Source organism: Bacillus sp. MT94, from assembly GCF_058792475.1.
Genome location: NZ_JBXAEZ010000003.1, coordinates 351,107 through 526,923, shown reverse-complemented (window position 1 = coordinate 526,923; position 175,817 = coordinate 351,107). Strand labels below are relative to the sequence as shown.

Annotated in this window: 173 protein-coding genes, 2 pseudogenes and 1 riboswitch (1 of these 176 cut by a window edge); of the genes and pseudogenes, 126 read left to right on the top strand and 49 right to left on the bottom strand. The window is 34.9% G+C overall.

Features of this window, described 5'->3' with window-relative positions; all coding sequences use genetic code 11:
• A partial coding sequence (locus AC1Q51_RS14400; RefSeq protein ID WP_400154333.1) for an LPXTG cell wall anchor domain-containing protein occupies window positions 1-328 on the top strand: 328 nt, incomplete at its 5' end.
• 68 nt (window positions 329-396) lie between these two features.
• On the opposite strand, the gene AC1Q51_RS14395 is transcribed toward AC1Q51_RS14400, so the two are convergent.
• Entirely contained in the window at window positions 397-2,100 is a 1,704-nt protein-coding gene (locus AC1Q51_RS14395; protein WP_000726527.1) for an S-layer homology domain-containing protein, read from the bottom strand.
• 254 nt (window positions 2,101-2,354) lie between these two features.
• Between AC1Q51_RS14395 and AC1Q51_RS14390 the strand changes: the two genes are divergently transcribed.
• A complete protein-coding gene (locus AC1Q51_RS14390; protein WP_000908776.1) occupies window positions 2,355-3,842 on the top strand; it encodes a coproporphyrinogen III oxidase in 1,488 nt (495 codons plus the stop codon).
• A 258-nt stretch (window positions 3,843-4,100) separates the two neighbouring features.
• Window positions 4,101-5,657, top strand: a complete 1,557-nt coding sequence (locus AC1Q51_RS14385; protein WP_075716845.1) for a fatty acid--CoA ligase — start codon at window positions 4,101-4,103, stop codon at window positions 5,655-5,657.
• Between the two features lie 624 nt (window positions 5,658-6,281).
• Here AC1Q51_RS14385 and AC1Q51_RS14380 read toward each other — a convergent pair.
• Together AC1Q51_RS14380 and AC1Q51_RS14375 are read right to left on the bottom strand one after the other, a co-directional pair.
• On the bottom strand, window positions 6,282-6,479 hold the full coding sequence (locus tag AC1Q51_RS14380) for a hypothetical protein (protein ID WP_001098258.1): 198 nt from the start codon (window positions 6,477-6,479) through the stop codon (window positions 6,282-6,284).
• Between the two features lie 134 nt (window positions 6,480-6,613).
• A complete protein-coding gene (locus AC1Q51_RS14375; RefSeq protein ID WP_000954998.1) occupies window positions 6,614-7,078 on the bottom strand; it encodes a hypothetical protein in 465 nt (154 codons plus the stop codon).
• 187 nt (window positions 7,079-7,265) lie between these two features.
• Between AC1Q51_RS14375 and AC1Q51_RS14370 the strand changes: the two genes are divergently transcribed.
• From AC1Q51_RS14370 to AC1Q51_RS14355, 4 genes are all read left to right on the top strand, one after another.
• Window positions 7,266-8,735, top strand: coding sequence for a SulP family inorganic anion transporter (locus tag AC1Q51_RS14370; protein WP_492331568.1), 1,470 nt, complete (start codon window positions 7,266-7,268; stop codon window positions 8,733-8,735).
• 330 nt (window positions 8,736-9,065) lie between these two features.
• Window positions 9,066-10,586 carry a putative polysaccharide biosynthesis protein gene (locus AC1Q51_RS14365; RefSeq protein ID WP_061660968.1) on the top strand — a complete coding sequence of 507 codons (1,521 nt, stop codon included), beginning with the start codon at window positions 9,066-9,068 and terminating at the stop codon, window positions 10,584-10,586.
• A 143-nt stretch (window positions 10,587-10,729) separates the two neighbouring features.
• Window positions 10,730-11,818: a polysaccharide pyruvyl transferase CsaB gene (gene csaB, locus AC1Q51_RS14360; RefSeq protein ID WP_001241596.1), complete on the top strand. Its 1,089-nt coding sequence runs from the start codon at window positions 10,730-10,732 to the stop codon at window positions 11,816-11,818.
• A 146-nt stretch (window positions 11,819-11,964) separates the two neighbouring features.
• Complete coding sequence (locus tag AC1Q51_RS14355; RefSeq protein ID WP_492331567.1) at window positions 11,965-13,827, top strand: S-layer homology domain-containing protein; 1,863 nt, start codon at window positions 11,965-11,967, stop codon at window positions 13,825-13,827.
• A 47-nt stretch (window positions 13,828-13,874) separates the two neighbouring features.
• Here AC1Q51_RS14355 and AC1Q51_RS14350 read toward each other — a convergent pair whose 3' ends face one another.
• Window positions 13,875-15,269, bottom strand: coding sequence for an O-antigen ligase family protein (locus AC1Q51_RS14350; RefSeq protein ID WP_098854747.1), 1,395 nt, complete (start codon window positions 15,267-15,269; stop codon window positions 13,875-13,877).
• Window positions 15,270-15,570: 301 nt separating this feature from the next.
• Here AC1Q51_RS14350 and AC1Q51_RS14345 point away from each other — a divergent pair, with 301 nt between their 5' ends.
• From AC1Q51_RS14345 to AC1Q51_RS14335, 3 genes are all read left to right on the top strand, one after another.
• Window positions 15,571-16,383 (top strand): enoyl-CoA hydratase, encoded by an 813-nt coding sequence (locus tag AC1Q51_RS14345; RefSeq protein ID WP_001999174.1) that lies wholly within the window; start codon window positions 15,571-15,573, stop codon window positions 16,381-16,383.
• A 121-nt stretch (window positions 16,384-16,504) separates the two neighbouring features.
• On the top strand, window positions 16,505-16,822 hold the full coding sequence (locus tag AC1Q51_RS14340) for a YjcN family protein (RefSeq protein WP_000738198.1): 318 nt from the start codon (window positions 16,505-16,507) through the stop codon (window positions 16,820-16,822).
• Between the two features lie 17 nt (window positions 16,823-16,839).
• Entirely contained in the window at window positions 16,840-17,166 is a 327-nt protein-coding gene (locus AC1Q51_RS14335; RefSeq protein WP_001277348.1) for a nucleoside triphosphate pyrophosphohydrolase, read from the top strand.
• A 21-nt stretch (window positions 17,167-17,187) separates the two neighbouring features.
• On the opposite strand, the gene AC1Q51_RS14330 is transcribed toward AC1Q51_RS14335, so the two are convergent.
• Window positions 17,188-17,367 carry a hypothetical protein gene (locus tag AC1Q51_RS14330; protein WP_016513660.1) on the bottom strand — a complete coding sequence of 60 codons (180 nt, stop codon included), beginning with the start codon at window positions 17,365-17,367 and terminating at the stop codon, window positions 17,188-17,190.
• A 126-nt stretch (window positions 17,368-17,493) separates the two neighbouring features.
• Between AC1Q51_RS14330 and AC1Q51_RS14325 the strand changes: the two genes are divergently transcribed.
• From AC1Q51_RS14325 to AC1Q51_RS14315, 3 genes are all read left to right on the top strand, one after another.
• Window positions 17,494-18,543 (top strand): M42 family metallopeptidase, encoded by a 1,050-nt coding sequence (locus tag AC1Q51_RS14325; RefSeq protein WP_000930086.1) that lies wholly within the window; start codon window positions 17,494-17,496, stop codon window positions 18,541-18,543.
• Between the two features lie 307 nt (window positions 18,544-18,850).
• Window positions 18,851-20,443 carry an N-acetylmuramoyl-L-alanine amidase gene (locus AC1Q51_RS14320; protein ID WP_016513661.1) on the top strand — a complete coding sequence of 531 codons (1,593 nt, stop codon included), beginning with the start codon at window positions 18,851-18,853 and terminating at the stop codon, window positions 20,441-20,443.
• 150 nt (window positions 20,444-20,593) lie between these two features.
• On the top strand, window positions 20,594-21,547 hold the full coding sequence (locus tag AC1Q51_RS14315; protein WP_492331566.1) for a TRM11 family SAM-dependent methyltransferase: 954 nt from the start codon (window positions 20,594-20,596) through the stop codon (window positions 21,545-21,547).
• 143 nt (window positions 21,548-21,690) lie between these two features.
• Here the strand turns inward: AC1Q51_RS14315 and AC1Q51_RS14310 are convergent, their stop codons facing one another.
• Entirely contained in the window at window positions 21,691-21,921 is a 231-nt protein-coding gene (locus AC1Q51_RS14310; RefSeq protein WP_072939984.1) for a YflJ family protein, read from the bottom strand.
• Between the two features lie 160 nt (window positions 21,922-22,081).
• Here AC1Q51_RS14310 and AC1Q51_RS14305 point away from each other — a divergent pair, with 160 nt between their 5' ends.
• Together AC1Q51_RS14305 and AC1Q51_RS14300 are read left to right on the top strand one after the other, a co-directional pair.
• Complete coding sequence (locus AC1Q51_RS14305; RefSeq protein ID WP_072939872.1) at window positions 22,082-23,134, top strand: proline racemase family protein; 1,053 nt, start codon at window positions 22,082-22,084, stop codon at window positions 23,132-23,134.
• Window positions 23,135-23,153: 19 nt separating this feature from the next.
• Window positions 23,154-24,131 (top strand): ornithine cyclodeaminase family protein, encoded by a 978-nt coding sequence (locus AC1Q51_RS14300; RefSeq protein WP_492331565.1) that lies wholly within the window; start codon window positions 23,154-23,156, stop codon window positions 24,129-24,131.
• 163 nt (window positions 24,132-24,294) lie between these two features.
• Here the strand turns inward: AC1Q51_RS14300 and AC1Q51_RS14295 are convergent, their stop codons facing one another.
• Complete coding sequence (locus AC1Q51_RS14295) at window positions 24,295-24,633, bottom strand: hypothetical protein (protein WP_000141783.1); 339 nt, start codon at window positions 24,631-24,633, stop codon at window positions 24,295-24,297.
• A 318-nt stretch (window positions 24,634-24,951) separates the two neighbouring features.
• Between AC1Q51_RS14295 and AC1Q51_RS14290 the strand changes: the two genes are divergently transcribed.
• The 12 genes from AC1Q51_RS14290 to AC1Q51_RS14235 all read left to right on the top strand — a co-directional run bounded on the left by AC1Q51_RS14290 (window position 24,952) and on the right by AC1Q51_RS14235 (window position 35,484).
• Entirely contained in the window at window positions 24,952-26,538 is a 1,587-nt protein-coding gene (locus tag AC1Q51_RS14290) for an ABC transporter substrate-binding protein (RefSeq protein WP_046392390.1), read from the top strand.
• 55 nt (window positions 26,539-26,593) lie between these two features.
• The gene (locus tag AC1Q51_RS14285; protein ID WP_000278778.1) at window positions 26,594-27,544 is read left to right on the top strand and encodes an ABC transporter permease; all 951 of its coding nucleotides are present in this window, start codon (window positions 26,594-26,596) and stop codon (window positions 27,542-27,544) included.
• 6 nt (window positions 27,545-27,550) lie between these two features.
• Window positions 27,551-28,402, top strand: coding sequence for an ABC transporter permease (locus tag AC1Q51_RS14280; RefSeq protein ID WP_001065285.1), 852 nt, complete (start codon window positions 27,551-27,553; stop codon window positions 28,400-28,402).
• Between the two features lie 26 nt (window positions 28,403-28,428).
• The gene (locus AC1Q51_RS14275; protein ID WP_098834921.1) at window positions 28,429-29,421 is read left to right on the top strand and encodes an ABC transporter ATP-binding protein; all 993 of its coding nucleotides are present in this window, start codon (window positions 28,429-28,431) and stop codon (window positions 29,419-29,421) included.
• Window positions 29,414-30,385 carry an ABC transporter ATP-binding protein gene (locus tag AC1Q51_RS14270; RefSeq protein WP_000544136.1) on the top strand — a complete coding sequence of 324 codons (972 nt, stop codon included), beginning with the start codon at window positions 29,414-29,416 and terminating at the stop codon, window positions 30,383-30,385. Before AC1Q51_RS14275 ends, AC1Q51_RS14270 begins: the two co-directional genes overlap by 8 nt.
• 613 nt (window positions 30,386-30,998) lie before the next feature.
• Entirely contained in the window at window positions 30,999-31,619 is a 621-nt protein-coding gene (locus tag AC1Q51_RS14265; RefSeq protein WP_000448622.1) for a DsbA family protein, read from the top strand.
• 325 nt (window positions 31,620-31,944) lie between these two features.
• A complete protein-coding gene (locus tag AC1Q51_RS14260) occupies window positions 31,945-32,766 on the top strand; it encodes an MBL fold metallo-hydrolase (protein WP_492331564.1) in 822 nt (273 codons plus the stop codon).
• A gap of 4 nt (window positions 32,767-32,770) precedes the next feature.
• A complete protein-coding gene (locus AC1Q51_RS14255; RefSeq protein ID WP_001046367.1) occupies window positions 32,771-33,163 on the top strand; it encodes a nuclear transport factor 2 family protein in 393 nt (130 codons plus the stop codon).
• Between the two features lie 151 nt (window positions 33,164-33,314).
• The gene (locus tag AC1Q51_RS14250) at window positions 33,315-33,839 is read left to right on the top strand and encodes a nuclear transport factor 2 family protein (protein ID WP_000764214.1); all 525 of its coding nucleotides are present in this window, start codon (window positions 33,315-33,317) and stop codon (window positions 33,837-33,839) included.
• 536 nt (window positions 33,840-34,375) lie between these two features.
• The gene (locus AC1Q51_RS14245; RefSeq protein ID WP_098842349.1) at window positions 34,376-34,771 is read left to right on the top strand and encodes an alpha-ketoglutarate permease; all 396 of its coding nucleotides are present in this window, start codon (window positions 34,376-34,378) and stop codon (window positions 34,769-34,771) included.
• Window positions 34,772-35,059: 288 nt separating this feature from the next.
• Window positions 35,060-35,221: a hypothetical protein gene (locus AC1Q51_RS14240; protein WP_016513667.1), complete on the top strand. Its 162-nt coding sequence runs from the start codon at window positions 35,060-35,062 to the stop codon at window positions 35,219-35,221.
• Between the two features lie 104 nt (window positions 35,222-35,325).
• A complete protein-coding gene (locus AC1Q51_RS14235) occupies window positions 35,326-35,484 on the top strand; it encodes a hypothetical protein (RefSeq protein WP_002093894.1) in 159 nt (52 codons plus the stop codon).
• Window positions 35,485-35,654: 170 nt separating this feature from the next.
• Here the strand turns inward: AC1Q51_RS14235 and blaIII are convergent, their stop codons facing one another.
• A complete protein-coding gene (gene blaIII, locus AC1Q51_RS14230; protein WP_086422253.1) occupies window positions 35,655-36,602 on the bottom strand; it encodes a class A beta-lactamase BlaIII in 948 nt (315 codons plus the stop codon).
• Window positions 36,603-37,169: 567 nt separating this feature from the next.
• The gene (locus AC1Q51_RS14225; RefSeq protein WP_098361260.1) at window positions 37,170-38,489 is read right to left on the bottom strand and encodes an MFS transporter; all 1,320 of its coding nucleotides are present in this window, start codon (window positions 38,487-38,489) and stop codon (window positions 37,170-37,172) included.
• Between the two features lie 226 nt (window positions 38,490-38,715).
• On the opposite strand from AC1Q51_RS14225, the gene AC1Q51_RS14220 reads away from it, so the two are divergent.
• Genes AC1Q51_RS14220 through AC1Q51_RS14210 form a run of 3 tightly spaced genes read left to right on the top strand, consistent with a single transcriptional unit; the run spans window position 38,716 to window position 41,973 of the window.
• Window positions 38,716-40,305: an ATP-binding protein gene (locus AC1Q51_RS14220; RefSeq protein ID WP_098843174.1), complete on the top strand. Its 1,590-nt coding sequence runs from the start codon at window positions 38,716-38,718 to the stop codon at window positions 40,303-40,305.
• A gap of 19 nt (window positions 40,306-40,324) precedes the next feature.
• Window positions 40,325-41,002, top strand: a complete 678-nt coding sequence (locus AC1Q51_RS14215; protein WP_000921518.1) for a response regulator — start codon at window positions 40,325-40,327, stop codon at window positions 41,000-41,002.
• Window positions 40,999-41,973 (top strand): tripartite tricarboxylate transporter substrate binding protein, encoded by a 975-nt coding sequence (locus tag AC1Q51_RS14210; protein ID WP_492331563.1) that lies wholly within the window; start codon window positions 40,999-41,001, stop codon window positions 41,971-41,973. The genes AC1Q51_RS14215 and AC1Q51_RS14210 overlap by 4 nt, the downstream gene beginning before the upstream one ends.
• 109 nt (window positions 41,974-42,082) lie before the next feature.
• Here the strand turns inward: AC1Q51_RS14210 and AC1Q51_RS14205 are convergent, their stop codons facing one another.
• Window positions 42,083-43,480 carry a Sau3AI family type II restriction endonuclease gene (locus tag AC1Q51_RS14205; protein ID WP_109737132.1) on the bottom strand — a complete coding sequence of 466 codons (1,398 nt, stop codon included), beginning with the start codon at window positions 43,478-43,480 and terminating at the stop codon, window positions 42,083-42,085.
• 273 nt (window positions 43,481-43,753) lie between these two features.
• Here AC1Q51_RS14205 and dcm point away from each other — a divergent pair, with 273 nt between their 5' ends.
• The 11 genes from dcm (at window position 43,754) to AC1Q51_RS14150 (ending at window position 59,769) form a co-directional block, all read left to right on the top strand.
• Window positions 43,754-45,037 carry a DNA (cytosine-5-)-methyltransferase gene (gene dcm / locus AC1Q51_RS14200; RefSeq protein ID WP_097984156.1) on the top strand — a complete coding sequence of 428 codons (1,284 nt, stop codon included), beginning with the start codon at window positions 43,754-43,756 and terminating at the stop codon, window positions 45,035-45,037.
• 258 nt (window positions 45,038-45,295) lie between these two features.
• Window positions 45,296-47,662 carry a DNA phosphorothioation-dependent restriction protein DptF gene (gene dptF, locus AC1Q51_RS14195; RefSeq protein ID WP_109737133.1) on the top strand — a complete coding sequence of 789 codons (2,367 nt, stop codon included), beginning with the start codon at window positions 45,296-45,298 and terminating at the stop codon, window positions 47,660-47,662.
• A 3-nt stretch (window positions 47,663-47,665) separates the two neighbouring features.
• Window positions 47,666-49,054: a DNA phosphorothioation-dependent restriction protein DptG gene (gene dptG, locus AC1Q51_RS14190; protein WP_097984550.1), complete on the top strand. Its 1,389-nt coding sequence runs from the start codon at window positions 47,666-47,668 to the stop codon at window positions 49,052-49,054.
• Window positions 49,035-54,119: a DNA phosphorothioation-dependent restriction protein DptH gene (gene dptH / locus AC1Q51_RS14185; RefSeq protein ID WP_097984552.1), complete on the top strand. Its 5,085-nt coding sequence runs from the start codon at window positions 49,035-49,037 to the stop codon at window positions 54,117-54,119. Before dptG ends, dptH begins: the two co-directional genes overlap by 20 nt.
• Before the next feature lie 624 nt (window positions 54,120-54,743).
• Window positions 54,744-55,082 (top strand): magnetosome magnetite crystal formation protein family, encoded by a 339-nt coding sequence (locus tag AC1Q51_RS14180; protein ID WP_109737134.1) that lies wholly within the window; start codon window positions 54,744-54,746, stop codon window positions 55,080-55,082.
• A gap of 3 nt (window positions 55,083-55,085) precedes the next feature.
• Window positions 55,086-55,337, top strand: a complete 252-nt coding sequence (locus AC1Q51_RS14175) for a hypothetical protein (RefSeq protein WP_023521293.1) — start codon at window positions 55,086-55,088, stop codon at window positions 55,335-55,337.
• Window positions 55,338-55,345: 8 nt separating this feature from the next.
• Window positions 55,346-56,089 carry a MerR family transcriptional regulator gene (locus tag AC1Q51_RS14170; RefSeq protein ID WP_109737136.1) on the top strand — a complete coding sequence of 248 codons (744 nt, stop codon included), beginning with the start codon at window positions 55,346-55,348 and terminating at the stop codon, window positions 56,087-56,089.
• Between the two features lie 53 nt (window positions 56,090-56,142).
• Window positions 56,143-56,469 (top strand): nucleoside triphosphate pyrophosphohydrolase, encoded by a 327-nt coding sequence (locus tag AC1Q51_RS14165; protein WP_023521295.1) that lies wholly within the window; start codon window positions 56,143-56,145, stop codon window positions 56,467-56,469.
• A gap of 191 nt (window positions 56,470-56,660) precedes the next feature.
• A complete protein-coding gene (locus AC1Q51_RS14160) occupies window positions 56,661-57,521 on the top strand; it encodes a DnaD domain-containing protein (RefSeq protein ID WP_000312064.1) in 861 nt (286 codons plus the stop codon).
• Window positions 57,518-58,807 (top strand): replicative DNA helicase, encoded by a 1,290-nt coding sequence (gene dnaB, locus AC1Q51_RS14155; RefSeq protein ID WP_000027306.1) that lies wholly within the window; start codon window positions 57,518-57,520, stop codon window positions 58,805-58,807. Before AC1Q51_RS14160 ends, dnaB begins: the two co-directional genes overlap by 4 nt.
• A 113-nt stretch (window positions 58,808-58,920) precedes the next feature.
• Complete coding sequence (locus AC1Q51_RS14150; protein WP_000908110.1) at window positions 58,921-59,769, top strand: RpnC/YadD family protein; 849 nt, start codon at window positions 58,921-58,923, stop codon at window positions 59,767-59,769.
• A 139-nt stretch (window positions 59,770-59,908) separates the two neighbouring features.
• Here the strand turns inward: AC1Q51_RS14150 and AC1Q51_RS14145 are convergent, their stop codons facing one another.
• Window positions 59,909-60,694 carry a TrmB family transcriptional regulator gene (locus AC1Q51_RS14145; protein ID WP_000384619.1) on the bottom strand — a complete coding sequence of 262 codons (786 nt, stop codon included), beginning with the start codon at window positions 60,692-60,694 and terminating at the stop codon, window positions 59,909-59,911.
• 248 nt (window positions 60,695-60,942) lie between these two features.
• Between AC1Q51_RS14145 and AC1Q51_RS14140 the strand changes: the two genes are divergently transcribed.
• The gene (locus tag AC1Q51_RS14140) at window positions 60,943-61,710 is read left to right on the top strand and encodes a TSUP family transporter (RefSeq protein ID WP_000348456.1); all 768 of its coding nucleotides are present in this window, start codon (window positions 60,943-60,945) and stop codon (window positions 61,708-61,710) included.
• A gap of 197 nt (window positions 61,711-61,907) precedes the next feature.
• Here the strand turns inward: AC1Q51_RS14140 and AC1Q51_RS14135 are convergent, their stop codons facing one another.
• A complete protein-coding gene (locus tag AC1Q51_RS14135; RefSeq protein ID WP_044306447.1) occupies window positions 61,908-62,795 on the bottom strand; it encodes a DMT family transporter in 888 nt (295 codons plus the stop codon).
• A gap of 810 nt (window positions 62,796-63,605) precedes the next feature.
• Complete coding sequence (locus AC1Q51_RS14130) at window positions 63,606-64,181, bottom strand: TetR/AcrR family transcriptional regulator (protein WP_000999971.1); 576 nt, start codon at window positions 64,179-64,181, stop codon at window positions 63,606-63,608.
• A gap of 142 nt (window positions 64,182-64,323) precedes the next feature.
• On the opposite strand from AC1Q51_RS14130, the gene AC1Q51_RS14125 reads away from it, so the two are divergent.
• Both AC1Q51_RS14125 and AC1Q51_RS14120 read left to right on the top strand, forming a co-directional pair.
• Entirely contained in the window at window positions 64,324-65,799 is a 1,476-nt protein-coding gene (locus tag AC1Q51_RS14125; protein ID WP_492331562.1) for an MDR family MFS transporter, read from the top strand.
• Window positions 65,800-66,150: 351 nt separating this feature from the next.
• Window positions 66,151-66,711 (top strand): PRK06770 family protein, encoded by a 561-nt coding sequence (locus tag AC1Q51_RS14120; RefSeq protein ID WP_097961400.1) that lies wholly within the window; start codon window positions 66,151-66,153, stop codon window positions 66,709-66,711.
• A gap of 91 nt (window positions 66,712-66,802) precedes the next feature.
• Here AC1Q51_RS14120 and AC1Q51_RS14115 read toward each other — a convergent pair whose 3' ends face one another.
• Entirely contained in the window at window positions 66,803-66,937 is a 135-nt protein-coding gene (locus AC1Q51_RS14115) for a hypothetical protein (RefSeq protein WP_001177693.1), read from the bottom strand.
• A gap of 214 nt (window positions 66,938-67,151) precedes the next feature.
• Between AC1Q51_RS14115 and AC1Q51_RS14110 the strand changes: the two genes are divergently transcribed.
• From AC1Q51_RS14110 to AC1Q51_RS14085, 6 genes and pseudogenes are all read left to right on the top strand, one after another.
• A complete protein-coding gene (locus AC1Q51_RS14110) occupies window positions 67,152-67,259 on the top strand; it encodes a YjcZ family sporulation protein (protein ID WP_000540375.1) in 108 nt (35 codons plus the stop codon).
• Window positions 67,260-67,391: 132 nt separating this feature from the next.
• Entirely contained in the window at window positions 67,392-67,937 is a 546-nt protein-coding gene (locus tag AC1Q51_RS14105) for a GNAT family N-acetyltransferase (RefSeq protein WP_000779764.1), read from the top strand.
• Between the two features lie 822 nt (window positions 67,938-68,759).
• Entirely contained in the window at window positions 68,760-71,588 is a 2,829-nt protein-coding gene (locus tag AC1Q51_RS14100; protein WP_492331561.1) for an S-layer homology domain-containing protein, read from the top strand.
• A 46-nt stretch (window positions 71,589-71,634) separates the two neighbouring features.
• A complete protein-coding gene (locus tag AC1Q51_RS14095; protein WP_000351757.1) occupies window positions 71,635-71,958 on the top strand; it encodes a hypothetical protein in 324 nt (107 codons plus the stop codon).
• 331 nt (window positions 71,959-72,289) lie between these two features.
• Window positions 72,290-72,487 (top strand): annotated as a pseudogene (locus tag AC1Q51_RS14090) (GNAT family N-acetyltransferase); the annotation flags it as partial.
• The gene (locus tag AC1Q51_RS14085; protein WP_000631589.1) at window positions 72,471-72,857 is read left to right on the top strand and encodes a hypothetical protein; all 387 of its coding nucleotides are present in this window, start codon (window positions 72,471-72,473) and stop codon (window positions 72,855-72,857) included. The pseudogene AC1Q51_RS14090 and the gene AC1Q51_RS14085, both read left to right, overlap by 17 nt.
• A gap of 95 nt (window positions 72,858-72,952) precedes the next feature.
• On the opposite strand, the gene AC1Q51_RS14080 is transcribed toward AC1Q51_RS14085, so the two are convergent.
• Entirely contained in the window at window positions 72,953-74,335 is a 1,383-nt protein-coding gene (locus tag AC1Q51_RS14080; RefSeq protein WP_492331560.1) for an alpha/beta hydrolase, read from the bottom strand.
• An 800-nt stretch (window positions 74,336-75,135) separates the two neighbouring features.
• Window positions 75,136-75,261 carry a YjcZ family sporulation protein gene (locus AC1Q51_RS14075; RefSeq protein ID WP_000540377.1) on the bottom strand — a complete coding sequence of 42 codons (126 nt, stop codon included), beginning with the start codon at window positions 75,259-75,261 and terminating at the stop codon, window positions 75,136-75,138.
• Window positions 75,262-75,458: 197 nt separating this feature from the next.
• Here AC1Q51_RS14075 and AC1Q51_RS14070 point away from each other — a divergent pair, with 197 nt between their 5' ends.
• Entirely contained in the window at window positions 75,459-75,716 is a 258-nt protein-coding gene (locus tag AC1Q51_RS14070) for a hypothetical protein (RefSeq protein WP_000013694.1), read from the top strand.
• Between the two features lie 103 nt (window positions 75,717-75,819).
• Here the strand turns inward: AC1Q51_RS14070 and AC1Q51_RS14065 are convergent, their stop codons facing one another.
• Window positions 75,820-76,359: a DUF4352 domain-containing protein gene (locus AC1Q51_RS14065; RefSeq protein ID WP_001035572.1), complete on the bottom strand. Its 540-nt coding sequence runs from the start codon at window positions 76,357-76,359 to the stop codon at window positions 75,820-75,822.
• Window positions 76,360-76,773: 414 nt separating this feature from the next.
• Between AC1Q51_RS14065 and AC1Q51_RS14060 the strand changes: the two genes are divergently transcribed.
• Window positions 76,774-77,358 (top strand): CGNR zinc finger domain-containing protein, encoded by a 585-nt coding sequence (locus tag AC1Q51_RS14060; RefSeq protein WP_001158435.1) that lies wholly within the window; start codon window positions 76,774-76,776, stop codon window positions 77,356-77,358.
• 116 nt (window positions 77,359-77,474) lie between these two features.
• Complete coding sequence (locus tag AC1Q51_RS14055; protein ID WP_000368844.1) at window positions 77,475-78,029, top strand: HPP family protein; 555 nt, start codon at window positions 77,475-77,477, stop codon at window positions 78,027-78,029.
• Between the two features lie 168 nt (window positions 78,030-78,197).
• On the opposite strand, the gene AC1Q51_RS14050 is transcribed toward AC1Q51_RS14055, so the two are convergent.
• Window positions 78,198-78,464, bottom strand: coding sequence for a YmzC family protein (locus tag AC1Q51_RS14050; protein WP_000400971.1), 267 nt, complete (start codon window positions 78,462-78,464; stop codon window positions 78,198-78,200).
• Window positions 78,465-78,894: 430 nt separating this feature from the next.
• Between AC1Q51_RS14050 and AC1Q51_RS14045 the strand changes: the two genes are divergently transcribed.
• The 3 genes from AC1Q51_RS14045 to AC1Q51_RS14035 are packed head-to-tail and all read left to right on the top strand — an operon-like array spanning window position 78,895 to window position 80,341.
• The gene (locus AC1Q51_RS14045; protein WP_000198941.1) at window positions 78,895-79,353 is read left to right on the top strand and encodes a MarR family winged helix-turn-helix transcriptional regulator; all 459 of its coding nucleotides are present in this window, start codon (window positions 78,895-78,897) and stop codon (window positions 79,351-79,353) included.
• Window positions 79,354-79,396: 43 nt separating this feature from the next.
• Window positions 79,397-79,930, top strand: a complete 534-nt coding sequence (gene pssA / locus AC1Q51_RS14040; RefSeq protein ID WP_098850938.1) for a CDP-diacylglycerol--serine O-phosphatidyltransferase — start codon at window positions 79,397-79,399, stop codon at window positions 79,928-79,930.
• 39 nt (window positions 79,931-79,969) lie between these two features.
• Window positions 79,970-80,341 (top strand): ATP synthase subunit I, encoded by a 372-nt coding sequence (locus tag AC1Q51_RS14035; protein WP_063246236.1) that lies wholly within the window; start codon window positions 79,970-79,972, stop codon window positions 80,339-80,341.
• 59 nt (window positions 80,342-80,400) lie between these two features.
• Here the strand turns inward: AC1Q51_RS14035 and AC1Q51_RS14030 are convergent, their stop codons facing one another.
• From AC1Q51_RS14030 to AC1Q51_RS14015, 4 genes and pseudogenes are all read right to left on the bottom strand, one after another.
• On the bottom strand, window positions 80,401-80,511 hold the full coding sequence (locus AC1Q51_RS14030) for a YjcZ family sporulation protein (RefSeq protein WP_000505669.1): 111 nt from the start codon (window positions 80,509-80,511) through the stop codon (window positions 80,401-80,403).
• Window positions 80,512-81,143: 632 nt separating this feature from the next.
• Window positions 81,144-82,319 carry an MFS transporter gene (locus AC1Q51_RS14025; RefSeq protein WP_065228393.1) on the bottom strand — a complete coding sequence of 392 codons (1,176 nt, stop codon included), beginning with the start codon at window positions 82,317-82,319 and terminating at the stop codon, window positions 81,144-81,146.
• A gap of 280 nt (window positions 82,320-82,599) precedes the next feature.
• The gene (locus tag AC1Q51_RS14020) at window positions 82,600-82,911 is read right to left on the bottom strand and encodes an ArsR/SmtB family transcription factor (RefSeq protein ID WP_000433732.1); all 312 of its coding nucleotides are present in this window, start codon (window positions 82,909-82,911) and stop codon (window positions 82,600-82,602) included.
• A 145-nt stretch (window positions 82,912-83,056) separates the two neighbouring features.
• Window positions 83,057-83,207 (bottom strand): annotated as a pseudogene (locus tag AC1Q51_RS14015) (IS3 family transposase); the annotation flags it as partial.
• Window positions 83,208-83,451: 244 nt separating this feature from the next.
• On the opposite strand from AC1Q51_RS14015, the gene AC1Q51_RS14010 reads away from it, so the two are divergent.
• A complete protein-coding gene (locus AC1Q51_RS14010) occupies window positions 83,452-84,087 on the top strand; it encodes a VanZ family protein (protein WP_098256866.1) in 636 nt (211 codons plus the stop codon).
• 99 nt (window positions 84,088-84,186) lie between these two features.
• Here AC1Q51_RS14010 and dhaQ read toward each other — a convergent pair whose 3' ends face one another.
• Entirely contained in the window at window positions 84,187-85,185 is a 999-nt protein-coding gene (gene dhaQ / locus AC1Q51_RS14005) for a DhaKLM operon coactivator DhaQ (RefSeq protein WP_098256867.1), read from the bottom strand.
• Between the two features lie 19 nt (window positions 85,186-85,204).
• Window positions 85,205-85,771, bottom strand: a complete 567-nt coding sequence (dhaS, locus tag AC1Q51_RS14000; RefSeq protein WP_000204213.1) for a dihydroxyacetone kinase transcriptional activator DhaS — start codon at window positions 85,769-85,771, stop codon at window positions 85,205-85,207.
• A gap of 178 nt (window positions 85,772-85,949) precedes the next feature.
• Here dhaS and dhaK point away from each other — a divergent pair, with 178 nt between their 5' ends.
• Both dhaK and AC1Q51_RS13990 read left to right on the top strand, forming a co-directional pair.
• Window positions 85,950-87,701, top strand: coding sequence for a dihydroxyacetone kinase subunit DhaK (dhaK, locus tag AC1Q51_RS13995; protein WP_098508251.1), 1,752 nt, complete (start codon window positions 85,950-85,952; stop codon window positions 87,699-87,701).
• Between the two features lie 229 nt (window positions 87,702-87,930).
• On the top strand, window positions 87,931-88,281 hold the full coding sequence (locus tag AC1Q51_RS13990; RefSeq protein WP_000946191.1) for an SH3 domain-containing protein: 351 nt from the start codon (window positions 87,931-87,933) through the stop codon (window positions 88,279-88,281).
• A 192-nt stretch (window positions 88,282-88,473) separates the two neighbouring features.
• On the opposite strand, the gene AC1Q51_RS13985 is transcribed toward AC1Q51_RS13990, so the two are convergent.
• On the bottom strand, window positions 88,474-89,025 hold the full coding sequence (locus AC1Q51_RS13985) for a DUF4352 domain-containing protein (protein ID WP_090975700.1): 552 nt from the start codon (window positions 89,023-89,025) through the stop codon (window positions 88,474-88,476).
• A 292-nt stretch (window positions 89,026-89,317) separates the two neighbouring features.
• Here AC1Q51_RS13985 and AC1Q51_RS13980 point away from each other — a divergent pair, with 292 nt between their 5' ends.
• Together AC1Q51_RS13980 and AC1Q51_RS13975 are read left to right on the top strand one after the other, a co-directional pair.
• Window positions 89,318-89,707: a hypothetical protein gene (locus AC1Q51_RS13980; protein ID WP_000940659.1), complete on the top strand. Its 390-nt coding sequence runs from the start codon at window positions 89,318-89,320 to the stop codon at window positions 89,705-89,707.
• Window positions 89,708-89,782: 75 nt separating this feature from the next.
• Complete coding sequence (locus tag AC1Q51_RS13975; protein ID WP_071713771.1) at window positions 89,783-89,902, top strand: DAK2 domain-containing protein; 120 nt, start codon at window positions 89,783-89,785, stop codon at window positions 89,900-89,902.
• 427 nt (window positions 89,903-90,329) lie between these two features.
• On the opposite strand, the gene AC1Q51_RS13970 is transcribed toward AC1Q51_RS13975, so the two are convergent.
• Window positions 90,330-91,223, bottom strand: coding sequence for a helix-turn-helix domain-containing protein (locus AC1Q51_RS13970; RefSeq protein ID WP_098251251.1), 894 nt, complete (start codon window positions 91,221-91,223; stop codon window positions 90,330-90,332).
• 368 nt (window positions 91,224-91,591) lie between these two features.
• Between AC1Q51_RS13970 and AC1Q51_RS13965 the strand changes: the two genes are divergently transcribed.
• The 8 genes from AC1Q51_RS13965 to AC1Q51_RS13930 all read left to right on the top strand — a co-directional run bounded on the left by AC1Q51_RS13965 (window position 91,592) and on the right by AC1Q51_RS13930 (window position 99,086).
• A complete protein-coding gene (locus AC1Q51_RS13965; protein WP_000473837.1) occupies window positions 91,592-91,873 on the top strand; it encodes an LCI fold-containing protein in 282 nt (93 codons plus the stop codon).
• A 1,166-nt stretch (window positions 91,874-93,039) separates the two neighbouring features.
• On the top strand, window positions 93,040-94,149 hold the full coding sequence (locus tag AC1Q51_RS13960; RefSeq protein WP_016082632.1) for a response regulator aspartate phosphatase: 1,110 nt from the start codon (window positions 93,040-93,042) through the stop codon (window positions 94,147-94,149).
• Window positions 94,146-94,283, top strand: coding sequence for a Phr family secreted Rap phosphatase inhibitor (locus tag AC1Q51_RS13955; protein WP_000821342.1), 138 nt, complete (start codon window positions 94,146-94,148; stop codon window positions 94,281-94,283). The genes AC1Q51_RS13960 and AC1Q51_RS13955 overlap by 4 nt, the downstream gene beginning before the upstream one ends.
• 303 nt (window positions 94,284-94,586) lie before the next feature.
• Window positions 94,587-96,320 carry an S-layer homology domain-containing protein gene (locus AC1Q51_RS13950; protein ID WP_016513686.1) on the top strand — a complete coding sequence of 578 codons (1,734 nt, stop codon included), beginning with the start codon at window positions 94,587-94,589 and terminating at the stop codon, window positions 96,318-96,320.
• 127 nt (window positions 96,321-96,447) lie between these two features.
• Window positions 96,448-97,092 (top strand): hypothetical protein, encoded by a 645-nt coding sequence (locus AC1Q51_RS13945; protein WP_492331559.1) that lies wholly within the window; start codon window positions 96,448-96,450, stop codon window positions 97,090-97,092.
• A 154-nt stretch (window positions 97,093-97,246) separates the two neighbouring features.
• Window positions 97,247-97,561 carry a PadR family transcriptional regulator gene (locus AC1Q51_RS13940; RefSeq protein WP_001078063.1) on the top strand — a complete coding sequence of 105 codons (315 nt, stop codon included), beginning with the start codon at window positions 97,247-97,249 and terminating at the stop codon, window positions 97,559-97,561.
• Window positions 97,562-97,574: 13 nt separating this feature from the next.
• Window positions 97,575-98,186, top strand: a complete 612-nt coding sequence (locus tag AC1Q51_RS13935) for a DUF2812 domain-containing protein (RefSeq protein ID WP_003269697.1) — start codon at window positions 97,575-97,577, stop codon at window positions 98,184-98,186.
• 735 nt (window positions 98,187-98,921) lie between these two features.
• Window positions 98,922-99,086 (top strand): hypothetical protein, encoded by a 165-nt coding sequence (locus AC1Q51_RS13930; RefSeq protein WP_000746319.1) that lies wholly within the window; start codon window positions 98,922-98,924, stop codon window positions 99,084-99,086.
• Between the two features lie 763 nt (window positions 99,087-99,849).
• On the opposite strand, the gene AC1Q51_RS13925 is transcribed toward AC1Q51_RS13930, so the two are convergent.
• Together AC1Q51_RS13925 and AC1Q51_RS13920 are read right to left on the bottom strand one after the other, a co-directional pair.
• A complete protein-coding gene (locus tag AC1Q51_RS13925; RefSeq protein ID WP_000700210.1) occupies window positions 99,850-100,089 on the bottom strand; it encodes a DUF2798 domain-containing protein in 240 nt (79 codons plus the stop codon).
• A gap of 299 nt (window positions 100,090-100,388) precedes the next feature.
• Window positions 100,389-100,496 (bottom strand): YjcZ family sporulation protein, encoded by a 108-nt coding sequence (locus AC1Q51_RS13920; RefSeq protein WP_000505670.1) that lies wholly within the window; start codon window positions 100,494-100,496, stop codon window positions 100,389-100,391.
• Between the two features lie 356 nt (window positions 100,497-100,852).
• Between AC1Q51_RS13920 and AC1Q51_RS13915 the strand changes: the two genes are divergently transcribed.
• Window positions 100,853-101,266, top strand: coding sequence for a hypothetical protein (locus tag AC1Q51_RS13915; RefSeq protein WP_000120208.1), 414 nt, complete (start codon window positions 100,853-100,855; stop codon window positions 101,264-101,266).
• 81 nt (window positions 101,267-101,347) lie between these two features.
• Here AC1Q51_RS13915 and AC1Q51_RS13910 read toward each other — a convergent pair whose 3' ends face one another.
• The gene (locus AC1Q51_RS13910; RefSeq protein ID WP_090975708.1) at window positions 101,348-101,803 is read right to left on the bottom strand and encodes a hypothetical protein; all 456 of its coding nucleotides are present in this window, start codon (window positions 101,801-101,803) and stop codon (window positions 101,348-101,350) included.
• Window positions 101,804-102,016: 213 nt separating this feature from the next.
• Between AC1Q51_RS13910 and AC1Q51_RS13905 the strand changes: the two genes are divergently transcribed.
• The 3 genes from AC1Q51_RS13905 (at window position 102,017) to AC1Q51_RS13895 (ending at window position 102,984) form a co-directional block, all read left to right on the top strand.
• Window positions 102,017-102,406, top strand: coding sequence for a YflT domain-containing protein (locus AC1Q51_RS13905; protein ID WP_053565103.1), 390 nt, complete (start codon window positions 102,017-102,019; stop codon window positions 102,404-102,406).
• Window positions 102,407-102,456: 50 nt separating this feature from the next.
• Window positions 102,457-102,657 carry a CsbD family protein gene (locus AC1Q51_RS13900; protein WP_053565102.1) on the top strand — a complete coding sequence of 67 codons (201 nt, stop codon included), beginning with the start codon at window positions 102,457-102,459 and terminating at the stop codon, window positions 102,655-102,657.
• Window positions 102,658-102,732: 75 nt separating this feature from the next.
• Complete coding sequence (locus AC1Q51_RS13895; RefSeq protein WP_000522903.1) at window positions 102,733-102,984, top strand: GlsB/YeaQ/YmgE family stress response membrane protein; 252 nt, start codon at window positions 102,733-102,735, stop codon at window positions 102,982-102,984.
• 179 nt (window positions 102,985-103,163) lie between these two features.
• Here the strand turns inward: AC1Q51_RS13895 and AC1Q51_RS13890 are convergent, their stop codons facing one another.
• The gene (locus AC1Q51_RS13890; RefSeq protein WP_000391014.1) at window positions 103,164-103,364 is read right to left on the bottom strand and encodes a hypothetical protein; all 201 of its coding nucleotides are present in this window, start codon (window positions 103,362-103,364) and stop codon (window positions 103,164-103,166) included.
• Window positions 103,365-103,560: 196 nt separating this feature from the next.
• Between AC1Q51_RS13890 and AC1Q51_RS13885 the strand changes: the two genes are divergently transcribed.
• The 5 genes from AC1Q51_RS13885 (at window position 103,561) to AC1Q51_RS13865 (ending at window position 106,952) form a co-directional block, all read left to right on the top strand.
• On the top strand, window positions 103,561-103,899 hold the full coding sequence (locus AC1Q51_RS13885) for an STAS domain-containing protein (RefSeq protein ID WP_142327640.1): 339 nt from the start codon (window positions 103,561-103,563) through the stop codon (window positions 103,897-103,899).
• Between the two features lie 6 nt (window positions 103,900-103,905).
• On the top strand, window positions 103,906-104,388 hold the full coding sequence (gene rsbW, locus AC1Q51_RS13880; protein WP_000970583.1) for an anti-sigma B factor RsbW: 483 nt from the start codon (window positions 103,906-103,908) through the stop codon (window positions 104,386-104,388).
• Window positions 104,351-105,127: an RNA polymerase sigma factor SigB gene (gene sigB / locus AC1Q51_RS13875; protein ID WP_002153364.1), complete on the top strand. Its 777-nt coding sequence runs from the start codon at window positions 104,351-104,353 to the stop codon at window positions 105,125-105,127. Before rsbW ends, sigB begins: the two co-directional genes overlap by 38 nt.
• Before the next feature lie 69 nt (window positions 105,128-105,196).
• Window positions 105,197-105,637 carry a ferritin-like domain-containing protein gene (locus AC1Q51_RS13870; protein ID WP_000017755.1) on the top strand — a complete coding sequence of 147 codons (441 nt, stop codon included), beginning with the start codon at window positions 105,197-105,199 and terminating at the stop codon, window positions 105,635-105,637.
• A 172-nt stretch (window positions 105,638-105,809) separates the two neighbouring features.
• Window positions 105,810-106,952, top strand: a complete 1,143-nt coding sequence (locus AC1Q51_RS13865) for a fused response regulator/phosphatase (RefSeq protein WP_098284609.1) — start codon at window positions 105,810-105,812, stop codon at window positions 106,950-106,952.
• Window positions 106,953-107,137: 185 nt separating this feature from the next.
• Here AC1Q51_RS13865 and AC1Q51_RS13860 read toward each other — a convergent pair whose 3' ends face one another.
• The 3 genes from AC1Q51_RS13860 to AC1Q51_RS13850 all read right to left on the bottom strand — a co-directional run bounded on the left by AC1Q51_RS13860 (window position 107,138) and on the right by AC1Q51_RS13850 (window position 111,158).
• On the bottom strand, window positions 107,138-107,995 hold the full coding sequence (locus AC1Q51_RS13860; protein WP_000429043.1) for a CheR family methyltransferase: 858 nt from the start codon (window positions 107,993-107,995) through the stop codon (window positions 107,138-107,140).
• A 16-nt stretch (window positions 107,996-108,011) separates the two neighbouring features.
• Window positions 108,012-110,702 (bottom strand): ATP-binding protein, encoded by a 2,691-nt coding sequence (locus tag AC1Q51_RS13855; protein WP_492331558.1) that lies wholly within the window; start codon window positions 110,700-110,702, stop codon window positions 108,012-108,014.
• A gap of 204 nt (window positions 110,703-110,906) precedes the next feature.
• A complete protein-coding gene (locus tag AC1Q51_RS13850; protein ID WP_053565099.1) occupies window positions 110,907-111,158 on the bottom strand; it encodes a hypothetical protein in 252 nt (83 codons plus the stop codon).
• 237 nt (window positions 111,159-111,395) lie between these two features.
• Between AC1Q51_RS13850 and AC1Q51_RS13845 the strand changes: the two genes are divergently transcribed.
• The 5 genes from AC1Q51_RS13845 (at window position 111,396) to AC1Q51_RS13825 (ending at window position 113,392) form a co-directional block, all read left to right on the top strand.
• Window positions 111,396-111,536 (top strand): hypothetical protein, encoded by a 141-nt coding sequence (locus tag AC1Q51_RS13845; RefSeq protein WP_001004571.1) that lies wholly within the window; start codon window positions 111,396-111,398, stop codon window positions 111,534-111,536.
• Between the two features lie 36 nt (window positions 111,537-111,572).
• Window positions 111,573-112,103 (top strand): general stress protein, encoded by a 531-nt coding sequence (locus tag AC1Q51_RS13840; protein WP_065228404.1) that lies wholly within the window; start codon window positions 111,573-111,575, stop codon window positions 112,101-112,103.
• A 139-nt stretch (window positions 112,104-112,242) separates the two neighbouring features.
• Window positions 112,243-112,446 carry a DUF4028 family protein gene (locus AC1Q51_RS13835; protein ID WP_000635853.1) on the top strand — a complete coding sequence of 68 codons (204 nt, stop codon included), beginning with the start codon at window positions 112,243-112,245 and terminating at the stop codon, window positions 112,444-112,446.
• Between the two features lie 142 nt (window positions 112,447-112,588).
• Window positions 112,589-112,900, top strand: coding sequence for a YbjQ family protein (locus AC1Q51_RS13830; RefSeq protein ID WP_000637510.1), 312 nt, complete (start codon window positions 112,589-112,591; stop codon window positions 112,898-112,900).
• 345 nt (window positions 112,901-113,245) lie between these two features.
• Window positions 113,246-113,392, top strand: coding sequence for a hypothetical protein (locus tag AC1Q51_RS13825; protein ID WP_000498642.1), 147 nt, complete (start codon window positions 113,246-113,248; stop codon window positions 113,390-113,392).
• Between the two features lie 96 nt (window positions 113,393-113,488).
• Here the strand turns inward: AC1Q51_RS13825 and AC1Q51_RS13820 are convergent, their stop codons facing one another.
• The 3 genes from AC1Q51_RS13820 to AC1Q51_RS13810 form a co-directional block, all read right to left on the bottom strand.
• Window positions 113,489-113,794, bottom strand: a complete 306-nt coding sequence (locus AC1Q51_RS13820) for a hypothetical protein (RefSeq protein ID WP_097925227.1) — start codon at window positions 113,792-113,794, stop codon at window positions 113,489-113,491.
• A gap of 284 nt (window positions 113,795-114,078) precedes the next feature.
• Window positions 114,079-115,209, bottom strand: coding sequence for an RNA-guided endonuclease InsQ/TnpB family protein (locus tag AC1Q51_RS13815; protein WP_098508247.1), 1,131 nt, complete (start codon window positions 115,207-115,209; stop codon window positions 114,079-114,081).
• 638 nt (window positions 115,210-115,847) lie between these two features.
• Complete coding sequence (locus AC1Q51_RS13810; protein WP_090975716.1) at window positions 115,848-116,822, bottom strand: zinc-dependent alcohol dehydrogenase family protein; 975 nt, start codon at window positions 116,820-116,822, stop codon at window positions 115,848-115,850.
• Between the two features lie 147 nt (window positions 116,823-116,969).
• Here AC1Q51_RS13810 and bsh point away from each other — a divergent pair, with 147 nt between their 5' ends.
• Complete coding sequence (gene bsh, locus AC1Q51_RS13805; protein ID WP_097822156.1) at window positions 116,970-117,956, top strand: choloylglycine hydrolase; 987 nt, start codon at window positions 116,970-116,972, stop codon at window positions 117,954-117,956.
• A gap of 59 nt (window positions 117,957-118,015) precedes the next feature.
• On the opposite strand, the gene AC1Q51_RS13800 is transcribed toward bsh, so the two are convergent.
• Entirely contained in the window at window positions 118,016-118,156 is a 141-nt protein-coding gene (locus AC1Q51_RS13800) for a YflJ family protein (protein WP_000273536.1), read from the bottom strand.
• Window positions 118,157-118,310: 154 nt separating this feature from the next.
• On the opposite strand from AC1Q51_RS13800, the gene AC1Q51_RS13795 reads away from it, so the two are divergent.
• Window positions 118,311-118,673 carry a hypothetical protein gene (locus AC1Q51_RS13795; RefSeq protein ID WP_000582776.1) on the top strand — a complete coding sequence of 121 codons (363 nt, stop codon included), beginning with the start codon at window positions 118,311-118,313 and terminating at the stop codon, window positions 118,671-118,673.
• 26 nt (window positions 118,674-118,699) lie between these two features.
• Here AC1Q51_RS13795 and AC1Q51_RS13790 read toward each other — a convergent pair whose 3' ends face one another.
• On the bottom strand, window positions 118,700-118,885 hold the full coding sequence (locus AC1Q51_RS13790; RefSeq protein ID WP_000539550.1) for a YhzD family protein: 186 nt from the start codon (window positions 118,883-118,885) through the stop codon (window positions 118,700-118,702).
• Between the two features lie 208 nt (window positions 118,886-119,093).
• Between AC1Q51_RS13790 and AC1Q51_RS13785 the strand changes: the two genes are divergently transcribed.
• The 4 genes from AC1Q51_RS13785 (at window position 119,094) to AC1Q51_RS13770 (ending at window position 124,876) form a co-directional block, all read left to right on the top strand.
• A complete protein-coding gene (locus AC1Q51_RS13785; RefSeq protein ID WP_090975720.1) occupies window positions 119,094-120,335 on the top strand; it encodes a metallophosphoesterase family protein in 1,242 nt (413 codons plus the stop codon).
• Window positions 120,332-123,256, top strand: coding sequence for an ATP-binding protein (locus AC1Q51_RS13780; protein WP_090975723.1), 2,925 nt, complete (start codon window positions 120,332-120,334; stop codon window positions 123,254-123,256). The genes AC1Q51_RS13785 and AC1Q51_RS13780 overlap by 4 nt, the downstream gene beginning before the upstream one ends.
• Before the next feature lie 41 nt (window positions 123,257-123,297).
• On the top strand, window positions 123,298-124,242 hold the full coding sequence (gene yhaM, locus AC1Q51_RS13775) for a 3'-5' exoribonuclease YhaM (RefSeq protein WP_000726652.1): 945 nt from the start codon (window positions 123,298-123,300) through the stop codon (window positions 124,240-124,242).
• Between the two features lie 301 nt (window positions 124,243-124,543).
• Window positions 124,544-124,876, top strand: a complete 333-nt coding sequence (locus AC1Q51_RS13770) for a DUF1904 family protein (protein ID WP_029442057.1) — start codon at window positions 124,544-124,546, stop codon at window positions 124,874-124,876.
• Window positions 124,877-125,337: 461 nt separating this feature from the next.
• Here AC1Q51_RS13770 and AC1Q51_RS13765 read toward each other — a convergent pair whose 3' ends face one another.
• The gene (locus tag AC1Q51_RS13765) at window positions 125,338-125,964 is read right to left on the bottom strand and encodes a LysE family translocator (RefSeq protein ID WP_000433006.1); all 627 of its coding nucleotides are present in this window, start codon (window positions 125,962-125,964) and stop codon (window positions 125,338-125,340) included.
• Between the two features lie 839 nt (window positions 125,965-126,803).
• On the opposite strand from AC1Q51_RS13765, the gene AC1Q51_RS13760 reads away from it, so the two are divergent.
• The 13 genes from AC1Q51_RS13760 to glpD all read left to right on the top strand — a co-directional run bounded on the left by AC1Q51_RS13760 (window position 126,804) and on the right by glpD (window position 140,266).
• Window positions 126,804-127,748 (top strand): ring-cleaving dioxygenase, encoded by a 945-nt coding sequence (locus AC1Q51_RS13760; protein ID WP_090975725.1) that lies wholly within the window; start codon window positions 126,804-126,806, stop codon window positions 127,746-127,748.
• Between the two features lie 44 nt (window positions 127,749-127,792).
• On the top strand, window positions 127,793-128,770 hold the full coding sequence (locus tag AC1Q51_RS13755; protein WP_001072577.1) for a ring-cleaving dioxygenase: 978 nt from the start codon (window positions 127,793-127,795) through the stop codon (window positions 128,768-128,770).
• 255 nt (window positions 128,771-129,025) lie between these two features.
• The gene (locus tag AC1Q51_RS13750) at window positions 129,026-130,120 is read left to right on the top strand and encodes a response regulator aspartate phosphatase (RefSeq protein WP_090975727.1); all 1,095 of its coding nucleotides are present in this window, start codon (window positions 129,026-129,028) and stop codon (window positions 130,118-130,120) included.
• Window positions 130,120-130,410, top strand: a complete 291-nt coding sequence (locus tag AC1Q51_RS13745) for a Phr family secreted Rap phosphatase inhibitor (RefSeq protein ID WP_090975729.1) — start codon at window positions 130,120-130,122, stop codon at window positions 130,408-130,410. The genes AC1Q51_RS13750 and AC1Q51_RS13745 overlap by 1 nt, the downstream gene beginning before the upstream one ends.
• Window positions 130,411-130,650: 240 nt before the next feature.
• Window positions 130,651-131,523: an alpha/beta fold hydrolase gene (locus AC1Q51_RS13740; protein WP_139213190.1), complete on the top strand. Its 873-nt coding sequence runs from the start codon at window positions 130,651-130,653 to the stop codon at window positions 131,521-131,523.
• Window positions 131,524-131,600: 77 nt separating this feature from the next.
• A complete protein-coding gene (locus AC1Q51_RS13735) occupies window positions 131,601-131,801 on the top strand; it encodes a sporulation YhaL family protein (protein ID WP_000449225.1) in 201 nt (66 codons plus the stop codon).
• 215 nt (window positions 131,802-132,016) lie between these two features.
• The gene (locus AC1Q51_RS13730; RefSeq protein WP_000554478.1) at window positions 132,017-132,868 is read left to right on the top strand and encodes a DUF2935 domain-containing protein; all 852 of its coding nucleotides are present in this window, start codon (window positions 132,017-132,019) and stop codon (window positions 132,866-132,868) included.
• Window positions 132,869-133,328: 460 nt separating this feature from the next.
• Window positions 133,329-134,525 carry an oxalate decarboxylase family bicupin gene (locus AC1Q51_RS13725; RefSeq protein ID WP_000747514.1) on the top strand — a complete coding sequence of 399 codons (1,197 nt, stop codon included), beginning with the start codon at window positions 133,329-133,331 and terminating at the stop codon, window positions 134,523-134,525.
• A gap of 263 nt (window positions 134,526-134,788) precedes the next feature.
• Window positions 134,789-135,238: a helix-turn-helix domain-containing protein gene (locus AC1Q51_RS13720; RefSeq protein ID WP_069355155.1), complete on the top strand. Its 450-nt coding sequence runs from the start codon at window positions 134,789-134,791 to the stop codon at window positions 135,236-135,238.
• A 97-nt stretch (window positions 135,239-135,335) separates the two neighbouring features.
• Window positions 135,336-135,896 carry a glycerol uptake operon antiterminator GlpP gene (gene glpP, locus AC1Q51_RS13715; protein ID WP_000394286.1) on the top strand — a complete coding sequence of 187 codons (561 nt, stop codon included), beginning with the start codon at window positions 135,336-135,338 and terminating at the stop codon, window positions 135,894-135,896.
• A gap of 228 nt (window positions 135,897-136,124) precedes the next feature.
• Entirely contained in the window at window positions 136,125-136,946 is an 822-nt protein-coding gene (gene glpF, locus AC1Q51_RS13710; RefSeq protein ID WP_001272200.1) for a glycerol uptake facilitator protein GlpF, read from the top strand.
• Window positions 136,947-136,959: 13 nt separating this feature from the next.
• The gene (glpK, locus tag AC1Q51_RS13705; protein ID WP_000760007.1) at window positions 136,960-138,450 is read left to right on the top strand and encodes a glycerol kinase GlpK; all 1,491 of its coding nucleotides are present in this window, start codon (window positions 136,960-136,962) and stop codon (window positions 138,448-138,450) included.
• A gap of 133 nt (window positions 138,451-138,583) precedes the next feature.
• Window positions 138,584-140,266, top strand: coding sequence for an aerobic glycerol-3-phosphate dehydrogenase (gene glpD, locus AC1Q51_RS13700; RefSeq protein ID WP_090975733.1), 1,683 nt, complete (start codon window positions 138,584-138,586; stop codon window positions 140,264-140,266).
• A gap of 197 nt (window positions 140,267-140,463) precedes the next feature.
• Here the strand turns inward: glpD and AC1Q51_RS13695 are convergent, their stop codons facing one another.
• A complete protein-coding gene (locus AC1Q51_RS13695; RefSeq protein WP_000561154.1) occupies window positions 140,464-140,628 on the bottom strand; it encodes a hypothetical protein in 165 nt (54 codons plus the stop codon).
• A gap of 280 nt (window positions 140,629-140,908) precedes the next feature.
• Here AC1Q51_RS13695 and AC1Q51_RS13690 point away from each other — a divergent pair, with 280 nt between their 5' ends.
• From AC1Q51_RS13690 to AC1Q51_RS13680, 3 genes are read left to right on the top strand one after another with little or no spacing between them, the layout of a single operon-like run.
• On the top strand, window positions 140,909-141,442 hold the full coding sequence (locus tag AC1Q51_RS13690) for a sigma-70 family RNA polymerase sigma factor (RefSeq protein WP_090975735.1): 534 nt from the start codon (window positions 140,909-140,911) through the stop codon (window positions 141,440-141,442).
• Between the two features lie 4 nt (window positions 141,443-141,446).
• Window positions 141,447-141,854 carry a PadR family transcriptional regulator gene (locus AC1Q51_RS13685; protein ID WP_002159014.1) on the top strand — a complete coding sequence of 136 codons (408 nt, stop codon included), beginning with the start codon at window positions 141,447-141,449 and terminating at the stop codon, window positions 141,852-141,854.
• A gap of 7 nt (window positions 141,855-141,861) precedes the next feature.
• The gene (locus AC1Q51_RS13680) at window positions 141,862-143,115 is read left to right on the top strand and encodes an FtsW/RodA/SpoVE family cell cycle protein (RefSeq protein ID WP_090975737.1); all 1,254 of its coding nucleotides are present in this window, start codon (window positions 141,862-141,864) and stop codon (window positions 143,113-143,115) included.
• Between the two features lie 6 nt (window positions 143,116-143,121).
• On the opposite strand, the gene helD is transcribed toward AC1Q51_RS13680, so the two are convergent.
• Window positions 143,122-145,458: an RNA polymerase recycling motor HelD gene (gene helD, locus AC1Q51_RS13675; RefSeq protein ID WP_492331557.1), complete on the bottom strand. Its 2,337-nt coding sequence runs from the start codon at window positions 145,456-145,458 to the stop codon at window positions 143,122-143,124.
• Window positions 145,459-145,737: 279 nt separating this feature from the next.
• Between helD and AC1Q51_RS13670 the strand changes: the two genes are divergently transcribed.
• A complete protein-coding gene (locus AC1Q51_RS13670; RefSeq protein WP_098907756.1) occupies window positions 145,738-145,983 on the top strand; it encodes a cytoplasmic protein in 246 nt (81 codons plus the stop codon).
• A 203-nt stretch (window positions 145,984-146,186) separates the two neighbouring features.
• Here AC1Q51_RS13670 and prsA read toward each other — a convergent pair whose 3' ends face one another.
• Both prsA and AC1Q51_RS13660 read right to left on the bottom strand, forming a co-directional pair.
• On the bottom strand, window positions 146,187-147,056 hold the full coding sequence (prsA, locus tag AC1Q51_RS13665) for a peptidylprolyl isomerase PrsA (protein WP_016513168.1): 870 nt from the start codon (window positions 147,054-147,056) through the stop codon (window positions 146,187-146,189).
• Window positions 147,057-147,480: 424 nt separating this feature from the next.
• Window positions 147,481-147,675, bottom strand: a complete 195-nt coding sequence (locus AC1Q51_RS13660; RefSeq protein WP_000172690.1) for a hypothetical protein — start codon at window positions 147,673-147,675, stop codon at window positions 147,481-147,483.
• Between the two features lie 115 nt (window positions 147,676-147,790).
• Between AC1Q51_RS13660 and AC1Q51_RS13655 the strand changes: the two genes are divergently transcribed.
• A complete protein-coding gene (locus AC1Q51_RS13655) occupies window positions 147,791-148,126 on the top strand; it encodes a DUF1878 family protein (RefSeq protein WP_000383657.1) in 336 nt (111 codons plus the stop codon).
• Between the two features lie 5 nt (window positions 148,127-148,131).
• On the opposite strand, the gene AC1Q51_RS13650 is transcribed toward AC1Q51_RS13655, so the two are convergent.
• The 3 genes from AC1Q51_RS13650 to AC1Q51_RS13640 form a co-directional block, all read right to left on the bottom strand.
• Window positions 148,132-148,689 (bottom strand): HTH-type transcriptional regulator Hpr, encoded by a 558-nt coding sequence (locus AC1Q51_RS13650; protein ID WP_000834924.1) that lies wholly within the window; start codon window positions 148,687-148,689, stop codon window positions 148,132-148,134.
• A 298-nt stretch (window positions 148,690-148,987) separates the two neighbouring features.
• Window positions 148,988-149,350 (bottom strand): YtxH domain-containing protein, encoded by a 363-nt coding sequence (locus AC1Q51_RS13645; RefSeq protein ID WP_000030302.1) that lies wholly within the window; start codon window positions 149,348-149,350, stop codon window positions 148,988-148,990.
• Between the two features lie 180 nt (window positions 149,351-149,530).
• Window positions 149,531-149,965: an HIT family protein gene (locus AC1Q51_RS13640; protein WP_001016835.1), complete on the bottom strand. Its 435-nt coding sequence runs from the start codon at window positions 149,963-149,965 to the stop codon at window positions 149,531-149,533.
• A gap of 562 nt (window positions 149,966-150,527) precedes the next feature.
• On the opposite strand from AC1Q51_RS13640, the gene ecsA reads away from it, so the two are divergent.
• Genes ecsA through ecsC form a run of 3 tightly spaced genes read left to right on the top strand, consistent with a single transcriptional unit; the run spans window position 150,528 to window position 153,196 of the window.
• Entirely contained in the window at window positions 150,528-151,271 is a 744-nt protein-coding gene (gene ecsA, locus AC1Q51_RS13635) for an ABC transporter ATP-binding protein EcsA (protein ID WP_001292598.1), read from the top strand.
• Window positions 151,264-152,475 (top strand): ABC transporter permease EcsB, encoded by a 1,212-nt coding sequence (gene ecsB, locus AC1Q51_RS13630; protein WP_001089122.1) that lies wholly within the window; start codon window positions 151,264-151,266, stop codon window positions 152,473-152,475. The genes ecsA and ecsB overlap by 8 nt, the downstream gene beginning before the upstream one ends.
• 13 nt (window positions 152,476-152,488) lie before the next feature.
• Entirely contained in the window at window positions 152,489-153,196 is a 708-nt protein-coding gene (ecsC, locus tag AC1Q51_RS13625; RefSeq protein WP_098329477.1) for an ecs operon protein EcsC, read from the top strand.
• 40 nt (window positions 153,197-153,236) lie between these two features.
• Here the strand turns inward: ecsC and AC1Q51_RS13620 are convergent, their stop codons facing one another.
• A complete protein-coding gene (locus AC1Q51_RS13620; protein ID WP_000522756.1) occupies window positions 153,237-153,362 on the bottom strand; it encodes a YjcZ family sporulation protein in 126 nt (41 codons plus the stop codon).
• 155 nt (window positions 153,363-153,517) lie between these two features.
• On the opposite strand from AC1Q51_RS13620, the gene AC1Q51_RS13615 reads away from it, so the two are divergent.
• The 7 genes from AC1Q51_RS13615 to AC1Q51_RS13585 all read left to right on the top strand — a co-directional run bounded on the left by AC1Q51_RS13615 (window position 153,518) and on the right by AC1Q51_RS13585 (window position 158,040).
• Complete coding sequence (locus AC1Q51_RS13615; protein WP_144476319.1) at window positions 153,518-154,099, top strand: TetR/AcrR family transcriptional regulator; 582 nt, start codon at window positions 153,518-153,520, stop codon at window positions 154,097-154,099.
• A 2-nt stretch (window positions 154,100-154,101) separates the two neighbouring features.
• Entirely contained in the window at window positions 154,102-154,269 is a 168-nt protein-coding gene (locus tag AC1Q51_RS13610) for a hypothetical protein (protein ID WP_000783808.1), read from the top strand.
• A gap of 79 nt (window positions 154,270-154,348) precedes the next feature.
• On the top strand, window positions 154,349-154,825 hold the full coding sequence (locus AC1Q51_RS13605) for a PH domain-containing protein (protein WP_000371358.1): 477 nt from the start codon (window positions 154,349-154,351) through the stop codon (window positions 154,823-154,825).
• The gene (locus AC1Q51_RS13600) at window positions 154,818-156,269 is read left to right on the top strand and encodes a PH domain-containing protein (RefSeq protein WP_063675078.1); all 1,452 of its coding nucleotides are present in this window, start codon (window positions 154,818-154,820) and stop codon (window positions 156,267-156,269) included. The genes AC1Q51_RS13605 and AC1Q51_RS13600 overlap by 8 nt, the downstream gene beginning before the upstream one ends.
• A gap of 185 nt (window positions 156,270-156,454) precedes the next feature.
• Window positions 156,455-157,108: a DUF975 family protein gene (locus tag AC1Q51_RS13595; RefSeq protein WP_000625399.1), complete on the top strand. Its 654-nt coding sequence runs from the start codon at window positions 156,455-156,457 to the stop codon at window positions 157,106-157,108.
• 225 nt (window positions 157,109-157,333) lie between these two features.
• Window positions 157,334-157,777 carry a hypothetical protein gene (locus tag AC1Q51_RS13590; RefSeq protein WP_492331556.1) on the top strand — a complete coding sequence of 148 codons (444 nt, stop codon included), beginning with the start codon at window positions 157,334-157,336 and terminating at the stop codon, window positions 157,775-157,777.
• Window positions 157,774-158,040: a CPCC family cysteine-rich protein gene (locus AC1Q51_RS13585; protein WP_098508230.1), complete on the top strand. Its 267-nt coding sequence runs from the start codon at window positions 157,774-157,776 to the stop codon at window positions 158,038-158,040. The genes AC1Q51_RS13590 and AC1Q51_RS13585 overlap by 4 nt, the downstream gene beginning before the upstream one ends.
• Window positions 158,041-158,113: 73 nt before the next feature.
• Here the strand turns inward: AC1Q51_RS13585 and AC1Q51_RS13580 are convergent, their stop codons facing one another.
• Complete coding sequence (locus tag AC1Q51_RS13580; protein ID WP_000714567.1) at window positions 158,114-158,497, bottom strand: hypothetical protein; 384 nt, start codon at window positions 158,495-158,497, stop codon at window positions 158,114-158,116.
• Window positions 158,498-158,828: 331 nt separating this feature from the next.
• On the opposite strand from AC1Q51_RS13580, the gene AC1Q51_RS13575 reads away from it, so the two are divergent.
• The 8 genes from AC1Q51_RS13575 (at window position 158,829) to AC1Q51_RS13540 (ending at window position 173,037) form a co-directional block, all read left to right on the top strand.
• Window positions 158,829-159,365, top strand: a complete 537-nt coding sequence (locus AC1Q51_RS13575; protein WP_000028013.1) for a TetR/AcrR family transcriptional regulator — start codon at window positions 158,829-158,831, stop codon at window positions 159,363-159,365.
• A gap of 172 nt (window positions 159,366-159,537) precedes the next feature.
• Window positions 159,538-159,630, top strand: a riboswitch (cyclic di-GMP riboswitch).
• 59 nt (window positions 159,631-159,689) lie between these two features.
• Window positions 159,690-166,205: a SpaA isopeptide-forming pilin-related protein gene (locus tag AC1Q51_RS13570; RefSeq protein WP_492331555.1), complete on the top strand. Its 6,516-nt coding sequence runs from the start codon at window positions 159,690-159,692 to the stop codon at window positions 166,203-166,205.
• 785 nt (window positions 166,206-166,990) lie between these two features.
• Window positions 166,991-167,935 carry a hypothetical protein gene (locus tag AC1Q51_RS13565; protein WP_097846764.1) on the top strand — a complete coding sequence of 315 codons (945 nt, stop codon included), beginning with the start codon at window positions 166,991-166,993 and terminating at the stop codon, window positions 167,933-167,935.
• Window positions 167,936-168,412: 477 nt separating this feature from the next.
• The gene (locus AC1Q51_RS13560; RefSeq protein ID WP_053565070.1) at window positions 168,413-169,150 is read left to right on the top strand and encodes a 2OG-Fe dioxygenase family protein; all 738 of its coding nucleotides are present in this window, start codon (window positions 168,413-168,415) and stop codon (window positions 169,148-169,150) included.
• Window positions 169,147-169,893 (top strand): SDR family NAD(P)-dependent oxidoreductase, encoded by a 747-nt coding sequence (locus AC1Q51_RS13555; protein WP_001208940.1) that lies wholly within the window; start codon window positions 169,147-169,149, stop codon window positions 169,891-169,893. The genes AC1Q51_RS13560 and AC1Q51_RS13555 overlap by 4 nt, the downstream gene beginning before the upstream one ends.
• 88 nt (window positions 169,894-169,981) lie before the next feature.
• On the top strand, window positions 169,982-170,923 hold the full coding sequence (locus AC1Q51_RS13550; RefSeq protein WP_000939632.1) for a DMT family transporter: 942 nt from the start codon (window positions 169,982-169,984) through the stop codon (window positions 170,921-170,923).
• A gap of 226 nt (window positions 170,924-171,149) precedes the next feature.
• Window positions 171,150-171,626, top strand: a complete 477-nt coding sequence (locus AC1Q51_RS13545; RefSeq protein ID WP_001182719.1) for a PH domain-containing protein — start codon at window positions 171,150-171,152, stop codon at window positions 171,624-171,626.
• A complete protein-coding gene (locus tag AC1Q51_RS13540) occupies window positions 171,619-173,037 on the top strand; it encodes a PH domain-containing protein (RefSeq protein ID WP_075720109.1) in 1,419 nt (472 codons plus the stop codon). Before AC1Q51_RS13545 ends, AC1Q51_RS13540 begins: the two co-directional genes overlap by 8 nt.
• 170 nt (window positions 173,038-173,207) lie before the next feature.
• Here the strand turns inward: AC1Q51_RS13540 and hmoB are convergent, their stop codons facing one another.
• Window positions 173,208-173,705, bottom strand: coding sequence for a heme-degrading monooxygenase HmoB (gene hmoB, locus AC1Q51_RS13535; protein ID WP_144476328.1), 498 nt, complete (start codon window positions 173,703-173,705; stop codon window positions 173,208-173,210).
• A 127-nt stretch (window positions 173,706-173,832) separates the two neighbouring features.
• Here hmoB and AC1Q51_RS13530 point away from each other — a divergent pair, with 127 nt between their 5' ends.
• Window positions 173,833-175,817 carry the 5' portion of a transglycosylase domain-containing protein gene (locus AC1Q51_RS13530; protein ID WP_000756302.1) on the top strand. Its footprint extends 133 nt past the window's final position, so only the first 1,985 of its 2,118 coding nucleotides appear in the window; it begins with the start codon at window positions 173,833-173,835; its stop codon lies off the right edge, out of view.

Genomic DNA, 175,817 nt, shown 5'->3' with positions numbered 1-175,817 from the left:
TGAAGGAACAGAAAAACCAGGTGAAGGAACAGAAAAACCAGGTGAAGGAACAGAAAAACCAGGTGAAGGAACAGAAAAACCAGGTGAAGGAACAGAAAAACCAGGTGAAGGAACAGAAAAACCAGGTGAAGGAACAGAAAAGCCAGGTGAAGGAACAGAAAAACCAGGTGAAGGAGTAGAAAAACCTAATTTACCAGAAAAAGGACAAGGTTCTTCTAATAATCAACAACTTCCAGCTACAGGACACAATACGAATTACGTTCCATTCATCGGTTTTATGCTTCTGTTACTAGGAATACGTTTAAGATTCATGGCTAAAAATAGTTAAAAGATGTATAAAAGGCATCAGAGATTATACAATCTCTGATGCCTTTTAAATTAATACAGATAAATATTTTAAGCTTCAATTACGCTAAGCATTCTGTTTATAAATGCAGCTGCGTGTGCACGTTGTGATGGTCCTTTTGGTACGAATTGATTAAATTCATTACCTTTTACAATTCCATATCCATACACTCTTTGTACTTCTTCTTTAGCGTAAATTAAGTTTTGGTCTACGAATGGTAGTTCAACTTGTTTTGCAAAAATACCAGCGTGTTTTAGAGAACGATCAATCATAATAACAGCTTCTTCGCGTGTAATTGTAGTATTTGGATCAAATGTATTATCACCACGTCCGCGGATTATGCCTGCGCTTGCTGCACGATTAATACCGTCTCTTAAAGATGGGTGTACTTGTTCTAAGTCTGTGAACTTAGCGTTTCCACTTGGTAATTGTAAAGCACGAGTAATTAGTGTAGCAAATTCAGCACGCGTTACAAGACGCTCTGGGAAGTATTTGCCGTTCCCTTCTCCTTGCATAATGCCTCTAGCTGCTAATTGACGAATGTCTTGTTCATACCATCCACCTGTAATGTCATCAGTTACGGGATTTTTTTGGTTTTCCTTATAGTATGTTTCAGTTCCTTTTAAGAAAGCATTCCATTGTCCGCGTTGAATCATAAACGCAGGGCAGTTTTTTCCTGACCAAAATTGATGTTTTTGGACCTTATCTAGAGAAATATTTAAGTCGTTCATTAAATAAGCTGCCAATTTACGGGCATTTTCTACCGCTTTTTCATAGTTTCCATCTTGATTAACGGCAATTTCAATTCCGATAGATTCATAGTTTCCAGTTTTATTTCCAGCATGCCATCCAACTTCATTTACCGGAAGATGTTGATAAATTTCTTTATCATCTACTGTGAAATGCCAAGATGCGGCGCGATCAGCTGTTCCGCGTGCTTGGTTATCTAAGAATTTTGCATGATTTAGAGCATTAGCACCTTTCGCTGTATTAGCCGTTTCGTGAATCGTAATATATTTAGGTACCATCGGGTAGCCAGGGCGAATATCGTCATTTCCTTTTGGGACAATCATTTCTTTAAATGTAACGCCATAAATATTGTTTGTTTGTAGAGCTTCCGGAGCTCTCAATAAACTATTTTTAGCAGTACGACTGTTTTTTAGTAATGAAGCTTTTGTACCTTCAAATGTAGCAGAAGGTGCATAAATCCATTTTGCTGTTTCGTTTATTTGGACTTTAAACCAATTTCCAGCTTGTTCAGTAGGAGTAATGACTTGTGGTTGTAGTTTCCCTTCTTCTTTAAACGATTGGAACGGAAGGGCATGTATGGAAGCTTCTTCTTTTACGATTAATTTTTGGTTAGATAGTTTATGAATCTCTTGAACTTCTAAGCTATTATCATTGTTATCTATCCATCCAGCGCCAGTTGGCGTCGTTATGTAGTAAGCATTTCCTTTTTTCTTTGTCGCCGTTACGACTTGTTCTGTAATCTCGATATTCGATTTGTTTTTTAAATCATTCGCGGTATATAATGAATGTTTTTTTGAAGTGTATAGTAGGAATTGGCCAGTAACCTCGATATCTTCTTCATGAGTACTATGCTCATTAACATGCTCCTTAATACTTTTAAAAACTTGATCCTCCGTATATACTTCGGCGGATTTTTCAGCACTCTCTGCAAATGAATAAGTAGGTGCAAGAACAGTTTGTAATGCAAGAGAGAGAGTTAATACACTATAAAATTTCTTTTTCATATTTTTTTTTAACACATTAGATTATAAAATCTAGTGTTAACATTCCTCCTTTATATATTGTATTTTCGCTATGTAACGATTTTTTGTACTAATAAATTTTAACAAGAGAAAATCATGATGTCTATATACATGAGCGATATTCATAAAAAGAATTATTTGAAAAAATGTAAGAGAAACAGGTAAAACCTTCTGTATTGACCTGTAAACGCCCTTCAAGTAAACTAAAGAGAGTTTGCAAATGAAAAGGTGATAATGTGTTAATTTCAATTAAAACGTTACAAGATGATCGTTTTTTACGTCCGCTACAAAATATTGGCGGCTTATTTTTTGAAGATAGTACGATTGGATTTGAACAAGAGGAAGCGAATCTGATCGTTGATATACACATTGAGGATAATGTGAAAGCATCCGCTCGATTAACGGATGTTAGCACAGGAAATGTGTATGAAGAAACATTCTCGAAAGATTTATCTGCTTTCACAGATGAAAAAGAGCGTATGAAGCAAGTGAAGCATGTTGTTTCTTATGTATATCTTTCTGTTCTTCAGCAGTTAACTGGACTTGAACAAAGCTGGGGTATTTTAACGGGAGTACGTCCGACGAAACTTCTTCATAAAATGCTTCAAAATGGTATGTCAAAAGAAGAAGCGCATCAAGAACTTCGTGAAAGTTATTTAATTCATGAAGAGAAAATTGAACTTCTTCAGCGTATTGTTGATTGCCAATTAGCAGTTGTTCCGGATTTATACCGTTTGAAAGAAGAAGTAAGTATTTATATCGGTATTCCGTTCTGCCCAACGAAATGTGCATACTGTACATTCCCGGCTTATGCGATTAATGGACGCCAAGGGTCTGTTGATTCGTTCTTAGGTGGTTTACATTATGAAGTTCGTGAAATTGGTAAGTTTTTAAAAGAAAAAGGTGTGAAAGTTACGACGATTTATTATGGCGGCGGTACACCTACAAGTATTACAGCAGAAGAGATGGATATGCTGTATGAAGAAATGTACGAAGCGTTCCCAGACGTGAAAAATGTACGTGAAGTAACAGTTGAGGCAGGTCGTCCAGATACGATCACGCCAGCCAAGCTAGAAGTGTTAAATAAATGGAACATTGACCGTATTAGTATTAATCCACAGTCATACCATCAAGAGACACTAAAAGCAATTGGACGTCATCATACTGTAGAAGAAACAATTGAGAAATACCATTTAGCTCGTGAAATGGGAATGAACAATATTAATATGGACTTAATTATTGGTCTTCCTGGTGAAGGGTTAGATATCTTCAAGCATACGTTAGATGAAACAGAAAAGTTAATGCCAGAATCATTAACAGTTCATACGTTATCATTTAAACGTGCTTCTGAAATGACGCAAAACAAACGTAAATATAAAGTAGCAGGTCGCGAAGAAATTACAGCGATGATGCACGAAGCAGAAGAATGGACGCAAAAGCATAATTACGTACCATATTACCTATATCGTCAAAAGAATATTTTAGGTAACTTAGAGAACGTTGGTTATGCAATGCCGACGCAAGAAAGTATTTACAACATTGTCATTATGGAAGAAGTACAATCAATTATCGGACTTGGTTGCGGTGCATCAAGTAAATTTGTTCATCCGAAGACGGGGGCAATTACGCACTTCGCGAATCCGAAAGATCCAAAATCATATAACGATGGCTTCGTAAAATATACAGAAGATAAATTGAAAATTTTAGAAGAGCTATTCGCATAAGAAGAAAGAGGTTGTTCCGAGTCGGAACAACCTCTTTTTATCCTGCAGTAACGGGGGGCCGATTATATCTTGTCAGTTTTTGTCGGTAAGTCGATAGATTCGAAAAATCGCCGGTATAATTTCATTTACCGTCTAGCGGTACCGTATGTAAAACTATGTCGATAATAATCAGAAAAATTAGTCAAAACATTGAAGGACAATGTCTACTTATAGACGAAATGATAGATTTATGAAAGAGAAAAGGGGGAAATTGTTGGCATGTACATGACGATAGGGAGAATTTTTGATTTATCTGTTGGTAAGTATACGAATAAAGAGGCGTTAGTGGAACCTGAAAAAAATATTCGCTGGACATATAAACAGTGGGATGAACAAATAAATAAAACGGCACACGCTTTATTAGAAGACGGAGTAAGAAAGGGAGATACAGTATCTGTTTACTTATATAACTGCCATGAATTTGTAAACGTTTACTTAGCTTGTGCAAAAATTGGTGCAATTTTTAATCCGATTAACTTTCGCTTAAAGGCGAAAGAAGTATCTTATATTCTTCAGGACGCATCCTCGAAAGTCGTTGTCTTTGAAAAAGCAGTTGAGTCAACTGTTGCTATCATTGAACGAGATTTTCCAAATACATCTTTTTGGTCTATAGAAAACGATAAACCTTCCTATGCAAGTTCCTACCATGAAAAAGTGAATGCAGCATCTTCTGAGAAAGTAAATATCGAAATTGATGAAATGGATTATTGTTCAATGCTTTATACGAGCGGTACGACAGGTCATCCGAAAGGCGTGTTACATCGTCATCGTGAAATGGCTGAGCATAGTATGATTTGTACGTATTTCCTAAAATATAATAGAGATAGCGTTGGGCTTGTTGTTGCGCCTTTATATCACTGTGGTGAATTAAATGCCGGAATCATACCACGCATTCAAGTTGGCGGAAAAAATGTCATTTTGCATCATTTTGATACAGAAACAGTATTACATACGATTCAAGAAGAAAAGATTACGACGTTCTTTGCAGCACCGACGATGTGGAATATGTTGTTGCAAAAAGATTTAACTCAGTATGATTTAACGTCAATGAAAATCGGTATATATGGCGGAGCGGCAATGGCACCGGCGTTAGTGAAGGAATGTAAAGAACGTCTTTATATTGACCTTGTTCAAATATACGGAATGACAGAAATGGGACCAGTTGTGGCGTTTCTCGTAGAGGAGGATCAAATTACGAAAGCTGGTTCAGCAGGCACGCCATGCTTTAGTCATGAAGTTCGTATTGTGAAACCGAACGAGGATGCACCGGCAGAACCAGATGATGTATTACCTCCTTATGAAGTAGGAGAAATTATTTTACGCGGCCCAACTATGATGGCTGGCTATCATAATCGTGAAGAGGCGAATAAAAAATCGATGTATAAAGGATGGTATCATTCTGGTGATTTAGGATACTTTGATAAGGATGGTTATTTATTCGTTGCAGATCGTGTTGATGATATGGTAATTAGCGGTGGTGTAAATATTTACCCTCGTGAAATTGAAGATTTCCTTCATAGTCATCCCGGTATATTAGATGTGGCGGTACTTGGTGAGCCAGATGAATTATGGGGAGAGCGTGTTGTAGCAGTTATTGTGAAGAAAGATGAAACAATAACAGAAGCTGATTTAGAAACGTATTGCAAAGAAAGTGACGAATTAGCAGATTATAAGCGTCCACGTCATTATTTATTTGTAGATGAACTTCCACGTAATGCGAGCGGGAAGTTGCAGAAGTTTGTGCTGAGGGAGTCACTGAAAGGTGCGAAAAAATAGAAAATGAAGGATACCCCATATCTATGGGGTATCCTTCATTTTTCTGTATTAAACAGAAGAAACAATATCTTTGTTAATTCTTAAATGTTCTGTTCTTTTGTAGAGGTTGGGAATTAAGTGAATATCAGTCACTTTATATTTACTTAATTCTCATTTCTTCTTGGTGAAGGTTAATTAGCGCATTTGAAATAAGGTGGAAAAACAAAATGGATGTAATGTCCAAAAAGAAAAGACACCTTAAGGTGCCTCTCTCCGACTTGAACCATTTCATTTCATACGAATCGGAATCTATCCGTATTACCATTACCCCTTTGTTATGAGTGTAAACACACACTATAAAGCAGAATCGTCTATATACACTAGATTGTTAGTTCACAAAAGACAAGAGATTTGAGATCAATATCGAAGTGACGCCACATCCCCTATAATAATCGATATGTTACGCCTTTTAAAAGAATCTGCTTTATAGAACGTGCCCACAAGTTATATTTTACTACATGTAATATTCATTTAGTGTATTTTTTAATGAATATGTATAATTACATAAACTGTATGAAAAAAAGAGAGTATACTCTAACATTTTGTAATAAAGATAAAGCCCGCTTACGGAATAGGGGGCTTTTCTTACTTTTTATAGATATTTATTCCAATTATATTATCAGATGAATCTAAACGAATATACACGTCAGCTGATAAAAGGTGTGCATTATATATTCGTTGTTTATATGTTGATATCTCGAAGCGTTTTCCATTTAATTCACATTCTAGAATAATCATATCGCCATGTTCTTTCCAATTTATTAATTTAGCAGTTGTATTCATATAAACCTCCTCTGAATCATTTTATGAAAATTAATAAAGATAGTGTGAGAAAGGAGTTTATATAACAAAAAAAGACACCTTAAGTGTCTTTTTTGATTACTATAAAAGTCGTTGAATGAAATAGGTTTCTATTTTTATTTACGTGAAAACCCTTCTTCATCAAGGTATTCCGCAGCTTCTGGATAAGAGTTGAATGTACCGTCTAAGTTTACACCAGCGTACACGTTCCACATGTCATCCTCTGAAATAAGAGTAAGAATATGACCATCTTCGTTCTGCCATTCTTCTTCTTTCGCAGGTTCTACAGGTGCTACTACTTCTTCTTGTGATAGAAGGTCAATTGATTTCTCAATTACTGAACGTAACTCTTCTGCTGAAAACTCACGGATGTTAACCATACCCTTATCATCCGTTTTGTAACCTTTAATACCGCTTGCATACACAAATCCATTTCCATTTGGGTGTAAATGAAATACAACGTTCTTTTTATCTAAACGACTTTCTTCAAAGTGGAAGTTTACACGTTTTAATGATACGTTCTTTCTTTCTAGTTCTGGGAAAGATTCAATAATCGATAATTTTTCTTCAAAAGTTAGCATAGTGCCTCCAAGTATATAGTAAAAGATTTAATTTGTTCATTATAGCATAGTTGCAATTGTTTCCAAAGATAAGGGGGAAACTTTTCATTGAATACGTTTACGTCACGAGAATGTAAAAAGTGAGCTAACGAATGTATCTTTTTAGGTGTACAATGGAACATGGACTTTATACAAAGGTGGTTTTTTTATGTTTCAAAAAATAGCAAAGGAATGTTTAGCAGGATTTACTGTTGCGATTGTTGCGTTGCCACTTGCGATTGCATTTGGTATTGCTGCGACAGGAACGTCTGAGGGAGCGCTTGTTGGATTGTATGGTGCGATTTTTGCAGGTTTATTCGCAGCGTTATTTGGCGGGACACCTGGGCAAGTAACGGGGCCAACTGGACCGATTACCGTTATTGCAACAGGAGTTATTGCGACGCACGGGTTAGAGGCAAGTTTTATTGCCTTTATGATGGCAGGATTATTTCAAATTTTATTCGGTGTATGTAAGCTCGGTTCTTACGTTCGATATATTCCGTATCCTGTCGTTTCAGGATTTATGAATGGTATTGCATTAATCATTATTTTAGGCGAAATAAAGCACGTACAAAATAGTTTTCTACTTGTTGTGTTAACGATTATTGTAATGATTGTTTCTGGCAAATGGATTAAGGCGATTCCGTCTAGTTTAGTAGCACTGGTCGGTGTGACAGCTTTGCTTCCTTTATTTTCTTCTCTACTCGAAGGACTTACAGTAAAGTTACCGATTATCGGAAATCTTTCACTAAATAAAGTAATTGAAAAGATTGGAACTATTCCAGAAGCGATACCTACGCTTCATATTCCATCTTTAAGTGGAACAGGAATAGCAGCACTTATTTTACCAGCGCTTAGTATTGCTTTGTTAGGGTCGATTGACTCGTTGTTAACATCGGTCGTAATGGATAATGTGACAGGTACACGTCATAAAAGTAATAAAGAGCTCGTTGGACAAGGTATCGGTAATATGATGAGCGGATTGTTTGGCGGATTAGCAGGTGCAGGTGCGACTGTAAGGTCTATCGTGAATATAAGAAGTGGCGGTAAAACGGCACTTTCGGCATGTATGCATAGTGTTATCTTATTTATTTTTATTATGGGTCTTGGTTCGGTCGTACAATATATTCCACTTGCTGTATTATCAGGTATTTTAATTTTAACTGGTATTGGAATGTTCGATTGGGGAAGCATGAAAAAGATGCATGTCGCTCCTAAAGGTGATGTCGTTGTTATGCTCGTAACGATGATTGTAACGGTGAAGTTCGATTTAATGATTGCTGTTGCCTTCGGTATTATTCTTTCGTTCATCATATATATGGTGAAATGTAAAGAACGTAAAACTTCTATCGTAAAAGAAAGAGAAGAAACGTACACAATTCAAGGGCCGCTCTCTTTCCTATCAGTAGATCGTATTTTCTCTACTTTACAAGATGTGAAGTCACCGGTTGTTTTACGTATGAAAGATGTGCGTTATATGGATGTATCAGGAGCTATGGCATTATTAAATTTTGTTGAGCAATCAAATAAAGTAGGAGCAAGTGTAAAGCTTGAGCAAGTACATCCGAGTATTGAAAAAACAATCATAGTAATGGCAAGCGATGAACAGAAAGAACAATTGAAAATCTTAAGTGCTTAGATGGTAATTAGAATATCTCACAATTTTACATACATTATAATGTAGAGTTGTGGGATATTCTTATAATGTTTTTAGTAATATGTACTGCATTGATAGAGAAGAGCTCTTTTTGAGTTACGAAAACAGCTATAATGTGTACATATAATGGAAGGAATTAGAAATTATAGTGTGAAGAGATAGGCGTGAATTGGTTCGCTTTTCTATTTTGAAAAAAAAACCAAGTATTCAACGTATAATAAATTTGTTATGATAACCAATGGGATAAAATGAATCCCTATCGCTTAAAACAATATGTTTGAGAGTATATGTATAAAAGAAAAGAGAAAAAATATGAATAAAACATTTGTAAAAGGAGCAGCAATTTTAACCATTACAACTTTTTTGTCAAAATTGCTTGGTAGTTTTTTTCAAATTCCATTACAAAATATTGCAGGAGATGAAGTGCTCGGTATTTTTCGCCTTGTTTTTCCTGTATATATGATTGCTCTTACATTATCGGTAGCCGGAGTTCCACTTGCAATTTCGAAACTAATTGCAGAGTTGAACGAAAAAAATAAGCAAAAGGAAATTGCGAAATTATTTACATCAGCGTCAATTATAGGAATAGCATTTGGCGTTTTCGGCTGTTTAGTCATTGTATTATTTTCTATTGAAATTGCAAATATGCTTGGTGGACAAGAAACTAGAATGCCGTTGCTTATTACTTCATTAGCATTACTCATTGCTCCATACATGGCAGTTTATAGAGGGTATTTTCAAGGTTTCGGTGATATGAAACCAACAGGGGTATCACAGGTCATTGAGCAATTTGTACGTGTGTTTTTTATGTTAATAATTGCTTACATACTAGTATCATGGGATAAGAGTAATACTGTTATTACTAGTGGTGCGATGGTTGGCTCTTTTCTTGGAGTCATTAGTTCCCTTATATATTTGCGTATAAAATATAATAGAAGTCCATACTACAATAAAAGCAATTCCTATTCACTCCGAGATTTAAGAGAAAACGGCAAAAAGATATTGCGGGTATCGATCCCAATCGCTATCGGAGCTTTATCAATGCCACTTTTAAATTTAGTAGACTCGCTTACAATACCGCATGTATTACAAGGATCATCAACAGAAATTCAAGAACAATTTGGAATATACAGTCGCGGTTTTGCATTCACGCAAATAATTGTTATTTTTGCAAGTGCAATTGTATTTCCGTTAATACCACTCTTAACTTCCGCATTGGCCAAAAGAGATATAAATTTGGCGAAAATAACAATTCAAAATACAAATCGACTAGCGCATGTTTTGACAGCACCGTTAACAATATGGTTGATGGCATTAACAGTACCGTTAAATGTCGGATTGTTCACAGACGTAAAAGGCAGTAGTATGTTAACAGTTATGATTGGCAGTTCGTATTTTACTGCGGTTATGGTATTATCAATAGGTGTTTTACAGGGCATTAATCGTTCTGCACAAGCTGCATGGATTGTTATTGGTGCGAGTTGTGTGAAAGTCGTGTTAAACATAATGTTCGTGCAGAAGTTTGGCATAGATGGAGCGGCGTATAGTACATTCATTACTTACGTATTGATTTGTATTGTAAATCATTTGTATATTCGAAGCTATATTGCCTATTCTATTCATTTAAAAAGCTTTTTTGGTGTGCTAGCAATAGCATCTATTTTAGGACTAGGATTGTATGAACTATTTAATGTGATAGATGTTACATTTTCAAGAATTATGACGTTATTATTCAGTGGTATAGCATTAAGTATTACAACCATTTTGTATGGTGTATGTGCTTTGAAATTAAAATGGATATCAATAAAAAAAATACCATTTTTGAAAAGATAAATATAAAAATTTAATTTTTTATTAAAATTCATATGAGCTGATAAAGAGGAAACTATGTAGGGTATTAAGTGTTTAGGTAAGGAATGGGTACCAGTTTATGTTAGATGAAATAAACGGTTACCTAGTTTTGGAGGAGATTTAGGGTGCGTTTAGTCTTATCAGGATATTATGGTTTTTATAATGTTGGAGACGAGGCGATTCTACAATCAATTATTGAATCGTTAAGTAAAGAGAACCCGGATATAGAACTAGTAGTACTATCAAATGATTCTAAATATACAAAGGAAATGTATGGTGTAGAATCGGTAGATCGCTGGGATATAAAAGCTGTTTATCATGCGATCAAAAACAGTGATGGAGTTATTAGTGGTGGCGGGAGCCTTCTTCAAGATCAGACAAGTACGAAGAGTATTCTATATTATACGGGTATTATGGGACTCGCTCGATTATTAAAAAAGCCGTATTATATTTATTCACAAGGAATAGGTCCAATTACAAAAGGATATAATCGTCTATTAGTAAAATGGAACTTGTCAAAAGCTTCCTATGTATCAGTTCGAGATGAGGATTCGTTTTTATATTTAAAAGGACTTGGCATAAAAAACGATATTGAAATTGTTCCAGACCCTGTTTTAACATGGAAACGGACAAAACAATCGGATTGGTTGCAAAAGCATTCGATACATGGAAAAGTAATCGCGGTTAGTGTGCGTTATTGGAATGCAAAAGAAGATTATATAAAAAAATTAGCTGCGGCATTAAAAAAATTAAAGCAAGAAGGATATCAAATTCTATTTGTTCCAATGCATGAGCCATTTGATCAAAAAGCTTCGCGTGAAGTAGTAGACTTAATGGGAGAAGAGACGTATATGCTTCCATATAAAATGGATATCGACGAGAAAATATTCATTTTATCACAATGTTCATTACTAATTGGTATGCGTCTTCATGCACTAGTTTTTTCTGCTGTAGCCAAAACTCCAATGGTCGGGATTTCATACGATCCGAAAATTGATTCGTTTTTAAGTCAAGTGAATCAGCCAGTTATAGGAAGTGTGGATGGCGAATGGAGTGCTGAATATTTATATGAAATTGCGAAAAAGCAATTAATGCAACAAGGAACTGTGCAGCAAGAGTTACAATTGACAATAGATGAGCTTCGGTTGCAAGGCAAACAGGCAACAAAGAAACTCATTGATCATATGGAAAAAGGCACTTTATTAAAAAAGTAAAGTGTCTTTTATTTTGTTTTGAATGTAATGAAAATTCTAATTAAAAAACGTTTTATTTTAATTCCTATTTATTATGCTAAAATGATTGTGAGTATTATATAATCAAATTTGTGATAATAAATTCGTAGATTACGAGGAGGATAACCTTGAAGACTTTTTCAAAAGGTATAACAGCAGTGGCATTAACGGGATCATTACTTTTAACTCCTATTTCAAGTTATGCGGCAAATGATGATATTACAGGACATATGTTTGAGACGCATATGCGCTCACTTATTACTAAAGGAGTTTTAATGGGGTATGGAGACAATGTATATGCGCCTGATAAATTAGTAACAAGAGCAGAGTTTGCTACATTCATAGCAAGGGCTTTAAATTTACCGAAAGCTGATTCGAATTTCAAGGATGTGCCGAAGACTTACGGTTTATATGATGGTGTAAGTAGAGCATATGGAGCGAAAATTATTAATGGTCGTACGAACGAGACATTCTCACCAAATGATGTGATTACACGTGAAGAAATGTCGATAATGGTAAAGCGAGCGTTAGACTATAAAAATATTAAAGTAGCTGTAAGTCCGCTTACCTTTACTGATAAAGATAGTATTAACTATAAAGAGCATGTGCAAGTTATGGTGGCTACTCAAATTATTAAAGGGTATCCAGAAGATAATACATTTAGACCACATCTATCAGCTACAAGAGGGATGGCTTCAGCTATGTTGGATCGTATGCTTCAGACGATTGAAAAAAACGGAAATAGCAATCCTGTAGAAACTAAGAAATATGTTGTGACAAATGTAAGAGAAAACGGAACAGAGCAAGAAGTAGAGCGCTATAATACGTATAAAGAAGCGGTTACGGCTGCTCAAAATAAAGGTATGAATGCGGTAAAATACGAGAACGAATTTTTATGGATTAAAGATGGTTTTGCAAGTGCGAAAAGAATAAGTGGGCAAAACATCATTAATATTTATGATGAGAATTTGTCAACAGTATATACGTATATTCAGTATGGAACAGAATTGAAAGTGTTAGAAGTTGGCGAAGATCGTGTGAAAGTTCAACTTTCTGGTTTGACAGGTTATGTGAAGAAGAATGAAATCACTTTAATTCCTACAAATGAAATGAAACAGTCGTCTTATTATGTGAAATCAGATGGATATTTATACCATAAATATTATACATATAATACAAGTTCACCTGGATATACAGAATTTAGATATGGTGTGGCACCTTCTTTCATGAAGCAAGGACAGCAAATGTATAGTGTAGATGGAAAGACATTCGGAGACGAAACTTTCTATCAATATTTCAATTATTTATCATTACGTTCGAAAACAGATTATACAGCTGAACAACTAGATAGTTATGTGAAATCGATTAAGCCAGACTCTCCATTAATTGGTTTAGGAAAGAAATTTAAAGAAGTAGAAAGCAAGTATAATGTAAATGCATTATTCTTATATTCATTAGCAATTCATGAAAGTTATTATGGAACAAGCGCTCTTGCAAAAGACAAAAATAATTTATTTGGTTTAAAAGCAACAGACGATAGTCCATATGGTAACGGAGAAGCATTCAATTCAAAAGAAGATTGTATTGAACATGCAGCAAAATTATACATGAATGAAGGATATTTAAATCCAGGACATTGGCGTTATACAGCAACATATACAGGTGATAAAGCTGCTGGTTTAAATGCGAAATATGCATCTGATGCGAACTGGGGTAAAAAAGTAGCGGGGCATATGAACCGTTTTGATTCTTATTTAGGTAAAAAAGAATACAACAAGTACAAACTTGCACGTGTGATGAATAACGTGGAAGTGAAAAAGAATCCTAGTATATCAAATGAGCGACTGTATCGTTTAAATACAAATGTAGTTGTCACAGTTACTGGTGAAGAAATAATAAATGGAAAAGCGTGGGTTAAAGTTATTTCAGATAATCCTACTGTAACAGAAGCGTATATTGCAAAAGAAAGCTTAGAATACGTAAAACATTAATTAAATAAAAAAGAAGGTGCTACTGACATTTCGTAGCACCTTCTTTTTTATTCAATTTCAAAATCAACAATGATATAAGCGAGTATAACAACGAAGAAAATACTAACGGCTGGCGCTGTTAATACGTGGCCAGACATAAAGCCGATGCCAAGTGATAGAATGAGTGTGCTCGCTAATAGCATATACTTTACGGTCATGATTTTCTTAAAGTTTGTGATCATGCGGATGAATAATTTAATACCAAAGTATAGAAGCGGTATTAAGTAAATAAGGAAACCGACAATTCCAAAGGCGAAAAATAGGTCATGGAAGTCCATTTCAATTAATTTAATTTTATCTGTGTAGTTACCAGCGTAACCCATTCCGAATAGTTTTTGTGAAAGCGGTGCGTCTTTATAGTACTGTTTGTATGTTTTTAAGAATTTGTCGCGATCACTGTAAATCAAACTTTTCATTTCAGAATCTGTAAGTTCACCTTTTGCATGTTTTTTTGTATCTTCTGGATCTTCTTTAATTACTTTTCCTTCTTTTCGATCTTTTTCTTCTTGTACTGATTTTTTGTATTCATATATTTGCATGTGAATGCCCATATTTTTTGCGATAGGAGTATGCGGTGTAAGAACAATTAAACCTCCTAGTATAACTGCGGCAACAACGGTATTTACAATATGTGTGAATCCTTTTCTTTCTTTTTTACGATTTATCATGTACTCAATGAATGAGAAGAAAAGTGCTACGCCTAATGTAATCACAATTGCGCCATATCCGACTTTCGTTCCGACCATAATACTTGCATACATCGCAAGTATTGTTGGAATCCAGTAATATATTTTCGAGAAAGAAGTTGTTTTATGAATCGAATATAAGACAATGATTGGGAACATAATGGCGAAAAGAGAACTTAAATCATTTCCAGCGAAGAACCAACCTCTTGAACCGATTTTTGAATGAGGATAGCTTGGGAAATCCGTTCCAGTTTGCATTGCGACAATCATTGTGATGCTTAAAATTAAAGTTGCATATAAGAAATATGTAATGATTTTATGAAATACATACTCTTTATTTTTTAGCTCTTTAAAGGCGATAATATATCCAAACAGTAGCACAATTGGATATACGCTCTTTAAAATGAATTTAACTTCTTCTCCAAATGAAACTGGAGATTTAACCATCATATTATTTACAAGACCGATTGCGAGTGCGATTCCGAGTAAACATAAATAGAGGATGTACTTTTTCGCATCTTGTTGTTTGTGATGAAGAAGTAGGTATCCTAATGCAAGAAGCATAAAGGCGAAACGGACTACAACTCCAACTGTTGCGCTCATGTGTAATATATAGATTGAAAAAGATGTTAATAAATCTAAAATTGGTTGAAACACAATGAATAGCAATAGGAAATGTGGGAAGTAGTTATCCGTTTGTTTCAACTTATTAACCATATGTTCCTCCAGTTCTTCATTCCTTTATTACAACACCCAAAAGATGGGTATAAAGCCTTTTTTACATAGTAAGGCGAATGAATTTCAATATTTGTTTTTTTATCAAACTTAAGAATACACCATTTCATTGTAATGGTAAATAGATGAAAAGCATGGATAAACCGACTTTAATTTCTATATTTTTCAACGGAATTGTATGTTTTATACGGTATATGTACAAATTGCGAGATTATTAGACAGAAAATTGAGAAAAAAGAAGGATTTTTCAATGGTTCTCTATAATTATATAAGTATAATCTTTATGGAGAAAAGAGGGGTATATATAATGGAAATAACAAGTAAAACAGAATCTGTCGTTGTGAAATATGAAGGCCACGTTGCAACAGTTATGGTCAATCGCCCAGAGGTGTTAAATGCGTTAGATGAGCCGACATTAAAAGAGTTATTACAAAAGTTGAAAGAAGTAGCGGAAAGTTCTGCGCATATCGTTGTGTTATGTGGGAACGGCCGTGGTTTTTCTGCGGGTGGGGATATTAAATCGATGCTTTCAAGTAATGATGAAAGTAAGTTTGATGGCATTATGAATACTATTTCTGAAGTTGTCGTGACGTTATATACGATGCCAAAGCTTGTTATTAGTGCAATTCATGGACCAACTGCAGGTCTTGGGTTAAGTATTGCGTTAACAGCTGATTATGTAATGGCGGATATATCATCTGTTATTGCGATGAACTTTATTGGAATCGCTTTAATTCCAGATGGAGGCGGTCATTTCTTCCTTCAAAAGCGCGTCGGTGAAAATATGACGAAGCAAATTATTTGGGAAGGCAAGAAATTATCAGCGACAGAAGCGCTTGATATCGGCTTAATTGATGAAGTAATCGGCGAAGATTTCCAAACGGCTGTGAAGCAAAAAATTAATGAATGGTCACAAAAACCGATTAAAGCAATGATTCAAACGAAGCAAATTTTATGTGAAGTAAATCGCTCTAATTTAGAGCAAACATTGCAATTAGAGAAGCGTGGTCAATATGCAATGAGACAAACAGCGGATCATAAAGAAGGAATTGCTGCGTTTTTAGAGAAACGTTTACCAGCATTTAAAGGGGAATAAAGTGAAGTGAGGATTTTGTCCATTCCTCACTGATTATTAGCTCGTTAATTCGGGATAAAGGGGAGAAAGTGCTAACACATTTTAGTATAATTGTGTTAGCACTTTTTTTAAGGAGTAATACATGAAGAAAATGATCGGTGTTATTACTATTATTTTGCTTACATATTCTGCTTTGCATAGTACACCATCTTTGGCAGTTCGGACTGCGTTGTTTTTTGAGGGACATCCAAGTGTTGCATTTTCTGATGGGGTGACGAAAGAAAAAGATGTGAAAAAAGAAGCGATTCCAGATGAGTATCAAACTCTATATGGTAAGGACGAAGACTTAGAGCACTATTTCTTTCCACATGTAAGAGCACATGGATCAGGAATTGATATGTTAAGTGCGTGCGTGAAGAAAAAATGGTTTTTCTATAAAGCAGAGCTCGGATGTTATTAAATATAGGAGGATGAATGATGTCAGCATATAACAAGTTAGTAAGAGATCGTGTTCCAGAGAAGATTTTAATGTCTGGAAAAACGTATACAGCACAAAAATTAACAGGGCAAGCATACATACAGGCTTTAGCGAAAATTGGAACGGAAGAAATTCGTGAATTTGCTTCTATGAAAGAACGCGAACATGCGCTAGATTCTCTTGCGGATGCGCTAGAAGTTATCATTTCATTAGCACGTGCAGAAGGTGCATCGATTGAAGATGTAGAACGCCTTCGTAAGAAAAAAGAAGTAGAGCGCGGTGGATTTGAAAGAGGTATTTATTTATTAGACGTTTCAGAAGAATAGTTTTATAGGAAAAGCATAGCGTTAATGAGTAACGCTATGCTTTTTTGTTGCAATGAAGCTAATAATGAAGAAGCTAGCTGTTAATATCCAGCCGATTGTAATAGAAGTAGTAGTATGAATGGCATAAGAGATTTGTAAACAAAATAATGATGCTAAAAACCAAATGAGTGCAATGTGTATATATTTTTTTGATATATTCATATTTCAGGACTCCTTTTGTATACTAAAAAGAATTTTACTACAATTTAGAAAATTAAGCTATATAAGTAGAGGTTTTCTGGCGGATTTTGTATACTGAATAGTAGAGAAAATGAGGAGGAAACGACAATGGCACATCATACGAAAGAAACGATGGAACTGATTAAGGAGCTTGTCTCTATTCCGAGTCCATCTGGAAATACAGCAAAAATTATTAATTTCATTGAAAACTATGTAAGTGAGTGGAACGTAGAAACGAAACGTAATAATAAGGGTGCTCTTATTTTAACGGTAAAAGGGAAGAATGATGCGCAGCACCGCTTATTAACGGCACACGTTGATACGTTAGGTGCGATGGTGAAAGAAATTAAGCCTGATGGTCGCCTGAGTCTTTCTATGATTGGTGGATTTCGTTGGAACTCTGTAGAAGGAGAATATTGCGAAATTGAAACATCAAGTGGCAAGACGTATACAGGAACGATTTTAATGCATCAAACATCTGTACATGTATATAAAGATGCAGGTGAAGCAAAACGCGATGAGAAAAATATTGAAGTTCGTATTGATGAGCGCGTATTTTCAGCTGATGAAGTACGCGAATTAGGAATTGAAGTAGGAGACTTCGTGTCATTTGATCCACGCGTTCAAATTACAGAGAGTGGATACATAAAATCACGTCATTTAGATGACAAAGTAAGTGTTGCGATTTTATTAAAATTAATTAAAAGATTACAAGATGAAAACGTAACATTACCATATACGACGCATTTCTTAATTTCTAATAATGAAGAGATTGGATACGGTGGTAATTCTAATATTCCAGAAGAAACTGTTGAATACTTAGCAGTTGATATGGGAGCGTTAGGTGATGGACAAACATCTGATGAATATACAGTATCTATTTGTGCAAAAGACTCTAGCGGCCCGTATCATTACGCACTGCGTAAACATTTAGTAGAGCTTGCGAAAACGAATCATATTGAATATAAAGTAGATATTTATCCATACTACGGATCTGATGCATCAGCTGCGATTCGCGCGGGATTTGATGTGAAACATGCGTTAATTGGAGCGGGTATTGATTCTTCTCACGCATTTGAACGTACACATGAAAGTTCTATTGCGCATACAGAAGCATTAGTATATGCATATGTAATGTCTAATTTAATTGAAGAATAATTTCATAGATAATAGAGAGCTGATTAAAAATATTATTTTTAATCAGCTTTTTATTTTGCGAAGCGATTAGGAGACATGTCCTAATCGTTTTTTTATCCCGCTATTTGTGGGCTGATTAAAGTTTTATTTTATATACATTCATTATAAGTTATATATATGCGATTTTTGTTATAAGGCCGGAAACGTATTTACTATAGATATATAATGTTATACACTATGAAAGGAATTAATTAATAGTTAATATTTTTTAGTTAGCTTGATTAAAAAAATGTATGAATATGAAGTTTTGAGAGGAGATTTATTTTTCATGAAGTACAAAGCAATAGCCGCAGGTTTATTAGCAGCAAATTTACTAGCACATCCAATTAGTAGTTTAGCAGAAACGAAGAAATTTCCTGATGTTTCAGATAGTGCGTGGTCGAAAGACGCAATTTATTATTTAGTAGAGAGAAATGTAATTAACGGTATGCCAGATGGTAACTTTATGCCATACGGAAATTTAACACGTGCCCAGGCAGCAAAGATTATCGCAACAGCAATTGGTGCTAAAGTAGATCCGAATGCAAAGCCGTCTTATAATGATGCAAAAAATAATTGGGCAGCTTCATTTATTGCAGCTATGGAAAAAGAGAATATTATTAAAGGGCGAGAACCAGGAGTATTTGATCCTGAAGGAAAAGTAACTCGTGCTGAAATGGCAGCTATGCTTGTAAGAGCATATAATCTGAAAAGCAAAGTAACAGGACCAGTTCCTACAAAATTCGCTGATTTAGAGAATCATTGGGGTAAAGAAGAAGTTAATATTTTAGTAGAATTAAAACTTTCTTTAGGTACAGAGAATGGCTGGAAACCGAATGATTCTATTACGCGTGAACAAGCAGCTCAGCTTACTGCGCAAACAGATAAATTTAGCAAGAATAGTGATCGTCCAGTAGAAACAAAGAAAATGTACATAGATAGAAAATTCATTACATATCACGCACCATCATTAAGTTCTGGGATTAGTGCGAATCAGCATAATCCACAAACGGTAGAAATTAAAGAAGAACGAGATGGATGGATCAAAATTGCAACAAGTAACGGTGATAAATGGACACCTTTAGTGGAGAAAACAGAAGTTATTAATGAAGGATTCACTACTTATGCAGAAGCTTCTTCTTCGTCAAAAGTAATGGGAACACATAACGCACAGCAAGTAACTGTTATTGAAGAGAATGGCAGCTGGATTCGTATCCGCATGGGCGCTGGTTTCCAATGGGTTAATAAAAATCAATTAAATCCAGTGAAGCAAGGTAACTTCTTAGAAGGAAAAGCGATTATCATTGATCCAGGTCATGGTGGAGTTGATCCAGGGCATTCTGGTGTGAAAATGGATGAAAGTGCTATTGTATTAGATACATCTTTACGTGTACAAAAACTATTTGAACAAAAGACACCATTTACTGTTTTATTAACACGTAATGATGATACGCGTCCGGGAAATACTCCTGGTGAATCTTTGAAAAAACGTGTAGAATTTGCACAAGAAAATAAAGGTGATATTTTCGTAAGTATTCATGCAAACGGGTTTAATGAACAAGTAGAAGGAACAGAAACGTTCTACTACAGATCGGCAACAAATCCAAATTCAGAAGAAAGCCGTGTACTAGCAGAAAAAGTACAAAAACGTTTAGTACAAGCACTTCAATCAAATGATAGAGGTGTAAAGACAGAAAACTTCTATGTAGTGAAATACAATACAATGCCTGCTATTTTAGCTGAACTAGGTTTCATCGATGCTAAAGGTGAAGGTGAAAAACTAGCTACTGAAGAATGGAGACAACGTGCAGCGGAAGCTATTTATCAAGGTATTTTAGATTACTATGAAGAAATGGGTAACAACGTGTCTTCTTTCCGTTAATAAATAATAAGAGATTGCCATTGGCAGTCTCTTTTATTTATTAACGTTTCTCTTTATTTCCGGCATATGATATCATTTAATTTTATATACAAAAAAGTATTTGAGTAATTGTAATCATAACAATTTTAAACGATAGAGGATGATAATAGATTGAATAATCATAGTAAAACACCTGCCTGTATATATACGTATGCATTTCGTGAGGAGGAGCGTGCTTTATGTTACTTGGAAATGCGCTCGTTCTTTGGAATGGAGTCGCACGTTAATATTTTAAAAAGTGATGTAAAAATTGAACCGAGTAGAAGTGCGTTTATGAAAGAGCGCGTTGAGGTTATGTATGAAGGGGACGACTTAGAAAGCATTTTAAAACAAGTGGAACAAATTGATTTAGCGGGGGCGTCGTTTAAAGTTATCTTCGTTAAAATCAATGACCTCGTTGGAGAAAATAAAATTGAATATGGAGAAAGACGTCTTATTGAACGAGACCTTGGCATGCATATTGAAGGAGAAGCGGATGTTCGTAATCCAGAGCGTGTATTCGGGATTGTTCCTCTTGGAGGACGCTGGTACTTCGGGCACTATGTAGAAAGCGAACCAGTTTGGTATCATCACATAAAAAAACCGCATAGTTATTCGACATCACTTAGCACACGTGTTGCGAGATCAGTTGCAAATATCGCTGTACCAAATCCAGAGGGAGTACGAGCAATTGACCCGTGCTGCGGTATTGGAACAGTAGTAGTAGAAGCACTTTCTATGGGGATTAACATCGTTGGTAGAGATATAAATCCACTTGTAGTTCTTGGAACAAGAAAAAATATCGCACATTTCGGATTTAAAGGAACAGTAACAAAAGGACCAATCGAGGAAATTACTGAGAACTACGACGTTGCCATTATCGATATGCCGTACGATCTATTTACGCACGCCACACCAGAAGACCAGCTCTCCATTCTTTCAAGTGCGCGCCGCATCGCTAAAAAGGTAGTCGTTGTAACGATGGAGACAATGGACGACATGATCCATGAAGCAGGATTTGAAATTACAGATCGCTGTATTACAAGAAAAGGATCATTTACTAGACAAATTCTTGTTTGTGAATAAGAAAGGAAGGTCACCCGTTTGGGTGACCTTTTTCTATTGTAGTTTGATGTGTGATTGATTGGTGGTGTAGATAGATGAATTAGCGGAATTTGTCGGTAAGTCGATATTCCATGGCGAATCGCCGATATCGTTACATTAGAATATTACTGTTCTTTTAATTTTTCTTGTTGTGCGATTAATAAATTGCGTAATACGTGTCCGCGGTAACTTTCTAGTTTTCGTCCTTCATGATAGCGTACGCCTAATTTTTTTAGTTCAGCTACGTACCAGCCCTTTGTTCCGTAATACATGGGATCACTTCCTTTTTGCTTTTGAACAGTATATGTATGGGAGCGAAGTAACTTTACATTGAAAATAATAATGATAAAGGGAATTTTGCATGTGTGTACGAGAGGAATTGCAAAGTTATCGAGGTGTTTTATAACGTAACGTCCAAGCCGTGTATAAAAAAGTAGACAGTTGTATATGAATTTGTTGAAAAAAGAATACACATTACTGAGGGGATTTGAAAAAAGTAATGCTATACGATTTGGCATGATACTTGCGTTGGAAATAGTATCAACGTATAGGGGAGAGATAGAAATGAAGGTTAGTAAAATATATACAACGATTGATGCACACGTAGCTGGGGAACCGCTTCGAATTATTACGGGCGGCGTGCCAGAAATAAAAGGGGAAACGCAGCTGGAAAGACGCGCATACTGTATGGAACATTTGGATTACCTTCGTGAAATTCTGATGTATGAACCGAGAGGGCATCACGGAATGTACGGTTGTATCATTACACCGCCAGCAAGTGCCCACGCTGATTTTGGTGTTTTATTTATGCACAATGAAGGATGGAGTACGATGTGTGGTCATGGCATTATTGCTGTCATTACAGTTGGAATTGAAACAGGCATGTTTGAAGTAAAGGGTGAAAAACAAAAGTTCATTATTGATAGCCCAGCCGGAGAAGTTATTGCGTATGCAAAATATAACGGGAGTGAAGTAGAATCTGTATCATTTGAAAATGTTCCTTCATTTGTATACAAAAAAGACGTTCCTATTAAAATAGATAACTATGAATTTCAAGTAGATATCGCGTTTGGAGGAGCATTTTACGCTGTTGTAGACTGTAAAGAATTTGGTTTGAAAGTTGATTTTAAAGACTTGCCCGCTATTCAAACGTGGGGCGGTAAAATTAAACATTATATAGAGAGCAAAATGGAAGTGAAACATCCACTTGAAGAAGGATTGAAAGGAATATACGGCGTTATCTTTTCAGATGAACCGAAAGGGGAAGACGCAACTTTACGAAATGTAACAATCTTTGCTGATGGGCAAGTAGATCGTTCTCCTTGCGGTACAGGAACTTCCGCAAGAATCGCAACTCTTTTTGAAAAAGATGCTTTACAAAAGGGAGAAATTTTCGTCCATGAATGCATTACTGACGGGAAATTCGAGGGGGAAGTATTGTCGGTAACCGCAGTAGATACATATGAAGCTGTCGTTCCAAAAGTAACCGGGCATGCCTTTATTACAGGATTTCATCAGTTCGTTGTAGACCCGAGAGATGATTTGAAACGGGGATTTTTGTTAGGATAGAAGGAGGAGGTGGAAAGATATGCTAGTTATAAGCGCGAACGAACAAAGAAACTTAGTAAATATGAATGAAGTTATTGAATACGCGGCGCTTGCTTTAAAAGAATTTTCCGCAGAAAGAACGATTACACCAATAAGAGGCTCATTACCATTTGCGAACGAGCAAAATACGGCATTAATTATGCCTTCAGTAGCGGAAGGACTTGAGGCACTTGGAGTAAAAATAGTAACGGTAGTCCCGCAAAATAAACAGATAGGAAAGAAAACGATCAATGGGATTGTGATGCTATCAGACTTTCAAACGGGAGAACCGCTCGCACTTCTAGAAGGATCGTACTTAACGATGATCCGAACGGGCGCCTTATCAGGAGTAGCGACAAAATATTTAGCTCGTCATAATGCAAAAACTTTATGCATTATCGGCACGGGCGAACAAGCGAAAGGAATTGCCGAAGCAATATTTGCAGTTAGAGATATCGAAAAAGTCATCTTATACAATCGAACAGAAGAAAAAGCGTATGCATTTGCGCAACATATACAAGAGAAATTTGGTAAACCTGCTTACGTTTACAGGGATCCAAATGAAGCAATACGTGAAGCAGACATTATCGTCACAACTACGAACGCAACCACACCAGTCTTCTCAGAAACACTACAAAAAGGCGTCCACGTAAACGCCGTCGGCTCATTCAGACCGAGCATGCAAGAACTACCCTCACATGCCATAGCTGAAGCAAACAAAGTAGTAGTCGAATCAAAAGAAGCAGCACTAGACGAAACAGGAGACCTTCAAGTTCCGATAAAAGAAGGTCTATTCAAAGCAAACGCCATTCAAGCTGAACTTGGTCAAATTATAAGCAAAGAAAAAGCTGGCCGCGAAAATGATGAAGAGATTACTATTTTCAAATCAGTTGGTTTGGCGGTAGTAGATATTATCGTTGCGAAGTATTTGTATGAGAAAGCGGTGGAGCAAGGAGTAGGGAATAAGATTGAGTTTTGAGACTGCCTTTTGGTGGTCTTTTTGTCAGGATGGGTGTGCTAGTATTTATAATTGAAGCCTTTTAATATTATGTTGAAATATATGAATTCTGCGCGGACATCAAATCATTCATTCAATTGGTATATGAAAAAGTTGCACCTCTAATTATTAGAGATGCAACTTTTTACCATTCACGCCATTCTTCTGTTATATCTTCCTCGGATTCTAAGCCAGCTATTCGTGCTGCTGTATCGATAAATTCATAGAGATCTTCTCTTTCCATTGTTTCGATAAAATGTTCATGTTCGATATTTAATTCATTTAATTTAATAACTACCTCTTTAACAACTTGCATTACTTCGACTTCGGTTGGATTCTCTCCTAATCGCTGTAAGTTGTTAATGTAAGTGTCAAGAACTGTATTTGTTGCACTTATATTTTCTTCAGTAAAAAATTCCCCATCTTCATCATACTCAACCCATGAGGTTGTTGGTTTATTTTTTTTCAATTCATCAAATGTCATGATAACCTCCTAAATGTGTTTTTTGTCTTTAATTTCATTCTACATTTTCGATCATATAAAACAATCATTTTAGAGGGGTTTTCTGTAAGTTGATAGTTTTTTAACTCATTTTATGAGGCTACTTATTCGTGGTCTTTTTATTTTCTCCTCCGCATAAATATAGTTTATCGCAAGAATGCATTAATAGATTACAAACTTTCTACCTTTGCGAAAAAGTTTGACAATACATACCGGTAGTGGTAATTTAAAACCTATAAGAAAACTCGGTATTAATTCCGAGTTTTCTTATAGGTGTAAATAGTCGAGAGGGGTCGAAATATGAAGAAGAAGTTGTTTGTATTACCATTTGTCCTACTATTATTTATTGCATTAGCTGCTTGTTCAGGGGAAAAAGATTCGAAGCAAGCAGGAACTAGTAAATCAGGGACTCCGAAAGACGGAGGGGCGTTAACGATTGGTGTTAGCGATAATCCAGATACGATGAATCCGCTTTATGCGAATGATCGTGTGTCATTAACTGTGCAGCAAGCTTTATATGCGCCGCTATATCATATGGAAGACGGTAAGAAAAAGTTTGTTCTTGCTGAGAGCTTTACGCCTTCAGAAGATCAATTAACTTGGACACTGAAGTTAAAGGATAATTTGAAATGGCATGACGGTAAGAAGATTACATCAGATGATATTGCATTTACATTCCAATCTATTTTAGATGAGAAGCAAAATAGCTCAAGCCGTGAAAACTTTATTTTTAAAGGAAAGCCGCTTGAGGTGAAAAAGGTAGATGAGTTAACAACTCAATTCGTTTTACCGCAAGTAAGCGCATCTTTCGAAGGTGTGATGAATGATTTCTTCCCAATTCCGAAACATGTATTTGAAGGGGAAGCAGATTTAGCGAAGAGTAAGAAAAACTTACAGCCTGTAGGATCAGGGCCGTTTAAGTTTAAAGAGTATAAATCAGATGAGTATGTTGCATTAGATCGATTTGATGATTATGTAGGTGGGAAAGCTAAGTTAGACTCTATCGTATACCGCGTTGTAAAAGACCGTAATACAGCAAATGTTTCACTGCAAAATGGTCAAATCAACATGAAGATGATTGAGCCGCAAGACTTTAAGAAATTAGATAGCACTGGGAACTTCTCAATGGTGACATTCCCTGAAGGTAGACTATTCTACTTATCTTATAACATGAATACTGATCTTATGAAGAAAAAAGAAGTGCGCCAAGCAATTGCGCATGCGTTAGATAAGAAAGAAATGATTAACTCAGCATTCGTTTCAGGTGAATTTGCAGAACCAGCAAATTCAATCTTAACGCCAGACGCTATGTATTATGCGAAAGATATTAAAGACTATAAGTATGATAAAAAAGAAGCGAAAGATTTATTAGCAAAAGCTGGCGTGAAAGATAAGGAAAAAGTACGTGTGATGTATGTAACGAATAATAAAATTATGGAAAGCTTAGCGTTATATACACAACAAAAATTAAAAGAAGTTGGCTTAGAAGTTGAACTAAATGCATTAGATGCTAGTGCGGCAAGTGAAAAAGGCTTAGATAAAGAGAATAAAGAATATGACATTACATTTGGTGGTTACATAATGGGACCTGAGCCAGATTCATATAAGAGCTTATTCTTAAGCAATGCTGAATACAATTATGCACGATATAAAAACGCTGATTTCGATAAGTTATGGGAAGAGGCTGCAGTTGAGACAGATAAAACAAAACGCGCAGAGCTATACCATAAAATTCAAGAGACAGCTAGAGAAGACGTACCTTATCTACCAATCGCGTATCCGAAAGCAGTTATTGCAGTAGATAAAAAGTTTGATGGATTAAAAGAAGCGAAAGCAATTCCTGTCACAATGTTTGAAGATCTATCTAAGATTTATGAAGTGAAATAAGAAACAATAAAGAAGCTGGTGGAAATCAGCTTCTTTAGCTTGAGGGGGGAAGTTTGTGTATAAAGTAATTGCGAAGAGGCTTTTAAATGCAATTCCGCTTTTATTTGTTATTTCTATTATTTCTTTTCTATTAATAAAGCTAGCGCCGGGGGATCCGGTTCGAAACTTTGTAACGCCAAACATGAGTCCAATTGATGTGGAGCGTATTCGCAAAAGTTTAGGACTAGATCAACCAATTTACGTGCAGTATTTTTTATGGTTAAAAAACATTTTAACAGGAAACTTTGGTTACTCACTTCAAAATCATCGTCCTGTTTTGGAACTTATCACAGAAAGATTACCTGCAACAATTGGGTTAATGGGATCATCTTTACTCGTCTCATTCGTAATCGCAATACCGCTTGGACTATTTACAGGTGTGAAAAAGAATTCATTCTTTGACCGCATTGTAAACTTTATTTCATACGTTGGTATTTCTATGCCGGTTTTCTGGTTTGCACTACTATTAGTCTACTTATTCTCTTTAAAATTGAACCTACTTCCGAGTATGGGTATGCGCACCGTTGGTAAAGATTCTGTCTGGGATATTGTGCAACACGGCATTTTACCTTGTATGGTGCTAGCGTTCCAAAACGTATCTGTTTATATGAGATATATTCGTTCAAGTACGATTCAGCAATTAGAAGAAGAATATGTACAAATTCAATATGCGTACGGCGCTTCAAAGAAAACAGTGTTATTTAATCACGTACTTCGAAATGTACTAATACCGATCATTACAATTTTCGGATTATCGATTCCAAGTTTAGTAGGCGGAGCATTTATTACAGAAACAGTATTTTCATGGCCGGGTCTTGGTTCACTGGGGGTAAATGCTATTTTTAGATTTGATTATCCGATTATCATGGCAATTACATTACTATCATCATTCATGTTAATTCTCGGTAACTTAATTGCTGATATTTTATATGGCGTAGTAGATCCGCGCATTCGAATGAGGGGGTGATTTGGAATGAATAATAGGAGATTTCAAACGATAAAACATAGCTTTACGAAAAATAAGTTTGTTGCAATGGGAGTTATTATACTTGCGGTTTTAACGGTCGCATCAATTTTCGCATTCGTATCGCCGTACGATCCTAGCAAAATGTCGATTCCAGATCGCTTACAAGAACCAAGTATGAGTCATCCTTTCGGAACGGATGATTACGGAAGGGATTACTTAACGAGAGCGTTATATGGCGGACGAGTTTCACTTGCGGTCGGTTTCCTTGCGATGGTTGTTTCTATTACAATCGGTACTGCAGTTGGAACAATTAGCGGATATTTTGGCGGAAAGTTAGACAACTTTTTAATGCGAGTTGTTGAAGTACTGATGTCAATTCCATCATTCTTTTTAATGCTACTATTAAATGCGTATTTAAAACCAGGAATTACGACGTTAGTTCTTATTATCGGATTACTAACATGGATGGACACCGCGCGCATTGTAAGGGCAGAAACGTTATCTGTAAAAGAGCGTGAGTACGTTTTATACGCAAAAGTATCAGGACAAAAATCACTTATGATTATTGTAAGACATATCATTCCTAACATTTTATCAACCATTATTATCGCCGCGACATTAACGATTGCGACATCGATTTTAATGGAATCATCACTTAGTTTCTTAGGTTTAGGTATTAGAGAACCAGATTCTTCTTGGGGCAGCATGCTAAACAATGCGCAAGGATATATTGGTGAAGCTTGGTATTTAACACTATTCCCAGGATTCCTTATCCTTTTAACGGTACTTAGTTTTAACGTAATTGGTGAAGCATTGAAGAAAGCTTTCGCACCAAAAGGAGCCGGACATGAAAACTAAAGTGTTAAGTGAAAGGAGTGAGAAGCGTGTCTGAAAAACTACTAGAAGTGAAAAATTTAAAGACTTCTTTTTTCATAGAAAGTGGCGAAGTTGAAGCGGTTCGCGGCGTTACATTTCGCTTAAATAAAGGAGAAGTAGTCGGTATCGTTGGGGAATCTGGAAGCGGGAAGAGTGTAATGGCGAAGTCTGTTATGTCTCTCGTTACGTCACCAGGAAAAGTGAAAGAAGGGGAAATCCTTTTTCATAATGAAAACATACTTTCTAAATCTGAAAAAGAATTGCGTTCTATTAGAGGAAATCAAATTTCACTTATCTCTCAAGACCCAATGTCAGCGCTAAATCCGGTCGTGAAAATTGGGAAACAAATGACGGAAGTAATTATACGTCATCAAAAAGTGAAAAAGAAAGAAGTAGAGCAGATCGCGATCAACTTGTTAAAACAAGTCGGCCTTTCGTCACCAGAAGAAAGGGTAAAACAATATCCGCATGAACTAAGCGGTGGTATGAAGCAGCGGGTTATGATCGCAATGGCGATGTCTTGTAATCCGGACCTTCTTATTGCTGACGAACCGACGACTGCACTTGATGTAACGATACAGGCGCAAATACTAGATTTAATGAAAAACTTAAAGAACGAAACGAATATGGCGTTACTTCTTATTACGCATGACTTAGGAATCGTCGCGCAAAACTGTACGCGCGTTATCGTTATGTACGGCGGGCTTATTATGGAAGAAGGACCTGTACTTGATATTTTCCAATCGCCGAATCATCCATATACGAAAGGGCTATTAAACTCTTTGCCAAAAATAGCGAACGGCGTAAAAGAAAGACTCGCTCCTATTCAAGGTGTAACGCCAAACTTATTAAACCCGCCACAAGGTTGCCCATTCGCAGAGCGTTGCCCGCATGCGATGGACATTTGTGAAAAAGAACGTCCGCCATATTTTGAAATCGGAAACGAAAGACGTTCCATGTGCTGGTTAAACGATAAGACAGTAGGTGATTCACATGCATGAAGAAAACTTAATTGAAGTTCGGAACTTAAAAAAGTATTTTCCTATTAAAAAAGGACTATTTGGCAGGAAAACAGAGCAATTAAAAGCAGTCGATGACCTTAGCTTCACCATTAAAAAAGGTGAAACATTCGGATTAGTAGGAGAATCAGGTTGCGGAAAATCAACGACAGGAAGAAGCATCATTCGTTTACACGATGTCACTTCAGGTAACGTTTTATTCGACGGAAAAGATATCGCAAGTTTAAAAGAAAGTGAACTAAAAGAATATAGAAAACGAATGCAAATTATTTTCCAAGATCCATACGCATCATTAAACCCGGCAATGAATGTATTCCAAATTATTAGCGAGCCGATGAACATTCACGGATCTTACGAAAAAGAAGAACAAAAAGAAATCATTTTAGACCTTCTGAAAAAGGTAGGATTAAAAGAAGAACACTTATATCGCTACCCGCACGAATTTAGTGGAGGCCAGCGCCAGCGCATTAGCATCGCGCGCGCACTATCTGTAAAACCAGACTTTATCCTATGTGACGAACCAATCTCAGCACTCGATGTTTCAGTCCAAGCACAAGTCGTAAACATGCTGCAAGACATTCAAGAAGAAACAGGAGTCACATACTTATTCATCGCACATGACCTATCGATGGTAAGGCACATATCAGACCGAATTGGAGTCATGTACCTAGGAAACATAGTAGAAATTGCCGATAGTGAAGACCTATACACAAAACCGGCACATCCATACACACAAGCACTACTCTCATCTATGCCAGAACCAGATCCAACAAACACAGGCAAAGAACGGATCATCCTAGAGGGAGAAGTACCAAGCCCACTAAACTCACCATCCGGCTGCAAATTCAGAACGCGCTGCAAATTCGCCACTGAAAAATGCGCGCAGGAAGTACCGAAAATGGTGGAGATTGCGAAGGGGCATCAGGTGGCTTGTCATTTGTTTTAGATTTGAGGAAAAGCATTGGGGGGACCTGGTGCTTTTTTTCTTTGTAGGTGAATGTGATGTGGGATTGGTTGTTAGTTTAGGAGATAACGCGCTCGAAATTTGTCGGTAAATCGATATGTTGTGTCGAAACGTTGATATATTCGGAGTTACGATCGATATAATCGAATAATCGTTGATATATTTTTTTAAAGAGTGGGATTGGTTGTAGATTAATGTAGAAATTTAATGTTTTCGAAAAAAAGAATTGACTTCTATATTAGTTGTAACTAAAATAGTTACATAAAGATGTAATCAATTTAGTTACAACTAATATCTGCTAAAAATATGATTTATATATTTAATTAAGGATGGTGGTCCATACGTTGCCACCCGGTGTAGAAAGTTACTAACACATTCAAATCAATGCATATTCTAAGCTTTAGTATTTTCTGTTACGGGGCAATAAGGTGCAACGTTATCTTTTGTTAAAAACATTGGTGGATCTTTCTTTGGAAATATTAGTTTTGGGGAAATATAGTAAGGTATCTAAAAAAGAACAAGGTATAAAAAGATGTACTTATATAAACCAAAAATTTAGTTGAGCTGGATAATAAAAAAAAGGTAGGAGATTTAAATGGAGACGAAACAAGATAACCTTATTTACGTATGGGATGCATATTGTGGATGGTGCTATGGTTTTTCAGAAAGTATTAAAGGATTTTACAAAAACCACACTGAAGTGCCATTAACGGTTTTATGTGGAGGGTTATTTTTAGATAATTTACCAATGAAAAACTTCTCATATATAGAAGAAGGAAATAAAAGAATTAATCAACTTACAGGTGCTGAATTTGGTCCTTCATATCAAAAATTGGTGGAGGAAGGGACTTTTAAAATGAATTCGAAAGATGCTGCAATTGGCTTTTCAGCTTTACGCTCATTAGCGCCAGACCGTTTATTAGAATTCACTTCGGCTATGCAAAAAGCGTTTTATTATGAGGGCCAAAGTCTGAGTGATCCTGAAACATATCGCAAGATTGCAATCGAGCATGGTTTGGACCCTGAACAAGTATTAGAACGTTTAAACGCTCAAGAAACAATAATAGATGTCCAAAATGATTTCAATAAAGTTCGACAGCTTGGTGTTAATAGCTATCCTTCCTTACTTTTACAAAAGGATAATCAAATTATTCCTATTGGTGGTGGCGTAATGACGCCGGATAAAATTGAAGCACGTTTTAAAAATTTATATTAAGAAAATTTAGGATATAGTAGCAAACATGTTATCTTAGGCCACCTGACATTCATCTCCGGAATATTCGCCAGTACTATTACACTTTCAGATGAATGGGAGTGGGAGATTTTATCACGCTTTAACGGGCAGTAAGACCCCCACCTCAAAATTCAGTGGAAGCAAAGAAGTTAGGTGGGGGATCAACTGTCCGTAAAAGTCCGATTGGTTCAACTAATAATCAGTGGGGGATGAACAAAACCCCCACTGATTAAAGTTTCACTTTATCGGAACAAGATAAAAATATGATAATTAGTTCATAACTTTAACAAAAGGAGAATAACATACTATGTTTAAAACAATCGATACAAATCAAAAAGATGTGAAATTAACGGTGTTTAGTTCGGACGAAAAAAGCTTTATGGTCACAGCAACATTAGTTGAGAAAGCAGGACATGCATTTTTAATAAACTCAAAATTTACTCAATCTGATTCGAAAGAAATTGTTGAGTATTTGAAAAAAAACGACTTATCTTTAGATAAAATCTTTATTATTCATGGGGATCCAGACTACTACTTTGGATTAGAGAGCATTAAAGCCGTTTACCCAGAAGCTATAGCGTATGCAACAGAGTCTACTGTTGAACATATCGTTCATTCTGTCTTAGGGAAATTAAAAGTTTGGAAAGACGCCCTTGGAGAAAATGCACCAAGTAACGTGGTATTACCTCAAGTGTTTAAAGAAAAAGCGATTGATTTTCAGGGTTTAACATTTGAACTAGTAGGCTTAGATCATTACAGAACTAGCCTATTTAATAAAGAACTAAAAGTATTAATTGGTGGTATTGATGTATTTAACGAAATACATGTATTCTTAGCGGATACTAGTTCAAAAGCGGCGATGGAGGCGTGGATTGAGAACTTGAAAGTGTTACAAGCATTACATGCTGACATAATTGTACCAAGCCATGGATCAATCGAAAAATCTCTAAATAATCAAGCACTTACTGCGACAATGGATTATCTAAGAACTGCGATTCAAGCTTCTGAGGAAAGTGGAACTTCAAAAGATTTTGTGGCAAAACTTGAAGCAGTATATCCAGGCTATGCAAATAAAGGTGTATTAGAATTAAGTGCAAAAGTTGTAACAAAAGAAATGCCTTGGGGTTAATGATATGAATAAATATCAAAAACTATTACATGAAACGTATGTGTTAACTGGCGAAGGGAAATTGGATGCGTTCAAAACGTATTTAAGTGAAAATGTATCTTGGACAGAAGCTGCTGGGTTTCCATATGCAGGTACTTATATAGGTCCAGATGAAGTAGTGAAAAACGTACATGAACGTCTTGGCACGGAATGGGATGACTATAGCGCTAAAGATGAAATTTATACTTTTAATAACAATACTGTTATTGTGTATGGAAAATATAGTGGAACATATAAAGCTACAGGTAAGTCATTTGTAGCAGATTTTTGTCATCTTTATAAGTTTGATGAGAACGATAAGGTTAAGAAGTTTATTCAAATTGTGGACAGTGCAACTGTTAATGAGGTATTAAGTTAGAGTTAATCGTTTCTAATATGCCTTGTATAGGGGGAGGTTAGGATAAATGAAATTCCTAACATTACCCCTGACATTACATTTTGGGGAAGGTTTCTCCTTCTTCAAACTTTTTATAGAAGAAAACTTATTTAAGTAGAAGAGGTAGGTATATATGAAATTAGAGAAAAGTTTAATCATAACAATTATTTCTGTATTTATTTTAGGAGTAGTTTCGACTTTGGTATATCAAGCTTCCACCGGTAATAACAAAGGGAACTCAATAAAGAGCGAGAATGTTGCTTCTGTATCAAAAGAAGTGAAAGAAAATGAAAAGAATAAAAAGATGGTAGTTGATTTCTATAATGAAGTTTTTAACAAACATAATATCGATATTATCCCTAAATATGTTAGTGAAGATTATAAGCAACATAATCCTTTTGTTGCTGATGGACGAAAAGCCTTCATGGATTTCTTTAAGGAGGATTTTGTTAAAAATCCTAATTCCTCTGCAGAGATTAAACGTGTGGTAGCTGAAGGGGATACAGTTGCTCTTCATGTACATTCTCGTACTAATTCTCAAGATAAGGGAGTTGCTATAGTGGATATATTTCGTATCAAGGATGGAAAGATTGTTGAACACTGGGATGTAATTCAAGAGATTCCAAGTGAAGCAGCTAATGATAATACGATGTTTTAGATAGAAGATATATTTAATAATTGTTTAATTGATAGTGCTGTATAAAATTTAGAAATTTAGATAAGTAAAGGAGATGTCCTAGTACCATGCCTGGGACATCTCCTTTTTGTTTTAACGAGATTTAATTTATTGTTACTTGTATTTTTTTATGTACTACTATTCGATTACACATCATTTCAGGCGGTTTTCTTTTATCCCGCATTAATGGGCAGTAAGATCCCCACCTCTTTTAATTCTTCAATTAATAAAAAGTTTGCTTTCAAATTAGAAAGGGTTAGTCCCTCACACCCAAAAACAAAGGGGAACTCAATTATTCAAATTCATATAAAGTTTCAATCTTGTCTAAGCATCCATTAGGATATACAATTGATCATCTATTTTTCTTTACATAATCTCCAGATGCAGTCCATATCAACTATAGATTCTTGTCTTATGCTAAATGTAATCAAAAAGCAAGTAGATAAAGATAATGACTAAAACATTAACTCTAGATACTTTTTTGATGAATATTACAAATAAACAGGAGGTAATGAAAAATGATTAAAACATTATTAGCAGGAGCACTTTTAAGTACAGGATTGGTAGCGGGAGGTGCAGATGATGCGAAAATGGACAATTTAAAGTCAAATGAAGATAGTCCAAATCAAGTAATTACACAGAGTGTAGATGGAACAACGTCTTTCTCACAAAACTTTGATTTACCTAAAGATGCAGTGCCAGCAACTCCTAAAGGAAACGCAAAAACTGTTGAAAGAACAGAGGGTACAGGTTCTCAAGAAGGAAAAATGGTACCAACAAAAGAAGGTACAGATTCTCAACCAGGATTTGAAATGGGATCCCCTGAGAAACCAGAATATGCAAAAACAGTTGAAAGAACAGAAGGTACAGATTCTCAAGAAGGAAAAATGGTACCAGCAAAAGAAGGAAATTAAATAATATATAGTTATAACGAGGAGCATCCAAAAAGTGGTGCTCTTTTTATATTATAGGAATTAACTAGTTCTACTGAATATAGAACTGTAGGAAGAATTGAGACTAGAACATGGGGGCCTATCTCTTCAAATCATGGTGTTTAGGGCAATAGTTTTGGTGGTAACGTTATAATACAAACATTTTATTAGAGATTTTCTAAATTTACATACACTCTAGATAGACTACATATCAACTTCAGATACTTGTTTTATGATACAAGTAATCAAACAAAAGGAGGGCGATACAAAATGATTAAAACAGTATTAACAGGGCACTCTTTTATGTACAGGAGATTATTAGCAGGTGGAGCAAATGTTGAAGATATACAGACAGATAAGCATATTCCATATGAACAAGATGAATTGCAGCAAACTCTAGAAAAGTACGATTCGAAGAAGTTTGAGTTATAAAAAGAAAATAGATAAATGAACAAGAGAAAAGTATTTTCATTTGGATATAGGACTTAAATCAAACTTTTATACTAAAATATATAGGGCAAAAAGGAGGGAGTACATTGCACAAAATTATTTATGGAATATTAATTTTAATATATACTTTGTATTCATTTTTTGTAAGTGACGGAAGTGAAGTAAGGTTTATTATGCTGTTAACTATAGTGCTTATCTTTTCTGTGGTTTTAGAAAAAGGAAATGCAAACCAAACGACTGATTAAGGGGCGTTTGGTTTGCATTTTTTTAATTGGCTATTACAGTCCAGATGTTTTAGGGGGAGCACCAAATTTCATTTTTGGGGCACTATTAAATTTTTAGTTGATGAAAATACGGTGCAACTCCTTCTAGAGAAAACACCGCCTAAAATAGAAAACTTTTAACCTATTATCCTCTATTCCGTAGCTTTTAAGGTATTTAACACGACTTTGGTTGCATCTGCAATAAGTTTATCATCATATTTAGCATCTTCTTTATCATGATTAGAAAGTATAGCAAGAACAATCGGCTTTTTATTTGGTGGCCAAATAATTGCGATATCATTTCTTGTTCCGTAAGATCCCGCGCCTGTTTTATCAGCTACTTCCCATCCTTTTGGTACGCCAGCACGAATCAATTTATCTCCAGTTGTATTTCTCTTCATCCAATCTACTAATAGTTCACGTTTTTCTATTGGAAGTGCAGTCCCTAATGTAAATGATTGAAGCGTCTTAGCTATTGCTTCTGGTGTACTGGTATCATGTGTTTCTCCTGGATGCACTTCATTTAATTCAGGTTCAAATCGTTCTGAAGTAGTAACAGTATCTCCCATTTCTCTCAAGATTTTTTCAAATTCAGAGGGACCTCCTAACTGTTTAAGAATCAAGTTATGTGCTGTGCTGTCACTATATCGAACTGAAGCATCTGCAAGTTCTTTTAACGTCATTCCTGTATCAACATGCTTTTCAGTAATTGGATTATAATTAGAAAGATCTTCATGAGTATACGTAATTCTTTGATCAAGAGCTTCTAATGAGTTCTTGCGTAAAAGAGCGCCCACAGCTAATGATTTAGATGTAGATGCAAACGCAAAACGATCATCTGAATGATAAGCAATCGTTTGATTCGTACCTGTGTCCAGTGCATAAATACCAAGCTTAGCATCATATTCTTTTTCAAGTTTAGCAAAAGATTGATTTCCTGTATTTTCTTGTTTAATTTGATTAGCTTGATTCGTTTGTTTAGGTGGTTCAGATTGAGCATTACTATTGGAACAGCCTATAAGTGATACACATGAAAGTAATACTACAGGTACAATCTTTTTGTAATGTAAAATGTTATAGAACTTGTTTAAAACGAACATAAAATTTCAACCTCTTTCAAGAATATATGGATTTTGTCTAGGTATTCTAAATACCGATGCAATTAAAGATGACATAAGGTAACAATACTACTGTAGCTAAAATTTCACAGGTTAAATGACATCCAAAACGTTTATCCCGCTATTTGCCGGGCAGTAAGACCCCCGCTGATTAAAGTTTCACTTTATATGATTGATAAGTCACAGTTTGCGTTATTTCTTTTTTGTTTCCACTTGTAATGGTTCACCTGTGAAAGTATTACAATACATGTTTTTTACTTTTGGGAATAATAAGTCCTTTCATTTTTTTGTAATACATAAAAATAGATGTCAAACGGGATATGTTGTATCCAATCTGGACAACTCATATTAGAAATACACTTATTAGACACTCTAAGTAATAAATTTGTTCCACTTTAAGATGAGGAAGAATTTGGGGTTTGTAAAATAACAATGGAACTACGTGTTTTTTCGTCATACAAAAACCTCTACATATAAGTAGAGGTTTTTAAATTGCATATTAACGAATTATGCTTTTTCAGATAAACGAAGATAATAGAATACATAATTTTAACTAGATTTATTGTTAACTAATTTATCCCCACCAAGCTCCGCCTCAATCTGCGAAGTTTTCGATGACTCATCCATACGCCAATACGTAATAAAGCTTATCGCGATACAGCCAGCTACGTAGAAGTAGAAGAGTGATTCCATTCCGATGCTCTTTAGCCATAATGCGATGAACTCAGCTGTTCCGCCGAATATCGCAACTGTTAGTGCATATGGTAAACCTACGCCAAGTGCGCGAATTTCAGTTGGGAAGAGTTCTGCTTTTACAATTGCGTTAATGGAAGTGTAACCAGTAACGATAATGAGACCGACCATCATGAGTAAAAATGCTACGATTGGTTCTGTCGTTTTTTCCATGAAGAAGAAGATTGGCGCTGTTAGTAATGTTCCGAGAATACCGAATGCCATTAATAGTGGGCGGCGTCCAATTTTATCGGATAGTAGCCCTGCAATCGGTTGAAGTACGACAAATATAAGTAGTGCGACAAAGTTAATCCAGCTTACAACTTCTTTTGGAAGGCCGACTGTGTTTACCATGAACTTTTGTAAATATGTTGTGTACGTATAAAATGCAACGGTACCTCCTAAAGTTAGGCCGACTACTGTTAATACTGCTTTCGGATGTTTCATAAGAGCGCGAACGGTTCCTGCGCTTTCGCGTTTTTGTGATTTTATGTTTGAGAATTGCTCCGACTCATCCATCGTGCGGCGAAGCCATAATACAGCTACTGCGCCCATCGCTCCAATAATGAATGGAATACGCCATCCCCAAGCTTTCATATCTGGTTCGCTTAGTAATTGCTGAAGAACAATTTGAACGCCTAACGCAACCATCTGTCCGGCAACGAGCGTTACATATTGGAAACTTGAATAAAAGCCGCGGCGTCCACTACTAGCCATTTCAGATAAATACGTTGCGGAAGTTCCGTACTCTCCGCCCAGTGATAATCCTTGTAGTAAACGGGCAAGAACTAAAATAATTGGCGCCATAATACCGATACTTTCGTAACTCGGTGTACAGGCAATAATTAAAGAACCACCGGCCATAACCGTAATGGAAAGCGTTAATGCTGCCCGGCGCCCGTGCCGATCTGCATAGCGTCCCATTAATAAACTTCCGATAGGGCGCATTAAAAATCCAACTGCGAAAATAGCCGCTGTGTTCAGTAACTGACTCGTTGGATCGCCTTTAGGAAAGAACTCTGCTGAAAAATAAACGGCGAAAGCAGAGTAAACGTACCAGTCGTACCATTCAATTAAATTACCGACAGAACCTTTGAAAATATTGCCGGCGACTCGGTTAGATTTTGCTTGAGCCATAATCATTCCTCCTCTTGCTTATAAATAAAATAATAATTATGAAAGCGTGTTCATTATAGTTGAATTGTACTGTCTGCAGAATAAAATCTCAATATTATGACAATTTTATTCTTTTTGTACTTTATGTACACGGAGAGTTTTAATAGTTGCTTCATTATTCGTTTTGTCATAATAATAGAAAAAAGGAGATTGATAGTTTTGAATATTTTATCAAAGGATATGAAGTATGAAGAAATCACGCAAAGTGTCATTACAAACGAAAATAGTAAGCTTAATTATCGCGTTAATTTTATTTGTCGTTCTCCTATTAGCGGGAATATTTGTGTACATTCAGTCCGTTGATACGAAGCGCCAAGTGGAGCAACTAGCACTGCAAACAGCGAAGTCGCTTTCTTTTATGCCAGCTATAAAAGATGCTTTTCAAAATAACGAGCATAAAAATACGATTCAATCCATTGCGGAACAAGTTCGGGAGCAAGCTGGTGCAGATTATGTCATTATAGAAGACCGTTTTGGGGTTATGTATTCACATTCTAATTCGGGGTTGATTGGAACAAAGAGTAACAACCCGTATAACTATGAGGCACTCACTTTTGGAGGGTACTATACGCTTGAAGGAAATGGTGTAAGTGGTCCAGCCTTAATGGCAAAGGCACCTATTATTGTTCATAACGGAGACTATGATCAAGTAGTAGGCGTTGTAACAGTAGAGTTTTCAATACAAGGTATTGAATCTAACATATTGAGTAGAACGAAAGAAATTATACTCTTTTCCTTAGCGGTATTATTAGCCGGCATTGTTGGTGGAATCCTTTTAGCGCGTAGCATCAGAAAAGATACACTCGGTTTAGAGCCGAATGAAATCGCAGCGTTATACCGGGAACGAAGCGCGATACTACTATCTATAAAAGAAGGAATTATAGCTATTGATCAAAACGGTTTTATTACGATGATGAACACGTCGGCAGAAGAAATGCTTCATGTAAATGATGATTATATGCAGCAGCACATTTCAAAAGTTTTACCGAATTTTAATATGGAAAGAGTGCTAGAAACCGATCAAGAAATCGCGTTTCAAGATAAAGTGTTTATTTTAAACATGACACCGATACTCGAAAATAATAGTACGGTAGGCGTTGTATGTAGTTTTAGAGATAAAACAGAACTGCAAAACTTAGTGAATACGATATCTGAGGTAAGAAAATATTCCGAGGACTTACGTGCTCAAACACATGAATTTACAAATAAACTTTTCGTCTTATCAGGATTACTTCAGTTAGGACATTACAAAGAAGCAATTGAATTTATCCAACAAGAATCTAACATTCATCAAAGCCAAAATCATATTTTGTTCCATCAAATTCACGATGCGAAAGTACAAGCTATTTTATTAGGAAAACTCGGAACAGCGTCTGAGAAGAAAATTGAGTTTCATATTGAAGGAGATAGTGCGCTTCATCCGTTACCAGACCATATAAAGGTGTCGCATCTTATTACGATCCTTGGAAACATAATTGATAATGCATTTGATGCGGTGAGTGAACGAGAGGAGAAGAGAGTTTCTTTCTTCGTTACGGATATTGGGCACGATATTGTGTTTGAAGTGATAGATAGCGGGATAGGAATACCGGCAGAAAAAATAACGACCATTTTTCAAAAAGGATTTTCAACGAAAGGAACTGATCGTGGTTACGGACTAGCAAACGTGAAAGAAATGGTAGATCTACTAGAGGGAACAATTGAAATTCAAAACGAGAAAAATGGGGGAGCTATTTTTATAATTTACCTTCCGAAAACATTGAAAGAAAGTACATGACAAACAGGGGGATGGACATATGTTGAAGGTGGCAATTGCAGAAGATGATTTCCGCGTCGCGCAAATTCAGGAAGAGTTTTTATTAAAAATAAAGGACGTAAAAGTGATTGGAAAAGCATTGAACGCGAAAGAAACGATGGAACTACTACAAAAGGAAGAAATCGATTTGCTTCTATTAGATAATTACTTACCAGATGGAATTGGAACTGACTTATTACCACAAATTCATGCTGACTTTCCAAGCGTTGACGTCATTATGGTAACAGCGGCGAATGAAAACTATATGCTAGAAAAAGCAATTCGAAATGGCGTAAGCAATTACCTTATAAAACCGGTCACGTTAGAAAAATTCGTTCGCACCATTGAAGACTATAAAAGAAAGAAGCAATTATTACATAGTAACAATGAAGTAAATCAAGCACTCATCGATAACTTCTTTGGGACTTCGCAAACACAAGACATAAAAAACTTACCGACAGGTGTGGATCCGTTAACACTGCAAAAAGTGAAAGGGATTATAAAAGGATTTGAAGAGGGCATTACAATAGAAGAAATGGGAGAACAAATGGGGGCCTCCAGAACAACCGCAAGAAGATATTTAGAATACTTAGTAGCGACAAACGAATGCACAGTAGAATACACATACGGCATTATCGGACGACCAGAACGAAAGTACCGAATAGGAAGAGGGCTATGAAAAAACGATTATTACTATGTATATGGATCATGATAGGAATAATAGCTGGTTGTGCCTCGGAAAAATCCCATACGAATAAAGTAAACATCGACAAAGTAGAAATCGTTGCGCCAAACGTTCAAGGAGCAGGGTGGGACTTAACAGCGCGAGCGATGCAAAAAACGCTAACAGAAGAAAAAATCTTCACGAAACCAATCACTGTCACAAACAAAGTAGGTGGCAGCGGTGACGTCGGATGGAAATATACGAAACAAAAAGGTGGTCACGTACTGGCGATTAACTCAAGCTTACTCATAACGAACAACCTACTAGGCCACAGTAAACTAACATATAAAGACTTCACGCCGCTCGCGCTACTAGCATCAGATTGGGAAGTTGTTGTCGTATCAAAAGACTCAAACATAGAAAACGCAAAACAACTCATGGAACAACTAAAACAAAACAAGAAAAACTTCAAAATCGGCGTTGCCCCAGGCCTAGGAAACGACGATCACCTATCCTTCGTACAAGTAAGCAAAGCCTTCGGCATAAACCCAGCCGAACTACAATTCTTCGTCTACGACAACAAAGAAAAAATCATAAACGCCCTAACGAACAAACAAATAGGCGCCGCAACCATGACCCTATCCGAAGCCGAAAAACAATACAAAGCCGGCAAAATAAAAATACTAGCCGTATCCGCACCAAAACGGATAGACCGACTACCACAAATCCCAACATGGAAAGAACAAGGGATCGACGTCATCTTCCAGCACTGGAAAGGAATTATGGGACCAAAAGATATGACGGAGGAAGAGGTTGCTTATTGGGATGGTGTGATTAAGAGGATGGTTGAGAGTGATAGTTGGAAGGGGATTTTGAGGGAGCGGGGTTGGGAGAGTTTTTATAAGGATAGTGGGGAGACGAGGGGATTTTTGGAGGAGAGTAGTTTAGGGTATGGTGAGTTGATAGGAGGAATTGGCTTGAGATGATGAGAGAGAGTACTTCTACAATAAATTATGTAAAAACACCTTCTCACTGTATGTACTAATCATGTGAAGTGAGAAGGTGTTTTTTATGGTTATAGAAACTAAAGATAAATTATTCGTTAACGCTATTGGCAACAACAGAAGCAATATAAGAACTATTCAACCAATAACACTGCTTTGTAATTTGCTGTCCATCAGGTAAAGTTACTTTATCAGCACCGTTGCGGGCTTTTGGTCGAATATGTGCAACGCCGTTGAAATTCATTTTTGGTAGGTTATTTACTTCAACGGTTTTATCACCACGTGTTTTATATTCAAGTTGAATACCTTCATTTACCACCGTATTTACTTCTTCCCAAAGTTTACGTATCTCTTTTTCTATTGTAGGAACAGGCATGTTCCAAAGTTTAATACCTTTAAAGTAGAGCTCGCGGTTTGGGTTTTCTTTTTTTGTTTGTTTAAATTTAAAAATTACAAATAAGAATTTGGTTTGGTAGAAGCGTTCTCGAATTTCGCTCTCTTCCCATGCTTCATTTGTCCATTGATGGAAATCAATAGTTTCAAATGACATGCTTTGTTCTGGTTTTCCGTTTGGCTCTAGGCGGACTGTTTTAAATTCTATATTTGCTTTAGCGAATTCTTCAATATTAGTAAGACGTGTGTTTTTAATACCTAGTAAAGAGCTTACCAGTGATGGAATGAAATTTTTTGCAGTAGGTTTAGAATCTATTTCTAGTGAGTGGGCAATCTCTTTATCTGTTAATCCTATATAAGGTTCGAATTTTGAATGAAGGAATTCCTCTAATGATTTTCCTTTTAAGTCGTTTGCTGTTGTGAAGCTTATTAACTCTTCATTTTTGATATATCTACGAACTAATGTAGTCATATAAGATGGTTTTAATGAAAACGCTCGTTGCATTGCTTGTATTTCGGAAAATGGTTGTGGACGAATTGAATTTTTATTTGCTCCCTTTGTACAGGCTCCCAAATAATTTGTATCGCCTTCAGATAACTCATGTGCTTTTCCAGAACGAATCTTAGATACGATTGTTTCCCAATCTTGCTTTATTATTTCTAAGTCAGCTTCAGGATATGAAAATAGAACACTCTTTGCGATATGGAAGTCTTGACGATTTAAATCTGCTTTCCATTCGTAAAACATAAGTAATAATTTTTTGTTCTTTTCCCAGAAGCTAGACTCTTCAAAAGATGTATTAACTTCCTCCATGTAGTTAATGATATTTAAAACTAAGCGTTCTTTAGCGGATAAAGAACCATTTTTATTTTGCTTAAAAGGTGTTACTTTTAGTTTAACTCCAAGGTTTGTAAAGTTAATATCCGCATCTGAGGCGCTTTCATACCCAAAAAATCCTTCTTTGATTAACTGACCAAGTTCACCTTTAGAATTTGCTGTTGTAAGTTTATTTGTTGAATCAATTTTATTAAATTTTTGTCCTTCAGCTTTTTTTGCTTTTAACATTAGTTCATCTAGTGTAACGTATGTAACCATAGTAATCCCCTTTCGTATTCTATATTAATTAGTTTGCTTAGAAACTGTTAAATGAAAAGTTGTGATATAATAAAAAGCTGTTTTAATTTTATAGAGATAAAAATTATGTAAAGGAAAATCAGAGGATTTCTTACTAAATAAGATATGGAAATCCGAAATCTATATTATGGAATAGAAGTGTTTACTCTCATAATGGAGGGATTGATCTTTTCCTTACTTTTTATTATAATGAAGCATAAAGAAATAAAACACCGAAGGGATGTTCGTGTATTTATGGTGAAAGTAGTAGAACTTTTTGCGGGAGTGGGGGGTTTTAGGTTAGGACTTGAAGCGAACGAGAATTTTGATATTATTTGGGGAAATCAGTGGGAGCCTTTAACTAAAGCGCAACATGCATTTGATTGTTATATCACTCAATTTGAAAATAAAGGAATACATGAAAATAAAGATATAGCAGAGGTTTGGCCAGAAATACCTGAGCATGATTTATTGGTAGGTGGCTTTCCATGTCAAGATTATTCAGTAGCACGCACAATATCAAATGAAAAAGGAATACAAGGGAAAAAAGGTGTTCTTTTTTGGGAGATAATGAACATAGTTAATTCTCGCAAGCCAAGATTTGTTTTGTTAGAGAATGTAGATAGATTATTGAAATCACCAGCAAAACAAAGAGGTCGTGATTTTTCTATTATGCTGGCGAGCTTTAGAGATGCAGGGTACTCGGTGGAATGGCGAGTTATTAACGCTGCGGATTATGGGAATTCACAAAGAAGACGAAGAGTATTTATTTTCGCGTACTTAAAAGAATCTCATTTTGCATCAGTTCAAAGTGAAATGAAGTCGTTAGAGATATTATGTGAAAATGGATTTTTCGCTCCGATTTTTAATGTGCATGAAGCGCCTAAAGAAAACAAAAAAAGAGGGCAATTTGAGTTGCCAGTCGATATTATTGAGGTTTCTGATACATTTAAAGCTGAATACTATAATTCTGGCGTGATGATAGATGGACAAGTATATACCGAAGAATTAGTTCCGGTAACGGAAAATCCAGAGACTTTAGGTGAGGTTGTTCAGAAAGTATATGATAAATTTGGTCCTGCAGATGAATCATATTACTTGAAAATGGATAAGGTTAACAAAAAGGGAAGAACGGAATTTGAGGAACTTAAGTACCTTAAAGGGCCTAAAAAGGAAGAAAGGGTATCAAAGGCGACAGGTCATAAATATTTCTATGCCGAGGGAGGAATGGCTTTCCCTGATGATTTAAATAAACCTGGACGTACAATGTTAACAAGTGAAGGGACTTGTAATAGAAGTTCTCATGTAATTGAAGATCCTTACACAAAAAAACTAAGATACTTAACACCAGTTGAATGTGAGTTATTAAATGGATTTCCGATGGATTGGACGAATACAGGTATGCCAAAAAGAAACAGGTACTTTTGCATGGGAAATGCTTTAGTGGTTGATTTGGTGGAGCGAATGGGTCAAAGGATTTTAGAGATTAACAAAGAAGAAGAGAAGATGGATAGTGTTGTACAGTTAAGTTTATTTTAGAAAGTAAATGTAGCATGTTTTTGTGAAAAACTTAAAAGTATATAGTGTTGGATAACCTGGGTTCTATAGTTAAAGACTCAGGTTATTTTTTATGTAATCTTTTAAAAGTAAGAATGGAGTAGTGGGAACTGTTTAATTTTATTATGAATAAAAAAACCACTAATTTCCTTTTTTCTTAATACCAACAATTCTTCTATAGATATTGTATAATATGGAATATATTCGAAACGTATTTTTAGATTAAGAGGTGTTACATCATTGGAGAAATATACATTTGATTTTCTACAAGAGGTATTCCCCGAGTTAGTGGAGATGGGGAGAGATATTGAAAATATTTTTTATCAAGATCCCCAATCGGTTTTAATTAAGGGAAGAATATTTGCAGAGCTATTATCAAAACGCATTGCGGAAGAACATGAACTGCACGACGTACAATACTTAAAGCAAGTAGAGCGTATTCAAAAATTAGAAAGAGAAGATATCTTATCAAAGGAAATTTCACGTGCATTTGATACTGTTCGCTATTTAGGAAATAAAGCGGCACATGAACATATTGAAAGTGGGGTAGAGAGTGCTTTCAAAATGCATAAAAATCTATTCCAAATTGCAGTATGGTTTATGGAGGTATACGGGAGTTATGAGTTTGTTGCCCCGAAATACAAACATCCACAGCCGAAGAGTAGTGTACATATTGTGGAGAAATTAGAAGAAAAGATATCTGCTAGTTTAGAAGAAAAGTTAAAAATGCTAATTGAGATTGCAAATAAACAAAATAAATCAAATCAAACTGAGGAATTAACAGAAATAAATAACGCTGAGATTGCGGTAGGGTTAGAAATTGAAGATAAACAGTCTGTGGATAACGAAGAAGAAGCAGATAACAATTTTGTGTATGATGATTTTATTTTAGGAGAAGGAGAGAGCTATTTACTAGCAGAACTCTCGAAGCTGAAAGAATCATCTCAAGAGGCTATCGAAAATCCTAATGAATTTAGTTCGTTTAAGGATTATTTACATGTTGAAAGAACGATACAGAACGATATGATGTCTGCTCTAACAGCAGCAGCTGGGCAAAATACAAGTCAATTAATTTTCTTGTGTGGTAGCGTTGGAGATGGGAAATCACATTTATTATCGTATGTGAAAAATAAATATCCTGAATTGATGGAAGAGTTTTCGGTGCATAATGATGCTACGGAAAGTTTTGATCCACAAAAGAGTTCCCTTGATACATTAGCGGAAGTATTAAAGCCATATAGTGATAGTGAGATTGATGGTTCTAGATTCAAGCTAATTTTAGCTATTAACCTAGGAGTTCTGCATAACTTTATTGAATCAGATTATGCAAAAGAGAACTACCGAATTTTAACAAAATTTATTGAGGAATCTGGAATATTTGAGGCAAATGAAGTTGCTACTAATCAACAAAGCGGTAATTTTCACTTAATTAGCTTTAGTGATTATCAACCTTTTGAATTAACTAGTGAAGGGCCAAAATCAGATTACTTTTCATCAATTTTAAAGCGAATTGTGGTTGAGTCAGAAAACAATCCATTCTATCAAGCTTATTTGAAGGATAAGCAACGTGGTATAAATGGATTCTTTATGGTGAATTATGAGTTATTGCAACAACAACAAATACGAGATGGTGTTTTAAGTATATTAATTGAAGCAATAGTTAAGCATAAGATGATTATTTCGACACGTTCCATGCTTAATTTTATTTATGATATTTTAGTACCTTCTCATGGGAATGAAGATTTTCTTGGGGCAGGTATGATGGAAAAAACCGAAGCCTTATTACCGAATTTATTATTTGATGGTCAAGAAAAATCAAATTTACTAGCAGTTATTTCTAAAATGGATCCTATTCATCTACGATCAAATAGTGTAGACCAAATGCTAATTGAGCTAAACAATTCAGTAAATATGAAGAATACTTTCCAAAAGCATTTGAATTTACATGGACTTGATGGATGGATAGAAGGGCTAGAAGAAATGGGTTCTTTCTTTGAGCTAAGTGATTCATCTAGACAGGTATTCAATAAAACATTAATACGTATGTCATTATTTTTATCTCCGGTTTTAAATGAAATATTTGGGGATGAAAATTATAAAAAATATATGGAATATTTATATGCCTTTAATAAAGGAAATCGATCTGATTTAAAAGATATGTATAATTTAGCGAGAAAATCAATTTTCTTATGGAACGGAAGTCCGAAGTCAGATTATGTATTTATGGATTACTCAAATGATACTACTCAGGTTGCACAGTCTCTTAAAATTAAGCCGTTTGTAGGACATTTGAAAGGGGTAGAACCAGAGGTTTTAAATCGATTTAAATTAAATATATTACTTGCTTTTTCCAATGAGGATAAAGTAGCGCCTGTATATTTAGAAATTGATTATCCATTATATGAAATGATGGTCAAACTTTCAAAAGGTTATCGTCCGAATAAAAAGGATAAAGAAGATTGCATTCAGTTCGTTGAATTTGTGGATAAGATAATGAAATTAGGAAATAGAGAAAAAGAATTATTGTTTGTTCAATCTAATGAAAATGGAATGTTTAGACTAACATACGACGAAGATTTTGAAGAATTTACGTTTAGAAGGGATTAGAAAATGATTGTAAGAGAGAATTTAGAGGATTTGAAAAACTCGCTGAGTATTAAACCAGAAAAGTTAGGATTAAAACATACAATAAATAAAAAAGCTCCTCTGTTACCTTTCTCTACCCGAGGAACAGAGCGGGCAAAATTCGCAAAAGGGTTTCAGGGAGTATTAGGAGAGTTTACGCGTCTAGTCAGCGGAAATAAGTTAAAAATGGAAGTTAATCTAGAAGAACTTATTGGAGAGATTAGTAAATCTGTCGATGTATCAAAGCAAGATAAGTCGCAATTTGAACAAATACTACGTACCTTTCTGCAGGATAGTGACAATACAATTAAAATTTTTCATTTGCATTTGTTTCAATATTTACCATTAAGTGATAAGGCTGATAAAAAAGGAGAACAAGATATTGCTAGATTCCTTTTAGACGTCTTATTAGGTGAAAAAGAAACAGTAGAAGAGATTTTTGGAAAAAGCGATTCAACAGATTTAATGTCACGTCTTGTGTTAAAACAATTAAATCATTTGGAGAGCGACGAAAAAGAACGCCGTCCGTATATTAATCAAATTCCATTTATCTCAAAGCTATTCAAAGAAGATTTTCAATTTTTAGCGGAACATAAAGATTATTTTAGAACGCATTATCATTTGTTTCTTAGTTATTATTACTTTATATATATTACTCAATTGACTTTAAAGCTTTCACAAGTTGGGAAAGCGAACTTTAGTGAGAACAATGAAGTTTATTTTACACTTGACTGGGAGTCTACGAGTAAGAATAGAAAAGGTTATACTCATGGTTATCAAATGATTAAAGATACAGGTAGACATTTACTACTACATATTAATTGCTTAGAACATTTAAATTTCCTAATGGGAGTAGAAAAAGCAGGTGGCTATCCTGAATTAAAGGAAACATATCAGCAATTATCAGATGAGGATAAAAAAGTATTTTTAGAGATGCTTTGTGATTGGGTTATGGAATATAGAGGACATTTAGGTCTTGGGGCTTATGAAGGAAATTTAGAATTAGAATATGATACGCTTGTACAATCCTTATTCCGTAGTATAGAAGAAGCCTATGAAAAAGATACGATGCAAGGACCTCGACATAGATATTCTTTATCAATAGAAGAGGTTGGAAAAAAATATTTCTTAAAAACTCGAGGTTCACTTGGTTATATGCTTAATATTAGTCAAGATATGTTGTTGCTACTAACAGCATTGAGTTTAAAAAAGGAAAGAAAACCTTTGAAGCAAGTATTCATAGATTTAGAGGCTAGAGGCCTATTCTTTGATCGGTACTCAAAAGAAGAAATTGTACAGTTATTTGATAAGCTGAATTTAATAGACAAAAAAAGTGATAGCGGTGATGCACAGTATGTTAAACCAATTTTATAATTATCTTTCAGATAAACTAATAAATTATTTAGAAGCGGAAAATCTTAGAGGTGGAGAGCGATTTTACCTTCAATTTGATAATCATGAACAAGTGCAAGCATTTTATGACACATTAAAAGAACAAGATTTATCGCAGGCGTTTTATTACCAGCATAAGCAAGGAACTCCATACGAAACGATTGCTATTAAGGTTTCAGAGGAAATGAAAGTAGTTGTTGCGACTACATCGGCAAATGTTACTCCGGACTTTTTAGTAACACTTCGTAATGAAGTCGGTGAACAAAAGGATGTTTGGGAGAAAACAGCTTTACTTAGTATATGTCATGAGACACTGGACAGTATTAAGGGTGGTAGCAGTGATTTACAAAAAGAGGGCATGCCATTTAATGTGAAATCAATTTTAAAAACATTAAAAGAAGAGATTGAAACTTCTTCTCTAAATAAAGAGGAGAAGGAAGTACTTTCATTTTATTTACGTAAAAAATTAGATGATACAATTGTGCGACCATCTCTTTGGGATTATGAAGAAATTCTTGGATTTTTATCAAAACAAGAGATTGCGAGAGAAGATTATTCTAATCTAGGGATTTTTTATGATGAAAATTTAAATCAATTTACTTCAGCTCAAATGAAAAAAAGGCTAGAAGAAAATGCTTCATTTTTTGAGAAAGTACAACATATGCACGAGTATGAGCATTTAGAGAGTCAATTAGAAAAATTATTCGATGAAAAAGGTGTGTCTCGTCTAAAGAAGGAAGATTGGCAGCAAGCGGATTATGTTCTTATTAAAGATTCTTACGACAAAATGACTGAAATAGATCGCCCTTTAGAATATATTGAATCAGCAAAGAAATATTCAAAAGAAGGTTTATTATATTGGGAAAAGGCACAAGCTGAGACAAAGGCTGGGAGACGTAAACGTCATATTATTGTTTTTAATCCTACACAGATAGAAAATATCAACCTAAACTTTGAATTTGAAGAAAAGTTAAAGAGGGAATACATTCATAAAAATTCACAGGGTTTTTGTGGAGTATCTGGGAAAAAGCTAACTGTTAGTTTAGCGCATAAGCAAAATGTGACTTCATTCCATAAAGCTGTATATACGCATAAAATGCAATCTAAGTCGAAATATGAATTTCATATTGCTGTTGTAGAATGTGAAGCCGCGTTTTTACAATCACTTCAAACAATTTATGAAGTTAATGTGAATAAGAAAAATGTAGTTATGAATAAAGCTGAAGAATGTATTGTTTTTGGAGATATTTCTAATGACCCAGAAGAAGTATTTATTGAGGAAGATGCGCAGATTATAAATTGGCAAGGTGGAAGTTTTGAAGTCTCTGAATCTTCCCCTGCATGGAATGATGATAGTTTATCGTTTTCTGTTCAAATTGAAACATCTTTAATTCCTATTCTTATTAGAGAGCAAGTTGCAAAGACTGTTCCAGTATCAGGAGAAAGGATATGGAAATTAAAAAGAGAACATCAAGAAAGCTTTGAATATAACCTTGATACAAATAAATTAAAACAAGGTGCAAGGGAATTTTCAGCACGAGAAGGATTCCGAAATTATTTACAAGATGAGAGAGTATGGATTGAAAATGAAATCGCTTTTGCAGTTAGAGGAGTATCAGGCCTAAATAAGGTTGAATTATCAATGAACCCATCATTGAGAGAGGCGTACCAACAATTATTAAATTACTATAAATTTAATAATACGCTTCCTAGTCTTTGTTTTGCGGATGATCAATTAAGAGAGCTATCTATAAGATACTTGAAAGCTTTTAACGAAAGCGTTGCTCATATACAAGAAAATGTAATGTTAAAAGAAGAAGAAAAGAATCTGTTTAAATTGGGAGTTATTGAAGAGGAACAAAGAGTCATACTGACACCGTTGCATCCTCTTAATGTTGCCTATCAGTTAAGTATTAATGATGAAATTAAAAACGAAATAGTTGAAATGCATATTTTAAATCGTTTGCATCCTAACAATCTATTGCCATATATATATGGACAGAATGATGAATTGTATAGGCCAGTTTCTCAAAATGAAGCGCCTGAATGGACTGTTTATGAACCGCTTCATAAGGTTGCGATTGGAGAATCTAATGCGTTTTTAGCTAATGTAGTTGAAGAAAAGCTTCAACAATTTGTGGAACATTTCCAATACTTATTTTTACAAGAATCTAAGTCTCCGATACGAATCAATGTGATTAATATAAATAATGATAAAGAAGTTGTAAGAGGTTTAGTACAGTTTATTAAGAAGCAGATAGATAAAAAAGGGCCGTCCAAAATTATACCAGTAGAGGTTGCTTTATATCATGAGGGTAATATACTAAGTGCTTTTGAAAAATTTTCTATATATGATGATGTTCAAAAATTCGAGGAGTTCTTTGAATTATCGTTAACATCAAAGAATCTTGATGCTGTAGACGTATTAAGGCTGATTCGAGAAAATGTTTTCTATTATAAACTTATTGGTACGAAAGAATATGGTTACGCTCATATTTCATTCTATAAAATGATTTCAAATGAGAAGCATGCGAAAAGTACAATGGAAGATATTGAAACAGGATTATCTTTAAATGGAATGTTATCATCCCTATCATCTATTAGTACAGAAGTAGATTATCGTACAGGATTTGGATTAAAAAATGTATTGAATAATGAAGATTTATTAATTCGAACTGCTATAGGAATGAATGAATTAGGAAGTAATTTAAATAATGATGGTACAAACCCTTACCGTAAGAATGAAACAATTGTTACGAGAACATCTACTTATGATGAACAAGTTCTAGAACATTTATATGAATCTTCTTATTGGGTAACATTTATTGAACCTAATGTAGGTTTAGATTTCTTCCAAGATTCATCACGTAATTTATTGGTCATTCACTATAGTGATCAATATTCTTCATCAAGCCAGTATGATGCAATTACAGTGACGGATAAAGCGAGACAATACCGAGCGGTTATTGAACAGTATTTAGCAGAAAAAGAAATTGTATCGACACCTGAAAAAATTAATACAGCTATTAGAGCTTTCAATAGTCTAAATGGTGAGTGGTTGCTAAGAATTATAGGAAGTAAGGGACAATTCTCAAGAGAAAAGTTAAGTATTATTTCAGCTGTGAAGTATATATTAAGTGCTTTAGATCATGAGAATATTTTATGGGTTCCTATCTCATTAGAAGAAATATTGCGTGTTGCTGGAGCGGTAAAATTAACGAAAAGTGAAGGGGTATTCTCTGCAAAAAATCTAGGCGGAAAAGGTGCACATAGTGACGATTTACTGTTAATCGGAGTAGAAATGCAAGATGATAAATTATCAGTGCATTACTATCCAGTGGAAGTGAAAATCGGCTTAAATCAAGACAGTGCTATTGCAAAAGCAAAAGAGCAAATTAATGCTACTAAGCAACTATTTGATACGCAACTTTCTAAAACAAGTGAAGATGGTTTACATGTATTTAAACATAAGTTTTTCCGAAACTTCTTTGTGCAGTTACTGCTAGCGAATGCAGAGAAATTTATTGCAAATAACATTTGGCCAGAAAAATCTTATGAGAAAATTGAAGAACTAAAGAAAAGATTATTAAATGATGAGTATGAAATGAGCGGACATTTGGATGATAAAATCGGAAAAGGAGCAATTTTATCATTCAAAAAGGAACAAGCATGGAGATCTGTTAAAATTGAAGAAGATATTTTATTAGTGGAATTAACCGAAGAGGATGGATATGAAGGAGTAGTCGAAGAAATTGAGGCACTCAAAATGAAAATCCATTCTGGTGGAACTGATATTAATCCAGATAGATTATTGAATAAGAATCATGACCCCAATCAAGAGTTAAAAGGTTCTAGCAATAAAGTAGTTTCAACTGTACCTCCTTCTCAAGAAGTAGTAGAAGAAAAAGAAACAAAAGAATTAAAGGACATCCGCGTTTTGTTAGGGACAGTAGAGGGATCGACTCAAGAAATATATTGGGAATTCGGAAACCCAGAGTTAGCAAATAGACATATTTTAATCTCGGGTAAATCAGGGCAAGGTAAGAGTTATTTCATTCAATGTCTGCTTCTTGAACTGGCGCAAAATGGAATTTCTAGTATGATATTTGACTATACAGATGGATTTAAGAATTCTAAGTTAGAACCGGAATTTAAAGAGAAACTGCAAGATAATGTTGAACAATTCCTAGTAGCAAAAGACAAATTCCCAATAAATCCATTTAGAAGAAATCAAAAAGAATTGGATGAAGGAATTTATATCGATGAAGATAATACAGATGTTGCTGAAAGAATTAAAAGTGTATTTTCTGCTGTATATAAAGATTTAGGTATCCAGCAACAAAACGCTATATATGAAGCGGTAATGCGTGGTTTAGATAAATATGGCGAGGATATGAATTTAAATTACTTATTAGCAGAGTTGGAAGAAGATACTTCAGGACCGGCTAAAACAGCAAGGTCACAAATTAAGCCATTTATTGATAAGAATCCATTTAATCATAATGCTGTATATAATTGGGGAGATATACTGAACCAAAAAGGTAAAGTGTTTATTGTACAATTAACAGGCTTTAATAGAGATGTACAGCTTATGATTACAGAGTTTATCTTGTGGGATATTTGGAACTACCAATTGCATCACGGAGATAAAAATAAACCATTCCCAGTTATATTAGATGAAGCGCAAAATCTGGATCATAGAGAAAAATCACCGAGTGCCAAAATTTTAACTGAAGGAAGAAAATTTGGTTGGTCAGGTTGGTATGCAACACAATCATTAAAAGGGCAATTTACAACAGATGAAATTTCACGACTACAGAATTCAAGTCAAAAAGTGTATTTCATGCCACCAGAAAATGAGATTAGTGCCATTGCATCAAACCTTGCTCAAGATTCAGCTATGCGAAAAGAATGGGAAAAGCGACTTGCAACATTGAAGAAAGGCCAATGTATCACTTCGGGACCAATGTTACAGAAGGATGGTACGTTGAAGTCGGGGAGTCCTGTGATTATTAATATTAGTGCGTTGCAGGATAGATTGAAGTAATAATTTAATAGTGATATGTAAGTTTTAGAAAACCACCTTGAACGGTATATTTGTTTGAGGTGGTTTTTGTATTGTTAATCATGTTGAAAGCTAGAAATAATAGGAGGTCCTCCTTGCCAAGGCTTTTAAAATTTTTAAGTGACTTTCATAGAGAGTAAGGTGAGGGGAATTCGTGACTAGATAAATTCTTAGTATTTAAAGAGTCTGTATACGGTTGATCTTTTAATTTAGCGGAGATACAATAGGTGAATCATAAAAATGAAAGGGGGAAGAGGGGGGGATTTTATGATTCTTTTGAATAGTATCTCAATCTTATTTCTCTTCTATTGGTGTGTTGTGAATCAACATATTGTTGTTAAATGGAACGCTATTTTTAAGAAATTTAATGAAAATGTAGTGTTTGGGATATTTATTACATGTATGTTATTTTGGTTGGAGTATTTATTTCAAATGTTTTTTGATAGATAATCAGTTTTTTATCAGGTAAATAGACACAATGGAGTATGTAAGATATTTCATTGTGTCTATCTTTTCAGAACTAATTATAGTTTCTTTCTTGCACCTCCCCCAACGTCACCCCCTAACCTAAAGAAGATAAATCAAAAAGGGGGGACAAAACCAACCATGAAAACCACCACAAAAGAAAAAAGAAACACCATCATCATGCTACTACTCTCAGCCATAATAGGAATCTTTTCACCACTTCTCATGTACATCACGCTGGCATGGAAAAACGAAGTGTACAAATATCATTGCCGAAAGGCGTTCAACTTTCATTTGTTAATCTTTCTTCTATTTAATATTAGTACGCGTATTAGTGATGTTTTGTTTTGGATTGTATTTATCTTTGAGGTAGTTCAAGTGATCATTGTTGCGTGGAAAGTAATACGTGATGAACCGTATCGTTATTTCATTCGAATTCCGTTATTTAAAGAAGATAAGTACGCGTTGGAAGGAGAATAGGTGATGAAACAAGAAGTGGAGGTAAAGGGAAAGCAATTTTTTGTTATGGTTGCAGTGTTGTTTATTGCGATTTATATTGTTTTACGAAAAAGAATGTATGAGTACTTTTATGATGGTATTAGTGAGTATGAAAATCGTTATAGAAGGAATATTCCTTTTTTATTGCTTGTTATAGGTTTATTTCAATATTGTCGGCAGAATGAGATGAGTTTTTCTCGTATGCTTCAGTATGTGAGAGAGAAGTTAGCGGAGTAGGTGATGTTATGGCGTGGATGATTAGTGAGTTTGCAAGTATTGGGGATGTTACGGTGCGGACGCTTCGTTATTATGACAAGATTAATTTATTAAAGCCAAGCGATTATACTGAGGGAGGTCATCGGTTATATACAAAAGATGATTTGTATGTGCTACAGCGAATTCAATCGTTTAAGCATCTCGGTTTTTCGCTTGGGGAAATTCAAAATATTATATTACAGCGGAATGTAGAGACTGAAGATTTTTTAAGACAAATGCATTTTCAAAGGGAATTGCTTTTGGCAGAGCAAGAAAGAATTGCGAAGGTGCTTTCGCATATGGATGAGATGACGAAGAAGTTTCAAAAGGAAGAACGAGTGGATGTCGCTTTGTTTTCTTCGTTTTTGCAAACCTTCATATGGGAGAAAGAAAATAAAGAATGGTTAGAGGAACACTTTTCAACGGAGAGTATTCAAGCGTTTTATAATAATAAGGAATTAAAAGAAAAGTTTGATCGGCGTTTTATGGATGTGATAGGGAAGTTGAAAAAGTATAAGGAAGAAGAGAAGGATCCGAGTCATCATGACGTTCAAGTTACTTTGAAGGAATTTTTCAATTTAATAGAAGGAGTAACGAACTATCTTGATATAACTCAAAGTGATATAGAGGATATAATCCAAAAATCAGACCTTCCACTATCCGAATTCCCGGCTCTCTTCACAACCAAAGAAGAAAACTATATAAAAGAAGCAATCCAGCAGTTTAACAACTAGTTAAACTGCTTTTCCATTATAATAGAAGAAAAACCAAACGGAGGAAAAATCCCATGCCAACCTACAACAAACTAATTAGAAATAAAATCCCACAAATAATAAAATCCAACGGCAAAACACCCACAACAAGACTCCTAAACGAAGATGAATATATAGAAGAACTCTGCAAGAAAACACAAGAAGAACTAACAGAATACATCGAAGTAAAAACAAAACCTGATAAACTCGAAGAACTATCCGACCTACTAGAACTAATAAACGCTCTAGCCGAACACGAAGGGACAACACTAGAAGAAATCAACAACATCCGTAAAAAGAAAGCAGAAGAACGAGGCGGCTTTTCGGATCGAGTCTTCCTAATCGAAGTAACTGATAACTAGCCCCACCTAAGCCCTTTACAAGCCCCTACCAAGTAATAAATCACTAAGAAAAAACATAACAAAACAAAAACAACAACAAACACCGTAGTAGTAGTCAAAAAAAATTTAAAATAACACGCCAAAAACCCGACTAACCTCCCATATATATTATGAAGAGGTTTTTATTTTGAACGGAGACGGGAGGAATTAGGATGGCGGTGTATCGTAATGTGCAGGTGAATTTTTGGCAGGATGATTTTGTTTTGGATTTGACGCCGGAGGAGCGGTATTTTTATGTTTACTTATTAACTTGTTCGAAGACGACGCAGTGTGGGATTTTTCCTTTTCCGAAGCGATTAGCTGAGATGGAGACTGGTTATAACCGGGAGACTGTTGATAAGCTTGTGCAGCGCTTTGTTGATTATGGGAAGATTCTTTATGATGCGGATACACGGGAGTTATTCGTTTTAAATTGGCTTCGTTATAATCCTGTGACGAATACGAATGTGGAGAAGTGTGTACTTCGTGAGCTTAAGGGTGTGAAGAATAAGGAGTTTGTACATATGTTTCTTCAGAAGTGCACTGAGGAAGAGCTGAATGTTCCGATGCTTTTAGCACATTTCGGTATGCCTGATGATTTGGCTGTGGATGATGTTGAGCCGATTTGTGAGGAGACAGAGGAAGAAGAGGTTGTAGAGGAAGAAAAGGGAAGTCGTGTGTTTTCTTTTTATGAGCAACATTTCGGTAGTTTGTCTCCTTTTGCGGTGGAGGAACTGAGTGCGTGGATGGAAGATTTGTCAGAGGAGCTTGTGCTGAAGGCGCTTCAAATTGCGTTTGAGAATAATAAGCGGACGATTGCTTATGTGAAGGGGATTTTGAGAGGATGGCACGGGAAAGGGTTTACGAAAGTGTGTGAGGTTGAGGCGGATACGGCTAAGTTTCGGAAGAAGGAGTTGTCTGTTAGTACGGGGGAGACGGAGGAGTTTTTGGCGAGGTGTGAGGAGTGGGAGAAGAATGCGCCGTCAGAGGAAGAGTTGCAGCGCTTTTTAGCGGAGCGCGGGTGGCGGCCATGAGTATTCAAAATGTGGAGGCGGAGAAGACGGTGTTAGGTTCTCTATTAATTGATGGAGAGCTTATTAAGGAGTGCCGTTTGACGGAGCAGTATTTTTCTATGCCAGTACATAAGTCTATATTTCAGTTAATGCGAAAGATGGAAGGAGAGGGGCAACCGATTGATCTTGTGACGTTCATTTCTCGGGTAGATCCGAAGTTTTTAGAGGGAATCGGGGGAATGGAGTATTTTATAGGGTTAATGGATGGTGTGCCTACAACTGCCAACTTCTCTTATTATGAGGGGCTTGTTCGAGGTGCCTGGAAAATGTATCAGGCTGGTGTTCTCGGGCACAAGATGGGAGAGCGTCTTATTGCGGAGAAGAGTGAGAAAGTTATCGGTGAGACGATTACGGCACTTTGTGAGTTAGAGGAGAAAGACTCTGTATGTGAGTTTGATTTGAAGGATGCGCTAGTTGATTTATATGAAGAGCTTCATCAAGATGTGAAGGAGATTACTGGTATTGAGACTGGTTATACATCGTTAAATAAAATGACGTGCGGATTGCAGGAAGGTGATTTTGTCGTTCTTGGTGCGCGTCCTTCTATGGGGAAGACTGCGTTTGCGCTTAATGTTGGATTGCATGCGGCGAAGTCTGGAGCGGCGGTTGGATTGTTTTCGTTAGAGATGAGTAGTAAGCAATTGTTAAAAAGGATGGCATCTTGCGTAGGTGAAGTGTCAGGAGGTAGGCTGAAAAATCCGAAGCATCGTTTTGCGATGGAAGATTGGGAGAAGGTAAGTAAGGCGTTTGCGGAGATTGGTGAGTTGCCATTTGAGATTTACGACAATGCAGGTGTTACGGTGCAAGATATTTGGATGCAAACCCGTAAGTTAAAGCGGAAACACGGTGATAAAAAGCTTTTAGTCATTGTAGATTATTTGCAGCTCATTACGGGCGATCCGAAGCATAAGGGTAATAGATTTCAAGAGATTAGTGAGATTTCTCGTAAGCTTAAGTTATTAGCACGTGAATTAAATGTTTGTGTAGTAGCGTTATCACAGTTATCTCGTTCTGTAGAGTCGCGGCAAGATAAGCGTCCGCTTTTATCAGATTTAAGAGAGACCGGACAAATTGAGCAAGATGCGGATGTCATTATGCTTATGTATCGAGAGGATTATTACGATAAGGAAACAGTGCAGAAAGAGATGACGGAGATTCATGTGGCGAAGCACCGGAATGGGCCTGTGGGGAGTTTTAAGCTGAGGTTTTTGAAGGAGTTTGGGCGGTTTGTGGAGAGGGAGAAGTAGTGAGAGGAAGGTGTTTTGAAAATAGCATGTGCATGTGAACCAAAGTTGTAACGCTAATTTTATAAGTTATATAATAAAGAAAATGGTAACTAATAGTTAAGGGGGATTAGCTATTGGCAGGGAATGATATTTCTTATCATAATAAAGATATTCTGATGAAGTTTTTAAGTGAATGTTATAGGGATAAAGGGCTTGAAGCATATGGGTTAAAAGGTTATCCAAGAATAAAAGAATTGTTGCTAAATGAATTTTCGAGAGTTCGTGCAGATCAAAGGCGCTCAGATACTTTATTTGAAATGGAAGATGGTTCAATTTTAATGTTAGAGTATGAAAGTAATACCCGTTTTCTCGAAAACCATTTGAAGTATATGGATTATGCGAATCAAATTATGTATCGTTACTATAATAAGAGGAAAGAGTTACCGGATATTCGAATCGTAGTTATTTATACAAGTGAGGTAATGAATCCTATAGAAGAAATAGATGTATGTAGTATACGTTTAAATTCTAAAGCGGTTTTACTAAATGAATACAATGGTGATGCCATTCTTCAAAAGATTATTAGAAAAATGGAAGAAGGAAAATCTTTGACGGATGAAGAAACCATGAAATTAATACTTGTACCACTTATGCATAGTAGAGAGAAAAGACAAATTTTAATTGAAAAAACGATAGAAGTAGCAAAGTGTATCTCCGATGAGCAAGAACAAATTCAAGTTATTGCTGGGATTCTTGTAGCTACAGATAAATTTATTGATGAAGACTACGCGAAAAAGGTAAAGGAGTGGTTACGGATGACAAAAGTAGGTCGTTTATATGAACAAGAGAAGCAAGAAGAAATTGATAAAGCACTTTCGGCAGCTGGAATGCTTTTTAAAGGAATGAGTGTAGAAGAAATAGCTAAAAAATTAGATGTAACAATTGAAAAGGTGAAAGAGTGGGAGAAGCGTTTATCTCATTAATCGCTGGGGTAATGGCAGCGTCTGTATAAATTTATACAAAAATAGCCGAATATTTACTATATAATAGTCGACTATTTTTGTACGGAGAAGTTGTTAGGTTTAATACGCAAATCTTTTGGTTTGCTCTTGAATATATTCCTCATTTCCCCATAAAGAAAGATTTTCTCTCTGCAGTAATCCATTGCTGCAAGTCATCTTGGCTACGTCGGACAAGTCGATTTACTAAAACATCATGCCATACATAATCCTCTAATAAGTATATATGAACGGGGTCATCTGTATAAAAAGCAATATTACGCTCTTCAAGTGATGGTCCATAAATCATCTCTTTAGAATCTATCGATACAATAAACCAATGTTCTGTAGACAAGGTTTCTGTATAAGGTGTTATGCGATGGGCTTCTAGATTTTTAATTGGGTTTTCAACATGCAGGGTAATACCTTGTATTGTAACTTTATCAGCTACTTCAGATAGATCTTCTTTTAACGCTTCATACATCTCATCCCACATTGAAATGACAATACGTCGTTCTGCTTTTTTTATTAATGCCTGACAATAGCTAATGATTGTTTGATTGTCTTTTAAAGTAATCACTCGATTATCCGTTTTTTCCTCGGAAGTTTCTAGTTTTTTTAATGAATCACTTATTCCTTCGTAAGTAGACTGCCATTCTGTTTGCGCCTTCTGTAAAAAGATTTCAACAGGTAGAGGTGAATAGCGAGTGGTGTCATTTATTTCTTCCTTCATGACAATTCCTTTTTCTACAAGGTTACCTAAAATCTCATAAATTCGCGCTCTTGGGACACCCGAATCTTTACTCACTTGGTAGGCTGTGACAGGCCCTTGTTTAACAAGAGATACATAAGATTTAGCTTCATATTCATTGAAACCAATTTTTTTAAGCTGTTGCACTATGTAGTCCACTTTTTTCGTCCTCCGATGTTTGCTTTTATCCCGCTTTAACGGGCAGTAAGACTCCCACCTCAAAATTCAGCGGAAGCAAAGAAGTTAGGTGGGGGTCGGGCTGCCCGTAAAAGCCCGATTGGTTCAACTAATAATCAGTGGCCCCACTGATTAAAGTTTCACTTTATATTTCAACGTTACAATAACTGTTTACATTTAGCAAATTATTAGTTACTATTCGAATAGTGACTAAAGGGGAGGTTAATAGTATGGATTTTTATTTAGACCCATCTGTATTAATGATTTTGATTGTTTTTGGATTTGTAGCTGCATTTATTGATTCAGTTGTAGGTGGTGGTGGACTCATTGCTTTACCAGCTTTATTATTTACAGGACTGAATCCAGCAAGTGCAGTAGCTACGAATAAACTAGCGTCGACAATGGGAAGTGCAACTAGTAATATTGTGTTTTATCGTTCTGGTAATCTTGATTTGAAATCGGCGTTTAAATTAGTTCCGCTCACTTTCATAGGTTCCATAATAGGGGCATGGACCGTTCATTTAATGAATCCAGAAGTACTGAAGCCATTGATGTTGATTATGCTTGGTGCGGTCGCTATTTATACGATATTCAAAAAGGATTGGGGTAGTATTTCCACTCATAAGAAATTGTCTGGTCGACACGTCATTATTTTTACCTTTTTTATTTTTGCTATTGGTTTTTATGATGGATTTCTAGGTCCTGGAACAGGTTCGTTTTTAATGTTTTCTCTTTTATTTATTGGGTATGATTTTTTAAAAGCAGCAGGTAATGCGAAGCTTCTTAATTTAGGAAGTAATGTTGGTGCATTGTTGATGTTTATGTATGTAGGGCAAGTAAACTATGCATATGGTTTTATAATGGGGATTGCTCAAATTGCTGGAGGGATTGTTGGCTCCAAATTTGCTATAAAAAAAGGGAGCGGGTATGTTCGTGCTCTTTTCATTACGGTAACTTGTTTATTGTTAGCGAAAAATCTGTATGACTATATTCAGTAAGTAATTAAAGAACGTAGAAAAGGTCAAAGATGCCTACATAGAATATAAGAAGATACCAGGAGAAAATTCCTTTTAACATTTTTTAGATGCTACCTTGTTTTGAAGATAGCATCTAAAAAGAAAATCTAAGTGAAGAGAATGAAAATAATATAAACTCATATTTTTCTGGGGTATGTTTATTGATCATAGTGAAATGTTTATTCTATATTCTTCTTATAATTAGGCCTCAACAAACTCTTAAAATCTAACTCAGCAATTAACACACTCAATAATATAAGCGTAGCCCCTAAGTATCCTTTTCCTGTCAGCGTTTCACCTGTGAAGACGAAAGCAAAGCCTGCGGAAAAGACAGGTTCTAATGAAAAAATAAGACCTGTATGGGTAGGTGTCGTGTATTGCTGGGCAATTACTTGCACGATGAATGCGACTGCGGTGCAAAATATGCTTAAAGCTAATATGATTAGCCATGAGTCGATCGTGCTAGGAAGTTTTGGTGTTTCTATAATAAATGAGAAAATAAGACTAAATAGGCCGACGAAACCTAGTTGCACTACTCCAAGTGCAATGGAATTCACATGTTTCGTTACGCTTCCAGTAATGATGACGTGGATCGCATAAAACAGGGCAGACAGTATGCAAAATATATCGCCGTTACCGATTTTGAATTCGCTCGTTAATGTTAATAAGCCGATTCCTATTATCGTTAAAATGATTCCTACTATAACTTTCTTTTCCGGAATGTGTTTTAAAAATATAGCTGATAATATTGGAATGAAAATGACTGTGAGACATAGTAGGAAACCAGCATTAGAAACACTCGTATACTTTGTACCGAAAGTCGCGAAAATGTAAACGATAAATAAGACAGAAGCAAGTATAAATGCATATTTTACAGTTTTAAAATCAACTTTGAATAAATGTTTGTAAAATATTAAACCTGATAAAAGAAAAGCGATAATAAATCGTAATGCGATTAAATTATATTCTTCTATGCCATCAAGTCCAAGTTTTGTAAGTAGGATGGATGCACCCCAAAAAAATGTAACTAGTAGTAACATTAAATCCGCTTTTAATTGTAGTTTCATTTCTATTCCCTCGTTATGTATAAATTTTATCCCGCATTAACGGGCAGTAAGATTCCCACCTCAAAATTCGGCTGGAGCAAAGAAGTTAGGTGGGAGATCAACTGCCCGTAAATGCCCGATTGGTTCAACTAATAATCAGTGGGGGATGAACAAAACCACCACTGATTAAAGTTTCACTTTATAATCCCATACCCCTATCCCCATTTTTTATTTTAATATTAATTCTGAATATTTGTAACTTAAATTTATCGACGTTTTATTTCATTGATTTAATGTTATCCGCCGCGAAAACATTAGCGGAGTTAAATCCAAACATGACGTTCATTTACGTATCTGGTAGCGGAACAAACAGTACAGAATCAAGACGTACGATGTGCGTGAAGTTTCAGCGTATTTTTTGCGGAAGCAACTTCTGGATAAGGACAACAAAAAACCCACTCCGCGCCGTCACAAGCAAAAGGGTGGGTTCCGCAAAAAGAAATAGCTTATAATAACCACCACCCTAAGCGGTAGCAGTTAAGGAAGAGATGTTAGCGCATCTCTTCTTTTTATTATATGCCAATTTATTCGCTGTTACACTTATATAGTATTCTACGGAAAATATATCATATTCCTATTTTGTGGTCAATTTGATCCCGCTTTAACGGGCAGTAAGACCCCCACCTCAAAATTCAGTGGAAGCAAAGAAGTTAGGTGGGGGTCGGGCTGTCCGTAAAAGTCCGATTGGTGAGGGCTGATAATCAGTGGGGGATGAACAAAACCCCCACTGATTAAAGTTTCACTTTATTGCATGATTGAAAAGGTGTAGTCTTATTCCTTTTCAAACTGAAAAATATCCCGATTAATAAGTTGATGGAGATACCTATCCATTTCAGCAGCAGAAACTTTTCTTTCACTTTTAAACCACCATGCGCTTAATGAGGTGATTGCCCCTGAATAAAATTCAATGATTAAATCATTGGGCATCGTATGATTTTTGTGCAGTTGATTTAACGCTTCTATTTCTTGTTTTCTCGTTTCGTGACTTAAATGCTGTGTTCGGTTAATAAATTGTTCATCAGACATTTGCGTTTCTAATATTTTACCGATTTCTTCATGGTGTAGAAATTGTTCCATTACTTGAAATGGTTTACTTAATCGATCTGAAACCGGTATTTCAGCAATCATCTTGCTGTATCGTTTAAATCCAAATGTTAATAAAGCATCTTTATCTTCGAAGTGTTTATAAAAGGTTGTTCGGTGTACCATTGCGCGGTCACATATTTGGTTAATCGTGATCGTACTATATTTCTGTTTTGATTGCGTCATTAATTCAAATAAGGAATCCCACAGTAATTTATGTGTACGTCTAATACGTAAATCAAGTTGTTTTTCACTATCGTTCATCTACAATTCTCCTTTTTTGTAGATTAAATATACAGTGGCTGAAAATTGATTCTCCCTTTTTAATCTACATATGTATATTATATTACATGTGTTCCGGTGTATTTAAAGTTTTTTAAGTAAGAAACAGGAGGAGAATCTGTAAATGAATATGACAACTAAGAGCCCAGCAAGTGGCAAAGTTGATACTTCTAATTTGAAACATCCCCCCATTTTAATTGCATTACTTTTAGGTGCAATGGTTGCATTATTAAATGAAACATTACTTGGAAATGCGTTAACGGTATTAATGAAAGAATTTGACGTAACGGCTTCAACGATTCAATGGCTTTCTACAGCATACATGTTAGTAGTTGGGGTTTTAGTTCCAATTACAGCATTACTTCAGCAATGGCTCACAACGAGACAAATGTTTTTGATCGCTATGGTAACGTTTTTAGTCGGTACATTAATTGCGGGATTCGCACCGACATTTTCCGTTTTATTAATTGGCCGTATCGTCCAAGCTGTAGCGACGGGGTTAATTACACCGTTATTAATGAATACGATTTTAATCATTTGTCCACCTGAAAAACGTGGTGCGACAATGGGATTAATCGCACTCGTGATGATGGCAGCTCCGGCAATTGGCCCTACATTATCTGGAGTAATTGTGGATTCATTAAATTGGCGCTGGTTATTCTATATTGTTATTCCTATCGTGATTATTTCCATTATGATTGGGATGAAGTACATTCAAAATGTTTCAGAGTTAACAAGGCCAAAAGTAGATTACCCATCTATCCTTTTATCGACATTAGGATTTGGCGGGCTTGTGTATAGCTTTAGTGCATCGGGTGATTTAGGATGGTCCGATGCAAAAGTGTATGGCACTTTAATTGTTGGGCTTATCTCATTATGTATTTTTGCCGTTCGACAATTGAAAATTGAGAATCCAATTTTAGAATTACGAGCATTTAAAGTTCCGATGTTTACATTATCAGTTGGATTAATTGTCATTGTGATGATGTCGCTATTTTCAACGATGACTTTATTACCGATGTTCCTGCAAACCGTTTTACTCGTTACAGCTTTTAAATCAGGAATTATCATGCTTCCGGGAAGTGTTATTAGCGCCATAATGGGACCAATCGCAGGTAAACTATTTGATAAATTTAGTCCGAAAGTTATTATCGTTCCCGGCATTGTCTTAGTAGGAATTGCAATGTTCTTATTTAAAGGCATTACTCCTGATACATCAATGGTACAAATTATTGTCATGCATAGCGTATTAATGGTTGGACTCATGTTTGTCATGACAGCACAAACATACGGTTTAAATCAATTAACACCAGATTTATATCCGCACGGAACAGCACTATTTAGTACGTTGCAACAAGTAGCTGGTGCAATTGGTACAGCTATCTTTATTTCGAAAATGTCTTCAGGAACAACTAAGTATATGGAAAGCTCCGCAAATCCACTGGATCCAGTAGAGAAGTTAAACGGTTTAACGTCAGGGTTCCAAGGCGCATTTGCACTTGGATTAATCTTTATTATTGTTGCATTTATCGTATCGTTATTCTTAAAAGAAGAGAAAGAAGGAGTAAAGGCAGCGAGGGTTTTACAGAACGAACATTAAGGTTTATATAAAAAAGACATCTTTCCCTAGAAAAGATGTCTTTTTTATATTTTTTTCGTAACACTTGTTTTGGGTGTCTTTATACATAAGAATCGGTATGTACAATAATTATCCTTTTTGAGAATAAGGATGCAAAGCCGTACTAATAACTAATAGTTCACCAGATGATTTAGTGACATCGTATATAGATCCTGTTATGAGAATAGGCATAGTCATGATTGTGAAGTTGTTATATTGGTATTAAATGATTTATACGTTTTTTATAGTAAAAATTAGAGACACTTCAATAAAAAGGAATTAAATATGGTACTCTTTAGTTAAGATATTTAAACGAAGACAGGAGAAATGAAGATGGACAAAAAGCTAACGTATTGGCTAGCATCTATTATAGGTGTAGTAGTACTTGCAACTGGTATGACTTATGGAATGTTACAGTTTGCTGAAGTCCCGCTTGAGAGTGAGGACCATGTTTTTGCAGAGGTTAATAAAGAAGACACACTATCGAATGAAGCAGAAGTGAAAGGTTCAAATGCACAACTTCACATTACAGTAACTTCTACTGAAGAAGAAGTTATTTCAGCTATGCATAGCATGACTCATCAAAAAGTAAAAGCGTGTGAAGGAAAGGGAGCAACCCCTATGTCCAAAAAGAATGCAGAGAAAGTAAGAAACATTCTAAACGGAAACAATTTCAAGAATAAAGAAGAGCTATTAGCAATTACTGAAAGATGGGCAAATAGAGATTTTAGTAAAATTTTAGAAGAACATAACTATTTTATTAAACTTCAAGGTGGCAAGATAGGTGAAGCTACAGTAATGGATAAGGTAGACGAGCAAGTATTCTGTTTCAATACTTTCGGTGATGATGTAACGGCCGCATTAGTTAAATCAGGAGATCTTCAGCCACGTTAAAGTGTCTTTCTCAATTATAAGAAAAGCCTCAAGTATTCATATACTTGAGGCTTTTCCAATGGAAAGATAGGAATGATCCGAATTCCTTACATTAAGAACAAAGTGGAATTACTCCTAAACCAATTAATAAAGCTGCAGCAACTGCTGGAATTGGTACAGGAATTTGAATACCTTCTACAAACAAGAAATACTGACCACTTACTATTTTAAAACAAACTAATTGCATGGCTATTCCTCCCTTCTTTTAGAATTAATACATTATATTAATTTATCCATTTATTGTTATAGTTGAATTATTTATTTTTAAAAATATAGTTAATATGTGAATAGTTTTCGAAAGGACCTGCTCAATCAATACGAAAAAACATAAGATGAAACGAATCCATTAAAATACATGAGTGAACCTTAGTTTTCCCCTCTTATCTAAAGGAGGAACTATTATGGGTTATGGTGGTAGTTGTGGCGGTTGTGGCTTCTCGGGAGGCTTTGCTTTATTAGTTGTGTTATTCATTTTATTAATCATCGTTGGAGCTTCTTGCTTCTGCTAAAAACTATTGGAAAAGACACTCATATGGAGTGTCTTTTCTTTCGTGCAAAATGATTCCTGATAATATCCAACTGTATGTAGTATACGGTATATTTTTTCCTCATTAGACATATAAAAATGTTGGAGGGATGTTATGAAACTAGTAGGGAAGCACATTTATATTCGGCTTTATAAAACTGCTGATGCTAACGAGTTAGCTAACTTACATATTAGAAATCGCGAATTTTTTCAACGAGTTTGCCCGTTGCTCCCAGAAGTTTTTTATACAGAAGAACATCAAAAAATACGTCTTGAACAAGCTCTAAAAAAGACAGCTGAAGGGCAAGTATACCCTTTCGGAATCTTTTTAAGAGAAAATGATAAACTGATTGGAGACATTTCATTAACTCAAATTGTTAGGGGAGACCTCCAAAGCTGTTATACGGGATTTACTTTAGATAAGGAGCATAATGCAAAGGGCTATACAACAGAGGCTCTTCAACTTGTTGTAGATTTTGCTTTTAGGGAATTAAAGTTACATAGAATTGAAGCAGGAGCGATGCTTGATAATTTAGCATCTATTCGTGTATTAGAAAAAGTGGGATTTAAAAAAGAAGGTATAGCGAAAGAAAATATAAGGATTAATGGCAAATGGACAGATCATCAAATAGTAGCTATCATCAACAGCTTGGATGTGTAAGCTTATTTTGATTCCAATAACGATAATTATGTAAAGGGCTGTCTATATCGACAGCTTATTATATTTTTTGCTTAGCGTGATTTTTTCGGCTAATTCAGTAAAAAACGGAAACTCTGCAACCCACGCCAGGATAGGAATGTATAAAAAAATGAATAGCATTATAGGGGTACGGAAACGATTATGGGTTTCAAGGGCCACTCTGAAATTAAATACCACGCTTCGATTTTGATAAGTGTATTTGAGAAACTCTAAATCCTTTAAAATCAATAACTTGTAAGCTTCTCAATAGAGTACACTCTATTGAGAAGGTAAATATGTAATTATGCATATTTATATTTTTTTATTTTAATAGTAATTAAACCTAATATATAATTAAAAAGTTTTTTACGAATTGATAAGGAGATGCGAGTATGAAGAAAACCATAGGACTTATATTATCATTATTTTAATTACTTTCTACCTATGCACCAATGTTTACAGAGGAAGTCGAAGTTTTAAATCAAATAGGCCGCGTCAAAGAGAAAGGAGATTAGTATTATTATGGATCTCTTCAACATAATGCGAATTTTAGACTAAGGGATTTTCAAATTAAAAAACTTGGTTTTACTGTTTATTAAGAAGGTTCCATAAACGGGCTACTACATTTAAAACATGAAACATCTTATGAACTAATTATTGTTTAGACAGAATGACTTAGGTTGTCCTTATGCGAAATATTAGTATGAATAGAAATTTGATAATTATATAAAACGCCGTAAATGAAGGATAAAATAAGTGCTGATTTTGCAATTATATTTTTAAAAATTGAATAGGAGATCTATTATGAATACAATTAAGAAATTATTTTTAAGTTCTGTGATATGTATTTTATTATTCAGTACAGTAGGAACAGCGTATGCAGAACAAAATGGTCAAGTGAATTCATCATCTTTTATTGACGTTCCTAAAACCCACTGGGCATATAAAGAAATGATGTATATGGCTGAAAATAAGATTATAACAGGATACGGAAATGGATATTTCGGTGCTACGGATCCTATTATTCGCGAACATCTTGCTGCATTCTTGTATCGATATTTAAAACCGCAAGATAGTACCAATAATCCATTTGTTGATATTGGTGATAGCAATTTTAAAAAGGAAATTTTGGCACTTACTGCACGGGGCATATTTAGCGTAAATGTAGAGAAACAATTCAATCCGAAAAATAATATGACGCGTGCTGAAATGGCTGCAGTACTGGTCAGAACATTCGATTTAAAACCGAAAGGGAATTTTGACTTTACGGATATGAAAGGTCATTGGGCTAACGAATATGTCAAAATATTAGCTGGGAATAAAATCACAAATGGTACTGGTGATGGCAATTTTAATCCAAATGGACTTGTCACAAGAGAGCAATTTTCTGTGTTCTTATATAGGACAATCATGGCAACATCAGGTATAAAAAACAATGAATCGGTTGGCTGGGTTGTAGATGGAGAAAAGAAATACTATTATGACAAACCAGGCGTGAAACATACTGGATTATTACGTTCAGGGGAGGATACCTATTTCTTCGATAAAAATGGTAATCTAGCTTCAGGATGGAATACCGTAGACGGAAAGGACTACTATTTTGATACGGTAAGTGGAGCTGCACAAAAAGGATGGTTCTCTCAAACTACCCATTGGTATTATGCAGACGATAACGGTGTGATTCAAAAAGGCAATGTAACCTACAAAGGAAAACAATTCCAATTTGATAGAACAGGTAAAATGGTAAAAGGGTGGATAACAATCCAATCCCTCGACCAAAATATCTACAAATCCAGAACAGTTGTAAGGGGATTTGACCCAATAAAAGTTAGAAAGGATGAAATTCTTGAAGTAGTAGGGGAAGACGGTCCTCTATGGTTTAAGGTGAACTACAATGGTCAAACATACGTTGTGCAAAAATTATTTGCAGTCGTGTTTGATCAATCTCTATCTAATAAAATAGATACAATTCGTCAAGATATTGATGATTTAAAAAAGAGTACTGAGTTAGTAAAAAAATATTCAGAACGCTATAAAAAAGCAAAAGAAACTAAAAATGATGATGCGGCTTTAGTTGAATCTAGTGAACTTGCACAAAGTGTCTCTCAATTACTAACCACACTAAAAAAATCTGAATTGAAGAACACTGTAGATAAAATTTATGAAAAAGAAGCTGATCCAGCTGTAAGAGAAAAATACAATTCTACTATCGCAACTTTAGAGATGATGAATCAGGATTTTGGGAAAATCCATAAATTAATGCTACTAAAAGATAGTATTATGGTTATCGATAAAGCGAATCAGGATTCAGGTAATATTATTCAACAAATTCAACAAGGTAAATATTTGGTACAGCAGGATAAAGCTAACCTTCAAAACTATGTGAATGGTTTAACGGATTATAAAAATAGTATGACAGCCTATAAAAAGCAAATGTTGGAATGGTTTGTGGATACTGCTGATGCAGGAACAGATGCCATGATAATGTTTATGGACATGACAACAGCTTACTCGCTCTCAATTAATAAGGTGTTTATCGAACCAGCAGAAAAATGGGTTGGCACATTACCAAAAGGTGAAATAGAAAAATATGCAGACGGTGTTCGCGACTATGGACAGCAACTTACTGCCATGAAGGAAGGATTCAAAAATAGACTACCTGAATATAAACAAATGGCCAGTGATTTACGCGTAGTAAATCAAAGTTTCCATAAGTTTGGAGATTCAGTACAAAAAGCTGGGGCATCACTTCATAAACAAGCAGTAATGGCTGATGGACTAATTAATAGTGTCTCAACGCATGTTGCAGAAGCTCAACAAGCATTTCCAACACTACATACAGATATTATGTCTGGATTAGATGCTGCTAATAATATGATGGATTCTGCTAATAAAATTTCAGGCTACAAAATAGATACGTCTAATGTTGTTAAAAATGTTGGTAATATGGATGGTTTAACAACCCGTCTTAAGGATTTTGGTGTACCACCTGAAAAAATGAAAGAATATCTGGAAGAGCAGAAACGTACTAATGAGCTTGGATCCATGTCACTTGATTTCTTTCCAATTGTAGGACAAATCAAACAAGGGTTACAACTCATTAACGGAAGAGAATTTTTCACAGAGAGAGAATATGGTCCAGATGATTATGTTTGGGGAACTGTTTCTACACTAGTAGGTGGGTCTCCTAAAGTTGTTGGCCGTGTGTTTGGTAAATATGGAGAACTAGAACAAAAAGCGAAGGATTTAGGGAAAGTATCAAAGGTAACAGAAGAAATTGGATGGAGTATGCCAAGAGGTGGCGGCGTCATTGATGGACGTAAGTACTCTGAACATGCACTTGAAAGAATGGCACCTGATACAGTTCAAGTTCGAGCGGAGCTTACAAAACGAGCACGTGAGCGAGCTGAAAGAAAAGGGTATACATTCGGATCAGATAAATACATGGAAGAATTAAAAAAAGTTGATCCTCGAGGAATGACTCCAAATGTAGTTGAAGATATTATAAAAACGGGCACTCGCAAACCAGGAGACAATCCTGGTACTTGGAAATACGTTAGAGACGAAGGCTACGTAGTTATAAATGATAAAGGTGACGTTATCACAGTTGTTCCCGCAAAGAAAAAAGAATAGAATGAATAGCATAGTAAGTAATCTATGACAAAAAGGTTGAGGAATATTGGATATTAAACATGATAAGTATGAGTTACTAGAAATTTTCGAAAGCGAACCAGAAGATTACTATATTCCAGGTGCAGGTGCGTATCGATATAGTAAAATTGATAAACTTGGATTTGAACTGGTTATGAATATGTTCTATTATGATGCAACAGTTGAATTAATAATGCTATACGAAGACAAACGTATCATAGAAACCAAGATGGAATCAGTGAAAGAAATATATACTCGTAATGATTCACTATACATTCTAGGTACAGAAGAAAAGAAAAAAATCGAAGTAAAATTCAAACCACATTTTACAGTTACAATAAATGAGTTTTAAAAACTCGAAATTAATGATCGTAAATATTCTGCGCATGCTTTAGAAAGAATGGCTCCGGATACAATACAAGTTCGAGCTGAATTAGAGGCACATGCCAAAAGTAGAGGGCTTGTACGTAGTACACAGAAATTTAAAGAATTTGTTAATCCTAGAGGTATCACAACTTCTGTAGTAGATTTTCTGTGCCTTTCCATTGGAAAATCAAGACTGATATAAAAAATGAGTAGAAAAAACAAGGCTCTTACTTCGTGGATACCGCTACAAAGTAAGAGCCTTGTTTCATTATATTTGTTCATACAGTTTTCCTTGTAGTCTTCTATTTTCATCCTTCAATCGCTTATTCTTTATCAATTTTTCGAACAGGTTGCTCCCAAAAGTTTTTTATACAGAATAACATCAAAAAATACGTCTTGAACAAGCGTTAAAAAAGAAAGCTGAAGGGCAAGTATACCCTTTTGGAATCTTTTTAAGAGAAAATGATAAAATGAAGATAATATTAGGGAATTGTGAGGATGATTACGTTGCTTACTTTGATAAAATTTGTAGTTAGTTATGCTGCAAGTCTATTTGCTTTTATTTTTGGATGGTTCTTAATTTCATATATTTTTAATCCTAGCTTTATTCACCCAGACGTTTTACAGGGGTTCATAAAAACTATCGTCACTTATGGTAGTATACCAGCTCTTATAGCTTGTCTAATTGGGGAAGTCTTATATAGGAAAATTAAACGATGTCGAGAGTTTCAATTTGGAATTCCTTTATTTATAGGACTAGCAGTTATCTATACACTTATACCATTTCTTTTTCTTTTTAATTTTTCTTTTTCATATTTCTTTGACTTCGTTGCACCTGTTATTATGGGTTCCTTAGCGTTTTATTTAGTACGTAGAAAAATATAATTTTCGTTTTGATCCATTATAATAGCTATCTCTGAATCACTAGTTTCAAAAAGCCTTCACGCAATGATGATTGCATGAAGGCTTTTGATGTTTTCTTATTTTTTTGTCTCGTTAACCCATGTAATAATGTCTTGGATGACATACTCGGGAACATTAGCAGGAATTTCGTATTCACTAGGAAGACTTAATTCCCCGTCACCCTCCGTGAAGAAATGATTCAATTTCGGGTATTTTTTGAACTGAACATTCCCGCGGTTTGAAAGTCCTTTCTGCCATTTTGTATATTCATCTTTTACTGTTACTTGATAATCGCGTGCTCCTTGCAAAATGAGTAAAGGCTCCTTTCGTGATTGTGCTTCTTCAACTGGACGCCACCTAGAAACATCATACATAAAATGAGGTGACCCAAAATTGTAGCCAGCTGGAGGATGGTCAGGATTGAAAGCAGGATCCTGGATAAAAGCGACTTGTCTTTTTAATTCATCGATTACTTCCTTTGACTCCCCAAGGTATTGATACTGATCAATGGCAATGTCAGTCAAAGGGCGTGCAGGTGGTGCGAGTAAGATACTTCCTCGGACAAGTGAGGAAGGCGCTTTGCTTAGTATACGCGGCATTGTGCCGGCTCCTAGGCTATGTCCAAGAATGAAAATATTATTTGGATCAATGCCTTCCTGCTGCGCTGCTGATTTTGCTGCATATATAGCATCATCTGTAGTATCACGATCTAACGTAACAGGTTCTGCACTCATCTTTAATGCATGTTCTAAGGTACGTTTTTCATAGCGCAACACTGCAATTCCGTTGGATGAAAGGCCCACCGCAAGGTCGCGTAAGATTTTTGTTCCCAAATAGGTAGCATCGCGATCATGGATGCCAGCACCATGAACAAGAACAACTACGGGCAGCTTTTCACCAGGCTTATGTTTCGGAACTGTTAATGTCGCTGGTAACGGATAGGTAGAATTTCCAATGACGATTTCACGTTCTTGATAGGAGTCAGGTTGATCATAGCTAGGATGGGGGATGGTAAAAGATTCCTCGGGTGGCCTTTCTCCAATTTCATCTACTTTCCCGCCAGGTGTGAATTTAAGGAGTAGCGGTATGGTAGTTCCTTCGGTAGCTGCTGGAATTTCCACCGTCTGATGGACCAAGTTTCGTTCTTTTATCACAGGGATTCCCATGCTTTTTATCCCGCTCCAGCCACTTTGTGTCCACCAGTTTTGTAATGTGGTTGCTGTAAATTTGGATTGAAAAGCAGTAGACGTCAACTGTAGTGCCTCTGCATACTTACCTTGCTGGAGATATTCAAAAAATAATGATGTACGCTCCGTTAAAGAGATTAATTTCTTTTCAGCAGATTGTTTCTCACGTGTATCTGCGTGAATAGTTGTTGTAAGCGGGAAAGATGAAACGCCTAAAGAAAAGAGTAGGGTAAAGGTAAGTGCTGATCTTTGTATTTTCTTTTTTTTATTCATGTTTTAACCTCCAATATGTGATGGTAAAAAACAGGTAGGGTAATTAGGGTTCTGGTGCGAAAACTTAAAAATATTTGCAAGCAATCTCCAAAACTTGGACATACTCATATTATTATTCTAAAAAAACGTAGATTTCTTCTCTTGTCACATGCATATTAATCCCAGAAATAATCTTTCTTCCTTCACTTTATATTTTGATTATACGAAACAAAGTTCTCGTTTTTCTTACTTGATACTTACAAATTCCTTAAGTAGGGGATATTTTAAAAATGGATATGTGGCGGTACTCCTATGTTAAGAGATAGCTTAAGGACCGAGGATTATATTGTTTTTATGAAGAGTTGATGTTATGTTTGTTTTGTAACATATGGTGTTTTATGTATGTAGGAGGATTTATTGAAGAAATTATTAATATTGTTTTTATTAGCTACATTTTGTCTACAGATTACAGGATGTTCTAATAAGATGGGTACACTAAGGGAGAAGTCTAAAACTTCAACACCTGTGAAGTCTAAACGCATCAATAAAGGGTGGTACAAACATATGTAATAGTTTGTATCACCCTTTGTTGATGATAGAAGTCATAAAGAAAAGACACCCTAAGGTGCCTTCCTTCGACTTGAACCATCTTAATTTTAATAATATATTGGACTCCCATCCAAATATTATTTTACCATGTTAAGTTGTTTTATTCATTGAGAAATATGCTTTAAATCTATATTTTTAAAAAATATATAGATTTGAACAATATGTATACAAGCCACATATCAAAAAAAAGACACTCTCAAGAGTGCCTCTCCTTAGCAGCCGAATCCGCCGCCCCAACAGCTAGCGCCAACGATGATTAATAAGATGAAGAGCACAACAAGTAAGGCAAATCCGCCGCCGAAACCACAGCCTCCACCACAACTACCTCCATAGCCCATATTAACTCCTCCTTCCATAAAGACCATTTAATAATGGATTTAATTTAATTTATGTTTTTAAGGGTGAATGGAGCAGGTCCTTAAAAAAATAAAAGGATTTTGGAAGTTAAAAAGAGTTGACGACCTTATTTTTGTCACCGGTATTTCGTCTGCTACATATTGTATTTTATTCTGTGTATTGGGGGAAGGAGGATCTTATGGCTAATTCTGAGATGATTTTACGTTTACTTACGGATTTAAAGATTGAACAACAATTGTTGAAAGAACAGTTAGAGAAAATGCAAACAGCTGTGACTATTCTTGAAGAAAAATCAGTGACGCTTAAAGAAAAACCAGCGACTCTTAAAGAAAAAACAATGACTCCTGAAGAAAAACCATCTGTTACAAAGCAAAGAGCTTTTTCTGGACGCCCAACATCTTTTCGTGATTGGAGAGCATCTAGTCAAAAAAATTAGGGAATGTTATGTGAAATGATAAATAAAAAAGTACAGTCTGCTGTAGAAAAGACTGTACTTTTTTATGTCGGTAGAGAATGTTAAGGGAGACGCATTTATTGGCCTATTCCACTTTTAATTGGAGTTCTTTATCTAACTTATCATTATTAATTTTTAAAGTTAATCCTTGCGTGTTTTTCGGTACATCAAATACAATGTTTCCTTCCGAACTTTCATTAGGATTAACAATATTAAATTTGAATGTGGAGATATTTGCAGCTTTAAGTACTGACTGATATTCATTGGAAATGTGATATTCTCTTCCAAATCCATCAATTAATTTAAAGTTGTTAATATCTAGTGTAATGGGTTCTTCTTTACGATTATAAACGGCGATGTCTAATACTTTAAAGACACCTTGTGCTTTAACTTCTCCAGTCCCTAGAACATCTAATGACTCGGCAGATCCCATTGACATGTATACATCAGAGGAATCTACATTGGTAGGAAGTTCTTTTTGCGGATCCTTGCTGCTAAGTTTGTCATTCTCTGTTTTTTTAGAAGTCGCCTGCTCATTTTTCGCAGGCGCATCATGTGAACTGCAAGCCGATGCTCCAAACAAGAATGTGCTACATAATAATGATGCTAATAACTTTTTGTTCATCGTTTGTTTCTTCCTTCCAAAATAGAAGCACTTTTAATGAGTGCTATATATATTTGTATATGTATTACATTTTATATCTTATTATATTAATTTTGGAAGGAAAAGGGAAAAATTGAGCATTTCTCTGATTCGAATTATTTATCTGTCTAAAAGTTGAAATTAAAATGAGCCCCATAAATGATAAACCATTCCACTAACAAAAAACACTAATCCTAAAAATAAAACAATTAAAGCAAGCATTCCATTTTTATTATGTTCCATAAAATTAGCTCCTTTTTCATTTACTTACATACAAAAAGCCTTTAGTCGTAATTATGGCTAAAGGCTTTAATCTTCATACTTTGTAGTTTATAAAAAAGTTGCACTGCTGTATTAATCTGGAATATGATTGTTTAAAGAGAAGGTGATGAGTACATGCAGGAAACAAAACAATTCCCGCTTATATCGGGAAATCTCTCATTAGATTTAGTAAATACAGAGTTAGTTAGGCGTGGACAACGTTATGATTTATTAATAACAGATGAAGATGTATTAGAATGGCTACATGTAATAAAGGTTAATCTTCCTTTTTGGAATGAAAAAACACTTATAGGAATTCAGAAGCGAATGGATCAAGTTACATCTAGCATATTAGAGGTAAGAGAAGTATTGAGAAAACAGTTTGAGGCAATTGCTGATCAGCAAGAAATTTCTAATGATTTTATTACGTATTTAGAAAAACAAATTGAGAAGGCACCATTTACATATAAAATCATTGAACAGCAGCTAGTATCTATCCCAGTTGGAGAAATCGAGGATGTACTCGCATCGTTAATTGCATTTGACGCTTTAACGTTAATAGCAGAAAATAAGCTTATTTCCCTTAAAAGGTGTTCAAATCCTGACTGTGTTTTATTATTTATAGATAAGAGTGGAAAACGAAAATGGTGTTCTATGAAAATATGTGGGAACCGGAAAAAGGTAGCAAAATTTCAGGATCGAAAATTTGAAGAAGTTTAGAGAATCAACTTATAACAGTTGATTCTTTTTTTGTACTTTAGAACTAACCCCTTAAATTAATATTTACAGGTTAGTTATGCCGAGTTATAATTGTTGGTAAATAAAGGAGGAGAACGATGGATAATATAACAGCAACTAAGCAGAAAGATCCTCAACCAATAAGTGTACGATATTTTACAAAAATGAAAGGGAAAGGAAGAAGCCCATTACAAGTAAATGTAAAGGACTCTTTAACGGGACTACTAGGGGGGTTTTTAACAATTCTTACCTTAACATATTTAACGAGCATAACCTCTACAGAATTATTAATGGCTCCATTTGGTGCGAGTTGTGTATTAGCGTTTGGAGTTTGGAATGCGCCATTATCTCAGCCGCGTAATATTATTGGAGGACATTTGATTTCAACTTTCATTGGTCTATCAATATATCATTTGTTTGGGAATGAATATTGGACAATTGCTTTAGCGGTGGGGATGGCAATAGCCGTTATGATGTTAACGAGAACGACGCACCCTCCGGCAGGCGCCGATCCGATTATCGTTATTTTAGGGGCAAACAGTTGGAGTTATTTAGTAACACCAGTTTTAATTGGCTCCGTTGTTATTGTAGTTATTGCTTTATTTATTAATAATATGAGTAGTAAAAGAAGTTATCCAACTTTTTGGATGTAGTTTGTGAAGTGAAAAATAATTTAAGTGAGTATTCTATTCTTACTATGTTTTATTTTTTATATAGTAAAAGCCTTAGTCGTAATGGCTTGGGTTCTCATACTTTGTAGTTCATAAAGAAAAGACACTTTAAAGTGTCTTCTACAGATTTGAATTATTTAATTCATGTAATTAATATTCGTTAGCATAAAACTCTTTTATTAATTTTATTTCATTTGTATCTGGATTAAACTTAAATATTTTAATTTGATTCGATTCGTCTTTGTATGCAAATGTATTCTCACCAACTTGGGTCATATTGCTGGTGTTTAAAATAGGATCGCTACCGTGATCAGTAATTTCCACAGTTTTCTCCCGGTTCCAGAATGCAATGACAATAATCAAAATGATAAGACATACCCGTATAAAACGTAATTCTCTTGCAACAGGATGTTCCATCTGTTTGTCTCCTTTACTGTTTGATAGAGTGTGTTTATAAAAGAGATAATTCCTAGGAATATAAATAAAAAAGACACCGTAAAGTGTCTTTTTTATTTTAGTTATGCGCATTACTTAATAAGACGCTAGTTCCTCAGTCTGGCTATGAGTAACTATGTAGGGTGATTCCATTATAACATTTTAACCAGTAATGGGTCTATATGGAATTTAATTGTTTTTCTTTTTGATTATTCAGAATGACTTACCGAGTATTTGGATGAGGAAAGCAGTGAGACAGAAGCGACTAAACTTGTTTTAGAAGAGTGTCTTCTTTTTTGTATCATTGTGAGTAAAGTGTAGAGCGATATTTCCCTTTACATGAACATAACGGTATACTATAGTTAAGTTAACTTAACTATTAAGCGAAATAAAAGCATGGAGGAATAACGCTATGACTAGAACGTATAAAGAAGTAATTAATGAAATGAACCGAGCTTATAATGAATTCTACATTTTACTATTCCAGGAGTTAAAAGATGAGTTCGGTCTTACAGGACAGCAAGAGAGCATGCTATTTCATATTAATTTAAATGAAAACACGACGGCAAATCACATTGCGACTACTTTTAATGTATCAAAAAGTGCCGTTAGCCAAGTTTTATCGAAATTGGAGAAACAGAAGATGATTTCAAAACAAGTAAACCCTAATAATAAACGGGAGTATTTTCTTACACTTGGTCCAAACGGTAGTAAGTATATAGAGCGGTTGTCTGAGTTAGATGATGTATTAATTGAGAAATATTTTTCTAAAATCGATATAAACGCCCTAGAGCAAATGACAGATACGTTAACGAAAATAAATAAAGTGATATTGGAAGAAAAGCAGAAGGATCTTGATTGTAATGAGTAAGAACTTAGATGAAGCAATTAGTAGAAAGGAGGAGAAGTGCATTATGAGTTTCATACCAAATATGATTACGATAGCAAATTTTGTATGTGGGCTTTTAGCTATTTACGCTATTTTCGTTCACGATATTTATTTGGGAGCAGTTTTTATTATTACAGGTATGCTGTTTGACTTTTTTGATGGCATGGTCGCTCGGAAACTGGATTCTGTTTCAGAAATTGGTGGAGAGTTGGACTCATTTGCGGATTTAGTTACTTTTGGTGTGGCACCGTCTATTCTTGCATATAGTGTCGCTTTAAAAGATTTGCAGTCTATCGGGATGATATGTGCACTTGCTTACAGTATTTGCGGAATGCTTCGGCTTGCAAGATTTAACACACAGCAAAGCAAACTCCCGACCTTTATCGGTATGCCGATTCCATTTGCGGCAATGTGTCTCCTCATTTTATGTTTTTTAAAGAATCCAGTTTCCGTGGCGTTTGGTACATGCGTACTCGCTTATTTAATGGTGAGCAAAATCAAATTTCCTCATTTTAAAAAAGATATAGCTGAAAGCTTGAAGCCTGGAAGATTGGATTGATGATACGGAATTACAATGAGAAAGATAAAGGAGAATAACATGATTCGTATGGCACTAAAATCGTTTAACATACAAATGTATTGTTTGCTAGGCGTAATGTTATTGGGCTGGCTCGTGACACCTTTTTCAGCCCAGTTTGTAGGGATAAGCATTGGCCTTTTGGTGAGTATGTACTGCGCCTGGATTTTAGGAAGGCGTATTGAAAAGTTCGGAGATAGCATTGTAAAAAAAGAAAAAGCACCGATGCTCGGAATGATGAATCGATTCGCAGCCGCAATACTCGGCGCGATTATTATGTATGAAATTGAACACCATGAATTCATGTGGACATTCGCTGCCGGAATTATGGGTGGGTATTTCTTGGTTATTATTAATTTGGGGTATTACAGTATGAGGGATGCGGAGGAATAAAGTTTCACTTTATTATAAAGAAAAGACACCCATATAAGAGTGTCTTTTCTGATAGTTTTTTAGCAGAAGCAAGAAGCTCCAACGATGATTAATAAAATAAACAGTACAACTAATAAAGCAAATCCTCCAGCAAAACCGCAGCCTTCGCCGCAACTACCACCAAAACCCATAATAGTTCCTCCTTTTAATAAGAGGGGAAAACAAGGGTACACTCATGTATTTTAACGGATTCAAATTACTTTATGTTTTTTACGCAATAATTGAGCAGGTCCTTTGGAAAAGAAAAAAAGACATCAATTAAGATGTCTTTTTTTCTTTGTAAATTGGTGTTAAGAAGGTAACTTATTGCTTTTAACCTATGAATAATATAACAATCATCGAGTAAGTTTATTATAGCAGTGATAAATAGGATTTTTATATGTAATATTACATATATATAGATTTATTTATGTTTTATTTGTATATTTTAATTGTCTGTTCCTTGTTTTAATTCGTTTAGTTATATTATTTTTTGAGTGCTCCAGCAATGGAGCCTTTTTTTAGTATTCTATTTTGATGATGTTCCATAAAATTAGCACCTTTTAAAGCTGTTTTTATATAAAAAGTCTTTAACTTGTATTTATAGCTAAAGGCTCTGAGTGTCATACTTTATAGTTTATAAAATCTTATAAGAAGAATAACCAGTATTTTATATAGAATTTATCCCACTATTTGCCGGGCTGCCCATAAACGCCCGATTGGTGAGAGCTGATTAAAGTTTCACTGTATAATGTTTTTTATCCAGTTTGGAACTGAAAATGTACTAGCTTGATAATGAAGCTAGGTTATTAGAAGTGAAAAATTTTAGTTTTATTATAATTAATAGAAATGAAAGTAGTGTAAATATAAATCCACTCCAAATAAGTTGATGAATACCTAAGTTTGAAATGAACCAGCCTCCAATAGTTGTTCCTAGAGTAATTCCAAGATTTGAGAATGAAACGAATAGGCTATTACCAAATTCGGGTGCTTCTCTTGCTTCACTTATTAACCATGTTTGACCAACAATTAATCCACCAGCATGCACGATTCCCCAAATGAATACCATAAAAATCATTGGAACAAGATAAGGACCTAAATAATAAACCAATATGTAAACAATAGAATATAAAATAGGGAACGATATTACTGTATTTACTATGCTTCTTTGCAGAAGACTACCAAATAAATGATTGCCTAAAATCATAACTATACCAAATATGAATAGCATGATACTGATGAGCGATCCATTCATGGAAGTTACTTTCGCAAGGTATTCGGCGAAGTAACTGTATACGGAAAACATGGCTGCAAAAAGGAATGTGACAGTTAAAATATTTAACCATAATCCTGGTTTGCCGAGTATACGAATTTGTTTGCCGAAAGACATTTTTTCTTTAACGGGCATAGAAGGAAGTGAGATTAGTATTCCAATGAATGCAAGGGCGTTAATAAGCGCTCCGAATAAGAAAGCAATTTCTAATGAAAATTGATCTGCAAGGTAAGAGGTTAATGGTACACCTAGTGCAAAGCCAACCGTAATTCCCATGAAAACTTTTGTAACCGCTTGACCACTCTTTTCAGGAGGGACAAGTTTAGCAGCAGTTACAAGAGCGATTGAAAAGAAGAGTGGGTGAAGTGCTGCAGGTAAAATACGAAAAATAAGCATGATTTCAAATTGTGTTGTATAAGCGTAAATTATATTTGAAATAACAAAAACAAAGATTGCTATTAATAAAATTATTTTACGATTAATACTAGAGACGAGCAGAATTAAAAACGGACCAGAAATAGCAACGACTAGTGCGAATATACTTACTAAAAACCCTGCTTGTGCAGTTGAAATGCCAAATTTCTGAGTGATTTGTGGTAATACACCGACAATACCCATCTCGGTAGTAATAATTCCAAACACCCCTATTGCTAGTGTAAGAATAAGTAAAGGACTTACTTTTTTCATTTGTAAAACTCTCCATTCTTCTTATTATTTTGAAAGTGAAATCGATTTATTAACAAGGAAATGAGCATGATTGGATGTCAATAGTAATAGAATTATGTAATGTTAAACACAAACACAGATATCTAAATAACTAGATATGATATGTTAAAAAAGATGCTCCTTTCTATGTTTCTTTCTTTTATAGGTAGCGAAGTTTTAAAAAGAATGTATTGGGCAGCTATATAAAAGCAGAATGTGTGAAAGCAAATAATCAATGGTAGGTTGATTATTTGCTTTTACTTTATAATTCATTTTGAACGTATTCAGAAAACGCTTGTATTGTTTTTTCATTTCGACGATAATATGTCCATTTTCCAATTCGGTCAGAGTCTAGTAGTCCTGCCTTTTTCATAGTTAATAAATAACTAGAAATAACCGATTGGGCTAAGCCAGTTTTAAGCTGAATATCTCCTACACACACTCCAATCTGAAAATTAATCCCTTGTTCTAAATAAGGTTTTTCGTCGAAATGGTTTTCTGGATTTTTTAACCATGATAGAATTTGACATCTTGTTTCATTTGACAATGCTTTATAAATTAATGAAGGTTCCATAAGGATATTATATCTACTTTTATAGATTTGTAAATGGGTTTGTGTGATTTTAAGGGAAGAAGGTATAGTTGATCCCCTCGAATAGGAATAAGGTGCTCTTGATCTGTACCCTTTGTAAAGGACATTTTAAAAAAAGTTAGGCAACCTAAAAAAGATGATTTCTGTATGCAAACAGAAGTCATCTTCTTTAAATTCCATTGATAGCAAGAGTGATTATAGTACGTCATATATTTATTAATTTCATGTTTTAACTGAACAAACGAGTCACATGATTTTATATATGCTTTATCGGTTAAAGTACTACGAGGATTACGTGCAAAAATGATAGTATTGTTAGGTTTAAGCATGTTGTTGCCTAGCTATCAATGGCGGATGCCTAAGAAGAGTAATAATAAAACCCAACTGAAGATTTAAGAAAAATTTTATGTTTACCCCACTCTTTATTTTAAAAGTTTTTCCTATCCTATAAATGAGTTACATCATGAAGGAGACTAAAAAAGACAAAGTCATAGATGAAAATGTAAAGTTAGGGGATTCTACATGGATACAGGAGTTTTGATTAATTATTTGTATACGTATTTTTTTACGATTATTTTTTGTATTGTGTTTCAAATTGGATTTTATTTTAAAGCGAAAAGAAACATATCTATTCGGCATTTTCTATGGGTATATGTTTTTCTATTCTACCTTTCGTTAGTGTATAGGGTGACGCAGATCGCGACTGTATGGGATATAAGTAGATATGAAACGTGGATTCGTGTAAGTCAAATCAATTTGACTCTATTTGATACGGCAGGTAGTACTACGTATCTTTTGAACATCGTACTGTTTATGCCGTTAGGTTTTTTATTACCGATGATTTGGCCGCATTTTAGAAAAATGAAAAACACCGTATGTGCAGGATTCTTTTTTTCATTGGCAATTGAGTTAAATCAATTACTAAATAATAGAATTACAGATATTGATGATTTATTTACGAACACTCTCGGGGCGATTGTTGGATATTTATTATATAGAGCTTTTAAAATGATATTAAGAAGAGAGGGGAAAAAGCTTGATACCAACTCTTCTCTAGTTATAAAATACGAGGCTGTTTTTTGTTTAGTGTGTTCATTTGTAGGGGCGATGTTAATTTATCATCCAGCTTTATTTGGAAGACCTGTCATCATTCAGTGAGGTGATTACGAATTTCTTTTGAACGCTCGTGCGATATTTCAATTTGTAAAAAGCCTTTAACTTGTTATAGTTAAAGGCTTTTATCATCATGATTTTTACTTACCAATTACCCACTCTAACATCCGCTTTCAACCACTTCATCCAATCCAAATCCGCTACCTTAAGCAAACTGAGCGAAACACCTTTCATATCTAAAGAAGTCAACAGCGTACCAACCTTTACGAATGTCACTTGCAATCCTTCAAGTTCAGACAAACGGCGAATGTCGTTTGCGAAAATGTATTGTTCCATTAATGGAGTTGCGCCGAGTCCATTAATAAGGATAGCGAAGTTGTCACCTTTTCTCCAGCGATAAATGCTTTTTAGTTTGTTCATTAGTTCGATCGCTAATATTTCAGAAGAGGATAGTGCTTCTTTGCGGTAACCTTTTTCGCCGTGAATACCGACGCCGTAAAAGACTTCATCTTCGGTTAATGTGAAGGAAGCTTTTCCTTTCACTGGATCGTTTGCAGGTGAAAGAGCAACTCCTAATGTGTGTAAGTTTTCTGTAACAGAACGGCCAATTGTTGTTAGTTCTTCTAAAGAGTGACCTTCAAGAGCGGCCGCACCAAGTATTTTTTGAACGAAAACAGTGCCAGCTACGCCGCGTCTTCTTTTATTAAAAGAAGCATCATCTTCAATTGAAACATCGTCATTTACGATGATATGGTCAACTTTTCTTCCTTCTTCTTGAGCAATTTGCTTTGCTGCTAGAAAGTTTTCTACGTCATCTTTAAAGTTTTTGATGATGAATAGTATACTTTTATCTTTTGGTATGAGGCGAGTTGCCGCTACAATTTGTTCCACTGTAGGCGGAGTGAAAATATTGCCGTTTACTGCCGCTGTAAGCATACCTTTTCCTACATAACCAATATCAGCAGGTTCATGTCCGCTACCACCGCCGCTTACAATAGCGACGTCTTGCTTCATTTTTTCGATATCTTTTACATAAATGATGTTATTTGTTTCATCGTAATTTACTTTGTCGTTATGTTCAAAATAAAAGCCATGCAGCATATCTTGAACGATATTTTGTACATCATTCATAATCTTTTTCATTGCTTTTGCCACCCTTTAATTACTTTGCTGATTGCTCAAGTAATAGTAGTAATTGATTGTTTATCATATTTTTCATAAGAGAAGACATAACGGATGGATCTACTTCGCACTTGCTTTCAATCCAATCTTTTATCGTTCCAACGAAGCCGTGACTATAAAAGGAGGCAATCGTATTTTTAGTCTCATCAGAAAGGCTGAATCCACAGCTCACAGATAATTCATCAATAATCTTCATATATAAGTTTTTCGTATGTTCAAATAAATAGTGATTAAACGAGTTTTGCTCAATGACTTTAAAAGCATTTCGGTAAAATTTTTGATTTTCATAAAAGTAATCAAATAATAAATCGAAAATGTTTTCCCATTTTTCATAATCGAGAAAGTCTATAATATTTTCTTTCGTTTCTTCTCTATAAATCCAGCTTAATAGTTCAAATTTATCTTTAAAATGATAATAAAAAGTTTGCCTACGCATTTGACAGTGTAACATAATATCGCTCACTGATATTTTATGAAACGACTCTGTTTCCATTAAATACTTCAATGAGTTCGCGATTATCTTTTTAGAAATTATAGAAGAGGTCATCTGAATCATCCCTAGAATGTTATTAATATAAAAATCCTATCTATAAATGAGAGCGGTGTCTTTAGACAGATTGTCCATTTTGTCCGTTTACTATAAAACGCTTTCATTTTAACATGAGTAGTAAGAAGAAGATTTCAAATATATCACAATATATTAAAGGAATTGAGGGAGAACTACAATGAAAAAGATTATAAACAAACCAGAAACATTAGTAATGGAAATGTGTAACGGAATGGTTATGGCTCACCCAGAGCTTGAGCTTTTGAAAAAACATAAAGTAATTAAGAAGAAAGAAATGAACGAAAATAAAGTAACGTTAATTAGCGGCGGCGGTAGTGGTCATGAGCCGGCACATGCAGGATTAGTCGGAAAAGGAATGTTAGATGCGGCAGTGTGCGGAGATGTGTTTGCGTCACCTTCACAAATTCAGGTATATCAAGCAATTAAAGAAACAGCTAGTAAAAAAGGTACGTTATTAATTATTAAAAATTATAGCGGCGATATTATGAATTTCAAAAACGGTGCGCATTTAGCGACGGAAGATGGAATTGAAGTCGACTACGTAAAAGTGGACGATGATATTGCGGTAGAAGATAGCCTATATACAGTAGGACGCCGCGGCGTTGCGGGAGTTATTTTAGTTCATAAAATTGCCGGCGCAGCAGCGGAAGCAGGTATGGATTTAGGAGCGGTGAAAGCTGTAGCAGAAAAAGCAGCGGCTAACGTGCGCACAATCGGTTTAGCGTTAACGTCTTGTACAGTTCCAGCGAGCGGATCACCTACTTTCACACTTGCGGAAGATGAAATGGAATACGGCGTAGGTATTCACGGCGAACCAGGAATTAAGCGTGAAAAAATGCTGTCGGCTGATGAATTAGCTAACCGTATGACAAATGATTTAATGAAAGATTTAGGAGTAAAAGATGGCGAGGAAATCGCACTTCTAGTTAACGGTTTTGGCGGAACACCACTGCAAGAACTTTACTTATTTAACAACGCCGTTACGAGAGAACTAGCTGCAAGAAACATTAAAATTAATAGAGTATTCGTCGGTAACTATATGACAAGTATTGATATGGCTGGTATGTCTTTAACGGTAATGAAGTTAGATGACGAGCTAAAAACATTACTATCAAAAGAATGTAATACACCAGCGTTTAAAGTAGATGGACCAGTTGAAAGTGTAGAGTACGTGAATGTACTTGAAGAAACAGAAGAGAAGGAAGTTTCCTTTGAACTAGAAACAGCGGAAGAGCACGCTGTGATTAAAAATAATGTCATCACATTAAACAACATAATTTATCTCGTTGATAAAATGAGCGATATTATTATTAAAAATGAAGTACCGTTTTGTGAGTTAGATACACATGCAGGTGACGGCGACTTCGGAATGAGTGTTGCAAAAGGATTTAAGCAATTAAAACGTGAGTGGCATTCGATTGTAGAACAAGAAAATGTAACGATTGGATCATTCCTTGACGGTTGTTCGATGATTATTATGGAACATTGCGGCGGCGCTTCTGGTCCAATTTGGGGCGGAGCATTCCGCGCAGCTAGTAAAGCAGCAGGCGAGAAGCGTGAGTTAACAGTGAAAGAATTCGCTGAAATGTTGCAAGCAGCACTGCAAGGCATACAATCTATCGGTGAAAGATCATTCGGCAGAGGAGCGGTAGTTGGTGATAAAACACTTGTTGACGCACTTGCTCCATGTGTAGACTCTTGGTTAGCTAGCGCTTCAAACGAAGAAGACATGAAAACTGCCTTTGAAAAAGGTGCAGAAGCAGCCGTTAAAGGCGCAGAGTACACGAAAGAAATCGTAGCTCGCATGGGCCGCGCTGGTACAGTTGGCGAAAGAAGTTTAGGATATCCTGATGCAGGTGCACATGCGCTTGGAGTTATCTTTACGGAGATTGCGGGTAGTTTGAAATAATAATTAGAAAGTCCCTCTGCCTTAAGGTGGAGGGATTTTTATATAGTTGATATGTAGAAGACTTCTTTCGGTTCTTTCTCAGTAAAATATGAGTTTGTTACTGTTTTTGATAAAATCTTATTTCAAAAATACAACTAATATTTCTCAACATTAATATATTGAAAATAGTTAGAATATTTAAGATAATCATTTGTGAAGAAGTAAATTATAAAAAAAGGGGGAATTTATTTTGTTACGTCGTTTATCTATTTGTACAGTACTAACAGCTTTTATATTTACTTTATTTACATTTAACGGCTCTGCTTTCGCGGCTACGAATGCTACTGAAAATGAAAATGTAGTAGCAGCTTGTGCAAAGGGAGGTACGGTAGGTGTATATGGTGCAAAGATGCGCAGTGGTTATACTGTCGATTCACCTGTCTTACATACATTTAATGATGGTACGAAAATTACTGGAACATGGGTAACTGGTGAATATGTTCAAGGTCATTACAGTAATTCTAAACAGTGGTTAAAAGTTACATATAAAGGGATGACAGGTTATGTATCCCATACAACATTATATAACGTTTGCTCATAAAACTATGTACCATAATAGCTTTGGATATATTGAGCTAATCTCTTCTAGAGATTAGTTCTTTTTTATCTCTTAGTTTTTAATGGGGCATTTTTTGAAAAAGACCAACGATTCATTAAATCGATGGTCTTACGTTTATATAGTATTCATTTGTATCTATATCAAATTTTTCATTGCTTTTTGCTTATTTTAGACTTAGTTTGTTTGTGATTGCAGCTTATCAATTTTCCAGTATGTTTGTAGAGGGTCTAAAGAGCTTTCAATATAAAACATATATTCATCTGCGGTACGTGGTACTTCAAAAGCTATTTTCAATTCTACCGTTTCATTTGGTTTAACTTGTATATCAGAAGGGTTTTGATCAAGTACCTTTCCTTTATAGATCTTTCCGTCTTTTTCATCTTTTAAGTTATATTTTAATTCTGATAGTCCAATCGTTTGCCCTCGTACATTTTTTACAGAGACATTAACAATGGCGGAATCGTTGCTAGCATTTAAATATGCACTTTGAACAGCGGCCAAGTAATAGCCTCCCTTAACACTCTCGCCAACTAATAAAATACCTTGTTCCAAGCGGCTCATCTCTTCTTTTTCTTCAAAATTTATTAATTCTTCATTTTCATTTTTTGCGGTTGGTTCTTCTATTGGACCATTTTCAACGGCACTATCTGTTTTATCTTGTGTGCAAGCAGCCGTAACACTGACTAATACTAGAATGAAAGTAAGTAATATAGATAATTTTCTCATAAAATTTATCTGTCTCCTTAAGTTTCTCAATTTTGTGCAGCTATACATATAAGATTAACATAATGTCTCATTATTGGCTCAAAATAGGGGGTCTTTTAGACAACTTATTCTTTTTACTTTTAATATACATTCGATTGGTTCTCGCGATATTTGTTAATCTTTTAAAACATTGGCTTAGTAATACCGAGGGTTATTATAGATATATTAATCATGTAATTTGTCCATATCAAAATGAACGTTTTTTGCATCTAATATATTGTAAATATATTTTATTTTGAAAGGATGTGATTATATGGCCCATAAATCTACTGGAGTGTTCCGAGTTCCAGTCTCTGAAAATGGGATTATTCCAACTGCTCTCAACATTATGCTAAACAATGATTCGCGTTGCCATACTAGTAATGTGACGGTAACTGTTAAGAGAAGTCGAAACACTTTTTTCCCAACTCAAAATGAATTAGTTGAAATCTCTCGTACTTTTGTTTCTTTAGAACCAAACAGAACAACTAAGATTGTGTTATTTACTCCAGAATTCCAAATAGAAGATTTTCTTGATGTCATCATTAGTGGAAATAAAGAGGATGTTAAGGATGTTCTTGTATATTCTTTCTTAGCAGATTCAGTAGGTCATAATCTGCCATCTACTGTTTTCAGAAATGCAGAATACACTTTTGCTTGCTGACACCGTGATGATGTATTCTTTACTGTCGTATATCTGAATTGAATGTTGCAAGTAGCACTTCAAGGCATATAATCTATCGTTGAAAGATCATTCGGCAGAGGAGCGGTAGTTGGTGAAAGAAGTTTAGGATATCCAGATGCAGGTGCACATACGCTTGGGGTTATCTTTACGGAAATTTTAGGTAGTTTGAAATAGAAATTAAAAGATCCCTTCTACCTTAAGGTGGAGGGGGTTTCTTAATATTGTTTTTTGATATATATTGCTAAATATGTTCCAATAATTCATTCTATTGTATTGAGAATAATGTCATCTACATCAAAAAAACGGCTTATAAAAGGAACTAGTATTTGAAGGAGTTCCACCTCAAACATACTCCTATGCATATAGGTATGTTTGAGGTGGATTTATTAACGAATTTTATATATAGCATGAATGAAAATGGGATAAATAAAACAATGTTTCCTATTATGTTTTTAAGAATTAATTGAACAGCTCCTTGTAAAAATAAAGAAAAGACACCAAAAGGTGCCTTCCGCCGACTTAAATTATTTTAATATTATCGATCTAAGTTTAAAAGCTATAAGGATTTTTTCTGTGGGATTTGTAAGTAGTTTTTACGAAATTATGAGTTTTTTTTATTTTGTATTTCAGTAAGTTGATCTGGTAGCGTTTTTGTATAATATTCTTTTTCTGTTAGTTCAAATATAAACAATGCTTTTTTCCAGTTATAAATAACATCTTCTACATTATGTTGTTTAATTTTTAATAAATACTGACCTTTTAAATAGAATAGTTCACCTAATAGGTATAAAGTATTTAGATTAATTGCTAATTTGATGCCCTTATCAAGGTATTTTATTGCCTCTTCATGTTGATATGTGAAGTCTAAACATTTTGCTAAATTTAACATGATTTTTAATTTAATTTCTTTATCTCTAGGAAAATCTAACTTATTAAAATTAGTTAAACATCTTTTTAATATATTAATACTTTTTTCATATTCTTTATTTTCCGCATAAAATATAGCCATTGTTTGCATAATATCTATTTCTCTTTCTGATAAAAAATCAGAATTAGTTAAAGTCAGTTTTAATGCATTATTTAAAAAATCTAAAGCAGTTTTTAATGATTTATCCACCATAAATATAGCAATTGCTTCATGCCATATTAGAAATTGTTTCTCTTCTTTTGTTTGAAAATTATTTAAGTTTTTCTCTTTTTTCACTATTTCATAAAGTTCTTTATATTGTTTTTGTTTTAAGCAATCTTTTATTACAAATTTTACATTTTCTATATATTTTAATTTTTTGTTTTGAGTTAGTGCAAATATGTTATTCGGATCAATACCAAGTCTTTCTGATAATTGATATAACAATATACTAGATGGATAAATCATACCTTTTTCAATCTTGCTAATTTGACTTTGTGAACATATTCCATGACATAATTCGGATTGTGATATATTTTTTTTAATTCTAAGTTCTTTAATGGTAATACCCAAATCGTTAAATTCCATTTTTCCACCTACTATTTAGCACTTTATTAATATAAGAACATTCTCTAACCTTAATGTAATGTAAAATTAATATAGTTGCAATTATTGTTTTAAAGGGCTTATCGTTTCTATAAGATGGTGAGATTTTTTTATGTACAAACAAGACACCAAAAGGTGCCTTCCGCCGACTTGGACCACGTTCATTTAATATAAACCTATCTGTATTTTCACATGCTTCTCTAATCCCTCTATTTTACATTTGATAAAATAAATTCCTAATATTACCAATAATTAAATAAATATTTCTACATGTTCAAGATATTTACATAAATTACAAAAATGATACATTTAAGTTGTAAGCTATAAAAACTATTAAAGGGGGATTTATTATGTTCAAGAAATTAGTAGTAGGGCTATTGGCAACAGGTATTGCATTAACAGGAGGAATTGGGGCAGCTTCAGCTGATACGCAAAAAGCTGTGAGCTCTCCGAAGCAAGCAACATGCTCAATTCCTTATGAGTATTCTAATGGTAAATTCAAAAGAACTCTTTATTACTCAAATGGAGTATATGCTAATAGTTTTAATGAAAATGTTTGTGGCGGGACGATTACGTGGTATTTAAAACATGTTCAAAATGGAGTTGCTTTTTACGAAGGTAATTTAAAATAGTAGATTTTTTGAACCTCATTTATTGAGGTTCTTTTATTTTTAGTTTTTAAACTGATTCTCTATAAAAAAGACACCCTAAGCTGCCTTTTTGCGATTTGATCCATTGTAATATGGTATTGAATGCCAGTCCGATTATTATTTTACCATGTTAAGTAGTTTCGGTTATTGAGAAAAAATACAACTCATTGTTTGAATGCAAAAAAGCCCTAGGGGGACTAGGACTTTTTGCTAGAATGAATAAGATTTAAAAAAGGACTTATATAACGTAACATATGAATGTTTCGTAAATGTATCAAAAAAGTGAACAAAAGCGTTAATTTTAATAAAAAAAGCTCCGCGATAAAAGCTGCGGAGCTTCATAAGGTCGAGTTATGTCGTACTCACAAGGGATTTTAACATGAATGTTGTGGTAAAAATACTGGTAAATTTATCCCATAAAACTCCCGCTGATTAGAGTTTCACTTCATTCGAAGGAATTTATGTTTTATAAATTAGATTATAATAGTTGATATTCTCCATATTGACCAGAAAAGAACTAAAAATTCTAGTGAAATTCCAAGTGTTCGTTTCCTAGTTTTTTGAAATTCTTTTATTAAATAGCCAACAGCACTAATTGCTATAAGAATGAAAAGAATAAGTTCGAGTGTAACTGGCATTTTATCTACCCCTAATACATTAATTTGTTATATAGAGATTATAAGATATTTTTACGGCTAGTGGTGAAAAATTTTATAAAACTATCTCTAATGGAGTTTTGTTTGAACTTCTAAAAGTATTTGTGAAAACCATTGTACGTAAAATTTCTGCGTATGTTTTTAGGAAACAAATTTTAGAAAAAGATAACAAAAACCCGACTCCTCGTCGCCGGCGGAAGCAAAAGGGTGGGTTTCGTAAAAAATAAATGAGTCCTAATGGATATAATGTACAAAAGAAAAGAGGCTTTCTTATGAAAGGATAGACTTTCATGTGTCATCACTATTAATAATGATGTGTTATTTTTATATAGAAACGAATAAGGAACAGAACAAGTTATAGTTTAAAGGGATAAAATGGTGGGATTGTATTGAGAAATTTTTTTGAAACAACAATATTCAGAAAATTAAAAGTTTTGCTGGAAGATTTTTGTTATTATGTTAGTAATCTATAGACAAAGGAGAAGGGATTATATGAGTGTACATGTAATAAAAAAGGAAGAAATCAATTTACTTTTACATGAGTGGTATAGAGAAATTCGTTCACAGAATTTCTCTAAGGCAAAGGAATTAAAACAAAGTATTGATACAAAAGTTAATAGTATGGAAGAAGATCGAAAGAATACAGAGTTTTATTCACTTGTAGATTTTAGATTTAAAATGTTAAGTGCAGAGTTTTATCCCCATCAATCTGACATATCTAAGAATGATCTAAGAAAAATGAAGTTAGATGAAGCTCCATCAGATGAATCTTTATTATATTATTACCATTTCTTTAAGGCTTCTCATGCTACAGTAAACGGTGATTTTAAAGTGGCTGAAAAGCATTATGGAATAGCAGAATCTTTGTTGGGAAATATTCAGGATCCAATTGAAAAAGCAGAATTTAACTTTAAGCTATCAAGCTATTATTATCACGTTTGCCAGCCTATTTTAGTAATTCAATATGCAACTAGAGCAAGGAATACATTTGAAGGGCTGTACGGGTATAGCAGGAAGGTGGCAGCATGTGACAATGTTCTGGGTTTAGCATGTGTAAAGCTAAATGAATTTGAACAAGCAGAAGTTTATTTCATGTCGTCTCTGGATATTTTGAAAAAGCAGAATGAAGAGGAGCTAATGTTACGAGTTCGACATAGTTTAGGGGTTATGTATGCAGAGCAAAACCTATCTGATTTAGCACTTCGTTACTTATCAGAAGTATCACAAAAAATTCCGAATCACTTTAGAGCGATTTTTTTGGAAGCTAGAGAGAATTTAAAGTTAGGAAAGACAAAGCTTGCAGCGTCCTTAATTGAAAAAGGATTAATAATTTGTAATGAACTGGAACAAAAAGAATATGAACATCATTTTACAATTCTAAAAGAAATGAATGAGAATGTTTCTGCTGAAGAATTAGAGTTAGCCATTTCTAAAGGAATTTCTTTCTTTAATGAAGTAGGTTTATGGCAATATGTCCAGGAATATGCTGAAAAATTAGCGGTTAAATATCATGAAGAAGGAAATTCAATAAAATCTAGTGAATACTTCTATTTAGGATATAAAGAAAAAGAAAAAGGTTTTCAGAAAGGGGCTTTAAAATGAAAAGGATCATCAGCAGTTCAATTGGATTAATAATTACGGTCATACTATTAAATGGAGTAAATGTTTCAACGGACCAATCAGAGGTCAATACAACAAGTGTTATACAATATACGCATGGAGAGCCGTGGGGTTGAAGAAATATTGAAGTATAAAGAGTTGTTATATCAAAGGATTATTACCGAAGAAGAGTTCTAAGTGAAGAAAAAGTAATTATTAGGTATATAGATGAAACGCTCAAATGAGCGTTTTTTTATTTGTATATTCGCAAGTAAAATAACATAATATTACTATTAATCCTTATAACAATATGAATTTTTGCATATTTTAAAATTCAATATATCCATCAAAAACTTTTAATTGTATAATATATTTTGTCATATTTTTAGATTTTTCGACATAAACCAACAAAAATAGAGAATGTATTGGGAGAAGACATTATGTATACAAAACTATTAAAATCAATTACATCATTATCACTTATTGGTGGTGCGTTGTTATATACAAATGGTAGCGATGTAAAAGCTGCTGAAGTGGGTGTTTTTTCTGATGTGCCGACATCACATTGGTCATATCCTGCGATTAAAGATTTAGCGAGTAAAAATATTATTTCCGGTTATGGAAATGGGATATTTGGTTTTGGAGATGTTGCGACAAGGGAGCAAGTTGCGGCTTTAATTTATCGAGTGTTAGTACCGAATAAACAAGGCGGTTCGTTTAGTAATGATGGAACTCGTTACGTATTAAAGGATGGGTCTACGTTTAAAAATCCTTACGGTGATATTAATCAAAGTTCTACAATGTTTCCAGAAGAGGTATTAACTTTAACGAATTTAGGAGTTTTTAAAGGTGATGAAAATGGCCAATTTAGACCGAAAGCTTCTGTGAGTCGTGCGGAAATGGCACAAATTCTTACAAATGCTTTCCATCTTGCGGCAAAACAAAAACATACCTTTAAGGATGTTCCAAATCCATTTTGGGCAGAAAACGCAATTAGTGCAGTGCAGTCAAATGGAATCGCAGATGGCACAGGGAACGGGAATTTTGAACCGTATGGCACAGTAACACGTGAACAGTATGCGCAGTTTTTATATAAAACTTTGAAGTATAAAAATGCTGATGTGAAAGACACAGGAGATGCGGCATTATTAACAGCTTTTAAAGAGGAAGTACAAAAGCGTATTAATACATACGAGACAAATATTACACTTCCATATAAAACGAAAAACAATAATACAAACGAAGTGATGAATACACTTTTTAACGCATATAAAGAAGTTGCAAGTAAAAATGAGTATACAAATAATAATAGATCGAATGTTTCATATGGACTTTCTGGATCACCTGGAAATTATACATTTACACTTAAGATTACATATCGTGAAACGAAAGAACAGACGGAATATGTCATGAAACAAGCGAAAGCAATCGTTTCTTCTATTACTCAAGTTGGAATGGATGATCACGAAAAAGTGAAGGCGATTCATGATTACGTAGTAAAACATGTTTCTTATGATACGTCTTATAAAGCTTACACAGCATATGAAGCACTAGTAAATCGTTCTGCGGTTTGCCAAGGTTACGCACTATTAACTTATCAACTATTAAAAGAAGCAGGAATTGAAAATCATTTCGTGACAGGAACTGGGGACGGACAACCTCATGCTTGGAATTTAGTGAAAATCGAAAACAAATGGTATCACCTGGATACAACATTCGATGATCCGGTTCCAGATGAACAGGGCCGCGTAACGTATTCGTATTTCAATTTATCAGATGAACAAATCGCAAGAAATCATGAGTGGAACCGCGGAGACTATCCGCAAGCTACAACAAATTATTATAGTACACTGACAAACAAAATTGCGGCAGGTAGTACGAAAACGCCTGCATATCAGCAAATATTAAAAGATACAAAGTTAAACTATTTAGGAAATGAATATATCGTAAACAACTATACTGAATTAAAAAATAAAATGCAGCAGCGTTATAGTGCAAAACCAGAGAAAATTGAAGTGCTGTACAAGCAATCAATGAATGGTGCACTGCAAGATGTGAAAAAGGCAATTGGCGAAATCGATTATCCGCAAGGGGCAAATCGAGTTTCTTATAAAGCGGAGCCTTACAATGCGAAAGAAGGGTATTCTTTAGTGACGATTACGTTTACGTATTAAGAATGAGAAAAAAGCATCTGTTTCAGATGCTTTTTTTTTATTATATTGATTCGACAAAATATGACAGGTGAAAACGAATTGGTCTGTTATGATAATTTTTGAAATTTTACATTTTGGAGGATTAATCATGAATAAAAAGAAGATTTTCGTTGCGTTAATAGGAATTGTAGCCTTATTTATAATTATTAATGTAGTTGTTACGAAAGAGAAAACGACATCAACCAGTGAAAAAATGTACTCTGAGAAAGAATATAATAAATTAGTAGATGAACATTTTGAAGAGACGCAAAAGTTGAAAAGTGATATGAGTGTGTTAGAAACTGAAAAAAAATCTCTTGATGAGCAAGTGAAGAAGTTAAAAGATGAGTTAGCGAAAAAAGAGCAACAAGTAGCGCAGCAGCCGGTTCAACAAGAACAACCAAAGCAAGAACCACAACAACCAGCACCAGCGCAGCAGCCGGAAAAGAAAGAAGAGCCAAAACCGGAACAACCTACTGGAGCATTCGAAAACCCTATGAAAAGCATAAACAAAACAGATGCAATGAATAAAGTAAAAGAAAAGGCGAAGCAAGACTTCCAAGATGACTATATGACACAAAATTTTGTTGCGGAGGAACAATCAAAAGCATTTGATTTCTTAAACAGTATTGAAATTAAATCACAAGAAGAATTAAATGTAATGAAGAATGCATTGAAAGATTTTTCTAACGACTTTATGACCGCGAAGTTTGTTTATGAAGAGCAAATGAAGGCGAAGAATAAGCAAGGATAAAACAAAAACGCTATCTTTTAAAAAGGTAGCGTTTTTGTTTTGGGTTATAAAGTTATTCCTACATTTGACATATACAGTCTGACTGTATAAAATGAAACTATTCAGTTGAACTATACAGTTTAGCTATATACTTATGGTTACATTGGAGGTCTTTATGAATAGAGATAAAAATTTACCATTAACGGAAACAACGTATTACGTTCTTTTAGCTTTGTTAGAGCCAGCTCATGGATATTTAATTATGCAAAAGGTGGAGGAACTGAGTAATCATCAAGTGAAAATCGCAGCGGGTACACTGTATGGCGCGGTTGAAAATTTATTAAAACAAGGATTAATAGAATCAGTAAAAAGTGAAGATAAACGAAGAAAAGTGTATGTCATTACGGAACGAGGGAAAGAGGTATTACACTTAGACTTTATGAGAATGCAGCACATTATTGCGGTTACAAAAAGTTTATTACACGTATAGTTAGGGGGAAACGATGATGTGGAGATTGAAATTCTTTTTAGATTTTGAGAAAGAGGAAAAATGGTTAGAAGAGATGGCTTGGAAAGGCTATCAACTAGAAAGCAATACATTTGGTTATACATTTAGATATACAGAACCAGAAGATGCGACGATTAAAATAGACCATAGAGTATTTAGTAGAAAAAGTGATTTTATTAATTACTGCACATTATTTGAAGATAGTGGCTGGGAGCATATAGCTGGTAATCGGTGGTCAGGTACGCAATATTTTAAAAAGGTAGATGAAGAAAGTGAAGATGACATTTTTTCAGATCCAATGTCACGGGCAGGGAAGTATAAGCGTCTATCTAAAACATTTTTAGAATTAGCGATCTGTTATTTGCCGATATTATTTTTATTTATGTATAGTAATACAATGAATTTAGGAGCCTTTGTAAATCCGAAAGAACTATACTTGACGCCAGGATTATGGGATAAGCAAGGTGTATCATTTCTATGGTCATTGTTATTTGAAACGCCATTTGCATTAATGAGAGGACTTTTTTTGACATTTATCCCCGTTGCGACATGTATGTTTTTCGTTTGCTCGTATAAAGCAAATCGATTGTATGAAGAGAGAAGATGATAGGATGGGGTCTCTTAAAGCTGATGCTTTGAGGGGCTTTTTTGAATTTAAAAATGCAACATCTGGGTTATATTGTAAAATATTTACTTTATAAACATTTGAATGTGATATAATTTTAATAATAATATTACTTAGGAGGATGATCATCATTCATACACTTTTAGGTATTATTGGAGTAATTGTTTTACTAGCTTTTGTTATCCATCCCCGGCGTCCCAGACAAGCGTGTCCCTCTAAAAAATAAACTCGCAGTAATCCTTCCATTGATTGTTATAGCCGGTTTCATTTCCTTTTATATATGATTAAAATAAGAACTTATCAAGTAGAAGTATATATATTTTTCTACCAATGTGTAGTTCCACTAGGAGGTTGCTTATAATGAGATTTCATAAATACACAGTAATGCTTATGTTTCTAGCCATCGGCTCAAGCAATGACTTTTAGGTGTCATCACTGCTATTGTCCTCTTGTTAATCGCTGCATGGACCATACAGACGACCAACATAAATAAATTATTGTATTTCTCAATAAATAAAAATAACTTAACATAGTAAAATAATAGTTGGATAGGAGTCTAATACATATTATTAAAATTAAAGTGGTTCAAGTCGGAGGAAGGCACCTTAGGGTGTCTTTTCTTTATTTTGCTAATGAATAGCTTGTCCTCTTCTATATAACTCTTTAAAATATAAAATGTGCCATCTTTGCCCTTCCCTTATGAAGGGAGGGACAGGAATGAAAAAACGTAAAAAAAAGGCGACCAAAAAGACAGAATCCCAGTCTTTCGTAAGTAATCTAGCATCGTGGACGACAGTACTGAGAAATATTCATTACTTCTTCACGCAAAGCCAGTTTGTAAAACATATAATTCAATTCATCAAAGAACAAATTGGAATGTAAAAAAGTGCTGCTATGATTAGCAACACTCAACTCAAAAACTAAAGTAGATCGAACACTGAGCTGAAAGTACTGACCATACTTTCTTCGCACAAGACCAAAGTGATTTAGAAGCGGCAAAGATGTCAGTGTTCTATCTTCTACTAAGATTATATTTTATTTTGTCCATAATAGACCTATATATACGTTAATAAAAAAAGAAATACCCCAGCGACCAACCGGGGTATTTCATGACCGATAGGAATGAAAAAACTTGGCGACCAAACCTAGCTTTTGTGTTATTCCCATAAAATTTAAAAACTAAGCAACATCTTGTTGCACTTTTATTTTATCATTATCTTTCTCTTATTGGAATACATTAGATTATTTTTTAGATAAGAGTCCAATACATATTATTAAAATTAAAGAGGTTCAAGTCGGAGGAATGAACTTTGGGGTGTCTTTTTTTTCTAAAAGAGAGTTTTGCTTTCAAGAAGATACATTTTCAATGGATTACTGCCATGAGTATATAGATAAAGTCCATCAAGACATGTATGTTCATGAATATGTAAAATTACATAAAATTTCAGAGAAAAAGAGAGTATACTTTCGTATTGTGTAATAAAGATAAAGCCCGCCTACGGAAATAGGTGGGCTTTTTTTACTTATAAAGAAAAGACAACCTGTAAGATGCCTTCCTTCGATTTAAAACATTTTACTAGGTTAAGTATTTGTGATAATAAACTCTTTTAATTGGAATGAACCGGAGTAGTACATCACTTTATTCTTAAGCATCATTCTCAACAAAAGTGAAGATTTTCATTATCTTTTTAACTACAAAGGGTAATAATTTAGAAGCTAAAAATGCAAGTACGAAAGCAATTCCCCATGTTTTCATCCATGATTTGAGAAATAAAGCTGTATATCCAACATTCATTGAAACCATGACGAAAGAGATAATACTAGATATACCTAAAATCATAAAGATATTAAAAATTATTGGTTCGAATTTTTTATTGATTTTCAAAATTAACACCTATTTTCTATATATGCTTTGCTGCCCAATTTCACCAACATCTAATCTTACAGTTTGAAATCTAGGTTGTCCAGTTTGTTTTACTTTTCTGCAATAGCAATATTATATGGAATAGAGTTTCACCATATTGCTATTAAACTAAAATTTTAAGATTGCACCTAAACGAAATTTATAGTATCGAAGTTCATTATGGAGGGGGATGTAATACTACATCTTACACTTAAACTGCACATTGCGTATTTTTTATGAAGAAAAGACACTCATATAAAAGTGTCTTTTCCGATAGTTTTTTAGCAGAAGCAAGCAGCTCCAACGATGATTAATAAAATGAACAATACAACTAATAAAGCAAATCCTCCAGCGAAGCCACAGCCACCACAACTACCACCAAAGCCCATAACAGTTCCTCCTTTTAATAGGAAGGGAAAACCAAGGGGTCACTCATGTGTTTTAACGGATTCCATTTACTGTATGCTTTTACGAATGAATGGAGCAGGTCCTTTTCAAAATAGATTTATCCCGCTATTTGTCGGGGAGTAAGACCTCGATTGATGAGGGCAGAATATATTCTTAGAAGGAATTCAAAGGCAAAATAGGAGAGTCTATATCATTCTTTAAAAGCGAATAAATGAAAAATAAAATATCCAAAAATATAGATAGAAATCCGCTTTTATACCTTTCAATAAAAGAATACTAGCATTATATATTATAAGGAATACTTGTCCTTAATTGTAAATGAAAGGGGGGGATTGGTATGAGTTATGGCTATGGTCACCCTCCAAAAAAATGCTGTGAACATCATAATGAAACTTTATCAACGGGTATATTACGTAGACATTCCGCTACGTTATTTCTTACTGTGGATGCTATGAATGTTGATCCTGACGATACTCGTAGAGTAACTGTTGAAATGTTTGATTGGTCATCTGGTTCTCCGGTATTGTTACCATTAATAGACCCTTCAACGCAAACATTGCCACCTAATCGATATGTTACTTTTCGTTCAGCAGCTCTTCCTCCAGCACTTTTTGCTTATGAAGTAAGAATCATTCGTCCGAAAGATAGAGATGTTGTTACGAATGTTTTTGGTCTTAGTGCAATCGTATTTAACCCACAAGAAGGAAATAATGTTTTACAACATGATTTAGCAAAATTAGACCTTAAATAGCTTTTATAAAAATCTATTTATTGAGCATGATTAAAAAAAGAGTAGGATAATCCTACTCTTTTTTTAACGTTAACTAGAATTTTAAAAGAAATCCTTCATCATTTTAGCATCTTTAATATTCACTATCACACCTTCTACCTTATCTTTCTTCTCATTTTTAGCAATTGTAATTTGTTCCTTATTATCAACCCACACAAGAAATTCTTCTTTTGATTCATCTTTATATGTAACGGTAATAGTAGAATGTGCAGATTCTCTCTTTTTTTGATCTAAAGTGATTGTTTTAGGTGTCCCATTTTGAACTGCTGAAACGATAGATTTTATCATTTCTTCGTTATCTGTTTGAGATTTGGAAGTAGTATGATTTGTTGTTTTTAGTATTTCAATGTCTGAAATGTTTGCGGAGTTTAATTGAAAGGTATGTTGTGTGTGTTCTTGCTTAACTTGTGAAGCTTTATCTGTAGCCGAGGTGTTTGTACAATCTATTAAAGTGAAAGATAGAGCGGTTAGAGCGCATATAGATATGATTTTTTTCATAGTATCCCTCCTCAAATTAAATTATAAAAATTTTCTGTTAATTTAGGTGGTTATTGTAAGGAGAAGATGTTTTAAAGTGGTAAATGATGTTGTTCATTTTCTATTAAAATTAAAATTCACATAATTTTTTTCATATTTTATGTTTAACATTTCGAAAATAGGTGTACTACATATAATATAACAAATAATTCATTTTAAAGGAGGAAGTTAAAGATGGAAACGAAGTATAGTAAACCTTTTGTATATGAATTTATTACGGAGAAAGAGGTCATGAATGCGGCAAATGATCTAGTGAAGAAAGGAATAGAACAAAAAGATATTTACGTGTTAACACATGAGAAAGAGAGGACAGATAGAATCGCAGATAATGCAGACGTGAACACGATTGGAATAAAAGAGGAAGGACTTGGGACAAGCATTATTAACGTCTTTCAAAAAACAGGAGATCAGTTAAGAAATAAAATGCAAGAGTTAGGGCTTAATGAGGAAGAAGCGAACTTTTATGAAGAAAAGCTGGATGAAGGAAAAATCTTGTTATTCGTTAAGGATTTAGAAAGAGTCGGTGAATGGTTACAAGAAAGAAGATGCATGTATTCTATTTAATTTTGTACCCTTTACATCTATAAATCTATTACGAAAAGGAGATGGGAAATATGAGTGAGAGCGGGCTGAAAGAACAAATTACTGGTAAAGTTGAAAAGAAAAAAGGGCAATTAAAAGAAGGAATTGGTGAAGTTACAGAAGATAGAGAGTTGAAAAATGAAGGGAAGTGGGAGAAGACGAAGGGAACTATAAAAGAAAAAGTCGGAAAAGTGAAACAAAAGATAAGTGATGGATTGGATAATAAAGAATGATACATGTTTATCAAGCTTTGGTTACATACCAAAGCTTGATAAATCAAATATAAAAACAATATAGGAGGTTTAATTGTGGGACTTATTATTACGTGTATTGTAGGTGGACTTATTGGTGCGTTAGCTGGAATGATTACGGGAAAAGACTTTCCTTTAGGTATAGTTGGTAATGTAATTGCTGGTTTAATTGGATCTTGGGTAGGTAGTGCGTTATTTGGTCATTGGGGTCCTGAATGGGGAGGCATTTTCGTTCTTCCAGCGTTATTAGGTGCAATCGTCTTTATTTTAATCGTTACATTCTTCTCTAGAATGCTGCGGAAAGCGTAAGTATGATAATAAATAGTAATCTTAAGTTTATTATATATAGCTATAAAGTTAATGAACTGATAAATATACATAAAAAAGCATCCGATTAAAATAATTGGATGTTTTTTTATGTAATCTGCATAGGAAAGAGTGGAGGATGAAGAACCCCCACTCATTAAAATTACACTTTCTATTATGTATTAAACCATCGTTACTTTTTCACAATTATTTATTTTTACGACTTGCCTCGGTTCTATATGAGATAAGTCCTCGCTATTACCTATATCAACTACAATTGTATTTGTTAGTATGTTAATAATGGAACCAACTAACGTTGTAGCATGATCGTGTCGATAAGAAAATTGAACAAAATCTCCCTTTTTAAAGTTGTGCTCTTCCATAGATAGATCCCCCTAAAAATAATGTTTATACATTATACATACACAAATTTATAAGGTTTAAACATTCGGTAGTATTTTTTAAGTGTTAAGCCGAGAAAGGTGTAGAAAATTTATTTATAATGAAAATAAAAAAATATGTTTAAACCTAATTTTTATGGGTAATTAAATAGTAAAAGTTTGAGATAAGGGGGCGGAAATGATGAATTTGGAAATAAATATTTTGCAAAATGATGTAGGTTATACGGTACAACTTAATGGTGAGATTGATGCGTATACGGCAGCAGATTTAAAAAATAAGGTAATGCCTATTACAAGCGAAAAAGAGGTTCATATTGTAGTAGATTTTCATAACGTAGATTATATGGATAGTACTGGTTTAGGTGTTTTTATAGCGCTATTAAAAGCAGTTAAGAAAAATGATGGAAAACTAGAGTTTATCGGTGTATCTAAAAGATTAAAAAGATTATTCGATATTACAGGGTTAACAGAAATATTAAATTTGAATTCCGATTTTGAAAAAGTAGAAAGAAGGTGACTAGGGATGATGGAGAGATTTGAAAAGATAGAAATGAAAATTCCTGCAAAGGCAGAATATGTGGCTATTATTCGTTTAACAATGGCTGGTGTTGCGAATCGAATGGGCTTTGCTTATGACGATATAGAAGATATGAAAATTGCTATTAGTGAAGCATGTACAAACATTGTACAACATGCATACAAAGAAGACGTTGGAGAAATTACAATTGTCTTTGGCTTATATGAAGATCGATTAGAAATTATGGTTGCGGATAATGGGGTTAGCTTTGATTTTAATAGCTTAAAAAGGAAAGTTGGTCCGTATGATATTAGTAAACCAGTAGAACATTTGCCGGAAAATGGTTTAGGTTTATATTTAATCAATACGTTAATGGATGATATACAAATTATGCATGATGAGGGAATGACAGTTTTAATGACAAAATATATACAAAGAGAGCAGGTGGAGAATGATGGAAATCCAATCTCAACCTACAACTCTTACTAAAGAAGACGTTATTAAGCTAATTGCAGAATTCCAACAAAACCAATGTAATGAAGCGCAGGAAAGGTTAGTTGATCATTATAAAAATCTCGTATATTCCATTGCATATCGTTATTCAAAAGGCGGGCCGATGCATGAGGATATTATACAAGTAGGTATGTTAGGGCTCTTAGGTGCAATAAGAAGGTATGATTATTCGATAGGAAATGCTTTTGAGCCTTTTGCAATACCTACGATAGTAGGGGAAATAAAGAAGTATTTACGCGATAAAACTTGGGGCATTCACGTTCCAAGACGAATTAAAGATTTGGGCGGGAAAATTAAACTTGCGATAGAGGAGTTAACAGATCACCTGCAACGTTCGCCGAAGATTATAGAAATCGCAAATCATTTAGGACTATCGGAAGAGGAAGTTCTAGAGATTATGGATGCTAAAAATAATTATCGAGTATCTTCCTTAGATGATGTAGTTGAAAATGCATCTGATGGTAGTTCGGTAGCGAGAATTGAATCTGTAGGTGAAGTAGAGCAAGGATATGAAGAGACAGAAAGGCGTCTCGTTTTAAAGGATATTTTCAACGTATTAAATGACACAGAAAAGAGTGTTATTCATTATATATTTGGAGAAAATTTAAATCAAAAAGATACAGGGGAACGGTTAGGTATTTCACAAATGCACGTTTCTCGTATTAAAAGACAAGCGATAAGTAAATTGAAGCAAGCCGCATTTTTAGATACATAAAAATTTAAAATAATTATGTTTAAAACATGAGAAAAGGGGTACTTATTAAGTATAGGAGGAGATATGAAAATGTCACACGATGTGAAAGAACTAATCGAAGGATTGAATGAAGATTTAGCAGGAGAATACTCAGCAATTATTATGTATAACCATAATGCAGCTACAGTTTCTGGTATATATAGACAAGTGTTAAAACCTTTCTTTGAATCTGAAATTAGTGATGAACAAGGACATGCCCTATATTTAGCGGAGAAAATTAAGACGCTAGGTGGTACACCTACTACGATCCCTTTACCAGTGAAACAAGTAGAAGATGTTAGAGAAATGTTAGAATCCGCTAGACAATCAGAATATGAAACAATTAAGCGTTATGAAACGAGAAAAGAACAGGCAGCGAAATTAAATATGACAGAGTTAGTTGTAAAACTAGAAGATATGATTGCAGATGAAACAAATCATATGGAAGAATTAGATCGTCTTTTAAATGATAAAGCAATGGTTTTAAATTAAAAGTAGAAATTTATAGAGTGAAAGAACAAATTCCTATTTCTAGGGGTTTGTTCTTTTGTTGTATAAATATGTTTGAGTAAGAAATTTTCATTTTGTAACTGAGTATGTAATACTAGAAAAATAGAAAATGATAATAGATTTACATTTTAAATAAGAAAAGGGGAAATAACTTGTGTCCATTTTAATTGTTGATGATAATCCGGTTAACATATTTGTAATTGAGAAGATTTTAAAACAAGCCGGATATCATGATCTTGTATCGCTCAATTCTGCACAAGAGCTCTTCGAATACATACAGTTTGGAAAAGATTCTTCCAGGCATAATGAAATTGATTTAATACTATTAGATATTATGATGCCTGAAATTGATGGACTTGAAGTTTGTAGGCGATTACAAAAAGAGGAGAAGTTTAAAGATATCCCTATTATTTTTGTTACAGCTTTAGAGGATGCAAATAAATTGGCCGAAGCTCTTGATATGGGGGCAATGGATTATATTACGAAACCTATAAATAAAGTTGAATTATTAGCACGTATGCGTGTAGCGTTACGCTTGAAATCAGAATTAAATTGGCATAAAGAACAAGAAGAAAATCTTCGGAATGAACTAGATTTAGCTACGCAAGTACAAAGAAACTTATTAAGTAGCCCATTAAGAGAAGATCATATAAAAATTGAAGCAAGTTACTTACCTTCATTTAAACTAGCTGGAGATATGTATTATTGGTATAAAATCGATGAAAATCGCTACGGTATTATATTATTAGATGTGATGGGACATGGTGTATCTGCTTCATTAGTTTGTATGTTTATTTCGTCTGTATTACGTGAAACAATTAAATGTTTAATTGATCCAGAACTCGTTATTAAAGAATTAAATAAATATATGACCCTTTTACATAATGAAAATGATAATATTCCTTATTATTTTACGGCGATATACTTAGTTGTTAATACAGAAGATAGAACAGTTGAATATGTAAATGCAGGGCATCCTTCTGGATATATTTTAGTTGATGAAACAAATGTAGTTGAACTAGATCGCGGGAGTTGTGCTGTAGGATTTTTTGATGAAATAAAAGTTAAAAAGACAGTTATACCTTTTGAGAAGAACGCTCAAATATTATTGTTTACAGATGGTGTTCTTGAAGCAATTGCAAATGATGAATTTGAGTCTGAAGAGAAATTACGTACTTTTACAGAAAGAAAATGGGGAGATTTAGAAGGCGAGATAGAAGGGTTTTACAAGGAAGAACAAAAGAAAGCGCAATCAGATGATATGTGTCTAATTATGATACAAACGAATGCGAAATAAAAAGCGTATGAAATCCAAACAGAGGATTTCATACGCTTTTTATTTCGCATTAACGGGCAGTAAGACTCCTACCAAAAAAAATAGTCTGAAGCAAAGAAGGTAGGTGGGAGATCAACTGCCCGTAAATGCCCGATTGGTTCAACTAATAATCAGTGGGGGATACCCCCACTGATTAAAGTTTCACTTTATTGTATTTTTTGATAAATTTGTTCACTAGGATTAAATTGGGTATAATGCGGCATTATATTTGAAAAACGAAGAGTTTCTTTATTTCCTAAACATAGAAATCCATTGTGACTTAAGCTTTCATAAAATAGTTGCTGCACTTGATTTTGAAGTTTACTTGTAAAGTAAATTAAAACGTTACGACAAAGTATAATATGAAACTCGTTAAAAGATTGATCGGTTACTAAATTATGCTGTGCAAAAATAATGTTTTGTAACAGTGAAGGATTAAAATAAGCAAAACGATTATCTGTTGAATAATAGTTAGAAAATGCTTGTGTACCGCCAGCTTGTAAATAGTTTTTCGTATAAGTTTGCATTTTATTTAACGGGAGGATAGCTTGTTTTGCTTTTTCTAACACATTTGTATTCATATCTGTTGCGTAAATAACCGACTTTTCACTTAATCCTTCTTCGTGAAGTAAGATGGACATCGATAATACTTCTTCACCAGTTGCGCATCCAGCATGCCAAATTCTAATTTCAGGTTGCTTTTTCAATTCAGGAATAACATGCTCTCTTAGCGCTTTAAAAAAGGCAGGGTTACGGAACATCTCAGTTACATTAATCGAGAAATCATTTAATAACTGTTCTAAAACCCCTTCCTCGTGAATTACTTTTTCAATTAATTTTGAAATGGTTGGGATATTAGAGAGCTGCATTCGATTACAAATCCTTCTATAAATAGATGTGCGAGCATATTGGCGAAAATCAAATCCTGATAGTTTAAATACCGCTTCCAATAGTAATTCAATTTCTAAGTTCGTGCGCTCATCCGTATCTACTGATGGATCAAAATTATAATACTTATTTTCCACTCCAACTAAACCTCACTTATTTTATTAACCATACACTCATTACCGAATAGAGTTGATGTAGGTTTAATGGTTTACTTATATAATCTGAAGCGCCAGCAGATAAACATTTTTCCTTATCATTTGGCATTGCTTTAGCAGTTAATGCGATAATAGGTATTTCATGTAACCCTAAGTTCATTCGGATATTTTCCATCGTTTCATAACCGTCCATATTAGGCATCATAATATCCATTAAAATAAGGTCAATATTTGTATTGCTTTTTAGTATTTCTAAACACTCTATGCCGTTTTGGGCAGTAATAATGTTGGCATTTTGTTTTTTTAATGCATTTTGTAACGCAAATATATTTCGATGATCATCATCGACAATTAAAATGTTTTTCTCTTGGAAGACGTTATTTGTTTCGGTAGTAACGATAGTTTCTTCAACAACTTCAGCAGGAATAACATCTTCTATCGTTGCTGCGACTTCTAAATTGGATAACTGTATATCATGTAATCCATTTGGAAGGTTAGGAATATATACTGTGAAAGTACTACCTTCTCCTACATTACTCTCTAACGTAATCCAACCACCTAACAATCTAGCAAACTCTTTACAAATAGATAAACCTAGTCCTGTGCCACCATACTTTCGAATCGTTGCTCCATCTGCCTGTTGAAAGGCTTCGAAAATAAGTTGATGCTGTTCTTTAGCGATACCAATACCAGTATCTTTTACTGAAATTGTAATCCAATCTTTACTTATAGACTGCATATCATGACTTAAATTGGTTGTTTCTATTGAATCGAAATGTAAAGAAACGGATCCTTTTTCCGTGAATTTAAATGCATTGGATAATAAGTTTTTAATAATTTGCTCAATCCGTTTTGCATCTGTATAAAACAGATCAGGAATCGTATCACTGTCTTCAATAGTAAATTCGACATTTTTTTGTGCAGCTATATGTAAAAAGTTTTGATGCATATTGGCTGCCATGTCACTTATGTTCGTTGCTTCAAAAATGATGTCTAGTTTGCCTGCTTCTACTTTAGATAAATCTAGTATGTCATTAATTAAAGTAAGTAAGTCTTTCCCTGATGAATGAATGACAGTTGCTAGTTCAATTTCATCATCCGATAAATGATTATCATGATTTTCTCTTAACATTTCAGATAATAGTAAAATACTATTTAACGGTGTGCGTAATTCATGTGACATATTTGCTAGGAACTCAGATTTGTATTTTGAGCTGCGTAACAACTCGCTTGCTTTTTCTTCTAATTCTGATTTGGTAATTTGTAAGTCAGCTGTCTTTTGTTCAGCTTCTTCAGTTCTAGACTCTAATTGTTCATTCGTTGTTCGTAATTCTTCCGCTTGCATTTGTAGTTCTTCCGCTTGCGTTTGTAATTCTTCTGATTGAACTTGTAACTCTTCTGTCATTGCTTGTGATTCATGTAAAAGAGTTTGAATTCGCATACGTCCTATAATGCTATGGATTGTTAAACCTAGATTATCAATAGTTTGTTGAATTAAATCTTGATGTAAGTCTGAAATCTCAGTTACACTTACTAACTCCATTACTGCAATCACCTCATCCTCAAATAAGATAGGGATGACTAGTAGATTTTTAGGACGTATTTCTAATACTCCGCTAGTGACATAACGAAACTCTTCGGGTATATCCCTGAGAATAAAACTTTTCTTTTCTAAGGCAGACTGTCCAATGAAACCTTCACCCATTTTAATGGATTGTTTTCCAATATCAGCACCTTGATCGGCGAAAGAAGCTTTTTTCACATAGTAGACAGTTTCTTCATATTCTTCACGTACATAAAATGCACCGCAAGAAGTTTGCGTTTTTTGTATAATTCCACTAAGAATTTTTTTACCTAACATCTCAATAGAAGATACACCTTGATACATTAAAATTAATTCTGCAAGCTCAGTTTGTAACCACTCTCTTTTCGATATTTCGTCTAGTAAGTGGTTCGTTGTATGAGCAAGATCTTTTATTTCATCACGTGTGTTTACATGAATTCTTTCCGTGATTTTTTCTTTAGAAGAAATGGATTTAATAGCTTGAATTACATTTTTAATCGTTTTTGTAATGGAATTCGAAATATAGAGTGAAATGATAATAGAAATACAAGAAAGTAAGAACAATAAACTATATAACCAAATCTCTAATTTATTATTTTCAATATCTAATTGTGCTGCTCTTTTTTTCGTTAGTTGCTCCTCAGTGCTCCGGAAGTTAGTTAGCTGCGACTGTAATGACTGAATTTGAGTCGTGTCGATTGTTTGTACATTATTACTATTATGATTTGCAATTAACGGGTGAATCTCTTTATTTATCCAACTAATAATATTTTCGTTAATCTGTTTTAATTTTTCTTGCTGAGATGGGTTATCCTCTAATAATGAGAAAAGATCTTGATAATGCTTTTCGTAATCCTTTTCCGCAGAATTAAGAGATTGTACGTAATTTGGATTATTAGAAATGATAAACCCTTTCGCTTTATTTTCTATTGTTAGTAAATCTTTCTCCACTTGATTTGTTAAATTGAGAACTTTAAAATCGTGATCAATAATAAAATTACGAGATTTTTGTAAATTAGAAATCTCATTGTTCAACATAATGAAAGAAACAAGTAAGAACAAAATGATAACTAAATAACCAGCCATAATTTTGTAGCGAATACTAAATTTTGCTTTCGAGTTCATTAAAAATTCCTACCTTCAAGGTTATTAAAACTTTTCTATTTTAAAGAATGAAAAACGTAATATATATTATATCAGTTTTCATAAGGCCAAACTAGAAATCCCCCTATTGTATTAGGGGGTTCTTTTTTTATAGAGGAAATCATTTTGAAATATAAAAACATATATGAAAGGTAGTAAACGAGGGAATAGAGGATAACAAACATTCTAAGAAGGGAAGAGTGTTCTTAAAGCTCTTTTTGCATCTATTCCTTCAAAAATAAATAATATAAGATCTTTCTTTTTTACAGTAAGGAAAAAGGATACTAGAGTGCTTAAGTTTTTAATAGAAGTAAGTGCTCCGTGTTTACCTATAAATACATTCGTTTGAAATGTTGTCATTAAAGCATAAAAATGATGAATCTGAGTTATTGTAGGTGTTTCATTATAAGAAATAGTAGTAGAGTGAATGGCGTTCATCGTAATATTCCTTTCCATATAGTAAGCATAACAATATAAACATACCCGTTTTAAAAAATGTTAAACATATAAATAAGAAAAAATATAAGTATAGTTTTTTTACGTTTAGAAAAGGTTAGGAAGGGTATACATATACTACAAAGAGATTGATTGAAGATGAATTGTAAGATGTCTATGTTTAGTAGATTAGTCTATCAAAATATACTTTTACTTTAAATAAAAAGGAGCCTGGTATACATGAATGAAATGATGATTAATATTACATTTGATTTAATTTACTTGTTAAGTAGTTCACTTGTAGTGCTTTTACTATTCGCTTTCTTCGTAAATGGTTATGTTAATAAGAAAATTAGTGTATACAGAAATGAAGAAAAATAAAAATACATTATATAAAACTTTAGGAGGCTAATAGTTATGAATGTAGATAGAAAAATAGTAGGTGTTTTTAGAACAATTGATGATGCGGCACTCGTTATTAATGAATTAAATGATAAAGGATACTCAGCGGATAACATTTCAGCTATTGCGAAAGATCAAAAGGAAATTGAACATCTAGAAGAAAAATCGGGTGAAAAAGTGAATAGCGAAACTGCACATAAAGCAGATATCTTTTCAGCGACAGGGCTTGTAGCTGGAGGGGTAGCAGGCGGGCTTGGTGGTTTATTAACAGGTCTTGGTGTACTTGCCGTTTCTGGAATGGGTCCAATCGTAGCAGCAGGACCGATCGCAGCAGCTATTGGAGGAGCCGGTATTGGCGGTGGAGCTGGAAGTTTAATAGGGGCATTTATCGGCTTAGGAATCCCTGAAGACCATGCTAAGAAATATGAAGAGTATATTTACGATGGAAATATATTAATTTTAGTAGATGCAAAATTAGATGATAAGTTAGAAATCTATAAAATATTTGATAAGCATAATGCCTATAACTCTGATTTCTTTAAATAAAATATAAACAAAGTGAATATCGTTTTTTGATCTTACAACTTTGGCGCGGCCGAGGAGTCGTATGACTATAAGAGAGGAAGGGCTTATAGTAAAAGATCAAGTTCTATCATGTTATTTAAAAGGGAAGAGGTGCCTTTTCGTGATTGTAAAAATATTAAAGGATAGCAGTAATAGTTTCCTTTGTACAGTTCAAAACAAAAATGGAGACCAGTATGTGAAAAAATGGTTTAGTAAACATGAAAATAACAAAGAATTAGGGCGACCAACTTTTAAAGAAGTAGAAAAGGATTGGAAAGAAAATAGAGAATCGTTTATGTATCCCAATATTAAAGCACTTTATTAAAATTAAACATAATGCGCGCTTTATTATTACAAAACTGTCACATTCCTGTAAGGTAATTCAATGGATTAGATACTTTTTCCATGTCATAATAAAGACATAAGAAAGCTTATCAAAACTACAACTTATTAGGAGAGTGTCAGTCATGATTGTAACAACAACGTCTGGAATTCAAGGTAAAGAAATTATTGAGTATATCGATATTGTAAATGGTGAAGCTATTATGGGTGCAAATATTGTCCGCGATTTATTCGCTTCAGTTCGTGATGTTGTCGGTGGTCGTGCTGGTTCTTATGAAAGCAAGCTAAAAGAAGCTCGTGATATCGCAATGGATGAAATGAAAGAACTTGCAAAACAAAAAGGTGCGAACGCTATCGTTGGTATTGACGTAGATTACGAAGTTGTTCGTGATGGAATGTTAATGGTTGCTGTAAGTGGTACAGCTGTACGTATATAAGTAAATAAAAAACAGGCTCACCCCTTGAAGTTTATGCTTTGAGGGGGTTTTTTGTTTTTAAGTTGTAGAAGTAAACTCCAGTTACAAGGGTAAAATGAAAAAGAGACAGTGATGCTACATATATGTAATGTGAGTGCAAACTTTATAATAAAGTTGTTATTTGAGATAATGGAAGAATTAGTGGTATAAATAATTTTATAGATAATAATCAAAATAGAGAAGACAGAATGTTCATGGATGGAATAGTTAAGGGGATTTTCCAATCTGTAATAAAAAACGGAGGTACCGAGAGCGTTTTACAGATGTCTACTACATAAAATTTATAATGGATTGGAGGCAATTTTTATGTTTTGGTTAGGAGGCTTTTTAGGATACATTGTAGGTTCTATTACTACATGTGCGCTACTTTACTTTGGTTATAGAGCCGAGAAGAACAAAAAAGCGGATATGCGAAAGAAAGAGGAGAGAAACATCAATAAAAAAGGTGTATAGGATGTGGAAGAAAAATTGATAACATTGATGCAAAAATAAAGGACAGTTACATATTTTATATGATTACTATGTACTGTCCCGCTTATTCCTTTTGGATTAACAAAAATTGTTTCCTGTCTTGCTATAAATTTCATAAGCAAAAAATCCAAATAAATAGCCTATTCCGGATCCTAAACTAATTGAAAGCAGTGAGAAATCTGGGGAAAACATGCCGAAAATCAAACCAATTATACAGCCAAAAAGCATTCCTATAGGTATGAAACTGTCTAATAACAGTTGAGTCTCTTTTGATTTTTTCTTACCCAATTTGCCGTGCTTATATTTATGTTCCAATCTTTTTATTACAAATACTACAATTCCCCCGACTAGTATAATAGGCCAAATTGCCGAAATGAACCACATGTTAGAAGCTCCTTTTACCTTTCAATATAATTGTACCAAAAAATTATAATTATAGACTGCTAAACGTACTATCTAGTCTATTTAAAAGGTAAATGCAAAAGACTTCTTCTTTTGCATTTAATAACTCGTCAAAAACACTTTCCGATACGATAAACTTAACTAAATCTATACAATTCAATCAAATTTACACAAGTTAGTGCTTCAAAGTGTTCTCGCAGCCCCAAAGGGACGAGGGGTATAACACTCCACACGAGGCAGTATCGTTACCTCCTATTATCAAGCATTTATTTTACCCATCTTGATAAATTTATCGCAGCATTTACATCCCTATCGTGATAGCTATTGCATGAAGCACAACGCCACTCACGAATCTTTAAACTCCACTGTCCTTCTGGTTGAACTGAATGGTCGTATTTAACTCCACAACATGAACAAATCTTGCTTGAGGCGAACCATTTATCAGCTTTTACATACGCAATGCCATACTTCTCGCACTTATATGATAAACATTGAAAGAAGAAGTGTAATTTTTGAAATAAAAATGCTTTCGATAGTTTTTTGTTTTTTAACAGGTTTGAGATAGATAAGTCTTCCACAACAATTCTCATTGGTTTGGTTTTCACCAATTTAGCTGTTGCTTGATGGATATGGTTATTTCGGATATTCGTAATTTTTCTAGATAACCGCAGGTGCTCAGCTTTCGCTTTTTCATATTCAGCAGATTGAATTTTCACACCTTTTTTAAATCTCCTAGACATATCTCTTTGTGCTGACTTTTTCCTTTTCAAAAGTTTTTTAACCTTGGCATCTTTGTTTATATTTCGTTCTTTCATACCATTAGAAGCTACAAAAAGCTCTTTTAAACCAACATCCACACCAATCGACTCATTCGTTAGTTCTTGTAATTCAAAGTCTTCTTGGAACCCTACACTAATCCACCAGTGACGACCATCAAAGGTAACTCTTGGATTGGATGGTTTTTTATTTCTTGGTAGTTGTTGGCTTGTTTTCACTTCTCCAATAGACTGAATGTGAACTACTTTCTTTCCTATAATCAGTCTTTCATAATTAGCATAAAATCCTTGGATTACATCTTTTTTGGATTTATAAGAAGTGTGAGAACCATTTTTGTACTTTTTGAACGAATTTTTTCTCGCCGCATCAAAATCTCTTGAAGCCTGTTTGGGAACTTGTGCATTAATGTCTTTTAACCACTCATATTTCTTTCGCTTCTTGATCTTTGTAAATCGTTTCTGTAAAGCTAACTGTGAAACAGATTTTCCAAATAGCTTATAATATCTATCACTTATTCTTTTACAATAGTTATAAGCAAATCTTGCAGCACCAGCATGGTTTCTAAGCACTTTTTCTTGTTCAGGCGTTGGAATTAGTCTGACTTTCTTCGCCAATATCATCAGAATGTAACTCCTTTAATGAAAGATTTGTTCTTCTGAATCGTAGCGTGTTCCACCAGCATTCTCCTGAGACCACTCGGATGCAAACCTGTTAATTCTGATACTTGACTAACTCGTGAAAATTTCATTATTATTCTCACCTCATCGAACCAAACATAGCACGTACGTTCGATAAAATCAATGAAGTTTGATAGATTCAATAAAATTTATCTTGTTCAACTAAGGGCGCAATTCCTTAGCCAGTTCTCTTATGAACTTCTCATGTTTTCACATGAGCGCAGACTATATGTTTATCTACTTAGAGATAGAGGATTTTTCCACCACCATAGGCTTGTGATGTACTCTCGTCAGTTATACGAGATAGTCGTTGAACGTTCATCTTATCACTTTTGACTTAGATGATTCGAGGCGGAAGACCCATTGTTCTAGTGTTTAGGATTTAACCTTGCACAATCTGATTGATTTTTTCTGCTTTCGCGACATTCACGCTCACTATTTCTAGCCACGTTGTAGTTCAATCAGCTTTAGGGATTGCCCGCAGTTAACCCTCACTACTAGCCAATCACTTGACTAGCAGGGCTTACTGATATATTTAATTAACTTTCGTTATAATTGGTTAAATAAATCGTAACAGTTAGTTACCCTTTCGTTTTCTCAGCGGACTGTACAACATCAACTGCCGCTTTCACATCCGCTAATCCATACGTAGAATGTACTTTCATAAAACGTAATTGCTTATTTTCTACTAAGTGAATTAAATGACGAAACGTCTCTTGCCATTTATATGGTGACACTTCTTTATTCCAATGTCGTAAATGAAATATGTTCGCGTGCACTTTTGCTTTCGTGACAATCTCTGCCCAGTTAACTTGTACACCTGATAGAAGACCGATCGTTAAAAAGTGCCCGTTTGGACGTACTGAGAAAGCTAATTCATTTCCATCCGGTCCCCCGATAGAATCAATTGCAGCATCCGCGCCGAGCCCGTTCGTTAATTCCATAACGGTTTCATAAAGCGGGGTAGTGGAAGTATCGATTACATATGCAGCACCTAGGCGCAGTAACTCCTCTGTATGCTTATTATTTCTTGTCACGGCAATGAGTCGGAAGTTTAAAATTTGTGATAACTGCGCAAAAAGATGACCAATTGCGGATCCACAAGCATTCACTAATAAAACATCATTACGTTGTAAGTTTAGCGTTTCTGTACATGTAACCCACGCCGTAAGAGGATTAATATACATTTGTGCCGCTGTGAAATCATCGATGGAATCAGGAATAGGAACTACAAAGTCAGCTGATGTTTTCACATATTCTTGCCAAGTACCTTCCCCGCGTAACGGTAACACACGTTTACCGATAAGCTCTCTAGAAACAAAAGCTCCTACATCTTCTACAATACCAACACCTTCATAACCAGGTATGTTAGGTAAAGGGATTCTATGTGCGTATGCTCCAGTGATGGGAATTAAGTCAGATGGATTAATAGGTCTAACTAGCATACGAACGAAAACTTCATTATCTTTCAGTGGTTCTATATTTTTATATTCAACTTGTAATACGTCTTTTGGATTGCCAAACTTATGAAATTGAATGCATGTTCCGTCCAACATAAATGTTCCCCCTTAGTTTGATTGGGTTTATTATAGCATTTTTGGTTTGGGCGATTATTTTGTTAGTGATAAATAGTTTTTTTAATTTACGTATTTATCTGAATTTTATAAAATGTTTATAGAACTATAAAATGGGGGGATTTCTTCATGTGTACTAGTTTGACGTTACAAACAAAAAATTTCCAACATCTTTTTGGGAGAACAATGGATTTCACATTAGATATGAATCAAGAAGTAATAATCATTCCTCGGCGTTATCAGTGGAACAATATAACTGGTGAAACGATCCGAGCGAAAAAGGCTGTTGTCGGAATGGGAATTAATTTTGGAGGAAGGGTCATGATGGCGGACGGAGTAAATGAAACTGGTATGACATGTGCGACTCTCTATTTCCCAGGATTTGCTACTTATAGTAATCATATAGATAGCAATAAAACGAATGTAGCGCCATTTGATTTTGTGACTTGGAGCCTCACGCAGTTCAATTCTGTTGAAGAATTAAGAAAATATATTGATAACATTGCCTTTATAGATGTGCCATTACCAGTTTTAGGAATTACGCCACCGCTACATTGGATTTTAGCAGATAAATCGGGAGCGTGTATTGTACTTGAGCCGACAGTTGATGGAATAAAAGTGTATGACAATCCAATAGGAGTAATGACTAATAGTCCCGAGTTTAATTGGCATTTACAAAATTTAAGACAATATATTGGACTTAAATCGCAGCCATTTGCGCCAACTGAGTGGGGAGATGTACCATTAAGTGCTTTTGGCCAAGGTTCAGGAACGATGGGACTTCCTGGAGATTTCACCCCGCCATCAAGATTTGTACGGGCAGCATATGGCAAACAAAACATTCAAAGTATAGAGAACGAAGAAGAGGGGATATCGGCTATTTTTCATATCTTATCAAATTGTGAGGTTCCTAAGGGGGCAGTAATAACAGAAGACGGTATATTAGATAATACGATCTATACAAGTGCAATGTGTATGGAGTCTGGAACATATTATTACCATACTTACGATTGTAGACAAATTATAGCCATTCATTTATTCAATGAAGATTTAGATACAGCTGAGATTAAAACGTATCCGTTCCAGCGGAAGCAAAAAATCTTTTATGAAAACTGATAAAAACACCTCCATTGAATTTGCATACTTAGTATGCGAATTCGGGAGGTGTTTTTCTATTAAGCCGAAGCTTTCTTCATTCTCTCAAGTAAACTAGATAACACATGCGTACGATACGATTCTAGTTTTTTACCTTCATAAGTACGGATACCTAATTTTTTAAGTTCTTTTACATACCAACCTTTGCTTCCGAAATACATGTGATCGCTCCCCTTCAACTTTGTTTTTATTTGTTCTGATTGCATATGGAGGTACAGGTAATATAATGAAGGAAATGAATTTCGCGCGAAAATGGTTAACTTTGTTGCAAAAGACATATATACTAAAGATAGTATACAACGAGGTGGACAAGACGTGATTATAGAGAAGCACGAAATTCAAATTGACCAAATTACTAGCGGTAAAGTGAATATCTTTACTTTCTATAGAAATAGAAAGCAAATTGATGATCATTTTTTACGATTGCAAGAACCATCGCTTACAGCAAACTACTTCTTCCATTTTCATTTTGATGCAGAGAGCTTGCATCTACTGCAGGAAGAGTTTCCAGGCGTATATCCGTACGACGGTAGTGAAACGATTCACGACTGGACGGAAAAGATGAAAGCTGAATTGCAACATCAGATCCAAACAGGTAAATGGAATAAACGCGTACGTATTGGTAATCGCATTCTAGATGTGGTGTTTACGTGGTGTGACGAAGATATAGTAGAGTGAAAAAGAAGCGGATGACGCTTCTTTTTTTAGCGCTGGAATAAAACGAGCTTACCTGCAGAAGATGTACAACGATGTGTTTTTTCATGCAATCCCTTTTCTTGTAAAATAGATTCACCTTTTGCTTTTGCTTCTTTTTCAGTTGCCGCCTCGAATGATTCGTCTAATGCTTTTGAACCATCTTTTTCAAAGACTGTTAGAACGTATACTCCCATGAAAATTCCCTCCAATAATTAAAATCAGAATCTTATAATTATTTTGACATAAAACGCTACAATATGCAAAGAAATATATGACATTGCGTGGTAAAATAGAATGAAACTTTAATCATCGAGAATATTTTCATTCTCGATGATTATTAGTTTTCAGCGATGTTAATTTTAATAAAATGAAACTTTTGAAAGATAGAAAGGATCGTTATTTGTGAAACAAGTAAAGTTTATACATGCGGCTGATTTGCATTTGGATAGTCCGTTTAAAGGAATGGAGATGAATGTTGCGCAGTCTGTTTGGGAGAGAATGAAGCAAAGTACGTTTGAATCATTTGAGCGTATTGTTGATAAAGCGATTCAAGAGCGCGTTGATTTCGTATTACTAGCTGGGGATTTGTATGATGCGGAGACGAGAAGTTTGAGGGCGCAAGTGTTTGTGCGTGAGCAAATGAAGAGACTTTCGCAGTACGATATCCCTGTTTTTATTATTCACGGTAACCATGATCATTTAGGAGGAAGCTGGGCAGCGATTGAGTTTCCGGAAAATGTTCATGTGTTTACGGAGCCTTACGTAGAAGAGAAATCATTTTATAAAAATGGTGAGCTATTAGCTTCTATTTATGGGTTTAGTTATTTGCAGCAAGCGGTAACGGATAATATGACAGCGCAGTATATGAAAATGGGTGATGCGCCTTTTCATATTGGAATGCTTCACGGAAGTGTGGAAGGAGATGCAGAGCATAATCGCTATGCACCGTTTCAAATTCGTGAATTGAAAGAAAAACAGTTTGATTATTGGGCTCTTGGCCATATACATAAACGTGAAATTTTATCAGAAGAGCCATACATTATTTATCCAGGAAACATACAAGGTCGTCATCGTAAGGAAGCAGGCGAGAAGGGTGCGTACCTTATTGAACTTACGAAACAAGGAACGCAGTGTTCATTTTTCCATACGGCAGATGTTGTATGGGATGAGATCGAGGTTTGTATTGATGGACTTGAAACTGTTGATGAACTTATGACGAGCATGTCAACTGCGATGAATGATTACCGAAGAGAAGAGGAAGGGACGCTTTTAACTGTCGTATTCACAGGGCAGGGCCCACTTTCTCCTTATTTGCGTGACGAAAAGCGTGTGGAAGAGATTTTTCATATTTTAGCATCTGGCGAAGAGCGAAAAGATTTCGTATATGCAATGAAGTGGAAAAATGAGACGGTTTCTTTTGCGGAAATCGAACGTTTGAAAGCGGAAAATCATTTCGTCGGTAGTGTGCTAAAGGAGCTAGAAGCTTTCACAAATATGGACGGCGTGTTGCGCACCATTTGGACATCTCCTGTAGCGCGTAATAGTATTGAATCTTTTACAGAAGACGAGAAGAAAGAGATTCAAAAGGAAGCAGAAAATATTATTTTAGAACAATTATTCCAGCAAGAGAGGGATAAAAAATGAGAATTGAAAAACTCCATATTTATGGATACGGAAAATTAGAAAATGTGGAAATGGATCTTTCCTTGCTGACGGTACTATACGGTGAAAACGAAGCGGGGAAATCGACAATTCGCTCGTTTATGAAAAGTATTTTGTTCGGTTTTCCGACGAGAGGACAGCGCCGTTATGAGCCGAAAGAAGGCGGGAAGTATGGCGGTGCGCTGACTGTGCAAACAGAGCAGTACGGCCGTTTGAAAATTGAACGATTGCCAAAGACGGCAGCTGGCGAGGTGACCGTTTATTTTGAAGACGGGAAAACGGGCGGCGAGGAAATTTTAAACGATATATTAAGCGGGATGAATGAAAGTTTATTTGAATCGGTCTTTTCATTTGATATGCATGGTCTTCAAAATATTCATCAGCTCGGCGAAGCGGATATTGGCAATTATTTATTTTCGGCAAGTGCAGTCGGAAGCGACGCGCTATTACAGTTAGATAAAAAGCTAGAAAAAGAAATGGATCAACGCTTTAAACCGAGTGGGCGTAAACCGGAAATTAACGTGTCACTGCAAGAGATGAAGAAGCTTGAAGAGAAGATGAAAGAGTGGCAAGGGAAAATTGGCACGTATGAAAAACAAGTCGAGCAATTAAAAGAAAGTGAAGAGAAACTTGCTTCTGTTCGCGGAGAGAAAGAGAGTGCAGAAAAGCGAAAGCAAGATTATGAAATATTAGCAGCGCTAGAGCCACTCGTTATTGAAAAACGTGCGCATGAGAAAGTGTTAGAAAATGAGAGCGGGCAGTTTCCTGTAAACGGAATGGCGCGCTATGAAGCGATTAAGGCGAAGATGGAGCCGCTTCAGTTACAAGTTGATTCGCTCCACAAAAAAATAGAGACAGTGCAATCGGAAATTGTCTCGATTCAAATAGATGAAGAGTTTTTACGAAAAGAAAGTTATGTAGAAGAACTTCGTATGCAGCATTTATCTTACGAAAATGCACGCCAAGAAATGCGTGATATGACAGGAAGTATTGCGAATATAAAAGAAGAAATTGCAGAACTAGAACAACAAATTGGTGCTACTTTTGAAAAGGAAGCGGTTCTTGCGTTTGACATGAGTTTGGCAACGAAAGAATTAATTACGCAAACCGTGCAAAAGGCACGTGAATTAGAAACGCAAAAAGCACAGCTTGATGATCGTTTTAAAGTAGCGCAAGAGCAATTAGAAGAACAAGAAGAAAATATAAGACAGATTCAGAAACAAATGTTAGTTGATGAAGAGCGAAATACGTTAGTTGAGAAAGAGAAATCGTTCCAAGACGCGGCGTTTATCGGTATGGATGCAGAGAGAATGAAGCGCAAGTATGAGGAAAAAGCAGGAGCGGCTATGCAAAAGAAAAAGCAGTGGCAAAGAATTTGTCTTCTGTTACTTCTTATTAACACGCTTGTTTTATTCACGAGTTTATTTATTGATAACCGCCCGCTCTTATTTATTAGTGTTATTGTTTTTGTAGGGATTGTCCTTGCTCTTGTTTTATATAAAGATCCATCAAGCGGATTACAAGAAGAGCTTCTTACTCTTCGGCAAAGTGCTGGCGGGAGACAAAGTGAAGAAGCGCTGTCTGTGCGCTATCAGTTAGAAAAGGATGAAGAAATTCGTAAGCTATTTGAGCGTGAGTCTTATAAATTGCAGCAAATGGAGCGAGCTTATGATAAAGTCGTTTCATCGTATGAGGAATGGGAGAGAGAAACGTTCCAGGCGGGAGAACAAGTAGATGCATATAAAACGCGCTATATGTTCCCAGAATTTTATACGTATGCGCACATATTGCCGGCGTTTGAGCGTATGGAAAAAATGCAGCAATTATATCGTGAATTAGAGAAGCAAGGCACACGAAAATCTTCATTATATGAAATGATTTCGCAATTTGAACATAAACTAGAAACTGTTATCGGTAGTGCGGAGTATAGTAAGTTGTATGAGGCGCAAAGGCTTATGCAAAATGAGAAAGAGAAGAGACAAACTTGTAAGCAGCTGAAAGAGAAACTGGCGGAATGGCAAGAAGAATATGAGTTTATGAAAGAACAATTAAAGCAATTGCTAGTAGAACGAGACAGTTTATGGCATATTGCAGATGCTACAGATGAAGAGATGTTTTTAGAAGCAGGTAAACTAGCGGGAAAACGTGAAGATGCTGAGAAACAAGTAGTGCGTTTATTACCGCAAATTGATCTGTTAGAACAGCGTTTAAAGAGTTTATCATTAGCTGAACATTACGAAGCTGACGGTTATGAAGAGAAATTAAAGAGAGAAATTACAGTCGTGCAAAACTGTCTGGCGCAAGAGAAAGAACTGACAGAGCGCATTGCGAAACATCGTATGGAAATTGTGAATTTAGAAGAAGGTAGTACGTACGGCGATTTAATGCATGAATGTGAAATGAAAAAAGCGCAATTGCGTGAACAAGTGAAGAAATGGGCTGCTTATGCGGCCGCAAAAACGGTGTTAACGAAAACGAAGCAATATTATCATGAAGTGCATCTGCCTCGTATTTTACAAAAATCAGAAGAGTATTTCGTCTATTTAACGGGCGGACGCTATAGTAAAATCTTTTCACCGTCAGAGGCGGAGCCGTTCATTGTTGAACGTAACGACGGTATACGTTTTTACAGTCATGAACTAAGCCAAGCGACAGCGGAGCAGTTATATTTAGCGCTGAGATTTGCACTTGCGAAAACATTTGAACATGATTACCCATTTATTATTGATGATAGTTTCGTGCACTTTGATGCGGTAAGGACGGATCGAACGATTGAACTAATAAAGGAAATCGCAAAAGATAGACAAGTCATCTTCTTTACATGTCATGCGCATTTACTCGCGTATTTTACAGAAAAACAGATTGTAAAATTAACACATAAGCGTAAAGAAAATGAGTTGTGATATGCTATACTAAAAGTAACTGATTTGGTGGAGGAATTCGAATGAAAAAGAAAATTGCAGAATATGAAGTTGGTGAACAAGTCGATGTTTTCTTGTTAATTAAAACAGCGACAAAAGGTCTAGCAAGTAATGGAAAGCCATTTTTAACAGTAATCTTACAAGATCCAAGTGGAGATATTGAAGCGAAGCTATGGGACGTATCACCAGAAGTTGAGAAACAATATGTAGCAGAAACAATCGTTAAAGTAGCTGGTGATATTTTAAATTACAAAGGCCGTATTCAATTACGTGTGAAACAAATCCGTGTTGCGAATGAAAATGAAGTAACAGACATCTCGGATTTCGTTGAAAAAGCACCAGTGAAAAAAGAAGATATGGTTGAGAAAATTACACAATACATATTTGAAATGAGAAATCCGAACATTCAACGTCTAACAAGACATTTGTTAAATAAGCATCAAAACGAATTTTTAGAATATCCAGCAGCGACAAAGAACCATCACGAGTTCGTATCTGGACTAGCTTATCACGTCGTATCGATGCTAGATTTAGCGAAAGCTATTTCAAATCTATACCCATCATTAGATAAAGACTTACTATATGCAGGCGTTATTTTACATGACCTTGGTAAAGTAATTGAACTATCTGGCCCAATTTCTACAACGTATACGTTAGAAGGAAACTTACTAGGCCACATTTCTATCATGGTGAACGAAATCGGTAAAGCAGCAGACGAATTGCAAATCGATGCAGAAGAAGTATTAATTCTTCAACACATCGTCCTTTCTCACCATGGAAAAGCAGAATGGGGTAGCCCAAAACCACCATTAGTAAAAGAAGCAGAAATTCTGCATTATATCGATAACTTAGATGCAAAAATGAACATGATGGACCGCGCATTAGGACGCACAAAACCAGGCGAATACACAGAGCGTGTCTTCGCACTTGATAATCGTTCGTTCTATAAACCGACGTTCCATAATTAAAAGTGTGAATAAAGTGGCCTCATTAAGTTTTAAAAGCTTAGTGAGGCTGTTTTCTTTATTAAAAATTAAATGAAATAGTTAAGAAGTACGCATGGGGTTAACGAAGAACGATTAAAACATATCCCACCACTAGAATGGGAGCATATCAACTTTAATATGGCAGATACTTAGAATCGCTTCAGCCTGTATAACAGGCCTAAAAATAAGAGTTGAAACTTGTTTAGCATCTATTTTTGTTAAAAGGTGGGAGAATTGTGCTATGATGTGGGCAAATATAAAACTATCTAAAGGAGGGATTTACATGCCGCATATTGTGTTTCGTGGAATTACTACTGAACAATTAAAACACATAAGCAAGCCATTAGTAGAAGAGCTCGCAGAGATTTGTGAGTGTGGTACGGATAATTTTACGTTGGAACTACCAAGTTCTACGTTTGTATTCAATGGAGAAGAAATAGAAGCGTTTCCTCTTATTGAAGTGAAATGGTTCGAGCGTGGACAGGAAATTCGTGATCGATTTGCCAAGGCCATTACTACATATGTAATGGATTTTGGACTTCCAGAAGTAGAGGTCGTATTTACGGTTTTCACAGAATCAGCGTATTATATTAACGGGAAGCATTGTGCAAGTTAGAGCTATTATAAATGTTTTTGTAACATTTATCCCGCATTAACGGGCAGTAAGACCCCGACCTCAAAATTCAGCGGAAGCAAAGAAGTTAGGTGGGGGAGCAACTGTCCGTAAAAGCCCGATTGGTGTGGGCTAATAATCAGTGGGGGATGAACAAAACCCCCACTGATTAAAGTTTCACTTTATAAGGGATAGAACCACATCGCTATCAAGCTAACTAGACAAAATACCCTCTAAAAAGAGCAAGGCGTTATTCTTTCTGAGAAATCATAGGAAAGGATAACGCCTTTATATCAATTTTAATATAATCGATTCACTTCTTTATAAAAAGTTTGGTTATTTTATTGAAGCTTATTCCACAAACACACCCGTTTGTTCACTTTTTTACTGTTTGAAAGCCATACTTTTTATATTGATTCATTTATTGGAAAAACCGAAAGTTTTAAACTCTCTCTATTACATATTTATTTTTGGAAAAATAGCCTAACTCCAAATACTAATAATACTGTGCCAGTAATACCCTCTATTGTACGGTTCACCTTTTCTTTTCTTAAAAAAGTTCTTAATTGACGTATTAGAGAGATATAAAGTAAATACCATATTGCTGTCAAAGTCGTAAATGTGAATCCCAACAAAAGAAATTGGAAGAAATGACTTTGATTACTCACAATAAATTGGGGTAGAAAACTAAGGAAAAATACAGCCGTTTTTGGGTTTAAGATTGCCGTGGTAAATCCTTGTCTAAAACTTTTAACCGTTCCAATATCCTTAGAGTTTATTTCCACTGAACCTGACATATCTTCTTTTTTAGAAAAGGCACTTTTAATTGACTTTACAGCTAAATAAATTAAATAAAATGCCCCAGCATATTTTATTAATGTAAATAGCATAGCAAATTTCATTAAGATAGCAGAGAGTCCTAGTGTAGCCATTATTGTATGAATCATCATTCCAGATACCGTTCCTAAGACGGTCTTTATACCACCATTTCTACCATGAGAGATAGTGTTTTTTGTAACTAAAGCAAAACCGGGACCAGGCATCATTATAATAAGGAGTGCTGTAAGGATAAATAGCATATAATTTTCCATGTTATGGTATTTCCTTTCTGATTTTTAGTTTCGCTTATAGTATAGCTTTTTTCCTTAAAACATTAAATATAAAAAGTGTGATCAGGATAGTATCATAAACTTTCAAGGAGTTGTAATTGAATTATAGAGGGCTTCACTTGAATAATGTTCTTCTGTAAATGAGCGTTTTTTAATTACTTTTTCTCGGAACACTCTTAATTTTCTTTCGTTTATCGAGGGTATTAGTATCAACTTGACCAAACATTATCCCAAAACTACATTTAACATTTACGAAAGCATATTCGAATAATCATTCATTAAATTTCTTATCAATCAACAAAAATTAATTATCATAAGGAAGAGGTACGTGAACTTCTATTTAAGAAATTACTTATTCTTGAAAAAAATGAATTAACTCCCCATAAATAATTGTAAAGATATAAAATTCTATAATTCCCTCGGAACAAAAAAAGTTGTCTTTTATAGCAACGAAGTTCATTTTTATCGTTTTTGGGTAGTGTATTCTTGTTAGCTTGATAGTGATGTGACGCTATCCAGAAATTAATGATTTTACACCCTAAATGTTATTTAACAAAAAAATCTTGAATTCGAGATTTTTCACTTGCTTTTCAATCACTTGAGGTGTAAAGTGATAGTAACGAAAGCGATTGAGTCATATGAAAAACATACACTCAGTTGTTTTCGATTAAAAAACAAAGTAACTTATACAGTAAAAACTAAGATGAATTTACAAAAACATAATTAAGAATAAATTGAAAAGCTAAAAACCATATTAGTTGTGGGAAATGTTATTTTTTTAGTTATCACTTGACTAGTAAAACGAAACGGAGGAATAACCAATGTATAAAATTAAAGGGCATCATCACATTTCAATGGTTACGAAAAATGCAAATGAAAATAATCACTTTTATAAAAACGTGCTTGGCTTGCGTCGTGTGAAAATGACAGTAAACCAAGATGATCCGTCAATGTACCACTTATTTTATGGAGATAAAACAGGAAGTCCAGGTACGGAATTATCATTTTTTGAAATTCCATTAGTAGGAAGAACATATCGCGGTACGAATGCGATTACTCGAATTGGATTACTTGTTCCTTCAGAGGATAGCTTGCATTACTGGAAAGAACGCTTTGAAAAATTTGATGTGAAACATAGTGAAATGACAACATATGCAAATCGTCCTGCTTTGCAATTTGAGGATGCTGAAGGTCTTCGCTTAGTACTACTCGTTTCAAACGGGGAAAAAGTAGAGCACTGGGAAACTTGGGAGAAATCAGAAGTTCCTGCAGCGCATCAAATTCAAGGAATGGGTTCTGTGGAAATGACCGTTCGTAGACTTGATAAAATGGCGAGTACACTTACAGAAATGTTTGGTTATACAGAGGTTAGCCGTAGCGAAGAGGAAGCAATTTTTCAATCCATTAAAGGAGAGGCTTTTGGAGAAATCGTTGTGAAATATTTAGATGGACCTACTGAAAAGCCGGGCCGAGGGAGTATTCACCATTTAGCAATTCGTGTGAAAAACGATGCAGAGCTTGCCTATTGGGAAGAACAAGTGAAACAAAGAGGCTTCCATTCTTCAGGAATCATTGACCGTTTCTACTTTAAAAGCTTATATTTCCGTGAATCAAACGGAATCCTTTTTGAAATTGCGACAGATGGACCAGGATTTACAGTTGATGGAGATGTGGAACATTTAGGAGAAAAACTTGATTTACCACCGTTCTTAGAAGATCAGCGTGCAGAGATTGAAGCGAATTTAGCACCTATTGAAGAGAAGTAATAGGAGAGAAAATATAAATTAAAAAACATTGGAGGAATATACTAATGAACCAATTAAAAGGAATTCACCACGTTACAGCGATTACAAGTAGTGCAGAAAAGAACTATGAGTTTTTCACTCACGTTTTAGGAATGCGTTTAGTTAAGAAAACAGTAAACCAAGATGATATTCAAACGTATCATTTATTCTTTGCAGATGATAAAGGTAGTGCAGGAACAGATATGACATTCTTTGATTTCCCAGGTGTTCCGAAAGGAGTACACGGTACAAATGAAATTTCAAAAACTTCATTCCGTGTTCCGACTGATGCAGCATTAGAGTATTGGGTGAAACGCTTTGACCGTCTTGAAGTAGAACATACAGGAATTAAAGAGCAATTTGGTAAGAAAACTCTTTCTTTCGTTGACTTTGATGACCAACACTATCAATTAATCTCAGATGAACTTGATAAAGGAATCGAATCAGGTACACCATGGCAAAACGGGCCAGTACCATTAGAATACGCAATTACTGGTTTAGGACCTGTATTTATCCGTATTGCAAACTTTAGCTTCTTCAAAGAAGTGTTAGAAAAAGTTCTATTATTTAAAGAGGTTGCGCAAGAAGGGGAATTCTATTTATTTGAAGTGAACAAAGGCGGAAACGGTGCATCTGTTATTGTAGAACATAATACAGTTCTTCCTGAAGCACAACAAGGTTTTGGTACAGTGCACCATGCGGCATTCCGCGTAGAAGATCGCGCTGTATTAGAAGAATGGATTGAGAGAATCAGTAGCGTAGGACTTCCTTCATCTGGATATGTAAACCGTCACTTCTTCGAATCATTATACGCAAGAGTTGCACCACAAATTTTATTTGAATTTGCAACAGATGGCCCAGGGTTTATGGGAGATGAGCCATACGAAACACTTGGCGAAAAATTATCTTTACCTCCATTCCTAGAGCCAAAACGTGAAGAAATTGAAAAATTAGTTCGTCCAATTGATACAGTGAGAAGTACGAAGGAATTTATTAAAGAGTAAAAATAGAGATAATAAGTAGGAGAGCAAGTAGTTTTAGCGGAGTGCTGGAACTGCTTGCTTTTTATTTGTCCTGTTAAATTTTCTGACAATTGTTTCTCAAGTTATTAAAAAGGAAAAGTTTGGTATAATCAATTAAAATATTTAATTTTCTGATAATTATTTTTCAATACATAGAAAAGGAGTGGTAATATACAATTTTGATAATTGTATAAAAATCCTAATTTTGTAATTTTGGAGAAAAGGGGATGCGAGTGTATGGGAGCAGATGTAGTAACGCGGGAGCAAATGAAACATTCTTTAGATGATTGGTATCGTGTAATGTTGCAGCAAAATATAGAGAAAGCTACGGAAATGAAAGAGGAGATTGAAAGTAAGATTAGTGGTTTGGACGTGGATCAGGATGTATTGCTTTATCATGCGTTGTTGAATTTTAGATATGATGCATTAGTTGATTGGATTGGGGTTAGAGAAGATAGTTTTGATAAAGTGGAATCTTTCGAAATTCCAACAGAGGGCTTTTTAGCTTATTATTATCACTTTTTTAAAGGGTTTCATTGCACATTAATTTCAAATTATAACGAAGCGAAAGAACAGTATGAGCAAGCTGAGAAGTTATTGAAATATATTGCAGATCCGATAGAACATGCGGAGTTTAATTATCGGATGGGGAATTTCTATTATCAAAAATATGACCAAGTTCATGCAATAGATTACTTGAATAGGGCAAAAACAGCATTTTTACAATATCCAGGCTATGAAATAAAAGTAGGATTATGTGAAAATGCTTTTGGACTATGTTGTGTAGACATAGATCACTATGAATTAGCGGAAGAGAACTTTAATTCTGCTATGGAAGTATTGCAAAAAGCAGATCAAAAAAAATATATGCTAATGGTTCGGCATAATTTAGCTTGGCTTTATGCTAGTCAAAATCTTTCAGAATTAGCGATTCGTCATATATCTGAGGTGACCAAAAATTACCCAGAACACTTTAAAGCCTTGTTTGTAGAAGCACATGAACATTACAAATTAGGACAATATAACTTAGCGAACCCAATTGTTGAAAAAGGTTTAAATATTTGTGTTGATTTAGGGGAAAAAGAATTTCAACATCGGTTTAAAATTTTGAAAGAACTCAATGGAAAATCTTCAGTATCAATTATTGAAGATGTAATTTTAGAAGGAATTTCTTATTTTGAGAGAGAAAGATTATGGGATTGTATTCAAGAATACACTGAAATTTTAGCACTGAAATTTTATGAATTTGATGATCATGTTAAGGCAAGTAAATATTTTTATATGAATAATAAGGCTCAAAAAAATATATTGGAAAAGGGAGCGTTAAAATAATGAAGAAATTTCGTTTGGCTATTGTTGGGACTGCATTAGTAGGGGTATTATCAATTGGGTTCAATAGTTCTTTTACAAATCAAGCTGTAAATATTGGTGACACAGGAGGGGCACCAGCAAGACCAGACTACGTTAATATTGGTGACACAGGAGGAGCACCAGCAAGACCAGACTACGTTAATATTGGTGACACAGGAGGAGCACCAGCAAGACCAGACTACATTAACATTGGCGACACAGGCGGAGCACCAGCAGATAATAGAGGCGACGGCGGAGTAAGCCAACTATAATAACAAAGAAAGGGACTTCAACATGAAGTCCCTTTTTCTATTTTCAGGCCATGCAGAGAAAAGAATTGACTTACTTTAAATGTGTAACTATAATAGTTACATAATAACCATTAGTAATAGAAATGAGTTATATTTTTTTAGTATAATTGTAACTGTCTCGGTTACAATTAAAAAGAGAACATAAAACAACCAAAAAATGTAAAAACTTTAAATAGAAACAAGAGAAAGGAGACGGGAACTTTGAAACGGTTTAAGTTTTATATGATTAGCGGTATTGTGCTCGTTTTGTTAATTGTTTGTAACTTCGTTGAGAAGCCGATTGCGAAGGTTGGAGAAGTGAAAGATACTGTTATGATGAAGCTGAATACGAAAGAGAGTATGGCGCAAATTGATGGGCAAACGATTTATTTTAAACAAATTGGTGAGGGGAAACCTCCGTTACTTATGTTTCACGGGTTTGGTGGTTCTTCTGATGGGTTTAGTGATATTTATCCAGAACTAGCGCGAGACCATACGATTATTGCGGTTGATATTTTAGGGTTTGGGCGTTCTTCTAAGCCAGTTGATTTTCAGTATTCGTTTCCTGTGCAAGTGAATTTATATTATAAGTTAATGAAGAAGCTCGGATACGATCAGTTTGCGGTGCTTGGCCATTCGATGGGCGGAGAGATGTCCCTCAATTTAGCGTATTTATATCCGGATGCAGTAACGCATCTCATCTTGGCGGATGCTACAGGGATAGAGTCTTTCCAGCAAAAAGAAAGTTATGAAGTACCACCGCTATCGACGGACTTACAAACTGTAACCGAGATTACGAAGTATAATAAAAATGAAGTGAAAAATAGTCGTGATGATAAAGAGCATTATGATCAGCTTACGAAAATGAGAGAGCGCCGCATCGCGATGGAAGCCGATAAGATTAAGGTGCCGACTTTAATTATATGGGGACGACACGATAAGAGCGTTTCTTGGAAAAATGGTGAACTGTATCATGGGCTATTTGCAAATAGTACGTTTCATATTATTGAAAAAGGATACCACGCACCGTTTCGTCAGGAACCAATTGAGTTTATGGAATATGTACAAGCATTTTTCGCGAAGCATCCACAATAAAATTTTAGGTATAAATCCACTTCTTTCCTCATAGAGTGAAACTAATAAGGCTTGTCTAAGGAAAGGAATGAAGTGATTTGGAAACTTTACCATGGTGGGTGTATCTTGTAATTGTCGGGATTGTACTAAGTGGCTACATGGTTTTATATACTTCGAAAAAAGAGCAAGATATGGATAATGAGTTTATTGAAAAAGAAGGCGAAGTATATATGAAGCGTTTAGAAGAAGAGCGTGAGAAACGTAATCAGGAAAGTGATAAAGATTCGGTATTGCTTTAATAGAAATTTTGAAAGGTTACCACCTAGTAGGATTTTACATCTCGGTGGTAGCTTTTTTTCTTCTGCGGGAGCAGTATATGTTCATCAAGCTAAGGTTATATTAGTTTAATTTTACATGTATAAGAGAGTCATCATAAACTTTTATTGATGGTATTTATATATTTTTTTACTCATAAGAATGGAACTAGTGGGGATTTTACTGGGGGGGATTAACAATGCATAGGGATGAAACTTCATTACATCCGGATACAGGTGTTACATCTGTAATGTTTGTTGAGCGTTCATTAAATGAAATTCGTTTTTGGTCTAGAATCATGAAGGAGCATTCTTTTTTTCTTCGTTTAGGATTTAGGTGCGAGGATACTCAACTAATCGAAGAGGCGAATCAATTTTATCGATTGTTTGAACATATTGAACAAATAGCGCATTCCTATACAAATGAAACAGATCCTGAGCAAATAAAAAGATTTAATGCAGAAGTACAACAAGCCGCAACTAATATTTGGGGATTTAAAAGAAAAATTTTAGGATTAATTCTCACATGTAAATTGCCAGGACAAAATAACTTTCCACTTTTAGTTGACCATACAAGTAGGGAAGCTGATTATTTTAGAAAACGTTTAATACAATTAAATGAAGGTAAATTAGATGCGCTTCCTGATGCTATTATTAAAGAAAATGTTTTCTTTTTACGGATTATGGCAGACCATGCTAAATTTATTGGCCATCTTCTTGATCCATCGGAAAGAAAGCTTGTAGATACAGCGCGGAATTTTAGCAATGATTTTGATGAATTGATGTATCAAGCAATTGACTTAGAATCTATGAAACCACAATCCCAAACAGCCCCTCTTTTAGATCAATTTTTAGATCAAAATCGTGTGTCGGTTGCATCTCTTCGGGATTTTAAGAAAACAGCACGTGATTTAATTGAGCAATGTAAAATAAAGAGTATCATTCATCCCTTATTAGCAGACCATGTTTTCCGTGAAGCTGATAGATTTCTTGAAATCATTGATATGTTTGATGTTCATCTTACAAATATTCAATCACAACCTAGATATTAGAAGATAAGGAAAGATAGTATTTTACTTTCGGTTGAGAAGTTAACAATTTATTGTTAGCTTCTTTTCATTGTTGTTAAAATTTTCTTTTCGTTTAGTAAATTTCCTTTTAAAGACTACATAAATCCCTTTGATCGAATATGTGATTATTTGTAAAACAGTACATGTGGAAATATTATAAATATGTAAGAAGTATACGGATGTTAGATTTTAATAAATTATTCGAGGGAAATTTACTAATTAAGTATATTAACTTGTTTGCACTAAATTTTACAGGTTTTTTTAATAGTTTTAATTTAATTTCTTCATTATCTTTCCAGGCGCTGTTCATACTATTATAAGCTGAGAAATGAACAAAACGATAATGATAGGCAGATGATGTAAAAGTAACCATTCAAAGCCCAATTCATACACTATGATGGAGGCTTTTTACTTCATAACCGGATGAAAAAGGAGTGTAATCATGAAGAAACGTACTGTTAATGAAGCGGGAGGGAATGTGCCACAACCAATCCGCAGCGACGGAGCAGGTGCGATTGATTCTGGACCTCGTAATGTTATGCGGGATATTCAAAATCCGAATATGCTTGTTCCGCCTATAACGGATGCAGGGTTAGTTCCTAACTTGAAGTTTTCATTCTCGGACACTTCTATGATTTTGAAACAAGGCGGGTGGTCTCGGGAGATTACTGCTCGGGAACTACCGGTTTCGACGACGATTGCGGGAGTAAATATGAGTTTAACGGCCGGTGGAGTACGAGAACTACATTGGCATAAAGAGGCAGAATGGGCGTATATGCTTTTAGGACGGGCGCGCATAACGGCTGTTGATCAAAATGGACGGAATTTTATTGCTGATGTTGGACCAGGTGATCTTTGGTATTTTCCGCCTGGTATTCCGCATTCCATTCAAGGATTGGAACATTGTGAATTTCTACTCGTTTTCGATGATGGGCATTTTTCTGATTTATCTACTTTAGCTATTTCCGATTGGTTTGCGCATACGCCAAAAGAAGTGTTGTCGGCTAATTTCGGAGTGCCTGAGAGTGCTTTTCGTTCTATCCCTTCAGATCAAGTTTATATTTATCAAGGAGAGGTGCCAGGTTCGCTTGAAAGTCAGGAAATTCAATCGCCGAAAGGAGAAGTTCCTTTAACATTTAAACATGAATTGTTAAAACAAAAGCCGATTAAGACACCTGGTGGTAGCGTTCGAATTGTAGATTCTACAAATTTCCCTATTTCCAAAACAATCGCAGCAGCGCTCGTTGAGGTTGAGCCTGGTGGAATGAGAGAACTTCATTGGCACCCGAATAATGATGAATGGCAATATTATTTGACAGGGGAAGCGAGAATGACTGTGTTTCTTGGAAATGGTACCGCTCGTACATTTGATTATAGAGCTGGCGATGTCGGATATGTACCGTTTGCGACGGGGCATTATATTCAAAATACAGGTACCGAAACATTATGGTTTTTAGAGATGTTCAGAAGTAATCGTTTTGAAGATGTATCGTTAAATCAATGGATGGCACTGACTCCTAAAGAAATAGTGGAGAGTAATATACATGTTGGCCCGCAAGTAATGGATTCCCTGCGTAAGGAGAAGAGGCCTGTTGTGAAATATCCGGGGTTTTCATATAGTCCGAAAAATGATGAGTAAAAATGAAAATTTGCGTTATTCTTTCTGGAGACTGATAAGAAGGGATGGCGTATTTTTTATGCCTAATCTAGTCTTTATTAGTATCCGTTCTTTGTATTATTGTTCGGGAAATTATTATTGGAGCATAGTATAGGGGAGATACATATAAAAGAGCGCCATTATAAGCTGTAACGCATAAGTTGCGCAGGAAATGCAACGATAACTAGCTTTACTCTTCATCATTTATTTGAACATAATGGGTATAGAGAGGTGATAAACACAGTATGATTTTTAGTGAGCGTTTAAAAGAAGAAAGGGAAAAAAGAAATTGGTCGCAAAATGATTTGGCTGAAAAAATTCATGTAAGTAGGCAATCTGTTTCGAAATGGGAGACGGGAAAGAACTATCCGAGCATTGAAATTATTATTCATTTAAGCGATCTGTTCGGTATTACAATTGATGAACTGCTAAGGAGTGATGAAGAATTGACGCAGAAAATAATTAAAGATAGTAAGCAATTGGCGTATCCAAAATGGAAGGTGTTTTTTGATAGTCTATTTATGATAGGAGTATTTTTGTTTATTGCAAAAATCGTTGTATGGATGCTAAATAAGTTTGCTGGAGCAAGTATTACAATTGTAGCAGATGCGCCATATGTAATGAATCTTTTGCCCCTTGTATTCATGATTATAGGTGGTATAGGTTCCGATAAGTTGAAGAAAATATATAAATAGAGGAAAGATTTGAAAGAAATCCCCAACACTGGCTGTTCTTTTCACTTAAATTGTGTACTATAAAGGATAGGATGACATAAAGAAGGGGACATTTAGAATGGAATTTCATGAACAGAAAATTTTGCCGGCAGTGAGGCAAATTAAAGATTTGGAAAAGCTATTACATAGTTCGTATGAATATATCGTTATTTTAGATATTCATGTCGGCCAATTGAAGAGTGTTATATCACTTGCGAAGCAATATTGTAAAAAGGTGTTTTTACATGTGGATTTAATTCATGGCTTGCAGAGTGATGGGCATGCGACGGAATATTTATGTCAGGAGTTTAGACCGTACGGGTTACTTTCGACAAAGGCGAGCGTTATTATGAAGGCGAAGCAAAAAGGTGTTGTGGCAATACAACGCATCTTTTTAATCGATTCGAGTGCGATGGAGAAGAGCTGCAATCTTTTAGATAAGACAAAACCGGATTATATTGAGGTGCTTCCAGGAGCAATGACGGATATTATCGCTGAAGTGAAAGAGCGTACTGGTGTACCGATTTTAGCAGGTGGTTTTATTCGTACTGTAGAAGATGTGGAAAGAGCTTTAAACGCTGGTGCGACAGCGATTACGACGTCAAAACGCGAACTATGGAAACATTACCAAAAAAAGTGACGAAAATGTGAAAAAATTCTGTTGACACCGCTTTCATAAGAGGTTAACATTATAGACAAGTTAATAAACGTGACGGAGAAAAGAAGAGATCCACATTTCATTGTTTCTATATAAATTTATATAGAAGCGTGCAAAGCTGTGGGTCTTTTTCTTTTGACAAAAACGAATGGCCATTCATTTTACCTCTATCACATTTGGAAGCGTTTAAATTGATTGTGGAGGGATACTATGTCAGCATTTTTAGGAGAGTTAATAGGGACTGCGTTGTTAATCGTACTTGGTGGCGGCGTTTGTGCTGGTGTAAGTTTAAAGAAATCGTTTGCGAAAGATTCAGGTTGGATTGTTATTACAATGGGCTGGGGCTTAGCAGTAGCGGTTGCAGCGTATGCGGTTGGATCAATTAGTGGGGCACATTTGAATCCAGCTTTAACGATAGGACTAGCATTTAAGGGAGCGTTCCCATGGAGTGACGTACCAGGTTATATCGTAGCACAAATGATTGGGGCAATTATCGGGGCAGTTATCGTATATTTACATTACTTACCACACTGGAAAGAAACAGAAGATCCAGGAACAAAGTTAGGTGTATTTGCAACAGGTCCAGCAATTCCGAACACATTTGCAAACCTTTTAAGTGAAATGATTGGAACATTCGTTTTAGTATTTGGTATATTAGCAATTGGTGCAAATAAATTTGCAGATGGATTAAATCCATTTATCGTAGGTTTCTTAATTGTAAGTATTGGTTTATCATTAGGTGGGACAACAGGATACGCAATTAACCCAGCACGTGATTTAGGTCCGCGTATCGCACACTTCTTCCTTCCGATTGCAGGAAAAGGCGGTTCAAACTGGAAGTATGCATGGATTCCAGTAGTAGGTCCAATTTTAGGTGGATCACTTGCAGGTTTATTCCATCAAGTTGTATTTGAAGGAAAACAAAATTCAGCACTTATTTATGTGATTATCGCAACTGTGATTGTACTAGCAATCTCTTATATGACAAGTAAAAAAAGCGGAAGCAATACAAATAGTAGAAAAGTAGCATAAGGGGGAAACCGATATGAAAAAATATATTCTTTCATTAGACCAAGGAACAACAAGCTCACGTGCAATTTTATTCAATAAAAAAGGTGAAATTGTTCATTCAGCTCAAAAAGAGTTTACACAACATTTTCCAAAGCCAGGCTGGGTAGAGCATAATGCGCAAGAAATTTGGGGATCTATTTTAGCAGTTATCGCAACTTGCTTAAGCGAAGCAGATGTAAAACCAGAACAAATCGCTGGTATCGGTATTACGAACCAACGTGAAACAACGGTTGTATGGGATAAAACAACTAGTAAACCAATTTACAACGCAATCGTATGGCAATCTCGCCAAACAGCTGAAATTTGTGATGAGTTAAAAGAAAAAGGTTATAGCGAAATGGTTCGCGAAAAAACAGGTCTTTTAATTGATGCATACTTCTCTGGAACGAAAGTAAAGTGGATTTTAGATAACGTTGAAGGTGCAAGAGAGAAAGCAGAAAACGGGGATCTATTATTCGGAACAATTGATTCATGGCTTGTATGGAAACTATCTGGTGGTAAAGCACACGTAACAGATTACTCAAACGCATCACGTACGTTAATGTTTAACATTCACGACTTACAGTGGGATGATGAGCTTCTAGACATGTTAACAGTACCAAAGAGTATGCTTCCAGAAGTACGTCCATCATCTGAAATATATGGAGAAACAATTGATTACCACTTCTTCGGTCAAAATGTACCGATTGCAGGTGTAGCTGGTGACCAACAAGCAGCTTTATTTGGACAAGCTTGTTTCGGTGAAGGTATGGCGAAGAACACTTACGGAACTGGTTGCTTTATGTTAATGAACACAGGTGAAAAAGCAGTAGCTTCTGAGCACGGTCTATTAACAACAATTGCATGGGGAATAGATGGTAAAGTGAACTACGCATTAGAAGGAAGTATTTTCGTAGCAGGTTCTGCGATTCAGTGGTTACGTGACGGAATGCGCATGTTTAAAGATGCAAGTGAGAGTGAAGTATATGCCTCTCGCGTTGAATCAACTGACGGTGTATACGTTGTACCAGCATTCGTTGGACTAGGAACACCTTATTGGGATAGTGAAGTACGCGGCGCTATGTTTGGTGTAACACGCGGTACGACGAAAGAGCATTTCATTCGTGCAACGCTAGAATCTTTAGCTTACCAAACGAAAGATGTATTATGCGCAATGGAAGCAGATTCAGGTATTGAACTGAAAACATTACGCGTTGATGGCGGAGCGGTTAAAAATAACTTCTTAATGAAGTTCCAAAGTGATATTTTAGATGTTCCTGTAGAGCGTCCAGTGATCAACGAAACGACAGCTTTAGGTGCAGCATACTTAGCTGGTCTTGCGGTTGGATATTGGAAAAACCAAGATGAAATTAAATCACAGTGGCATATGGACAAACGCTTTGAACCAACGATGGAAGCGGAAACAAGCGAAGAGCTATATGCTGGATGGAAAAAAGCAATTGAAGCAACAAAAGCTTTCAAATAATCATAAACAGTGTTATAATGGTGACAAGTTAATAATTCGGTAGGAGATTTGGAGAGACCACAACGCGCTATAGAGGCGAAATCTATAGCGGAGTTTGTGGTCTCTTTTTTCGTTATCAAAGGGAGGAATTACCATGAAATTTTCAAGTAAACAACGTAAAGACGTATTAAACGGAGTAAATAAACAAGAGTTAGATGTGATCGTAATTGGTGGAGGTATTACTGGTTCTGGTATTGCATTAGATGGAGCAACACGCGGGTTATCAACAATTGTGTTTGAAATGCAGGACTTTGCAGCAGGTACATCAAGTCGTTCAACGAAGCTTGTACACGGTGGTCTACGTTATTTAAAACAACTTGAAGTGAAAATGGTAGCAGAGGTGGGTAAAGAGCGTGCGATCGTATATGAGAACGGTCCCCATGTAACAACACCAGAGTGGATGTTACTTCCGTTCCATACAGGCGGTACGTTCGGATCATTTAGTACATCAATTGGTCTTCGTGTATACGACTTCTTAGCAGGTGTAAAGCGAAGCGAGCGCAGAAAAATGTTTAACCGTGAAGAAACATTAAACAAAGAGCCTCTTGTGAAAAAAGAAGGATTAAAAGGCGGCGGTTACTACGTAGAATATCGTACAGACGATGCGCGTCTTACAATTGAAGTAATGAAAGAAGCAATTGAGCATGGCGCGAAAGCTGTTAACTACGCAAAAGTAGACAGTTTCTTATATAAAGATGGAAAAGTATGCGGTGTACGTGTAATCGATTTACTAGACGGTGAAGTATATGAAGTTTACGGTAAGAAAATTGTAAACGCAGCTGGTCCTTGGGTAGATACACTTCGTGAAAAAGATAACTCGAAAAAAGGAAAAGTACTTCAGTTATCAAAAGGTGTTCACTTAGTAATTGATCAAAAACGTTTCCCACTCGGGCAAGCGATTTACTTCGATACACCAGATAAACGTATGGTGTTCGCGATTCCTCGCGGAGGAAAAACATACGTAGGTACAACAGATACGTTCTATGATAAAGACGCAGCTGTACCACAAATGACAACAGAAGATCGCACATACATCATTAATGCGATTAACTACATGTTCCCAAGCGTGAAAATTACAGAGAAAGACATTGAATCAAGCTGGGCTGGTGTTCGTCCGTTAATTTATGAAGAAGGTAAGAGTGCATCTGAGATTTCTCGTAAAGATGAAATTTGGACTTCTGAATCTGGTTTAATTACAATCGCAGGTGGTAAATTAACTGGATACCGTAAAATGGCTGAAATGGTAGTAGACTACGTAACGAATCTATTACAAAAAGAAGGTCATAGTGCATATCCGAAGAGCGACACGAAACATATGCCAATCTCTGGTGGACATGTAAGTGGTTCACACGGATTCCCAGCATTCGTTGCGAAAAAAGCAGGCGAAGGTACGAAATACGGTTTAACGACAGCACAAGCAGAAGAATTCGCGAAATTCTATGGATCTAACGTTGACGTACTATTCGACTTAGCGAAAAAACATAAAGACGAAGCGAAAGAATACAACATGCCGCTAGACGTTCTAATCCCGCTTGTATACGCAATGGATTACGAAATGACAGCAAAACCGGTTGACTTCTTCGTACGCCGCAGAGGCGCTGTATTCTTCAACATCCACTGGGTATATGAGTGGAAAGAAGCAGTAATCAACTACATGGCTGCGAAACTAGGCTGGAGCAAAGAAGAACAAATGAAATATACAGCAGAACTAGAAAAAGCACTAACAGACGCTGTTATTCCTGTAGATCAACAAGAACAGGCAGCTGCGTTAGCGTAAAAAGAGAAACACCTGAAGGAGAGCCCTTTAGGTGTTTTTTCTCTTGACTAAAAATAATTAGAATGTGTTACAATGATGATAGAGTATATAATATGAATTTTGCATAAAATAAAGAAGACAGAAGCCTGAGAAACTTCTGCCTTTGTAACCTAACTTACTATTGTGGTGGTAGTAGGTGCGGTTATAAGACAATTACATTAACGTTTTAGCCGAGAACCGCCCTTACCTTTTCCACGAAGCAGGGTGGTTCTCGCTTTTTTGTATACAGAAATTAGCCACGGACCGACGTATCTTCTACCGATGACAACGCCAGCTCCGGTTAGGATACCATACACTAATTTAATTACAAACATCGCGATCATATTATCACCTCCCCCTTTTTTCAAAATGGAAGAGATGATTACCACACCTACTAGTTATAGCTTATTAAGTTACGTATTCATTGTATTATGTTTTAAAATAGGGAACAAGATATATGGATGAAAATTCCTAGTTTTTAAGCAGAGCATTAGTGTCAGGGGACAAGAAGTAAATAAATATTCATAAAAAAACGGTATGGACATTACCATCCGTATTTTTTTATGTATTTATAAAACTTTTCCATACAGTGCGTCGTCTAATATATGGGAAGGAGGAAATGGTGTGGATGAATTAACGGTAGAAGCGTTTGAAATAGAAGATAAGGAACTCCTTATCGATGAAATAATGAACAAGTATGGACAAGAAGTCCTGCAGCTTGTGTATTCATATGTGAATAATAAAGAGGTTGCGGAGGATTTAACGCAAGATATATTTGTGAAATGCTATAAATCTCTTCATACATATAAAGGAAATTCGAATTTAAAAACATGGTTATGGAGAATTGCTATTAATCATTGTAAGGACTATTTAAAAAGTTGGTATAACAAAAAAATTATCGTTACAGAGGATGACTTTACGTATATGGAGAGTCAAAAAGAAAGTGTGGAACAAACTGTCATTCAAAATGCGGAGGACCGTGAGCTCGCTTCTGCAGTAATGAATTTACCGATAAAATATCGAGAGGTCATTTATCTATTTTATTATGAAGAATTATCAATTAAAGAGATTGCTATTGTAATAGACGTGAAAGAAAACACGATAAAAACGAGACTGAAAAAAGCCAAGGAACTATTGAAGAAAGGATTGGAGGGATAATCAAATGGAAGATCGATTAAAAGGCTTGCGAAAATCAATGGAGAATACAACGTTTAAACATTTGAGTTTTTCTGATCAACATCGAAAGCGGGTACGTGAAAAAATCAATCAATCGTCCGAAAAGGAAGAAGATATCCTTTTAGCGGTGTTGCAACTTCTTATGAATGAAAAAACAGGTTATGAATTGATGCAGTTACTGCGGGGGAGAGGAATTCAAAAATTCGAAGGTGATGAAGGATCTCTATACACTTTATTGCATCGTCTAGAACAAAATCGCTTTATCCAATCTAGCTGGGATCATGCGGGAGCTAAATATTATCAATTAAATGATAAAGGAAACAAGATGCTGCGAAAGGCAGAGAAGAATGCTACGAAGGCACGATTTATATTAAAAGGATTAGTACAGGAGTGAGGCGGAATTGAACAAAAAAGGGGAGCGTTTTTTAAAAGAAGTTACGAACCATATTAAATCAAAAGAAGCGAAGGATTTGGTGGCGATGGAACTAGACTTTCACTTAAAACAGGCGAAGAATATGTGGATGGATAAAGGATTAAGTGAGGAAGTTGCTGAAGATAAGGCTGTTGAACAAATGGGAAGTCCGGTCAAACTTGGCGAAGAACTTAACAAACTGTATAAGCCAAAGGTTGATTGGTTTTTAATTGGTTTATTAGTGGCTGCGATGGGGCTAGGGTTTTTGCCGATTATAACTTTTGGACATGCTGACTTATTCATGAATAAGGTGATATTTGTTATTCTCGGTGTTGTAACAGCTATGGGCATGATGCTACTTGATTATCGGAGATTAGAGAAACTTGGGTGGCTGTTTTATACAATTGGCGTACTTATCTTGTTAATGATAAAATGTTTTCCGACTGATTACGTGATTGGGGAAGCAATAATAAAAATTGGCCCCATCAAAATTGACTGTTTAATGACGATGCCATTCTTCTTTCTAGCTTGGGCTTCTTTTTTCAATAATAGTAGGTTAAAGTTTATGCATCTTCTCATATTATACGTATTTTCTTTATATCTATTTTCAACTACATCAATTCTTTTACCAATTTTCATCTACATTACGATGGTATTCGTTATGCTTTGGTGGAGTAAGTTAGGAAAGAACACGGCATGGCTCATTACAATTTTACCAATTTTACCCTTTATTGTTAGGGATCTATTTTCCTGGTCTGCGGTAAAAGAATACCGGATAGCTAGAATTTTAGGATTTATAAATCCAGCGCATGATCAATGGGATTTACGTTTACAAGAGGCAATGTCTTCAGCAGGTTGGTTTGGTACATATGGAAATATAAAGTCTATCCGTGCTGCCCATACTGATTTTGTATTTGCAAGTTTGACTTACTATTATGGATATGTACTTGCGCTAGTTCTTGTCGTGATTCTTTCTCTTTTTGCAGTAAGAATAATGAACATAGCTTATAAAATAAATGATGGTTATGGTAAATTGCTTCTCGTTGGCGGAGTGACTCTTTTTGTAATCCATTTTATTTGTAACGTTGGCATGACCCTCGGGATATTACCACGTGTTTCTATATCATTACCTTTTATTAGCTACGGATTGATACCAACTCTGTTTCATGCATTTATAATGGGAATTGTGTTAAGTGTATATCGACGTAAAAATATTCCTTTTAGAATGAGAAAAACACCTTGATAATCATCAAGGTGTTTTTGTTATAAGCTCAAAACTATCCGAATCAGCCCCAAGCACAAAAGGACTAACCTCGCCAACGCTATAAAGTTGCAATTCATGCATTGCGCGCGTGCAAGCAGTGTAGAACAATCTACGAACACTCTCGTCGCTATATACATCTTTAGAAGCATCGTAAATAATAACAGCATCAAATTCGATACCTTTCGCTAAGTAAGCAGGGATCACAACGATGCCTTGCTCATACTCCGCTGAGTTACTTTTCACGAGTTTAATATTCTCGATATGACGAAGTGCTTCGTAAGCAGCGGCGCTTTCAGCTGCAGATTTACATATAATTGCGATTGTATTGTGCTGCTCTTTTTGTAGTGCAGCAACTTTGGCAGTAATATGTTCGTGCAGTTCGCTGTCACTGGATACTTTCGTCACTGTAGGTTTCTCGCCGTCACGTTCAAAGGCGTGAATGTTTTCTCCTTCCGGTACGAGAGCACGTGTAAATTCAATAATTGGTTTTGTTGAACGATAGCTACGAGTTAAGTTAATGCCGTTCGTTTCATCTGGTCCGTATAAGCTAGTAAGTGTATTGAAATTCACTGCTTCACTCGCATGGGCAAATATCGCTTGGTTAAAGTCTCCGAGTACAGTCATTCTTGCAGCAGGGAAGAGACGTTTTAAAAACTCAAATTGAAACGGTGAATAATCTTGCGCTTCGTCTACGAGTACGTGTTTAATCGATCTATTCGTTTGGAAGCCTTCAATTAACTCTTTTAAAAGTAAAAATGGCGTCGCATCCTCGTAATATAGCTTTCCTTCATCGAGCATGTTTACTGTTAATGAGCAAATGTCATCCCATTCTGTCGGCTTTTCTCCAGTAACCCATGATGCATCTGTGAAGAGTTGTTTATATATGCCTGTGAAATTGATGAAACGCAATGTTTGAACACCTTTACGAAGGGGCTTCAATTTTTTACGGATAATCATACGTCCAAGTACTTTCGTTTCTTTCTCAAAATCATGAAAGGAGTTGTCGTCAAACTCGCCTTTTTTCTGTAAATATTTATAAGCCTTTTGGTATTCATCTTTACTCAGTAATTCAATTTCTTCTTCTACCCAAGGCTTTTTCAGTTCTGCTTTTTCAATTTCATCTATTTGTTTATTTAGCCAATCTGTTAACTTTTCAATTCGATTATGGAAGCGGAGGGAGGAATCAGTATTGTAAAACTGCTCTGTAATTTCTTTAGCAGAGACAATTAACTTTCCTCTAAATTTCATTCCTCTAAATAGCATGCCTGAAGATTCAAGAGATTGTCTGTACGCTCGAATCATCTCGAAAAATTGAGTAGATGCTTTAAAGCGAATGCTCGCATTTCTCGTTTTATAGGTAGGGCTATTCATTTCAGTTAACATATATTCTAATTGTTCATAAGGATCTTCAACATCAAATGACTTGCTTAGTCTATGGTTTAAATATTCTTGGAATGTCACTTGCTGCATATTTTCTTCACCGAGTTCAGGTAGTACGTTAGAAACGTAGCTATTGAACATAGAGTTAGGGGAGAAGAGAATAATTTGATCCGCTTTTAACCATTCGCGATATTTATATAGTAAGTAGGCGATTCGTTGCAGGGCAGCTGATGTTTTACCACTACCAGCAGCTCCTTGAACGATAAGGAGTCGGCCTTCATCGTGACGGATAATTTCATTTTGCTCACGCTGAATCGTAGCGACGATGCTCTGCATATGTTTGTTTGTACCTTTTCCGAGCGCTTGTTGCAGAATTTCATCACCGATTGTGAGGCTCGTATCGAACATGGAATCAATCTCGCCATTTTGAATAATGTATTGTAATTTTTTCTCCACATTACCGCGAATTACGCCGCCTGGTGTGTTGTATTCAGCCGGTCCTGGTGGATAGTCGTAATAAACACTTGAAATTGGGGCGCGCCAGTCATAAATAAGAAAGTTTTCTCCGCTTGCATCAGTAAGGGTAGAAACACCGATATAGATTTGTTCTGCGGCAGGTTCGCCTTCTTCAGTAAAATCGATGCGTCCGAAGTAAGGTGCTTTTTGCATACGTCGCAGCGCGGCAAGTCGATTAAAGGTGTGTTTATGGGTGATTTGTGTAACAGCTAGTGACTGAGCTTGTTGTCTTAAGTTGATAACTGTTTCAAGGTAATCATCAAAAGTATCTGTATTCACTTTAACGTCATCCCAGAAGTGTTTACGGATGTTGATTACTTCTGCCCGGCGTCTGCCAGTTTCGTTTTCCAGCTTATCAATTTGCTGCGTAATCGTTTCGATTACGGTATCCAATCGTTTTTGCTCTAGATCAAGTTTTTTGTTCATACGTAAGCACTCCTTTAAAAGTGAAAAATAGAGGTTGACTGAAGAAAGGTTTTGTTGTACAATTAAGATACGGATAAATACGTTCTTTGTGTTTTTGAAAACGTGTTTCTGTACTAATTTAACATAGTTTTTTCATTTAATCAATGATAATAAGATAAACCTTGGTTCCGTGTGGCGTGGATCGAGGTTTTTTTGTGTTTTTCTTTAAGGGAGAATTGTAATTTTATTGAGGAGAATGTAAGTAAACCAAAGAATAAAATCAGGAATAGGGGGATACTGATGGAAAAATATTTTGAGGAAGCACATCGTTTTTGTTCTCGTAATAGAAAGCACTTAGAAAAGGATGTTATATGTGGTTGTTTCTATTGTTTAGAAATTTTTCATCCAGAAAAAATTACAGAGTGGTGGGATGATGATAACACAGCAGTTTGTCCGTATTGTGGGATTGACTCTATTATAGGGGAAAGTTCAGGATTTAGAATCACAGAAATGTTTTTAAGTGAAATGCATAAAAGGTGGTTTTAGTTAAACGAATGACAAAATAAACTTTCGGTAACGAAGATAGTGTAAAACTAGCTAAGATTGTACACTATCCATAAAATGAAAAAGACGTTATCCTTTCTATAGAATCGAAGAGTCAATCATGTAATTTCATTTACTCAATCTGTACACAATTTCCCCCTGGAAGAGGGAATATAAAAAAGCTCGGGCTTAGCCCGAGCTTTTCATTATTTCTTTTCGTCTTTTTTCTCGTCAGCTTTTTGCTCTTTGAAAAGATCTTTTAAATCTTTATCGTCAACTTTTACGTCAGCTTTTTTGATTTCTTTCATCATAAGATCGTTCATGAATTGAGCATCTTGCGTTTTTTCTTGAGCTAGTGATTTTTTAATATCAGCTTTTGCTTTATCGAAAGTAGCATCTGCGTGATTATCAGTTACTTTAATAATATGGTAACCAAATTGTGTTTTTACAGGTTCGCTTACTTCATCTTTTTTCAACTTTTGAGCTGCTTCTTCGAATTCTTTTACCATTTTCCCTGGTCCGAAGAATCCTAAGTCGCCACCTTTTTCTTTTGAACCTGTATCTTCAGAGTATTGTTTTGCTAATTCTTCGAAAGATTTACCTTGAGCAAGTTCATCTTTCACTTTTTTAGCAGTTTCTTCATCTTTTACAAGGATATGACTTGCTTTAATTTCCTTTTTATAATCCTCGAATTTTGCTTTTACATCTTTATCAGTAATCGATTGTTCAACCGCTTTTTCTTGAGCTAATTGAGCACGTACACTATTTTTTATAGTTTCTTCTTTAATACCTTGTTGTTTCATTAGGGTATCGAATTGATCACCGTATTGTTTTTTCATTTCATCGAACTTTTTGTCTACATCTTTGTCTTCAACTTTGTAGTTTTTAATAAGTACTTTTTCCATAACCATGTTGTTTAGTACTTGTTTACCAGCTTGTGTCTTCATTTGATCGTAGAATTCTTCTTTTGTAATGTCACCAGCTTTAGATGTAACGATTTTGTCTGATGATGATGTTCCACATGCTGATAATGCGATTACACTTGTTGCGGCTAAGGCAAGCATAGCTTTCTTCATTCGATAAACACTCCTACTATTATGTATTTTTAATTTATCCTACACCGATGAATTTTAAATTCATAAGAGCCCGATTAAGTCTCACTGATACTTTTGCTTTTTTGTATTGGTAAAGCGCGCTTAACAGGGCTTACCGTGGCTGAGGATAAAGTTTTGATGAATGTTTTGTTCTATAGTATAAGCAATATGTACAAAATTTAATATATCATATTTCGACGCGTTTTCATATTGATAAAGAAAAATTAACCAGTACGTGTCAGATTTTGAAAGTGTGCCATATTGGGCGTATGCCGCATATACAGAATAGAGGAGGGGATGGGGATGAATTCTCAACTTATTTTATTACTTGTACTGTTTATTTTATTGGTTATTGTAGGTATAATTTGCTTATAGAGGAAAAAAGTGAGGAAGGGGCTTTCCTTCCTCACTTTCCATGAAATATAATTTCTATATAACTAGAAATTAATAAAATTGTTATACATACATTAATAACCCGAAAGACACCGGGCTGGCGGCTCGCAGCTATTTGTTTTCGTTCACACAGTGTATGTGTCATGAAATTCGTGTAAAATATAACAAGAAGTGCGAATGCGACAAAAACAACTGTTATAAGTGTCATGAGGCGAGACCTCCTTTTGGCTAAAATACATATACATATATTGTATCACACGATATTTTGTTCGTGTTACAAAATTCAGAAATAGAAGACTTTGTGTTAGAAAGTGAGGGAGAAAATGGACGTTGTTAGAAGATTAGAACAAGCTGAATACTACGTAGACCTACTATTTAAAATGATTGATGAAGAGAAGTGTCCATTTTATTCTTTGATCATAAAGAAAAAAGCTCGTAAAAAAGATATTGAACGTATACTAAATCTTTGTGAAAAACTGAACGAGCAATATGTAGTGGAGAAAGCTGAAGGGCTTCTTTTGTTCGATGCGCTGTTAAATCAATTTGAAAAAGCGCTTCCACATCAGCTCGAAGTACACGAAACTGCGGAAGCGCTAGCAAAACAAGGTTTATTTAAGCCGCTTATGAATGAATTCTTAAGCATGATTGCGAAAAAATAAATAGATTATTTCTTAACTAACTTTTGATCGGATTCTGTAAAGTTCTCTTCAATATCTTCTAATGATTTCTCAAAAATATCGATAAAGTCTTGTCCGTAAATATTACGCAGGATTGCAATCAGTTCGATATTTTCTGGGAACTTCCCATAAAAATTACGAAGTGCAAGAGCCCCATTAAACACTGAATTATTTTCAGGATCATACTCCTCCATTAAGCGAAGTAGTAATTCTTCCCCTTTGTCTGTAATTTCAATGTACGTATTTCGTTTATCATCTTCCTTTTTTGAGAATACAAGATAGCCGCGTTCTTCCAGCTTTTTCGAGAAGTTAAACGCCGTTGATACGTGCATAACTCCAAACTTAGCAATCTCAGAAATAGAAGCCCCTTTTAAATGATAAGCGATTGTTAAAATATGATGTTCATTAATATTTAAATCGTAAGGTTTAATCCACTGCTGCCAATCTTTCTCTACACATTTCCATAACGCTTTCGATAATTGAGCAATGCGTTGGCTGAAAATCATCGCTTCTTTTACCGAGTAATCTTTTTCTCCACTTTTCATTTACTCACCCACTTTAACATTCTTTTTCATTACTATCTATTATGCCAGTAAAATAAAAATTAATAAAGTCTTTTTGTAAGAATTGTGAAAATTTTTTAACAAAATGACATTCTATACAAATCATGCATAACTATGGAAGCGTTTTATGAGTCGTGAATACATGCGTTGTCCTTACATGTTAATTGATAACATATATTGTAAATGCATAAAAACACGGCATATCTATACGATATGCCGTGTCAAGGTCAATTTATATAAAAAATATTTGTTATATGCAAAAAACTAAGCAGGAATTTGTTTACGCTTTTTCTGGAACAGCTTCTTGTAGTTTCTCAATTGACTTTTGGATGTCCAAAATTTCTTTCTCAATATGGCGCTTGTTTTGAGAAATATCTTGTTTCCAGTTAGAAAGCGTGTCTTGCATGTCATCTTTTAGTTCTTGAAACACTTCTTTACCTTCTGAAGCCGTTTCAACAATTTGACGCTTTAATAATTTCGTATCAGCTGTAATATCAGCTAAAGTCTTTTTAATATCATTTCCTTTTTCTTTTAACTTGCCGCGCATGTCTTTACCAGAAGAAGGAGTTGAGAAAAGAACGGCTAGTCCAGCAACTGCTCCCCCGCAAATAACACCTGTAATAAAGGATTTAGCTTTTGACATAAAAGGAGACCTCCTTATTTTTTGTTCGTATTCATGATGTGAAAAAATATGCATATCTTTCTTATATGTGCTATGCACAAACAATCATCCCTGAGCATTTTAAGTGAAGAAACAAGCCATGCGGAATTTGATGACTTCAGGGAAGTGGCTTGTTATGTATTACGCCTTCTTATAGTGTCATTATTTCACACTATTTGCAATTGTACTTGCGATGTTTTGTAAATTTTCCATAGTGTATTCATTTTGGTGTGATTTCCAAACAGCACCGAAACCATCTTTTTCACCGTAGCGTGGAATTAAATGAAGGTGGAAGTGGAACACAGTTTGTCCAGCTTTTTCACCGTTATTGTTAAGTAGGTTAAAGCCAACTGGATTAAACTCTGCTTTAATCGCATTTGCGATTTTTGGAACGACAGAAAAAATGTGTGATGCGATTTCTGGCGTTAACGCAAAAATGTCTTGTTTATGAACTTTCGGAATAACAAGAGTATGTCCTTTTGTTACTTGACTAATATCTAAAAATGCAAGCACATGTTCATCTTCGTATACTTTTGAGCAAGGGATTTGCCCGTCAATGATTTTACAAAAAATACAATTGTCTGCTGTATGATTCATTGATCTCATCCTTTCAAATATCCTTAGCCGTATTTTACCATAATTACATAAGAGAACAAACACGAAAAACAGGAAGCTGACTCAGCTTCCTGTTTTCTGAAGAGGGATTGAAAAAGCATTATCGTAATTTACGTTTCGCAGACACCTCATTTATTTAAGAAATGCACGGTAAATCGGCTAAAGTTTCTGCCGTAGACACCCCATTTTCAAGTGAAATGAATTGCAATCTTTTTTAAAATGAAATTGTTTATTTTTTAAAACAGTATATGCTCTTTCAGAGACACCCCGTTTCGAAAATGAAACAAATAATCTGGTTATGTGTAAATTTCATTGTCCAACATGGACACCCCATTTCATGATGACTTCACTATGTTGTTGTACTCATCAATTGGTGGTTGCTTTTTCAATGTGTTCCTTCTTCACTAATTATGATGTCCGCTTTCGGGAAAATATATGCTAATAAATTTAAAATTTTTTTTTGAGTACATGGATACTATGTAGTACAGCATAATTTTTGGTAAGATGAATATAGAATGAATACTAATGAAGAAAGTGGTGTCGTATGAGCGAGTTATTGCGTGTAGAAAATGTTACAGGAGGATATACGAAACGACCTGTATTAAAAGATGTTTCGTTCTCTGTTAATAAAGGCGAACTTGTCGGCTTAATCGGTTTAAATGGAGCTGGTAAAAGTACGACGATTAAACATATTATCGGTTTAATGGAACCGAAAAAAGGAACTGTCACAATTAATGGGAAAACAATTCGTGATGATATGACAGCGTACCGTTCTAGCTTTTCATTCATTCCAGAAACGCCGGTATTATATGATGAATTAACGTTAGAAGAGCATTTGAAATTAACAGCGATGGCGTACGGCGTTGATGAAAAACAATATGAAGAACGTGTAGGACAACTATTACATGAATTTCGCATGAAAAATCGTTTAAAATGGTTTCCATCTCATTTCTCAAAAGGGATGAAACAAAAAGTAATGATTATGAGCGCATTTTTAGTTGAGCCATCTCTTTACATAGTAGATGAACCTTTCGTTGGATTAGATCCGTTAGCAATTCAATCTCTTCTTCAAATGATGGATCAAATGAAAAAGAGTGGCGCCGGCATTTTAATGAGCACACATATTTTAGCGACGGCAGAGCGTTATTGTGATTCGTTCATTATTTTGCATCAAGGTGAAGTAAGAGCGAAGGGAACGTTATCTGAGCTGCAATCACAGTTTAATATGCCAGGTGCAACGTTAGATGATATTTACATCGCGCTAACAAAGGAAGAAGATTATGAATAGCACAGCATTATGGAAAGAACGATTTCGTCACTTTCTAAAAGAAGTTCGTACATATAGTAAATACGTATTTAATGATCATTTGAAATTTATTTTTGTATTTATCATCGGCGCAGGAGCGTATTATTACCAGCAATGGTTACAAACGTTAACATCTTCGTTTCCAACTGCGCTCGTAATGGCAGTATTAATTGGACTCGTGTTAACGGCTGGATCCATTCAAACGTTATTAAAAGAAGCGGATCTCGTTTACTTACTGCCAGTTGAAGAAAAGTTAAAACCTTACTTCACAAAGGCATTTCTCTTTACATTTATGATTCAGTTATACATAATCGCAATCGTAGCAGCTGCGCTTGCTCCGTTATACTTCCAACAAATGAAGCAAACAGGTGCTGGCTACATATGGATTGTCCTCGCATTTGTCATTGTAAAAGCGTGGAATTTATTCGTCGCGTGGGAAAAGTCATTTTTAACAGATCAAAATATACAAAGGGCTGATTGGTTTATTCGTTTTATCTTAAACGGTTTATTTGTATATTTCCTTGTAGAACGTACTTCAGTTCTTGTTATTAGCGGAATCGTTCTGCTCATGGTGTTATATCTTGCTATCATGCATCAAATGGTAAAAGGAAAGCCGCTAAACTGGGAGTATTTAATTTCTGAAGAAGGTAAGAAAATGATGCTGCTGTACCGAATTGCGAATATGTTCGTTGATGTACCAGCATTAAAAGAAAGAGTATCACGTAGAAAATGGCTTGATTTCATTCTTTCGATAATCGGCGAAAAGCGTACATATTTATACTTATATACGAGAACGTTTTTAAGATCAGGTAACTATTTTGGATTATATGTGCGTTTGCTCGCTCTTGGAGGAGTTATTCTTTACTTCATTCCATTTTTATATGGGCGATTTATCGTAAGTTTTATCTTCCTATACTTAATCGGCTATCAGCTATTAACTTTATGGAAACATCACCGCATGAAAATTTGGCTTGATTTGTATCCAGTAAAGGTAGATGAAAAGAAGAAAGATTTTCTTACTTTATTAAATGCGATTCTAATCATCGGGAGCGTAATCTTTACAGTGATATTTGCACTTGCGACGAAAGATTTCATGATGACGGGAATTTTACTTATCGTAAGCATAGTATTTAGTATCGGTTTCGTTTATCAATACGGGGCAAAACGTATTGAGCGTTTAAATTGAAGGGAATGAACCTATGATTACATATGAAGAAAAGGTTATAAAAGAACTGGAGCAGTGGAAAGCTACATTCATGAAAGATTCTTCTATGATGACACGGTTCTCAAAGAAAGTGCAGACGAAAGTACAACAGTTTATTCCGGCGAAAGTGCAAAAAGTATTAACAGAAACGATTCGGATGATGGTACAAACAATTAGCGCCGGATCAAACTTTATAAAGCCGAAATTAAAAGAGACGAACTGGTCATTGCAAAGACGAGACGATGAAGTACGTAAAAAAATGGATGAGTACAAAAAAATAGCAGCGGCAGAAGGAGCAGGGACGGGAGCAGGCGGTATTCTCCTTGGCCTTGCTGACTTTCCGCTTTTACTCGGCATTAAAATTAAATTTTTATTCGATGCAGCAACATTGTACGGATTTGATACGAGCGACAAAGAAGAGCGCCTTTTTATCCTTCACGTTTTCCAGCTTGCCTTTTCAAGTGACGACCACCGAAAAGAAATATGGAAAGCAATCGAAACATGGGATACAGAAGAAGAAAATCATATGGACTGGGAAAAGTTCCAAACAGAGTACCGAGACTATATCGATTTAGCAAAAATGCTTCAGCTCGTACCCATAATCGGTGCCCCAGTCGGCGCGTATGCGAACTATCAATTACTGCAAAGACTTGGGGAAGTAACGATGAATTGTTATCGTATGCGGTTGCTGAATAGGGATTAAAAAGAAGGCGTCCTACATGTGTAATGTAGGACGCCTTTTCTTAGAAGCTAAGTCCGATATAGCTAACTCCAACTATAATCAATACGATAAAAAGTACAATGATTAATGAAAATCCGCTCTTACCAGCTTGTCCCGCTTCACCGCCGCCATTACCACCAAGTCCCATATGATATCCTCCTTATTGTTATATATTGCTTTTACTTTATAACTTTCTGTATTTTCCAATAAATACCTTATGTAGTGCTAACTAAATTGAAAATCATTTCGTTTTGTTTTATAATTCACTTACCGACCGGTAAGTAAAAATAAGTGAGGTACAATATGACGAAGAATTTACAAACATCGCAGAACATTGTAGAGGCATCATTTAAACTTATGGCAGAACACGGCATTGAGAAGATGAGTCTTTCCATGATTGCGAAAGAGGTAGGTATTTCAAAACCGGCTATTTACTATCATTTTTCTTCTAAAGAAGCGTTAGTTGATTTTTTATTTGAAGAAATTTTTTCTGGGTATCATTTCGTGAATTATTTTGATAAAGAGCATTATACGAAAGAAAACTTTGCAGAAAAGTTAATTTCAGATGGTTTACATATGCTCTCTGAATATGAAGGGCAAGAAGGAATATTACGTGTTATAAATGAATTTATCGTAACTGCATCGCGAAATGAAAAGTACCAGAAACGTTTATTTGAAATACAAGAGGATTTCTTACATGGTTTCCACGATTTATTGAAGAAAGGCGCGAGACTGGGCGTTGTGTCACAACATGAAACGGAAGAAAATGCTCATACGCTAGCGCTTGTGATCGATAATATGAGCAACTATATGCTCATGGGATTCCATTTAAAGTATAAAGAAATTTGGATTCGAAATGTGAAAAACGTCATGAAGGAGGAGTAAAGATGAAAATGCAAAAAAACTGGTGGCTCGGTTTTCTTGGATTTATTGGGATTTATAAAATACCAGGTATGATTGAAGCTTTTCAAGCGGATGGAAGTTGGATGAAGTTAATCGGTTTCATTTGGTTACTTTGGTTCGGATATTTTATTCCTGAGAAGAAAGAAGATTAAATTTCAATTTTCTGTAAAGTTATGTAAAATGTAGATTAAGAGTATTCATATATTAGATTACTAGATTTGGAGTGGTTACATGGATCCATTGAAAAATGAAATTCACCCTGACATGGTCAAGGTGTGGAAAGTTCGTGCTGTAATTGAAGAAGGGATCGGTATACTCGTCATTTTAGCTTACCTTTTCCTCATGATAAAGTTTGATTGGTGGGCGTGGATTTTGTATGTAATGATTGGGCTGACAGTTGTGTTCGCACCATTTTCGTACTTCTTATTCCCGAAACTACGTCAACGTTATTACAGCTACCAACTAAATGAAGAAGAGCTTGAAATTCAGCATGGTCTTTTTGTCGTAAAGCGCGTATTAGTACCGATGATTCGTGTGCAGCACGTAACGATTGAACAAGGACCAATTATGAGAAAATATGGCTTAGCAGAATTACACATTTCAACAGCAGCAACTTCTCATAGCATCCCAGGCTTAACGATGTATGAAGCAGAAATGTTGAAAACGAAAATCGCAGAATTAGCGAAAGTGAGTGATGAGGATGTATAAGAGGCAGCATCCAATCACGATGTTATTAGAATTAAAAATAACAGATTTTATACCACTCATTATTTTCATGTTTAGCTTAAACGGAAAATTCCCGTTTTGGTATTTAATTCCCGCAGCATTTGGTTTACTCACCGTTTTTTCAGCATTTGAAAAATGGTATTACACAACATATTGGGTTGAAAATAACGTATTACATGTGAAAAAAGGTCTCTTCGTGAAAAAGGAGAGCTACTTAAATAAAGAACGTGTTCAAACGATTAATACAAGTTCTAACGTACTATATCAAATGCTCGGTTTAAAAAAAATTCAGATTGAAACAGCTGGTGGGGGCGATGAAGCAGAAGTTAGCTTAGCTGGTATTACGGCAGAAGAAGCGGCGGAGCTTATTACTTTGCTAAATGAGCCAACTCCAGAAGTGAAAGCAGAAGGAACGTTAGACGAAGCAACAGAAAATGTAGTAGAAAAAGAAATTGTTACAGAAGAAAAACAAGCGACAGAATATAAATTAACTTGGAAAGAGATTTTATTAGCATCTGTTACATCTGGTCAATTTGGACTATTATTCTCTTTAATCTTTTTCGTTTATCACCAAGTAGATGAGTACATTCCGAAATGGATAGAGAATGGCGTAAAGTCGTATGTAATGGAACATGATATATATGGCTGGATTTTCATGGTAGCCATGTTACTCGTTCTTTCTTGGATTATATCTACAATCGGTTACGCGTTAAAACATGGCGATTTCACAGTGAATCGAAGAAATGACGAAGTCCGCATTTCGCAAGGATTGCTTGAGAAAAAAGAGCTCGTACTAAAATTGCATCGTATTCAAGGTATTACGATAAAAGAAAGTATTTTACGCCAACCATTCGGTTATTGTGCTGTGCAAGTAGAAGTCATTCAAAGTAAAGGAATGAGTGACGAAAAAGAAAAGGTTACACTGCACCCAATCATTCGAAAAGATCGAGTACAACAGTTACTCGCCCATTTACAATTACCATACGAACTGAATGCAAACATTATTGCATTACCAAAAGCAGCATTACGCCGCTATCTCATTGATAGTTTCATTTTCTTCGCAATGCTAGCAATCCCGTTTATTGGAATAAGTATATACTCTGAAAAGCACTTCATCATGTGGGCATTAATTCCGCTCGCGATCCTCATCTTTACACTTGGATACGTAACATTTAAAACAAATGGTTACAGTGTTAACGGAGAACAAATTACACTTGTCTATCGTAGCGTCGGAAAATATACAGGACTTATTAGAAGAAGACATGTCCAATCAATGGAGAAGACACAATCATATTTCCAGCGCCGTGCGGATTTATGTACGTATAAGTTTTCGAGTGCATCATCTAGTTATAAAATAGAGCATACGAGAGTAGAAGATGCGGAGAGAATGCAGAATTGGTATAAGAAGAAAATAAATGAGATGTAACTTGAGAAAGCTTGCCTATTATGAAAGGCAGGCTTTTTTGTTATAGGGAAAAGAGTGGTTTAATCCATATATTAGTACAACTACAGTATATGAAAAAAGGTAATTAGCTTCTATATTAAGGGAAATCTATGGGGTTTTTGATATAAATGGTATACTAAAATATAAATAGTATTAGGAGGTTATATATGATAAGTCAGTTGAAAAGAGAAGCACTTGATGCATTAAAAGGAAGATGGGGATTAGCGGTAGGGGCAACCTTATTAATCGGGATCCTTATTGGAGCTGTTGAAATGCTAACCACAGGTATTTTTTCGATATTTTGGGGTTGGGAAGAAGCAAGTGATTCACTTACAGTAAGTATTATTGTAATGCTTGTTATTGGTCCATTAACAATAGGTGCCTATTATCTTGTTTTAAATGCAATTCGTGGGACTGATGCTCGCATTGGTCATATATTTAGATGGTTTAGCGATGGAAGTAAGTTGATGAAGTCGTTTTTAACATATTTACTAATGTATGTATACTTGACTCTATGGACATTACTTCTTATTATTCCAGGTATTATTAAATCATTTTCTTATTCTATGACATATTTTATTTTGAATGATCATCCAGAATATACAGCGAATCAAGCGATTACTGAGAGTCGTCATATGATGAATGGACATAAAATGGATTACTTTTTACTATGCTTAAGTTTCTTAGGCTGGTTCATATTAAGTATTCTTACTATAGGAATCGGTTTCTTATGGTTAGCACCTTATTTCTACGCGACATCAGCCGCATTTTATGAAGAGATTTCAAAAGAATATTATAAAAAAGAAGGCACTACTTTCTAATAAAACATATAAACTATCTACCCTAAAGAATGTAGGGAGCAGATAGCAGATAGCAGATGGTTTAGGTGTTTTGATATTTGTCCTATTTTCGGGATTCACTTCAGGATAAGGTATAGATTTTTATATAGAAATGCTTCCCTCTATGTTTTATCATAGAGGGTTATTTTTTTATGTAAAAATGATAGGAAATAATGAATAATATATGTAAAGAAAAAAGCGAGGTGAATGAGAGTGAGCAAATTTTTAATACCGTATTCATTTTCTATATTAAGTTTCTTTATTTCAGCAACAGCACTTGATTTATATGATAGGATGGGAAACGATAGTGAGCTGGTTTCGCCGAACATAATTGGAAAGATAATTCAATCTACTGCGCAAATGGGAGTCCTTACATTGTATTTCGGAGTACCAATTATTTTAGGTGGCTGTCTACTTGGTGAGCTATTGTTTAGAGGTATCATTTTACGATTTAAACTAAGCTATATTATATCTTTATTATTATATCAATTTTTAGCTTTTAGTATTGTTTTCGTAACGGTAGGCATTCCAACTACATATGAAGATTCTAATACTACTTTCATGGTAATAACTATGATTTGCGCTGTTACATTCTTTATGGGCCGGAATATATGGGAGAAAAAAGAAATGAATAATGGAGTGACAGAATGAAATATACATGTCCGTGCTGCGGGTATAGAACAATAGAAGAAGAACCACCAGGTACATATGAAATTTGTAATATATGTTACTGGGAAGATGATGAGGTACAGTTTAACGATCCTGACTTTGAAGGCGGGGCAAATGAAGTCTCGTTAAGACAAGCACAGAAAAACTTCATTACATTTGGTGCTTGCGAGGAATGTTTTGTGAAATCAGTTAGAAAGCCGACTAGCGAAGATGTGAAGAATACTAGTTGGAAGCAAATTAGTTAAATAGATTTAAATAAAAATGTTATTACTCGATGTAACAAGAGTAATAACATTTTTTTATGTAATGATGAAAGAATTAACGGCGTCTTATAAGGTAAAATAATAAAGATGATAACGTAATAGGTAGGCCTGTTTCCAAAAAGGCTTCTAAATTAAAGGATAGAAAATATCGGTCGTTAAATAACATAAAGAAGAAATGATTGTAGGAAATACCTAACACTATAAATAAAGGAATACCAATTTTTAATTCGTGACTTCCTTTTATTTTTCTATAACAAAATTCGCCTATTAAACAACCGATAAGAACAGGAATACTTCCAAGAATTGAAAGCATAATAATAGATACCCAAATCGGCCCCCATGAATCCGCATAATTTGGAACGCTTGTATACTGTAAAACATTCACAATGATAGAAAAAAACAATAAGCATATTAAATAACTAATAGAAAATTTTTTCAATGGAATCATCCTTATAAAATTTCACTTTATTTTTATGAAAATATAAACCTCTTTAAATTATAGATTAGATGTATAAGGATAATCAATTTTTATACATTTCGTGTTTATGGATATATTTTCGATGAATATAAAAGTATAGATGTATAGTCAATGTTATGTATTTGATGTTATCATATTGAATGATATGGAAATTTTTAATGGAATAAGTAACTGAAAATTCAAAGGTAATGCAGCTTTTGTTGTATAAAGAAAATACTTAGTAGTAATCAACAATATTAAAAATAAGATTCGTATTTATATAAATTTAGTAGAAATGGGGTTTTAAAAAGGAATGAGTATCAGCATAACGCGGCAAAAGATTTTGGCGGCCGCTTCTCAAATTGTGCAATGTAAAGGGGTTGCTAAATTAACCTTAGAAGCAGTGGCAAAAGAGGCGGGTGTAAGTAAAGGTGGATTATTGTATCACTTTGCAAATAAAGAAGCTTTAATAGAAGGTATGATAGTCAGAGGGATAGAGGATAATGAGGGCGCTATTTACAATAAAGTAGCGGAAGACTCAGAGAGGAAAGGGAGATGGGTTCGCTCTTTTGTAGAGGAAAGATTAAGTAATGAGAGAAGAACAGAAGAGTTGTCTAGTAGTATGATGGCAGCATTCATGTTAAAACCTGAATTACTTGAGCCATTACAACAATCATTTCAGCAACTGCAAAAGAATATAGAAAACGATGAGATAGATTCAGTTTGTGCAACAATTATTAGATTAGCAGCAGATGGATTATGGTATTCGGAATATTTAGGGGTTGGCAGACTAAGCCCCGAGTTAAGAGAAAAAGTGATTCAAGCTCTTATTAGTAATTCATATAAATAGAATATACGAACTATATAATGCGAAAACAATTCACCATTACTTATTTAATGTAGTGGTGAATTGTTTTTTTTATTAGAAAAATAGAACAATTTTATAGAGTATTGAATTATAACCGTCCAGACGGTATAGTAATATTTGGTTTAAGAGGAAAATGAAACAAAAAAAGAATAAAAGATATTTTTAGCACACTATTCGAAAGGATAGGCCGCAAAGCTTAGAGTCTACGGTAATACATATTGGTTACTAAGATCGTCTGGTTGCACATTTTTGATGCAACCGGACGGTCTTTTTTTGTTATATAAATATAAAAAATAGGAGGGAACTATGCAAATGAAAAGTACTAAAAGGCATATTTCAATGGTTTCATTAGTTTTTCTAGTATTATTTTCAGTGCTGAATGTGTGGGCTCCAGTTATTCAAGCTGCTGTGATGAAAAGTCCAGTGGACGAAATTAATATTTCCCGTACTGATGGCACGACATCTGAACCGTATCAAGCCTCAGATGGTATGAAAGTAGAAGTGAAGTGGTCAGCTAAAGAAAAAATAAAAAGTGGAGATCAATTCACAATTGATATGCCAAAAGAGTTTCGAAAAGACCTTATGAATATGAGTTTTCCTTTAAAAGATGCTGAAGGAAAAACAGTTGGTACATGTGAGATGAAAAAGGGTCTATTAACATGTACTATGGGTGATTACGTAGAAGGAAAGAATAACATTAAAGGTTCTTTATTCGTAGAATTCTACTTTGGTCTAGAAGCATATGATGGTGTTAAAGAAATTCCATTAGAATTTAACGTTGATGGTCAAATCGTCAATAAAGAAGTAAATGTAAGTAATACGACAGAGAGACCGAAGCCACAGCCCAATACAGATAATCTATTGAAATGGGGTTCTTATAATCAAGAAGATCCTTCGATTGCTGATTGGCTTGTATATGTAAATGCAACTGGGACAGAAATGCAAGATCTTAAATTAACAGATACATTAGGACCTGGGCATGAGTTAATTACAGACAGCGTAGTATTAGAAGAGGCTGTATTTGAAGATGGTTATGCACCAACAAATATTAAGCCAGCAGATTTATCTAACATTAAAATAAATGCAACGAAGACTGGATTTACAATTGAGTTTCCAGACAGTTCAAAAGGTTATATTTTAAGATATAAAACAAAGATTACTAATCCTGCTGCAAAGCCTCATAAAAATACTGTGAAATTAGAAGGTAAAAATATTAAAACTGAAGAAAAAGTAGGACAAGTATTCGTAAGTGGTGGAGGGGGAACCGGTTCAGGTGACGATAATCCACCTAGCATTGAAAAAAATATAGTTGATGAGAATGGCAAGCTTGTAGAGAATGAGCAGTTAACACAAATGGATCAAGTTATTCAATACCAAGTTGGTACACATATACCGAACGATCCTCCTAAATACACATCTATGGTAATTAGTGATGATTTAGAAGATGTTTTAGAAGTATTAGAGGCAAAGGTGTATGATCAAAATGGCCAAGATATTACTTCTAAAGGAACGTTAAATATAGATAAACAAAGAAGTGAAGTAACATTTACATTTGGTGAGAGTTTTGACTATAAGTCATATGAAGACCAGATAATTAACCTTAGTATTAAGGCGAAAATTAAAAATAATGCAGACTTATCTTCTTACGTAGATAAGAAGATTCCTAATAAAGCGGAATTACATTTTGATGATAAAACATTAACATCAAAAGAAGTAACTATTACGCCGCCTGAAGCTCCAAAAGATGGTACAGTATCGCTTCATAAAATAGATTCTGAGAATCCGAACAAAGGGTTAAAAGGTGCCGAATTTGAAGTTCGAAATAGTGCAAATGAAGTTGTTGTAAAACTGAAAACGGACGAAAAAGGTTTTTCAGTACCTCAAACTTTAGCTCCTGGGACATATAAAGTTTATGAAACAGTAGCACCAGAAGGATATCAAAAATTAACAAGCCCAGTAGAGGTTACACTTCAAGCTGGAGAAACAAAAACAATTGAAATTAAAAATACTATGCAAAAGGGTCAAATTGAAGTAAAGAAAATTGATTCGGAAAATGGTGAAAAACCATTAGCAAATGCAGAGTTTGATATAGTAAAAGACGGTGTAGTAGTCGAACATATTGTTACAGATAAAGATGGTAAGGCAATCTCTAAACCGTTAGCACCAGGAAAATATATTTTAAAAGAAACAAAAGCACCTGAAGGCTACCAATTAAAAGAAACAGAGTTCGAAGTAAATGTAACAGGGGACGGCATATTCCCAATACAAGTGGAAAATGCAATGGTAGACAAAGGTAATATAGAAATTACAAAAGTGGACAAAGAAAACGGGGCAGTATTAGCCGGTGTCGAATTTGAAGTCCAAGATGAGAAAGATGACGTAGTAAGAAAAGTAGTAACAGATAAAGATGGAAAAGCAAACGTTTCAGATCTATCAGTAGGAAAGTACAAATTAGTAGAGACGAAAAGCTTACCAGGTTACAAAAATCTAGCAGAACCAGTACTATTTGAAATTACAAAAGGTATGACAAAAGCTTTAGTAATAAAAGTAGAAAATGAGCAGTTAGACAAAGGCTCAGTAGAAATTACAAAAATAGATAAAGATAGTCAAAAAGTATTAGAAGGCGTAGTCTTCGAAGTGCAAGATGAGCAAGGAAAAGTAGTAACAGAAGTAAAAACAGATAAAGATGGTAAAGCAAAAATCTCAGATTTATCAGTAGGAAAGTACAAATTAGTAGAGACGAAAAGTTTACCTGGCTACAAAAAGCTAACAGAACCAGTATCATTCGAAATTACAAAAGGTATGACAACAGTCCTATCATTGAAAGTAGAAAATGAACAGTTAGATAAAGGTTCAGTAGAAATTACAAAAGTCGATAAAGACAACAAAAAAGCATTAAAAGGCGTAGTCTTTGAAGTGCAAGATGAAGCTGGAACAGTAGTAAAGGAAGTAAAAACAGATAAAGATGGTAAAGCAAAAATCTCAGATCTATCAGTAGGAAAGTACAAATTAGTAGAGAAAGAAAGTTTACCAGGCTATAAGAAACTAACAGATCCAGTATTATTTGAAATTAAAAAAGGCATGACTGAAGTTCTATCATTAAAAATAGAAAATGAAATGGTAGATACGGGAAATGTAGAGATAACAAAGATAGATAAAGATAATAAAGCACCGTTAGCGGGAGTAACATTCATCGTCCAAGATGAAAAGGGGAATGAAGTTACAAAAGTAACGACAGATAAAGATGGAAAAGCAAATGTTTCAGATTTACCTGTAGGAAAGTATGAATTAGTAGAGGTAGAAAGTTTACCTGGTTATAAAAAGCTAGAAAAACCAGTATCATTTGAAATCAAAAAAGGCATGACCGAGGTTCTATCATTAAAAGTAGAAAATGAAATGGTGGATACAGGGAATGTAGAGATAACAAAAATAGATAAAGATAGTAAAGCTCCATTAGAAAATGTTGTATTTGAAGTACGTGATTCAAAAGGAAAAGTAGTTGCGAAAGTAAAGACGGATAAAGAAGGAAAAGCAAACGTTTCAGATTTACCTATTGGGAAGTATGAGTTGGTGGAAGTAGAAACACCGGCAGGATACAAACCACTAGAAAAGCCAGTTTCATTCGAAATTGAAAAGGGTAGAGTAACAGCGCTAAAGCTAACAGTAGAAAATGAATTAGTGGATACAGGAAATGTAGAAATTACAAAAGTAGATAAAGAAAATAAAGATGCTTTAGCTGATGCAGTATTTGAGATTCAAGATGCAGCAGGACAAGTAGTCGCTAAAATAACGACAGATAAAAAAGGACAAGCACAAGTTACTAATTTATCAGTCGGCACATACAAGTTAGTAGAAGTAAAGGCACCAAAAGGGTATAAACAATTGGTAGATCCGATTGCTTTCCAAATTGAAAAAGGCATGACAAAATCTCTTGCTTTAACAGTAGAAAACGAAATGTTAGACAAGGGAAATGTGGAAGTAACAAAAGTAGATAAAGATAGTCAAAAAGTATTAGAAGGCGTAGTCTTCGAAGTTCAAGACGACAAAGGAAAAGTAGTAACAGAAGTAACGACAGATAAAGATGGAAAAGCAAACGTTTCAGATCTATCAGTAGGAAAATACAAATTAGTAGAGACGAAGAGCTTACCAGGTTACAAAAAATTAATAGAACCAGTATCATTCGAAATCAAAAAAGGTATGACGAAAGTTTTATCATTGAAAGTAGAGAACGAACAGTTAGATAAAGGTTCAGTAGAGATTACAAAAGTGGACAAAGAAAGTGGCGCAGTATTAGCGGGCGTAACATTCGAAGTGCAAGATGAAAAAGATAAAGTAGTAACAAAAGTAACGACAGATAAAGAAGGAAAAGCAACAATTTCAGATTTATCAGTAGGAAAATATAAGCTAGTAGAGGTAGAGAGCTTACCAGGATATAAAAAACTAGCGAAACCAGTATCGTTTGAAATTAAAAAAGGCATGACAGAAGTCTTATCACTAAAAGTAGAGAATGAACAGTTAGATAAAGGTTCAGTAGAAATTACAAAAGTGGACAAAGACAGCCAGAAGGCATTAGAAGGCGTAACATTCGAAGTGCAAGATGAAAAAGGCAAAGTAGTAACGAAAGTAAAAACAGATAAAGAAGGAAAAGCGAAAATTTCAGATCTATCTGTAGGAAATTACAAACTAGTAGAAGTAGAAAGCTTACCAGGCTACAAAAATCTAACAGAGCCAGTATCATTCGAAATTAAAAAAGGTATGACGAAAGTCTTATCATTGAAAGTAGAGAATGAACAGTTAGACAAAGGTTCAGTAGAAATCACAAAAGTAGATAAAGATAGTCAAAAAGTATTAGAAGGCGTAGTCTTCGAAGTACAAGATGAGCAAGGCAAAGTAGTAACGGAAGTAAAAACAGATAAAAATGGTAAAGCAAAAATCTCAGACTTATCTGTAGGAAAGTACAAATTAGTAGAGAAAGAAAGCTTACCAGGTTACAAACAATTAACAGAATCAGTATCGTTTGAAATCAAAAAAGGCATGACAGAAGTTCTATCATTAAAAATAGAAAATGAAATGGTAGATACGGGAAATGTAGAAATTACAAAAATAGATAAAGATAATAAGGCACCGTTAGCAGGTGTAGTCTTTGAAGTTCAAGACGACAAAGGCAAGGTGGTAACGAAAGTAACGACAGATAAAGCTGGAAAAGCAACAGTTTCAGATTTATCTGTAGGAAAGTACAAGTTAGTAGAAGTAGAGAGTTTACCAGGCTACAAAAAATTAGAAAAGCCTGTACCATTTGAAATTAAAAAAGGTATGACAAAATCTTTAACGTTCACTGTAGAAAATGAAATGGTAGATACGGGGAATGTAGAAATCACAAAAATAGATAAAGACAGTAAAGCACCATTAGAAAATGTTGTATTTGAAGTACGTGATTCAAAAGGAAAAGTAGTTGCAAAAGTAACAACGGATAAAGAAGGAAAAGCAAACGTTTCAGATTTATCTATTGGAAAGTATGAGTTAGTAGAAGTAGAAACACCGGCAGGATACAAACCACTAGAAAAGCCAGTTTCATTCGAAATTGAAAAAGGTAGAGTTACAGCATTACAATTGACTGTAGAAAATGAATTAGTGGATGTAGGAAATGTAGAAATTACAAAAGTAGACAAAGAAACGAAAGATGCTTTAGCTGATGCTGTATTTGAGATTCAAGATGAAGCAGGACAAGTAGTCGCTAAAATAACGACAGATAAAAAAGGACAAGCACAAGTTACTAATTTATCAGTTGGAACATACAAGTTAGTAGAAGTAAAAGCACCAAAAGGATATAAGCAATTGGTAGATCCGATTACTTTCCAAATTGAAAAAGGCATGACAAAATCTCTTGCTTTAACAGTAGAAAATGAAATGTTAGACAAGGGAAATGTAGAAGTAACAAAAGTAGATAAAGATAGCCAAAAAGTATTAGAAGGCGTAGTCTTCGAAGTACAAGATGAGCAAGGCAAAGTAGTAACAGAAGTAACGACAGATAAAGAAGGAAAAGCAAAAGTTTCAGATCTATCAGTAGGAAAATACAAATTAGTAGAGACGAAGAGCTTACCAGGTTACAAGAAGTTAACGGAACCAGTATCATTCGAAATTAAAAAAGGTATGACAAAAGTCTTATCATTGAAAGTAGAGAATGAAAAGTTAGACAAAGGTTCAGTGGAGATTACAAAAATGGCCGCTGAAAGCAAGGAAGTCTTATCAGGAGCTGTGTTTGAAGTTCATGATGACAAGGGAAAAGTAGTAGTGAAAGTAACAACAGATAAAGATGGAAAGGCAAAAATCGCAGATCTATCTGTAGGTAACTACACACTAGTAGAAGTAGAAGCGCCAAAAGGATATGAAAAATTAACTAATCCAATTCCATTTGAAATTACAAATGGAATGATAAATGCAGTTCAATTAGAAGTATTAAACAAATTGAATCATTTAGCACCACCAGGTCCAGAAACACCAGATCCAGAAAAGCCTGGAACACCAGATCCGGAGAAACCTGGAACACCAGATCCAGAAAAACCTGGAACACCGAATCCAGAAAAGCCTGGAACACCGAATCCAGAAAAGCCTGGAACACCAAATCCAGAGAAACCTGGAACACCGAATCCAGAAAAGCCTGGAACACCAGATCCAGAGAAACCTGGAACACCAAATCCAGAAAAGCCTGAAAAAGAATTACCGAAGACAGGGCAGAAAATGCCTGTGGAACCATATATGGGAGCACTTCTTGTAATGATGAGTTTTGGGTTACTCGTATTAGGTAGAAAACAGCGGAGATAATAAAGGTGAAAAGGTATCCTCAAAGTATTTGAGGATACCTTTTTTATTTGACATAAAAAAGGTATTTAGCAAAAGAACTCGATACAAATAAAAACAAAAAGGAATACAAAGTTTGCCCTATTTTCTTAATGTGGCTATATCAAAAAAGTTAGCTATATATATTTAATGTGAAAGTAAAAGATTAAAGGCCTTCTTAATGTTTGGATGAAAAAAGAGTTATCTTTGTAATTAATTTGAGTACTTTAGGAAAGAAGTCTATTTCCTAAAGTACTCAAAGGATGATAGTCCAATAGCAGGTGGGAGATGAAAAGCGTTTTAGCACTGTAGTAGCACCTTAAAATGTAGATAGGGGAAAATAATGTAAAAAAACTATTGTATATTTAAAAACCTTATGTTACATTTATGTTACAGAAAAGTTACAAACTGTAACTTACATTACGGTTTGTTTTCTTTTATTTTTCGGTATGTTACGAAATGAGATTCGTAGCAAAACAACCGAGAATATGTAAAGTTAAAAAAATAGCAACCTAAAAATAGTTTTTCTATGTGTATAAGAGTGTGTGTAGTAAAGGGCCTGGTGAGAGCTTTACGCACATTATTAAAATTCCTTTCTGTCTTTAAAAGAAGAAAACCAACTACCAACTATTTAGGAGTTTTAAGTAATGATAGTAAATGAAATGTACTTCCTTTCCCACACACAGTACATCTTTACTTTCAGTCTAATTACTACACAGACTTTTATACATATGCTGTTATTGTTTTAGGGATATATAGGAGGAGAAAAAATGAAAAAGTTATTAATGGTAATTGGACTTACATTTTTAATGTTAGCTGGATGTAGTAATGGGAATTTTGACAAAGCAATGGATGAAGGAAAGACCGCGTTAACGAATAAAGAATATAAAAATGCCTTATCATCATTTGAAAAAGCGTTAGATGAGAAAAAAGACGATTCAGATGCAAAAGTTCTAGTAGAACAAACGAAAGCAATGATTGAAGCTGTAAAGTTAAAAGAAGAAACAAAGATAGAAGAATCAATCAAGTCATTTGAAAAAGTAGAGAACATGAAGAATGGAAATACTACGCTTATAAAACAAGCAAAGGAAGAACGAACAGCATTACTAGCCATCTTAGAACAAAAAAAGAAGTATAGCGAGCAACTGACGAAAAGTGAAGAGTTAATAAGTAAGAAAAATTATGCAGAAGCAAAAGAGATATTAAATAAGCTAGTTGCAGAAACAAAAGATAACAAGAAACTTGAAGAATATAATAAAAAAGCGGTAGGATTAGTTACTAAAATTAATGAAGAAGAAAAAAATGCAAAAAGTGAAGCACCAGCGAAGGCACAAAAAACCACTGCAGTAACGACTCAAAAGGTAGCAACAGAAAAGAATCAAAAAGCAGAGACAGAAAAAAATCAAAAGGTAGCGACTGAAAAGAACCAAAAAACTGAGACAGAAAAGAATCAGAAGGTAGAGGCAGAAAAAAATCAAAAAACTGAGACAGAAAAAAAACAAAATGCATTTACTTTTGAGAAAGCTAAAGAATATATTAAAAATGAATATAAAGAAGACTATGATTACACGCTAGAGAATACGCAAGTAGAGAATGGAAAGAAATATTATCAAATTAGAGTGCGTACGACATATAAAATAGAAGGCGCAGCTGGACCAGGATTTACTGGAGTATTCAAAGTATTCGAAGATGGTACAATTATTGAACTGCACTAAATTGATGGAAAAGGTATCCTCAAAGTATTTGAGGATACCTTTTTTAGCATAAAAAAAGCATCTAGCAAAAGTACTAGATGCAAATAAAAACACAAGGGAAGACAAAATTCTTCCCTTTTCCCGTATGTAATTATATCAAAAAATTTATAAAAAACTAGCTATATTTAAAATATAATTTTTAAAAAAGTTATATACATAAATAATTGCAATACTCGCAGTTTTATCTTTCTGAAAAATCCATTTCTTTAATTTTGAATATTAAGACTAATGTTGATAAATCTTCAGATAATTAGAGAAAATATCCAAAAGGATATATAATATTGCTTAAGAGATAGTGTTAATGGATTACATATATTTCATTTGGTGTATTAATTGAATATCATAATTTTTAATTTTATTAAGCAAGAATCTCGGTTACTTATTGCATTTCTAACATAGGGTGAGATAGAAAAATACAATAGTGTGGAGGTTTTTATAATGACGTTTGTTCTTAGTAAAATGAGTGGATTTAGCATAGAAGAAAAGGTACATGAATTCGAATCTAAAGGATTCCTTGAAATCTCAAATGAAATCTTTTTACAAGAGGAAGAGAATCATCGCTTATTAACACAAGCACAGTTAGATTATTATAATTTGGAAGATGATGCGTACGGTGAATGCCGTGCTAGATCTTATTCAAGGTATATAAAGTATGTTGATTCACCAGATTATATTTTAGATAATAGTAATGATTACTTCCAATCTAAAGAATATAACTATGATGATGGCGGGAAAGTTAGACAGTTTAATAGCATAAATGATAGCTTTTTATATAATCCTTTAATTCAAAATATGGTGCGTTTCGATACTGAATTTGCATTTAAAACAAATATAATAGATACAAGTAAAGACTTAATTATAGGTTTACATCAAGTAAGATATAAAGCTACTAAAGAAAGACCATCTTTTAGTTCACCTATTTGGTTACATAAAGATGATGAACCAGTAGTGTTTTTACACCTTATGAATTTAAGTAATACAGCTATTGGTGGAGATAATTTAATAGCTAATTCTCCTCGGGAAATTAATCAGTTTATAAGTTTGAAGGAGCCGTTAGAAACTTTAGTATTTGGACAAAAGGTCTTCCATGCCGTAACGCCACTTGGAACAGAATGTAGTACGGAGGCTTTTCGTGATATTTTATTAGTAACATTTTCTTATAAGGAGACAAAATGAGAGAGAATAAAATAATTATGATTTCTGGAGCCAACAGCGGTATAGGTCATGCTTGTATAAAATACTTTTTAGAAAAATCATTTCATGTAATAGCTCTTGATATTAATAATAATAACTTAATAGATTATATGAAAACAGATATGCCTTTGAAAGTAGTGCAAATTGATTTAAGTAATAGCGAAGCGATTCATAATCTTTTTACTCAATTAGATTTAGAAAAACTTTCTCCTGATATATTAATAAATGCAGCTGGTATTCGAGAGATAACACCTGTTTTACATTTATCCGATGATATGTTTAAAAAAGTAATTGATGTAAATTTAGTAGCCCCATTTATCCTTTCTAGGGAAGTAGCTAAGCGATGGTGTGAATCGAAAATAAAAGGTTGTATTGTGAATATAGCATCGGTTTCTGGATTAATGGCTGAACCAGAGCGAGCTGCTTATGTGGCATCAAAGCATGCCTTAATCGGATTGACTAAACAGATGGCTATGGAATTTGGGAAGCAAAATATAAGAGTAAATAGCATTTCTCCCGGTGTTATTAGAACTGAACTTACAGAAGAATACTTTAGTAATAAAGCCTTGATGTCTATGATAAAAAGTAATCAATCTTTAGATACTTGGGGATTGCCGCAGGATATTGTTTCATGTATTGAGTACTTGATTTCTGATCAGGCCCGCTTTATTACTGGTTCTAATTTTGTAATTGATGGTGGTTGGACTGCAGGGAAAAATTTGTAATTGAGTGTTTTTGAGGAAAAGCACCTGTCCTTTTTTAGGCTGGTGTTTTTCTCACTATAAACCGAGTTTTTATTGGAGGGGAATTAATTTGCTTCAAAAAAGTTTTAAGCAAGAGAAAACGGTACCGGCCTTAAAGATGATAGCATCAATGGTTATCTTTGGATCAGTTGGATTTTTTTCTGTTCAAACAAACTTACCTTCGTTTGAATTAGTGTTTGTAAGGTGTATTTTTGCGACAATATTTTTAAGTGTATGCTGGTTGCTTACAGGGCAATATAAACAAGATAAATGGGAACGAAAAGAAGTTATTCAAGTTTTAATATGTGGTTTTTTCTTAGTATTTAATTGGGTTTTCTTATTTAAAGCCTTTGAAAATATGTCAGTTACAATTGCTATCTCAGTTTATCATCTTGCACCAGTAATTGTACTGTTAATTGGAAGTATCGTCTTTAAAGAAAAATTAACATTAATATCTATCATTTCAATAGTTGTGTGTTTTGTGGGAGCTTTATTAATTGCTGGTATCGATGGAAGCTTCTCTTTCGGTTCATTAATGTCTTCAGGTATGATATGGGGATTTCTTGCAGCTCTCTTTTATGCATTTACAACTTTATTTGGTAAAGGGATTAACAAAATGAGTGCGTATGCAATGACATTTTTACAAACATTCTTGGGGATATTTCTTTTAATACCATTTATAGATTTAGATGCTTTTAGTGGCCTCACTCAAAGTAATTGGACATATATTATAGCTACTGGTTTTATTCACACAGGGATAGTGTATTATCTGTTTTTTGATAGTTTACGCCATTTATCTACAAAAACAATCTCAATATTAGTTTTTTTAGATCCGGCAGTGGCAATATTATTAGATACTGTACTTACTGGATTCCGTCCAACTTTAATGCAAATAACAGGAATTCTTTTTATTTTTATTGGCATGACTTTAACATTAAAAAAATCTAAAGATAAAAAACTGAGCCAAAAAGAAAAGCGAATTGAAAGCGATGCTAGTATATCTCAACAATAATGAAATATATTGTGTATAAAACGATAAACCTTGCATGAATCATGCAGGGTTTATTTGGTTCAATATAATTCATATTTATAATATGTAATTTTAAAAACTGAGGTATGTTTTTTAACATGCTTTTGATTCAACTATTTTTATTTGACTATAAATTTACAAAATTGTATATAAAACCTTATTTTTTGATAATATATAAGTAATAAATTCATAGAATTGGAGTGATGAGATGCAGCCGTTAGAAAGGGAGATTCATTCTAATATGCTGAAAGTGTGGAGGATTCACGCTTTAATTGGGGCGGCAGTTATACTAACAGTCGTAATTGCGTATTTCTTTTTTATGATTAACTTTAACTGGTGGGGCTGGTTGTTTGGACTATTAGTAACAGGAGCCATTATATTTATTCCACTTGATTATTTTGTGTTTCCAAATTTACGTCAGCGCTATTATAGTTACAGATTAAATGAAGAAGAGATTGAGATTCAAAAGGGAATGTTCGTTGTAAAACGCGTACTTATTCCGATGATCCGTGTGCAGCACGTAACGATTGAGCAAGGTCCGATTATGAGAAAGTATAATTTAGCAGAATTACACATTTCAACAGCCGCAACGTCTCATAGTATTCCAGGTTTAACGAAAGAAGAAGCAGAACAGCTGAAAAGACAAATTGGAGAACTTGCGAAAGTGAGTGATGAGGATGTATAAGAGGCAACATCCGATCACGATATTGTTAGGTATTAGGGTTGCGAGTTTGTTGCCTTTTATTTTGCTTGTTCTATTTCGCTCAGATGGTGAAGTGGAACCTTGGTATTTATTTCATCTTGTTCTCTTGGCCTTATTATTTATTATGGCTATTTTCTCAGCTATAAAATGGTATTTCAAGGTGTATTGGGTTGAAAATAATATTTTACATATAAAGCATGGTGTGTTTGTTAAGAAAGAAAGCTACTTAAATAAAGAACGTGTGCAAAATGTTAGTACATCTTCTAACATCATTTATCAAATACTTGGACTTACAAAATTAAATATAGAAGTTGCAGGCGGCGGTAGTGAGCCAGAAGTGATGTTAGCTGGTATTAAAGAAGATGAAGCGAAGGGACTAATTGCTTTATTACATAAAGAAAGAAGCGTTGTGGCTGAAGAGGTGCCTGCGGGAGAAGGTAGTAAGACAGTTTATCAGTTAACAGCGAAAGAAATTTTATTCGCATCTATTACATCTGGTAGATTTGGATTAGTGTTTTCTATGTTAGTAATCCTTTACACAGAGTTTAATCAATTTCTACCAGAATGGCTCATCAATAAAGTGGAAGCGTATGTGATGGATAACGGTGTATATGAATTAATCGTTATGGCCGCAATTTTAATGGCAATTTCTTGGATTATTTCAACAGCGGGCTATGCGTTAAAATATGCAAACTTTAAAATTGAGCGAAACGGAAATGAAATTCGAATCGTACAAGGGTTATTTGATAAGAAAGAGTTTGTGTTAAAATTACACCGCATTCAAGCAATTACTGTGAAAGAAGGAATACTTCGCCAGCCTATCGGGTATTGTTCTGTCGAAGTAGAAGTCATTCAAAGTATAGAATCCGCTGGGAATGAAGTGATGCTACATCCTTTTATGAAGAAAAAAAATGTGCAGCAGTTACTCGCATATTTACAGTTGCCGTATGAAATGGAGGAGGAAATCGTTCATTTACCGAAAGCGGCATTGCGCCGTTACATCATCATGGGCTGGATTACAAGTGCTGTGCTCGCTGTGCCAATTGCCGGTGCAAGTATATATTTTAAACAGCATATTGCATTGTTCACTCTTATCCCGCTATGTATCGCATTTACAATACTCGCATACGCTCGTTATACTAGCGGCGGTTATATGATGAAAGAAAACCAATTAACAATGGTATACAGAGGTCTTGCGAAATATACAGGAATCATGCGTAGAAGACATGTTCAAGCAGTGGGGTACAATCAATCGTATTTTCAAAAGAAAGACGAGTTATGTACAGCTGTCGTATCGGTAGCGGGGCATCGTTATAAAGTGAAGCACATGCGAAAAGAGGACACACTTCGTATATATAATTGGTACAAAGAAAAAGGAAACACCGGTGTGTAATGGTGTTTCCTTTTTGTTATTAAATGGATATCTTTAGTCGAATCGTTGATATATTTCAAGATGTGATAGATATATTCGAAAAATCGTTGATATATTTCAAGATGTGATAGATATATTCGAAAAATCGTTAATATAATTTCACGTACTGCTAGTGTTGTATTACTTTTTAATTAAACTAACACATCAAAAGTAGTCACAAAAGAAGGCCGAGAGAAAATACTCTTTTGCTGTTCGGCATGTGGATGCGCTGGAGCTTGTCCTTCTGCTTGCGTGGGACGTTTTTTATGAGCATTTTCGAATGAACGTGATTCTGTCCAGTCTTTAAAGTTTTGCTCTGTTTCCCACATCGTTAAGATGACATATGTATCGTTACTTAATGGGCGTAGAACACGGATCGCTTGGAATCCTGGTTCGTTTTCAATAAGGCCTGCGCGGTTTTTAAAGCGGTTTTCAAATACTGGGCGACCTTCGTCTGTGACAGAAATGTTGTTACAAACGATATAGCCAGATTGTCCTTTAAATTCACCGACAGCATCTAGTACGTCATACTGAAGTGAGCCTTCTACAGATTCTCCTGTATTTTCTTTATAAAACATATTTTTCTCATCATTTTTTGCAGTGAAATGTGATTGTTCTAGAGGTGTTTCGTATGAAATAATAGCCTTCATTTTAATGCCCCCTTAATAGTTTGTTTCTATTATATCAACTCTCTTAAAAAACTTCGAAGATTATATACATAAAGATACTTCTTTTTCAAATAATAAATGTACCATCATTTGGAAAGAAGGACGATGTATGAAGAAAGTAAAGTGGACTTTATTAGGCGGCGTCGCAACGTTTGTAGTAGCAATTGTACTCTATAAACTTATCGTGTTAGCTGGTGGCTATATGATGGATGAAAAGCAACTCGTTTTCCACTCTTCATCACGTATTGTTGACCAGAAAGGAAAAGAAATTACGAAATTATACGTAGAAAATAGGGAACTCGTACCAGTCGAGCAAATTCCGAAGTATGTGCAGCAAGCGTTTGTTGCGGTGGAAGATTCCCGTTTTTATGAGCATCAAGGAATTGATTATCCGTCTATATTCCGGGCTCTTTATAAAGATACGTTAGCTGGAGAAAAGGTAGAGGGCGGTAGTACCATTACGCAGCAACTCGCTAAAAATGTCTTTTTAACTCGTGAAAAAACATTTACGCGCAAATTGAAGGAAGTCGCAATTTCTCTTCAATTAGAGCAAAAATATACGAAGCAACAAATTCTTGAAATGTATATGAATCATATTTATTTTGGTCATGGGGCTTACGGTATTCAAGCGGCAGCAAAGTTGTATTTTAATAAAAATGTTGAGGATTTAACAGTAGAGGAAGGGGCAATGCTTGCAGGCCTTCCGAAGTCACCAAACGGATATTCACCGTACTACTCTGCAGAGAAGAGTAAGGAACGCCGCGATCTAGTGTTGTCACTTATGCATAAACAAGGCTATTTGACTGCAGAAGAAAGCGTTCGTTATCAAGGGAAGACAATTGCTCTTTATAAAAACTTAGATGAGAATGAACTCGCATATATGCCGTATATTGATATGGTCATAGATGAAGCCGCTCGTTTATACGGGTTGTCTCATCAAGAAGTACTTCGCGGAGGATATACGTTTGTCGTACCAATGGATGAAAAAATTCAAAAGGTAGCGTATAACCAGTTTCAAGATGCAAGGAATTTTCCTGGGAAAGAAGAAGGGGCGCAAGGTGCATTTTTATTAATGGATAATCGTACGGGAGGGATTAAAGCGGCGATTGGGGGAAGAAAGTACGTCCCGAGAGGATTTAATCGTGTTTTTGCCAAAAGGCAGCCTGGATCTGTTTTAAAACCACTTATCGTTTATGCACCAGCACTAGAAACGAAAAAGTATAATCCGTATTCTTTATTAACAAATGAAAGAAATTCTTTTGAAGGGTATGAACCTCGAAATTATAATCATGAGTATTCAAAAGAAATGACGATGTATGATGCGATTTTAGAGTCGGCAAACGTACCGGCAGTTTCTCTATTAAATGAGTTAGGGGTAGAAGAAGGAAAGCAATATTTAGAAAAAGGAAATGTCCATATTGCAGATGCTGGTTTAAGTACAGCGCTTGGGGGATTAAAAAATGGCGTTTCAACATTTGATCTTGTAAAAATGTATCGTTCATTTTTAGCAAATGGAAATATTATTGAGCCGCACGTTATTGATAAAGTATTAAATAGACACGGTGCAATCATTGGGGAATCGCCAAAAGTAGAGACGAAAATCTTCTCGAAGCAGACAGCATGGTATATGACGAAAATGTTAGAAGGAGTTGTGAAGGAAGGAACAGCGAGAGTTGGTGTATATAACGGTGCGTTAGCTGGGAAAACAGGTACAACTTCATTGCCAAATGACGATAAGGGAGCAAGAGATATGTGGTTCGTCGGCTATACACCGAACTTAGTAGGCGCTGTTTGGATTGGTTATGACCGTACGGATAAGGAGCATCAGTTGCAAGGAGAAAGTGCATCTGCGACAAAGTTATTTAAGAAAATTTTAACGAAGGCTAATGTAGAGCATAAAGAGAAGTTTATGAAACCTGAAGGTGTGGAAACAATCGGTGCTCCGATTCGGCTACGAAGAATTGAAGATGTAAAAATGAAACTATCATTTAGTCCTTTCGGTTTATTTAAAACAAAATTAAGCTGGACGCCACTTCCAGATAACAGAATTATGTACCGAATCTATAGAGTGGAGAACGGAATTCATACGCATGT

Bases quoted from the DNA above. Each gene is read 5' to 3' on its own strand.
- AC1Q51_RS13645 (WP_000030302.1), bottom strand. From the start codon at position 149,350: ATGTCAAAAGCTAAATCCTTTATTACAGGTGTTATTTGCGGGGGAGCA.
- AC1Q51_RS14170 (WP_109737136.1), top strand. From the start codon at position 55,346: ATGGCGTGGATGATTAGTGAGTTTGCAAGTATTGGGGATGTTACGGTG.
- dhaQ (WP_098256867.1), bottom strand. From the start codon at position 85,185: ATGAAAAAGATTATGAATGATGTACAAAATATCGTTCAAGATATGCTG.
- AC1Q51_RS13745 (WP_090975729.1), top strand. From the start codon at position 130,120: ATGAAGAAATTTCGTTTGGCTATTGTTGGGACTGCATTAGTAGGGGTA.
- AC1Q51_RS14305 (WP_072939872.1), top strand. From the start codon at position 22,082: ATGATACTTGCGTTGGAAATAGTATCAACGTATAGGGGAGAGATAGAA.
- AC1Q51_RS13610 (WP_000783808.1), top strand. From the start codon at position 154,102: ATGAAAATGCAAAAAAACTGGTGGCTCGGTTTTCTTGGATTTATTGGG.
- AC1Q51_RS14115 (WP_001177693.1), bottom strand. From the start codon at position 66,937: ATGCAATTAGTTTGTTTTAAAATAGTAAGTGGTCAGTATTTCTTGTTT.
- AC1Q51_RS14020 (WP_000433732.1), bottom strand. From the start codon at position 82,911: ATGGAACCTTCATTAATTTATAAAGCATTGTCAAATGAAACAAGATGT.
- AC1Q51_RS13560 (WP_053565070.1), top strand. From the start codon at position 168,413: ATGACGTTTGTTCTTAGTAAAATGAGTGGATTTAGCATAGAAGAAAAG.
- AC1Q51_RS14335 (WP_001277348.1), top strand. From the start codon at position 16,840: ATGTCAGCATATAACAAGTTAGTAAGAGATCGTGTTCCAGAGAAGATT.
- AC1Q51_RS14175 (WP_023521293.1), top strand. From the start codon at position 55,086: ATGAAACAAGAAGTGGAGGTAAAGGGAAAGCAATTTTTTGTTATGGTT.
- AC1Q51_RS14070 (WP_000013694.1), top strand. From the start codon at position 75,459: ATGGCTAATTCTGAGATGATTTTACGTTTACTTACGGATTTAAAGATT.
- AC1Q51_RS14380 (WP_001098258.1), bottom strand. From the start codon at position 6,479: ATGAATACAACTGCTAAATTAATAAATTGGAAAGAACATGGCGATATG.
- AC1Q51_RS13815 (WP_098508247.1), bottom strand. From the start codon at position 115,209: ATGATATTGGCGAAGAAAGTCAGACTAATTCCAACGCCTGAACAAGAA.
- AC1Q51_RS14055 (WP_000368844.1), top strand. From the start codon at position 77,475: ATGGATAATATAACAGCAACTAAGCAGAAAGATCCTCAACCAATAAGT.
- AC1Q51_RS13900 (WP_053565102.1), top strand. From the start codon at position 102,457: ATGAGTGAGAGCGGGCTGAAAGAACAAATTACTGGTAAAGTTGAAAAG.
- AC1Q51_RS14010 (WP_098256866.1), top strand. From the start codon at position 83,452: ATGGATACAGGAGTTTTGATTAATTATTTGTATACGTATTTTTTTACG.
- AC1Q51_RS13985 (WP_090975700.1), bottom strand. From the start codon at position 89,025: ATGAGAAAATTATCTATATTACTTACTTTCATTCTAGTATTAGTCAGT.
- AC1Q51_RS13780 (WP_090975723.1), top strand. From the start codon at position 120,332: ATGAGAATTGAAAAACTCCATATTTATGGATACGGAAAATTAGAAAAT.
- dptH (WP_097984552.1), top strand. From the start codon at position 49,035: ATGTTAAACCAATTTTATAATTATCTTTCAGATAAACTAATAAATTAT.
- AC1Q51_RS13595 (WP_000625399.1), top strand. From the start codon at position 156,455: ATGATAAGTCAGTTGAAAAGAGAAGCACTTGATGCATTAAAAGGAAGA.
- AC1Q51_RS13825 (WP_000498642.1), top strand. From the start codon at position 113,246: ATGTTTTGGTTAGGAGGCTTTTTAGGATACATTGTAGGTTCTATTACT.
- AC1Q51_RS13955 (WP_000821342.1), top strand. From the start codon at position 94,146: ATGAAAAGGATCATCAGCAGTTCAATTGGATTAATAATTACGGTCATA.
- AC1Q51_RS14130 (WP_000999971.1), bottom strand. From the start codon at position 64,181: ATGAACGATAGTGAAAAACAACTTGATTTACGTATTAGACGTACACAT.
- AC1Q51_RS13920 (WP_000505670.1), bottom strand. From the start codon at position 100,496: ATGGGCTTTGGTGGTAGTTGTGGTGGCTGTGGCTTCGCTGGAGGATTT.
- AC1Q51_RS13750 (WP_090975727.1), top strand. From the start codon at position 129,026: ATGGGAGCAGATGTAGTAACGCGGGAGCAAATGAAACATTCTTTAGAT.
- sigB (WP_002153364.1), top strand. From the start codon at position 104,351: ATGATGGAAATCCAATCTCAACCTACAACTCTTACTAAAGAAGACGTT.
- AC1Q51_RS14340 (WP_000738198.1), top strand. From the start codon at position 16,505: ATGAAGAAAATGATCGGTGTTATTACTATTATTTTGCTTACATATTCT.
- AC1Q51_RS13800 (WP_000273536.1), bottom strand. From the start codon at position 118,156: ATGTATTTCGGAAGCAAAGGTTGGTATGTAAAAGAACTTAAAAAATTA.
- yhaM (WP_000726652.1), top strand. From the start codon at position 123,298: ATGAAAAAGAAAATTGCAGAATATGAAGTTGGTGAACAAGTCGATGTT.
- glpF (WP_001272200.1), top strand. From the start codon at position 136,125: ATGTCAGCATTTTTAGGAGAGTTAATAGGGACTGCGTTGTTAATCGTA.
- glpP (WP_000394286.1), top strand. From the start codon at position 135,336: ATGGAATTTCATGAACAGAAAATTTTGCCGGCAGTGAGGCAAATTAAA.
- AC1Q51_RS14395 (WP_000726527.1), bottom strand. From the start codon at position 2,100: ATGAAAAAGAAATTTTATAGTGTATTAACTCTCTCTCTTGCATTACAA.
- helD (WP_492331557.1), bottom strand. From the start codon at position 145,458: ATGAACAAAAAACTTGATCTAGAGCAAAAACGATTGGATACCGTAATC.
- AC1Q51_RS14280 (WP_001065285.1), top strand. From the start codon at position 27,551: ATGAATAATAGGAGATTTCAAACGATAAAACATAGCTTTACGAAAAAT.
- AC1Q51_RS13760 (WP_090975725.1), top strand. From the start codon at position 126,804: ATGTATAAAATTAAAGGGCATCATCACATTTCAATGGTTACGAAAAAT.
- AC1Q51_RS14290 (WP_046392390.1), top strand. From the start codon at position 24,952: ATGAAGAAGAAGTTGTTTGTATTACCATTTGTCCTACTATTATTTATT.
- pssA (WP_098850938.1), top strand. From the start codon at position 79,397: ATGAGTTTCATACCAAATATGATTACGATAGCAAATTTTGTATGTGGG.
- AC1Q51_RS13915 (WP_000120208.1), top strand. From the start codon at position 100,853: ATGAGTTATGGCTATGGTCACCCTCCAAAAAAATGCTGTGAACATCAT.
- blaIII (WP_086422253.1), bottom strand. From the start codon at position 36,602: ATGTTCGTTTTAAACAAGTTCTATAACATTTTACATTACAAAAAGATT.
- AC1Q51_RS13945 (WP_492331559.1), top strand. From the start codon at position 96,448: ATGAATAAAAAGAAGATTTTCGTTGCGTTAATAGGAATTGTAGCCTTA.
- AC1Q51_RS14030 (WP_000505669.1), bottom strand. From the start codon at position 80,511: ATGGGTTTTGGTGGTAGTTGCGGCGAAGGCTGCGGTTTTGCTGGAGGA.
- AC1Q51_RS14100 (WP_492331561.1), top strand. From the start codon at position 68,760: ATGAATACAATTAAGAAATTATTTTTAAGTTCTGTGATATGTATTTTA.
- AC1Q51_RS13905 (WP_053565103.1), top strand. From the start codon at position 102,017: ATGGAAACGAAGTATAGTAAACCTTTTGTATATGAATTTATTACGGAG.
- AC1Q51_RS13870 (WP_000017755.1), top strand. From the start codon at position 105,197: ATGTCACACGATGTGAAAGAACTAATCGAAGGATTGAATGAAGATTTA.
- dptG (WP_097984550.1), top strand. From the start codon at position 47,666: ATGATTGTAAGAGAGAATTTAGAGGATTTGAAAAACTCGCTGAGTATT.
- ecsB (WP_001089122.1), top strand. From the start codon at position 151,264: ATGAATAGCACAGCATTATGGAAAGAACGATTTCGTCACTTTCTAAAA.
- AC1Q51_RS13960 (WP_016082632.1), top strand. From the start codon at position 93,040: ATGAGTGTACATGTAATAAAAAAGGAAGAAATCAATTTACTTTTACAT.
- AC1Q51_RS14045 (WP_000198941.1), top strand. From the start codon at position 78,895: ATGACTAGAACGTATAAAGAAGTAATTAATGAAATGAACCGAGCTTAT.
- AC1Q51_RS13540 (WP_075720109.1), top strand. From the start codon at position 171,619: ATGTATAAGAGGCAACATCCGATCACGATATTGTTAGGTATTAGGGTT.
- AC1Q51_RS13755 (WP_001072577.1), top strand. From the start codon at position 127,793: ATGAACCAATTAAAAGGAATTCACCACGTTACAGCGATTACAAGTAGT.
- glpK (WP_000760007.1), top strand. From the start codon at position 136,960: ATGAAAAAATATATTCTTTCATTAGACCAAGGAACAACAAGCTCACGT.
- AC1Q51_RS13950 (WP_016513686.1), top strand. From the start codon at position 94,587: ATGTATACAAAACTATTAAAATCAATTACATCATTATCACTTATTGGT.
- AC1Q51_RS13940 (WP_001078063.1), top strand. From the start codon at position 97,247: ATGAATAGAGATAAAAATTTACCATTAACGGAAACAACGTATTACGTT.
- AC1Q51_RS13695 (WP_000561154.1), bottom strand. From the start codon at position 140,628: ATGATCGCGATGTTTGTAATTAAATTAGTGTATGGTATCCTAACCGGA.
- AC1Q51_RS14140 (WP_000348456.1), top strand. From the start codon at position 60,943: ATGGATTTTTATTTAGACCCATCTGTATTAATGATTTTGATTGTTTTT.
- AC1Q51_RS13605 (WP_000371358.1), top strand. From the start codon at position 154,349: ATGGATCCATTGAAAAATGAAATTCACCCTGACATGGTCAAGGTGTGG.
- AC1Q51_RS14260 (WP_492331564.1), top strand. From the start codon at position 31,945: ATGTTTAAAACAATCGATACAAATCAAAAAGATGTGAAATTAACGGTG.
- AC1Q51_RS14075 (WP_000540377.1), bottom strand. From the start codon at position 75,261: ATGGGCTATGGAGGTAGTTGTGGTGGAGGCTGTGGTTTCGGCGGCGGA.
- AC1Q51_RS14245 (WP_098842349.1), top strand. From the start codon at position 34,376: ATGATTAAAACATTATTAGCAGGAGCACTTTTAAGTACAGGATTGGTA.
- AC1Q51_RS14270 (WP_000544136.1), top strand. From the start codon at position 29,414: ATGCATGAAGAAAACTTAATTGAAGTTCGGAACTTAAAAAAGTATTTT.
- AC1Q51_RS14370 (WP_492331568.1), top strand. From the start codon at position 7,266: ATGTTTCAAAAAATAGCAAAGGAATGTTTAGCAGGATTTACTGTTGCG.
- AC1Q51_RS13575 (WP_000028013.1), top strand. From the start codon at position 158,829: ATGAGTATCAGCATAACGCGGCAAAAGATTTTGGCGGCCGCTTCTCAA.
- AC1Q51_RS13730 (WP_000554478.1), top strand. From the start codon at position 132,017: ATGCATAGGGATGAAACTTCATTACATCCGGATACAGGTGTTACATCT.
- AC1Q51_RS13965 (WP_000473837.1), top strand. From the start codon at position 91,592: ATGTTCAAGAAATTAGTAGTAGGGCTATTGGCAACAGGTATTGCATTA.
- AC1Q51_RS14220 (WP_098843174.1), top strand. From the start codon at position 38,716: ATGAAGAAATCACGCAAAGTGTCATTACAAACGAAAATAGTAAGCTTA.
- AC1Q51_RS13935 (WP_003269697.1), top strand. From the start codon at position 97,575: ATGATGTGGAGATTGAAATTCTTTTTAGATTTTGAGAAAGAGGAAAAA.
- AC1Q51_RS14060 (WP_001158435.1), top strand. From the start codon at position 76,774: ATGCAGGAAACAAAACAATTCCCGCTTATATCGGGAAATCTCTCATTA.
- AC1Q51_RS14080 (WP_492331560.1), bottom strand. From the start codon at position 74,335: ATGAATAAAAAAAAGAAAATACAAAGATCAGCACTTACCTTTACCCTA.
- AC1Q51_RS13590 (WP_492331556.1), top strand. From the start codon at position 157,334: ATGAGAGTGAGCAAATTTTTAATACCGTATTCATTTTCTATATTAAGT.
- AC1Q51_RS14085 (WP_000631589.1), top strand. From the start codon at position 72,471: ATGATTACGTTGCTTACTTTGATAAAATTTGTAGTTAGTTATGCTGCA.
- AC1Q51_RS14125 (WP_492331562.1), top strand. From the start codon at position 64,324: ATGAATATGACAACTAAGAGCCCAGCAAGTGGCAAAGTTGATACTTCT.
- AC1Q51_RS13565 (WP_097846764.1), top strand. From the start codon at position 166,991: ATGAAAAAGTTATTAATGGTAATTGGACTTACATTTTTAATGTTAGCT.
- AC1Q51_RS13770 (WP_029442057.1), top strand. From the start codon at position 124,544: ATGCCGCATATTGTGTTTCGTGGAATTACTACTGAACAATTAAAACAC.
- AC1Q51_RS14255 (WP_001046367.1), top strand. From the start codon at position 32,771: ATGAATAAATATCAAAAACTATTACATGAAACGTATGTGTTAACTGGC.
- dnaB (WP_000027306.1), top strand. From the start codon at position 57,518: ATGAGTATTCAAAATGTGGAGGCGGAGAAGACGGTGTTAGGTTCTCTA.
- AC1Q51_RS13840 (WP_065228404.1), top strand. From the start codon at position 111,573: ATGAATGTAGATAGAAAAATAGTAGGTGTTTTTAGAACAATTGATGAT.
- AC1Q51_RS14385 (WP_075716845.1), top strand. From the start codon at position 4,101: ATGTACATGACGATAGGGAGAATTTTTGATTTATCTGTTGGTAAGTAT.
- AC1Q51_RS13830 (WP_000637510.1), top strand. From the start codon at position 112,589: ATGATTGTAACAACAACGTCTGGAATTCAAGGTAAAGAAATTATTGAG.
- rsbW (WP_000970583.1), top strand. From the start codon at position 103,906: ATGATGGAGAGATTTGAAAAGATAGAAATGAAAATTCCTGCAAAGGCA.
- AC1Q51_RS14110 (WP_000540375.1), top strand. From the start codon at position 67,152: ATGGGTTATGGTGGTAGTTGTGGCGGTTGTGGCTTCTCGGGAGGCTTT.
- prsA (WP_016513168.1), bottom strand. From the start codon at position 147,056: ATGAAGAAAGCTATGCTTGCCTTAGCCGCAACAAGTGTAATCGCATTA.
- AC1Q51_RS14320 (WP_016513661.1), top strand. From the start codon at position 18,851: ATGAAGTACAAAGCAATAGCCGCAGGTTTATTAGCAGCAAATTTACTA.
- AC1Q51_RS14300 (WP_492331565.1), top strand. From the start codon at position 23,154: ATGCTAGTTATAAGCGCGAACGAACAAAGAAACTTAGTAAATATGAAT.
- AC1Q51_RS13890 (WP_000391014.1), bottom strand. From the start codon at position 103,364: ATGGAAGAGCACAACTTTAAAAAGGGAGATTTTGTTCAATTTTCTTAT.
- AC1Q51_RS14180 (WP_109737134.1), top strand. From the start codon at position 54,744: ATGAAAACCACCACAAAAGAAAAAAGAAACACCATCATCATGCTACTA.
- AC1Q51_RS13765 (WP_000433006.1), bottom strand. From the start codon at position 125,964: ATGGAAAATTATATGCTATTTATCCTTACAGCACTCCTTATTATAATG.
- AC1Q51_RS13685 (WP_002159014.1), top strand. From the start codon at position 141,447: ATGGAAGATCGATTAAAAGGCTTGCGAAAATCAATGGAGAATACAACG.
- AC1Q51_RS14050 (WP_000400971.1), bottom strand. From the start codon at position 78,464: ATGGAACATCCTGTTGCAAGAGAATTACGTTTTATACGGGTATGTCTT.
- AC1Q51_RS14240 (WP_016513667.1), top strand. From the start codon at position 35,060: ATGATTAAAACAGTATTAACAGGGCACTCTTTTATGTACAGGAGATTA.
- AC1Q51_RS14105 (WP_000779764.1), top strand. From the start codon at position 67,392: ATGAAACTAGTAGGGAAGCACATTTATATTCGGCTTTATAAAACTGCT.
- AC1Q51_RS14225 (WP_098361260.1), bottom strand. From the start codon at position 38,489: ATGGCTCAAGCAAAATCTAACCGAGTCGCCGGCAATATTTTCAAAGGT.
- AC1Q51_RS13555 (WP_001208940.1), top strand. From the start codon at position 169,147: ATGAGAGAGAATAAAATAATTATGATTTCTGGAGCCAACAGCGGTATA.
- AC1Q51_RS13810 (WP_090975716.1), bottom strand. From the start codon at position 116,822: ATGTTGGACGGAACATGCATTCAATTTCATAAGTTTGGCAATCCAAAA.
- AC1Q51_RS14250 (WP_000764214.1), top strand. From the start codon at position 33,315: ATGAAATTAGAGAAAAGTTTAATCATAACAATTATTTCTGTATTTATT.
- AC1Q51_RS14345 (WP_001999174.1), top strand. From the start codon at position 15,571: ATGGAGAAAAGAGGGGTATATATAATGGAAATAACAAGTAAAACAGAA.
- AC1Q51_RS14035 (WP_063246236.1), top strand. From the start codon at position 79,970: ATGATTCGTATGGCACTAAAATCGTTTAACATACAAATGTATTGTTTG.
- AC1Q51_RS14215 (WP_000921518.1), top strand. From the start codon at position 40,325: ATGTTGAAGGTGGCAATTGCAGAAGATGATTTCCGCGTCGCGCAAATT.
- AC1Q51_RS13855 (WP_492331558.1), bottom strand. From the start codon at position 110,702: ATGAACTCGAAAGCAAAATTTAGTATTCGCTACAAAATTATGGCTGGT.
- AC1Q51_RS13585 (WP_098508230.1), top strand. From the start codon at position 157,774: ATGAAATATACATGTCCGTGCTGCGGGTATAGAACAATAGAAGAAGAA.
- hmoB (WP_144476328.1), bottom strand. From the start codon at position 173,705: ATGAAGGCTATTATTTCATACGAAACACCTCTAGAACAATCACATTTC.
- dhaS (WP_000204213.1), bottom strand. From the start codon at position 85,771: ATGACCTCTTCTATAATTTCTAAAAAGATAATCGCGAACTCATTGAAG.
- AC1Q51_RS13615 (WP_144476319.1), top strand. From the start codon at position 153,518: ATGACGAAGAATTTACAAACATCGCAGAACATTGTAGAGGCATCATTT.
- glpD (WP_090975733.1), top strand. From the start codon at position 138,584: ATGAAATTTTCAAGTAAACAACGTAAAGACGTATTAAACGGAGTAAAT.
- AC1Q51_RS14365 (WP_061660968.1), top strand. From the start codon at position 9,066: ATGAATAAAACATTTGTAAAAGGAGCAGCAATTTTAACCATTACAACT.
- AC1Q51_RS13720 (WP_069355155.1), top strand. From the start codon at position 134,789: ATGATTTTTAGTGAGCGTTTAAAAGAAGAAAGGGAAAAAAGAAATTGG.
- AC1Q51_RS14210 (WP_492331563.1), top strand. From the start codon at position 40,999: ATGAAAAAACGATTATTACTATGTATATGGATCATGATAGGAATAATA.
- AC1Q51_RS13600 (WP_063675078.1), top strand. From the start codon at position 154,818: ATGTATAAGAGGCAGCATCCAATCACGATGTTATTAGAATTAAAAATA.
- AC1Q51_RS13650 (WP_000834924.1), bottom strand. From the start codon at position 148,689: ATGAAAAGTGGAGAAAAAGATTACTCGGTAAAAGAAGCGATGATTTTC.
- AC1Q51_RS14165 (WP_023521295.1), top strand. From the start codon at position 56,143: ATGCCAACCTACAACAAACTAATTAGAAATAAAATCCCACAAATAATA.
- AC1Q51_RS13725 (WP_000747514.1), top strand. From the start codon at position 133,329: ATGAAGAAACGTACTGTTAATGAAGCGGGAGGGAATGTGCCACAACCA.
- AC1Q51_RS13850 (WP_053565099.1), bottom strand. From the start codon at position 111,158: ATGAACGCCATTCACTCTACTACTATTTCTTATAATGAAACACCTACA.
- AC1Q51_RS14325 (WP_000930086.1), top strand. From the start codon at position 17,494: ATGGCACATCATACGAAAGAAACGATGGAACTGATTAAGGAGCTTGTC.
- ecsC (WP_098329477.1), top strand. From the start codon at position 152,489: ATGATTACATATGAAGAAAAGGTTATAAAAGAACTGGAGCAGTGGAAA.
- AC1Q51_RS14330 (WP_016513660.1), bottom strand. From the start codon at position 17,367: ATGAATATATCAAAAAAATATATACACATTGCACTCATTTGGTTTTTA.
- AC1Q51_RS13655 (WP_000383657.1), top strand. From the start codon at position 147,791: ATGGACGTTGTTAGAAGATTAGAACAAGCTGAATACTACGTAGACCTA.
- AC1Q51_RS13930 (WP_000746319.1), top strand. From the start codon at position 98,922: ATGAAAAAACGTAAAAAAAAGGCGACCAAAAAGACAGAATCCCAGTCT.
- AC1Q51_RS13980 (WP_000940659.1), top strand. From the start codon at position 89,318: ATGGCCCATAAATCTACTGGAGTGTTCCGAGTTCCAGTCTCTGAAAAT.
- AC1Q51_RS14025 (WP_065228393.1), bottom strand. From the start codon at position 82,319: ATGAAAAAAGTAAGTCCTTTACTTATTCTTACACTAGCAATAGGGGTG.
- AC1Q51_RS14160 (WP_000312064.1), top strand. From the start codon at position 56,661: ATGGCGGTGTATCGTAATGTGCAGGTGAATTTTTGGCAGGATGATTTT.
- AC1Q51_RS14135 (WP_044306447.1), bottom strand. From the start codon at position 62,795: ATGAAACTACAATTAAAAGCGGATTTAATGTTACTACTAGTTACATTT.
- AC1Q51_RS13670 (WP_098907756.1), top strand. From the start codon at position 145,738: ATGGAAAAATATTTTGAGGAAGCACATCGTTTTTGTTCTCGTAATAGA.
- AC1Q51_RS14065 (WP_001035572.1), bottom strand. From the start codon at position 76,359: ATGAACAAAAAGTTATTAGCATCATTATTATGTAGCACATTCTTGTTT.
- AC1Q51_RS14295 (WP_000141783.1), bottom strand. From the start codon at position 24,633: ATGACATTTGATGAATTGAAAAAAAATAAACCAACAACCTCATGGGTT.
- AC1Q51_RS14375 (WP_000954998.1), bottom strand. From the start codon at position 7,078: ATGCTAACTTTTGAAGAAAAATTATCGATTATTGAATCTTTCCCAGAA.
- AC1Q51_RS14205 (WP_109737132.1), bottom strand. From the start codon at position 43,480: ATGGTTACATACGTTACACTAGATGAACTAATGTTAAAAGCAAAAAAA.
- AC1Q51_RS13910 (WP_090975708.1), bottom strand. From the start codon at position 101,803: ATGAAAAAAATCATATCTATATGCGCTCTAACCGCTCTATCTTTCACT.
- AC1Q51_RS13545 (WP_001182719.1), top strand. From the start codon at position 171,150: ATGCAGCCGTTAGAAAGGGAGATTCATTCTAATATGCTGAAAGTGTGG.
- AC1Q51_RS13820 (WP_097925227.1), bottom strand. From the start codon at position 113,794: ATGTGGTTCATTTCGGCAATTTGGCCTATTATACTAGTCGGGGGAATT.
- bsh (WP_097822156.1), top strand. From the start codon at position 116,970: ATGTGTACTAGTTTGACGTTACAAACAAAAAATTTCCAACATCTTTTT.
- AC1Q51_RS13570 (WP_492331555.1), top strand. From the start codon at position 159,690: ATGCAAATGAAAAGTACTAAAAGGCATATTTCAATGGTTTCATTAGTT.
- AC1Q51_RS13790 (WP_000539550.1), bottom strand. From the start codon at position 118,885: ATGGGAGTATACGTTCTAACAGTCTTTGAAAAAGATGGTTCAAAAGCA.
- AC1Q51_RS13970 (WP_098251251.1), bottom strand. From the start codon at position 91,223: ATGGAATTTAACGATTTGGGTATTACCATTAAAGAACTTAGAATTAAA.
- AC1Q51_RS13640 (WP_001016835.1), bottom strand. From the start codon at position 149,965: ATGAATCATACAGCAGACAATTGTATTTTTTGTAAAATCATTGACGGG.
- AC1Q51_RS13620 (WP_000522756.1), bottom strand. From the start codon at position 153,362: ATGGGACTTGGTGGTAATGGCGGCGGTGAAGCGGGACAAGCTGGTAAG.
- AC1Q51_RS13885 (WP_142327640.1), top strand. From the start codon at position 103,561: ATGATGAATTTGGAAATAAATATTTTGCAAAATGATGTAGGTTATACG.
- ecsA (WP_001292598.1), top strand. From the start codon at position 150,528: ATGAGCGAGTTATTGCGTGTAGAAAATGTTACAGGAGGATATACGAAA.
- AC1Q51_RS14120 (WP_097961400.1), top strand. From the start codon at position 66,151: ATGGACAAAAAGCTAACGTATTGGCTAGCATCTATTATAGGTGTAGTA.
- dhaK (WP_098508251.1), top strand. From the start codon at position 85,950: ATGAAAAAGATTATAAACAAACCAGAAACATTAGTAATGGAAATGTGT.
- AC1Q51_RS13845 (WP_001004571.1), top strand. From the start codon at position 111,396: ATGAATGAAATGATGATTAATATTACATTTGATTTAATTTACTTGTTA.
- AC1Q51_RS14265 (WP_000448622.1), top strand. From the start codon at position 30,999: ATGGAGACGAAACAAGATAACCTTATTTACGTATGGGATGCATATTGT.
- dcm (WP_097984156.1), top strand. From the start codon at position 43,754: ATGGTGAAAGTAGTAGAACTTTTTGCGGGAGTGGGGGGTTTTAGGTTA.
- AC1Q51_RS14350 (WP_098854747.1), bottom strand. From the start codon at position 15,269: ATGGTTAATAAGTTGAAACAAACGGATAACTACTTCCCACATTTCCTA.
- AC1Q51_RS13660 (WP_000172690.1), bottom strand. From the start codon at position 147,675: ATGACACTTATAACAGTTGTTTTTGTCGCATTCGCACTTCTTGTTATA.